The organism is Erwinia sp. LJJL01 (assembly GCF_047300805.2).
GTDB classification, from domain to species: Bacteria; Pseudomonadota; Gammaproteobacteria; order Enterobacterales; family Enterobacteriaceae; genus Erwinia; species Erwinia aphidicola.
On the sequence record NZ_CP178576.1, the window covers coordinates 1,603,586 to 1,834,271 of the forward strand.

General features: G+C 57.8%; 204 protein-coding genes and 1 tRNA gene (2 of these 205 cut by a window edge). 97 read left to right on the forward strand and 108 right to left on the reverse strand.

Annotated features, from left to right (window positions below; all coding sequences use genetic code 11):
* The 4 genes from livG to ACLI4M_RS08355 form a co-directional block, all read right to left on the reverse strand.
* Positions 1-682, reverse strand: the 5' portion of a protein-coding gene (gene livG, locus ACLI4M_RS08340; protein WP_048917734.1) for a high-affinity branched-chain amino acid ABC transporter ATP-binding protein LivG. Its footprint begins 86 nt before the window's first position; the window shows 682 of its 768 coding nt (coding positions 1-682); the start codon lies at positions 680-682; its stop codon lies beyond the left edge, outside the window.
* Positions 679-1,953 (reverse strand): high-affinity branched-chain amino acid ABC transporter permease LivM, encoded by a 1,275-nt coding sequence (locus tag ACLI4M_RS08345; protein WP_048917735.1) that lies wholly within the window; start codon positions 1,951-1,953, stop codon positions 679-681. The genes livG and ACLI4M_RS08345 overlap by 4 nt, the downstream gene beginning before the upstream one ends.
* Positions 1,950-2,876, reverse strand: coding sequence for a high-affinity branched-chain amino acid ABC transporter permease LivH (gene livH, locus ACLI4M_RS08350; RefSeq protein ID WP_048917736.1), 927 nt, complete (start codon positions 2,874-2,876; stop codon positions 1,950-1,952). Before livH ends, ACLI4M_RS08345 begins: the two co-directional genes overlap by 4 nt.
* Before the next feature lie 85 nt (positions 2,877-2,961).
* A complete protein-coding gene (locus ACLI4M_RS08355; RefSeq protein WP_048917737.1) occupies positions 2,962-4,077 on the reverse strand; it encodes a branched-chain amino acid ABC transporter substrate-binding protein in 1,116 nt (371 codons plus the stop codon).
* A gap of 390 nt (positions 4,078-4,467) precedes the next feature.
* Between ACLI4M_RS08355 and panM the strand changes: the two genes are divergently transcribed.
* Entirely contained in the window at positions 4,468-4,857 is a 390-nt protein-coding gene (gene panM, locus ACLI4M_RS08360) for an aspartate 1-decarboxylase autocleavage activator PanM (protein ID WP_133622522.1), read from the forward strand.
* Between the two features lie 201 nt (positions 4,858-5,058).
* Here panM and ACLI4M_RS08365 read toward each other — a convergent pair whose 3' ends face one another.
* The 8 genes from ACLI4M_RS08365 to ftsY all read right to left on the reverse strand — a co-directional run bounded on the left by ACLI4M_RS08365 (position 5,059) and on the right by ftsY (position 12,652).
* Positions 5,059-6,030 carry a fatty acid desaturase gene (locus ACLI4M_RS08365; RefSeq protein WP_208864865.1) on the reverse strand — a complete coding sequence of 324 codons (972 nt, stop codon included), beginning with the start codon at positions 6,028-6,030 and terminating at the stop codon, positions 5,059-5,061.
* Positions 6,031-6,221: 191 nt separating this feature from the next.
* Positions 6,222-6,536, reverse strand: a complete 315-nt coding sequence (locus tag ACLI4M_RS08370) for an AzlD domain-containing protein (RefSeq protein ID WP_133622521.1) — start codon at positions 6,534-6,536, stop codon at positions 6,222-6,224.
* Positions 6,533-7,222 (reverse strand): AzlC family ABC transporter permease, encoded by a 690-nt coding sequence (locus ACLI4M_RS08375; protein WP_208864904.1) that lies wholly within the window; start codon positions 7,220-7,222, stop codon positions 6,533-6,535. The genes ACLI4M_RS08370 and ACLI4M_RS08375 overlap by 4 nt, the downstream gene beginning before the upstream one ends.
* Positions 7,223-7,358: 136 nt before the next feature.
* Entirely contained in the window at positions 7,359-8,204 is an 846-nt protein-coding gene (locus ACLI4M_RS08380) for an AraC family transcriptional regulator (RefSeq protein ID WP_133622519.1), read from the reverse strand.
* 179 nt (positions 8,205-8,383) lie between these two features.
* The gene (gene rpoH, locus ACLI4M_RS08385) at positions 8,384-9,238 is read right to left on the reverse strand and encodes an RNA polymerase sigma factor RpoH (RefSeq protein WP_048917739.1); all 855 of its coding nucleotides are present in this window, start codon (positions 9,236-9,238) and stop codon (positions 8,384-8,386) included.
* A 291-nt stretch (positions 9,239-9,529) separates the two neighbouring features.
* A complete protein-coding gene (gene ftsX / locus ACLI4M_RS08390) occupies positions 9,530-10,522 on the reverse strand; it encodes a permease-like cell division protein FtsX (RefSeq protein ID WP_048917740.1) in 993 nt (330 codons plus the stop codon).
* Positions 10,512-11,180, reverse strand: a complete 669-nt coding sequence (ftsE, locus tag ACLI4M_RS08395) for a cell division ATP-binding protein FtsE (protein WP_048917741.1) — start codon at positions 11,178-11,180, stop codon at positions 10,512-10,514. The genes ftsX and ftsE overlap by 11 nt, the downstream gene beginning before the upstream one ends.
* A 5-nt stretch (positions 11,181-11,185) precedes the next feature.
* Entirely contained in the window at positions 11,186-12,652 is a 1,467-nt protein-coding gene (gene ftsY / locus ACLI4M_RS08400; protein WP_133622518.1) for a signal recognition particle-docking protein FtsY, read from the reverse strand.
* Positions 12,653-13,085: 433 nt separating this feature from the next.
* Between ftsY and rsmD the strand changes: the two genes are divergently transcribed.
* Both rsmD and ACLI4M_RS08410 read left to right on the forward strand, forming a co-directional pair.
* Positions 13,086-13,691, forward strand: coding sequence for a 16S rRNA (guanine(966)-N(2))-methyltransferase (gene rsmD, locus ACLI4M_RS08405; RefSeq protein ID WP_133622517.1), 606 nt, complete (start codon positions 13,086-13,088; stop codon positions 13,689-13,691).
* Positions 13,681-13,950 (forward strand): DUF1145 family protein, encoded by a 270-nt coding sequence (locus ACLI4M_RS08410; RefSeq protein ID WP_048917744.1) that lies wholly within the window; start codon positions 13,681-13,683, stop codon positions 13,948-13,950. The genes rsmD and ACLI4M_RS08410 overlap by 11 nt, the downstream gene beginning before the upstream one ends.
* 117 nt (positions 13,951-14,067) lie before the next feature.
* Here ACLI4M_RS08410 and ACLI4M_RS08415 read toward each other — a convergent pair whose 3' ends face one another.
* Entirely contained in the window at positions 14,068-14,427 is a 360-nt protein-coding gene (locus ACLI4M_RS08415; protein ID WP_133622516.1) for a DUF2500 domain-containing protein, read from the reverse strand.
* Positions 14,428-14,561: 134 nt separating this feature from the next.
* On the opposite strand from ACLI4M_RS08415, the gene ACLI4M_RS08420 reads away from it, so the two are divergent.
* Entirely contained in the window at positions 14,562-15,188 is a 627-nt protein-coding gene (locus tag ACLI4M_RS08420; RefSeq protein WP_133622515.1) for a lysoplasmalogenase, read from the forward strand.
* 93 nt (positions 15,189-15,281) lie between these two features.
* Positions 15,282-17,552, forward strand: a complete 2,271-nt coding sequence (locus tag ACLI4M_RS08425) for a zinc/cadmium/mercury/lead-transporting ATPase (protein WP_133622514.1) — start codon at positions 15,282-15,284, stop codon at positions 17,550-17,552.
* 107 nt (positions 17,553-17,659) lie between these two features.
* Here ACLI4M_RS08425 and tusA read toward each other — a convergent pair whose 3' ends face one another.
* A complete protein-coding gene (gene tusA, locus ACLI4M_RS08430; protein WP_048917748.1) occupies positions 17,660-17,905 on the reverse strand; it encodes a sulfurtransferase TusA in 246 nt (81 codons plus the stop codon).
* Between the two features lie 203 nt (positions 17,906-18,108).
* Here tusA and ACLI4M_RS08435 point away from each other — a divergent pair, with 203 nt between their 5' ends.
* On the forward strand, positions 18,109-18,774 hold the full coding sequence (locus tag ACLI4M_RS08435) for a 7-cyano-7-deazaguanine/7-aminomethyl-7-deazaguanine transporter (protein ID WP_048917749.1): 666 nt from the start codon (positions 18,109-18,111) through the stop codon (positions 18,772-18,774).
* A 97-nt stretch (positions 18,775-18,871) separates the two neighbouring features.
* The gene (locus ACLI4M_RS08440; protein WP_048917750.1) at positions 18,872-19,429 is read left to right on the forward strand and encodes a DcrB family lipoprotein; all 558 of its coding nucleotides are present in this window, start codon (positions 18,872-18,874) and stop codon (positions 19,427-19,429) included.
* A 104-nt stretch (positions 19,430-19,533) separates the two neighbouring features.
* On the opposite strand, the gene iolE is transcribed toward ACLI4M_RS08440, so the two are convergent.
* The 4 genes from iolE to iolD form a co-directional block, all read right to left on the reverse strand.
* Entirely contained in the window at positions 19,534-20,430 is an 897-nt protein-coding gene (gene iolE, locus ACLI4M_RS08445) for a myo-inosose-2 dehydratase (RefSeq protein ID WP_133624992.1), read from the reverse strand.
* Between the two features lie 41 nt (positions 20,431-20,471).
* On the reverse strand, positions 20,472-21,356 hold the full coding sequence (locus ACLI4M_RS08450) for a sugar phosphate isomerase/epimerase family protein (protein ID WP_133622513.1): 885 nt from the start codon (positions 21,354-21,356) through the stop codon (positions 20,472-20,474).
* Positions 21,357-21,430: 74 nt separating this feature from the next.
* Complete coding sequence (locus ACLI4M_RS08455; protein ID WP_133622512.1) at positions 21,431-22,441, reverse strand: Gfo/Idh/MocA family protein; 1,011 nt, start codon at positions 22,439-22,441, stop codon at positions 21,431-21,433.
* 133 nt (positions 22,442-22,574) lie between these two features.
* Positions 22,575-24,509: a 3D-(3,5/4)-trihydroxycyclohexane-1,2-dione acylhydrolase (decyclizing) gene (gene iolD, locus ACLI4M_RS08460; protein ID WP_133622511.1), complete on the reverse strand. Its 1,935-nt coding sequence runs from the start codon at positions 24,507-24,509 to the stop codon at positions 22,575-22,577.
* 546 nt (positions 24,510-25,055) lie between these two features.
* On the opposite strand from iolD, the gene ACLI4M_RS08465 reads away from it, so the two are divergent.
* From ACLI4M_RS08465 to ACLI4M_RS08490, 6 genes are all read left to right on the forward strand, one after another.
* Positions 25,056-26,978: a bifunctional 5-dehydro-2-deoxygluconokinase/5-dehydro-2-deoxyphosphogluconate aldolase gene (locus ACLI4M_RS08465; protein WP_133622510.1), complete on the forward strand. Its 1,923-nt coding sequence runs from the start codon at positions 25,056-25,058 to the stop codon at positions 26,976-26,978.
* Between the two features lie 986 nt (positions 26,979-27,964).
* The gene (locus ACLI4M_RS08470; RefSeq protein ID WP_166643148.1) at positions 27,965-28,435 is read left to right on the forward strand and encodes a fimbrial protein; all 471 of its coding nucleotides are present in this window, start codon (positions 27,965-27,967) and stop codon (positions 28,433-28,435) included.
* Between the two features lie 1,340 nt (positions 28,436-29,775).
* The gene (locus tag ACLI4M_RS08475; RefSeq protein WP_166643147.1) at positions 29,776-30,246 is read left to right on the forward strand and encodes a fimbrial protein; all 471 of its coding nucleotides are present in this window, start codon (positions 29,776-29,778) and stop codon (positions 30,244-30,246) included.
* A 16-nt stretch (positions 30,247-30,262) separates the two neighbouring features.
* Entirely contained in the window at positions 30,263-31,003 is a 741-nt protein-coding gene (locus ACLI4M_RS08480) for a fimbria/pilus periplasmic chaperone (RefSeq protein ID WP_366521277.1), read from the forward strand.
* 12 nt (positions 31,004-31,015) lie between these two features.
* Positions 31,016-31,507, forward strand: a complete 492-nt coding sequence (locus ACLI4M_RS08485; RefSeq protein WP_133622506.1) for a fimbrial protein — start codon at positions 31,016-31,018, stop codon at positions 31,505-31,507.
* Between the two features lie 210 nt (positions 31,508-31,717).
* Positions 31,718-32,572, forward strand: coding sequence for a MurR/RpiR family transcriptional regulator (locus ACLI4M_RS08490; RefSeq protein WP_133622505.1), 855 nt, complete (start codon positions 31,718-31,720; stop codon positions 32,570-32,572).
* A 573-nt stretch (positions 32,573-33,145) separates the two neighbouring features.
* Here ACLI4M_RS08490 and iolB read toward each other — a convergent pair.
* Both iolB and ACLI4M_RS08500 read right to left on the reverse strand, forming a co-directional pair.
* On the reverse strand, positions 33,146-33,967 hold the full coding sequence (gene iolB / locus ACLI4M_RS08495) for a 5-deoxy-glucuronate isomerase (protein WP_133622504.1): 822 nt from the start codon (positions 33,965-33,967) through the stop codon (positions 33,146-33,148).
* 56 nt (positions 33,968-34,023) lie between these two features.
* Positions 34,024-35,529: a CoA-acylating methylmalonate-semialdehyde dehydrogenase gene (locus ACLI4M_RS08500; RefSeq protein WP_133622503.1), complete on the reverse strand. Its 1,506-nt coding sequence runs from the start codon at positions 35,527-35,529 to the stop codon at positions 34,024-34,026.
* A gap of 503 nt (positions 35,530-36,032) precedes the next feature.
* Here ACLI4M_RS08500 and ACLI4M_RS08505 point away from each other — a divergent pair.
* Positions 36,033-36,848, forward strand: a complete 816-nt coding sequence (locus ACLI4M_RS08505; protein WP_133622502.1) for a TIM barrel protein — start codon at positions 36,033-36,035, stop codon at positions 36,846-36,848.
* 155 nt (positions 36,849-37,003) lie between these two features.
* Positions 37,004-38,041, forward strand: a complete 1,038-nt coding sequence (locus tag ACLI4M_RS08510; protein WP_133622501.1) for an AI-2E family transporter — start codon at positions 37,004-37,006, stop codon at positions 38,039-38,041.
* A gap of 130 nt (positions 38,042-38,171) precedes the next feature.
* Here ACLI4M_RS08510 and ACLI4M_RS08515 read toward each other — a convergent pair whose 3' ends face one another.
* Complete coding sequence (locus ACLI4M_RS08515; RefSeq protein WP_048917763.1) at positions 38,172-38,858, reverse strand: FadR/GntR family transcriptional regulator; 687 nt, start codon at positions 38,856-38,858, stop codon at positions 38,172-38,174.
* Between the two features lie 253 nt (positions 38,859-39,111).
* On the opposite strand from ACLI4M_RS08515, the gene ACLI4M_RS08520 reads away from it, so the two are divergent.
* Complete coding sequence (locus tag ACLI4M_RS08520) at positions 39,112-40,401, forward strand: MFS transporter (RefSeq protein ID WP_133622500.1); 1,290 nt, start codon at positions 39,112-39,114, stop codon at positions 40,399-40,401.
* A 13-nt stretch (positions 40,402-40,414) separates the two neighbouring features.
* The gene (gene uxuA, locus ACLI4M_RS08525; protein WP_133622499.1) at positions 40,415-41,608 is read left to right on the forward strand and encodes a mannonate dehydratase; all 1,194 of its coding nucleotides are present in this window, start codon (positions 40,415-40,417) and stop codon (positions 41,606-41,608) included.
* A gap of 184 nt (positions 41,609-41,792) precedes the next feature.
* On the opposite strand, the gene ACLI4M_RS08530 is transcribed toward uxuA, so the two are convergent.
* Positions 41,793-42,122: a DHCW motif cupin fold protein gene (locus ACLI4M_RS08530; protein ID WP_133622498.1), complete on the reverse strand. Its 330-nt coding sequence runs from the start codon at positions 42,120-42,122 to the stop codon at positions 41,793-41,795.
* Between the two features lie 231 nt (positions 42,123-42,353).
* Here ACLI4M_RS08530 and ACLI4M_RS08535 point away from each other — a divergent pair, with 231 nt between their 5' ends.
* Genes ACLI4M_RS08535 through proP form a run of 3 tightly spaced genes read left to right on the forward strand, consistent with a single transcriptional unit; the run spans position 42,354 to position 45,715 of the window.
* On the forward strand, positions 42,354-43,916 hold the full coding sequence (locus tag ACLI4M_RS08535) for an EAL domain-containing protein (protein WP_133622497.1): 1,563 nt from the start codon (positions 42,354-42,356) through the stop codon (positions 43,914-43,916).
* 50 nt (positions 43,917-43,966) lie between these two features.
* Positions 43,967-44,170 carry a hypothetical protein gene (locus ACLI4M_RS08540; protein WP_133622496.1) on the forward strand — a complete coding sequence of 68 codons (204 nt, stop codon included), beginning with the start codon at positions 43,967-43,969 and terminating at the stop codon, positions 44,168-44,170.
* Between the two features lie 39 nt (positions 44,171-44,209).
* Positions 44,210-45,715: a glycine betaine/L-proline transporter ProP gene (gene proP / locus ACLI4M_RS08545; RefSeq protein WP_048917768.1), complete on the forward strand. Its 1,506-nt coding sequence runs from the start codon at positions 44,210-44,212 to the stop codon at positions 45,713-45,715.
* Between the two features lie 176 nt (positions 45,716-45,891).
* Here the strand turns inward: proP and ACLI4M_RS08550 are convergent, their stop codons facing one another.
* Complete coding sequence (locus tag ACLI4M_RS08550) at positions 45,892-46,656, reverse strand: metallophosphoesterase (protein WP_166643146.1); 765 nt, start codon at positions 46,654-46,656, stop codon at positions 45,892-45,894.
* Positions 46,657-46,766: 110 nt separating this feature from the next.
* Between ACLI4M_RS08550 and ACLI4M_RS08555 the strand changes: the two genes are divergently transcribed.
* The 8 genes from ACLI4M_RS08555 (at position 46,767) to ACLI4M_RS08590 (ending at position 56,041) form a co-directional block, all read left to right on the forward strand.
* The gene (locus ACLI4M_RS08555) at positions 46,767-47,771 is read left to right on the forward strand and encodes a type IV toxin-antitoxin system AbiEi family antitoxin (RefSeq protein WP_133622494.1); all 1,005 of its coding nucleotides are present in this window, start codon (positions 46,767-46,769) and stop codon (positions 47,769-47,771) included.
* On the forward strand, positions 47,725-48,534 hold the full coding sequence (locus ACLI4M_RS08560; protein WP_133622493.1) for a nucleotidyl transferase AbiEii/AbiGii toxin family protein: 810 nt from the start codon (positions 47,725-47,727) through the stop codon (positions 48,532-48,534). Before ACLI4M_RS08555 ends, ACLI4M_RS08560 begins: the two co-directional genes overlap by 47 nt.
* Positions 48,535-48,670: 136 nt before the next feature.
* Complete coding sequence (ahr, locus tag ACLI4M_RS08565; RefSeq protein ID WP_133622492.1) at positions 48,671-49,687, forward strand: NADPH-dependent aldehyde reductase Ahr; 1,017 nt, start codon at positions 48,671-48,673, stop codon at positions 49,685-49,687.
* A 321-nt stretch (positions 49,688-50,008) separates the two neighbouring features.
* A complete protein-coding gene (gene fhuE / locus ACLI4M_RS08570; RefSeq protein WP_253537703.1) occupies positions 50,009-52,183 on the forward strand; it encodes a ferric-rhodotorulic acid/ferric-coprogen receptor FhuE in 2,175 nt (724 codons plus the stop codon).
* Positions 52,184-52,307: 124 nt separating this feature from the next.
* Positions 52,308-53,375, forward strand: coding sequence for a diguanylate cyclase (locus ACLI4M_RS08575; RefSeq protein ID WP_133622491.1), 1,068 nt, complete (start codon positions 52,308-52,310; stop codon positions 53,373-53,375).
* Positions 53,376-53,509: 134 nt separating this feature from the next.
* A complete protein-coding gene (locus ACLI4M_RS08580; RefSeq protein WP_133622490.1) occupies positions 53,510-54,475 on the forward strand; it encodes a threonine/serine dehydratase in 966 nt (321 codons plus the stop codon).
* Positions 54,472-55,413, forward strand: a complete 942-nt coding sequence (locus tag ACLI4M_RS08585; protein WP_133622489.1) for an ornithine cyclodeaminase family protein — start codon at positions 54,472-54,474, stop codon at positions 55,411-55,413. Before ACLI4M_RS08580 ends, ACLI4M_RS08585 begins: the two co-directional genes overlap by 4 nt.
* 1 nt (position 55,414) lies before the next feature.
* The gene (locus ACLI4M_RS08590; RefSeq protein ID WP_133622488.1) at positions 55,415-56,041 is read left to right on the forward strand and encodes a helix-turn-helix transcriptional regulator; all 627 of its coding nucleotides are present in this window, start codon (positions 55,415-55,417) and stop codon (positions 56,039-56,041) included.
* Between the two features lie 202 nt (positions 56,042-56,243).
* On the opposite strand, the gene ACLI4M_RS08595 is transcribed toward ACLI4M_RS08590, so the two are convergent.
* Both ACLI4M_RS08595 and ACLI4M_RS08600 read right to left on the reverse strand, forming a co-directional pair.
* Positions 56,244-56,633, reverse strand: a complete 390-nt coding sequence (locus tag ACLI4M_RS08595; RefSeq protein WP_133622487.1) for a cupin domain-containing protein — start codon at positions 56,631-56,633, stop codon at positions 56,244-56,246.
* 36 nt (positions 56,634-56,669) lie between these two features.
* A complete protein-coding gene (locus tag ACLI4M_RS08600) occupies positions 56,670-57,854 on the reverse strand; it encodes an NAD(P)/FAD-dependent oxidoreductase (protein WP_133622486.1) in 1,185 nt (394 codons plus the stop codon).
* A gap of 241 nt (positions 57,855-58,095) precedes the next feature.
* Between ACLI4M_RS08600 and pitA the strand changes: the two genes are divergently transcribed.
* Entirely contained in the window at positions 58,096-59,595 is a 1,500-nt protein-coding gene (gene pitA / locus ACLI4M_RS08605) for an inorganic phosphate transporter PitA (protein WP_133622485.1), read from the forward strand.
* A gap of 106 nt (positions 59,596-59,701) precedes the next feature.
* Here pitA and uspB read toward each other — a convergent pair whose 3' ends face one another.
* Together uspB and ACLI4M_RS08615 are read right to left on the reverse strand one after the other, a co-directional pair.
* Positions 59,702-60,037, reverse strand: a complete 336-nt coding sequence (gene uspB, locus ACLI4M_RS08610; protein ID WP_048917778.1) for a universal stress protein UspB — start codon at positions 60,035-60,037, stop codon at positions 59,702-59,704.
* 79 nt (positions 60,038-60,116) lie between these two features.
* Entirely contained in the window at positions 60,117-60,293 is a 177-nt protein-coding gene (locus ACLI4M_RS08615; protein ID WP_166643145.1) for a hypothetical protein, read from the reverse strand.
* A 54-nt stretch (positions 60,294-60,347) separates the two neighbouring features.
* On the opposite strand from ACLI4M_RS08615, the gene uspA reads away from it, so the two are divergent.
* Entirely contained in the window at positions 60,348-60,779 is a 432-nt protein-coding gene (uspA, locus tag ACLI4M_RS08620) for a universal stress protein UspA (protein WP_048917779.1), read from the forward strand.
* 94 nt (positions 60,780-60,873) lie between these two features.
* Here uspA and rsmJ read toward each other — a convergent pair whose 3' ends face one another.
* A complete protein-coding gene (rsmJ, locus tag ACLI4M_RS08625; protein WP_133622484.1) occupies positions 60,874-61,623 on the reverse strand; it encodes a 16S rRNA (guanine(1516)-N(2))-methyltransferase RsmJ in 750 nt (249 codons plus the stop codon).
* Between the two features lie 5 nt (positions 61,624-61,628).
* On the reverse strand, positions 61,629-63,677 hold the full coding sequence (prlC, locus tag ACLI4M_RS08630) for an oligopeptidase A (RefSeq protein WP_133622483.1): 2,049 nt from the start codon (positions 63,675-63,677) through the stop codon (positions 61,629-61,631).
* A gap of 189 nt (positions 63,678-63,866) precedes the next feature.
* Here prlC and ACLI4M_RS08635 point away from each other — a divergent pair, with 189 nt between their 5' ends.
* Both ACLI4M_RS08635 and ACLI4M_RS08640 read left to right on the forward strand, forming a co-directional pair.
* Positions 63,867-64,691: a CPBP family intramembrane glutamic endopeptidase gene (locus ACLI4M_RS08635; RefSeq protein WP_048917782.1), complete on the forward strand. Its 825-nt coding sequence runs from the start codon at positions 63,867-63,869 to the stop codon at positions 64,689-64,691.
* A 94-nt stretch (positions 64,692-64,785) separates the two neighbouring features.
* Positions 64,786-65,628: a 23S rRNA (adenine(2030)-N(6))-methyltransferase RlmJ gene (locus ACLI4M_RS08640; protein WP_048917783.1), complete on the forward strand. Its 843-nt coding sequence runs from the start codon at positions 64,786-64,788 to the stop codon at positions 65,626-65,628.
* Between the two features lie 111 nt (positions 65,629-65,739).
* On the opposite strand, the gene rnz is transcribed toward ACLI4M_RS08640, so the two are convergent.
* Positions 65,740-66,654: a ribonuclease Z gene (rnz, locus tag ACLI4M_RS08645; protein WP_133622482.1), complete on the reverse strand. Its 915-nt coding sequence runs from the start codon at positions 66,652-66,654 to the stop codon at positions 65,740-65,742.
* Between the two features lie 143 nt (positions 66,655-66,797).
* On the opposite strand from rnz, the gene gorA reads away from it, so the two are divergent.
* Positions 66,798-68,150 (forward strand): glutathione-disulfide reductase, encoded by a 1,353-nt coding sequence (gene gorA / locus ACLI4M_RS08650; protein WP_133622481.1) that lies wholly within the window; start codon positions 66,798-66,800, stop codon positions 68,148-68,150.
* 67 nt (positions 68,151-68,217) lie between these two features.
* Here gorA and ACLI4M_RS08655 read toward each other — a convergent pair whose 3' ends face one another.
* The 4 genes from ACLI4M_RS08655 to ACLI4M_RS08670 all read right to left on the reverse strand — a co-directional run bounded on the left by ACLI4M_RS08655 (position 68,218) and on the right by ACLI4M_RS08670 (position 69,504).
* Complete coding sequence (locus ACLI4M_RS08655) at positions 68,218-68,460, reverse strand: hypothetical protein (protein WP_133622480.1); 243 nt, start codon at positions 68,458-68,460, stop codon at positions 68,218-68,220.
* A gap of 96 nt (positions 68,461-68,556) precedes the next feature.
* Positions 68,557-68,838 (reverse strand): type II toxin-antitoxin system RelE/ParE family toxin, encoded by a 282-nt coding sequence (locus ACLI4M_RS08660; protein WP_133622479.1) that lies wholly within the window; start codon positions 68,836-68,838, stop codon positions 68,557-68,559.
* Complete coding sequence (locus tag ACLI4M_RS08665; protein WP_253537712.1) at positions 68,838-69,155, reverse strand: CopG family ribbon-helix-helix protein; 318 nt, start codon at positions 69,153-69,155, stop codon at positions 68,838-68,840. Before ACLI4M_RS08665 ends, ACLI4M_RS08660 begins: the two co-directional genes overlap by 1 nt.
* A gap of 157 nt (positions 69,156-69,312) precedes the next feature.
* Positions 69,313-69,504, reverse strand: coding sequence for a hypothetical protein (locus ACLI4M_RS08670; protein ID WP_133622478.1), 192 nt, complete (start codon positions 69,502-69,504; stop codon positions 69,313-69,315).
* Positions 69,505-69,719: 215 nt separating this feature from the next.
* Here ACLI4M_RS08670 and ACLI4M_RS08675 point away from each other — a divergent pair, with 215 nt between their 5' ends.
* Positions 69,720-69,890 (forward strand): hypothetical protein, encoded by a 171-nt coding sequence (locus ACLI4M_RS08675; protein ID WP_166643144.1) that lies wholly within the window; start codon positions 69,720-69,722, stop codon positions 69,888-69,890.
* A 48-nt stretch (positions 69,891-69,938) separates the two neighbouring features.
* Here the strand turns inward: ACLI4M_RS08675 and ACLI4M_RS08680 are convergent, their stop codons facing one another.
* Genes ACLI4M_RS08680 through ACLI4M_RS08690 form a run of 3 tightly spaced genes read right to left on the reverse strand, consistent with a single transcriptional unit; the run spans position 69,939 to position 71,598 of the window.
* On the reverse strand, positions 69,939-70,976 hold the full coding sequence (locus ACLI4M_RS08680; RefSeq protein ID WP_133622477.1) for a HipA domain-containing protein: 1,038 nt from the start codon (positions 70,974-70,976) through the stop codon (positions 69,939-69,941).
* The gene (locus ACLI4M_RS08685) at positions 70,973-71,287 is read right to left on the reverse strand and encodes a HipA N-terminal domain-containing protein (protein WP_133622476.1); all 315 of its coding nucleotides are present in this window, start codon (positions 71,285-71,287) and stop codon (positions 70,973-70,975) included. The genes ACLI4M_RS08680 and ACLI4M_RS08685 overlap by 4 nt, the downstream gene beginning before the upstream one ends.
* On the reverse strand, positions 71,272-71,598 hold the full coding sequence (locus ACLI4M_RS08690; protein WP_133622475.1) for a helix-turn-helix domain-containing protein: 327 nt from the start codon (positions 71,596-71,598) through the stop codon (positions 71,272-71,274). Before ACLI4M_RS08690 ends, ACLI4M_RS08685 begins: the two co-directional genes overlap by 16 nt.
* A gap of 298 nt (positions 71,599-71,896) precedes the next feature.
* Here ACLI4M_RS08690 and ACLI4M_RS08695 point away from each other — a divergent pair, with 298 nt between their 5' ends.
* Positions 71,897-72,718, forward strand: a complete 822-nt coding sequence (locus ACLI4M_RS08695) for an alpha/beta fold hydrolase (RefSeq protein WP_133622474.1) — start codon at positions 71,897-71,899, stop codon at positions 72,716-72,718.
* A 73-nt stretch (positions 72,719-72,791) separates the two neighbouring features.
* Here ACLI4M_RS08695 and ACLI4M_RS08700 read toward each other — a convergent pair whose 3' ends face one another.
* The 4 genes from ACLI4M_RS08700 to ACLI4M_RS08715 all read right to left on the reverse strand — a co-directional run bounded on the left by ACLI4M_RS08700 (position 72,792) and on the right by ACLI4M_RS08715 (position 76,655).
* Entirely contained in the window at positions 72,792-73,691 is a 900-nt protein-coding gene (locus tag ACLI4M_RS08700; protein WP_166643143.1) for an alpha/beta hydrolase, read from the reverse strand.
* Between the two features lie 188 nt (positions 73,692-73,879).
* Positions 73,880-74,803 (reverse strand): sugar ABC transporter substrate-binding protein, encoded by a 924-nt coding sequence (locus tag ACLI4M_RS08705; RefSeq protein WP_133624989.1) that lies wholly within the window; start codon positions 74,801-74,803, stop codon positions 73,880-73,882.
* A gap of 44 nt (positions 74,804-74,847) precedes the next feature.
* Positions 74,848-75,630: a TIM barrel protein gene (locus ACLI4M_RS08710; protein WP_133622473.1), complete on the reverse strand. Its 783-nt coding sequence runs from the start codon at positions 75,628-75,630 to the stop codon at positions 74,848-74,850.
* Positions 75,631-75,632: 2 nt separating this feature from the next.
* Entirely contained in the window at positions 75,633-76,655 is a 1,023-nt protein-coding gene (locus tag ACLI4M_RS08715; RefSeq protein WP_133622472.1) for a Gfo/Idh/MocA family oxidoreductase, read from the reverse strand.
* 188 nt (positions 76,656-76,843) lie between these two features.
* On the opposite strand from ACLI4M_RS08715, the gene ACLI4M_RS08720 reads away from it, so the two are divergent.
* On the forward strand, positions 76,844-78,817 hold the full coding sequence (locus ACLI4M_RS08720; protein ID WP_133622471.1) for a sigma-54-dependent Fis family transcriptional regulator: 1,974 nt from the start codon (positions 76,844-76,846) through the stop codon (positions 78,815-78,817).
* Between the two features lie 160 nt (positions 78,818-78,977).
* Positions 78,978-79,649 carry a TerC family protein gene (locus ACLI4M_RS08725; protein ID WP_048917795.1) on the forward strand — a complete coding sequence of 224 codons (672 nt, stop codon included), beginning with the start codon at positions 78,978-78,980 and terminating at the stop codon, positions 79,647-79,649.
* 132 nt (positions 79,650-79,781) lie between these two features.
* Here ACLI4M_RS08725 and ACLI4M_RS08730 read toward each other — a convergent pair whose 3' ends face one another.
* The 3 genes from ACLI4M_RS08730 to ACLI4M_RS08740 form a co-directional block, all read right to left on the reverse strand.
* Positions 79,782-80,279 carry a TIGR00645 family protein gene (locus ACLI4M_RS08730; protein ID WP_048917796.1) on the reverse strand — a complete coding sequence of 166 codons (498 nt, stop codon included), beginning with the start codon at positions 80,277-80,279 and terminating at the stop codon, positions 79,782-79,784.
* A 105-nt stretch (positions 80,280-80,384) separates the two neighbouring features.
* Positions 80,385-80,594 carry a hypothetical protein gene (locus ACLI4M_RS08735; RefSeq protein WP_133622470.1) on the reverse strand — a complete coding sequence of 70 codons (210 nt, stop codon included), beginning with the start codon at positions 80,592-80,594 and terminating at the stop codon, positions 80,385-80,387.
* Between the two features lie 13 nt (positions 80,595-80,607).
* Positions 80,608-80,940 carry a helix-turn-helix domain-containing protein gene (locus ACLI4M_RS08740; RefSeq protein WP_048917798.1) on the reverse strand — a complete coding sequence of 111 codons (333 nt, stop codon included), beginning with the start codon at positions 80,938-80,940 and terminating at the stop codon, positions 80,608-80,610.
* 279 nt (positions 80,941-81,219) lie between these two features.
* Between ACLI4M_RS08740 and ACLI4M_RS08745 the strand changes: the two genes are divergently transcribed.
* Entirely contained in the window at positions 81,220-82,128 is a 909-nt protein-coding gene (locus tag ACLI4M_RS08745) for a LysR family transcriptional regulator (protein ID WP_099753337.1), read from the forward strand.
* Here the strand turns inward: ACLI4M_RS08745 and ACLI4M_RS08750 are convergent.
* Positions 82,125-83,030 carry a siderophore-interacting protein gene (locus tag ACLI4M_RS08750; protein ID WP_133622469.1) on the reverse strand — a complete coding sequence of 302 codons (906 nt, stop codon included), beginning with the start codon at positions 83,028-83,030 and terminating at the stop codon, positions 82,125-82,127. The genes ACLI4M_RS08745 and ACLI4M_RS08750 overlap by 4 nt on opposite strands.
* Positions 83,031-83,217: 187 nt before the next feature.
* Between ACLI4M_RS08750 and ACLI4M_RS08755 the strand changes: the two genes are divergently transcribed.
* The 3 genes from ACLI4M_RS08755 (at position 83,218) to ACLI4M_RS08765 (ending at position 88,535) form a co-directional block, all read left to right on the forward strand.
* Positions 83,218-84,345, forward strand: a complete 1,128-nt coding sequence (locus tag ACLI4M_RS08755) for a GNAT family N-acetyltransferase (protein WP_133622468.1) — start codon at positions 83,218-83,220, stop codon at positions 84,343-84,345.
* Positions 84,346-84,523: 178 nt separating this feature from the next.
* Complete coding sequence (locus ACLI4M_RS08760; RefSeq protein ID WP_133622467.1) at positions 84,524-86,446, forward strand: hypothetical protein; 1,923 nt, start codon at positions 84,524-84,526, stop codon at positions 86,444-86,446.
* Positions 86,447-86,726: 280 nt separating this feature from the next.
* Positions 86,727-88,535, forward strand: coding sequence for a hypothetical protein (locus ACLI4M_RS08765; protein ID WP_166643142.1), 1,809 nt, complete (start codon positions 86,727-86,729; stop codon positions 88,533-88,535).
* 189 nt (positions 88,536-88,724) lie between these two features.
* On the opposite strand, the gene ACLI4M_RS08770 is transcribed toward ACLI4M_RS08765, so the two are convergent.
* Entirely contained in the window at positions 88,725-90,557 is a 1,833-nt protein-coding gene (locus ACLI4M_RS08770; protein ID WP_048916875.1) for an ABC transporter ATP-binding protein, read from the reverse strand.
* Positions 90,558-90,748: 191 nt separating this feature from the next.
* Positions 90,749-91,525 (reverse strand): DeoR/GlpR family DNA-binding transcription regulator, encoded by a 777-nt coding sequence (locus ACLI4M_RS08775; RefSeq protein ID WP_133622466.1) that lies wholly within the window; start codon positions 91,523-91,525, stop codon positions 90,749-90,751.
* A 186-nt stretch (positions 91,526-91,711) separates the two neighbouring features.
* Here ACLI4M_RS08775 and ACLI4M_RS08780 point away from each other — a divergent pair, with 186 nt between their 5' ends.
* From ACLI4M_RS08780 to ACLI4M_RS08820, 9 genes are all read left to right on the forward strand, one after another.
* Positions 91,712-92,734 (forward strand): SIS domain-containing protein, encoded by a 1,023-nt coding sequence (locus ACLI4M_RS08780; protein WP_133622465.1) that lies wholly within the window; start codon positions 91,712-91,714, stop codon positions 92,732-92,734.
* Complete coding sequence (locus ACLI4M_RS08785; protein ID WP_133622464.1) at positions 92,731-93,669, forward strand: ROK family protein; 939 nt, start codon at positions 92,731-92,733, stop codon at positions 93,667-93,669. Before ACLI4M_RS08780 ends, ACLI4M_RS08785 begins: the two co-directional genes overlap by 4 nt.
* Positions 93,670-93,857: 188 nt before the next feature.
* Positions 93,858-95,078 (forward strand): extracellular solute-binding protein, encoded by a 1,221-nt coding sequence (locus ACLI4M_RS08790; protein ID WP_413449795.1) that lies wholly within the window; start codon positions 93,858-93,860, stop codon positions 95,076-95,078.
* Between the two features lie 9 nt (positions 95,079-95,087).
* Positions 95,088-95,996, forward strand: coding sequence for a carbohydrate ABC transporter permease (locus ACLI4M_RS08795; RefSeq protein WP_133622462.1), 909 nt, complete (start codon positions 95,088-95,090; stop codon positions 95,994-95,996).
* Positions 95,986-96,825, forward strand: a complete 840-nt coding sequence (locus ACLI4M_RS08800) for a carbohydrate ABC transporter permease (RefSeq protein ID WP_133622461.1) — start codon at positions 95,986-95,988, stop codon at positions 96,823-96,825. The genes ACLI4M_RS08795 and ACLI4M_RS08800 overlap by 11 nt, the downstream gene beginning before the upstream one ends.
* A gap of 328 nt (positions 96,826-97,153) precedes the next feature.
* Positions 97,154-98,233: an ABC transporter ATP-binding protein gene (locus ACLI4M_RS08805; RefSeq protein ID WP_133622460.1), complete on the forward strand. Its 1,080-nt coding sequence runs from the start codon at positions 97,154-97,156 to the stop codon at positions 98,231-98,233.
* Between the two features lie 104 nt (positions 98,234-98,337).
* Positions 98,338-99,240, forward strand: coding sequence for a LysR family transcriptional regulator (locus ACLI4M_RS08810; protein ID WP_133622459.1), 903 nt, complete (start codon positions 98,338-98,340; stop codon positions 99,238-99,240).
* Between the two features lie 99 nt (positions 99,241-99,339).
* Positions 99,340-100,281, forward strand: a complete 942-nt coding sequence (locus tag ACLI4M_RS08815; protein WP_133622458.1) for a glutathione S-transferase family protein — start codon at positions 99,340-99,342, stop codon at positions 100,279-100,281.
* Positions 100,259-100,903 (forward strand): alpha/beta hydrolase, encoded by a 645-nt coding sequence (locus tag ACLI4M_RS08820; RefSeq protein WP_366521326.1) that lies wholly within the window; start codon positions 100,259-100,261, stop codon positions 100,901-100,903. Before ACLI4M_RS08815 ends, ACLI4M_RS08820 begins: the two co-directional genes overlap by 23 nt.
* A 42-nt stretch (positions 100,904-100,945) precedes the next feature.
* On the opposite strand, the gene ACLI4M_RS08825 is transcribed toward ACLI4M_RS08820, so the two are convergent.
* The 8 genes from ACLI4M_RS08825 to kdpF all read right to left on the reverse strand — a co-directional run bounded on the left by ACLI4M_RS08825 (position 100,946) and on the right by kdpF (position 111,425).
* Entirely contained in the window at positions 100,946-101,848 is a 903-nt protein-coding gene (locus ACLI4M_RS08825) for a DMT family transporter (protein ID WP_224750557.1), read from the reverse strand.
* A gap of 11 nt (positions 101,849-101,859) precedes the next feature.
* Positions 101,860-103,008, reverse strand: coding sequence for a cysteine desulfurase family protein (locus tag ACLI4M_RS08830; RefSeq protein WP_048918673.1), 1,149 nt, complete (start codon positions 103,006-103,008; stop codon positions 101,860-101,862).
* Positions 103,005-103,826, reverse strand: coding sequence for a hypothetical protein (locus ACLI4M_RS08835; RefSeq protein WP_133622456.1), 822 nt, complete (start codon positions 103,824-103,826; stop codon positions 103,005-103,007). The genes ACLI4M_RS08830 and ACLI4M_RS08835 overlap by 4 nt, the downstream gene beginning before the upstream one ends.
* Positions 103,827-104,183: 357 nt before the next feature.
* Positions 104,184-106,850, reverse strand: a complete 2,667-nt coding sequence (gene kdpD, locus ACLI4M_RS08840) for a two-component system sensor histidine kinase KdpD (RefSeq protein WP_133622455.1) — start codon at positions 106,848-106,850, stop codon at positions 104,184-104,186.
* A gap of 91 nt (positions 106,851-106,941) precedes the next feature.
* Complete coding sequence (gene kdpC, locus ACLI4M_RS08845; RefSeq protein WP_133624987.1) at positions 106,942-107,514, reverse strand: potassium-transporting ATPase subunit KdpC; 573 nt, start codon at positions 107,512-107,514, stop codon at positions 106,942-106,944.
* Positions 107,515-107,525: 11 nt separating this feature from the next.
* Positions 107,526-109,574, reverse strand: coding sequence for a potassium-transporting ATPase subunit KdpB (kdpB, locus tag ACLI4M_RS08850; RefSeq protein WP_048917803.1), 2,049 nt, complete (start codon positions 109,572-109,574; stop codon positions 107,526-107,528).
* An 88-nt stretch (positions 109,575-109,662) separates the two neighbouring features.
* A complete protein-coding gene (gene kdpA, locus ACLI4M_RS08855; protein WP_048917804.1) occupies positions 109,663-111,336 on the reverse strand; it encodes a potassium-transporting ATPase subunit KdpA in 1,674 nt (557 codons plus the stop codon).
* The gene (gene kdpF / locus ACLI4M_RS08860) at positions 111,336-111,425 is read right to left on the reverse strand and encodes a K(+)-transporting ATPase subunit F (RefSeq protein ID WP_099754023.1); all 90 of its coding nucleotides are present in this window, start codon (positions 111,423-111,425) and stop codon (positions 111,336-111,338) included. The genes kdpA and kdpF overlap by 1 nt, the downstream gene beginning before the upstream one ends.
* 189 nt (positions 111,426-111,614) lie before the next feature.
* Between kdpF and ACLI4M_RS08865 the strand changes: the two genes are divergently transcribed.
* Both ACLI4M_RS08865 and ACLI4M_RS08870 read left to right on the forward strand, forming a co-directional pair.
* Entirely contained in the window at positions 111,615-111,899 is a 285-nt protein-coding gene (locus tag ACLI4M_RS08865) for a damage-inducible protein J (RefSeq protein ID WP_133622454.1), read from the forward strand.
* Entirely contained in the window at positions 111,896-112,195 is a 300-nt protein-coding gene (locus ACLI4M_RS08870; RefSeq protein WP_133622453.1) for a type II toxin-antitoxin system RelE/ParE family toxin, read from the forward strand. Before ACLI4M_RS08865 ends, ACLI4M_RS08870 begins: the two co-directional genes overlap by 4 nt.
* Before the next feature lie 43 nt (positions 112,196-112,238).
* Here ACLI4M_RS08870 and ACLI4M_RS08875 read toward each other — a convergent pair whose 3' ends face one another.
* Positions 112,239-113,711 (reverse strand): UbiD family decarboxylase, encoded by a 1,473-nt coding sequence (locus ACLI4M_RS08875; RefSeq protein ID WP_133622452.1) that lies wholly within the window; start codon positions 113,709-113,711, stop codon positions 112,239-112,241.
* Between the two features lie 237 nt (positions 113,712-113,948).
* Here ACLI4M_RS08875 and ACLI4M_RS08880 point away from each other — a divergent pair, with 237 nt between their 5' ends.
* The gene (locus tag ACLI4M_RS08880; RefSeq protein WP_133622451.1) at positions 113,949-114,977 is read left to right on the forward strand and encodes an acyltransferase family protein; all 1,029 of its coding nucleotides are present in this window, start codon (positions 113,949-113,951) and stop codon (positions 114,975-114,977) included.
* Here the strand turns inward: ACLI4M_RS08880 and ACLI4M_RS08885 are convergent, their stop codons facing one another.
* Complete coding sequence (locus ACLI4M_RS08885) at positions 114,978-115,895, reverse strand: DMT family transporter (protein WP_133622450.1); 918 nt, start codon at positions 115,893-115,895, stop codon at positions 114,978-114,980.
* 197 nt (positions 115,896-116,092) lie between these two features.
* Between ACLI4M_RS08885 and ACLI4M_RS08890 the strand changes: the two genes are divergently transcribed.
* From ACLI4M_RS08890 to ACLI4M_RS08900, 3 genes are all read left to right on the forward strand, one after another.
* The gene (locus tag ACLI4M_RS08890) at positions 116,093-116,488 is read left to right on the forward strand and encodes a polyketide cyclase (RefSeq protein ID WP_133622449.1); all 396 of its coding nucleotides are present in this window, start codon (positions 116,093-116,095) and stop codon (positions 116,486-116,488) included.
* 42 nt (positions 116,489-116,530) lie between these two features.
* Positions 116,531-117,451: a nucleoside hydrolase gene (locus ACLI4M_RS08895; protein ID WP_133622448.1), complete on the forward strand. Its 921-nt coding sequence runs from the start codon at positions 116,531-116,533 to the stop codon at positions 117,449-117,451.
* 209 nt (positions 117,452-117,660) lie between these two features.
* A complete protein-coding gene (locus ACLI4M_RS08900) occupies positions 117,661-117,873 on the forward strand; it encodes a DUF1471 domain-containing protein (protein WP_133622447.1) in 213 nt (70 codons plus the stop codon).
* Positions 117,874-117,957: 84 nt separating this feature from the next.
* On the opposite strand, the gene ACLI4M_RS08905 is transcribed toward ACLI4M_RS08900, so the two are convergent.
* Together ACLI4M_RS08905 and ACLI4M_RS08910 are read right to left on the reverse strand one after the other, a co-directional pair.
* Positions 117,958-118,827: a helix-turn-helix domain-containing protein gene (locus tag ACLI4M_RS08905; RefSeq protein WP_166643141.1), complete on the reverse strand. Its 870-nt coding sequence runs from the start codon at positions 118,825-118,827 to the stop codon at positions 117,958-117,960.
* Positions 118,824-119,438: a TetR/AcrR family transcriptional regulator gene (locus tag ACLI4M_RS08910; RefSeq protein WP_166643140.1), complete on the reverse strand. Its 615-nt coding sequence runs from the start codon at positions 119,436-119,438 to the stop codon at positions 118,824-118,826. Before ACLI4M_RS08910 ends, ACLI4M_RS08905 begins: the two co-directional genes overlap by 4 nt.
* A gap of 227 nt (positions 119,439-119,665) precedes the next feature.
* Between ACLI4M_RS08910 and ACLI4M_RS08915 the strand changes: the two genes are divergently transcribed.
* The 4 genes from ACLI4M_RS08915 to ACLI4M_RS08930 all read left to right on the forward strand — a co-directional run bounded on the left by ACLI4M_RS08915 (position 119,666) and on the right by ACLI4M_RS08930 (position 124,384).
* Complete coding sequence (locus tag ACLI4M_RS08915; protein WP_133622444.1) at positions 119,666-120,697, forward strand: LacI family DNA-binding transcriptional regulator; 1,032 nt, start codon at positions 119,666-119,668, stop codon at positions 120,695-120,697.
* Positions 120,698-121,048: 351 nt separating this feature from the next.
* On the forward strand, positions 121,049-121,969 hold the full coding sequence (locus ACLI4M_RS08920; protein ID WP_133622443.1) for a TIM barrel protein: 921 nt from the start codon (positions 121,049-121,051) through the stop codon (positions 121,967-121,969).
* Between the two features lie 14 nt (positions 121,970-121,983).
* Entirely contained in the window at positions 121,984-123,156 is a 1,173-nt protein-coding gene (locus ACLI4M_RS08925; protein ID WP_133622442.1) for a Gfo/Idh/MocA family protein, read from the forward strand.
* Positions 123,157-123,748: 592 nt separating this feature from the next.
* Positions 123,749-124,384: a LysE family translocator gene (locus ACLI4M_RS08930; protein ID WP_133622441.1), complete on the forward strand. Its 636-nt coding sequence runs from the start codon at positions 123,749-123,751 to the stop codon at positions 124,382-124,384.
* Here ACLI4M_RS08930 and ACLI4M_RS08935 read toward each other — a convergent pair.
* The 3 genes from ACLI4M_RS08935 to ACLI4M_RS08945 form a co-directional block, all read right to left on the reverse strand.
* Positions 124,371-125,141, reverse strand: coding sequence for a helix-turn-helix transcriptional regulator (locus tag ACLI4M_RS08935; protein WP_133622440.1), 771 nt, complete (start codon positions 125,139-125,141; stop codon positions 124,371-124,373). The genes ACLI4M_RS08930 and ACLI4M_RS08935 overlap by 14 nt on opposite strands.
* A gap of 33 nt (positions 125,142-125,174) precedes the next feature.
* Entirely contained in the window at positions 125,175-125,747 is a 573-nt protein-coding gene (gene mntP / locus ACLI4M_RS08940) for a manganese efflux pump MntP (protein ID WP_048917819.1), read from the reverse strand.
* A gap of 320 nt (positions 125,748-126,067) precedes the next feature.
* Positions 126,068-126,664 carry a short chain dehydrogenase gene (locus tag ACLI4M_RS08945; RefSeq protein WP_133622439.1) on the reverse strand — a complete coding sequence of 199 codons (597 nt, stop codon included), beginning with the start codon at positions 126,662-126,664 and terminating at the stop codon, positions 126,068-126,070.
* 101 nt (positions 126,665-126,765) lie between these two features.
* Between ACLI4M_RS08945 and ACLI4M_RS08950 the strand changes: the two genes are divergently transcribed.
* Both ACLI4M_RS08950 and ACLI4M_RS08955 read left to right on the forward strand, forming a co-directional pair.
* Positions 126,766-127,653, forward strand: coding sequence for a LysR substrate-binding domain-containing protein (locus tag ACLI4M_RS08950; RefSeq protein WP_133622438.1), 888 nt, complete (start codon positions 126,766-126,768; stop codon positions 127,651-127,653).
* Positions 127,654-127,713: 60 nt separating this feature from the next.
* Entirely contained in the window at positions 127,714-127,956 is a 243-nt protein-coding gene (locus tag ACLI4M_RS08955) for a DUF1158 family protein (RefSeq protein ID WP_133622437.1), read from the forward strand.
* 198 nt (positions 127,957-128,154) lie between these two features.
* Here ACLI4M_RS08955 and mgtA read toward each other — a convergent pair whose 3' ends face one another.
* Positions 128,155-130,836, reverse strand: a complete 2,682-nt coding sequence (gene mgtA, locus ACLI4M_RS08960) for a magnesium-translocating P-type ATPase (RefSeq protein WP_133622436.1) — start codon at positions 130,834-130,836, stop codon at positions 128,155-128,157.
* Between the two features lie 192 nt (positions 130,837-131,028).
* Positions 131,029-131,727, reverse strand: coding sequence for an MgtC family protein (locus tag ACLI4M_RS08965; protein ID WP_048917824.1), 699 nt, complete (start codon positions 131,725-131,727; stop codon positions 131,029-131,031).
* A 758-nt stretch (positions 131,728-132,485) separates the two neighbouring features.
* Between ACLI4M_RS08965 and ACLI4M_RS08970 the strand changes: the two genes are divergently transcribed.
* Entirely contained in the window at positions 132,486-133,814 is a 1,329-nt protein-coding gene (locus ACLI4M_RS08970) for an MFS transporter (RefSeq protein ID WP_133622435.1), read from the forward strand.
* 283 nt (positions 133,815-134,097) lie between these two features.
* On the opposite strand, the gene ACLI4M_RS08975 is transcribed toward ACLI4M_RS08970, so the two are convergent.
* Together ACLI4M_RS08975 and pdeH are read right to left on the reverse strand one after the other, a co-directional pair.
* Positions 134,098-136,155: an AsmA family protein gene (locus ACLI4M_RS08975; protein WP_133622434.1), complete on the reverse strand. Its 2,058-nt coding sequence runs from the start codon at positions 136,153-136,155 to the stop codon at positions 134,098-134,100.
* Between the two features lie 61 nt (positions 136,156-136,216).
* The gene (pdeH, locus tag ACLI4M_RS08980; RefSeq protein ID WP_133622433.1) at positions 136,217-136,990 is read right to left on the reverse strand and encodes a cyclic-guanylate-specific phosphodiesterase; all 774 of its coding nucleotides are present in this window, start codon (positions 136,988-136,990) and stop codon (positions 136,217-136,219) included.
* A 285-nt stretch (positions 136,991-137,275) separates the two neighbouring features.
* Between pdeH and ACLI4M_RS08985 the strand changes: the two genes are divergently transcribed.
* Positions 137,276-138,208, forward strand: coding sequence for a sugar kinase (locus tag ACLI4M_RS08985; protein WP_133622432.1), 933 nt, complete (start codon positions 137,276-137,278; stop codon positions 138,206-138,208).
* Between the two features lie 374 nt (positions 138,209-138,582).
* Positions 138,583-139,458, forward strand: coding sequence for an alpha/beta hydrolase (locus ACLI4M_RS08990; RefSeq protein WP_048917829.1), 876 nt, complete (start codon positions 138,583-138,585; stop codon positions 139,456-139,458).
* Between the two features lie 459 nt (positions 139,459-139,917).
* Here the strand turns inward: ACLI4M_RS08990 and ACLI4M_RS08995 are convergent, their stop codons facing one another.
* The 10 genes from ACLI4M_RS08995 to bcsR all read right to left on the reverse strand — a co-directional run bounded on the left by ACLI4M_RS08995 (position 139,918) and on the right by bcsR (position 153,978).
* Entirely contained in the window at positions 139,918-141,408 is a 1,491-nt protein-coding gene (locus ACLI4M_RS08995) for a M16 family metallopeptidase (RefSeq protein WP_048917830.1), read from the reverse strand.
* Between the two features lie 272 nt (positions 141,409-141,680).
* Positions 141,681-142,955: a C4-dicarboxylate transporter DctA gene (locus ACLI4M_RS09000; protein WP_133622431.1), complete on the reverse strand. Its 1,275-nt coding sequence runs from the start codon at positions 142,953-142,955 to the stop codon at positions 141,681-141,683.
* Between the two features lie 204 nt (positions 142,956-143,159).
* Complete coding sequence (locus tag ACLI4M_RS09005) at positions 143,160-143,645, reverse strand: hypothetical protein (RefSeq protein ID WP_253537724.1); 486 nt, start codon at positions 143,643-143,645, stop codon at positions 143,160-143,162.
* Entirely contained in the window at positions 143,626-143,799 is a 174-nt protein-coding gene (locus ACLI4M_RS09010; protein WP_166643139.1) for a hypothetical protein, read from the reverse strand. The genes ACLI4M_RS09005 and ACLI4M_RS09010 overlap by 20 nt, the downstream gene beginning before the upstream one ends.
* A gap of 107 nt (positions 143,800-143,906) precedes the next feature.
* Positions 143,907-145,403 carry an EAL domain-containing protein gene (locus ACLI4M_RS09015; protein WP_048917832.1) on the reverse strand — a complete coding sequence of 499 codons (1,497 nt, stop codon included), beginning with the start codon at positions 145,401-145,403 and terminating at the stop codon, positions 143,907-143,909.
* A gap of 131 nt (positions 145,404-145,534) precedes the next feature.
* Positions 145,535-148,195: a cellulose synthase subunit BcsC-related outer membrane protein gene (locus ACLI4M_RS09020; protein ID WP_253537727.1), complete on the reverse strand. Its 2,661-nt coding sequence runs from the start codon at positions 148,193-148,195 to the stop codon at positions 145,535-145,537.
* Positions 148,192-150,441 carry a cellulose biosynthesis cyclic di-GMP-binding regulatory protein BcsB gene (gene bcsB / locus ACLI4M_RS09025; RefSeq protein WP_133622430.1) on the reverse strand — a complete coding sequence of 750 codons (2,250 nt, stop codon included), beginning with the start codon at positions 150,439-150,441 and terminating at the stop codon, positions 148,192-148,194. The genes ACLI4M_RS09020 and bcsB (ACLI4M_RS09025) overlap by 4 nt, the downstream gene beginning before the upstream one ends.
* Positions 150,438-153,056, reverse strand: coding sequence for a UDP-forming cellulose synthase catalytic subunit (gene bcsA, locus ACLI4M_RS09030; RefSeq protein ID WP_133624984.1), 2,619 nt, complete (start codon positions 153,054-153,056; stop codon positions 150,438-150,440). The genes bcsB (ACLI4M_RS09025) and bcsA (ACLI4M_RS09030) overlap by 4 nt, the downstream gene beginning before the upstream one ends.
* The gene (gene bcsQ / locus ACLI4M_RS09035; RefSeq protein WP_133622429.1) at positions 153,053-153,784 is read right to left on the reverse strand and encodes a cellulose biosynthesis protein BcsQ; all 732 of its coding nucleotides are present in this window, start codon (positions 153,782-153,784) and stop codon (positions 153,053-153,055) included. Before bcsQ (ACLI4M_RS09035) ends, bcsA (ACLI4M_RS09030) begins: the two co-directional genes overlap by 4 nt.
* Before the next feature lie 2 nt (positions 153,785-153,786).
* Positions 153,787-153,978, reverse strand: a complete 192-nt coding sequence (gene bcsR, locus ACLI4M_RS09040; protein ID WP_133622428.1) for a cellulose biosynthesis protein BcsR — start codon at positions 153,976-153,978, stop codon at positions 153,787-153,789.
* Positions 153,979-154,155: 177 nt separating this feature from the next.
* Here bcsR and bcsE point away from each other — a divergent pair, with 177 nt between their 5' ends.
* Genes bcsE through bcsG form a run of 3 tightly spaced genes read left to right on the forward strand, consistent with a single transcriptional unit; the run spans position 154,156 to position 157,534 of the window.
* Positions 154,156-155,703 (forward strand): cellulose biosynthesis protein BcsE, encoded by a 1,548-nt coding sequence (gene bcsE, locus ACLI4M_RS09045; RefSeq protein WP_133622427.1) that lies wholly within the window; start codon positions 154,156-154,158, stop codon positions 155,701-155,703.
* On the forward strand, positions 155,700-155,891 hold the full coding sequence (bcsF, locus tag ACLI4M_RS09050; RefSeq protein ID WP_133622426.1) for a cellulose biosynthesis protein BcsF: 192 nt from the start codon (positions 155,700-155,702) through the stop codon (positions 155,889-155,891). Before bcsE ends, bcsF begins: the two co-directional genes overlap by 4 nt.
* Positions 155,888-157,534: a cellulose biosynthesis protein BcsG gene (gene bcsG / locus ACLI4M_RS09055; RefSeq protein WP_133622425.1), complete on the forward strand. Its 1,647-nt coding sequence runs from the start codon at positions 155,888-155,890 to the stop codon at positions 157,532-157,534. Before bcsF ends, bcsG begins: the two co-directional genes overlap by 4 nt.
* Before the next feature lie 240 nt (positions 157,535-157,774).
* On the opposite strand, the gene ACLI4M_RS09060 is transcribed toward bcsG, so the two are convergent.
* The 16 genes from ACLI4M_RS09060 to ACLI4M_RS09135 all read right to left on the reverse strand — a co-directional run bounded on the left by ACLI4M_RS09060 (position 157,775) and on the right by ACLI4M_RS09135 (position 180,596).
* Entirely contained in the window at positions 157,775-158,461 is a 687-nt protein-coding gene (locus ACLI4M_RS09060; RefSeq protein WP_133622424.1) for an NYN domain-containing protein, read from the reverse strand.
* 295 nt (positions 158,462-158,756) lie between these two features.
* The gene (locus tag ACLI4M_RS09065; protein ID WP_208864902.1) at positions 158,757-159,758 is read right to left on the reverse strand and encodes a glycosyl hydrolase family 8; all 1,002 of its coding nucleotides are present in this window, start codon (positions 159,756-159,758) and stop codon (positions 158,757-158,759) included.
* A gap of 8 nt (positions 159,759-159,766) precedes the next feature.
* On the reverse strand, positions 159,767-160,231 hold the full coding sequence (gene bcsD, locus ACLI4M_RS09070; protein ID WP_133622423.1) for a cellulose biosynthesis protein BcsD: 465 nt from the start codon (positions 160,229-160,231) through the stop codon (positions 159,767-159,769).
* Between the two features lie 2 nt (positions 160,232-160,233).
* Entirely contained in the window at positions 160,234-164,277 is a 4,044-nt protein-coding gene (locus ACLI4M_RS09075; protein WP_133624982.1) for a cellulose biosynthesis protein BcsC, read from the reverse strand.
* On the reverse strand, positions 164,277-166,787 hold the full coding sequence (gene bcsB / locus ACLI4M_RS09080; protein WP_133622422.1) for a cellulose biosynthesis cyclic di-GMP-binding regulatory protein BcsB: 2,511 nt from the start codon (positions 166,785-166,787) through the stop codon (positions 164,277-164,279). The genes ACLI4M_RS09075 and bcsB (ACLI4M_RS09080) overlap by 1 nt, the downstream gene beginning before the upstream one ends.
* On the reverse strand, positions 166,784-168,883 hold the full coding sequence (gene bcsA / locus ACLI4M_RS09085; RefSeq protein ID WP_133622421.1) for a UDP-forming cellulose synthase catalytic subunit: 2,100 nt from the start codon (positions 168,881-168,883) through the stop codon (positions 166,784-166,786). The genes bcsB (ACLI4M_RS09080) and bcsA (ACLI4M_RS09085) overlap by 4 nt, the downstream gene beginning before the upstream one ends.
* Positions 168,884-169,092: 209 nt before the next feature.
* Positions 169,093-169,890: a cellulose biosynthesis protein BcsQ gene (bcsQ, locus tag ACLI4M_RS09090; protein WP_048917845.1), complete on the reverse strand. Its 798-nt coding sequence runs from the start codon at positions 169,888-169,890 to the stop codon at positions 169,093-169,095.
* Positions 169,881-170,582 carry a cellulose biosynthesis protein BcsO gene (gene bcsO, locus ACLI4M_RS09095; RefSeq protein WP_133622420.1) on the reverse strand — a complete coding sequence of 234 codons (702 nt, stop codon included), beginning with the start codon at positions 170,580-170,582 and terminating at the stop codon, positions 169,881-169,883. The genes bcsQ (ACLI4M_RS09090) and bcsO overlap by 10 nt, the downstream gene beginning before the upstream one ends.
* A 606-nt stretch (positions 170,583-171,188) precedes the next feature.
* Positions 171,189-172,190 (reverse strand): dipeptide ABC transporter ATP-binding subunit DppF, encoded by a 1,002-nt coding sequence (dppF, locus tag ACLI4M_RS09100; RefSeq protein ID WP_133622419.1) that lies wholly within the window; start codon positions 172,188-172,190, stop codon positions 171,189-171,191.
* Positions 172,180-173,166 (reverse strand): dipeptide ABC transporter ATP-binding protein, encoded by a 987-nt coding sequence (dppD, locus tag ACLI4M_RS09105; protein ID WP_133622418.1) that lies wholly within the window; start codon positions 173,164-173,166, stop codon positions 172,180-172,182. Before dppD ends, dppF begins: the two co-directional genes overlap by 11 nt.
* An 8-nt stretch (positions 173,167-173,174) precedes the next feature.
* Positions 173,175-174,077: a dipeptide ABC transporter permease DppC gene (gene dppC, locus ACLI4M_RS09110; protein WP_099754325.1), complete on the reverse strand. Its 903-nt coding sequence runs from the start codon at positions 174,075-174,077 to the stop codon at positions 173,175-173,177.
* Positions 174,078-174,086: 9 nt separating this feature from the next.
* The gene (gene dppB, locus ACLI4M_RS09115) at positions 174,087-175,106 is read right to left on the reverse strand and encodes a dipeptide ABC transporter permease DppB (RefSeq protein ID WP_048917853.1); all 1,020 of its coding nucleotides are present in this window, start codon (positions 175,104-175,106) and stop codon (positions 174,087-174,089) included.
* 133 nt (positions 175,107-175,239) lie between these two features.
* A complete protein-coding gene (dppA, locus tag ACLI4M_RS09120) occupies positions 175,240-176,850 on the reverse strand; it encodes a dipeptide ABC transporter periplasmic-binding protein DppA (protein ID WP_133622417.1) in 1,611 nt (536 codons plus the stop codon).
* A 766-nt stretch (positions 176,851-177,616) separates the two neighbouring features.
* Positions 177,617-179,284 (reverse strand): kdo(2)-lipid A phosphoethanolamine 7''-transferase, encoded by a 1,668-nt coding sequence (gene eptB / locus ACLI4M_RS09125; RefSeq protein WP_133622416.1) that lies wholly within the window; start codon positions 179,282-179,284, stop codon positions 177,617-177,619.
* Between the two features lie 328 nt (positions 179,285-179,612).
* Positions 179,613-180,044 (reverse strand): organic hydroperoxide resistance protein, encoded by a 432-nt coding sequence (locus ACLI4M_RS09130; protein WP_048917856.1) that lies wholly within the window; start codon positions 180,042-180,044, stop codon positions 179,613-179,615.
* 93 nt (positions 180,045-180,137) lie between these two features.
* The gene (locus ACLI4M_RS09135) at positions 180,138-180,596 is read right to left on the reverse strand and encodes a MarR family winged helix-turn-helix transcriptional regulator (RefSeq protein ID WP_048917857.1); all 459 of its coding nucleotides are present in this window, start codon (positions 180,594-180,596) and stop codon (positions 180,138-180,140) included.
* A 64-nt stretch (positions 180,597-180,660) separates the two neighbouring features.
* Between ACLI4M_RS09135 and ACLI4M_RS09140 the strand changes: the two genes are divergently transcribed.
* Entirely contained in the window at positions 180,661-181,251 is a 591-nt protein-coding gene (locus ACLI4M_RS09140) for an HD domain-containing protein (RefSeq protein WP_048917858.1), read from the forward strand.
* A gap of 131 nt (positions 181,252-181,382) precedes the next feature.
* Positions 181,383-182,054 (forward strand): hypothetical protein, encoded by a 672-nt coding sequence (locus ACLI4M_RS09145; protein ID WP_133622415.1) that lies wholly within the window; start codon positions 181,383-181,385, stop codon positions 182,052-182,054.
* Here ACLI4M_RS09145 and ACLI4M_RS09150 read toward each other — a convergent pair.
* Both ACLI4M_RS09150 and ACLI4M_RS09155 read right to left on the reverse strand, forming a co-directional pair.
* On the reverse strand, positions 182,023-182,469 hold the full coding sequence (locus ACLI4M_RS09150; RefSeq protein WP_133622414.1) for a CaiF/GrlA family transcriptional regulator: 447 nt from the start codon (positions 182,467-182,469) through the stop codon (positions 182,023-182,025). The genes ACLI4M_RS09145 and ACLI4M_RS09150 overlap by 32 nt on opposite strands.
* A gap of 69 nt (positions 182,470-182,538) precedes the next feature.
* On the reverse strand, positions 182,539-185,745 hold the full coding sequence (locus ACLI4M_RS09155) for an autotransporter outer membrane beta-barrel domain-containing protein (RefSeq protein ID WP_133622413.1): 3,207 nt from the start codon (positions 185,743-185,745) through the stop codon (positions 182,539-182,541).
* 683 nt (positions 185,746-186,428) lie between these two features.
* Between ACLI4M_RS09155 and ACLI4M_RS09160 the strand changes: the two genes are divergently transcribed.
* The gene (locus ACLI4M_RS09160; RefSeq protein WP_133622412.1) at positions 186,429-187,397 is read left to right on the forward strand and encodes a metallophosphoesterase; all 969 of its coding nucleotides are present in this window, start codon (positions 186,429-186,431) and stop codon (positions 187,395-187,397) included.
* Positions 187,398-187,413: 16 nt separating this feature from the next.
* On the opposite strand, the gene ACLI4M_RS09165 is transcribed toward ACLI4M_RS09160, so the two are convergent.
* Positions 187,414-188,439, reverse strand: coding sequence for an alpha/beta hydrolase (locus tag ACLI4M_RS09165; protein ID WP_133622411.1), 1,026 nt, complete (start codon positions 188,437-188,439; stop codon positions 187,414-187,416).
* A 19-nt stretch (positions 188,440-188,458) separates the two neighbouring features.
* Positions 188,459-189,637, reverse strand: coding sequence for an MFS transporter (locus ACLI4M_RS09170; RefSeq protein ID WP_336225999.1), 1,179 nt, complete (start codon positions 189,635-189,637; stop codon positions 188,459-188,461).
* Positions 189,638-189,785: 148 nt separating this feature from the next.
* Between ACLI4M_RS09170 and ACLI4M_RS09175 the strand changes: the two genes are divergently transcribed.
* Positions 189,786-190,670, forward strand: a complete 885-nt coding sequence (locus ACLI4M_RS09175) for a LysR family transcriptional regulator (protein WP_133622410.1) — start codon at positions 189,786-189,788, stop codon at positions 190,668-190,670.
* Between the two features lie 358 nt (positions 190,671-191,028).
* Here ACLI4M_RS09175 and ACLI4M_RS09180 read toward each other — a convergent pair whose 3' ends face one another.
* The 3 genes from ACLI4M_RS09180 to ACLI4M_RS09190 all read right to left on the reverse strand — a co-directional run bounded on the left by ACLI4M_RS09180 (position 191,029) and on the right by ACLI4M_RS09190 (position 193,213).
* A complete protein-coding gene (locus ACLI4M_RS09180) occupies positions 191,029-191,241 on the reverse strand; it encodes a KTSC domain-containing protein (RefSeq protein WP_133622409.1) in 213 nt (70 codons plus the stop codon).
* 494 nt (positions 191,242-191,735) lie between these two features.
* Positions 191,736-191,948, reverse strand: coding sequence for a cold shock protein CspG (gene cspG, locus ACLI4M_RS09185; protein WP_048918687.1), 213 nt, complete (start codon positions 191,946-191,948; stop codon positions 191,736-191,738).
* 1,170 nt (positions 191,949-193,118) lie between these two features.
* Positions 193,119-193,213 (reverse strand) — tRNA-Sec (locus ACLI4M_RS09190).
* A gap of 168 nt (positions 193,214-193,381) precedes the next feature.
* Between ACLI4M_RS09190 and ACLI4M_RS09195 the strand changes: the two genes are divergently transcribed.
* The 4 genes from ACLI4M_RS09195 to ACLI4M_RS09210 all read left to right on the forward strand — a co-directional run bounded on the left by ACLI4M_RS09195 (position 193,382) and on the right by ACLI4M_RS09210 (position 196,782).
* Positions 193,382-193,924, forward strand: coding sequence for an isochorismatase family protein (locus ACLI4M_RS09195; protein WP_048917859.1), 543 nt, complete (start codon positions 193,382-193,384; stop codon positions 193,922-193,924).
* A gap of 1 nt (position 193,925) precedes the next feature.
* Positions 193,926-194,846: a GlxA family transcriptional regulator gene (locus ACLI4M_RS09200; RefSeq protein ID WP_133622408.1), complete on the forward strand. Its 921-nt coding sequence runs from the start codon at positions 193,926-193,928 to the stop codon at positions 194,844-194,846.
* 89 nt (positions 194,847-194,935) lie between these two features.
* A complete protein-coding gene (dalD, locus tag ACLI4M_RS09205; protein WP_133622407.1) occupies positions 194,936-196,339 on the forward strand; it encodes a D-arabinitol 4-dehydrogenase in 1,404 nt (467 codons plus the stop codon).
* Positions 196,336-196,782 (forward strand): SemiSWEET family sugar transporter, encoded by a 447-nt coding sequence (locus tag ACLI4M_RS09210; protein WP_048917862.1) that lies wholly within the window; start codon positions 196,336-196,338, stop codon positions 196,780-196,782. Before dalD ends, ACLI4M_RS09210 begins: the two co-directional genes overlap by 4 nt.
* On the opposite strand, the gene ACLI4M_RS09215 is transcribed toward ACLI4M_RS09210, so the two are convergent.
* A complete protein-coding gene (locus tag ACLI4M_RS09215; protein ID WP_133622406.1) occupies positions 196,767-197,762 on the reverse strand; it encodes an acyltransferase in 996 nt (331 codons plus the stop codon). The two genes, ACLI4M_RS09210 and ACLI4M_RS09215, sit on opposite strands and share 16 nt — an antisense overlap.
* Positions 197,763-197,992: 230 nt before the next feature.
* Here ACLI4M_RS09215 and glyQ point away from each other — a divergent pair, with 230 nt between their 5' ends.
* The 3 genes from glyQ to ACLI4M_RS09230 all read left to right on the forward strand — a co-directional run bounded on the left by glyQ (position 197,993) and on the right by ACLI4M_RS09230 (position 202,253).
* Positions 197,993-198,904: a glycine--tRNA ligase subunit alpha gene (gene glyQ, locus ACLI4M_RS09220; RefSeq protein WP_012443081.1), complete on the forward strand. Its 912-nt coding sequence runs from the start codon at positions 197,993-197,995 to the stop codon at positions 198,902-198,904.
* A gap of 9 nt (positions 198,905-198,913) precedes the next feature.
* Entirely contained in the window at positions 198,914-200,983 is a 2,070-nt protein-coding gene (glyS, locus tag ACLI4M_RS09225; RefSeq protein ID WP_133622405.1) for a glycine--tRNA ligase subunit beta, read from the forward strand.
* 223 nt (positions 200,984-201,206) lie between these two features.
* Positions 201,207-202,253, forward strand: coding sequence for an NAD(P)-dependent alcohol dehydrogenase (locus ACLI4M_RS09230; RefSeq protein WP_133622404.1), 1,047 nt, complete (start codon positions 201,207-201,209; stop codon positions 202,251-202,253).
* Between the two features lie 42 nt (positions 202,254-202,295).
* On the opposite strand, the gene ACLI4M_RS09235 is transcribed toward ACLI4M_RS09230, so the two are convergent.
* Complete coding sequence (locus ACLI4M_RS09235) at positions 202,296-202,592, reverse strand: HTH-type transcriptional regulator (protein ID WP_048917866.1); 297 nt, start codon at positions 202,590-202,592, stop codon at positions 202,296-202,298.
* A 330-nt stretch (positions 202,593-202,922) separates the two neighbouring features.
* On the opposite strand from ACLI4M_RS09235, the gene ACLI4M_RS09240 reads away from it, so the two are divergent.
* The 8 genes from ACLI4M_RS09240 (at position 202,923) to ACLI4M_RS09275 (ending at position 211,581) form a co-directional block, all read left to right on the forward strand.
* Positions 202,923-203,639, forward strand: coding sequence for a DUF3053 domain-containing protein (locus ACLI4M_RS09240; RefSeq protein WP_048917867.1), 717 nt, complete (start codon positions 202,923-202,925; stop codon positions 203,637-203,639).
* Positions 203,640-204,113: 474 nt separating this feature from the next.
* Positions 204,114-206,045 (forward strand): PTS mannitol transporter subunit IICBA, encoded by a 1,932-nt coding sequence (locus ACLI4M_RS09245; protein ID WP_048917868.1) that lies wholly within the window; start codon positions 204,114-204,116, stop codon positions 206,043-206,045.
* A 97-nt stretch (positions 206,046-206,142) separates the two neighbouring features.
* Positions 206,143-207,291, forward strand: a complete 1,149-nt coding sequence (mtlD, locus tag ACLI4M_RS09250) for a mannitol-1-phosphate 5-dehydrogenase (RefSeq protein ID WP_133622403.1) — start codon at positions 206,143-206,145, stop codon at positions 207,289-207,291.
* A 74-nt stretch (positions 207,292-207,365) separates the two neighbouring features.
* Positions 207,366-207,911, forward strand: a complete 546-nt coding sequence (mtlR, locus tag ACLI4M_RS09255) for a mannitol operon repressor MtlR (protein ID WP_048917874.1) — start codon at positions 207,366-207,368, stop codon at positions 207,909-207,911.
* Positions 207,912-207,983: 72 nt separating this feature from the next.
* Entirely contained in the window at positions 207,984-208,346 is a 363-nt protein-coding gene (locus tag ACLI4M_RS09260; protein WP_048917870.1) for a YibL family ribosome-associated protein, read from the forward strand.
* A 307-nt stretch (positions 208,347-208,653) separates the two neighbouring features.
* A complete protein-coding gene (locus ACLI4M_RS09265) occupies positions 208,654-209,301 on the forward strand; it encodes a response regulator transcription factor (RefSeq protein ID WP_133622402.1) in 648 nt (215 codons plus the stop codon).
* Positions 209,302-209,371: 70 nt separating this feature from the next.
* Positions 209,372-209,851 (forward strand): hypothetical protein, encoded by a 480-nt coding sequence (locus tag ACLI4M_RS09270; protein ID WP_133622401.1) that lies wholly within the window; start codon positions 209,372-209,374, stop codon positions 209,849-209,851.
* Positions 209,848-211,581: an FKBP-type peptidyl-prolyl cis-trans isomerase N-terminal domain-containing protein gene (locus ACLI4M_RS09275; RefSeq protein ID WP_133622400.1), complete on the forward strand. Its 1,734-nt coding sequence runs from the start codon at positions 209,848-209,850 to the stop codon at positions 211,579-211,581. The genes ACLI4M_RS09270 and ACLI4M_RS09275 overlap by 4 nt, the downstream gene beginning before the upstream one ends.
* Positions 211,582-211,650: 69 nt before the next feature.
* Here ACLI4M_RS09275 and ACLI4M_RS09280 read toward each other — a convergent pair whose 3' ends face one another.
* Positions 211,651-211,902: a FaeA/PapI family transcriptional regulator gene (locus ACLI4M_RS09280; RefSeq protein ID WP_048917873.1), complete on the reverse strand. Its 252-nt coding sequence runs from the start codon at positions 211,900-211,902 to the stop codon at positions 211,651-211,653.
* A gap of 304 nt (positions 211,903-212,206) precedes the next feature.
* On the opposite strand from ACLI4M_RS09280, the gene ACLI4M_RS09285 reads away from it, so the two are divergent.
* Positions 212,207-213,022, forward strand: coding sequence for a winged helix-turn-helix domain-containing protein (locus tag ACLI4M_RS09285; RefSeq protein ID WP_435581193.1), 816 nt, complete (start codon positions 212,207-212,209; stop codon positions 213,020-213,022).
* A gap of 8 nt (positions 213,023-213,030) precedes the next feature.
* Positions 213,031-213,501, forward strand: a complete 471-nt coding sequence (locus ACLI4M_RS09290; RefSeq protein WP_166643138.1) for a hypothetical protein — start codon at positions 213,031-213,033, stop codon at positions 213,499-213,501.
* Between the two features lie 57 nt (positions 213,502-213,558).
* Here ACLI4M_RS09290 and ACLI4M_RS09295 read toward each other — a convergent pair whose 3' ends face one another.
* The 5 genes from ACLI4M_RS09295 to ACLI4M_RS09315 all read right to left on the reverse strand — a co-directional run bounded on the left by ACLI4M_RS09295 (position 213,559) and on the right by ACLI4M_RS09315 (position 219,785).
* The gene (locus ACLI4M_RS09295; RefSeq protein WP_048917877.1) at positions 213,559-214,620 is read right to left on the reverse strand and encodes a sugar ABC transporter substrate-binding protein; all 1,062 of its coding nucleotides are present in this window, start codon (positions 214,618-214,620) and stop codon (positions 213,559-213,561) included.
* Between the two features lie 32 nt (positions 214,621-214,652).
* Positions 214,653-215,651 carry an ABC transporter permease subunit gene (locus ACLI4M_RS09300; RefSeq protein ID WP_133622397.1) on the reverse strand — a complete coding sequence of 333 codons (999 nt, stop codon included), beginning with the start codon at positions 215,649-215,651 and terminating at the stop codon, positions 214,653-214,655.
* Positions 215,648-217,153 carry a sugar ABC transporter ATP-binding protein gene (locus ACLI4M_RS09305; protein WP_048917879.1) on the reverse strand — a complete coding sequence of 502 codons (1,506 nt, stop codon included), beginning with the start codon at positions 217,151-217,153 and terminating at the stop codon, positions 215,648-215,650. Before ACLI4M_RS09305 ends, ACLI4M_RS09300 begins: the two co-directional genes overlap by 4 nt.
* Positions 217,154-217,535: 382 nt before the next feature.
* Positions 217,536-218,153: a superoxide dismutase [Mn] gene (gene sodA / locus ACLI4M_RS09310; protein WP_062818519.1), complete on the reverse strand. Its 618-nt coding sequence runs from the start codon at positions 218,151-218,153 to the stop codon at positions 217,536-217,538.
* Between the two features lie 291 nt (positions 218,154-218,444).
* Positions 218,445-219,785, reverse strand: coding sequence for an aspartate aminotransferase family protein (locus ACLI4M_RS09315; RefSeq protein ID WP_048917881.1), 1,341 nt, complete (start codon positions 219,783-219,785; stop codon positions 218,445-218,447).
* A gap of 180 nt (positions 219,786-219,965) precedes the next feature.
* On the opposite strand from ACLI4M_RS09315, the gene ACLI4M_RS09320 reads away from it, so the two are divergent.
* Positions 219,966-220,742 carry a DeoR/GlpR family DNA-binding transcription regulator gene (locus tag ACLI4M_RS09320; RefSeq protein WP_133622396.1) on the forward strand — a complete coding sequence of 259 codons (777 nt, stop codon included), beginning with the start codon at positions 219,966-219,968 and terminating at the stop codon, positions 220,740-220,742.
* Here the strand turns inward: ACLI4M_RS09320 and fdhD are convergent.
* On the reverse strand, positions 220,739-221,542 hold the full coding sequence (gene fdhD, locus ACLI4M_RS09325) for a formate dehydrogenase accessory sulfurtransferase FdhD (protein ID WP_413449796.1): 804 nt from the start codon (positions 221,540-221,542) through the stop codon (positions 220,739-220,741). The genes ACLI4M_RS09320 and fdhD overlap by 4 nt on opposite strands.
* Positions 221,543-221,712: 170 nt before the next feature.
* On the opposite strand from fdhD, the gene fdnG reads away from it, so the two are divergent.
* The 7 genes in view from fdnG to selB are tightly spaced (at most 3 nt apart) and all read left to right on the forward strand, a layout consistent with a single transcriptional unit that may run on beyond the window.
* Positions 221,713-224,760: a formate dehydrogenase-N subunit alpha gene (gene fdnG / locus ACLI4M_RS09330; protein ID WP_166643137.1), complete on the forward strand. Its 3,048-nt coding sequence runs from the start codon at positions 221,713-221,715 to the stop codon at positions 224,758-224,760.
* Between the two features lie 3 nt (positions 224,761-224,763).
* Positions 224,764-225,654, forward strand: a complete 891-nt coding sequence (gene fdxH / locus ACLI4M_RS09335; RefSeq protein WP_133622393.1) for a formate dehydrogenase subunit beta — start codon at positions 224,764-224,766, stop codon at positions 225,652-225,654.
* A complete protein-coding gene (gene fdoI, locus ACLI4M_RS09340; RefSeq protein WP_133622392.1) occupies positions 225,651-226,301 on the forward strand; it encodes a formate dehydrogenase cytochrome b556 subunit in 651 nt (216 codons plus the stop codon). The genes fdxH and fdoI overlap by 4 nt, the downstream gene beginning before the upstream one ends.
* Positions 226,301-227,227: a formate dehydrogenase accessory protein FdhE gene (gene fdhE, locus ACLI4M_RS09345; RefSeq protein ID WP_133622391.1), complete on the forward strand. Its 927-nt coding sequence runs from the start codon at positions 226,301-226,303 to the stop codon at positions 227,225-227,227. The genes fdoI and fdhE overlap by 1 nt, the downstream gene beginning before the upstream one ends.
* Before the next feature lie 2 nt (positions 227,228-227,229).
* A complete protein-coding gene (locus ACLI4M_RS09350) occupies positions 227,230-227,841 on the forward strand; it encodes a glutathione S-transferase (protein WP_133622390.1) in 612 nt (203 codons plus the stop codon).
* A 3-nt stretch (positions 227,842-227,844) separates the two neighbouring features.
* Complete coding sequence (selA, locus tag ACLI4M_RS09355) at positions 227,845-229,224, forward strand: L-seryl-tRNA(Sec) selenium transferase (protein WP_133622389.1); 1,380 nt, start codon at positions 227,845-227,847, stop codon at positions 229,222-229,224.
* Positions 229,221-230,686, forward strand: partial view of a selenocysteine-specific translation elongation factor gene (gene selB / locus ACLI4M_RS09360; protein ID WP_133622388.1) — the 5' portion only. Its footprint extends 373 nt past the window's final position; only the first 1,466 of its 1,839 coding nucleotides appear in the window; the start codon lies at positions 229,221-229,223; the stop codon falls past the right edge of the window. Before selA ends, selB begins: the two co-directional genes overlap by 4 nt.

Sequence of the window (230,686 nt, forward strand, 5' to 3'; positions counted from 1 at the left end):
TGACCACGTAAATGCGGTCGGAAATGCCCATTACCAGTTTCATATCGTGCTCAATCAACAGTACCGAGACGTTGTGCTGACTGCGCAGCTCGGCGATCAGTTCATCCAGCTCGTGCGTCTCTTTCGGGTTCAGACCGGCTGCCGGTTCATCCAGCATCAGGATTTCCGGGCGGGTCACCATGCAGCGGGCGATCTCCAGGCGGCGCTGCTGGCCATAGGCAAGATTACCCGCCTGGCGATTGGCCAGGGAGAGCAGGCCGACGCGTTCCAGCCAGGTTGCCGCACGATCCAGCGCTTCGCTTTCCGCTTTACGGAAGGCCGGGGTTTTCAGCAGGCCGGAGAAGACGCCGCTTTTCAGGTGCTGATGCTGGGCCACCAGCAGGTTCTCAATCACCGTCATTTCGCGGAACAGGCGCACGTGCTGGAAAGTACGCACAATGCCCATACGCGCAATCTTCTGCCCCGGCAGGCCCGCCAGCTGCTGGTCACCCAGCTTGATCGAACCGCCCGTCGGGCGGTAGAAGCCGGTCAGGCAGTTAAACACCGTGGTTTTCCCGGCACCGTTAGGGCCAATCAGGGAGACAATCTCCTGCGGGCGCAGCTCCAGTTCAACATTGTTGACCGCCAGCAGGCCGCCGAAGCGCATCATCAGGCCATTGACTGCTAACAAAGGCTGAGTCATGCCTGCTCTCCTTTTTCTACGCTTTTCAACTTCAGATGCGGGCGCTTCATCGGCAGTAAGCCCTGCGGGCGCCAGATCATCATCAATACCATTAAGCCACCGAGCACCAGCATGCTGTATTCGTTCAAATCGCGCATCAGCTCACGCGACACCACCAGCAGGATAGCGGCGAGGATCACTGCAAACTGCGACCCCATTCCGCCCAGCACCACAATCGCCAGCACAAACGCCGATTCGGCAAAGGTGAAGGATTCCGGGCTGACAAAGCCCTGGCGCGCGGCGAACAGGCAGCCGGCAAAACCGGCAAACGCGGCGCTGATGGTGAAAGCGGTCAGCTTGATGCGCGTCGGGCTGAGGCCCAGCGAGCGGCAGGCGATCTCATCTTCACGCAGCGCTTCCCACGCGCGGCCCAGCGGCATGCGCAGCAGGCGGTTAATCACAAACAGGGTGATCACCACCAGCAGCAGCGCCACCAGGTAGAGGAAAATAATACGGTCGCTTGGGTCATACTTCAGCCCGAAGAAGTCGTGGAAGGTGCCCCAACCGCCGTCGCGCACGCTGCGGCCAAACTCCAGGCCAAAGAAGGTCGGTTTTGGGATCTGGCTGATACCGTTCGGGCCACCGGTGATTTCGGTGTTGTTCAGCAGCAGGATACGCACGATCTCGCCGAAGCCGAGCGTGACAATCGCCAGGTAGTCTCCGCGCAGGCGCAGCACCGGGAAGCCGAGCAGCAGGCCAAACGCCGCCGCCACCAGGCCCGCCAGCGGCAGGCTCTGCCAGAAGCCGAGGCCGTAATAGTGGTTGAGCAGCGCGAAGGTATAGGCGCCGATGGCGTAGAAGCCGCCGTAACCCAGCACCAGCAGGCCGGACAGGCCGACGACCACGTTGAGGCCGAGGCCCAGCATCACGTAGATCAGCGTCAGGGTAGCGATATCCACCGTGCCGCGTGAAACCAGAAATGGCCACACCGCCGCGGCGACGATCAGCACCAGCAGGAACAGCTTCTGCTTAACGGTTGAGCCATCAATGCCCGGCAGCACAAATGCCGGGCCGGAGACTTTTTTCAGGCCGCTGGTCAGCAGCGGGCGCAGCAGCTGGAACAGGAACACCACGCCGCAGCCGAGCGCAATCCAGTTCCAGCGCACGCTTCCGGCGTTGTTCACCACCAGATGCGTGCCGTCGAGATTCAGGCGCATCCCCATAAAGAACGCCGCCAGCACCAGCAACATCAGCGAGGAAACGAGGGCGTTAAGCAGGTTGAGCTTCTTCATACTTTCTCAACCTCCGGGCGGCCGAGAATGCCGGTTGGCATCACCAGCAGCACCACAATCAGCAGCGCAAACGACACCACGTCTTTGTATTCGGTGCTGAGATACGCCGAGGTCAGCGCTTCAGCAATACCGAGGATCAGACCGCCCAGCATTGCACCCGGAATACTGCCGATACCGCCGAGAACGGCCGCGGTGAAGGCTTTCATCCCGGCCATAAAGCCGATGTACGGGTTGATCACGCCGTAGAACTGGCCCAGCAGCACGCCTGCCACTGCCGCCATCGCTGCACCAATGACGAAAGTCAGCGAGATAACGCGGTCGGTGTTAATCCCCAGCAGGCTGGCCATTTTCAGATCTTCCGCACAGGCGCGGCAGGCGCGGCCCATACGTGAATAGCGGATAAACAGCGTCAGGGCCAGCATCGACAGGAACGTCACGACCCAGATCACAATCTGCATGGTGGAGATGGTCGCCGCGAAGCCATTGCTGACGCCCAGCGTCCACTGGCCGGTGACCAGGTTTGGCAGCGCCACGTCACGCGATCCCTGGGTCAGGCTGACGTAGTTTTGCAGGAATATCGACATGCCGATCGCCGAGATCAGGGCAATCAGCCGTTTAGAGGAACGCACGGGCTTATACGCCACGCGTTCAATGCTCCAGCCGTAGCAGGAGGCGATCACCACCGCGACCACGAAGCCGCAGCCAATCAGCAGCCAGCTGGTATCAATGCCCATCATCATCAGCGCCGCAATAACGATAAACGAGACGTAGCTGCCGATCATATACACTTCACCGTGGGCGAAGTTGATCATGCCGATGATGCCGTACACCATAGTGTAACCGATGGCGATCAGCGCATAAGTGCTGCCCAACGTGACGCCGTTGAACATTTGCTGCAGGAAGTAGAGAAACTGCTCGGACATACCTTAATACCTTACGAATCAACCCACACTGAAGACAATGACGCCTGGCATACATCACCAGGCGTCATTATCCCAAAAGCCCGATTTATTTAACGGCGGTTGATGAACCATCAGCGTGCCATTTAAATACGCCGAACTCGAAGCCTTTCAGGTCGCCCTTCTGATCCCAGCTCAGGTCACCCATTACGGTTGGCACCGGCGCACCCTCTTTCAGGTTTTTAACGATAGCGTCTGGCTCTTCACTTTTGCTGCGCTCCATGCCCGCGGCCAGGGATTGCAGTGCGGCATAGGTAGTCCAGACGAAGGGACCGGTTGCATCCTGTTTTTTCGCTTTCAGCGCGTCAACCACCGGTTTGTTAGCCGGGACCTGGTCGTAGCGTTTTGGCAGCGTCACCAGCATGCCTTCAGAGGCTGCACCGGCAATATTAGACAGAGAAGCGTTGCCTACGCCTTCAGGACCCATGAACTGCGTTTTCAGACCGGCCGCACGCGCCTGGCGCAGGATCTGGCCCATTTCCGGGTGGTAGCCACCGAAGTAGACAAAGTCGACGTTCTCTTTCTTCAGGCGAGCCACCAGGGTAGAGAAGTCTTTATCACCCGCGGTGATCCCTTCAAACATCACCACGTTGCCGCCGCCTTTTTTCAGGCTCTCCTGCACGGAGCGCGCCAGGCCTTCACCGTACTGCTGCTTGTCGTGGATCACGGCGATGCGCTGGGGTTTCACTTCATTCAGAATGTATTTTGCCGCAGTCGGGCCCTGGTCAGAGTCGAGGCCAGTGGTGCGCATAATCAGCTTGTAGCCGCGGGAAGTCAGGTCAGGAGCCGTTGCTGCTGGCGTAATCATCAGCACGCCTTCATCTTCATAGATGTCGGAAGCGGGCTGAGTCGAAGAGGAGCACAGGTGGCCGATCACGTAACGGATGCCGTCGTTGATCACTTTGTTAGCAACCGCAACCGCCTGTTTTGGATCGCACACGTCGTCATATTTCACCGCGACCAGCTTGTCGCCGTTAATGCCGCCTTTGGCGTTAATGTCTGCGATCGCCTGCTGAGCGCCGGTCCACTGCATATCACCGTACTGGGCAACCGGGCCGGACATGGCGCCAACTACCGCGACTTTAATATCTTTTGCTACTGCTGCACCGCTCATTGCCAGAGCCATACAGCCAGCTAACAGCGCTTTACCTTTACTGATCTTCATCCTGACTACCCCATCTGTTGTGATTGCTTGCTATTTATTTGTCGGTGAATAGCGATAAACGCTTTGCCTTTGAACGAGTTAGCATAATTCCCGACAGTTTTTATCAATAAGGCTTTAATTTTCAGGTTATTAAACAGGAATATTCTGCTGTAAATCAACTGACAGATTCAGTAAATAGCGGGTGCCGCAGGACAATCCACTAACAGCAACGGTGGCAAATTCGCCAACTAGCCAGCGCATTATGCTGGCTTTCTGCGCAGAGAATAACGGTTTACTCGGTAAACCATTTGAAACGCCCGCACATCGCCTCGTTTTCGTACAGAAAAACTAACACGCTATAGTATGGTCAACTTCGCTACAATATGCCTTTCTCATGACCGGGTTATTCTGATGAAACTGACTATCATCCGCCTGCAACAGTTGTCTGAGCAGGATCGCAGCGACATAAAAAAAATCTGGCCGCAGGCGAATATCGCGGCGCTGGAAAGCGAACTGAATGAGGTAAAGCAGCTGTACGCGGCGCGTTTTAACGATCGTCTGCTGGCGGCAGTGCGCGTGACCCTCAGCGGCAGCGCAGGAGAGATGCAGCAGCTTGAGGTACGCGAGGTGACGCGGCGGCGCGGGGTGGGTCTCTATCTGGTGCAGGAAGTGATGGCGCAGAACCCGCAGGTTACGCAGTGGGTAATGAGTCAGGATGGCAGTTCAGCGCAGCAGGTGATAGCCGCGTTTATGCAGGCAGCGGGATTTAATCGACAAGCTAATAGATGGATAAAGATGTAAAAAAGGGGCCCTGCAAGGGCCCAAAACAATACAACGCCAGGGAAAGGAAAGAGGGTTATTCCCTCTCAGGCATTTCCGCCCGCTCTTCAGGCGCAGACTCTTTCTCTTTGCGCATCGGTTGAGGGTGAAGATGAGCAAATCGCCGGACATCCTCCTGCGCCATCTCGGCCCGGAACGGGTTATGCAGCCTTTCGATATCCATTAATTAAGCCGGTACGCCAGATTTACGGTTTTAACTGAACCCATCTCGCTCAATTTAATAAAAACGTAATGCAACGCGTGCTGAGTACCCCAAATATCGATGTAGTCATTACGATCTTCTGCTGCTAACTTCAGCTGATGTTTTTCCCGTAGCCGGGCATAGTCATACCATTGCCGCACGCTGCCAAAACGATGATGCCAGTCGTGGCATACCAGAGAGCCCTGAACGATAAGCATCCGGCACGGCAAATGGAAAAACAGATGGGTGAATGTCCAACGTATCCAGTCTGCGGTAAAGCGTAAGGAAAAATCTGGCGGACAGGCACTCCCGCAAAATCTGCCCAGACAATTTTTAATATGACTGTCGCGCACGCTTTCGCCCTGTTGACGTAAACACCAGGTATGTTCAGTTAAAAGATGCAGCAGAGAAGCAATTTGATAAACCAACACGTAGGGAATAACAATATTCAACAAGAAGAACCCGTACCCATAAGTTAACGCCAGCCAGATTAGCACTCCCCACCAGCAAAGGGACATTGCTCGTCGCCAGATCGGCAAATTTACCAGGTTGGATTTCAGCCGACCATAAAGAAACGTCAGATAAAATTTCGGGCTCAGCAAAGTCAACAACAGATTGATATATTGCTGCCTGACTTTTATACCCGGTTTGAAACCCAACTGATAAATTGCCGCTAAGTCGCGGTCCTCAAACGTTGAGAATGCCGCCCCATGATGCTCATAAACATGAAACTGACGATAGGAATCATAAGGCTGAACGATCAAAATCGTTGATAATATTTCACACAGGATCCTGTTGGCCCGCTGGCTGTTAAACAGATGCCCATGCACCCCATGGTGGATAATCGTTGCCACAATATATCTGGCACCCGAAGCTGCAAATAAGATGCCCGTCATGTAGATGACGCTCTTCACAAGCAGCGACAGGCTGCCAAACCAGGCCAGTGACGTCATGATACTCCCCACTATCATCCACGACAGGGACCAACAGATCATCTCAACAGAATGGGATTGCCATAGCTGTGGACGGCCATCAATCTCTTTCCCCGTCAACCAAGTCCAGACGCCCTGAAAAGGAAGGATGCGGTAAGAATCTCGCATCTGTACAGAGTGCGTAGAACGACAAAAATTCCTTTTATTGAGTGTCATACGATGCTCCAAGAAATGAGATAAAATACGGAAAGACATAGCAGGACTGACAAAATCATATTTCGCACAAAGAGGGCAATGACAATTCCTGCCATCGCTCCATATAAATAAGGATTGGAGGTGAGCGCCCTTATTTCGCCATCGTTAAGCAGAATAATCGGCCCACATATTGCCGTTAGCAGGCAGGGCGCTGAATATTTCAATGCTTCACGTACTAACGAGGGCAAGCGCACAGGCACCCTCGGTTCCAAAAAGACGTAGCGGTTAAAAAACACCACGGCAGCCAGAGTGAATAACAGTATCCAGCTCATGCTTCTCCTCTCGTCAGGCGGGCATATATTACTGAGCACAACATGCCGCTCAGCCCGGCAATGACAATTGCCCCTTCAATCTGAAACACGCTAAGTATCATCGATAACAGCAGGGAAACCAGCACCCCGCATAACACGCTGAGATTTTTAATCATCGGCACGACAATGGTAATAAAAGTGGCCACGATGGAGAAGTCGAGGTGATAACGCTGTAAATCAGGAACAGACGAAGCCATGAAAATGCCCAGCAGGCTAAAAAGATTCCAGCAGAGGTAAAAGGTCAGCCCAGCACCGATCAGATAGCCCGGCGTTAACGCCACCTGCTGTTTTTCAGCGCAGCTCAACGCGAACAGCTCGTCAGTTAATAAGAAACCTATCGGTAATCGATAACGTTTCAGAAAAAATGACACCGTTTCTCGTAACGTCAGACCGTAAAGAAAATGCTGTGAGGTGATAAAAAATACGGAGAGGATAATGGTAGGAATGCTCGCCCCGGAAAGCAGTAGCCCCAGTGTGACGAGCTGTGCCGCGCCAGCAAAAACAACCGCTGACATAGCAATACTTTGCGGCATTGTCAGCCCTGACTGCACCGCCATCGATCCCGCCAGGACTCCCCATGGGACCACGGAAAGGCAAAGTGGCAGCATGTTAACCACGCCACGAAAGAATCCGCTGTTGCTCCGCATGCTGGTATCAGCAAATGATTTGCAGGGCGATGTCTCCATTTTTACCCATTCCGCTCTCTACGAATTACGTGGCGTCAGGTTAGAGAAACGGGTAATTAAAATATTGAACAAAATTGCCGGGAGGAGAGAGACCAAACTAGCCAGGAAAGCGTAATGAGCGGATAAACTCTCCGGGAGTGACGCCCATCGAATTTTTGAAATGACGGGTGAAATGGCTCTGATCGGAGAAACCACAGCGTGCCGCAACAGCGGGGATCGTCTCACCCTTAACCAACAGCTCACGCGCTTTTCGAAGTCTGGCCTGGATTAACCAGCCATGCGGAGGCATTCCCACAACCTGCTTAAACTGGCGCAGAAAATGCCAGGGACTAAGCTGCACAAGATCTGAAAGCTGTTTCAACGACCAGTTTTGCTCCGGGCAGGCAGTCATCAGGTCCTTGACCTGAAGGATCATCGATTTTGCGCAGGGTAACTGACCTGGAGACGTGGGCGTACGGCTGTAGCGCATGATCAGCCAGCAGACGGCCGTGAGTAGTAATGACTCTTTCAGCAGACTATTGCCCGCAACAGGCAACATATTAAAGACGAGTTGTAGCTGGGCGGACAACCCGGGATCGTGCACTACCGCATCAGGAAACCACGGAATGATCCCTTGCTCATGCCTCAGATCGCCAGTGATCTGGCGCAGCAGTTCGGGGTGAGGATATATTGCCCGATATGCCCAGCCATTCTCGACTTCAGCACATCCCGTATGCACTTCATCGGCATTGACCAGAATGATATCGCCTGTGGGTGCAACGTGCTCCCCTCCCCCACGCCAGAAGCGTTGGGCGCCTTCTTCGATCACGCCGATACAGAACGTTTCATGTACGTGTCGCGGAAAGCGCCGACGATAGTACCTGGCTTCAAGCATATCGAGACCATCAAATTCATCCAGATGATGCATTGTGGCCTGCTCTTTTGGCTCTTTCTCCTCCACCATACGTTCTTACTCCCTGTCAGAACCTGGAACAAAATTGCTGATAGTTGAAAAATATTTATGTTTTATTTTAGGCAGTATCGCACCGCAAAGCCAGCACGACACAAACGCCATACAAACAAAAACACCGCCTGACAGGCGGTGTTGATCAATGTGCTGAAGAAAATACTGAACGACTGCGGTTACGCTTCGATAGCCAGACGCAATTTCTTCATCGCGTTCTTTTCCAGCTGGCGCACGCGCTCGGCGGAAACGCCATACTGGTCAGCCAGCTCCTGCAGCGTGGTTTTGTTATCATCGTCCAGCCAGCGGGCGCGGATGATGTGCTGGCTACGTTCATCCAGCCCCTGCATCGCATCGCTCAGCTTATCGGCGGCGTGATCTTCCCAGTTATCCTCTTCAATGCCGTTAGCAAAGTCAGAAGATTTATCCTGCAGATAAAGCATTGGCGCCATGGAGCGGCCTTCGCCTTCGTCATCCGGCGTTGGGTCAAAGGTCATGTCCTGGGCCGCCATACGCGACTCCATTTCACGCACGTCTTTACTGCTGACGCCCAGCTCACGCGCCACCATTTCCACTTCGTCCTGGTTAAACCAGCCTAAACGCTGCTTGGTTTTACGCAGGTTAAAGAACAGCTTACGCTGTGCTTTGGTGGTGGCGACTTTCACGATGCGCCAGTTACGCAGCACGTACTCGTGAATTTCGGCTTTGATCCAGTGAACGGCGAATGACACCAGGCGCACACCCACTTCCGGGTTGAAACGGCGCACGGCTTTCATCAGGCCGATGTTACCTTCCTGAATAAGGTCTGCCTGCGGCAGTCCGTAACCGGAATAGTTACGAGCGACATGAACAACAAAGCGCAGGTGAGACAGGATCAGCGTTTTTGCTGCTTCCAGATCGCCCTGGTAATGCAGCCGTTCAGCCAACGCTTTTTCCTCTTCTGCCGTCAGCATAGGCCAGGCATTAGCCGCCCGGATGTAAGAATCCAGGTTGCCTAAAGGAGCAATAGCTAAAGTTTGCATATCTTTGGTCATTCAAACCCTCTCTGTGTTAAGCAAATTACCGCGTCATTCCGTGAACCGCCCATAAGACTACGTGAACGGACAGCAGAAGCAAACGCAATCTGTGCTAACGATGTTACCGATTACTGATTAAGACGCTAAAGTTATCCACAAGTTCAATTCAGGCAGTGGATATTTTACAAACAGCATGCTGTGCGGACAAGAGGCCAGAATTGCAGGGGGAAGTGACAGTTTGATGAACTTCCTCTGCGGCTAACGTTCACGCAGCAGAGGAAGATTATATCAAAAAAACGTGTACATGGGTTACTGCGGCGTAAATCGACGTAAATGTTGCACCGTGGCCAGCCACGCGGCTATCCAGCCAATCATCGCGGCAATCAACAGCAGCAGCAGGCTCTCATCCCACGCCAGGCCATGCAGCGCGAAGGTGGTGCCAAACACCGAAGCCACCTGCGTCACCACCGATTCAAGACGCAGCACCAGCACCTGCGACAGCACCAGCGACAGCAGCGCACCGGCAAAGCCGAGCATCGCGCCGCCGTACAGGAACGGCCGCAGGATAAAGCCGTCGGTGGCGCCGATCAGCTTCTGCACGTTGATAGTGTCGCGCCGCGCAAAGATGCTCAGGCGCACGCTGTTACCGATCACCAGGAACACCGCGATAATCATCAGGACGCCAATCATCGCTGCCACCTGGCCTACCAGCCCGGTCAGCGCCGCAAGGCGGGCAAACCAGCTGTCATCCATCTTCACTTCATCAATGCCCTGCACTTTCGACACGCGGTCGCGCAGGCTGTTCATGGTGTCGGAATTCTGGAAATTGAGCTTCGGTGTGATAATCGCCACCGCCGGCAGCGGGTTCTGCTCCAGCATATCCATCGCGCCGCCAAAGCCGGACCAGTTACGGAACTCGCCCTGCGCCTCTTCACGCGACAGATAGTTAACTTTTTCCACGCCCTCTTCTTTCTTCAGCTGCGCGACCACGCTTTCGGCGGCGTCGTCATCCAGCGTTTTGCTGAGGTAAACCGTCAGCTGCGGGGCCGGGTACCACTGCTCTGCGGCCTGGCTGACGTTCTTCCAGACCATGTAGCAGACGCTCGGCAGCGTCAGAGAGATAGCGATAACCATCACCGTCAGCAGCGTCGCCAGCGGCTGGCGCCACATATCAGACAGCGAACCGTGCATCGCATAGCGCCACTGCTCCTGCCAGCCGCCCTTCAGCGCTTTGCTTTTTGACGGCTGCTTCTGCTTCACCGCTTTGGCTGCCGCCGGGCGCGGATTACGTTTATTCACCACGATGACCTCCGTGCAGACGTCCCTGGTTGAGCGTCATCAGTCGATAGTTACGGCTGCCGATCAGCCCCATATCATGGGTCGCCATCAGCACGGTAACGCCGACGCGGTTAAACTCTTCGAACAGGCGCAGAATGCCTGCCGACAGCGCTTCATCAAGGTTACCGGTCGGTTCATCCGCCAGCAGCACCGCCGGTTTGTTCACCACCGCACGGGCAATGCCCACGCGCTGCTGCTCACCGCCGGACAGCTGGATAGGAAAACTTTTCGCTTTGTCGAGCAGGCCCACTTTATCCAGCGCGGCCGACACGCGGCGGCGGATATCTTCCCCGCTCGCCCCGGCGATGATCAGCGGGATAGCCACATTGTCATACACTGAGCGGTCCATCAGCAGATGGTGATCCTGGAAGATCATCCCGATCTGGCGGCGCAAAAACGGCACTTCACGGCTTTTCAAACGGCTGATGTCGTGGCCGCCAAACCAGATATGCCCGGCGCTCGGGCGCTCAATGCCACAGATCAGCTTCAGCAAGGTACTTTTACCTGCCCCGGAATGTCCGGTCAGAAACGCCATTTCACCGGGACGCAGATGAAAATCTACCCCCTGCAGCGCTTGCCGACCGCCGAGATAAGCCTTACTGACTTGTTCAAAGCGAATCATCCTAATTAGTCCTCTCGGGCAAAAAGTGCCTCAATAAAATCGTCAGCCTTAAACGATCGCAAATCTTCAATACCTTCGCCAACGCCGATATAGCGAATAGGAATGTTGAACTGGTCCGCCACCGAGAAGATCACGCCACCTTTCGCCGTACCGTCCAGCTTGGTGAGGGTGATCCCGGTCAGGCCCACAGCCTCGTGGAACAGTTTAGTCTGGCTGATAGCATTCTGGCCGGTGCTGGCATCAATCGTCAGCATCACCTCGTGCGGCGCCTGGTCGTCGAGCTTCTTCATCACGCGGGTGATTTTTTTCAGCTCTTCCATCAGGTGCGCTTTATTCTGCAAACGCCCGGCGGTATCGGCGATCAGCACGTCCACGTGGCGCGCTTTGGCGGCCTGGATGGCATCAAAAATCACCGACGCGGAATCCGCACCGGTATGCTGCGCGACCACCGGAATATTGTTGCGCTGGCCCCACACCTGCAGCTGTTCAACCGCTGCGGCGCGGAAAGTGTCGCCCGCCGCCAGCATCACCGACTTCCCTTCGGCCTGGAACTGACGCGCCAGCTTGCCGATGGTGGTGGTTTTACCCACGCCGTTCACGCCAACCATCAGGATAACAAACGGGGTTTTACCGCTCACATCCAGTGGCTGTTCCACTTTAGAGAGGATGGCGGCCATATCGGTTTTCAGCAGGCCGTACAGCGCTTCGGCATCGCGCAGCTCTTTGCGGCTGGCCTGAGCGGTGAGGTTGCTGATAATACGGCGGGTGGTTTCCATCCCGACGTCGGCAATCAGCAGCTGCTCTTCCAGCTCTTCAAACAGGTCGTCGTCAATTTTCTTACCGCGGAACAGGCTGATAAAGCCGGAACCGAGGTTTTGACGGGTCTTCACCAGGCTGCGCTTCAGGCGGGCAAAGAAGCCCTCTTTACCTGGGCGCTCCTGCTCGACCACCGCCGCTGCAACCTCTTCAGCTTCTTCAGGCTCTTCAGCCTCTTCAGCGCTCTCTTCGATGATTTCGGCGGCCAGCGCTGCGTCAACCGACTCCGCTGCCAGCGCGGCGGCTTCAAGCGACGCGTCGTCAATCACCTCTTCTTCAGCGGCAATCTCTTCCGGCAGGATCTCTTCTTCTACAGCGGTAATCACCTCGGGTTCTGGGGTCACCACGACAGGCTCAGGTTCAGCCGCTACCGGTGCTGCAACCACACGCGCTTCTTCCGCCTGCTGTTCCGCCACGCTCTGCGTGACCGCCACAATCTCTTCTGCCACTTTTTCAGGGGCAGGTTCCGGCTCGGCTAGCGATGTTGATGGCGCGTCAGAGGCAGGGGTTGCTTCAGCAGCCGGTGTGTCTTTAGCAACGGGGGTATCGGCAGAGGGCTGCTGTTCTAACGTTTCTTTTACCTCTTCCTCAGGCGCTTTCTCGTCACGCCCCAGGCCCAGCCAGGAAAAAAAGCCACGTTTTTTATTCTTTGCCATGTTGCAACCACACTCCTCGTGGGGAAAACCATTCTGGTGTATAAAGAGACTTACAGGCTGTGTCCGCAATTGTGCGTGAGCCCCGCTGGCGGTCAAATTCGCTTGTAGCAAGGCGAGAGTCGCGCCATTGGGTAAACCCAATCAGCGGCGAACAACGCGGTTACAAGCGAATTTGGCCCCAGCCCTGCGGGTCGCGCTCCAAAAATTCGTTCCCCGCGTTGTCAGGTTTGGCCATAGTTTACTATGGCCTGCACCCTCCGCCTTGATAACGAAATTTTGGCGCTGCGACGGGGCCACGACCAATTACGGGACACAGCCTGATTAATCCCTTAGTCTAACACTTTCTGCAGAGAGCATCACAGCACCCTTTTTACGTTTCCTCCGCCCGGTTAGCCCGTTAAACTGTGCAACAAATTATTAAGAGTTCAGTGAGATGACAAAGAAACCCCGCAGCGGCGCAGCCGGGCAAATACGTATCATTGGCGGCCTTTGGCGCGGCCGTAAGCTGCCGGTCCCGGACAGCGAAGGGCTGCGCCCGACCACCGACCGCGTGCGCGAAACCCTGTTTAACTGGCTGGCGGCCGATATTCAGCAGGCCAAGTGCCTCGACTGCTTCGCCGGAAGCGGTGCTCTCGGGCTGGAAGCGCTGTCGCGTCATGCGGGCAGCGCCACCCTGCTGGAGCTGGAGCGCCCGGTGGCGCAGCAGCTGGAAAAAAATCTCGCCACGCTGGGGGCAAAGAACGCGCGCGTCGTGAACACTAACACGTTGCAGTTCCTTGCCCAGAAAGGGGAGCCACATCAGCTGGTGTTTATCGACCCGCCGTTTCGCAAGGGATTACTGGAGCAGACCAGCACGCTGCTGGAAAGCAACGGCTGGCTGAGCGATGATGCGCTGGTGTATGTTGAGAGCGAAGTGGAACACGGCCTGCCGCCAGTGCCGGTAAACTGGCAGCTGCACCGGGAAAAAATTGCCGGGCAGGTGGCTTACCGCCTGTATATTCGCCACGCTCATGATAAGGAAACGTCAAATGTTGATTAATGCTGGCCGCGTACTGATGCTGTTCGTCTGGGCATTTTTACTGCTCAACCTGGTTCACCCTTTTCCCAAACCGCTGACGTACTTCGTCAACGTCGCGCTGTTTTTCATGGTGATCATGCACGGGCTACAGCTGGTGCTGATGCGCTCAACCCAGCCACCCGGCGCGGAAAAGCTCAGCGGCGTAACCCAGGCCAAAGTGTTTTTCTTTGGCGTGTTCGAACTGCTGGCGTGGCAAAAGAAGAATTATCCGAAGCAGTAAGTGCCGACCCTGGCTTAAAAGCATCAACGCACGACGCTGAGACAAGGCGAAACAAGCCGAAAAAGCGGAGTTTACACAACGTAAATGCGCATTTTTCGGCGCAGTTTTAACGCCGTATCAGCGAGAGGCGTTGGTGCTGAACGAAACGAATCGTGTGCCTTTGACCTTCAGCTCTCCCTTCACGCCCTTATCAATCTGATGATAATCGCCGGCGTTCAGCTCCAGCTTGAAATCCCCTGCGCCATTGAGCGGATGAAACCACGCCTCGTAGCGCATATCCTCCACCGGAATATTTTCACGCTGGCGCGAGCGGCGGTTCGGCGCCGGAAATTCGCGTTTGGTTTTCACTTCCACAATCAGGCTGCGCACCGGCGAAGCATCGTTAACCGCGACTTCACGCCGCTGTTTGATAAACTGACGCGTGGCTAAGATGGCAATAATGGCCAGCACGATAAAAAAGATCAGAGGTGGCTTCATGTTTTGTTCATCCTCCTGGAGGGAAAGTCGGCAGTGCGGCTAAGCATACAACCGGAGCCCTCTCATTGTCACATCGCGCCCGCGTAACCTAAACTGATTGCCAGTTGTGAAGTTTTTAATCTAAGGATAACAATATGATTTGGTCTTTCCTTGCGGTTCTTTTTTCCGGCTGGCTGTATGTCGACGCCTCTTACCGCGGCCCGCAGTGGCAGCGCTGGGTGTTTAAGCCCGTCACCCTACTACTGCTGCTGGCGTGGGCCTGGCAGGCGCCGGTACTGAAAACCACGGACTATCTGATCCTGCTTGGCCTGCTGGCGACGCTGATCGGTGATGCCCTGACGCTGCTGCCCAATAAGCGCATGCTGTACGCCATTGGCGCATTTTTCCTCTCGCATCTGCTGTATACCCTGTGCTTCGCCAGCCAGATGACGCTGAGCTTCTTCTGGCCGATCCCGCTCACTTTGCTGATTATCGGTGCGGCGCTGATCGCCACCGTGTGGAGCAGGCTGGAGGAGCTGCGCTGGCCCATCTGCACCTTTATCGGCATGACGATACTGATGGTGTGGCTGGCAGCAGAGCAGTATTTCTTCCGCCCGACCGATTACAGCTTTACCCTGGTCGCCGGTGCCGGACTGCTGCTGTTAGCCAATATTGTCTGGTTAATCAGCCACTACCGTCGCCGCTTTAACGCCGACCGGGCGATTGTTGCCGCCTGCTACTTTGCCGGTCACTTTATGATCGTGCGCTCCCTGTGGCTGTAAGCTGAGTTGACGCTTGACTCTGGAGTGGACTCCAGAGTGTAAGATGGGTGACTGGCGGGCACTGAAGCCCGCCGTCACCGGTCAGGAGGCGTTATGCACCAGCACTCTTCTTGCGGTTGTGGTCACTGCCACGCCAGCAAACAACACGGATGCAGCACCCGCCCGCGTCCCGTTATCAGCAAAATTACTTCCGTCAGCGCGGCCAGCGTTGAGGCGCCCTGCTGCGCCGAATCATCCTGCAGTCCCACCGGGGCTGACCCCCTTGATGAGGGCGACAGGCCCGGCTCCGGCACGCGCTTCAGCTGGCAGGTCAGCGGGATGGACTGCCCAAGCTGCGCGCGTAAAGTCGAAACCGCCGTCAGGCAGCTGCCCGGGATTCACCAGGCGCGCGTGGTGTTCGCCAGTGAAAAGCTGCTGGTCGACTGCTCAGACGACAGGCGCAGCGACGTCGAGCAGGCCGTGTCCCGCGCCGGGTTCCAGCTGCAGCGCAGCGACGCTGCGCCAGCAGCAAAAGCCGAAGTCAGCTTCTGGCGGGAAAATCTCAGCCTGATAGCCCTGGTGGGGCTGATGGCCATCAGCTGGCTGCTTAACAGCGTCAACCACCCGGCCGGCAACCTCGCCTTTATCGCCACCACGCTGGTGGGCGTCTGGCCCATTGCCCGCAGCGCGCTGCGCCTGATGCGCAGCGGGTCACCGTTCTCGATTGAAACCCTGATGAGCGTGGCCGCTATTGGTGCGCTGTTTATCGGTGCCACCGCAGAAGCGGCGATGGTGCTGCTGCTGTTTATGCTCGGCGAGCGGCTGGAGTCCTTCGCCGCCGGTCGCGCGCGCAAAGGCGTCACGGCTCTGATGGCGCTGAAGCCGGACGTTGCCCTGCGCATTAGCAACGGCCAGCGCGAGAGCGTGGCGGTCAGCGCGCTGCGCCCGGGCGATGTGATTGAAGTGGCCGCCGGAGCGCGCCTGCCCGCCGATGCCAGCCTGCTTAGCCCATTTGCCAGCTTCGACGAAAGCGCCCTGACCGGCGAGTCGATCCCGGTTGAGCGCCAGCAGGGCGAGAAAATCCGCGCCGGTTGCCTGAGCGTTGACCGTTTGGTGCAGCTGCAGGTGGTTTCCGAGCCGGGCAACAGCGCGATTGACCGCATTCTGCATCTGATTGAAGAGGCCGAAGAGCGCCGCGCGCCGATTGAGCGCTTCCTTGACCGCTTTAGCCGCATCTACACCCCGGTGATTATGCTGATGGCGCTGCTGGTCGCCATCGTGCCGCCGCTGCTGTTTGCCGCCGCGTGGCAGCCGTGGATCTATAAAGGGCTGACCCTGCTGCTGATCGGCTGCCCTTGCGCGCTGGTGATCTCCACCCCCGCCGCGATCACTTCCGGGCTGGCCGCCGCTGCGCGCCGTGGTGCGCTGATTAAAGGCGGCGCCGCGCTGGAAAGCCTCGGCAGCGTGCGCACCATCGCTTTTGATAAAACCGGCACGCTGACCGAGGGCAAGCCGCAGGTCACCGCGCTGCTGCCGCTGGCGGGCAGTGATGAGGAGCAGCTGCTGGCCACCGCCGCCGCGATTGAACAGGGTTCTTCGCACCCGCTGGCGCAGGCGATTGTTGCCGCCGCCGCCGGGCGCTCGCTGATATTGCCTGAAGCCACCGATCGGCGCGCTCTGGCAGGCAGCGGCGTGGAGGCAAAAGTTAGCGGGCGCTTACTTTCCATTAGCTCCCCGACTAAACTGCCTTCAACGCTGCTCGCCCCCCAGCAGCAGGTGGTGGAAGAGCTGGAAAGCGCCGGCAATACCGTGGTGCTGCTGCATGACGCCGCGCAGCTGCTGGGGATTATCGCCCTGCGCGATACGCTGCGCGCCGATGCCCGGGGCGCGCTGGCAGAGCTGCAAGCGCTGGGGATTAATGGCGTGATGCTGACCGGGGACAACCCGCGAGCTGCCGCCGCGATTGCCGCCGAGCTGGGGATTGACTACCGCGCCGGGCTGCTGCCGGCAGACAAGGTGGCGGCGGTCAGCGCGCTGAACGCTAAACAGCCGGTGGCGATGGTCGGTGACGGCATTAACGATGCGCCAGCGATGAAGGCCGCGACCATCGGCATTGCGATGGGCAGCGGCAGCGATGTGGCGCTGGAGACCGCCGACGCGGCGCTGACCCATAACCGCCTTAGCGGGCTGGCGGCGATGATCCGCCTGTCGCGCGCCACCCACGCCAATATCCGCCAGAACGTGGCGCTGGCGCTGGGGCTTAAGGGGATTTTTCTGCTGACCACGCTGCTGGGGATCACCGGCCTGTGGCTGGCGGTTCTGGCAGATTCGGGGGCTACCGCGTTAGTAACCGCTAACGCATTGCGACTGTTGCGCAAGAAATAACAGGCTGTCAACTTCACTATCCTGTAGGGGCTGACCCTCTTTTTCGGTCAGCCCGCCATGGGTCGACCGGAAAAAATGGTCGACCCGTACGCAGATCGGCGTACGGGCTATAACCCTTTCTTCAACAAAAACTGATACGGCATCGCCTCGGTGTTCTCGGCCACCAGCGTGTGTTCCATAAAACGGCAGAAGCCGGGGATATCGCGTTTGGTGGCCGGGTCATCGGCGATGATCAGCAGGGTTTCACCCTCCTGCATATGGCGCACGGTTTTGCGCACCATCATTACCGGTTCCGGGCAGCGCAGGCCCAGCGCATCAAGGGTCTGGTCGGGATTAGCGAAGAGGTCGCTCATGATATTCTCAATCTGGGATGACAAACTGCCGTCTATTTTAGCGCCAGCCGCACCGCGTGCAAGGGATCAATCCAACGATAACGTTTGCGCTAAAATTAACCATTGCAATAGCAGGCTAAAACGGTAAGATGCCGCGAAATCGTCCCAACGATAAAAAATTTAATTGGGTTCCCTCACCCCAACGTTTTCTAAAAAGGCTCAATATGATCGCTTTCACTGCGCGTCAGCGCACCCACGCGCTGGTCTGGCTCTCCCTGTTTCACCTGCTGGTGATCACCTCCAGTAACTACCTGGTCCAGCTGCCGGTGGCCATTTTTGGCCTGCACACCACCTGGGGTGCCTTCAGCTTCCCGTTTATCTTCCTCGCTACCGACCTGACCGTGCGTATTTTTGGCGCTCCGCTGGCACGCCGCATTATTCTGGCGGTGATGATCCCGGCGCTGGCGATCTCTTACGTTATCTCCGCACTGTTCTATCAGGGCGAATGGCAGGGCTTAGCCGCGCTGTCTCAGATGAACCTGTTTGTTGCCCGCATCGCCTGCGCCAGCTTTATGGCTTACGCGCTGGGCCAGATCTTAGACGTGCACGTCTTCAACCGCCTGCGTCAGAAAGCAGCATGGTGGATGGCCCCGGCGGCCGCGATGTTCCTCGGCAATATCAGCGACACGCTGGCATTCTTCTTTATCGCCTTCTATAAAAGCCCGGACCCGTTTATGGCCACGCACTGGGTGGAGATCGCCCTGGTGGATTACAGCTTCAAAGTGCTGATCTGCATGGTGTTCTTCCTGCCTGCCTACGGGGTGCTGCTCAACACCGCGCTCAAACGACTGGCCAGGACGCCCGCACGTACCCATGTAAACTTTGGTTAGGACGCGATCTGCAATAGTTGTTAAGTTGCTTTTAGCCGCTGAATACGCTTGTATAAGTGCCTGATAAAGACGCGACTACTGTAGAAAAGGGACCCTGATGCGTAACTTACTAAAATATGCCGGAATAGCAGTTCTGGTGGCTGGCCTGGCCGCCTGCGATGGCAAAAAAGACAAAGACGCTGCCGATGACAATGGCACCAGCAGCAGCCAGTCTACCCAGAACGTCACTCTGATGGACGGTAAGCTAAGCTTTACCCTGCCGCCGGGCATGTCGGACAAGAGCGGCAAGCTCGGGACTCAGGCCAATAATATGCACGTCTACGCCGATGAATCCGGCCAGAGAGCCATTATTGTGATTGATGGTGAGAGCACCAATGAAGGGCTGGACGTGCTGGCAGGCCGTCTGGAAGCGCAGCAGCGCAACCGCGATGCCCAACTGCAGGTGGTGACGAACAAAGCGATCACCGTCAAGGGTCAGCCACTTCAGCAGCTGGATACCGTAATCTCTGCCAACAACCAGTCTTCATGGTCTTCCGTGGTGCTGGGCAAAGTTGATGGCAAACTGTTGACGCTGCAAATCACCCTGCCTGCGGATAATCAGCAGCAGGCGCAGACCGAAGCGGAAAGCATTATCAATACCATTACGTTGAAATAGATAATGTTCTGTAGGGGCTGACCCTCTTTTACGGTCAGCCCCCTGGTCAGCCCACTAAAGGTCGACCAGAAAAGCGGTCGACCTCTACAGATTACGGGGTTAATTTACAAACCGGTATTTTCGCGGATATATTTGCGCGCTTTCACTGCATATTCAAACGGGTTCGCCAGCGCCGGGTCCTGCTCTGCTTCCACCACCATCCAGCCTTTGTAGCCGAAATCGTCGAGGATTTTAAACACCGGTTTGAAATCAATGACGCCATCACCCGGTACGGTAAAGGTGCCTTTCTTCACGCCATCTAAAAACGACAGCTTCTGGCTCTTCACCTGCGCCACCACCTCATCACGCACGTCTTTCAGATGCACATGGTTAATGCGCGGCAGATATTTCGTCAGGATCTCCAGCATCGCCTGCTGGCTGCCTTCCGAGTAGTACGCATGGCCGGTGTCGAACAGCAGATAGACGTCATCATGGGTTGCCGCCATAAAGCGCTCAATCTCTGCCGTGGTCTGGATGCCGGTGCCCATGTGGTGATGCAGGCCAACCGTCATGCCTTTCTCCGCCGCCAGCTTCGCCAGCTCGTTATAGCCCTCTGCCGTCAGGCGCCACTGCTCGTCGTTAAACAGCGGTTTCTCTTCCAGCACCGCTTTAGTGGTGCCCTGAATGCTCAGGCTCTGCTCTGAACAACCAATCACCTTTGCGCCCATTGCGTACAGGAAATCGCGGTGATTGATGAACTCATCAATGGTTTTCGCTTTGTCGCCGTTGGCGAAAAAGGTACTGAACCACGCGTTAACGATCTGCACGCCGCGAATATCGAGCATCGGCTTCAGCACCGCCGGATCGCGCGGATATTTGCTGCCCACTTCGCTGCCGGTAAAGCCAGCCAGCGCCATTTCACTGACGGTCTGCTGGAAGGTGTTCTCGCTACCCAGCTCCGGCATATCATCGTTGGTCCAGCCAATCGGGGCGATCGCCAGCTTCACGTTATCTTTATTCATCTGCATGTTAATACCTCTAAAGACGGCCGCAGCCGCCTGGCTCATTTGCTCAGCAGTTCACGCTCGATCAGCTCGCGCGTGGCGACCGCCTGAACAGGCATTTTTTCCGGGTAACCAAACAGGGAAGAGGCAATAATCGACTCGCCACCGACTTTATAAGTGCGGTTAGCAAAGTCCATTTCGCGCAGCGTCTGGAACAGCGTCGGGAAATCCACCTCCCCTTCGCCCACACCCACATGCTGGTGAATCGTGGCGTCAACGCCAGGCGGGTTCACAATATAGCGGCAGTGTTTGGTGTGGTTCATGGTGTCAGCGATCAGCACGTGCGACAGGTCACCGCCTGCGTACTCCAGCATGCTCTTCACGTCGCCTTTTCCTTTGTCGTAGAAGAAGGTGTGCGGCACGCTGTACAGGTATTTGACGTTTTCACTGCGGAACGATTTCACCAGGTCGGCGGTTTCGTTGTTCTCTTCGCAGAAATCCCACGGGTGCGACTGGATTTCGATGCGGATGCCTTCACGTTCGACGATCGGCAGAATTTCTTCCATCGAGCGATAGAACATCTCTTCACAAATTTCGGGTTCGTTCGGGGTTCCCGACAGCTCGGTGTTGATCACCTGCACGCCGGTTTCCACCGCAATTTCAATCATCCGCTTCCAGTTACGCACGGCAGCCTGACGCCGCGCTTCGTCCGGGCCTGACCAGCGATACACCACGATGTACGAGGAGATTTCTAACCCGGTCTCGCGCAGCGCGTTCTTGTACTCGGTAATAATTTCGCGGCTGGCTTTTGGATGCTTATAGAACGGGTTGATCTGCGGATGCGGGGACTGTTCAATATATTTATAGCCCCAGTCGGCCACCTGGTGAACCATTTTTGTGATGCCTAAATCTCGAATGACATCCACATCAAAGGCAATTTTCATCAGACTCTCCGTGCTAAATCAGTACGCTGTTTAACGGTGTTCCCCCGCTTACAAACGGGGGTGACGCGCCCTAATCAGTGATAGAAAGAGGGGCGCTGCGGCAGTTCCACCGGCTCAATCGCGCCACTTTCCTGCGCCTTCAGGCAGGCATCTGCGGCAACGGAAGCGGCATAGCCGTCCCAGGCGGATGGCCCGGTCAGCTTGCCCGCGCTGGCATCATTAATAAATGCCTGCAGCTCAACGTCATAGGCATCGATAAAGCGGTCTTTCCAGTCGGTCAGGATCGCGGTTGAGAGATTGGCACTCTTGCGCATCTGCACGGCGGATGGCTCAGGCAGCTTAGCGATCCCCTCTTCCCCCACCACTTCACACTGGATGTCGTAGCCGTAAGCACAGTTGACGAAGATCTCAACGTCAATGCGGATACCTTTACGGGTTTCAAACAGCACCACCTGCGGATCGCGCAGCTTGCCGTGCGTTTTTGACGTGGAGCGCGGGAACACCACCTGCACCGATTTGTAATCGTCTTCGGTCAGCCAGCGCAGCACGTCCAGCTCGTGGATCAGCGTGTTGGTGATCGCCATATCCGTGGTGTAGTTTTCCGGCACGGTCGGGTTGCGGTGCGCGCAGTGCAGCATCAGCGGCTCGCCGATTTCACCCTGCTTAATCACCTTCTTCAGCGCACGATAGCCGCTGTCGTACGGGCGCATAAAGCCTACCTGCACCAGGCGCTTACCAAATTTGATTTCGGCATCGACGATACGGCGGCAACCTTCGGCGCTCATTGCCAGCGGCTTCTCGCAGAACACCGGCTTACCGGCAGCAATCGCCGCCAGGGTAAACTCTTCGTGCGTGGGGTCCCAGGAGGTCACCAGCAGCGCATCAACATTCGGGGAGTTCACCACGTCATGACCGTTAGCAAACACCTCGGCTTCAATACCGATGCGCGTCAGAGCGGCTTTCGCCCCGTCGATGTTGATATCAGAAACGGCCACCACCTGGGCACCCTGCAGCACTTTGCTACAGCGGCGAATGTGTTCCTGGCCAATGGCGCCCGTTCCGATTACACCTAATTTCAATGTCATAACAGGTCCTTACTTGTAGGGTTTATCCCCGTCATACTTCAAGCTGCAAGTGCGTTGGCTGCAACTCGAATTATTTTGGGTATATAGCGGGCGCGTTAACGCCCGCAAGGTAAAAGCACAGCAAAAAGTAAAATTAGTATTCCCGAGCCTGGTCGATATGTTGGTTCAGCATGCGCGCCACGGCGTCTACGCGCTCTGAGTTGGATACCTGGGCACCGCCCACGCGCCACCAGCTGAAGTATTTGTGGATCATGGTTTTCGGCAGCACTTTAATGTCGATCAGGGTGGATACCGTCTGCTTCTGGGCATCCGCCAGCGCCGCTTCCAGCTGCTCCAGCGTGGTCACGCGATAGGTTTTACAGCCGTAACCGGCCGCAATCGCCGCGAAGTCGACCGGCACGAAGCCGCCGTCCAGCCTGCCGCCTTCGCGGAAGCGGAACTCGGTGGTAAAGCTGTCCATGCCGTGTTCCATCTGCAGATTGTTGATACAGCCGTTGGTCATGTTGTCGAACAGGATCACGTTGATCTTGGCGCGCTCCTGGATCGAGGTCACCAGCTCGGAGTGCAGCATCATAAATGAGCCGTCGCCGACGAAGGTGTAAACCTCGCGCTGTGGCTCAGCCAGCTTTACGCCCAGTGAAGCGTTGACCTCGTAGCCCATGCAGGAGTAGCCATACTCGACGTGATAGCTGTTGTAATCTTTGTTGCGCCACATGCGCTGCAGGTCGCCCGGCAGGCTGCCTGCGGCCGCCACAATCACTGCATCCTTTGGGAGATGCTCATTGAGCGTGCCCAGCACGCTGCTCTGAGTCAGCCAGGAACCGGTCAGGCGGTTAAACTCGGCCCACACCGCGTCACGGTCCATGTGGTCATCGATCTCCGGCACGTAGTCGGCACCGCTGTAGACGGAGGAGTAAACGCGCTGGGTCTCTTTCAGCAGTTTGCTCTGCGCCTGCGACACTTTTTCACCCCAGCCGCTGCTGAAGCCGGTCGTCGCCAGGCGGCTCTCCAGCGCGATCAGAGCTTCCTGGGCATCGGCCACCACCTGAACGGCATCGAGCTTATAGGCATCAAAATTACTGACGTTAATGTTGATGTAGCTGACGTCCGGGTTCTGGAAAATCCATTTCGAGGCGGTGGTAAAGTCGGTGTAACGCGTCCCGATACCGATCACCAGATCGGCCTCTTTCGCCAGCAGGTTGGCCGCCAGGCAGCCGGTTTCACCCACGCCGCCCACGTTCAGCGGGTGATCGGAAATCACGGTGCCTTTCCCGGCCTGAGTTTCGGCAAACGGAATATTGTAGCGCTCGGCAAACGCCACCAGCGCCTCGCCCGCGCCGGAGTATTTCACCCCACCGCCGCAGATAATCATCGGCTTCTTCTTACCGGCAATCAGCGCTAACGCATCGGCAAGCTGGCCTTCGGTCGGCAGGCGACGCTCCAGGCGATGGACGCGCTTCTGGAAAAAGTAATCCGGGAAATCATAGGCTTCACCCTGCACGTCCTGCGGCAGTGAAATCGTCACCGCGCCGGTTTCCGCCGGGTCGGTCAGCACGCGCATGGCGTTAATGCAGGCGGTCATCAGCTGCTCAGGGCGGCTGACGCGGTCCCAGTATTTGCTGACGGCGCGGAAGGCATCGTTGGTGCTGATGCTGAGGTCGTGGCTCTGCTCAATCTGTTGCAGCACCGGGTCCGGCTGGCGCGTGGCGAACACGTCGCCCGGCAGCAGCAGCAGCGGAATGCGGTTAGCGGTGGCGGTGGCCGCTGCGGTGACCATATTGGCCGCGCCCGGGCCAACGGAAGAGGTACAGGCGATGATTTCGCGGCGCAGTTTCTGCTTGGCAAAACCGATAGCCGCATGCGCCATACCCTGCTCGTTTCGGCCCTGATGCACCACAAGGTCACCGCTGTCCTGCTCCAGCGCCTGGCCTAAGCCCAGCACGTTGCCGTGACCAAAGATGGCGAAAATGCCCTTCACAAACTTGGTTTCAACGCCGTCTACCGACAGATACTGATTATCCAGGAATCTGACCAGAGCCTGTGCCGTGGTTAATCTCGTCTTGCCCATTTGCTCTTCCTTTGTGGTTCGACGGCCGCATCTTTAGGTCGGCCGGGGTTCGCATTTATGGTCGCCTTATGCGCAAAACGGCGACAGCTGTAAGTGAAACGTGGGACGATTATAAACAAATATTTTTTTCACCAAACACAATTACAGAAGAAACATTTCATTTTGCGAGAGAGATCAAATTCTGCGGTGAAACGGGGATGCAAGGGGGGATCGCCAGCGAGTAAATGAAACGATAACAGGATCTTCAGTCATAAATGAGAAAAACCGTTTCACTTCAATATGTTCGCAGATCGGTCAGGACAAAGTTGCGAGGCCGCTCACATCTCTGTCATAGCGCGAAACACCCCCCGCCAGCCGCACGTTGAAATCAGCGATACAAGAGTTTTAACCACTTCACACTTTTGGGGTAATAATTTCATTTCATATTGAAATTGAAATTTTTATTCCTCATACTTTGCTTATGTAAGATCCGGAATCGATCGGGCATTCAAGCCACTGATCTGCTGGAGAAGCTCAACAGGATCAGCTAAAGAGGAAAAAACAGGTATGACTACACAACAGAAGCGGCTTGATGTGATTTGTATCGGACGCATCGCCGTCGACCTTTATGGCCAGCAGATCGGTGCGCGCCTTGAAGATGAAACCACCTTCGCGAAATACCTTGGCGGTTCCTCCGGCAATGTGGCTTACGGCACGGCAATCCAGGGTCTGAAATCAGCGATGCTGGCCCGCGTGGGCGACGAACATATGGGCCGCTTCCTGCGCGAAGAGCTGCAGCGCGTTGGCTGTGATACCCAGAGCCTGATTACCGATAAAACCCGCCTGACCGGGCTGGTGATCTTAGGGATCAAAGATCAGGAAACCTTCCCGCTGGTGTTCTACCGCGACAACTGCGCTGATATGGGCCTGGTGCCGGACGATATTCAGGAAGATTACATTTCCTCTGCCCGCGCCGTGGCCGTGACCGGCACGCATCTGTCGCACCCCGATACCCGCGCCGCCGTGCTGAAAGCGCTGGAAATTGCGCGTAAAAATGGCCTGCGCACCGCGCTCGATATCGACTACCGCCCGGTACTGTGGGGCCTGACCTCGCTGGGCGATGGCGAAACGCGCTTTGTCGAATCCGAACGCGTCACCCGGCAGCTGCAGGAAGTGCTGCACTACTTTGATCTGGTGGTGGGCACCGAAGAGGAGTTCCACATCGCGGGCGGCAGCACCGACAGCCTGACCGCGCTGAAAAACGTGCGCAAAGCAACCCAGGCGACGCTGGTGTGCAAACGCGGCCCGCTGGGCTGCGTGGTATTTGAAGGCGAGATCCCGGACAGCTGGGAACAGACCAAACTGCAAACCGGCGTGCGCGTGGAGGTGCTCAACGTGCTCGGCGCGGGCGATGCCTTTATGTCCGGCCTGCTGCGCGGCTGGCTGAACGATGAAAGCTGGGAACAGGCCTGCCGCTACGCCAACGCCTGCGGTGCGCTGGTGGTGTCGCGCCATGGCTGCGCCCCGGCGATGCCCACCAAACAGGAACTGGACGACTTCCTCAGCCGCGACAAAGAGGTCACCCGTCCGGATCTCGACCCGCGCCTCAACCATCTGCACCGCGTCACCACCCGCAAACAGCAGTGGCAGGAGCTGAACGTCTTCGCCTTCGACCACCGCAAACAGCTGGCCGATATGGCCACGGAAGCGGGGGTTGATGACTCACGCATTCCTGAGCTTAAGCTGCTGCTGCTGCAGGGTGCGCAGCAGGCGGCGCAAGAGGCGGGCCTCGACGATGGCCGCAGCGGCATTCTGGCCGACACCACCTATGGCCAGCCGGCGCTGAACGCCATCACCGGCAAGGGCTGGTGGATTGGGCGCCCGATCGAGCTGCCAGGCTCGCGCCCGCTGCGCCTGGAGCACGGCAACATCGGCTCGCAGCTGATCGACTGGCCGCAGGAGCACGTGGTCAAGTGCCTGACCTTCTACCATCCGCATGACAGCGCAGAAATGCGCCAGCAGCAGGATGAGCTGATCCTCGACGTGTGGAACGGCTGTAACAAATCCGGCCACGAGCTGCTGCTGGAAGTGATCCTGCCCGACAGCAACCCGGATAAGGATGAGAAGCACTATCTGGAAATCCTCAGCCACTTCTACAGCTTAGGGATCCAGCCGGACTGGTGGAAGCTGCCGCCGCTCTCCCATGACGCCTGGCAGGCGATCGGCAAACTGATTGAGCAGCACGACCCGCACTGCCGCGGCATCCTGCTGCTGGGCCTGGACGCGCCGGAGGTCGAACTGAAAGCCGGTTTCGCCGCCGCCGCGAAATCGCCGTGGGTGAAGGGTTTCGCCGTCGGCCGCACCATCTTCGGCCAGCCGTCACGCCAGTGGCTGCAGGGTGAGCTGGATAACGCTGCGCTGATTGAGAAAGTGAAAAGTAATTATCTGACGCTGATTGGCTACTGGCGGGAAGCGCGCCCGGAAAGTTAAGATGCTCTCTGGCCGGGGGTAAATTTGGGTTTATTTCCGGTCTTCTTTATCAAAGCCTGTGCCATCAGGCTGTTACTCACTCCTATTCCCTCCGCGTTATATTTATCACTATTTTCTTTTGTCTTTCCACTCACTCAACTCCGATAACAGCCCGCAGGGGTTTTGATCTAAAAAATTAAAACATGCGATCTTTTGATCTGTGAAAATAATATTTGCGACATATTTAACCACTCAAAAAACAGTTGGCGACATCAGGAGGGGGAAATGAAATAAATAATTATTATAAACAGCATAAAAGATCGCATTTCATTAATTTTTAAAAGTCACTGTCTTTTTATTTTGTGAATAAATACCATAAGGAGCGATTTAACTTGCTGATTAAAGGTTAATAGATGGAAATGTTACTGAATGGAATCAGAACTTCTGCGTGCGGGGCGGCCATGCTGGCTGCGCTACTTCTCTGCGCACATGCTGCCAAGGCAGTGCCCGAGCTTCCGGCAGGTACACCGGATGGCGCCTGCTGGGCTGACCCGATGAATAATTTAACCATTAAGCTAACCAGTGCCAACTTCAGCTCAAATACCGCAGGCAGTACTGCCAAGGTTAACTATAAGACGACGCCAACTAACTACAATGCATGGTGCTATTCAACTGTAAACAAAAGACTTCAGGCCACTAGATTTGATTCGGAGATAAGTTTACCCCTATCTTACTTAAATCCTGGCTACCATAAACTAACGGATGAAATCGATTATAAATTAAGTATAAAACTAAGCTTAGCCGCTCTCCCATTAGTCGCAGCACCGTTCAGTTATCAGCTAGGAACAAATCCAGGCGGTATATTAGCAGGGCCAACTACCGCCGGCGTAAGCAAGCTCATCGTAGGCTCACCTGCAATAGGTTCTACAGGAACCATTGAGTTTAAATTACGCAAAAATCTTATCGGCGGGGCATTTATTTTACCCGGCGGCATTGAGATCGGTAATTTGTACCGTTACATCTACTTCCCGGCACCAGAACCCATTTACCGACTCTATACCGAAGAGTTTGTCGTCCCCGTTCCGGTAGAGTGCCGGATCAATAACGGCACCCTGATTAACGTGCCCTTTGGCAACGTCGACAGCTCGCTGCTGACCAGCAGTGCGTCAACCTCACCCTATCACGTCGAGCGCGCCCTCAGCTACAAGTGCAACACCAGCCTCAGCCAGGATATCAAGGTGGTGCTCGCCGCTGCCCCGGCGGGCTTCAGCGACGCGGTGAAAACCAGCAATAAGGATATCGGCGTGGTGATGCTGTACAAAAACCAGCCGGTGCCCCCCAACGGCAGCTACGCCACCACGCTGGTCAACGGGACAGGCAGCGACGCCGTCAGCTTTAGCGTGGTCAAGCGCGGCGGCACAAGCCCCGCCACCGGGCCGTTTACCGGCTCCGGCACGCTGATTATCAGCAGCCTGTAGCATGGAGGTGGTTAATGTGAAAGCCGCCTTGCGCATCACCCTCGCCACTGACCTATCTCAACGACTACGGCGGCCGCCCCGAAGTTACCTTCGGCTGTTGCGGTACGCTGCGCGGCTGATAAAGAGCACATGTGCGTTTCAGGAAAATGGCGTGGCTTCTGGCCATTGCCGGCGTCAGCTTTAGCTGTCGGGCAGTAGACAAGGGTGCTACTGAGGTAAGTTCACTGGCCTGGTGCTCACTGCCTCCCCGATAGCCGATCCGAAGGTGAAGCCGGCTGCCGGGGATTTCCAGGCTTTGGCCACGCTGATGGTGACGCTTCAGTGACAGAGAAACCTGCAGGGGAGAGCGCCAGGCTCGGCCAATTCAGCTCGGGCTGTCGATATCCCCTGGCCGATCTTCTTTGTCAGAGCCTGTGCCATCAGGCTGTTAATCACTCCTATTCCCTCCGCGTTATATTTATCTCTATTTTCTCCCGTCACTCCACTCACTCAGTTCCGTTAACAGCCCGCAGGTATTTTGATCTAGGAAATAAAAACTCGCGAAGCTTTCACCCAAAAATACAATTACTGCGACATATTTAACCACCAAAAAAAAGTTAGCGACACCAAGACAGAACAAGGAGACACACAATACCGTTAAGCAGCATAAAAAATCGCAATTTAATAATTTCAAAAAATACCTGTCATTTTAATTTGTTAATAAATAACATAAGGCGCGATTTAACTTGCTGATTAAAGGTTAATAGATGGAAATGTTACTGAATGGAATCAGAACTTCTGCGTGCGGGGCGGCCATGCTGGCTGCGCTACTTCTCTTCGCACATGCTGCCAAGGCAGTGCCCGAGCTTCCGGCAGGTACACCGGATGGCGCCTGCTGGGCTGACCCGATGAATAATTTAACCATTAAGCTAACCAGTGCCAGCTTCAGCTCAAATACCGCAGGCAGTACTGCCAAGGTTAACTATAAGACGACGCCAACTAACTACAATGCATGGTGCTATTCAACTGTAAACAAAAAAGTTATCGCCAATAGATTTGATTCGGAGATAAGTTTACCCCTATCTTATTTAAATCCTGGCTACCGTAAACTAACGGATGAAATCGATTATAAATTAGAAATAATACTGAGCTGGGCCCATATACCACCAGTCCTGGCACCATTCAGTTATCAGCTAGGAACAAATCCAGGCGGTACTTTAGCAGGGCCAACTACCGCTGGCGTAAGCAAGCTCATCGTAGGCTCACCTGCAATAGGTTCTACAGGAACCATTGAGTTTAAATTACGCAAAAATCTTATCGGCGGGGCATTTATTTTACCCGGCGGCATTGAGATCGGTAATTTGTACCGTTACATCTACTTCCCGGCACCAGAACCCATTTACCGACTCTATACCGAAGAGTTTGTCGTCCCCGTTCCGGTAGAGTGCCGGATCAATAACGGCACCCTGATTAACGTGCCCTTTGGCAACGTCGACAGCTCGCTGCTGACCAGCAGTGCGTCAACCTCACCCTATCACGTCGAGCGCGCCCTCAGCTACAAGTGCAACACCAGCCTCAGCCAGGATATCAAGGTGGTGCTCGCCGCTGCCCCGGCGGGCTTCAGCGACGCGGTGAAAACCAGCAATAAGGATATTGGCGTGGTGATGCTGTACAAAAACCAGCCGGTTCCTCCCAACGGCAGCTACACCACCACGCTGGTTAACGGGACAGGCAGCGACGCCGTCAGCTTTAACGTGGTCAAGCGCGGCGGCACAAGCCCCGCCACCGGGCCGTTTACCGGCTCCGGCACCCTGATTGTCAGCAGCCTGTAGCATGGAGGTGGTTAACGTGAAATTCGACTGGCGCACCGCCCTCTTAATAGCCATCATCTCGATGCTCGCCAGCCCGCTGCATGCGCGGGCGGCGCTGGCGCTGCAGCAGAGCCGGGTTATTTTCAACGGGGATAAATCCTCCGCCAGCCTGCTGGTTAACAACCAGAACATCAGCGCACCCTACCTCGCCCAGGGCTGGATTGAGGACGAGGCGGGGAGAAAAGTCCGCCGCCCGCTGCTGGTGCTGCCGCCGCTGCAGCGCATCGAGCCGGGTGCTAGCAGCCAGGTGAAAATCCAGGCGCTGCCCGATGCTAACCTGCTGCGCCAGGACCGCGAAACGCTGTTCTACATAAACCTGCGCGAAATCCCGCCGCGCAACGACCACCCCAACACCTTCAATATTGCGCTGCAAAACCGCATCAAGCTGTTTTACCGCCCGGCCGCGCTGAAGGCCCCGCCGGGCGAGCTGGCCAGCTCCTGGCTGTCGCAGCTGGTGCTGGAAAAACAGGGACAGAGCTGGCGCATCAGTAACCCCTCCGCCTACTACGTCACTCTGGTGGAGGCTCGCGGCTTCAGCGGCTTTAGCCCGCTTATGCTGGCACCGGGTGCCAGTGCACCGCTGCCCGGAGTTATCGGCAACTATGGCCGTACGCCAGTACTGACCTATCTCAACGACTACGGCGGCCGCCCCGAGGTTATCTTCGGCTGTGCTGAGACACGCTGCACGGTCACCGCTAACCGCGTGCCGCGCGGCTGATAAGGAGTGCATATGTGTTTAAGGAAAATGGTATGGGTGCTGGCCATCGTTGGCATCAGTTTTAGCTGCAGGGCAGTAATTAAGGGGGCTACTGCGGTAAAGTTCAGCGGCACAGTGGTCAACCCGCCCAACTGCATACTGAATAACAACGAGTTGATTGAAGTGCAGTTTGGCACCGTTGGCATCCGCCAGGCGGATGGCCGTCAAGTGGTTAAACCCCTCAACTATAACCTGAAGTGCAGCGGCAGCGACGGAGGCAAGTCGTTAAAGATGCAGTTAGCCGGTACGCAAGGGTTTGCCGCCGACGTACTGGCCACTTCAATCGACGGCCTCGGCGTGCGCTTTTATCGCAATGGAGAAGCAGTGACGCTGAAGGAGTGGTTCAGCCTGCCAAAACCCGCCAGTGGCCTGGTGCTGACCGCCTCGCCGATAGCCGACCCGCAGGTGAAGCCGGCTGCCGGGGACTTCCAGGCATCGGCGACGCTGCTGGTGGCATTTCAGTAACGGAGAACCCTGCAAGGGTGAGCGCCACGCTCGCCCATTTCAGAATAAACCGTCGCATTTCCGCTGCTGGCAGGGGGTAAACCGCATTTATGTGACCCCATTCCCATCCTGATGAAATAAAAGCCGCCGCTTTCACCTTAAAGTGAAATTTTTTGTTCATCTGGTAGAATAACGCACAGAAGAACAACATTTTCCTTAGCGAGCCGAGCAATGAATAACAACCCCACCCAGCTTTCCCTGTTACAGGACGATATCCGTCGCCGTTACGATACCCTGAGTAAACGCCTGAAGCAGGTGGCTCGCTATATTCTGGATAACAGCAACAGCATCGCTTTCGATACGGTCGCTTCGATCGCCCAGCAGGCCGACGTGCCGCCTTCCACCCTGATCCGCTTCTCTAACGCCTTTGGCTTTAGCGGCTTTAATGAAATGAAGCAGGTGTTTCGTCAGCACCTGATGGAAGAGACCGTTAACTATACCGAGCGAGCACGTCTGTTCCGCCAGACCGCCACCGATGAGGCGCAGGGCGCGCCGGAAAGCCCGGCAGAAATCCTTAACGTCTTCACCATGGTAAATTCGCAGGCGCTGCAGCAGCTGGCGATGCAGGTTAATCCGGAACAGCTAAATAAAGCCGTGAAGCTGCTGGACGAGGCCGATAACATCTACGTGATTGGCCTGCGCCGCTCCTTTAGCGTCGCCTCTTATCTGACCTACGCGCTGCGCCACCTTGAGCGCCGCGCCTTCCTGATTGACGGCCTCGGCGGGATGTTTGCCGAACAGCTGAGCATGGTCAATCCGAAAGATGTGGTGATCGCCATCAGCTACTCGCCGTATGCACGTGAAGCGGTGGAGCTGGTGGAGCTGGGTGCCAAACGCGGTGCGCATCAGATTGCGATTACCGACAGTCAGGTCAGCCCGCTGGCGGCGTTTAGCGACGTCTGCTTTGTGGTGCGTGAAGCGCAGGTCGATGGCTTCCGTTCGCAGGTCGCCTCACTCTGCCTGGCGCAGACGCTGGCGGTATCACTGGCGCTGACCAACGCCGACCCGAATAAACCGCGCCCATAAAAAAGGGCGACCGGAAAAAAGGTCGCCCCCTACCGCACAGATTCACTGAATTAGTGTAGGGGCTGACCCTCTTTTTCGGTCAGCCCGGTGTAAATTATCACCACGGGGCGACCGGAAAAAAGGTCGCCCCCTACCGCACAGGCTCACTGAATTGGTGTAGGGGCTGACCCTCTTTTTTGGTCAGCCCGGTGTAAATTATCACCACGGGGCGACCGGAAAAAAGGTCGCCCCCTACCGCACAGATTCACTGAATTGGTGTAGGGCTGCCCCTCTTTTTCGGTCAGCCCGGTGTAAATCATCACCACGGGTCGACCGGAAAAAAGGTCGACCGTACGGTGAGGTTCACTGAAATGCTGCAGGGACTGACCCTCTTTTTCGGTCAGCCCGGCGTCAATCATCACCACGGGTCGACCGTACGGTGAGGCTCACTGAAATGCTGTAGGGGCTGACCCTCTTTTTCGGTCAGCCCGCAGTCAATCATCACCACGGGTCGACCGTACGGTGAGGCTCTCTGAAATGCTGTAGGGGCTGACCCTCTATTTCGGTCAGCCCGCAGCTAATCATCTCTGGCGGTTATTTTTTACGCGGATAGTCGTCGCTGTTCACCCAGGCGTGGTCTTTCTCCCAGGTAAATTTCCACAGGCGCACCGGCCCGGCCATCACGTTGAGGTAGTAGTTGTCGTACCCGGCAACGGTCGACATCGGGTGATAGCCGCGCGGCACGGTGACGACGTCATGATTGTACGGCGCCATACAGACATCCAGCGAACGGTCGTCGGTATAAACACGCTGCATCGCGAAGCCGCGATCCGGGTTAAAGCGGTGGTAATAGGTCTCTTCCAGGTAGGTTTCATCCGATGAATCTTCCTGGTCATGCTTATGGCTTGGGTAAGAGCTGGTGTTACCCTCGTCGGTATATACCTCCACCACCAGCAGACTGTCGGCAGGCTTATCGTCCGGCAGAATATTGTGCACCAGGCGCTTGTTATTGCCCTTGCCGCGCTGCTCAACGCCGACGTCCTGCGGCGCAATCAGGCGGGCGGGCAGCTTGCCTTCCGTCGCTGGCGCACTGCATACCGCCAGCTCAAGATCGGACTCTGCTACAACTTCAACCTGCTCATTGTGCGGCACGTACACCGAATAGGGCGGCGTGCGTTCAAACGGCGACATGCGCTTACCGATGTTCGGGAACTCCGCATGGCGGGTTTTCACCGAAGCCAGCCCGGCAACCAGCACCAGGCACAGCTCTTTGCTGCCGCTCTCAAGCGTCAGCGTCTGTCCTTTTTTCAACTGATAAGCGTCGAAACCGACATAGCGCCAGCCTGCACTTTCCGGGGTAACGTGCTGGATACGGCCCTGCGCATCCGGCTGTTTTACTTTGGATAGCAATGACATTCTGTCTCCTTGTTCTGTGGGCAAGCGTAGGGGCGAGGCACGCCTCGCCCGTTTTATCAGCCCAGAGTCGGCATACTGAATTCAGACACGGTTTTCTGGCCGCTCGGCCAGCGCACGGTGGCGGTTTTCATACGGGTGTAGAAGCGCACGCCGTCCGGCCCGTGTACGTTCAGCGCACCAAACACCGAACGCTTCCAGCCGCCGAAGCTGTGGAACGCCATCGGCACCGGCACCGGCACGTTAACGCCAACCATCCCCGCCTGTACTTCACGCACGAAGTCGCGGCCGGTGTGGCCATTGCTGGTAAAGATAGCGCTGCCGTTGCCGAACTCATGGCTGTTAACCAGATCCAGCGCGGTTTTGTAGTCTGGCGCGCGCATAATGCTTAGCACTGGCCCGAAGATCTCTTCACGCCAGATCACCATCTCATTGGTGACGTTATCGAACAACGTACCGCCAACGTAGTAGCCTTCCGGGTTGCCTTCCACCTGGATACCGCGGCCATCAACCACCAGCTTCGCGCCTTCCGCCACGCCTTTGTCGATGTAGCCAAGCACTTTTTTCTGGTGCGCAGCGGAAACCACCGGCCCCATTTCATTCTCGTCTTTACCTTTGTGAATGCCAGGGCCAACGCGCAGGGCTTTTACCAGCGGCGTCAGTGCAGCAATCAGCTTGTCGGCGGTGTCATCACCCACGGCAACCACCACCGGCAGCGCCATGCAGCGCTCACCGGCAGAGCCGAACGCGCCGCCCATAATGGCGTTCACGGTGGCATCAAGGTCGGCATCCGGCATCACGATAGCGTGGTTCTTCGCCGCGCCAAACGCCTGCACGCGCTTGCCGTGGGCGCTGGCGGTGGTGTAAATATGCTCGGCCACGCCGGAAGAGCCGACGAAGCTCACCGCCTGCACGCGCGGATCTTTATACAGCTGCTCGGCGTTTTCGTTCGAGCTGTGTACCACGTTAAACACGCCGTCCGGCAGACCGGCTTCGGTCAGCAGCTCCGCCATCCGCACGGAGGCAGACGGGTCAAGGGCCGGTGGCTTCAGCACAAAGGTGTTACCGCACGCCAGCGCGATGGGGAACATCCACAGCGGCACCATTGCCGGGAAGTTAAACGGGGTGATGCCCGCGACCACGCCCAGCGGCTGCATCAGCGAGTAGCTGTCAACCCCGCTCGCCACATCCGCCGAGTTCTCACCTTTGATCAGGTGCGGGATCCCGCAGGCAAATTCCACCACTTCCAGACCACGGGTCAGTTCACCCAGCGCATCCGACCACACTTTGCCGTGCTCGCTGACGATAAGCTCGGCCAGCTCGTCGCGGTGCTGTTCCATCAGGGCTTTGAAGTTAAACATCACGCGGGCACGACGCAGCGGCGAGGTGCGGGACCAGCTATCGAACGCTTCATGAGCAACCGCAATGGCATGCGCCACTTCGTCGCTGGTGCTCTGCGTCAGTTCACGCACCGCTTTGCCGGTGGCCGGGTTGTAAATTGGGATAGTTTCATTGCTGGCGCTCAGAGAAGTTTTACCGCCAATAAAGTTTCCTACGATAGTCATGTGCTGGCCTCTTTGATGAAGTAAGTTCCCTTGCTGGCAGTCTGACGTCTTTCCGCTGCCGCGCCGGGCAAAACCCTGATTCGTGTTGAGACAGTATAATATTGAAATAAATTTTTCAAATATTTCACTTTAGAAAATTCGTTTTTAGCGGCCTGGATCGCATTTTTTACGCCCAACCGATGTGCATCGATCGCCCACTTCATTGTCCTGAGTAAAAAACGCCGCAGCGCACGCCCGGTGCGGAACCGCCGTTTTTCGAACCGCCCGGTTAGCCCGGGATAATTGTGCGCTAAAACAGCTGCACTCCCCTGGGTTACAGGCTGCTGAACACCGCTATTATTGAAATTTTGCGAGACGGATCTAAAAATTTAAATTTCATTATTAACTAAACATGAAATAAATGTTCTCTTGTAGGCCATGCAGCACCTGCGACTGGCTCCGGCATGACAATAGCGCTGGCGCGGTAACCTTTTGAATACGCCCTACTTAACAGGAGCCATCTCATGGCTATTGATCCAACCCGCTTTTGCATTAACCGTAAAATCGCCCCCGCGCTCAGCATTGAAGCGTTTTTCCAGCTGGTGCAAAAACTCGGCCTGCATAAGGTTGAGCTGCGCAATGATATGAAGGGCGGCAGCGTTACCGACAATATGAGCCATCAGCAGGTGCGCAACCTGGCCGAAAAATATGGCATCGAGATCGTCACCATCAACGCGCTGTATCCGTTTAACCAAATCAGCGCTGACCTGCTGACGCGGGCGGAATCGCTGCTGAAAGATGCCAGCGGGATTGGTGCTAAAGCGCTGGTGATGTGCCCGCTCAACGACGGGACGCGAATTTCGGCCGAGGATACCGCAGCCGCGCTGCGCGAGCTGGCGCCGCTGTTTGCACGCTACGGCGTCAATGGCCTGGTTGAGCCGCTGGGGTTCCCGGTCAGTTCACTGCGCTCTGCCGGCCAGGCTATTAGCCTGATCCAACAGGCCGAGGTGCCGTTTAAAATCGTGCTGGATACCTTCCATCACCATCTGTTTGAGGGCGCGGAGCAGGATTTCGCCGCCGGTATTGCTGTGTCGCAGATTGGCCTGGTGCACCTCTCCGGAGTGATTGATGGCCGCCCGGTGAATGAGCTGACCGATGAAGAGCGCCTGATGCTGAGTGAAGACGACCTGCTGAAAAGCGCGTGGCAGGTGCAGCGCCTGGAAGCGCTGGGTTACCAGGGGGTTTACGCCTTCGAGCCGTTTGCCTCGGTGATGGACAGCTGGAGCGCGGCGGACATTGAGCGTGAGATCCGCCAGAGCATTGCGTTACTGCAGGATTAATGACAATCCGGGCCGATCGGAAAAAAGATCGGCCCCTGCGGGTAATGTCGGGGCGCGGCATGCCGCGCCCGCCAGGGGTGATCATTCCGAAAGTCGTCAGAGGCGCTGTTTCAGGCACTACAATGGCTGACGCATACGCCAAAAACGGAGAATCAATGAAACCCTTACCCCAGGAGAAAATCGGGCAGAATATCCTGCTGAAGCTGGCGACGCTGATGGTGATCCTCGGCGCGATTAAGCTGTCCGCAGAGATCGTCGTGCCGTTTTTACTGGCGTTGTTCTTTGCCATCGTGCTTAACCCAATGGTCAGCTGGCTGATGCGGCGCGGCGTGCGGCGCGGGCTGGCGATAGGCCTGGTGACGGTGGCGATTATTATTGTGCTGGGGCTGCTCGGTCTGATGATTGCCGGGTCGGCGCAGGAGTTCAGCGAGGTTTACCCGCAGCTGCAGGCGCAGGCGGAACAGAAGCTGGCCGTGGTGCAGCATCTGGCCGGGCGCTTCCACATTAATATTTCGGCGCAGTCGCTGGCGCAGCGGCTGGATCCAAACGCCATCGTCGACGTCGCCACGACCATGCTTGGGCAGTTCTCCGGAGCGATGGCGCAGGTTATTCTGGTGGTGATGACGGTGATTTTCATGCTGTTTGAGGTGCACCACCTGCCGTACAAGCTGCGCTATGCCCTGGTCAATCCGCAGATCCGCATCGCCGGGCTGCACAAGGCGCTAAAAGGCGTGACGCACTATCTGGCGCTGAAAACCCTGATCAGCCTGTTTACCGGGGTGCTGGTGTGGCTGGCGCTGCTGGCGCTCGGCGTAAAGTTTGCGCTGCTGTGGGGCGTGGTGGCCTTTGTGCTCAACTTCATTCCTAATATCGGCCCGGTGATAGCCGGCGTTCCGCCGGTGCTCCAGGCGCTGCTGCTCAATACGCCGCTGGATGCCGGGCTGGTGGCGGGGCTGTTTATCGCCATTCATATGCTGCTGGGGAATCTGCTGGAGCCGCGCGTGATGGGGCGCGGGCTGGGGCTGTCGAGCCTGATTGTGTTTCTGTCGCTGATCTTCTGGGGCTGGCTGCTTGGCCCCATCGGCATGCTGCTGTCGGTGCCGCTAACCAGCGTGTGTAAGATCCTGATGGAGACCACGCCGGGCGGCGGAAGGCTGGCAATTTTACTGGGTAACGGGCGGAAATCGCTTTAACACATGGGGCGACCGAAAAAGAAGGTCGCCCCCTACACAGATCGCGCTGGGACAAACCGTCAAATCGCCTCCTACCCGATTGGCGTAGGGGCGGACCCTCTTTTCGGTCCGCCCGGCATATCATCATCTGTTACTCAATAAACAGCCGGTCATACACGTGCTGTAAATGGCGCTCCATGCAGGCGCGCGCCTGCGGGGCATCGCGGGCGATAATCGCCGCGGCAATATCGGCGTGATCCTGATTCATCTCGCGCGGGAAATCACTTTCGGCGTAGTGGCTCTCCAGGCGCACAAAGCGCGAGCTTTTACGCTTGTTCCACAGGTATTCCATCATATCGCGCAGCACCTCGTTGCCGGTCATCTCGGCAATCAGCAGGTGGAAACGCTTATCTTCGCGCAGAAACTTGTCGTCATTGACGTGCAGCTGGATGAGATCCTGGGTGATCTCCTGCAACTCTGCGCGCTGGTCATCACTGCCGTTGCGCGCCGCCAGTTCCGCGGTCATCGCTTCATACACCTGGCGCGCCTGTATCAGCGCCTTGAGGCTGAACTCCTCCTCTGCCGGGGCGCTCTCGCTCTGCGGCAGCGGGTTCATGACGTAAACGCCGTTGCCGGTGCGGATCTCCACCCAGCCGGTAATCTCCAGCGCAATCAGCGCTTCGCGGATCGACGAGCGGCTGACGCCGAGCTGCTTCGCCAGCTCCCGCTCCGGCGGCAGGATAGCGCCCGCCGGAAACTGTCCCTGCTTAATGCAGTTAATCAGCAGGTTAGAAATCTGCCGGTATAGGCGCTCTACTTTTAGTGTCGGTAAATCCATACCTGTTCCTGGCGGGGAAAGTGATGCGCTGAGCTTATCACAGCCGGGCGAGGCATGCCTCGCTGCGACAAACTCAGGTGACGCCCGAAGGGGTGTGCCCTACCCGACCCACGCCAAATTTACCGTGCTGCGATCGCCATCACGGTACCGTAACGGGGTTAGCGTTTATTCTCTGGTCCAGCGGCCTGACCACTGGGCCGGAAAATTCGATAACGACACCGATAAACGGCCGCTGAGCCGGCAAGGATTACCGATGACGGTTTCTACCTTTGCAACACCTCTACAAAAAACCATCCGTATCAAACGGATACAAACCGTATCGCTGATACTGCTGTTCACCGCCGGGATCATTAACTTTCTCGATCGCGGATCGCTGTCGATCGCCAACGCGGCGATCCGCAACGATCTCGGGCTGTCCGCCACCGAATTCGGCGTGCTGCTCTCCGCCTTCTCGCTCTCTTACGGCATCTCGCTGTTGCCGAGCGGCCTGCTGCTGGACCGCTTTGGTCCGCGCATCGTGCTGGGCGGCGGCCTGCTGTTCTGGTCGGTGATGCAGGCGATGGCCGGGGCAGTGAACAGCTTCAGCCACTTTATTATGCTGCGTATTGGCCTCGGCATCGGCGAAGCGCCGTTTATGCCGAGCGGCGTTAAAGTGGTCAACGACTGGTTCAGCGCCCGCGAGCGCGGCCTGCCGATGGGCATTTTTAACTCCTCCACCACCTTCGGCCAGGCCTTTGCCCCGCCGATCCTCGTGGCGCTGATGCTGGCGTTCGGCTGGCGGATGATGTTTGTGATTATCGGCGTGGCGGGCGTGGCGGTAGCGCTGTGCTGGGTGGCCTGGTATCGCAACCGCGACCGCTTTGCCCTGACCCGCGAAGAGCAGCAGTATCTTGACCAGGACACGCAGCCGTCGCAGAAAACCCGCGTGTCGCTAAAGGAGTGGGGTACGCTGTTTAAGAAGCGCACGGTGTGGGGGATGATCCTCGGCTTCAGCGGCGTCAACTATACCGGCTGGCTCTATCTCTCGTGGCTGCCGGGCTATCTGCAGGCGGAGCGCGGGCTGAGCCTGGCGAGCACCGGCTGGGTGGCGGCAATCCCATTCCTGTTTGGCTCCATCGGCATGCTGGTCAACGGCACCGTCGCCGACCGCCTGGCGCGGCGCGGCTATGCGCTGGCGAAAACCCGTAAAGCGCTGATCTGCTTCGGGCTGGTCTGCTCCGCCGCCTGTACCCTGCTGGTCGTGCAGTCCACCTCCACCGCCATGGCCGTGGGCTTTATCAGCCTGGCGCTGTTCTTTGTCCACTTTGCCGGCACCTCAGCCTGGGGGCTGGTGCAGGTGATGGCGCCGTCGCGCATGGTGGCCTCGGTCAGCAGTATTCAGAACTTCGGCAGCTTTATCTGCGCCTCATTCGCGCCGATTGTCACCGGCTGGGTGGTCGACACCACCGGCTCGTTCAATATGGCGCTGGTGATCTGCTCCTGCGTGACCTTTGCCGGGGCGCTGGCCTATTTCTTTATCGTAAAAGATCCGATTACAGACTAATTAAGGAGAACGCATGGAACATACATGGCGCTGGTACGGCCCTAAAGACCCGGTATCGCTGGATGATGCCCGCCAGGCGGGAGCCACGGGCATCGTCACCGCTCTGCACCATATCCCTAACGGCGAAGTGTGGCCAGTGGAGGAGATCAAAGCGCGTCAGGCGCTGCTGGCGGAGAAGGGCCTGGTGTGGTCCGTGGTCGAGAGCGTGCCGATCCACGAGTCGATCAAAACCCAGCGCGGCGACTACAAACAGTACATCGCCAACTATCAGCAGTCGCTGCGCAACCTTGGCGCCTGCGGCATCGACACCGTGTGCTACAACTTTATGCCGGTGCTGGACTGGACGCGCACCGACCTCGGCTGGGCGCTGCCGGATGGGGCGAAAGCGCTGCGCTTCGACCATATCGCCTTTGCCGCCTTCGAGCTGCATATCCTGCAGCGCCCGAACGCGGCGCAGGATTACAGCGTGGACGAGCAGCAGCAGGCCGCAGCGTACTTTAAGGCGATGAGCGCGCAGCAGGTCGAGACCCTGACGCGCAACATTATTGCCGGGCTGCCGGGCGCCGAAGAGGGTTACACGCTGGAGCAGTTCCAGGCGCAGCTGTCGCAGTATGACGGTATCGACCACGCCAAACTGCGCGAGCATATGGCGGAGTTTTTACGCGCTATCGTGCCGGTAGCGACGGAAGCGGGCATTGTCCTGGCGGTGCACCCGGACGATCCACCGCGCCCCATTCTCGGCCTGCCGCGCATTGTCTCCACCATTGAGGATATGCAGTGGCTGAAAGAGACCGTTGACAGCGTAAACAACGGCTTTACCTTCTGCACCGGCTCTTACGGCGTGCGCGCGGATAACGACTTGGTGAAGATGGCGGAGACCTTTGCCGACCGCATCCACTTTGCTCATCTGCGCTCGACCAAACGCGAAGAGAACCCCAACAGCTTCCATGAGGCCGCGCACTTGGCGGGGGATGTCGATATGGTGGGGGTGATCAAGGTGATTCTGGCCGAGGAGCAGAGGCGCCGCCGCAGCGGTAATCAGCGTGCTATTCCGCTGCGCCCGGACCACGGCCACCAGATGCTCGACGACCTGCATAAAAAAACCAACCCGGGCTATTCGGCGATTGGTCGTCTGAAAGGGCTGGCGGAAATTCGCGGCGTCGAGCTGGCGTTAAAGCAGATCTTCTTTAATTCTGACTCTAAATAATTCGAGCTGCAGGAAGGCGGCAAGTTCACGCATCCTCGGGAGCATAGATAACTATGTGACCGGGGTAAGTGACAAATCTGCCCGGAGCAGATTTGAACGCTGTTCACAGCGGCCCCGAAGGGGCGAAGCCCACGGATGGGCTGAGTAATGCAGCCAACGCATCTGCGGCTTGAAGTATGACGAGTCAGTCCACAATGAAAAGATGCGCACCGGTGTCAGTCCACGAGCGGTGCGCTTCCGCATTATCCGCCACCTGGTAACTCATGCCCGCCGTGAGGGTAAAAACGCGGCCATCTTTCAGCTCGGTATGCAGCTCGCCGGACAGGCACAGCAGGATATGGCCTTTACTGCACCAGTGGTCGGCCAGGTAACCTGCGCTGTACTCCACCATCCTCACGCGAACCGCGCCAAACTGCTGGGTGCGCCACCATGCCGTTCCCTTCTCCCCCGGATGTTCCGTCGCTTCCAGTGCCGACCAGGCCGTGGTGCCAAAAGGAATGTCGCTCATCTTCATTATCTTGCCCTTTCATCTCGCGAAAAAACCAAACTACGCCTGCCTGTCGGCGGCGACAAGGCTTCTCGCCTGTTTCTGGCATTTACTGGCAGTATTCATATTTGTTATGCAAATTTTTTAATTGTTTACTGCAGGGTGTCGATAATTACTTGATAACATGCGGTGTAAAACCGACCATTTCCCGCCATTGCGGACTATTCGTGCGCCCTTCCGCGCCCACAGGGGATCAGCTTGCAAGCAATCATAAAGCCAAAGTATGCGCGTTTATGGCTGGTCATCGCCGGGCTGCTGCCGCTGATCCTGTGCCTGATCTTCACCTTTATTGAGGCGCGCCAGGCGGTGAAACGCCAGCAGGAGGTCACCGCCTCGATGCTGCTGAGCCAGGCAGAGCACATCAGCGATATGGCGTGGAATATGTCTGACCGCCTGCGCCAGTTTAATCATCGCAGCTGCGATGATATTAAATTTGACCTTCAGCAGCTTGGCTCGTTATACCCTTATTTCCGCTCCATTGGCCTGGCCCAGGATGAGATCGTCTTCTGCTCCTCGGCCTACGGCGACACTCTGGGCTCGCTGGAAACCATGATGCGCCAACCGCTACCGCCGCTGCGTAAAGCCTGGTGGAGCCTGTCGGTGGCGGGGACTTACGGCGTGCAGGATCGTCCGGCAGTGGTGTTTATGCGTGAAATCCCTGGCGGCTTCGGTACGTACGCCGTGGTGGATGGTCAGTATCTGATTGATGTTATGCAGGCTGCCGGTACCCGTCACGGCTACCATATCGCCATGCGGTTTGGCGGGGGCTACCGCATTATTAGCGGTGAAATGCAGAACGATCGGCCCGGTATCCTCGGTAACAGCATCTACCGCCGTAGCTCTGAGCGTTACCCGATCGCCATCAGCATTACCGCCCCGCGCTCTGAAGCGCTGCTAAGCTGGCGGCAGGTGTTGTTCACCTTCCTGCCGATGGCCATTATCCTCTCGCTGCTGTTTATCGCTCTGACCAGCAGCTGGCTGAAGCGTAAAAGCTCGTGGGGTGATGAAATTCGCCGCGCCATTAGCCGCGGTGAGTTCTCGGTGAATTATCAGCCGGTGATGAATCTGCAAACTGAATCGCTGGCCGGAGCCGAAGCGCTGATGCGCTGGCAGCGCTCCGACGGCAGCTGGGTGCGCCCGGATATCTTTATCGCCGCCGCCGAACAGGAAGGGATGATCGTTCCGCTCACCCGCCATCTGTTGGCGTTAGTGAGTAAAGACTGCGCCAGCTGGCAAGTGTCGCCAGGATTTCATATCGGTATTAACGTGGCGGCAGAGCATTTACAGCATGAGGCGTTCGTCAGCGACATTCGCCAGTTCGCTGCCAGCGTCGCGCATCTGCAACTGGCGATTACGCTGGAGTTGACCGAGCGCAGCCTGATCGTCGACGGCGCCGAGGTGGCGCGCAAGCTGGCCGAGCTGCGACAGGAAGGGATGCACGTGGCGATCGATGATTTCGGCACCGGTCACTGCTCGCTGAGCTATCTGCAAACCTTCCCTATCGACTATCTGAAGATTGATAAAGGGTTCGTCAATGCGATTGAAGCGGTTGATGGGGAAACGCCGGTGCTGGACGCCATTATTCAGCTGTCGCACCGTCTGGCGCTGGAGGTGGTGGCAGAAGGCGTGGAAACTGCGATGCAGCTCGAATACCTGAAAAAACAGGGGGTGGCGTTTATCCAGGGCTTTTACTACGCCCGCCCGCTGGACAATGCCGCGCTGCTCAACTGGGTTAAGCAGCAGGATAATAAGCCGCGATAACCTCTACTGACGCCAGCCGCGGAAGGTTCACCCCAGTTCCCGGGGTGAAAATGCCGTTAGTCGTCATTCCTCCCCCCGCTGTTTCTGAGCGAAATTATGTGACCTCGCCAGGAACAGATATACTGTATGCGGGCAAAGTGCGCGGACGTGCTACATGCAACGTTTCTGCATGGCTGACGATGGCGCATTTTGCTGTAGGTTTTTCACCCGTGACCGGTCAGGCAGACAGCACGGGCCTGACCTTTGTCGTGTGAATTTTTATTTGTGAAACAGATAATTACAGGGTGTTTTATATGAAGCTACGTAGGAAGCGTGTTAAGCCTATTGGGATTAAAGACGTCACCATTATTGATGACACCAAATTACGTAAAGCCATTACTGCGGCCTCACTCGGCAACGCGATGGAGTGGTTTGATTTCGGCGTTTACGGCTTTGTGGCCTATGCATTGGGCCAGGTATTCTTCCCGGGAGCTGACCCGGGCACACAGATGATTGCCGCCCTGGCGACCTTCTCCGTTCCCTTCCTCATCCGTCCATTAGGCGGCCTGTTCTTTGGCGCACTGGGCGATAAGTATGGTCGTCAGAAAATCCTGTCGATCACCATCATCATTATGTCAGTCAGTACCTTCTGTATCGGGCTGATCCCGTCCTATGCCTCCATAGGCATCTGGGCACCGATCCTGCTGCTGCTGTGCAAAATGGCACAGGGCTTCTCGGTCGGCGGTGAATACACCGGGGCGTCAATCTTCGTTGCCGAATACTCACCGGACCGTAAGCGTGGATTTATGGGCAGCTGGCTGGACTTCGGTTCAATTGCCGGTTTCGTGCTCGGTGCCGGGCTGGTGGTGCTGATTTCAGCCGTTATCGGTGAAGCGAACTTCCTCGACTGGGGCTGGCGTATTCCGTTCTTCGTTGCGCTGCCGCTGGGCATCATCGGCCTTTACCTGCGCCATGCGCTGGAAGAGACCCCGGCGTTCCAGCAGCACGTGGATAAACTGGAACAGGGCGACCGTGAAGGCCTGGCCGACGGCCCGAAAGTCTCGTTCAAAGAGATTGCTACTAAACACTGGAAAAGCCTGCTGGCCTGTATTGGCCTGGTGATTGCCACCAACGTCACCTACTACATGCTGCTGACCTACATGCCGAGCTACCTGTCGCATAATCTGCACTACTCGGAAGACCATGGCGTGATGATCATCATCGCCATCATGCTGGGGATGCTGTTTGTCCAGCCGGTTATGGGCCTGATGAGCGATAAGTTTGGCCGTCGTCCGTTCGTGATTATCGGCAGTGTCGCGCTGCTGCTGCTGGCTGTGCCTTGCTTTATGCTGATTAACAGCGGCGTGATGGGGCTGATTTTTGCCGGTCTGCTGATTCTGGCGGTGATCCTCAACTGCTTCACCGGGGTAATGGCTTCCTCACTGCCGGCGATGTTCCCAACGCATATCCGCTACAGCGCGCTGGCCAGTGCCTTCAACATCTCGGTGCTGATTGCCGGCCTGACGCCAACCGCTGCAGCATGGCTGGTAGAAGCGACCAGCAACCTGTATATGCCGGCTTACTACCTGATGGTGGTGGCGGTGATTGGTTTAATCACCGGCATCATGATGAAGGAAACGGCCAATATGCCGCTGCGCGGTGCCACTCCGGCAGCCTCTGATATGGCAGAAGCCAAAGAGATCCTGCAGGAGCATCACGACAACATCGAGCACAAAATCGAAGATATCAGCGAGCAGATCGCCGAGCTGGAAGCCAAGCGCTCCCGCCTGGTGGATCAGCATCCGCGTATTAACGAGTAATTGTCGCGGGGCGACCAGAAAGCGGTCGCCCCTTGCAACAGACCCCGAGTATTAATCAACTCCAGGAGTCGACCTTCTTTTTCGGTCGACCCCTTACGAGCCTGGCATGCCCGGTCCCAGCACTGTTCACGATTTATGGAAGTTCATACCGCATGAACAGAATCCGATCGTGAACATCATCTTTTTTCAGTTTCCACCCTAAACGATAAAGCATCAGAGCGGCTCAGCTGGTGCGGGTAGCCAATCAGAAGATTGTTTTTCCCCAGCTCCAACATTCCCAGTCCGTTAAACTTTCCCCTATGCCCCGCGCCAAAATCCAGCCGCAACGAATTCCCCGACCAGATACGTGGCAAGCGCCCTGGTGTATGTCCACTCAGAATGAAATCAATACCGCCGATACGTTGCTGAAAATCACTGCGTTGTCGACGTCGCCCGTACAAGCAGGCATTGATCACCTCCTGCTCCCCGGCAATGAGTCGCGCAAAAAAAACCTCAATCAGGGAGATTTCAGGCGGAACCTCGGCGTGAATGACACAATAAAGTTGCCCCTGAGATCGGATAAGCATGGCATAAGGTAACGGCTCAACGAGCTGGCAATACGCATTTTGTAAGGCCGCTGGCAACTCGAAAAACCAGGCTCCACCCTCCCGGCTCCAGCTTTGCTGTCGCGCCAAGCGTTCATCACCCTGCGCATGATACCAGGCCAGCATCATCTCTTCATGGTTGCCTCGCACAGCATAAAACCAGGGTTGCCTTAACAACTCAATACAGCATGGGCTTTCATCCCCGCGATCGATTAAGTCGCCCACGGCAAACAACCGGTCGCTGGACACATCGAAATTGACCTCTGACAACAACCGCTGTAAAGCTGAATAGCAGCCATGTAAATCACCTATCGCGAAGTCACGACCCTGCTTATTTTCAGCAACCGATGTGAGCATGAATGCCTCCCTGCTGCGGTTAGAAATCAACCCATTGTGGTTGCATAAAAAGAACATTGTTCATAGAATAATTTTGTTCATGCTGCGTGAACAAATTATGGGATGTGAACATGCATGATGAAGCTCAACTACTGGAAAAAGTGCTAACTAATTTGCCAGAAGCACTTAAAATCGAGGATATTCGCTGGAGCCGCAACCTCGATTTTCACGATGGTCGTCTTACGCTGCGAACACCCGATGGCGCCGCCTTCACTTTTCTGTTCACTATCAAGCTAAGGCCGCGCAAAGAGATACTGCAGAAAATGCACAGCATTTTCAGGCAGAACAGCACTCACCCGGCACTGCTGATTTGTGAACGCCTTAGCCCGGCGATGACGCAGTATTGCGAAGAAAATCATATCAATTTTATCGATAGCGGTGGTAATGCCTGCATAGCTTTACCCGCACTATTCTTGCGCATCAGCGGGCGTAAACTCCCCCCCGTTATCAGGGAGCGCCCCCGGATATCAGAGGGGGTAATGAAACTGCTGTTTGTTCTGCTAACACAGCCGGGTTCGATAAATGAAAATTATCGCCAGCTGGCAAGCTATGCAGGGATCTCCCTGGGTATGGTCAGCAAAGCATTTGATTATCTCGAAACTGAGCGCCACTACCGCTCGGGCAAGCAAGGCCGTCGCCTGACCGATCCGGACTGGCTGATGGCGGAATGGATACGTGAATACGCATCAGTACTGCGGCCCAAATTGAAAACACTTCAGCTGGAATGTGATATCAACTGGCGCAGTATTGAACTTGAAGAGGGCGAGTGCTGGGGAGGAGAGCCCGCCGGTTATCTTCTTTCCGACCGCTATCTCAAGCCTGAAATCCTGCAACTTTTTACCCATTCTCCTCTGACAGAGCGGAGAAAAAGCTTACGGCTTAAGCCTCATCCGAGCGGGAAATTCATCTTAACCCAGGCCTTCTGGGGCAAAGATTTTTCGCTCACAGAGCGCGCAAAAACAGTGCTATGCGTGGCTGAACTTATCGCCAGCCGGGACGACCGCAATATCGAAACCGCAGGGCGGATTAATGAAAAACACCTACACATTAGCCAAACCCATCTCTTCGGAAACTGAGGCGCTGCTCCTCCGCATCAATCACGTCTGCCGCACGCTGAAGATCGAGTTTTTTGTTGCCGGTGCGACGGCGCGCGAGGTGATGTTGCTGCACGTTCACGGTCGGAAAAGTGGCCGTCAGACCAATGATATCGATATTGCGGTATACCTGAAAAACTGGGAGCAGTTCACCGCCCTTAAGCAGGCGATGATTGAGCAGGATGCTAAAGAAGTCAGGCATAATGTGCATCGGATGATATGGCACGGCACCGAAATAGACATCATCCCCTTTGGCCCTGTTGCCCAAAACAATAAGGTCGCATGGCCGCCCGACCGGGACATTATCCTGCACGTCGAGGGTTTCCAGGAGGTATGGCAGCATGCCGGGCGGGTTGAGATTGCCGCTGGCAACAGCATCCACTTCACTTCCCTGCCGGGACTGCTGCTGTTGAAACTATTCGCATGGCGTGACAGAGGCAATAGAGACAGCCGGGATGCTGTCGATATTTTCAACATCCTGACGGAGTATTCGCGCATCGAAGACGAGCGCCTTTATGACAATGATGCCTGGTGCGAGCGTGTCGACTGGGTCCCGGAAAGACTCGGGGCGCTACTGGCAGGCAGTGATACGGCCGCGATCGCATCAGCAGAAACATGTCAGGAGTTATTGGCATTAGATAAAGCGCGCTTAACCGATACCATTGTTCGTCAAAATGAAAGCGTCGAAGCGCTAAAGGTAGAAAATATCATTGATGATTTCTGGGACGGTCTGGCCGGAAATTAACGCTGTGATACTGCATTTGCCCACTTTCCCCGCAGTCAGCCCTTCAGATAAACCTTACGTGCGGCGAAACGCCCACTTTCCCGACCAGAGCAGCTACACTTCTCCCCTGATGGAAAACTGAATCTGAGGTAATAACGTGAAAATTAAAAGCTACGCGGCAATGAAAGCAGGCCAGGCTCTGGAACTGTATGAGTATGACGCGGCTGCGCTGAGCGCAGAGGAAGTTGAAGTCGAAGTGGAATACTGCGGCGTCTGCCATTCTGACCTGTCGATGATCGACAACGAATGGGGTATTTCCCAGTACCCCACCATTGCCGGCCACGAAGTGATCGGCCGCGTTTCCGCGCTCGGTGATGCGGCGCAAGACAAAGGCCTGAAGATCGGCCAGCGCGTTGGCATTGGCTGGACGGCAAAAAGCTGCCAGCACTGCGATGCCTGCATCAACGGCGAGCAGGTCAACTGCCAGAACGGCAGCACGCCAACCATCCTCAACCACGGCGGTTTTGCCGAGAAGCTGCGCGCCGACTGGCAGTGGGTGATCCCATTACCGGAAAGCCTGGATGCGGCCAGCGCCGGTCCGCTGCTGTGCGGCGGTATCACCGTGTTTAAACCGCTGCTGATGAGCAACATCACCGCCACCAGCCGCGTCGGTGTTATCGGCATTGGTGGCCTCGGCCACATCGCGATTAAGATCCTGCGCGCCATGGGTGCCGAAGTGGTGGCGTTCAGCTCCACGCCGAATAAAAAGCAGTCGATTCTCGATATGGGCGCCGACGAAGTGGTCAACAGCCGCGATCCGGAAGCGCTGAAGTCCCAGGCGGGCCGCTTCGACCTGATCCTCAGCACCGTTGCCGTTGACCTCGACTGGAAGCCGTACTTCACCGCGCTGGCGCCAAAAGGCAAGTTCCACACCGTGGGTGCCGTGATGAAGCCGATCGAAGTGGGCGCGTTTGACCTGATCATGGGTGATAAAGCCGTAACCGGCTCTTCCACCGGCTCCCCGGGCCAGCTGCGTTCGCTGCTGAAGCTGGCGGCACGCCGCGATATTGCGCCGCACGTCGAGTTCTTCCCGATGTCGAAAATCAACGACGCGCTGGACCACGTCCGCGCCGGGAAAGCCAATTTCCGCGTGGTGCTGAAAGCGGATTTTTAAGACGGTGATGGCGGTGGGCGAGGCATGCCTCGCCCCTACGTAGAGGTCGGGCATACCCGACCTTTTTTATCCCCCTGGCTCCTTCCCCCTGAATAAGTTCCCGCCTTCTGTAATATTTATTTACATCGCAATGCTAAATACATATAGTTCTCATTTGCTTTAACATTACAGGCCAACCGTGGTCTGGATTGCACGCCAGTGGACCTCACCGCGTCATCAGGGATTCAGTGACAAGACGCTACCGCTCAGGGATATTCGGTAAATTTTTCATGTCCGGTGCAGGAAATTAATTAAAACTATCGAGTTATCCGAGGAATTACCGTGCTGTTTTCTCGTCCTGAATTCACTGATAAAACACCCGCTACGCTATTATCCGCTCAGCGCATTTTCACCCCCTCCGTCGCCGCGTTACTGGTGATTTCTGCACTGCATCCGGCACTGGCAGCGGAAACCGCGCAGAGTGAAACGCTGACCGTAGAAGCCAACTCCGCCAGCAGCCCCGCAGCACAGGCCGCAGCGGACTACAGCGTGCCGGTGACGACCGCCGGTACCAAAATGACGCTGGCGCTGCGCGATATCCCGCAGTCGGTCAGCATCATCAGCAAACAGCGAATTCAGGACCAGGCGCTGCACAGCATCGGCGAAGTGCTGAATAACACCACCGGCATCTCCGCCTCGAATATCGACTCCGACCGTGCGAACTACTATTCGCGCGGCTTTCTGATCAACAACTACCTGTTCGACGGCGTTCCGACGGTGGTGCAGGATGTGTGGGACCTCGGCGACGCCCAATCCGACACCGCCATTTACGACCGTATTGAGATCGTGCGCGGCGCTAACGCCCTGTCGCTCGGTTCCGGCAATCCTTCCGCCTCGGTTAACATGGTGCGCAAGCACGCCGACAGCAAAGTGGTCACTGGCAGCCTGTCTGCTGAAACCGGCAGCTGGGACAAGCAGCGCTATGTGGGCGATGTCACCGTGCCGTTGAACGAGTCCGGCAGCGTGCGCGGCCGCGTCATCGGCGGCTATCAGGAAAATGACAGCTGGCTGGATCGCTACCACGCGCGCAAGAAATTCCTCTCTACGCTGATCGATGCCGACCTGAGCGACACCACCACCCTGTCGCTGGGCTGGGATTACCAGGACACCAGCAGCGAAGACCCAAGCTGGGGCGGTATCCCGACCTTCTACAGCAACGGCGAGCGCACTCACTTCGACCGCAGCTTTAATACCGGTGCGGACTGGGCCTATAGCGATAAACAGTCGAATAAGATCTTTGCCACGCTGAAGCAGAGGTTTGATAGCGGCTGGCAGGCGCAGGTCACCGGCAGCCACAGCAAAACCACCTTCGACACCCGCCTGATGTACCCGGACGGTTACCCGGATAAAGCTACCGGCCAGGGCATTACTCTTTACAGCGGCTGGAACAAAGGCCGCCGCACCACCGACAGCGTAGACCTCTACGCTAACGGTCCGTTTGAGCTGCTGGGCCGCAGCCATGAGCTGATGATTGGCGGCAGCTACAGCAAGCAGGACAACACCTTCTTCAACAGCTTTGCAGACCTGTCCGGCGTCAATATTGGTGACTACAGCAGCTGGAACGGCTCTACCGGCGCGACCGACTGGTCAGCCTTTAGTCCCTATCTGGAGGACACCATTCGCCAGAAATCGGTGTATACCGCCGCACGCTTCTCGCTGGCTGACCCGCTGTCACTGCTGGTCGGCGCTCGCTATACCGACTGGAGCGCCAACGGCACCTCCGGCACCAACGACAGCGATAAAATCGCGCCGTATGCGGGCCTGACGTACGATCTCAACGACACCTACTCCGTCTACGCCAGCTATACCAGCATCTTCCAGCCGCAGACGTCACGTAACAGCGAAGCGAAGTACCTCGATCCGGTCAGCGGAAAAAGCTATGAAACCGGCATCAAAGGCGACTGGGCCAACAGCCGTCTGACCGCCACGCTGTCGCTGTTCCGCACCGAGCAGAACGGCCTGGGCGTCAACAGCTACACCTACATCCCGGGCAGCACCGAATACGCTTACGACGCTGTCGATGCGGTCAGCCGCGGCGTGGAATTTGAAGTTAACGGTGCCCTGACCGACAACTGGCAGATGACTTTCGGCGCCTCGCGCTATATTGCCGAGCAGCGCGATGGCACCGCCGTGATGCCGGAGATCCCGCGCACTACCGCCAAACTGTTCACCCGCTATCGCCTGCCGATGCTGCAGGACCTGACCGTGGGCGGCGGCGTCAACTGGCAGAACAAGACCTTTAATAACGTCGCCGGTGGCCCGGCTGGCAGCGACTACATCGATCAAAGCCCGGTGACGCTGGTCAATCTGTTCGGTCGCTACCAGGTGACGAAACAGGTTTCCGTACAGGCCAACGTCAACAACCTGTTCGACAAAGAGTACTACGACTATATGGGCACCTATGTGGTGTATGGCGCGCCGCGTAACTTCTCCGTTTCCGCTCATTACGCGTTTTAATCTGCGTTAAAAATCGGCCAGCCGCGCCCCTGCGGCTGGTTTTTTTTTACATATTAAGAAAAGTCCGATACGTTCTGATAATTTCCGATACACTGCTTTATCGACCCGCCCACATTGCTGATTCATGCACTACTACTCACCCGATGACAGCCAGTTAAAACTGCGCTCAACGCGTTTTATTCGTCGCATGTTCGCCATGCGTCAGCTGGGCACCTTTTTGTGTTTTTTCCCCTTTCAGTCGGTGCTTTCGGAACTGGATCGCAGCACGTGGTTCACTATTTTGCTGTTTATTAATGCCTTTATCTGGCCGTCGGTCGCCTGGCTACTGGCGCACTCCTCACCTGACCCGACTAATACTGAGCGCCACAACTTAACCATTGATGCCGCGTTTGGCGGCGCATGGGTGGCGCTGATGGCCGTCAGCCCGATGCCTTCGCTGATTATCATCGCTGTGCTGGCCTCTGACCGCTATGCGGCCGGCGGCTGGCCCCAGCTTAAACCGGCGATCGTGGCATTTATGCTGACCTTTATCCCACTCTGGGCAGTGCTCGGCCTGCCGCTGCAGCCGACCTTTAGCACGCGTACGGTGTGGCTGACGCTGCCACTGGCAACCTGCTATATGCTGGTGCTGAGTGCGGTGTCGTATCAGCTCACGCTTAGCCTGCGGCGGAAAAACCGCGAGCTGGAACGCATCTCGCTGATGGACCCGAGCCTGAAGATCCCCAACCGCCGCCTGTTTGACCGCCGTCTGGAGAGCGAATACCTGCGCACCCAGCGTGGCGAAGGCCGCGCCTGGCTGATGCTGATCGACGTGGATAATTTCAAGCAGGTCAATGACCGTTTTGGCCACGAAGCGGGGGATTATCTGCTGGCGGAGATCTCACGCCTGCTGCGCAGCGAAGTGGGCACCCGCGATATTCCGGCGCGCTTCGGTGGCGATGAGTTAGGGGTGATTGTGCGCGATGCCGACGATATCACTATCGTGATGCTGGCCGCGGCGCTGAAAGAGAAAATCGCCCGGATCCGCCTGCCCGCCTCTGCTGAATTCCAGTTCTCCGTCAGCATCGGTATTGCCCCGGCCAGTAACGCCGACTCCATCCACCAGTGGCTGCGCCATGCAGACCAGGCGCTGTACAGCGTTAAACGCACCGGCCGCGACGGCATTCACCTGTGGCAGGCTGCAGAAGTGTGATTTCCCTGCATTACACAATAAGCCGATATCCCTTGCCCCCTTACAGCCAGAGGCGCCTGACGCGCGGATAAATGCTGGATCGATGTGTACTAAATGTCTATAGTAGACTTTAAATACACTTACTGGATGCCATCATGCTGACCCTCTCTCAACTCTGCGCCAGCAGCCAGCAGGCGCACACCGCACTGCGTCCTCAGGTAAAAGTGACGCCGCTCGACCGCAGCCACGCGCTCTCCGCGCAGTATCATTGCGAGCTGTTTCTGAAGGGCGAGCATCTGCAGCACACCGGTTCGTTCAAGTTCAGAGGGGCGAGCAATAAGATGCGGCTGCTCTCGCCGCAGCAGTGCGTGCAGGGGGTGATCACCGCGTCATCCGGCAACCACGGCCAGGGCATGGCGCTGGCCGGGGCGATGGCGGGCATACCGGTGACGGTGTTTGCGGCGGCGACCGCCTCTCCGCTCAAGCTGGAAGCCATTGCCTCCTATGGCGCTAAGGTGGTGACGCTGGAGGGCGACGCGCTCAGCGTGGAGCTGGCCGCTGCCAGCAAAGCCGCCGCTGAGGGCATCACCTTTGTCTCCCCGTATAACGACGCACAGGTGATTGCCGGACAGGGCACTATCGCGCTGGAAATGCTCGAGCAGGAAGCGCCGCTGGATGCCGTTTTTGTCGCGGTGGGCGGCGGCGGGCTGATCTCCGGGATTGGCGCGGTGATGAAAACGCTGTCGCCAGAGACGCGCATTATCGGCTGCTGGCCTGCGGCCTCCGTCGCCATGTGCGCCTCCCTCGCGGCGGGCGAAATCGTGGAGCCGCCCGAGCACGACACGCTGTCCGACGGCACCGCCGGTGGCCTGGAGCCTGGCACCATCACCTTCCCGATCTGTCAGCAGGTGGTCGATGAGTGCGTGCAGGTCAGCGAGGAGGAGATCAAAGCCGCGATGAAGACGCTGGCGCGCTATGAGCGCTGGATGGTCGAAGGTGCGGCGGGCGTGGCGATGGCGGCGTTTATGCAGCAGGCAGAAAAATGGCGCGGCAAGCGCGTTGCGGTGATCCTGTGCGGCAAAAACATCACCCTGGAGAAGTTCTGCGGGGCGGTGAAATGAGGATTATTGAGCAGGCGGTGATTGAGGCGCATTACTTTGAGGCCGATGCGCTGGAAAAGCTCAAAGAGGGGTTTCGCGCTTTTTCAGCCGGCCGCGTGCAGCTGCCGCCAGCGCAGCAGTTTCTGTTTGCGCAGGCGGGTGGCGACTGCTGCATTAAATCCGCGTGGGTGGAGGGTTCAGAGAGCTTCTGCGTCAAAGTCTCCAGCGGCTTTTACCGCAACGGCGACCTCGGCCTGCCGGGCAACGACGGGCTGAATATGCTGTTTAGCGCGCAAACCGGGCAGCCGCTGGCCCTGCTAAACGACCACGGCTGGCTGACCGGGATGCGCACCGCGCTGGCCGGAAGGATTGCCGCCGAACTGCTGCTGCCGGAACGGGTTGAGCAGATCGCCATCTTCGGCACCGGGCTACAGGCCGAACTGCAGCTGCGCCAGCTGCTGGACCTGACCGCCTGCCGCGAGGTAATTATCTGGGGGCGCAGTGAGGATGCGCTGGTGCGCATGCGCCAGCAGCTGGCAGACTGCGACATCAACCTCATTACCACGCTGGAAGCCGAACAGGCGGCGCGCGCGGCCTCGATTATCGTCACCGCCACCCCCTCCTCCGTGCCGCTGCTGCGCCGGGAGTGGATCCGGCCGGGGACGCATATTACCGCCGTGGGTGCCGACTCGCCGGGCAAACAGGAGCTGGATGCCGCCATCATTGGCGCTGCCGCCTGCGTGCTGGTCGACTCGCTTACCCAGTGCAGCAGCTATGGCGAGCTCAGCCATCTGCCCGCTGCACAGCGCACGGGAAAAATCATTGAGATTGGCAGCCTGCTGAGCGATAGCACGCAGTATCAGCGTGCAGCGGATGCGATCACCGTCGCCGATCTGACCGGGCTGGGCGTGCAGGACGCGCAGATCTCCGCCAGTATTCTCGCGCAGATGGGGGCCTGAGATGAACCAGCAAAGTACAGCAGCAAGCCAGCAGTTCGCCACGCTGACAGCGATAGCGGACGGTATTGCCGCGCTGTTTTTCCCCATGGTGGAAGTGGCCATCCACGATGTCACCAGCAGTAAAATTGCTTACCTGGCGAATAACCTGTCGAAGCGCAGCATCGGCGACGATGCCGGGCTGGAGCAGCTGACGCTCAACGAGCTCGACACGCTGACCGGGCCTTACGAGCAGCTGAACTGGGACGGGAAGAAGATGCGCTCCGTCAGCATTCGCGCCAGCGTGCCGGGCAGTGCGGGCTACATTTTCTGCATCAACTTCAGTACCGCGATGCTGGAAGATGCGCGCAATGCGCTGGAGACGTTCCTGTCAATGAGCCCGCTGCAGCCCCAGCCTGCGCTGCTGTTTGCGCACGACTGGCGGGAAAAAATTAACACCGCCGTGCATCAGTGGCTGGCCGAGAACCACAGCTCGCTGACGATTCTGACGCGCAGCGACAAGAAAGCGCTGGTGACGGCGCTTTACGCTCAGGGAATATTTAACGTGCGCCACTCGGCCGACTATGTGGCGAACGTGCTGTCGCTGGGAAGGGCAACGGTGTTTAAATATTTGAAGGAGATTAAGGGTTGAGGGGGGCGACGATTCTGTTCCTACTCTCAACCGTATCAGGATGGTCTTTCACTGCCCATGGGAAATAAAAAAAGCAGGGCTGATGAAGTTTGGTTTATATGCGGCCCCTCATTACAAAAATCTCACAAACCCAGCGCTGTGGGAGTTTATAGCTTACTCCCACAAAGAGCCGGAGGTCCACAGACTGTGTCAGCTGAACCTGTTAATACTCAGATTCCTCTCCCGGCAGTGGTACAGACAGCGCCATCCCTTTTGCACCTGCATAGAAGATGATGACATCGGTGCTTTGGTCGGTGGTGAATCCCCGGTGGGCAATATCGATGGACTCGTTGAAAGCCTCACCCGCGCTGAATGTCCTGGTATCCCCCGTCGCTTTATCCTCAATGGTCAGGGAACCTGACAGAATATACGCCGTGTTAGGAATGGGGTGGGTATGCCAGGGCAGCTCTGAATGCGCGGGGATGGTCATTTTCATCACCGTAATTTCAAGCTCACCCGAAGGGTAATTTTGCAAAGTCTGGCCATTCCACGCCTGGCCACTTTGAAGCAAGGTTTCGGTAGTGTTTTTATATCCGCTGGAAGAATTTTGCATTTTACCGCCTGAGAAACAGTTAAATCAGATTTCTCATTATAGCGCCTGCGCACACGCCCAGGCTGAGCTCCACGCCCACTGGAAGTTATAGCCGCCTAACCAACCGGTGACGTCAACCACTTCGCCAATAAAGTACAGCCCCGGTACATCACGCGCTTCCATGGTTTTCGACGACAGCTGGCTGGTATCGACGCCGCCGAGCGTGACTTCGGCGGTGCGGTAGCCCTCGGTGCCGTTGGGCTGGATTTTCCACTGGTGCAGCGCGCTGGCCAGTTCCGCCTGCTGGCGGCTATTGAGCTGCTTCAGCGTGCATTCCGGCACCCTCCCCAGCAGCTGCAGGCACTCGACCAGGCGCTTCGGCAGCAGTTTGGCAAGGGTGTTTTTCAGGCTCTGATTGGGGTGCTGCTGGCGCTCTTCATGAATAAAGGCATCGATATTCTGCGCCGGTGAGAGATCAACGCTGACAAATTCGCCCGGCAGCCAGTAGCTGGAGAGCTGCAACACCGCCGGGCCGGAGAGGCCGCGGTGGGTAAACAGCAGCGCTTCTTTAAATACCGTGCCGTCTTCGGCGGTCAGTACCGACGGCACCGAGACGCCGGACAGCGTCTGTAGCTGCTCCAGCAGCGGCTTATGCAGGGTGAACGGCACCAGCCCGGCGCGGGTCGGGAACACCTTCAGGCCAAACTGTTCGGCAATCTTATAGCCAAACGGCGATGCGCCAAGCCCTGGCATCGACAGCCCGCCGCTGGCGATCACCAGCTTTTCCGCCTGCACCTCTGCGCCGTTGAGCTGCAGCGTGTAGCCGCTGTCATCACGCGCGACCGCAAGCACTTCACTACGCAGGCGCAGCGTGACGCTGCCGGCTTCGCACTCTTTCAGCAGCATGTCGACCACCTGCTGCGCTGAGTCGTCGCAGAACAGCTGTCCGAGCGTCTTCTCGTGCCAGGCAATGCCGTGACGGTTAATCAGATCGATAAAATCCCACTGGGTATAGCGCGCCAGAGCGGATTTACAGAAATGCGGGTTATGCGACAGATAGGCCGCTGGCTCGGTATAGAGGTTGGTGAAATTGCAGCGCCCGCCGCCGGACATCAGGATTTTACGCCCGGCTTTTTTGCCGTTATCGATCAGCAGCACGCGCCGCCCGTTCGCGCCCGCCTGAGCCGCGCAGAACAGGCCAGCTGCACCCGCACCAATTACGATAACGTCAAATTTTTCCACCACAGACTCCGCGCCAAACCACAAAAACGCTGATTGTAGAGAGTTGGCGCCTGGGATACCAGCCTGACGCCAAATCGTAGCTGAAACATTTTGTAACCTTATGATTTCACGGTGGTTTCAGGGGTAACAGTCACTCAAATGACACATTAATGTCAAAAAAAGTCTATATTTCCCTTTCCCCAGGCGCGGTTTGTCGCTGATAATGCGCCGCGTTCATGTCCTCCAAAATGGCGTAACGCTTATGCTGCATCTGTTTGCTGGTCTTGATTTACATACCGGCCTGTTCCTGGTTCTTGCTCTGTTGTTCGTACTGGTTTACGAAGCAATCAATGGCTTCCACGATACGGCCAACGCGGTAGCTACCGTGATTTATACCCGTGCAATGCGATCGCAGTTAGCGGTGGTCATGGCCGGGGTATTCAACTTCTTTGGTGTACTGTTGGGCGGCTTAAGCGTGGCTTACGCGATTGTCCATCTGCTACCCACCGACCTCCTGCTTAATGTCGGGTCGGCTCACGGCCTGGCCATGGTCTTCTCCATGCTGCTGGCTGCGATTATCTGGAACCTCGGCACCTGGTATTTCGGGTTACCGGCCTCCAGCTCCCATACCCTGATCGGTGCCATTATTGGTATTGGCCTGACTAACGCGTTGCTGACTGGCACCTCGGTAGTGGATGCGCTCAATATTCCCAAAATGATCGGCATCTTTATGTCGTTGATTATCTCGCCGATCGTTGGCCTGGTGATTGCCGGCGGTCTGGTATTTATCCTGCGCCGTTACTGGAGCGGGAATAAAAAGCGCCAGCGTATCCATATGACTCCGGCAGAGCGCGAGAAGATCGACGGCAAGAAAAAGCCGCCGTTCTGGACGCGTATCGCGCTGATTGTCTCGGCGATTGGCGTCAGCTATTCGCACGGTGCCAATGACGGCCAGAAAGGTATTGGCCTGATTATGCTGGTGCTGATCGGCGTGGCGCCGGCGGGCTTTGTGGTGAATATGAACTCCAGCGGCTATGACATTACGCGTACGCGTGATGCCGTGAACCACCTGGAGCAGTATTATCAGCAGCACGCGGCCTCGCTGACGCACATCATCCAGATGGCGCCGCCAGCGTTACCGACGCCGGAACAGGTGCCTTCCGGCCCGCATGATTTCCACTGCGACGCTGCCCGTGCGCTGCCGGCTATCGAGCGTGTGCAGGGCCTGCTGAACAATCTCAGCAGCTACGATGCGCTGAACGTTGAGCAACGCAGCCAGCTGCGCCGCCTGCTGATGTGCATCTCGGATACCGCTGAGAAAACCGCCAAGCTGCCGGAAACCAAGCCTGACGACAAACGTTTCCTTAATAAGCTGAAGAGCGACCTGCTGAATACCGTTGAGTACGCGCCGGTATGGATCATCCTGGCCGTGGCGCTCGCGCTGTCGCTGGGGACCATGTTCGGCTGGCGTCGCGTTGCCACCACGATCGGTGAGAAGATCGGTAAGAAGGGCATGACTTACGCTCAGGGGATGTCGGCGCAGATGACGGCGGCGGTCTCTATTGGCGTGGCGAGCTATACCGGAATGCCGGTTTCAACCACGCACGTGCTCTCCTCTTCCGTGGCGGGCACCATGCTGGTTGACGGCGGTGGCGTTCAGGGCCGAACCATCAAGAACATCCTGCTGGCGTGGGTGTTCACCCTGCCGGTCTCGATTGTGCTGTCAGGTGGGTTGTACTGGATTGCGCTGAAGCTGATTTGATCGTGTTGCGGGCGGACCGAAAAAGAGGGTCCGCCCCTACAGTAAGAGTCGATGATTTTTTCCGATCGACCCGAAAAGGGCGACCATGTTTAATGGTCGCCCTTTTTTAATGCCAGATGGCCAGGCCAATCAGGCTAATCACCACCAGCCCACACAGGGCGCTGGTCAAAATAAACTGCCCGCGCAGGCGCTGACAGCGACGAATAAACTCATCATCGTGGTGGTCAAGGTAGCGCTGATACCAGATATAGCCAATCAGCCGCACCTGCTTGCCCGGCTGCCCGTGAGACGTGAAGAACCCCGCCCCATCCACATACTGATACAGCAGCGGATCGCAGCCGCGCAGCACCACTAACAGCGCACGCAGCGAAGAGAAATAGCGCGCCATATTCACCACACAAACGACACAAAGAGCCCAGAAAAGCGCGATGGTGCTGATCATGATCCCCTCCCGGACTTTCATCAGGAAATGCGATACGCGACGAGAACGGGATCAACTCCCGCTGGTTCGCCAACCCTTATTATTGAGATGATTGCTGCAGCAGGACGGCGTAACAGCGCTGCTTTCGTTGCCGTCTTTTATCAGTGTAGGAGATCTGCTTAAATTTTTTCCAGCGATGTTTTATTTCGCCGGGGCATTCAGACAAAATTTCATGTTGATCGCCCAGCCAAACCACGTCGGCTGCCACAACATTCATTAACAATTTTCGCTATACTCTGGGACAGGCACTTACGCGAAAAGGAGTATTCATATGGCTTACAAACACATTTTGATTGCTGTCGATCTGTCCCCCGAAAGCAAACTGCTGGTCGACAGAGCGGTATCCATGGCTCGCCCTTACGACGCCAAAGTTTCACTTATCCACGTTGATGTGAATTACTCTGACCTGTATACCGGGCTGATCGACGTCAATCTGGGTGATATGCAGAAGCGTATCTCTGAAGAGACGCACAGCGCGCTGACCGAGCTGTCAAACGGGGCTGGCTACCCGATTGCCGAAACCCTGAGCGGCAGCGGTGACCTCGGCCAGGTGCTGGTCGACGCGATTAAGCAGTATCAGGTGGATTTAGTGGTTTGCGGCCATCATCAGGATTTCTGGAGCAAGCTGATGTCGTCAGCGCGCCAGCTGATCAACACCGTGCACATCGATATGCTGATTGTGCCGCTGCGCGACGAAGAGTAACGCCGGGTGGTAGGGGTCGACCTTTTTTCCGGTCGACCCGTTACGCGTTCAGGGGCAAAATTCACCCCCGGGTCGGGCATGCCCGACCCGTGGATTACGCCAACGGGGCATAAATATCGAAACGGTGCCCCTTGGTCACCACGGCGTTCGGCGTGGCGACGTCCGCCAGCGGCGGCGCGTAATCCGGGCGCTTCACCACCACACGCTTAGTCGCCAGCATTCGCGCGGGCTCCAGCAGGCCATCGGCATCGAGGTCCGGCCCCACCAGCGACTGAAACACCCGCATCTCTTTCTTGACCAGCGCGCTTTTCTGCTTGTGCGGAAACATGGGATCGAGGTACACCACCTGCGGGCGCGGCGTAATATCGGTTAGCGCCGTCAGGCTCGAGGCGTGCAGCAGCGTTAGCCGCTCGCGCAGCCACGGGCCAATCTCCGCATCGGCATAGCCGCGTGCCAGGCCATCATCCAGTAGGGCAGCCACGACCGGATTACGTTCCAGCATGCGCACGCGGCAGCCCACGGCGGCCAGCACAAACGCATCACGCCCCAGCCCCGCCGTGGCATCCACCACCTCCGGCAGATAGCCGCTCTTGATGCCGACGGCTTTCGCTACCGCTTCACCACGCCCGCCGCCAAACTTACGGCGGTGCGCCATCGCCCCGCCAACGAAATCAACAAAGATGCCGCCGAGCTTTGGCTCATCGCGCTTGCGCAGCTCCAGATGCCCGGCCGTCATCACCAGCGCCATCAGCGCGTTTTCATCATGCACCAGCTGCCAGCGGGCAGCTAAAACAGATAAGGCGCCGTCTCCGGCGCCCGTTTCATCTAACAAACAGATGTTCACTAATCTCAGCCCTGCTCGGTAATACCGTAGTGTGCCAGCATCGCATCCAGCTGCGGCTCGCGGCCGCGGAAGCGGCGGAACAGCGCCATTGGCTCTTCGGAACCGCCGCGCGTCAGAATGTTGTCGAGGAACGACTGGCCGGTTTCACGGTTGAAGATCCCCTCCTCTTCGAAGCGTGAATAGGCGTCTGCCGCCAGCACGTCGGCCCACAGATAGCTGTAGTAACCCGCCGCGTAGCCGCCGGCGAAGATATGGCTGAAGGCGTGCGGGAAGCGGCCCCACTCTGGCCCAGGCATCACCGCCACCCGCTTTTTGATCTCTTTCAGCATCGGCAGGATCTGCGCGCCTTTCGCCGGGTCAAACTCGGCGTGCAGGCGGAAGTCGAACAGGCCAAACTCCAGCTGACGCAGGATAAACAGCGCCGCCTGATAGTTCTTCGCCGCCAGCATTTTGTCCAGCAGCTCGCGCGGCAGCGGCTCGTTAGTCTCGTAATGGCCGGAGATAAACGCCAGCGCTTCCGGCTCCCAGCACCAGTTTTCCATAAACTGGCTTGGCAGCTCGACCGCATCCCACGGCACGCCGCTGATACCCGATACGCCCGGCGTTTCAATGCGCGTCAGCATATGGTGCAGACCGTGGCCAAACTCGTGGAACAGCGTGGTCACTTCGTTGTGGGTAAACAGCGCAGGCTTGCCGCTCACCGGACGGTTGAAGTTACAGGTCAGGTAGGCAACCGGCTTCTGCAAGGTACCGTCGGCTTTACGCATCTGCCCCACGCAGTCATCCATCCACGCCCCGCCGCGCTTGTTCTCACGTGCATACAGGTCGAGGTAGAAGCTGCCGCGCAGCTCGCCGCTCTCGTCAAACAGGTCGAAGAAGCGCACGTCCGGGTGATAGACATCCACATCGCTGCGCTCTTTAGCGGTAATGCCGTAGATGCGCTTCACCACTTCAAACAGGCCGTCCAGCGCGCGCTGTGCCGGGAAGTACGGGCGCAGCTGCTCGTCGCTGATGGAGTAGAGATGCTGCTTCTGCTTCTCGCCGTAATAGGTCAGGTCCCACGGCTGCAGGTCGTCGACGCCGTGCTCTTTTTTGGCAAAGGCGCGCAGCTGGGCCAGCTCCTGCTCCGCCTGCGGGCGGGCGCGCTTTGCCAGATCGGTCAGGAAGTCGGTGACCTGCGCCGGGCTTTCGGCCATTTTGGTCGCCAGCGATTTATCGGCATAGGAGTCGAAGCCCAGCAGCTGGGCGAGTTCGTGGCGCAGCGCCAGCTCTTCCGCCATCACCTCGCTGTTGTCCCACTTCCCGGCGTTTGGCCCCTGGTCGGAGGCGCGGGTTGAGTAGGCGCGATACATCTCTTCGCGCAGCGCCTGGTTATCGCAGTAGGTCATCACCGGCAGGTAGCTCGGGATATCCAGCGTCAGCAGCCAGCCCTCCTGCTCTTTCGCTTCGGCCTGCGCTTTGGCCGCGGCCAGCGCGCTTTCCGGCATGCCGGACAGTTCGCTCTCATCGGTAATCAACTTGCTCCAGCCCATGGTGGCGTCGAGCACGTTGTTGCTGTAGGTCGAACCCAGTTCGGACAGGCGCGCGGCGATCTCACCGTAGCGCTGCTGCTTCTCTTTCGACAGGCCAATGCCGGACAGCTCGAAGTCGCGCAGCGCGTTATCCACCGCTTTCTTTTGCGCAGTATCCAGCGCGGCAAAGTTTGCGCCCGCTTTCAGGTCGCGATACGCCTGATACAGCCCTTCATGCTGGCCAACCCAGGTGCTGTACTCGGACAGCAGCGGCAGCGTCTGCTCATAGGCCTGACGCAGTTCCGGGCTGTTTTTCACCGAGTTCAGGTGGCTGACCGGGGAGAACAGGCGGCTTAAACGGTCGTCGACTTCCGCCAGCGGCTGCACCAGATTATCCCAGCTGTACGGCGCGCCCTGCGCCACCACTTTTTCCACCGCGGCGCGGCACTCATCCAGCGCCTGAGTCACGGCGGGCACCACATGTTCAGGTTTGATGGCGGAGAAAGGGGGGAGCGTAAAGGCAGAGAGTAACGGATTGGTCATAGCGCAGTCCTTTAATCGTTGTATGGGCAATCTGGTTAACATGAGGGTAACGGGTGAGAAAATCAATGGCGGGCCACGCAGACGCCCTGTTTCTGACCGCACTTTCCGCTTTGCCACTACCCGAGACACATTGCATACTCCCCGGCGTTAATACGCCGTATTACTTCGTTACAAACAGGGAGTGTCTCTATGTGGTACGTACTGGCAGCATCGCTACTGTTCCTGCCGTTTTATCATCGCAGCGCACTGGTGCTGCTGGCCATCGCGCTGGGCCTTGCCATCTTTGAGCAGGTGTTAATGCCACCGGCTATTGTGGCGCTGATCGTCATTGGCTTTGTTGCTGTCTATTCCGGTACGCACAAGCAGCCTTCTGCGTTCTCCCTACCGGGGGAGATTATTCTGGTGGTCAGCGCCTTTGCGCTGATGCTGCATACGATTCCGGGCTTCAACAATCAGCTGATCGAATCCGGGGTGCGCGCCGGGCCACAGAGCGCACCGTTTACCTTCTATTACAACCTCGACAAGGCGCTGGTGCCGTTTATCCTGCTGGCCTGCCTGCCGACCCTGCTTAAGCGGCCTTCGAAGCCACCTGCCAACGGGCTGTGGTGGCTGGTGCTGTTAATGTCAATGCCGCTGCTGCTGCTGCTGGCCACCTTTGCCGGGGGACTGAAGGTGGAACCGCACCTGCCCGAGTGGCTGGGTTCTTTTATGCTGGCCAATCTGTTTTTTGTCTCACTGGCGGAAGAAGCGCTGTTTCGCGGTTATATCCAGCAGCGGCTAAGCCAGCTGCTGGGCGACAAGCGTGCGCTGTTTATCGCCGCGCTGCTGTTCGGTTCGGTGCACTTCTCCGGCGGGCTGCTGCTGGTGTTCTTCGCCACGCTGGCCGGGCTGATCTACGGGCTGGCCTGGCTGTGGAGCGGGCGGCTGTGGGTCTCTACCCTGGTGCATTTCAGCTTTAATCTGCTGCACCTGCTGTTCTTTACTTACCCAATGTGGCAACGAATCCCTGCCTGATCGCGCTTTTTTAACCCGTTTTCGCTATAATCACCGCAACCTGTGCCGCCCACTGGCGGCACGCTCGCTTTTACCTTCCCGGATTTCCTAATACATGCTCAGTTATCGCCACAGTTTCCATGCAGGCAACCATGCCGACGTTCTCAAACACACCGTGCAGAGCCTGATCCTCAGCTCACTGAATGAGAAGGATAAACCCTATCTCTACCTCGACACCCACGCCGGTGCCGGGCGCTATCTGCTGAGCGGCGAGCACGCTGAACGTACCGGAGAGTATCTGGAGGGCATTGCGCGTATCTGGCAGCAGGACGACCTGCCGACCGAGCTGGAGCCGTATATCAGCGTGGTGAAAAACTACAACCCGGGCGGCAAGCTGCGTTATTACCCTGGCTCACCGCTGATCGCCCGCCATCTGCTGCGCGAGTACGACCAGCTGCAGCTGACCGAGCTGCACTCCAGCGACTTCCCAATGCTGCGCAATGAGTTCCAGAAGGATGACCGCGCGCGCCTGGCGCGTGCCGACGGCTATCAGCAGTTGAAATCCAAGCTGCCACCGCTGTCGCGCCGTGGTCTGATCCTGATCGACCCACCGTACGAAATGAAAAGTGACTATCAGGCCGTGGTGCAGGGGATTCAGGAAGGCTATAAGCGTTTCGGCACGGGTGTCTATGCGCTGTGGTATCCGGTGGTGCTGCGCCAGCAGATCAAACGTATGTTCAACGAGCTGCAGGCCACCGGCATTCGCCGTATTTTGCAGATCGAGCTGGGCGTGCGTCCGGACAGCGACCGTTTCGGCATGACCGCATCGGGGATGGTGGTGATTAACCCACCGTGGAAGCTGGAGCAGCAGATGAACAACGTGCTGCCGTGGCTGCAGAAAGTGCTGGTACCGTCAGGCACCGGCCACCATAAAGTCAGCTGGATTGTGCCGGAATAACGTTATCGCCCGCGGTTAATCTCCCACCCGATCGCGCAGGGGCGAGGCCTGCCTCGCCCAGGGTCGGGCATGCCCGCCCCCTACAGCTGAAGTGCGAGGCATGCCCGCCCCCTACAGCGGAAATATCGCGAAATCATGCGCCATCTCGGTGGCGGCAAATACCGCCCGACACTCTGCCAGCAGGCGCTCGCAGTCATGGCGTAAATAGCGCGAGCTAAGGTGCGTGATAATCAGCCGCTTTGCGCCACTCTCCTGCGCCACTTTCGCCGCCTGTGCGGTGGTGGAGTGCCCACGGCTGTTGGCTTTCTCTTCCATTGCAATTTCCAGCGTCGCCTCATGCACCATCACATCGACATCCGCCGCCAGCTGCTGCGCCGCCGCCGTGGGTGCCGTATCACCGAAAATCGCCAGGCTGCGCCCCCTGATCGGCTCACCGACATAATCCCAGCCGTTTATCGTGCGGCCATCGTCCAGCGTTACGCTGCGGCCATGCTTCAGGTCATAGAAGTATGGCCCGGCAGGCACGCCGTGCGCCGCCAGCCTGGCCGCATCCAGCGCGCCCGGCTTGTCGTGCTCGTCGATACGGTAGCCGTAGCACTCCACCGGATGCGTCATCGGGTAAGCCGTCACGCGAAAATGCGCGTCATTGCACACCTCCCCCGCACCTATTTCCACGATCTCCAGCGGGAAGGTGACCCACGAACCGCTTAATGACAGAGTGGTTTCAACAAAGGTTTTCATCCCCACCGGGCCGTATAGGGTCAGCGGTTCGAGTGAGCCATTCATCGATCGGCTGGTCAGCAGTCCCGGCAGGCCGAAGATGTGATCGCCGTGCAGATGAGTAATGAAGATCTTCTCGATCCTGCCGGGCTTGATTGGCGTACGCAGGATCTGATGCTGGGTGCCCTCGCCACAGTCAAATAGCCAGGTGGCGTTACGCACCCCCTGTAAATCCAGCGCGATGCTGGTGACGTTGCGCTCGCGGCTCGGCGTGCCGGCCCCGGTGCCTAAAAACTGCAAATGCATAACTGTCATCCTTAAGCGAAAAGTGACAATGATAATCGGTATGAGGCTATCACAATCATAGACGCAACCTTTGCGGCTTTTCACCTTGTAGCGTTACACTCTACGCCAGCTGATTTAACTCACTTACTGAACTGGAAGACTCGATGACCAAACATTATGACTACCTTGCCATCGGCGGCGGCAGCGGCGGTATCGCCTCCATTAACCGTGCGGCCATGTACGGACAGAAGTGTGCACTGATTGAAGCAAAAGAGCTCGGCGGCACCTGCGTGAACGTCGGTTGCGTTCCGAAGAAAGTCATGTGGCACGCGGCGCAGATCGCCGAAGCTATCCACAACTACGGCCCGGACTACGGCTTTGATACCACCGTAAACCAGTTCAACTGGGACGTGCTGGTGAAAAACCGCAGCGCCTATATCGACCGTATCCACAGCTCGTACGACAATGTGCTGGGCAAAAATAACGTCGACGTGATCAAAGGCTACGCGCGCTTTGTCGATGCGCACACCGTCGAAGTGAACGGCGAGAAGATTACCGCCGACCATATTCTGATCGCCACCGGCGGCCGCCCGAGCCAGCCGACCATTCCCGGCGCGGAATACGGCATTAACTCTGACGGCTTCTTTGAGCTGCAGGCGCTGCCAAAACGTACCGCCGTCGTCGGTGCAGGCTATATCGCCGTCGAAATTGCTGGCGTGGTCAACGCGCTGGGGTCTGAAACGCACCTGTTCGTGCGCAAACACGCGCCGCTGCGCAGCTTCGATCCGCTGATCGTCGACACGCTGGTGGAAGTCATGAATACCGAAGGTCCGACGCTGCACACCGAATCGATCCCGAAAGCGGTAGTGAAAAATGCCGACGGCAGCCTGACCTTACAGCTGGAAAACGGTAAAGAGCAGACCGTGGACTGCCTGGTGTGGGCGATTGGCCGTGAGCCGATGACCGACAATCTGAACCTTGATGTGACCGGCGTGAAACTGAACGAAAAGGGTTACATCAGCGTCGATAAATACCAGAACACCAATGTAAAAGGGATTTACGCGGTGGGTGATAACACCGGCGCCGTCGAGCTGACCCCGGTGGCGGTCGCCGCCGGTCGTCGCCTCTCCGAGCGCCTGTTTAACAACAAGCCGGACGAGCATCTGGACTACAGCAACGTGCCCACCGTGGTGTTCAGCCACCCGCCAATCGGCACGGTCGGCCTGAGCGAGCCGGAAGCGCGTGAGAAGTTTGGTGATGACCAGGTGAAAGTGTACAAATCGGCGTTTACCGCCATGTACACCGCCGTTACCCAGCATCGCCAGCCGTGCCGCATGAAGCTGGTGTGCGTCGGTGCCGATGAGAAGATTGTCGGCATCCACGGCATCGGCTACGGCATGGACGAGATGCTGCAGGGCTTCGCGGTGGCGCTGAAGATGGGCGCTACCAAGAAGGACTTCGACAACACCGTGGCGATCCACCCGACCGGTGCCGAAGAGTTCGTGACGATGCGCTAAGTAGACGCTGAAATACTAAAAGCCAGCAGGGTCCTGCTGGCTTTTTTGATCGCGACCCAGCGCCTCTTCAGCTGCGGCTGGCACAGCCGCATTTATGCAGCGCACCGTGGGCCACGCGGCTGAGGTGCGAGTGGCGAACCTGGAGCTCGCCCTGACTCCATGCGCCATTTTCATCGGCGCGATCGTCCAGCAGGCGGTTCAGCGCCTCGGCGATTTGTAGTTCGCAGCGCGCGTACGTTTCAGATAGGTCATCATCGCCTGGTACGCCAGCTCGCGGTCGTAGCGCGTGCTGGCGGATGTGTGATCGCACAGCGGGCGGACCGAAAAAGAGGGTCCGCCCCTACATAGACTACGATAGCTGGTCCAGGGGTCGACTTGTGTTCAGGTCGACCCGATAGCGAGCACATCATCGAAACGTTAACGCTGCTCCCTGCCAGAACCGCAAAATCAGGATCGTGCTGCCCTGTATTTCATAGCGCAATTCATAATGTCCCAGAATTAAATGCCGTACTTCTCTTGGCTCATAGTCCGTCAACGCCGCACCGCTACGCGGCCAGGTAATGAGGTTTACAGGCGCAGCGACCAGGGTTTGTATCGCGGCGGCGGCAGCTACCGGGTCAACCTTTGCCAGAAAGCGATAAACGCGTTCTACATCTTCGATGGCTGGTTCCGTCCAGACAAAATGCATTACTTACGTCCAGCTTTTGGCAGCGCCAGCGGCGAGTCCGTACTTAAGCTATTTGCCCATTTCATCACGTCATCATGGGCAACGACACGCCCCTCATCTACCGCAGCCAGCGCTTCCAGCGTCATCTGATGGCGCCGCTCTTCCTGATCGATCATGGCTTGTATTGCCTGCTTCACCACCCCCCCCCTGGAACGATCATAGCTCGTCGCCAGCAGGTCCAGCTTTTCTGCCATTTCAATCGATAGATGCGCAGTAACGACGCGTGTGTTTGATTGCCCCATAACAGATGCCTCATAAAACGATTCAATTTTAATCATCCTGATTTAGTTAGCCAGTCAAGCCCCAAAAGCGACGGCTGGGTTTATGTCGTGTCTTATAGGCCACAGACGCTGTTTGAACTCCGTTCTGCCATTGAGTTAAACGAGGCAGCTCGCAAATAAGCGTAGGGGTCAGGCACGCCTGACCCGCCTGGTCTTACCCTTCCAGCCGACTTAACCGCACATCATTGAAACGGCTATTTAGCACCTGCAAACGCTCAAGCAGGATCCAGTTGAGCGTATCGCGTACGATGGGATCTACCAGTTCACTGATTGCCCAGGTCAATGCATAACACTGATCGCACAGCTCCGGCGTTTCAATTTCATTGATATCAAGCTGTTCAAACATGCGAGATCTCCTGTGCTGATGAAAAGGGGATCTGCAATTCAAAACGAGTTTGGGTACACTTGTTCACAGCCATAGCGTTAGCTCCTTAACGTATTGGTCAGACGCCTCGTCAGTGTTAGCGCACTGCCGGGGCGTTGTTTTTACAACTCCGGTTGTAATCAGGTATTACATACGTTGTAATTACAACACCTCCATGATGAAATTATGTAATTACAATGTCAACCGAGAAACCAAAAACCGATCAGTACCAAATCCGCATATCGCACGAATTGCGCCGTCAGCTTGAGGATGAGATGAAGAAGGATGGGGATACATCGCTGGCAACGTGGATTAAACGCGTGTTGCGCAAGGAACTTCAGGCCCGTGGGATCGAGCCAAAAGCCTGAAGAGTATTGAGTAAGGTGTGTAGGGGTCAGGCACGCCTGACCCGCTACTTACAGCGCTGGCTCATCCACTATTTGCAGGCGGCTCAGGCGTTGGCGATAACACTGCAACACGGCGGCCACCGCTTCTGGCTGCATAAATGATTGGTTATAGGTCGTTTCCACCTGCTGCTGCTCTTTCAGCAAGTTAGCGAGCAGTGCAACCACCAGCTTGCGGCTCAGCCCCATAATCAGCCCGAGCGTCAGGAAATCCATCCCGAGATACTCTCCATACTGGGTGGTGAATCCAGCCGCCAGCTCTCTGCCGCCCTCTTCACAGGCCAACAGAGGCAGTGCCAGATAGCTGCTTTGAAAATAAGCAGAGAAAGGCGCCACCGAGACAAAATCATAAAGAGGCGACAACTGTGGCGCAGCGCCACGCGGATGCAGCAGGCCAAAGTTGCGCAGATGCATATCGTTATTGCCCAGTAGATAAGCATAAATAATGCGCCGCAGCAGGTCGATTTTAAACGCCAGGTTATCGTTGACGTGCTGAATGAGGAACTGCGCGATCTGCTGATAGCTTACCCACGGAAGACCGTCATCGCGGTATTTCCCGTACTTTTCACCGACGTTCATCGCCGCATCCAGCGGCTCCTGATGCAGTGCATGACCCTCTCTGTCGCGATCAAAACGACGGATAACGAAAGCATATTCAATATCATAATCCGGGTGTTCAGGCCGGAAGGGCAGCAGTCCGTGCGCAGGTACGTCGAATCCGAGGCGTGCCATCAAGGTCATGGTGGCATGCTCATTTTCAGCCAGATGGGGAAACTCAACGGGTGATGGCTTAAGGATGTAGTCGCCCTGATAGCCCACCACGGCAAAGTCGCGCTGCCGCAATACCAGCTGCAGTTTCGGCTGGTAACCCGAGATACTCATACCCCGCTGCTGCTGCGGCAACTGCTGTACGAACTGCGTCCGGGTAAAGCCCAGATAGGGCTCAACGCGCGCGCTCCCTGTCAGTTTTTTCATCCCCCTGGTTGAATAGCCTGAGGTCTGTTCTGCCTCCGACTCCAGCCGGGTCAGCAGGATTCGACACCGATTCATGATGTTTCCTCAGCGCTGATGCGTACCGCGCCAATCAGGTTCTCACCGTTATGCAGCAGCATGCCGAGCAGATCCTGCTCATCAATTTTTTGTAGCTGGCTGTAGCGCATTTTCAGCCAGCCCTCCGGGGCCAAAGAAACAAAAAACGGGTGCAGCGTGGCGCTGGGGAATCTTCCTTTACTTACCGGCAGGCTGAGTGACAGTGCCGGGCCAAAATAATCCGGACGATAGGCAAACAGGTAGCCGTTGTCTTCCTGAGAAAGCACGCCGACGGCCTCATCGTACAGCCACACCGTTAAACGACGGCGCACAGTGACACTCCCAGCGCAGCAGCTACCGCATAGACACTGCCAAACTTCACTTGCTCAGGATCTTTGAACAGGCGCTTGAGAGTCGAGGCTGAGATCCCGGTTTGCAACTCCAGCGTAGCAATATCCAGGCCCAGCGCTTTACGCCTCTCATTCAGCTGCGCTCCCAGCGCCGCAAGCGATGTAATTTTATGCTGAGCCAGCTGCGAAAGCTGATCCTGCTCTGCCTGCTGCAACTCCTGTTTAAGCTCATTGAGCTGCGTGGCGATGGTTTGCAGCTTCAAGGAGATAACAAAGGGTTTCTCATGGCTCATATTTGACCCTTAAAAATTGAAGACTTAATAATATATCTCAATATTAGTCTATCGCGCGTGCCATATGTCACTTATGAGCTTTAAATGTATAAATAGATAAAAAAAAGGCCTTATACGAACGCATAAAGCCAGTAGTTAACTCCTGTGACCGCCGGGGCTTTGTGCACCAGCCTGTAGGCATAATTGGCGGCCATGCCGTGTGGCCGGCTGTGCTTCAAAATTGTTGCCTTGTCACTATACTTTTTAGGGGAGTCACGATAGCGACTACTTCACCACATTCACCCTTTGAGGAGTCAGAATGAGCACATTTAACACGGCTGACGGCACGCAAATTTATTTCAAAGACTGGGGCACGGGCCAGCCGGTCCTGTTCAGCCACGGCTGGCCGCTGGATGCCGATATGTGGGACAGCCAGATGAATTTCCTTGCCGAGCGCGGCTACCGCGTTATCGCCTTTGACCGCCGTGGCTTTGGCCGTTCGGATCAGCCGTGGAAAGGCTATGACTACGATACCTTTGCTTCGGATATCAACGACCTGATCACCCACCTCGACCTGCACGACGTCACGCTGGTCGGTTTCTCAATGGGCGGCGGCGACGTGTCGCGCTATATCGGCAACTACGGCAGCGAACGCATTGCCGCGCTGGTGCTGCTGGGGGCGGTCACGCCGATCTTCGGTAAAACCGCCGATCATCCGGAAGGGGTGGAAAAGGCCGTATTTGACGGTATTCGCGACGGGTTACGGCAGGATCGGGCGCAGTTTATCAAAGATTTCGCCACGCCGTTTTACGGCATTAATGCCGGGCAAACCGTCTCCGATGGCGTGCTAACGCAGACGCTGAATATCGCGCTGCTGGCCTCGTTGAAAGGCACCATCGACTGCGTGACCGCCTTTGCCGAGACCGATTTCCGCGCGGATATCGCAAAAGTGAACGTGCCGACGCTGGTGATCCACGGCAGCAACGACCAGATTGTGCCGTTCGAAGCCACCGGCAAGCTGGCCGCAGAGATGATCACAGGCGCCGAGCTGAAAGTGTATGACAACGCCCCGCACGGCTTCGCCGTTACCCACCAGGAGCAGTTGAATCAGGACCTGCTGGCGTTCCTGCAACAGATCTAATCTGACGTCACGGGGCGACCGGAAAAAAGGGTCGCCCCCTACGGGATTTGTAGGGGTTGACCCTCTTTTTCGGTCAACCCGCACGCGCCGCCAGCCACACCGCGTAGGCTTCATCCCAGATCGCCGCCGGAGTGCCCGCTTTACCCAAACCGAAACCGTGCCCGCCCTGTGAAATACGGATCATCTGCACCGGAACCCCGGCCTTGCGGCAGGTATCGTGCATGATCACGCTATTTTCCGGGTTCGAGGTGCGGTCATCCTCCGCCTGGGCGAGAAAAGTGGGGGGATAGGCGCGCGTAACGTAGTTTTGCACCGACCAGTTTGCTTCTTCCGCCGGGGACGGATTTTTGCCCACCATCGACAGATGCGTATTGGTATGGGTATAGGGCGGTTCGAGGGTGATCACCGGATAGATAAGCCCGACGCTGTCGACCTTCGGCACGATCTGGTCGAGGCTGTCCTGCGGCGCATAGGACGCGAAATCAGGCCGCGCGGCCGCCATGCCGAACAGATGCCCGCCGGCAGAAAAGCCGAGCAGATGCACGTGCGGCTCCATTGAGCGCACCAGGCGGATCGCACGCTGCGCATCCTGCAACGGTGCCAGATTACCGGCCTGCCAGTGTTCGCCGGGCAGCCGATAGCTCAGCACATAAGCAGTAAAGCCTTTGCTGGTGAGCCAGCGCGCCACCGGCCAGCCCTCGCGCCCCATGCCAATCCAGCGATAGCCGCCGCCCGCGGCAATCAGTACCGCTTTGCCATTGGGGTTCTCCGGCAGAAAGCGCTGGATCCCCGGGCTGACGATATTGGACCACGAGCCGTTAGCGGAAATACGCAATGCTCCGCTCGGACCGCCACCGCCCGGGGGTTCATCGGGCCACAGCGGATAGAAGTCCTGGCGGGCAAACAATTTATCGGTGCTCATGGCAAGCATAAACGCGCCACTCCCCAGCAATAACCGGCGGCGACTAATCATCGGGCATGTCCAGAATTCTCAACAGAAAACAGGGTAATGGATGTTGAGCGGCAAGCAGGCGCACTCAGTGGCGAAATAATATGCACTACGCCTAAAAATTGCTACAGGCGTCACACTTTTTTCAGCTGTTACGGGAAGAAAAAACGGAATGCGAGAGTTGCGGGTCCTGGGATCGGGACCCGCAGGCGTTACTTAACGTTTTTGGCACTAAACTCGGCGTAGTTTTCTTGCGTGACCACCTGATAGGGGATCCACATAAACTTATCGGCGTTTTTACCGTCCAGCACCTGCTTCGCCATCGTCACCGCCCCTTTGCCCTGCCCGGCGGCATCCTGGAATACGGTTAACGCCAGCTTGCCGCTCTTAATAAACTGCAGCGCATCCGGGGTGCCGTCGATACCGGCGACAAGAATATCTTTTTTACCGCTCTGGTTAAGCGCCATAATCGCGCCGATGGCCATTTCGTCGTTATTGGCGGCTATCGCGTCAATTTTATCGCCGGACAGCAGCCAGCTGGAGGTGACATCAACGGCTTCGTTACGCATCCACTGGGCGGACTGCTTTTCCACCACTTTCATCTCTTTGTATTTGGCAATGACCTCTTCGGTCGCCTTAGTACGCTGGCGCGCCTCTTCCGCCGACAGCGCGCCCATCAGAATTGCGACATTGCCCTTGTAGTTCATTCTTTTTGCCAGCGCTTCCATCTCCATGCGCCCGCCGAGCAGCGAGTCCGAGCCGACGTAGGCCATTTTACCGCTCAGTTCGACTTCCGGCTTGCGGTTGACGAAGATCAGCGGAATATTGGCGCGTTTTGCCGCGTCCATCATTGGCTTAACGCCCTGGGTATCCACCGGATTAAGGATAATCGCGTCCACGCCCTGGTTGATGAAGTTTTCGACCTGCTGCACCTGCACGGCCACATCGCCTTTGGCATCCTCAAACTGCCCCTGAATCTGCTCTTTCTCCATCTCTTTCGCCATCTGGGTACGCAGGATGGAGATAAAGTTAAGGTCAAAGTTGGCCAGCGCCACGCCGATACGCAGATCTTTCGCCTGGGTAGCAGGGGCGACGGCAAGCGCCAGAATCAACAATCCGCTCTTTTTTATATTCATCATATAACTCCTGTAGCTAGAGGTAAGTTATTATTTTTTATGCATTAACCGACATCAAAGTGAGCTTTAAAACGTGCCAGGGCCTCTTCACTCTCCCCGGATGCCCATCCCTCCAGCGCAATCACCCCCCGATAGTTCATCGCCCGTAGCGCTTTGGCGATGGCACGATAGTTAATCTCGCCGCTGCCCGGCTCACAGCGCCCCGGCACGTCCGCCACCTGAATTTCGCCAATGGAGTGGCCGCTGCGCTGTATCAGCGCGATCAGATTGCCTTCGCCGATCTGCGCGTGATACAGGTCGAGATTCATCTTCAGATACGGGCTGTTGACCGCTTCCACCAGCGCCAGCGTGTCGGCGGCGCGGGCAAACGGCGTGCCCGGGTGGTCGACGGCAAGATTGAGGTTCTCCAGCGTGAACACCCTGCCCGCTTTCTCGCCGAGTGCCGCCAGCTTCTCCAGCGTGCGCACCGCTTTTACCCACATCTCCCCGGTCACCACCGCCACCGGCTTGACCGGCAGGCCCCGGTTATCCAGCCCGGTGCCGTGCAGGTTGAGGCTCGGGCAGTTGAGCCGCGCCGCCACCGCCAGCGACGCTTCAGCGCTGCTCAGCAGTGCCTCGATCTCTGCATCGTCCGTCAGGTTGCCCGTCAGGTAACCGGTCATCGAGGTAAAGGTCGCGCCCGTTGCCGCCAGCGCGTCAATGTCTTTGTTGTTCCAGTGCCAGATCTCCACGGCGAAACCCAGCTGGTGAATGCGCTGCACGCGTTCAATAAACGGCAAATTAAGAAAAACCATTTCGGCCGAAACTGACAGACGATAATCCGCCATTGTCATACCCCTCTTAGCTGCACAGGTTTACCCTGCTGGACTGAAGCGATGCAGGCCAGCGCCACTTGCAGCGCGTTACGCGCGTCTTCACCGCTGGCACGCGGGGTCTCACCCGTGGCGGCACAGCGCACAAACTCGGTCAGCTCGGCGATATAGGCCTCGGCCAGCAGGTCGGTATCCTGGCGCGAGGTGTCGATGGAGATCCCCGCGGCGCCGTAGCGCACGCAGTTATTCACGTTGATATTGCCCATCTGCAGCATGCCGCTGCTGCCGAACACCTCGGCGCGTACGTCATAGCCGTAAACCGCCTGGAAGCTGGCGTCGGCCACCGCGATGGCCCCGTTATCAAAGCGGATGGTGACCACGGAGGTATCCAGCAGCCCCTTATCTTTAAAATCCGGGCGCACCAGCGCGTCGGCGATGGCGTAAACTTCCACCGCTTTCGCGCCGGGGTTGCAGTGCAGCAGCATGTCAAAATCGTGGATCAGCGTTTCCAGATAAATGGTCCAGGGCGGGATGCCGCTGGGGTCGCGCAGCGGGGCCGGGTCGCGGGTCAGCGAGCGGATCAGCTGCGGGGAGCCGATATCTCCGGCCTTGATCTCGGCCAGCGCCGCAGCAAATCCGCGGGCAAAACGGCGGTTAAAGCCGACCTGCAGCACCACACCTGCCTGTTTTGCCGCATTGATGCCGTGGTCAGCCTCTTCCAGCGTGATAGCCATCGGCTTTTCGCAGAACACATGTTTACCGGCGCGCGCTGCCGCCGCGACCAGCTGCGCGTGGGTCCGTGCCGGAGTGGCAATCAGAACCGCATCAATCTCCGGGTCGTCGAGCATCGCCTGCGGTTCACTGTAATACTTGCCCGCGCCAAGCTGCTCTGCCAGGCGTTGAGCCGCCCCCGTAACCGGGTCCGCCACCGCCGCCAGTACCGCTCCCGGCACCTTCTGCGCCAGCGAAGCGGCATGGAAGCTCCCCATGCGCCCGGCGCCAATTAATCCCACTCGTACGCTGTTATCTGTTGCTGACATCGTGATTTCCCTCTGGTTGATTCGCCTGCTGATGCGGCTTTAACAGACATAAGCAAACGCTATGCCAGAGTGCAGAGTCCCGCGCTGCGCGCGTTTCTCTGTCTGCCTCGCTCACAGAATGAACATAAAAAAAACATGTCAACTTTACATGTCGATAAAATGGACATTCCAATAGCGGGGAGAACACGATGAATCGACCAGAACTCGCCGGCGTCATTCAGGCTGAATATGATGGCAAGATGAGCCTGCCGGAAGGAAAGGAGGCCAGCCGCTGGGACAGCCTGCTGGAGCAGGCATGGCAGGATTTTAATCACGGTGAGCAGCCGGAATTCCTGCGCCCTGAGGTGCTGCGCTCCTGGCAGAGCAGCCGCGCCGCTGGAATTCATCCCGCGCACTTCGCCTACCGCTCTCCCCCGGAGGCGAAGCTGAAGCAGATCCTGGCGGAGAACGGGGAACTGATCGCGGTGGCGGGCAGCATTATGGAAAATCTGCTGGCGTATAACCCGGACGGCCACATTAATCTGACCGATGCGCAGGGCGTGACGCTCTCCTGCTGCGGGCGCGATCTCACCCCGGTCGGCAGCATCCTGCGCGAGTCTGAGCTTGGCACTAACTGCACCGGCCGCTGCCTGGAGCAGCAGCGGTTGGTCTATCTGCTGAGCGGCGAAAACTGGAAAATCGCCCTGCGCGAGCGCCATCTGCAGTGCGCCGCCGCCCCGATCCGCGATGCCGAAGGCCGCATGATCGGAGTGCTGACGCTGACCGCCAGCCAGGATAACTTTCACTATCACACCCTCGGCACCGTGCAGGCCGCCGCCGAAGCGGTTGGACAGCAGCTGATCCTGCGCGCGCTGCTGGCGGAGCAGAAGTCGATCCTCGAAACGCTTAACGAAGGGGTGATCGTGCTGGATCGGCGCGGGACGATCAAAACCATTAACCGCTATGCGCGCCAGATCTTCCACCGCGGGGTGCGCGCCGGGCAGCCGGTGGATGAGGTGCTTAACCCGGAGAACGCCCGCCTCGCCAGCATGACCTTCTGCAATGACCGCGAGGTGGTGTTTGTGCCGGCAGACAATCAGCGCGTCTCCTGCCTGGTGTCGGTGATGCCTGCACCGGGCGGCGGCAGGGTGATCGCCCTGCGGGAGAACCAGCGCATCCGGGCAATTACCCGCCGGGTGATGGGCACCAGCGCCAGCTACACCTTCGAGATGCTGTGCGGCAGCGCCCCGGCGCTACAGGCGGCGATGGATAAAGCGCGCAGCTGCTGCCGCAGCGACAGCACGGTACTGCTGACCGGCGAAAGCGGCACCGGCAAAGAGCTGTTTGCTCAGGCTATCCACAACGACAGCCCGCGCAGCGGTGAGTCGTTCATCGCCGTTAACTGCGGCGCGCTGCCGCGGGACCTGGTGCAGAGCGAGCTGTTTGGCTATGCCGACGGTGCATTTACCGGCTCGCGCCGCGGCGGTGCCGCCGGCAAGTTTGAACTGGCGGAGGGCGGGACGCTGTTCCTCGATGAGATTGGCGATATGCCGCTGGAGGCTCAGACCAGCCTGCTGCGCGTGCTGCAGGAGAGTGAAGTGGTGCGCATCGGCGCGTCGCAGCCGATCGGGGTCAACGTGCGTATTATTGCCGCCACCAACTGCAACCTGATCAACGCGGTGGAGAGCGGCGCGTTCCGCCGCGACCTTTACTATCGGCTGAATGTGATTTCGATTGCGATCCCGGCCCTGCGCGAGCGCAGCAGCGATATTCCGGCGCTGACCGAGTGGTTCCGCGAGAAGGTCTGCACCCAGCTGAAAAAGGTCAACGTGCAGTTCACCGCCGGGGCGATGGACGCCCTGACCCGCTACGACTGGCCAGGCAACGTGCGCGAGCTGGAAAATATTGTTGAGCGGGTGATCAATATGAACAATGGGCTGTTTATTGACGTGCAGGACCTGCCGGATGAGGTGACGCAGCGCGCGCAGCCGGGCAGTGCCAGCCGTCATGAACCGCAGCCGGCGGCCAGGCTCGACGCCCACGAGCGGGCGCATATCATCACCATGCTCGACTCGCTGAACGGCAACCTGCGCCAGGCGGCTCAGTTAATGGGGCTGTCACGTGCCGGATTATATAATAAACTCAAGAAGTACCAGATTAGCGCCGATGAGTTCCGCCGCTGACCTTTATCATACCCAAAATAATTCAGGTTGCAGGAAGGCGGCAAAGCTGTGAGTCCCCAGGAGCATAGATAGCTATGTGACTGGGGTGAACGGCTGTAGCCAACGCACCTGCAGCTTGAAGTATGAAGGGTATATTTCCCTGTAAATTGACTGAGTGCTTATGTGGTTTGAACATTTCGATATTGCCATCATCCTGCTGCAAATCGTGCTAATTGACCTGCTGCTGGGCGGCGATAATGCCGTGGTGATTGCCATGGCCTGCCGCAAGCTGCCGCCGCAGATGCAAAAGAAGGCGATTATCCTCGGCACGCTGGGGGCGATTGTTGCCAGGGTGATTCTGCTAGTGATTGCCGTGCAGCTGCTGGCGGTGCCGTGGCTGAAGATTGTCGGCGCGCTGCTGCTGCTGTGGATTGGCTTTAAGCTGGTGGCGAACGAAGAAGAGGAAGCGCACGTCGCCAGCGACAGCCGCCTGTGGAAAACCGTGCTGACCATTACCATGGCCGATGTGGTGATGTCGCTGGATAACGTGCTGGCGGTGGCCGCAGCGGGTAAGGGCAATGTCTGGCTGGTGTCGTTCGGCGTGCTGATCAGCATCCCGATTATCGTGATGGGCAGTAAGCTGGTGCTGACGCTGCTGGGGCGCTTCCCGTTTATCGTCATCGTCGGCGGCGCGCTGATTGGCTGGATAGCCGGCACCATGCTGGTGAGTGACCCGGCGGCGCTACGCTATACTGCGGCTATCCCTTATATCCACTGGATTGCCGGTGCGGTGGGCGCCCTGCTGGTTGTGGCGTTCGGCGCCGTCAGCAACCGACGCCGGGCAATGTCGTAGGGGGCGACCCGTGCCGATGGTTGGCACTGTGCTAGCGGGCTGACCGAAACAGAGGGTCAGCCCCTACAAATGCCAGGGCAACCCGTGCCGATCCCAAATGCCGGGGCGACCGGTGCCGATCGGCGAATAGCGTTAAATTTTCTCTTTGCGCGACATACTGTCCAGGTAACCCATCACAAACGCCGACAGCACGAAGGTCAGGTGGATAATCACATACCACATCAGCTTGTTATCCGGGATATTCTTCGCATCCATAAACACCCGCAGCAGGTGAATGGATGAGATCGCCACAATCGAGGCCGCCACTTTGTTCTTCAGCGAGCCGGAGTCCATCTTGCCCAGCCAGTTAAGCTTCTCTTTGTGCTCGCCAATATCCAGCTTCGAGACAAAGTTCTCATAGCCGGACAGCATCACCATCACCAGCAGGCCGCCGACCAGCGTCATGTCGATCATCGAAAGCAGCACCAGCACCATGTCATTTTCCGACATCTCCAGCACGTGCGGCAGCAGGTGGAACAGCTCCTGGAAAAACTTAATGGCGAGCGCCACCAATCCCAGCGACAGCCCGAGGTAAATCGGTGCCAGCAGCCAGCGCGCAGAGTAAATCAGGTTTTCGACGAAACGTTCCATAGCATCCAGTTCGCAATTCAACAGGGCGCACAGTATAGCCGATGCAGTATGAACTTTTTCAAGACGCGCGCTGATAAACAGCGGAATTTAAGCGATTTTACGTTCTCAGGAGCGTGACTCCTGCCCTTCCTGCACGTCGTCAGGGGGCAGCAGGTCGTTAATCGGGCGCATCACCTTTTGCAGCTGGCGCTCGTAGCTGAAAGGCGTGTCGGCCTGGGTGCTGGCCGCTGAGTGGTTGATCCCTTCGGCGGCCTGAGCGGTGGCACAAGCGCTGAACAGCGCGACGACGATGGCTGATTTAACAAGCTGTTGCATGATTTTCCCGAACTTAATGGTACTGACGGTGCTGGATACGGTAATCGCGCGGGGTCACGTTGAAGTGCTTTTTAAACACCCGCTGGAAACACTGCTGGGATGAGAAACCGAGATCCATCGAAATGGTCATAATGCTTTTGGTCGAGCTGACCAGACACTGCGCGGCCTGGTCGAGGCGGCGGCTGCGAATAAACGTCGCCAGGGTAATGCCTTTCTGCTCTTTAAATGCCCGCTGCAAATGCCACTTTGAGTAGCCAGATTTCGCCGCGACCGCCTCAATGTTGAGGCCCTCTTCCAGGTGATCGTCAATCCAGTCAACGATGACGTCGACAATTTCATGTTTCATTATGGATACTCCGCGATGATAGGCGACAGAAAGCGCCCACTCCTGCCTTACCCCTCATACTTCAAGCCGCAGGTGCGTTGGCTACAGCCGCCTGCCTGCACGCGAATTGTTTTGGGTAAAACGGAACAACAAGTTAGTTATTTTATTGATTTAGATAGTTTTTATAGCGATATGAAAAAAATGAAAGAACATATCAAATAATTATGGAAGGGATATTAGGTGAAGGATTAAAATAGTTCAAATAGATAATATGAATCTCCAATTATAGGATTCAACTATATGTCAGCCATGATGGATCTCAACCTGGTGCGGGTGTTTATCGCCATCTTTGAAACGCAAAGCGTCAGCGCCGCCGCTAACAGACTGTTTATCACCCAGCCCTCGGCCAGCTACGCGCTAGCCCGGCTGCGGGATGAAACGGGAAATGAGCTGTTTAAGCGCAGCCGCAAGGGGATGCTGCCCACCCCGGTCGCCAGCCAGCTCTATGCGGTATTTAAGAAGTCGCTAAGCGGGATAGAAAAAGCGGTGGCGGATACCCGTAGCTTCACCCCGGAAACATCTTTTCACAAATTCACCCTCGCGCTGTCCGATCTCGGGGAGCTGCTGCTGCTGCCACGGCTGGTAAAGCACCTGCGTGAAATTGCGCCCAACGTGCGCCTTGAAGTGATCCCCGTCGAGATGCGTAAGCTGGATGAGTGGCTGCTAACCGGGAAAATCGACGCGGCGCTGTGCAGCCGCAACGAGACGATTTCGCTGGCGCAGCGCGACCGCATTATGGATGAGCGCTATGTCTGCCTGCTCAACACGGCGCATCCGCGCATCGGCAACACGCTCTCCCTGCAGCGCTATCTGGAAGAACAGCACATTATCGTGTCAACCATCAGCGGGCATTACATGGTGGAGGAGCGCATCCGCGAGTACGGTTTTGAACGCAAAATCGCGCTGGAAGTGCCGCATTTTGCGGCGTTAGGCGAAGTGATTGCCGCCACCGAGCTGCTGGTGACGCTGCCGACCAGCGCGGCGAAGATTTACGTCGCGCGCGGCAACGGGCGCATTATCGAGCTGCCGTTTGAGCTGCCAAATCTGGAAGTTTACCTGTATGGCCATACCGAGATTGGCGATATCACCGCCAAAACCTGGTTCTACGACCTGCTGAAAAACGTCAGCCCGCAGCTGATGGTGCGTTAATCGTGGCGCATCGGGCCACGGCTCCAGTAAGCCATAAAGCTAATGCACTCCGGTGACAGGCCGCGTTCGCCAATCAGATAGCGACGCAGCTGCTTAACGGCGCTGGATTCGGCGGCCACCCAGCCGTGGAAGCGCTTGTCGCCGCTGTCGGCGCGATCCCAGAGGATATCGCCATCCTGCTCCTCATGCAGTTCGCCGCGCACCAGCGCACTTTCCGGCAGCTTAACCTGCTGCTTTACCGCGCTCAGCAGCGCTTCGCCGTGCGATGCCCCACTCTCTTCACGCGGCAGCCAGTGGACCTCGGCAAACCGATAGTGGCTGAGATCGACGCAGTCGCCGCGTTTCGGCATTTCAAGGAACAGCTGCAGCTGCGGCGGGTTCTGCCACCCGGCAAGCTGTTCGAGGATCGCCCTGGCCGCCGGCAGCGCGGTTTCATCCGCCACCACCAGCGCGCGCTCCACCTCCGGATGCGGGTCCCACTCATAGCCGCCGCTGCTGGTTGGACAAGCGCGGTTGGGCGCCACCAATTGCAGCGCCGCGCCCGGCTCGGCGTTTAGCGCCCAGGCAGACGCCGGGCCTTCGGTGCCGTGCATCACAAACTCCACCTCAACTTCACCCGCCCCGGCATTGAGGTGACGAAGGGTGTAGGTACGGGCAATCGGGCGCGTCTCCTGCGGCATCGCGCGCACTTTTTCCCACCAGGTCTTCTCGCCCTCATCGGTCAGCGTGGCAGGCGTGCCGTTGATCGACGGGAACAGCAGCTTGATGCGCTGGTCCGGCGCGTCCAACTTCATCTGGCGCACCTCGTCACCGCTGAACACACAGCGCAGCATCGAAGGAGAGAGTACCTGCTTGCGTGCCAGTACTACATTGAACAAGCGATAACCCTGAACATCCGCCATAAATCCGCCCTTAAACCGGTAAGCCGTGCGCGGCACAGCGCGCATAAGTTGCCCAAGAATAGCAAAGCCAAATGATAATGAGAATGAGTATGAGGTTCTTTACATGCAGCAGAAGCAGAGAAGCGATTGATCCGCGCAGGAAAAAGCGTCAGTTTAGGGGTTTGAGTTCTGCACGCGGAGTACGCCGATGTCCCTGACCCTTCTGACGCAGCTGGCCGATATCCCGGCCAGTCAGTGGGATGCCCTGACCCCGAATGCCCAGCCGTTTATGCGCCACGCCTTTTTATCGGCGCTGGAGGAGAGCGGCTCGGTCAGCCGTGCCACGGGATGGCAGCCGCAGCATCTGCTGTGGTGCGAGGGGGATAAGGTGCTGGCGGCGATGCCCGGCTATGCCAAAACCCATTCGATGGGCGAATACGTCTTCGACCACGCGTGGGCCGAAGCCAGCCAGCGGGCGCGTATTCCTTATTATCCCAAGTGGCTGTCGGCGGTGCCGTTCAGCCCGGTCAGCGGCGCGCGCCTGCTGGGGAATGAGCACGCGGGCGCCCTTCTGCTGCAGGCGCTGCCGCAGTTTCTTGAACAGCAGGCGCTGTTCAGCGCGCATATCAACTTTAGCGATGCGCGCGTGCATCAGCATTTAGCCGGTGATGAACGCTGGCTGCCGCGCCTGGGCTGCCAGTACCACTGGCACAACCGCGGTTTTCGCGACTTTCAGGACTTCCTCGATCTGCTGACCTCACGCAAGCGCAAACAGCTGCGCAAAGAGCGCGAGCTGGTCGCCAGCCAGGGCGTGGAGTTTGCCTGGTATGAGGGCGCGCAGCTGAGCGAGGCGCAGTGGGATTTTATCTACGACTGCTACGCCAACACCTACCTCGTACGCGGTCGCCAGCCCTATCTCACGCGGCTGTTCTTCAGCCTGCTGGCGCAAAGCATGCCCGCGGCCATCCGCGTCATCATTGCCAGCCAGCACGGCGACCCGGTGGCGATGGCCTTCAGCCTGGTGGATGGCGATACCTTCTACGGCCGCTACTGGGGCTGTCTGGAGGAGTTCAACCGCCTGCACTTTGAAACCTGCTTCTGGCAGGGGATGGAGTACGCCATCGCCCACGGTTTGCAGCGCTTTGATGCCGGGGCGCAGGGCGAGCATAAGCTGATCCGCGGGTTTGAACCGGTCCTGACCGAGTCGTGGCATCGGCTGCGCCACCCCGGCCTGCACGATGCGGTAGCCGACTTTCTTCAGCAGGAGCGCGACGGCGTGCGCGCCTGGGCGGAAGAAGCGCGTTCAGCGCTGCCGTGGCGTCAGTCCCTGGCGTAAATAGAATCGTACTAAGGATAATCTGGTAATATTTTTTGCAGAATAAGAATAACGCCAGACTGGTGTCTTATTCTGCTGATTTATTTTATTAACGCTGGCCCTGCCATGATGCAAAAAACTTCCCGGAATATACTTTAGTGGATTGTATCCATTCACGTTATATTCACTGGGAAATAAGATGCCAGCTAAAAAACCTGCCAGTCCTGCCAGTAATGAAGCCGTCACTGCTGCCACCAGCGGAAACAGTCTGAAGGTTTATGACACCAGCGGCAAAGCGATAGAGTTTGGCAAAGTGGTGATGGAACTCACTTCAGCCACCGGCGGCAATAGTGCCGTCACCACCTGCCGCACCGTGGCCGACCTGCGCCAGACCGAACCTACCGCCGTCGGTGAGCTCGCGGTGGTTCTGGAGTACAGCGAAAATCATAAAATGGGCGGCGGGGTGTTTGTTTATGATATCAGCGATACCACCACGCCCGATGATAACGGCGTGAATTTCGTCACGGCCAAAGGGGCGCGCTGGAAGCGTGCACTGACCGATCACAACGCCCTGACCGTGGTGGATTTTGGCGCGCTGGCGGACGGTAAAACTGACTGTATCGATGCTGTAAAATATATGTGGGCCTGGTCAAAAAAATATAACCCGGAAATCGGCATTAAATTCCCTGCCGGGAAATTTATGATGTCAAAATTCGATATTTCTGACGTCACCCCGGAAACGCCTAAATTCCGCGTATCGGGCCAGACCGTGACCTTTGGCTATCTGCCTGCCACCACGCTGCTGTCAGATAGAAAAGATGGCGAGGTGATGTTTAAGGTTAAAGCGCGCTATACCGAGATCTCCAGCCTGATTATCGACGGCGAAAATAACAAAGCTAAAAATACTAAGGGGTTCTATCAGAATATCGTCGAAGCCGGCCAGTTCGTCCGCGTCTCCTGCGTGATGTTCTATAACATGGGCGGCAAATCCATCAGCATGCTCGACACGCTCGACTGTAAGATCGACCAGTGGTACGCCCGCGACTGCTATGACTCGGTGATCCACGCCACCTGGTCTGATAATCCCCAGGGGAAATGGGATCACATCACTGCCATTGAGCTGACCAACTTCAATATTCAGCGCAGTAAAGAAAAACCGGCGATCGACCTGCAGCGCTCCGGGCAGTCATTTATCTGGAATGGCTGGATTGAGCACTCGGACGATCCGGGCACCATTGCCAACGGCCACTGGACGATTAACGGGCTGAACATTGAAACCTGTAAAGCGCCGCTGAAGTGCCATTACAGCCGCATTATCAACCTGCAGCACAATGAACAAAATAATAAGGATGCCGAGGGCAAGGCCTTCACCGCTATGGATTTTTCTCAGAGCGGAGATCGTTGGGAGGCAATATCGCTCTATGAGCAGGGTGATGTGCGTATTGAAAACCACGGCGTCAGAATTAACGGCTCGCTGAATTATCAGTATCTGACCTCGCCCGACCGGATGTTTAACAGCGGCAACGATGAGAAATGGTTTTATGTCGGCGAGCTGCTGCTGACGCAAAACTCCTTCCAGGCGCATCTGCGCGTCATCGGCTCTGCCACCTTTACCAAGCAGGATGTCCCGCAGCTTGGCTTCAGTGAAAACACCGCCGAGGGCGCTGCGGATATCTTTATCCAAAAGGTCACGCGCGGGTTTATCTCCAGCTGGTCCGGTCAGGGAGCCAGCCCGGTGAAGCGGGTGATGTTGCAGGCGGGCAGCAGCAGCTCGCACACGAAGCTGTATGTGAAGCTGGCCAAGCTCTCTAACGTGGTCGCTCTGTTGGATACCAACGCCAACGACCGCTATACCGGTGGCGTGCACTTTATGTTTAACAAAGGCTACCGCGCCGCCACCCCGGAGGAGAGCGCCACGCTGGAAGCGGCGCTGACCGACACCAATGTCTATCACCAGCACTGGGTGGGTAATAACAGCGTGGGCTTTGGTTTTAATCATGACAACGAGCTGCTGCTGCAGGGCAAGACGCTGGCGAGCACCCAGACGGGTACGGCTAATAAGGTGCTGAAGGTCTACGTTAACGGCGTGGCTTACGGCCTTGAGCTGAAACCGTTGATATAGACGGATAAATCGTAGGGGTCGGGCATGCCCGATCCCTTTTCACTCTACTCCAACCCTTCCCGGCAGTCCCTGCTATGAGCAGAATCGTACTAAGGTTATTCTGGTAAATATTCCAGCCCCAACAAAAATAATGAAACACAACAGTCTCATTTTAAGACATAAGGCAAATATACAGATTTTACCACTGCATTAACCCTGGCCCTGACGTATCGGTGACATTTTCTACGAATATACTTTAAAGGTTTTTACCTGTTCACCTTCCACTTTGCCGGGGTACCTTATGTCAGAGAATACGACCCGCTCTAACGATACGAATGGCACCATTCCTACCTCTATCATCACCTGTAAAACCATGGAAGATCTGCGCACCACTGAGCCCACCGATATGGGCCAGATGGCGATGGTACTGGAGTATAAACAAGGCTATAAAATGGGCGGCGGGCTGTTTGTTTACGATATGGTTGATACCACCACCCCGCACGATCACGGCGTCAATATTAAGACGCCGAAGGGAAAAATCTGGAAGCGCGTACTCACCGATCACAACGAAGTGACCGTAGTCCATTTCGGCGCGCTGGCGGATGGTAAGACCGACTGTAAACAGGCGGTAGAGTGGATGTGGGCTTGGTCGAAGCGCGTCAACCCGACCCTCGGCATCAAATTCCCAGCCGGCAAGTTTATGCTGTCGAAATTCGATATCTCTGCCGCAGAGGTACCAAAGTTTCGCGTGGCGGGCGAACACGTAAACTTCGGTTATTACCCCTCCACTGAATTAGTCTCAGATAAAAAAGATGACGTGATGTTTACCGTCAAAGCGCGCTATATGGAAGTCTCCAGCCTGATTATCGACGGCGAAAGTAAAGACGGCGCACGTAACACCAAAGGCTTCTTTAAAAACATTATTCCCGGCGGCCAGTTTGTGCGCGTCACCAGCGTGATGTTTTACAACATGGGCGGCCGCTCGCTCGATCTGGTCGACACCCTCGACTGTAAAATCGACCAGTGGTACGCCCGCGACTGTACCGGCACCGTGGTTTACGGCCACTGGTCCGGGCAGGTGCAGGGCAAATGGGACCATATCACCGCCATTGAGCTGTGCAACTTCAATATCCAGCGCAGCACCGGCCCGAATCCCGCCATCGATCTGCAGCGTGCCGGGCAGTCGGCAATCTATAACGGCTGGATCGAGCACACCGAATATCCCGGTAATATCTCCTACGGCCAGTGGAGCATCGAAGCTTTTAACCTGGAGACGTGCCCGAACCCGATGCGCTGCTACCGCGCGCGCATCGTCAATCAGCAGTTCAACGTGCAGGCAGGCAAGGGCTTCGATTTTGACGATGCCACCGGTATCGAAGAGTGGCCGGAGATGTCCGTTTATGAGCAGGGTCATGTCGACATTGAAAACCACGGAATTAAAATCACCGGCTCGCTAAATTACGATTATCTCACCACGCCGGGCACCGAGCGTATGGATAACCGCAGTGACAAGGAGAAGTGGTTCTACGTTGGGGAGCTGTTCTTCTCCCATAACACCACCCAGGCACGCATTCGTATTATCGGCTCGGCGTTTTACAGCGCGATGCCTACCACCCAGATTGACGCCACGGAACGCACCGCCGAAGGGGCAGCCGATATCTTCCTGCAAAAAACCGGGGATAAAAGCTACATTGCCACCTGGTCCGGTCAGGGCTCCTGCCCGGTGACGCGCGTGCTGTTACAGCCCGGAACCTCGGGTGAAAAAACTAAGCTGTTCGTCAAGATTGCGGTGTATACCGGGTTCTGTAGCGCCATTCTGGAGACCAACTCCCTCGACCGCTTCAGCGCCGGGGTACACTTTATGTTTGATAAAGCCTATCGTGCCGCAACTGCCGAAGAGATTGCGCTGCTGGATGCCGCACCGGACACGGCGTTCCACCAGCACTGGCAGGGCCGCCCGGCAGTGGGCTACGGCTTTAATAACGACAATGAGCTGCTGATGCGCGGCAAGGTGCTGAATAATGACCAGTTTAATGCATCGACTAAGCATCTGAAGGTCTACGTCAACGGCGTGGCTTACGGGCTGGAACTGAAACCTTACAAAGGCTGATGGCCAGGGGCGAGGCATGCCTCGCCCCTACCGGTTGAATAAACATCGTAGGGGTCAGGCATGCCTGACCCGCGGTGACGGTATCAATCCGATGCTACAGCACCTTCGCCACGAAACGCCGGGTGCGTGGGCGAGGCATGCCTCGCCCCTACGGGCTGATGTGCGGGTCGAGTGTAAAAAGGTTGCTCCTTACTCCTCGCCGACAAATCCGCCGGTCTGGTGCCGCCACAGGCGCGCATACAGGCCACCTTTCGCCAGCAGCTCGCTGTGGCTGCCGATCTCAACAATCCGTCCCTGCTCCAGCACCACCAGCCTGTCCATACGGGCAATGGTCGACAGACGGTGGGCAATGGCGATCACCGTTTTACCGCCCATCAGCGTTTCCAAGCTCTCCTGAATCGCCGCTTCCACTTCGGAATCCAGCGCCGAGGTAGCCTCATCCATAATCAGGATCGGTGCATCCTTCAGCAGCACGCGTGCGATGGCGATACGCTGTCGCTGGCCGCCGGAGAGCTTCACGCCGCGCTCGCCAACGTGCGCGTCCAGCCCGGTGCGCCCCAGCGAATCCGACAGCAGCGGAATAAATTCGTCGGCTTTCGCCTGATGGATCGCCTGCATCAGCTCCTGCTGGGTCGCATTTGGGCGGCCGTACAGCAGGTTGTCGCGAATGGAGCGGTGCAGCAGCGAGGTATCCTGGGTGATCATGCCGATCTGCGCGCGCAGGCTCTCCTGGCTGACGTCGGCAATATTCTGGCCGTCAATCACAATGCGCCCGCCGTTGAGGTCATACAGGCGCAGCAGCAGGTTGACCAGCGTCGACTTCCCGGCGCCGGATGGGCCAATCAGACCGATTTTCTCACCGGGGCGAATGGTCAGCTGCAGATCATCAATCACCCGGCGCTCGCCGCCGTAGTTAAAGCGGATAGCGTCAAAGTGGATCTCGCCCTGATTGACCTTGAGCGCCGCGGCGTTGGCTTTATCGCGCACCTTGACCGGCTGCGCGATGGTCGACAGCCCGTCCTGCACCATGCCGATATTCTCGAAGATGCCGTTCACCACCCACATAATCCAGCCGGACATATTGACGATGCGGATCACCAGCCCGGTCGCCAGCGCAATCGCCCCGACGCTAAGCAGCGACTGCGTCCACAGCCACAGCGCCAGCCCGGTGGTACTGACGATCAGCAGGCCGTTCAGCGTGGTGATCACCACGTCCATATTGGTCACCATGCGTCCCTGGCTGCGGGTTTTCATCGTCTGGTCGTCAATCGCCTCGCGCGCGTGCTGGCGCTCCAGGTCGCTGTGGGCGAACAGCTTTAGCGTGGTGATATTGGTGTAGCCGTCGACGATGCAGCCCATCAGGCGCGAGCGCGAATCACTCGACGCCACCGAGCGCGCTTTAACGCGCGGCACAAAATAGCGCAGACACAGAACGTAGCCGATAATCCAGATAATCAGCGGAATCGTCAGCCGCCAGTCGGCTTCGGCAAACAGCACCAGCGTGGTGACGGCGTAGATCACCACGTGCCACAGAGCATCCACCGCCTGCACTGCCGAATCGCGCAGCGCGTTACCGGTCTGCATAATGCGCTGGGCGATGCGCCCGGCGAAGTCACTCTGGAAGAAGTTGAGGCTCTGACGCAGCACGTAGTTATGATGCTGCCAGCGGATCATACTGGTCATGCCGGGGTTGATGGTCTGGTGTACCAGCAGGTCGTGCAGGCCGATAAACAGCGGGCGGAAGATGAGGGCCACCACCACCATCCACAGCAGCTCGCCGCCGTGGTCGCTGAAGAAGGTGGCTGCCGGTCCGGCATTGACCAGGTCGATAATGCGGCTGAGGTAGCGGAACAGCGCCACTTCAATCAGTGACGCCACCAGGCCAATCACCAGCAGCAGCGCGAAGCTTTGCCACACCTGGCGCAGATAAAAGCGATAGAACGCCCACAGACTATCCGGCGGCGTGTCGGCGGGGGCATCCCTGAAGATGTCGATCATCCTTTCAAAACGGCGATACAGCATAAAGCAGGCTCACTTATACGGCAGAAAACCTTCAGCTTAGTGCATTCCTGTGACGCGGGTCGACCGGAACAAATGGTCGACCCCTACGATTCGTGGCAACTTCAGCATCAATACGCGCTGACCGGACCAAATTGTCGCCCCCTACCGTTCGTGGCAACCTCGCCTTTGTAGGGGCTGACCCTCTTTTTCGGTCAGCCCTCTGTCGACGCCACCACCACTAAACGCTCGCCGTACTTCGCCCGATGCTTCAGCGCCGGGGAGGCCTCGGTAATAATCATCTCGATATCCGACAGCGGGCAGACGTGCGCCAGTGCGCGATAGCCCATTTTGCTGCTGTCGACCAGCACCACGGTCTTTTCCGCCGCCTGGATCATCGCCTTCTTCACCGGGATTTCGACGGTGTTGATATTGGTCACGCCACTGTCGAAATGCACCCCTTCGGCGCCGAGGAACGCCCAGTCAACGTGCAGGCTGTTGATCTTATCCACCGTCTCCTGGCCGATCAGCGTATAGACGTTGTTCAGCATCATGCCGCCGGCGACGTGAATGGTGATGCCCGGGCAGGAACTGAGCGCCACCGCCGTCAGCACATCATTGGTCACTACCGTCAGGTTGCGTTTATCGCGCAGCGCCAGCGCCAGCTCGTATACGCTGGAGCCATTATCCAGAATCAGCGACTGGCCGTCGCGCACCAGGCTGGCGGCATGGCGGGCTATCGCCACCTTCGCCGGGTTGTTCATCTGGTGACGCACGCTCCACGGGGTATCGAGATTGCTTTCCGCAACCGCCATCGACGGCAGCAGCCCGCCGTGGGTGCGCATCACCTGGCCGGTCTTCTCCAGCTGCGCGAGGTCGCGGCGGATGGTGGAGCTGTCAACGCCAAACTGCTCCGACAGCTCGGCGGCGTTCAGATAACCTTTTTCCCTGATCATCTCAACAATCTGTAATCGTCTTTGTGACGCGCTCATGTGTCCTTCCCGTTACGATAATTGCACGCTTTCATGCACATACTGTACGAACAATGCGCAAATGTCAGTATAGCAGACAAATTTACGGCAAAAAAATAAGCAATTGCGCGAAAATTGCACATTGACTGCACGAATTCGTGCAGCTATGTTTAATTCATCAGCAACATTAACGGGGAGTGAGTATCAATGACCGCAACAGTGCTCAGCGAATACGAAAAAGATATTGAGCAGCAGGTTGATGCGCTGCGCGATCAGCTGGCCAGCCAGCTGCCTGCGCAGCTCAACAGCCTGGATCTGAATAGCTACGATCGTATCGTTCTGGCGGGCATGGGATCCTCGGATTATGCGCTGATCCCCGTCGAGCGCGAACTGATCGCGCGCGGTTACCCGGTGTGGCGCATTGACGCCGGGCGGCTGCTGGATATGCCGCAGCTGGTCACCGCCGACAGCCTGCTGTGGGTAACCTCACAGTCGGGGATGAGCGGTGAAGTGGTGGCGCTGCTGGAGAACGTCAGCGCAGCGAAAACGCTGATTGGCGTGACCAACGATGCCGCCAGCGCCCTGGCGCAAAAAGCCGATGTGCAGGTGCTGCTGCACAGCGGGCCGGAGGCCACCGTCAGCGCCAAAAGTTATCTCAATACGCTGGTCGCCAGCTACCGCGTGCTGTACGCCCTGACCGGGCGCGACGAAAAAGATCTGCTGGCCGCGGTGCAGGCTGTTTTGCCCGCTATCGCCCACATTATCGGCCAGCGTGACGGGGTGCAGCAGCTGAGTGATGCTCTGCTGAAAGATGACAACCCGCGCGTGGCGATGGTCGGCATCGGTGCCGATGCGGCCACCGCGCTGACCGGCGCGCTGATCACCAAAGAAGCGTCCAAAGTGGCGGCAGAGGGCTTTATCGGCGGGCAGTTCCGCCACGGCCCGATGGAAACCTCGGGCGCCGGTATGCTGGCCCTGCTGTTTGGTGACGGCAGCGACAGCACGCTGAATACTCTGGCGGCTGACCTGCGCCAGAACGGCACGCTGGTGACCAGCGTCGGGCCGGTAGCCTATGGCGACAGCGTGCATCTGCCCACCCCCGCTGAACCGCTGCCGCGCTTACTCTGTGCAATGCTGTGGGTCCAGCATCTGACCGTCACGCTGGCGCGTGGCAACGGTCGGGTGCCGGGTGAGTTCCTCTACGGCCAGAAAATAACGGTAAAAATATGACAACTTCTGACGCGACTTCTCTCAAAGCAGGCATTGATATCGGCGGTACCGGTACGCGCATTATTATGCTGGCCGGAAAGCGTGAAATCGCGTCAGAAACCGTACCGACCGCATGGTTCGCCACCCTGCCCGCCTGGCAACGCGCCGGAGCGCTGGCGGATAAAGTGCGCCAGCTGGTGCCGGCGGGCCAGCGTATAGCCAGCCTCGGCATTGGCGCCAGCGGCCCGGTGAATATGCGTACTGAAGTGATTGAAAATCAGGATACGCTGGCCTGCTTCTCCGGCTTTCCGCTGGTGGCCCAGCTGCGCGAGCTGCTCGCGGTTCAGGTCGCCATTGATAACGATGCGGTAGCGGCGGCGCTCGGCGAGTTTCATCTCGGCGCCGGCCAGGGCAGCGGGCGCATGTTAATGGTGACGCTCGGCACCGGCATTGGCGTGGCGATGCTGGAGGGCGGAACGCCGTTTCGCAACGTCGACGGCAGCCACCCGGAAGCCGGCCATATCCCGGTATCGGACGATCCGGTCGTCTGCTACTGCGGCCTGCAGGGCTGCTGGGAAATGCTGGCCTCGCGCGGCTGGCTGCAGCAGGCACTGACGGCGGCACTCCCCGATCTGCGCTGGGACGCCACCCTCAGTGAGCGCATCGCCACGCTGTGCGCGGAGAACGCGCGCGTCAGCGGCATTCTGTATCAGTACGGTCAGATTGTGGGCCGCGGGTTAAATACCCTGCTGGCGCTGTACGGCCCGGATGTCACGGTGCTCAGCGGCAGCGCAGCCACGCTGTTTCCGCATTTTCAGGGAGGAATGGAGAAAGCGCTGGCGCGCGCCAGTGGTTATGCGGTTAACAAGCATATTATTCCATCTTCTCTGGGCGATGCGGCGGGCGCGCTCGGGGCGGCGATACTGCCAACACTTAGGGGAACCCGCCAACCATAATAAGCAAGACCTATAAGACACACTGATAATTAAGTATTTTAATTGAGTTATTTACGATAATAATAAATGTCTGAGCCGCTGACGTTTTACGGCTCAGCCATTTCATTGTTCCAGGCGAATAAGACCGTATATCTGACGCTTCCTTATCAAGGTTAAATGGAGAGTAAGTAATGAATAGCCGTTCTGCCATGTGTGTAATGACTCTGCTTGCTCTGAGCGCCTCCGGTGCCGTCTCAGCAAAAACGCAACTCAATGCCCTGTTTATGTCGCAGGCCGCCTACAGCGAAAGCGACGTGCGCGCCATGACCAGCGATTTCGAAAAAGCCCACCCTGACGTCAGCGTTAACCTCGAATTTGTGCCGTATGAAGCCCTGCACGATAAAATCATCGCGGCACGCGGGGCGGGCAGTAACGGCTATGACGTGGTGCTGTTCGACGATATGTGGCCCGCTGAATTTGCCAAATTTGGCCTGCTGAAAGATATCACCAGCACGGTCAGCGCCGACGAGAAAGGCAAAGTGTTTGACGGGGCCTGGAGCACGGTAAGCTGGGATAAAAAACTGTGGGGCATGCCGTGGATCCTCGATACCAAATACCTGTTCTATAACAAAGCAATGCTGGCTAAGGCCGGGATTGCCAACCCGCCCACCAGCTGGGCGCAGGTGATGGAGCAGTCGAAAATCCTGCAGGATAAAGGCATCGTCAAATATCCGCTGGTGTGGAGCTGGTCGCAGGCCGAAGCGCTAGTGTGCGACTACACCACGCTGGTTTCCGCATTCGGCGGCCAGTTCTATCAGAACGGCAAGCTCAACTTCAGCGATCCCGGCTCGGTGAAAGCCGTCACCTTTATGAAAGAGTCGCTGGATAAAGGCGTGACGAACCCGAACTCACGTGAATATCTGGAAGAGGACGTGCGCAAAGTGTTCTCCAACGGCGATGCCGCTTTCGCGCTGAACTGGACCTATATGTACAACATGGCCAACGATGCGAAGCAGAGCAAAGTCGCGGGCGAGGTCGGGATCGTTCCGGCGCCATCGGAAATGCCGGGCAAGGTAGCAGCGATGAACGGCTCGATGGGGCTGGGCGTGACGCAGGCCAGCGCGCATCAGGGTGAGGCGCTGGCGTTTGTGCGCTACCTGACCTCGCAGCCGGTGCAGGATAAATACGCCAAACTCAGCCTGCCTATCTGGAAGTCTTCATACGACGACCCGGCGGTGCAGAAAGGCCAGGAGCCGCTGATTGCCGCGGCGAAAAAATCCCTTGATGTGATGCTGATGCGGCCGATTACCGCGGACTATTCACGCCTGTCTAACGGCCTGCAGCAGCAGCTGCAGCAGGTATTACAGGGCCAGCAGACGCCGCAGTCGGCGATGGATGCCGTTACCAAAAGCGCGTCACGTCTACATTAAGAGGTCTTGATGCTCAGTCTGCAACACCGTGAGCAACGTCAGGCGTGGGTGCTGCTGGCACCCATGCTGATCGTCATGGGCCTGCTGACCGCCTGGCCGCTGCTGCGCACTATCTGGCTCAGCTTTACCGATGCTGAGCTGATTGGCAGCGGCGGCCAGACCGGTTATATCGGGCTGGACAACTACCTCTACGCTCTCACCGACCCGGATTTTCTGGCGTCTATCGGCCGCACGCTCTACTTCACCGTGCTGTCAGTGGCGCTGGAGGGCATTATCGGCGTGCTGGTGGCGCTGCTGCTTAATCAAAAATTCCGCGGTCGCAGCGTGCTGCGCGTGCTGGTGATCCTGCCGTGGGCGCTGCCTACCATCGTCAACGCCATGATGTGGCGGCTCAACTTCAACCCCGATTACGGCAGCATCAATGCCCTGCTGACCCAGCTGCATATTATCGACAGCTATCGCAGCTGGCTGGGTTCGCCGGATTCGGCGCTGAATGCGGTGATGCTGGCGGACGTATGGAAAAACTACCCGCTGGTGACGCTGCTGGTGCTGGCCTCCATGCAGTCGATCCCCGGGGACCTGTATGAAGCGGCGCGGCTTGACGGCGCTTCCGCGTGGCGGCGTTTTCGTGCCATCACTTTTCCGGCCATCGTCGGCGCGCTGAGCGTGGCGCTGATCCTGCGCACCATCGACGCGTTTAAAATCTTCGACATTATCTACGTGATGACGCGCGGCGGCCCGGTCGACAGCACCAAAACCCTCAGCTTCTATGTCTATCAGGAGTCGTTCAGCTACCTGCGCGCGGGCAGCGGCGCGGCTTACGCCATTCTGATGACCCTGATGTGCAGCGTACTGATCGCCATTTACATGGCGCTGCTTTATCGCCAGCGCCGCAGGAGCTTCGCCGATGAAACGTAAACTGCGCCGTATTGGGCTGTATGCCGCCGCCGTGCTGCTGGGGGTGTCGATCCTCGGGCCGATGCTGTGGCTGTTTCTGATGAGCGTCAGTTCCAACAGTGACCTGGCGCGCATTCCGCTGGCGTGGCTGCCGCGCCAGTGGGACTTCAGCCGCTACGCCGCGCTGCTGTCGCTGCAGCCGGGGCAGCCCGGCGAACTGTTCTTGCATGCGCTCGGCAACAGCCTGCTGGTGGCCTGTTTTGCCACGCTGATTTCGCTACTGCTGGCGATCCCGGCGGCGTTCAGCTTCTCGCGCTACCCGGGGCGCGACGGCTGGCTGATGGCGTCGCTGGCGATTTACATGGTGCCGCCGGTCGCCTTCGTCCTGCCGCTCTACTTCGTGCTGCAACAGCTCGGCCTGCTGAACACCCACCTCGGGCTGGTGCTGGTTTACTGCTCGCTGATCCTGCCGTTCCTCACCTGGATGCTAAAAAACCAGTTTGATGCGCTGCCGCGTGATATCGAACAGGCGGCGCGCCTCGACGGGCTGCGCTTTTGGCAAGTGCTGCTGCGCATTACGCTGCCGCTGGCGAAGCCGGTGCTGGGCGCCTCGGCGCTGTTCGGCTGGCTGCTGGCGTGGGATGAGTTTTTCTATGCGCTGCTGTTCACCAGCAATATCAGCGCGCAGACGCTGCCGGTGACCATCGCCGGATTTACCGCCGGGCGCGCCACCGATGACGGACTGATCGCCGCCGTCGGTATTCTCGCCTCGCTGCCGCCGCTGCTGATCGCCATCTGGCTGCAAAAAAGCCTGGTCGGCGGCCTGGCCAACGGCGGCAGTAAAGGTTAACGACAAACACCCGGTTGCGCAGGGGTCGGGCATGCCCGATCCGTACTAAAGGTTAACGACAGACACCCGGTTGCGCAGGGGTCGGGCATGCCCGACCCGTACTAAAGGTTAACGACAGACACCCGGTTGCGTAGGGGTCGGGCATGCCCGACCCCTACTAAAGGTTAACGACAGACACCCGGTTGCGTAGGGGTCGGGCATGCCCGACCCGTACTAAAGGTTAACGACAGACACCCGGTTGCGTAGGGGTCGGGCATGCCCGACCCGTACAGGGCCAAACAACCCGTACAGGGGCAAGGTGGCACAATTATCATGACGGGAACAGACTATGGCACGCGTTGAACTGGTGAAAGTCGCCAAACATTACGGCAAACAGACCGTATTACAGCCGCTCGATCTGACCATCGAAGACGGCAGTTTTACCGTGCTGGTTGGTCCCTCCGGCTGTGGGAAATCGACGCTGCTGCGCCTGCTGGCCGGGCTGGACACGCTGTCTGACGGCGCGATCCTGCTGGATAACCGTCAGATCAACGATCTCGATCCGGCGGATCGCGACATTGCGATGGTGTTTCAGAGCTACGCGCTCTATCCGCATCTGACGGTGGCCGAGAACCTGGCGTTTCATATGCAGGTCAAGCGGGTAAAACGCGACGAGCAGCAGAGCCGCATCGCGCGCATCGCTGGCATTCTCGGTATCGACAAGCTGCTGAACCGCTACCCGCGTGCGCTCTCCGGCGGCCAGCGTCAGCGCGTGGCGATGGGGCGGGCGATGGTGCGTAATCCGCAGGTGTTTCTGTTCGATGAACCACTGTCGAATCTGGATGCCCAGCTGCGTATGGAGCTGCGCGCCGAAATTAAATCGCTGCATCAGCGCTTTAAAACCACCATGGTCTACGTCACCCACGATCAGGTCGAGGCGATGACGCTGGCAGACCAGATCGTGGTGATGCGCGACGGCGTGATTGTGCAGCAGGGTAAACCGCTGGAGATTTACGACCGCCCGGTAAATACCTTTGTCGCGCGCTTTATCGGTTCGCCGCCGATGAACCTGCTGCCCGGCGAGCTGGAAACGCGTGGCGGCCAGCCCGGCGTGCACTGCAACGGGCTGTGGTTTGCGCTGCCGCAGCGCTGGCACGCGGCCGCGGAACGTCAGGGCGCTCAGCCGGTGATCGTCGGGCTGCGCGCCCACGATTTTGCGCTGGCCGCCGATTCTCCGTATCCTGCACGCCTTAAAGTGCTGGAAGTTACCGGTGAAGCCAGCCTGCTGCACGTTGACTGGCAGGGTTTTCCGCTGCACGTCCAGCTCAATGGCCGCGTCGATTTGCAGCCGGGCGACTCCCCGCATCTCGCCATCAACCCCGATAAAATTCATCTGTTTGATGCACAAAGCGGTGCGCGGCTGGTTTAAGCATCGCCATTAACCCGGGCGAGGCATGCCTCGCCCCTACGGGATAGGTGGCATCGTGTAGGGGTCGGGCATGCCCGACCCGTTTTTATTTAATGGGGTAAAACATGGAACGTCTGGAATGCGATCGGATGTTTGTCGCGGTGCTGGAGCTGGGCAGCTTTGCCAGGGCCGCCGCCCGCCTGGGCACCAGCAGCGGACAGGCATCAAAACTGGTTTCACGCCTGGAGAGCGAGCTGGGGGTGCAGCTGCTGAAGCGCAGCACGCGCGCACTGTCACCGACCGAAGTCGGCCAGGCGTATTATTCCCAGGTGAAAAACCTGCTCGACGAGTGGGATGCGCTCGACGCCTCGGTGCGCCATGCGGCGGGCAAACCCTCGGGCCGCATCAAGCTCAGCGCGCCGATCACCTTCGGTGCCAGCCAGCTTGCTCCGCAGCTTGTTGCCTTTGCGCAGGAGTTCGCCGATATCGAACTGGACGTCAGCTTCTCCGACCGGGTGGTGAATATCGTCGATGAAGGCTTTGACGTGGCGCTGCGCATCGGCAGGCTGAGCGACAGCAGCCTGATAGCCCGCCGCCTGTGTGATATGCGCGTGGTTATCGCCGCCAGCCCTGCCTATCTGCAGCAGCACGGCACGCCGGACGACCCTCAGCAGTTAAGCAATCATCACTGCATTATCGACACCAACTTTCGCGATCCGCACAACTGGCCATTTGGCAGCGGCGGCGCGACGGTGGCGGTCAGCGGTCGCCTGTACTTCTCCAACGCCGAAGCCTGCCTGACGGCGGCCGTTAGCGGGCTGGGCATTGCCAGGCTACCGACCTTTATCGCCGGCCCGGCCCTGAGCGCAGGCACCCTGCTGCCGCTGCTGCCCGCCAGCGAAATCCCGCCACTCGGCCTGTATGCTGTCTATCCGCCCGCCCGCCACCTTGCCCATAAAGTACGGGCGCTGATCGACTTTCTGGTCAGCCGTTACGCCGGGCAGCCGACGTGGGATCGGGACTGGTGATTCCTTCCATATCGGAAGGAATATTTGCAATTTTGACGGGATAATCGGCATAACGGAATGCGTGTAGAGTGTTCCTTAACAACTAATGAGGAACAAAACATGCTGGTAAACGGTAAATGGACGGCGGAATGGCACCCGGTGCAGGCCACTGATGAGAAAGGCGGCTTTGTGCGCCAGACTTCAAGCTTCCGCCACTGGGTCAGCGCGGACGGCAGCACGGCGTTTGCCGCCGAGCCGGATCGCTATCATCTGTACGTTGCGCTCATCTGCCCGTGGGCGTCGCGCACGCTGATAGCTCGCAGGTTAAAGGGGCTGGAAGCGGTCGTCAGCGTGTCGGTGGTTGAACCGCAGCTGACCGATGAAGGCTGGCACTTTGGCGACTTCCCCGGCGCCGACCGCGACACGCTAAATCACGCCGACTATCTGCACCAGCTCTATACCTGCGCCGACGACAGCTTTACCGGGCGCGCCACCGTGCCGGTGCTGTGGGACAAGAAAACCGCCACCATCGTCAGCAATGAATCGGCAGATATCGTGCGCATGTTTAACAGCGGCTTTGGTGCGCTGGCAACGGGCATTATTGACCTTTATCCTGCTGCACTGCGCAGCGAGATAGACCTGCTGAACGCCGAAATCTACCCGCGCCTGAACAACGGAGTTTATCGCGCCGGGTTCGCGACGACTCAGGAGAGTTACCTTGAGGCGTATCACGACGTGTTCGGCATGCTCGACGAACTTGAATCACGCCTGCAGCACGGCGGCCCTTATCTGCTCGGCAGCGCGCTGACCGAAGCGGATATCCGCCTGTTCGTCACGCTGATCCGTTTTGACGTGGCCTACCACGGTTTGTTTAAGTGTAATCAGCGCCAGCTGCGCAGCTATCCGGCGCTGGACGGCTATTTACAGCGCATGCTGGCCCTGCCCGGCGTGCGCGACACGGTGAATATTGACCATATCAAACACGGCTATTATTCGATTAAAGCCCTGAACCCGAACGGTATTGTTCCCGCCGGGCCGGATATGCAGGCTTACGGTTTTTAACGTTTACAGGAGGCCGCAAATGGCCGACAAATTAGTCATTTTACTCCACGGCGTTGGCAGCAGCGGCGACGATCTGGCAGGACTGGGCGACCACTGGTCAGCAGCCTTGCCCGACGTCAGCTTCGCCAGCCCCAATGCGCCGTTTCATTTTCCGCACGGTGCGGGCTGGCAGTGGTTCAGCCTCGACGGCATTACACCGCAGAATCGTCCGGCGCGGGTCGCTGCCGCGCGTGAAGCGTTTGACCAGACTTTGCAGGCGATACTCGACCAGCATCAGATGGGCGATCGGCTGCATAACGTGGTGCTGGTTGGCTTCTCGCAGGGGTCGATTATGGCGCTCGATGCGCTGGTCTCCGGGCGCTGGCCGGTCGCTGGGCTGGTAGCCTTTTCTGGCCGCCTCTCCTCGCCTGAGCCGTTTAGCCCCGCGCTGAACACGCCGGTACTGGTGATCCACGGTATGGCCGACGGAGTGATCCCGGTGCAGGAGAGCGAATCGGCCGCCCAGCGCCTGCGGGCTCATGGCGTCACGGTCGACAGCCAGTTTGAACCCGGCGTCGGCCACACCATTTCCGCGCAGGGCGCGCAGAAAGCGGCGGCGTTTATTGCGGCACGGTTAGCGTAAATCGGGCGAGGCATGCCTCGCCCCTACCCATGCCCAGCATCCTTATAACGCTGATGGCGTTTCCTGCTCCTTACGATGGCGGCCTGTCACCGTCGCGATCAGACCTGGAAGGCACATCCCCAGCAGGATAAGTCCTCCACCCAGTAGTACATTTCCAGACAAGTTCTCACGCAGCAGCCAGACGGCAAAAAGCGCCGAAAAGACGGGTTCGAGGTTATAAATCAGTACGGCACGTGTTGGCGTGGTATAGCGTTGATAATGTGTCTGCACCCAGAAAGCGATAACGGTAGAAAATAGAGCCGTTACTATCAGGGCAATCACCAGCGTGCTATCCCACACCTGCGGAAACCACTGTCCGCCCCTGATATGCTGAATAAACATAATCACCAGCGCCATGGTGGCAATTTGTAAAAAAGTGAGTGCCGTGTTGTCGTGTCGGGCACTTAATTTATCCAGTGCAAGGATATGCAACGCGGTAAACACCGAACCAATGACGACCAGGGAATCTCCCCACTGCAACTGCCAGCCGTGAATATCTGACATCAAAAATAACCCTGCCACGCCAAACAGCGTTGCCAGAATAGCGTCGATAGAGGGTAATTTTCCCGCCAGCGGTCCGGAAAGTAATAGCACCCAAATGACGGCCAGCCCGGCGAGAAAACCGGTATTCGATGCCGTGGTCATTTGCAATCCGAGGATCAGAAAGACAAAAGCGGCACCCAGCAGCAAGCCCAGCGCTACGCCAGCAGCCAATGTCCGGCGCCCAATGGCGACCAGGTTTCTGGCACTCAACGGCAACATCACCAGAGCAGAAAGCAGAAAACGTAATCCCAGCACCATCAGTACCGGATGCATATCCACGGCCTGCTTCATTACCGGAAAACCAATTCCCCACCCAGCCGCTACGCATACCAACAACAGCTCAGCCACCCAGCGTTTGCGCATTGATAATCTGTTCATGATGTGCCCCTCAAGCGGTGAGCAGTACTGGTTATTAGCTCAAGTGCGTGGCCAAGCTCATCAGCATTTGTCGTGTTGCTAAAGCTCAAGCGAATAGCAGACTCCAGGGACATTTCGCTTAACCCCATAGCGGTCAAAACGTGACTGAATTTCTGTTCTGCTGAATGGCAGGCAGATGCACTGCTTAATGCCACCTTCATCTTAAGCTTTTTCAATAAGGTGCTGGCTTTGATGCCGGGCAGGGAAAAATTAATCGTATTGGGCAGGCTTTTGTCGCGACAACCGTTAATGCTGGCGTCAGGAAATTGCGACAGCAGTTGCTCGATTGCTTTCTGCTTCATGTCACGGTGTCGGGCAAGGACAGCAACATGGTTGGAGATAAATAACTCTGCGGCCTTAGCCATTCCCGCCACACCCGGCAAATTAACAGTTCCGCTACGCACGCCCCACTCTTGACCGCCGCCATGAATGAGTGGCGAACCGAGGAGGAGTTCAGGCTTTGAACAATAGAGTGCACCGATCCCTTTGGGTCCGTAAAACTTATGTGCTGAGAAGCTGACAAAATCAGGCTGATATTCTCGTACGGAAAAAGGCAGTTTTCCAACAAACTGCGCAGCATCAGTGTGAAACAAAATACCGTGCTGTCTGGCAATCTCTCCAATCTCTCGCAGCGGTTGCAACGCACCCGTTTCATTGTTTGCTGCCATGATACTGATCAAACGGGTTTCTGGCCGGATGGCAGCAATTAGCCGATCAATCCTGATAACGCCCTGGAAGTCGACGGGCAAATAGGTCACTTCGCACCCCCGCTTTTCCAGATACTCGCAGGATTTAAGCAGGCACTTATGCTCAATGGCGCTGGTAATGATGTGTACTTTCCCCCGCTGGGAAAAAGAGTCAGCGACGGATTTGATCACCATATTGTTGGCTTCGGTCGCCCCGGAATTAAAGAACAGGTTTTCGGGTGCGGCTTCAATCATCTGTGCAACGACTGCGCGACACTCTTCAAGGTAAGTATTGGCCTTGATGCCCTCAAAATGATTGAGAGAGGCGGAGTTTGCATAATATTCCTCCATGCAATAAAAAACCGTCTCTCTGACTGCCGCAGCCGGGGCTGTTGTCGCGTTATTATCAAGGTAAATCATAACAGCGGACCCTTTTGACCATCGATACGGCAGATTTCACCCTCATCATCACCAAAGAATACATTTGTGATATCAACAGTAACTTTCTCCCTACTTAATCCACCCTGCAGAACTTGCAGCGCAATCTTTCCTTGTGAAATTTTATTTCTGTCTGCGAGATCGGACCAATCAACAATGAGAAAATGATCGCATTCAAAAAAACGTTGTCTTAATTTTAATAACACGTCCTTGTAATGCTGGGAGATAATTGCCGGGCACTTAGCGATAAAGGTACTCCCTTGCCTTTTGGCAAGCAGGAACTCACTGTCATCAGGTGCACGTACTTTAATCTCATCATAATTGCCATTTTCTGTCAGCATTAATCCATCACATCCATTTTTAATGGATTTTTTTATGGTATCAATGGCACGGTTTTTACTGGTGCGTTCCGAGAAAATCATAAGCTTATCGCGCTTTATTAACTTACTGGCCCCAATAAAAGCTTCCAGCTCTTCCGGCAGCGAGGCCACACTCTGCTGGCTGATAACAGGTGTGATAGTACATTGTTCGTCTGCGCACGAAAGGCCTAAATCATCTGCCAGAATGCCATAAACTAATTTAATATTTTTATTGTATTTCTTGATGAGTATTGAACCGATATGGACTGCATCTTTTAATGAATTGAGACAGAAATCGTCCACCCCGAATCCTGTATTGAAATGCCCAGCCTCAAGATAAACAACTAATTTACCCTCTGAATTTTTATAATTATCATCTATTGATGATAACAGCGGTTCAATATATGAAGATACAGCATGGTCGATACAAGATAATGACATGACTCGTCCTTGATTGACTAAATTATAATTTCAGCGGAAGATTAAATCGAGTAATTATTAATAATCTGGCAGGAAGGAAAAAATTAAAATCGGCTCCATGATTTTACAACTCCTTGAATTAGCTTATGCGTTTATTTAATAACTTTGTGCAAATTTCAGAAATAGTAAAACATGTTGGTTAAGCAGGTACAACCAAAACATGCAGATTTATTGACTAAAAAAAGGCACTTCCATTGCCATTTCAATCGCACAAATCAATAAAAACCCAATAAAACAACAAGTTGAAAAAACATAGTTTTCATCAAAAATTAATAAGCATTCACTTTTTTTAACTATTCAGTCAGCGTGTACGCTGCATTATTCGGCATAATCCGCAATCACCGGCGGCGGCGTCAGCGGCAGGTGGAGGATAAAACGCGCACCGCCCTGCGGGTGGTTCTCAACGTGAATCTCGCCGCCGTGCAGGGTGACAATCGCCTGGCAGATTGCCAGCCCCAGCCCGACGCCCGGCACCGCCGACTCTTTATTGCCGCGCGAAAACTTCTCAAAAATCAGCTGCTCCTGCCCGCCCGTAATGCCCGGTCCGCGATCCCACACTTCCAGCTGGAGCTGCCGTTCGGCGGCGCGGGCGCGGATACCGATCTCGGCCTGCCCGGCGTACTTGAGGGCGTTCTCCAGCAGATTGGTCAGCACCCGCTCCATCAGCGGGCCGTCAACGTCAATCAGCAGCAGCTCGCCCGGCAGATCGAGCTGCACCTCGCGCCCGGCCAGCGACGGAGCCATCTGGCGCAGCGTGCTGCCGATCAGCTCATCCAGCGCCATCCATTCGCGCTTCAGGTTGAAGCCGCCGGACTGCAGACGCGCCATATCCAGCAGGTTATTCACCAGCCGCACGGTGTTCAGCGTCTGCTCGCGCATCGCGCTGGCCTGCGGAGCATACGGTGAATTCTCGGCGGCGAGATCGAGGGTCAGGATTTCCGCCTGGCCGAACAGCACCGTCAGCGGAGTGCGCAGATCGTGGGAGAGCGCCGACAGCAGCGCGTTACGCAGCTGCTCGCGCTCGGCGGCCAGCCGTGATACCGCTTCGCGCTGGCTCAGGTTCATGCGCTCCAGCGCGTTGGCGATCAGCACGGTAAAGGTCTCTACCAGCCGCTGCTGTTCAGGGATCATCAGCTGGCGCAGGTTGCGCGGTTCGAGGATCAGCAGCCCAAGCGTCTCGCTACCGCTTTTTAGCGGCAGCATCTGCCACGGCACGCCGGGCAGCGTATCGGTGCCCGCGCCCGCGGGCTGGCCCTTATCGAAGCTCCAGCGCGCAATGGCACGGTCCGGCACCGCGCTGAGATGGGTTTCACCCACGGCCACCAGCTCGCCGTTTTCATCCGGCAGATAGAGCTCGCAGCTGGCCTGCAGGGTGCTTTCAACGCTGTGCTGGAGCGTAGCGGCAATATCGCGCTGGCTCAGCGCCCGGCTCAGGGATTTCGCCATCTCATACAGATGGTGCGCCCGCTGTTCGCGATAGCGCGCCACCCGCGCCTGATAGCGCACCCCGGCGGTGAGATTACCGACGATCATCCCCACCGCCAGCATCACGCCGAAGGTCACCAGATACTGCACGTCGGAGACCGCCATGGTGCCGGTCGGCGCAACAAACACCAGATCGAAGGCGACGATATTCAGCAGCGTGGCCACCACCGACGGCCAGCGCCCGTAGCGTAGCGCGACAATCACTACCGCCAGCAGATAGACCATCACCAGGTTGACTGAATCGACGGCGGGCAGCAGCCAGCGCCCGGCCACGGTCACCAGAGTACACAGCAGCAGCGCCGCCGCACAGCCGCGCAGCTGAGCCTGCCATTTGTGTTCACTGCTGCGCGGGGCCAGCGGGCTGGCGGCTTCCGGCGGCGGGTCATCCAGCGCGACAATCAGAATATCGAGGTCAGGCCCGAGTTCACCAAGCCGGTCGGCAAAACGTTCACGCCACCAGCGCCTGGTCGGGCGGCGGCCAATAATGATTTTGCCGAGGTTGTGCTGGCGGGCATAGCGCAGCACCGCGCTGGCTTCGCTCGGATCGGAAAGCGTTGCCGTCTCCGCGCCGAGATCGGCCGCCAGCTGCAGGGTGCGCAGGATGCCGCGCCGCCGCGCTTCGGACAGGCGATACAGCCGCGGGGTTTCGACATACACCGCGTGCCAGGCGCTGTCGAGCCGCGCCGCCAGCCGCGCCGCGCTGCGCACCAGCTTTTCGCTGCCGCTGTTGTCGCCGATGCACAGCAGAATAGCATCGCGCGTGTGCCACACTTTCTCCCGCCCCTGGGTGTCACGCCAGGCACGCATCTGGTCGTCGACGCGGTCGGCAGTACGGCGCAGGGCCAGTTCGCGCAGAGCGATCAGGTTGCCCTTGCGGAAAAAGTTTTCGATGGCGCGTTCGGCCCCTTCGCCAATGTAAACCTTGCCCTCTTTCAGCCGCTGACGCAGGTCGTCCGGCGGCAGGTCCACCAGCACCACTTCATCGGCGGCATCGAAAAACGGGTCCGGCACGGTTTCGCGCACGCGCACGCCGGTCACGCCGCCAACCACGTCGTTGAGGCTTTCCAGATGCTGCACGTTGACGGTGGTCATCACGTCGATGCCGGCATCCAGCAGCTCCTCAATATCCTGCCAGCGTTTGGGATGGCGCGAGCCACGGGCGTTACTGTGCGCCAGCTCATCCATCAGGATCACCGCCGGATGACGGGCCAGGGCAGTATCAAGGTCGAACTCCGGGTGGCGATGCTGGCCGGTGGCGCGGCGCGGCAGCAGCGTCAGGCCGTCGAGCAGCTCCGCCGTTTCGGCGCGGTTGTGGGTCTCCACCACGCCGACCAGCACCTCCAGCCCCTGCGCGCGCAGGCGCCGTGCCTCCTGCAGCATCGCGAAGGTTTTGCCCACCCCGGCGCAGGCGCCAAAGTAGATTTTCAGCTTGCCGCGCCCGCTGTGCGCCGTCTGGCGCAGCAGCGCATCCGGGTCAGGCCGCTGGAGTTCGTCGTTCATTGGTTTCCTTAAGGTATAAAACCTCGGGCGAGGCATGCCTCACCCCTACCAGATCGGCGTAGGGGGTCGGACATGTCCGACCCGATGTTATTTATCGCTGTAATTCATCCAGCGCCATATTCAGTGCCAGCACATTGACCCCCGGCTCGCCGAGAAACGCCGGGCGCGGCGTGACGGTGTTATCGGCGATCAGGCGCTGCACTTCCTCAATGGGCAGATGGCGCGCCGAGGCCACGCGAGCCGCCTGAAACGCCGCCGCCTGCGGCGAAATCTGCGGGTCCAGCCCGCTGCCGCTGGCGGTCACCAGGTCGACCGGCACCTGTTGCCCGCCCTGTGGATTTTCCGCGCGCAGTGCCATAACCCGCTGTGCCACCGCCTGGTCCAGTGCCGGGTTGCTGCCCGCCAGATTGCTGCCGGAAGAGGCCAGCGCATTATACGGCGCATCACCCGCCGCTGAAGGGCGCCCGTGAAAATAGTCGGCGCGGGTAAAGTTCTGGCCGATCAGCGCCGAGCCGCGAACGGTGCCCTGTTCGCGCAGCAGCGAGCCGTTAGCCTGCTGCGGAAACCACCACTGCGCAAGGCCAGTGGTTAACAGAGGATAGAGCAGCCCGGTGACCAGCGTAAGCAGGATCAGTAAAAACAGTGCGGGACGTAACTGACTCATCATTATTCTCCTTATGCCAGGCCGGTGACGGTCAACAGCATATCAATTAGTTTGATGCCTACAAACGGCACCAGCAGCCCGCCCACGCCGTACAGCCACAGGTTGCGGCGCAGCAGCGCGGCGGCACTCAGCGGGCGATAGCTCACGCCCTTCAGTGCCAGCGGGATGAGAAACACAATCACCAGCGCGTTAAAGATCACCGCCGAGAGAATGGCTGAATTGGGCGAGTGCAGCTGCATCACGTTTAGCCTGTCCAGCTGCGGATAGGTCGCGGCGAAGGCGGCCGGGATAATCGCAAAGTATTTCGCCACGTCGTTGGCGATACTGAAGGTGGTCAGCGAGCCGCGCGTCATCAGCATCTGTTTGCCGATGTGCACCACCTCCAGCAGCTTGGTCGGGTTAGAGTCGAGATCGACCATGTTGCCCGCCTCTTTCGCCGCCTGGGTACCCGAGTTCATCGCCACCGCCACGTCGGCCTGCGCCAGCGCCGGGGCATCGTTGGTGCCATCGCCGGTCATCGCGACCAGACGCCCTTCGGCCTGATACTGGCGGATCAGCGCCAGCTTGGCTTCCGGGGTCGCTTCCGAGAGGAAGTCATCCACCCCGGCTTCAGCGGCGATCGCGGCGGCGGTCAGCGGGTTGTCCCCGGTGATCATCACGGTTTTGATGCCCATTTTGCGCAGCTCGGCGAAGCGCTCTTTAATACCGCCTTTCACGATGTCCTTCAGCTCGACCACGCCCAGCACGGTCGGCCCGTCGCACACCACCAGCGGCGTACCGCCCGCGCGCGCGACCTGCTCCACCAGGCCGTTCACTTCCGGCGGGAACTGGCCGCCGTTGCTGTCTATATGGCGGCGCACTGCGTCCACCGCCCCTTTGCGGATCGCCCGCTGCTGCACGTTGACGCCGCTCATGCGCGTCTGCGCCGAGAATGGAATAAAGGTGGCGTCCATGCTGGCGAGGTCGCGTTCGCGCAGGTTAAATTTCTGCTTCGCCAGCACCACGATGCTGCGCCCTTCCGGGGTTTCATCCGCCAGCGAGGCCAGCTGTGCCGCATCGGCCAGCCGTTCTTCACTGACTCCCGCCGCGGGCAGGAACTGCGTGGCCTGGCGGTTGCCGAGGGTGATGGTGCCGGTTTTGTCCAGCATCAGCACGTCGACATCGCCCGCCGCTTCCACCGCGCGACCACTGGTGGCAATCACGTTGGCCCCCAGCATGCGGCTCATGCCCGCCACGCCAATCGCCGACAGCAGCCCGCCGATGGTGGTGGGGATCAGGCAGACCAGCAGCGCCACCAGTACCGTGACGCTCACCGCGCTGCCGCCCCAGGCGGAGAACGGATAGAGCGTGGCGGTCGCCAGCAGGAAGACGATAGTCAGCGCCACCAGCAGAATGGTCAGCGCGATCTCGTTGGGGGTTTTGCGCCGCGTAGCCCCTTCCACCATCGCGATCATGCGGTCGAGGAAGGTTTCGCCCGGGTTGGCGCTGCACTGGATAACCAGCCAGTCGGAGAGCACGCGCGTGCCGCCGGTCACCGAAGAGAAGTCGCCGCCGGACTCGCGGATCACCGGGGCAGATTCGCCGGTGATGGCGCTCTCATCCACCGATGCGCCCCCCTCCAGCACTTCGCCGTCGCAGGGGATAGTATCGCCCGCTTCCACCAGCAGCCAGTCGCCTTTGCGCAGGGATTCTGCTGCCACCGGCTGATGGCTGGCGCCATATTTCGCCTCCGCCAGCTTCTTGGCCATAATGGTTTTGGTCACGCCCTTCAGGCTGTTGGCCTGCGCCTTGCTGCGCCCTTCCGCCAGCGCTTCGGCGAAGTTGGCAAACAGTACGGTAAACCACAGCCAGACGGCAATCGCGCTGGTAAAACCGGTCTCGCCGGGGGTTTTGCCGCTGGCAATGGCGATCGCCAGCAGCGTGGTCACCACGCTGCCCAGCCACACCACAAACATCACCGGGTTGCGCCACTGGGTGCGCGGGTCGAGCTTTTTCAGCGCATCGACCAGTGCAGTGCGCAGCAGCGCGCCGTCAAACAGTGCCTGTTGATTACGACTCATGACTCATTCCGTCCTTACGACAATAACCAGGGGCGCGGCATGCCTCGCCCAATGGTCGCTAGCGGGTCGGGCATGCCCGACCCCCACGTTAACTCAGGTGTTCCGCCACCGGCCCTAAGGCCAGCGCCGGGATAAAGGTCAGCGCACCCACCAGCAGCACAGTGCCAATCAGCAGGGCAATAAACAGCACGCCGTGCGTTGGCAGCGTGCCCTGACCTGCGGGCTGAACCTTTTTCAGCGCGAGGGAACCCGCAATCGCCAGCACCGGAATGATGATGCCGAAGCGGCCAACCAGCATGCAGAACGCCAGCAGCAGGTTCCAGAACGGGGTGTTGGCGCTCAGGCCCGCAAAGGCGCTGCCGTTGTTGTTCGCCGCTGACGACACCGCGTACAGCACCTCGGAGAAACCATGGGTGCCTGGGTTCGCCATGCCGCTGCGCCCGGCCTCGGTCATCATTGCCAGCGCGGTGCCGAGCAGCACCAGGCAAGGCGTGACGAGGATCGCCAGGGCGGTCATTTTCATCTCCCAGACGTCGATTTTTTTCCCGAGGTACTCCGGTGAGCGACCGATCATCAGCCCGGCGATAAACACCGCCAGCAGCACAAACAGCAGCATGCCGTACAGCCCGGCCCCGACGCCGCCGAATACCACCTCACCAATCTGCATCAGCCACATCGGTACCATGCCGCCAAGCGCGGTAAACGAGTCATGCATGGCGTTCACCGCCCCGCACGAGGCCGCGGTGGTGATCACTGCAAACAGGCTGGAGTTGAGAATGCCGAAGCGCGTCTCTTTACCTTCCATATTGATGGCGCTATCGGCGCCGAGCGTGAGGAAATGCGGATTGCCATTTAGCTCGGCCCACATCACCACCACCACCGCCCCCAGGAACATCAGCGACATTGCCCACAGCAGCGTGTGCCCCTGACGGCGATCGCGCAGCACGTCGCCAAAGGCAAAGCACAGCGCGGCCGGGATCAGGAAGATCGCCAGCATCTGCACAAAGTTGCTATACACGGTCGGGTTTTCAAACGGGTGCGCGGAGTTGGCGTTAAAGAAACCGCCGCCGTTGGTACCGATCATCTTGATCGCTTCCTGCGAGGCCACCGGCCCCATCGGCAGCGTCTGCTTGACCCCTTCCAGCGTGGTCAGGCTCAGGTAGCCGTCGGTGTTTTGCAGCACGCCCTGGCTGACGAGGAACAGCGCCATCAGCAGCGACAGCGGCAGCAGCACGTAGAGCGTGATGCGGGTGATATCGCGCCAGGCGTTACCGAGGTCGCCCACTGCGCGGTTAACGAAGCCGCGCATCAGCGCAAAGGCCACGGCGATCCCGGTGGCGGCAGAGAGGAAGTTCTGCACCGTCAGTCCAACCATCTGGCTGAAATAGCTCAGGGTGCTCTCCCCGGCGTACGCCTGCCAGTTGGTATTCGTGACAAAGCTAACGGCGGTATTCAGCGCCAGGTGCCAGCTGAGGTTGGGCAGCTGCTGCGGGTTAAGCGGCAGCGACGCCTGGTTCATCAGCAGGATAAACAGCAGCAGCAGGCCGCAGGCGTTAAACAGCAGGATAGCCACAAGGTAGCGCTGCCAGTTCATGCCCGCCGGGCGCACGCCGCTTACGCGCCATAGCACACGTTCAAACGCGCCAAGGCCCGCTAACGGGCGATCCTCCACCAGCCGCGCCAGCCCTTTGCCCAGCGGGCGGGCCAGCAGCATCAGCAGCGCCAGATAGCTGGCAATCAGTAAGAATGCAGGGGCAGCCATCAGAACGCCTCCGCATTGATCAGGGCATACACCAGGTACGCCAACAGCATAAAGACCAGCACAATTCCGCTTATTACGGCAACGCTCACAACACACCTCCAGAGGCGTTTCAGGTTGCAGCTATTGTTGCGAGCGGCGTGCAAAGTTGATGTAAAAATAGGGGGGCGAGGTGTAAAAAAAGTATAAAAATGCGCAGGATTAGCACGAAATTTAATCTGACTGCACCAGGGAGTTCAGGCACAATGACAACACAAACGACACCACAAAGGATTCACCCCATGCCCACCATCCATTTCCGAATTGATGATGAGACGAAGCGTCTGGCGATGCAGGCCGCTGAACGCCGTAAGGTCAGCCTGACGGAACTGATGCGCCAGCGCGCAGAGGAACTTGCTGCCGAGGAGCGGGAATATCAAAACGACAGCCACGATCGCTGGCTGGAAATGCAAATTGCACAGGCGTTTAACCGCTTTGATGCGGGGGAAAGCGAATTTGTCAGCGATGAACAGGCGAATGCCCATATGGACAATCTCAAAGTGCTGGCGGCTAAAGGTGAGTTATGAAATATCAGGTCCGGTGGGCAACGGCCGCGCTCGCTGACAGGGAAGCAATCTTTCGCTATCTGTACCGTGAAGCCGGTTGCCCCGTTGCCACACAAACAGATGAGAAATTTGTCGCGATGAGTCGCCTGCTGGCTGAGCAGCCTCAAAGCGGTGTCGTTATCAGCGGCAATGACAAGCGCCGCAGGCTGACCCTGTCCCATCTGCCTTTTATCATGGTTTACGCCATCAGCGCGCAGCAGATATCGATTCTGCGCCTACTGCATACCTCACGCAAAGTGAGCGCCCTTTACCGCTGAACCAGCCAGCCAGCCAGGGGGTCGGGCATGCCCGACCTGCGGCTTATTCAAAATCTGGCAGAAACCGCTGAATGTCGACTTCCTGAAACTGGCAGCGCTGGAAGCGATCTTTCAGCGCATAGGGCACGGTACAGTCGAAAATGGTTTTGCAGGAGATACCCTTCGCGCTGATCGACGGGCTGAATTCCGGCACCTGCGACGGGTCCAGCGGGTGGCAGCGCACGCCGGGGATAAACAGGGTATCGACATCGCCCTGATAGCGGGTCTGCATCGCCCACAGCACGTCGTTGCTGTCGAAAATATCCACGTCCTCATCCACCAGCATCACGTGCTTCAGCTCGGGGAAGGCGGAGAATGCCAGCAGCGCCGCCTGCCGCTGTCGCCCCTCATCCATCGGTCCGGCTTTTTTAAACTGCATCACCGCGAGGAATTTCCCGCCGCCGGATGAGTGGGCAAACACGTTCAGCAAACGCCCCGGCATCGCCCGTTCCACCATGCCGAGTATGCTCGCCTCGGTTGGGATACCCGCCATATTGACATGCTCTTCGCTGCAACCGAGGGTGTGCTGCAGGATGGGGTGGCGGCGATGGGTGACCGCTTTCACCTTGATCAGCGGCAGGGAGGCGTTTGCCGCGCCGGTATAGCCCGGGAACTCCGGCATCGCCTTACCCGTATTCGTGTTCTGGTCCTCGCGCACGCGCACATTGGGGAGCAGCTCGCCCTCAATCACCACCTCGGCATGGGCAATCGCCCGCGCATCCACCGACACCGCCTGCGCCAGCTCTACCGCTTGCCCGCGCAGCGCGCCGGCCACGCATAACTCGTCGAAGCCGAGCGGTGTGGTTGGCGGTTCGAAGCAGGCACCGATATAAATCGCCGGATCAACGCCGATGCTGATGGTGATCGGCAGGGCTTTCCCGGCGGCTTCGGCCTTCTGGCGAAACGCATCAATATGACGGCCGGGAACAAAATAGATCGACAGTTCATCGCGCCCCTGTATGCACAGGCGGTGAATGGTGATGTCCGATTCGCCGGTTTGCGGGTCGCTGGCGTAGCACAACCCCATGGTAAAGTAGGGGCCGGCGTCCTCTTCAGTATTAGTGGGCGCAGGCAGCAGCGTGCGGATATCAAAACCCTCATCGCTGGCGAGATGTATCACCTGCTGGCAGGGGATGTCGGTGGCTTTGGTCAGCACCGGCGGGATCGGGTTGTTCACCGAATTCATCAATAAATGCCCAAGCCGCGCAGGCTCGCAGCCGAGCAGTTGCCCGACGCGGCGGCGTGATGCCAGCACTCCGGTCACGACGCGAAAATCGTCAAAGCCTCTGACTTTGTTGAATAACATTGCCGGCCCCGCGCGCGTCGGGCGCAGCGTGGTGCCGCCGGCCCCGACATAGCGATAGACGCCGGAAAGCTCAGCGTGCGGGTTCACTTCAGTATCGGTGCTGACCAGCTCACCCGGCGTCTGCGCCAGCAGCGCCAGCGCGGATCGCAGGTCATAAACGCTATTTGCCATGTTTTCCTCCTCATCAGGCGGTCTGTTGCCGTCATTAAGCCGCCTGTTACGCAGCCTGTGACGAAAAAGCGTAACCAACATACCTTTTCACTCGCGCTTAAGACGTCCAGTTAATGCTGGACCGCGGCTTCACCAGGCTAATCTGAAAGTCGCTACCTGCGCTGATTATTCGTTTCCGCCAGCAACTTTGGCTGATTTATAGTCGCTGAAAAGTGTTCAGCGCGCCGGGGTGCCATCATGCAGATCTCCAGACAACAAACAGCCTGGCTTAAGGGCATCGCGATTGCCTTTATGGTCGGGCATCATCTGTTTGCCTTCCCGGAACGCATCGACCCAGCGGTGACGGTCCAGCACCTGCTGCCGTGGGTCAACCTGGAGCGGGCTATCGCCGGGTTTGAAAAAATCTGCGTGCCGATGTTCCTGTTTCTCTCCGGCTACGGCTTTGCCATGAGCAAAGCGCGCGGCTGGCGCGACCTGCTGAAAAAGAGCTGGGGGATTTACAGTCAGTTCTGGCTGGTGTGCCTGATCTTCGTGCCGCTCGGGGTAGTGTGGTTTAACGGCAGCGGAAATTACTCGCTGGAGCCGGCGAATGTGCTGCTTAACCTCAGCGGGCTGTCGACGACGTGGAACGGTGAGTGGTGGTTCCTGGTGCTCTATATCGCTTATCTGTTTACCCTGCCGCTGATGCGTAACCTGTCTTCCGGCCTGCTGCTGGGCGTGGGGCTGCTGCTGCTGGTGGCGGGCAATCTGTCGTTCCGCTATTTCCACAGCAGCTGGATTGAGCGTGATATCGGGCTTTACGGCATGTGGCTGCTGCCGTTCATCTGCGGTTTTCTGGCCGGACGGCACAAAGAGGATATTGATTCACTGGTGCATCAGGCGCTGCAACGCCGCCTGTTCTGGCCGCTGTCGGTGCTGTTTATCGTCGCAGTTTATGGCGCAACCCGCCTGCCGGGCTTCGCCAATCTCGGGCTGGCACTGGTCACGCCACTGTTTATTGTGCTGTGTCTGGATGTCTGTCAGCGCCTGCCCGGCTGGAGCAAAGCCGTGCTGGCGGAGCTGGGCCAGCGCTCAACCTTTATCTGGCTGACCCACACCTTCTACTGCTACTACTTCTTCCAGCAGATGATCTATGCGCCGCGCTTTACGCCGCTGATCTATCTGCTGCTGCTGGTCGTCTCCTGGCTGACCAGCGTGGTGCTGGGCTGGATCTACCAACAGCTGTTCACCCGCCCCAAAATGCCGGACAACCGCATCCCAACCTGATCAGGATTTGGCAGCCACTTCGGTGACCTGCGCCTTGGGTTTTGCACTGCCGGTCACCAGCCACACCGCGACGATAATCACCAGCGCCCCGGCGATAAAGCCTTCGGAGAGGGTTTCATCGAGGAAAAGATAGCCCCACAGCACGCCAAACGGCGGGATCAGGAAGGTCACGGTCAGGGTGCGCAGCGGGCCAATATCGGCAATCAGGCGGAAGAACAGAATATAAGCCCAGGCGGTACACACCAGCCCGAGCGCCAGCACGCACAGCCAGACGCCAGGGTGATTCCACTGCACCGCCGGCTGGGTCGCCACCGATCCGATAAACACCGGCAGCATAAACAGCGTCGCGCCGATCTGGCTGCCGAGCGCCACCAGTTTGGCATCCATTCCGCCGCGATCGCCAATCCACTTTTTCGTCAGGAACCCGGCCAGCGCATAGCAGGCGGTTGCCACCAGGCAGGCGGCAATGCCCATCAGCACCAGATGCGACAGCGCCAGGCTGCCGGTGGTGGTCAGCAGCACAATCCCCAGCAGCCCGATAAACACCCCCAGCACTTTGCGCACGGTGAAGGTTTCAGAGAATAGCAGCCCACCAATCAGCACGCCCATCAGTGGCGTGGTGGCATTCAGGATCGCCGAGTAACCCGCCGGCAACCACTTCGCCGCCAGACAGTACATGACAAAGGGCACCGCTGAGTTGATCACCCCCAGCAGCATCGCCGGCAGCGCTTTACCGCTAAAATTTATCCTGACGCGCAGCACCAGCAGCAGTGCCAGCAGGCCAAGGCAGCCGAACAGCACGCGCAGAAATGCGGTATTCAGCGAGCCGAAAACCGGCGTGGCCACGCGCATAAATAAAAAGCTGGCACCCCAAATCGCCGCCAGCAGTAAGAGTCGCCCAATATCCTGTTGCTTCACCCTGCTCTCCTGCCCGTATTGTTAAGCCTCATTTATAGGCGGACCGGCCGGTCGAAACAAGCCGTTATCGGTCATTGAAATCGTTTACATTTATTTGCGAGCTGCGTCGTGGTATCAAGATAACGGGCGCTGCAGGGGTTCTCATCCGCCGCCCCCGGTGTTTAAATCCGCTAATCATCATCGACCGGAGGTTTTTAATGCTGTCCTCACACACCCTTAGCCTTGCCATTCATCGTAACTGGGTCGATCTCTATGAAACGATCTGGAAACCCGAGTTCTTCCCGAAGTGGGCTTCCGGCCTTAGCCAGGGTCCGCTGGAGCAGGAAGGCAGCGTCTGGAAAGGCCATGGACCACAGGGTCCGGTCAAGGTGCGCTTCACCGATCACAACCCGTTCTGCATTATGGACCACTACATCGACAGCGGTTACAGCAAGGAAATTTTTGTGCCGATGCGTATCGTCGCCAATGAAGAAGGGGCGCAGGTACTGATTACCCTGTTCCGCCAGCCGCTGCTGTCGGACGAAAAGTTTGCCCAGGAACTGGAATGGGTGAAAAACGATCTCCAGGCGCTGCATAATCTGCTGACCCGCTGATGTTCAGGCAGGGATGCGCGCTCAACGGATAAGGAGCTTCTGATGGAAAAAGTGATCTTTGATACCGATATTGGCGTCGATGACGCTTTTGCGCTGGCGTATGCGGCGCAAAGCGTCGATATCCTCGGCATTACCACCGTTTTTGGCAATGTTCCCGTCGCGCAGGCGGTCAGCAATGCCCGGCTGTTCAGCCAGAAAATCAACCTCGACGTGCCGATCTATCGCGGCTGCTCGCGCCCGCTGGCGCATCAACCCACCGTGCCAGCCTGGGCCGTACACGGTAAAGACGGCCTCGGCGGCGTATTTGATAACCCGTGGAGCGGAGCGGCGGAAAATGCCATTGAATTTATTATCCGCAGCGTGCGCGCGCATCCTGACGCGCTGACGATTGTCGCCATCGGTCCGCTGACCAATATCGCCACGGCGATTAACCAGGCACCGGATATTATTCCGCAGATTAAACAGCTGGTGATGATGGGCGGCGCGTTCGGCAGCCACGGCCACGCCGGCAACGTCACGCCGTTTGCGGAGTTTAATATCTGGAAGGACCCGCACGCCGCCGATCAGGTGCTGTGCAGCGGTATTCCGGTGGTGATGCTGCCGCTGGACGTCACGCTGGAGGTGCAGCTCAGCAGCGACGAGATCCGCTCCCTCAACCATCCGGTACTCAGCGCAATCTCGCAGGGCTATATGGAGTACGCCCTGCAAAAAGAGGGCATCGCCGGCATGGCGCTGCACGATACCCTGACCATCGCTTACCTTAATCACCCGCAGTGGTTTGGCGTGACTGAATCCCCGGTGCGCGTGGTGACCGACCGCGTTTCCCGGGGTCAGACGCTGCGCCAGCTGCAAAGCCCGGCGTCCATGGACGATCCCTTTGCTGGCTGCCCGCGCCATAAGCTGTGCCTGACGGTAGCAGCAGAGAAAGTGAAAGCACATTTCCTCACTACGCTGCGGCGTTAATTCAGGTTCCAATTGGGCTGGTCAAATGTCACAAACTGTCCACTGTGTCAGGCCAGCTTTATAAGCGTAAAACAGCGTCAATTGTTGAACAATAATTTTGAACAACTTCTGCAAAACCCTCCGCTATCAGATTTCCTTCAGCAGGCGTAACATTGTTTTCAACGGGGCACAACGCCCCAGCCAATCAAACTTAATGAAGGAATTACCCAATGAAATCTATCAAAACTTTTGCTGCTGTTATCGTTCTCTCCACCGTCTCTTTCGCCAGCTTCGCGCAGAGCGTGAGCGCTACCGGTTCAACACTGGACGGCGCTGAAGCGAAAATCGCCGCTCAGGCAGAGCAGGCTGGTGCTTCTTCATACAAAATCACCGGTGCTAACTCCAACAACGGTGTCTACATGACCGCTGAGCTGATTAAGTAACTCTGCACCACCGGCAATGCCCGAACTCTGCATCCCAGGGGGCGGGCATGCCCGTTTTACCCCCCCTGCTTTCCCCACTTCACGTCAAACCATCACCGGCACGAAATAATCAATCTGGGCCTGCTTGCCAGCCACAGCGGCAAAGCTTTGCGCATCAATGCGTTCAATGTCGTAGCCGTCACGACGCACCGCACCGGCGGTCGGCAGGGCATGTTCATAAATCAGCTTGATAAAATCCGCGTAGTGACGCACATCCCCGCGAAAGGTGAAGTGCAGGTAAGGCTGCCTGACGATTTCAAGCTTAAGCGGCGCGACCGCTGAGGGCGCGTCATTATCCAGACAGGTCAGATACTGCAAGGTGCCGCAGTCATCTTCGCGCGGGCCGCCCTTAACCACGTTAGTCAGGCCGTACAGCGTGCCGGGGTTTGCGGCCCTGCCCGCCAGCCGCGCCTGCCAGAACCGCTCACGCGCCGCCCAGTCAAAGTCACTGATGGTCGCCAGCGTAAAGGCATACTCGTTCAGCGCGCCCGTCAGCTGCAGTCCATCCAGCTCTACCTGCTCTCCCTGCGGGACTGATTGCGCGCTGAGGTTGATTGGCGGGCACAGCCCTTTGCACGACCAGTGCAGCGCATCACGATACTGCGCGGGCGTGACGTTGAAGTGGCGCTTAAAGGTTTTGTGATAGACATTGTGGCTGGAGAAGCCGTGCTCGCTGCCCACCGAATCGATCTGGCGGTCAAACAGCCGCAGCATAAAGGCGCTGGATGTCAGCCGCCGCTGACGGCAGTAGGACGCCAGCTTCTGCCCGGTCACTTCTTTAAAAATGCGCTGCAAATGCCATTTCGAATAGCCCGACTTTTCCACAAAATCGTTTATCGTCAGCGGCGTATGGATATTCCCTTCCAGCCAGTGCAGCAGTTGATGAACAACTTCCTGTTTGAAGGTCGATTTCACGATGGTTCACTCTCTCGGGTCAGGGCCAGTAAATGGTTTTTCAGGATCTGCGCATCGCGCACGGCGCTGTGCACTTCCAGCGAGCCGGACAGCCAGGCGCCGTCCGTCGCCAGCCGCGCCACCTCATGCAGCGGATGACTGTCGGTCAGCTGGTGCTGCTGTAAACGCCCCGCCAGCCATGCATTCCAGCGCTGGCACAGGGCGGGGGATGCCATCATCGACAGCGAGAGGGGAATATGAATATTCTCTCCGCGCTGGGACATCTCCTCAAACGCCGTGGTGATATACGCCCGCGTAAAGCGGCCGCCAGGATGGGGATCGGCTGCCATCAGCGCGTCTATCTCCTGCTCGCGCTCTGCCATAAAGGCATCAAACACCGCATCCAGCAGCGCCTGCTTGTGGGGAAAATGGTGAAAAAATCCGCCTTTTGTCACGCCTGCGGCGTCAGAAACGGCCTGCACGGTTACGCCGCTCAGCCCCTGGCGGGCGGCCAGCTCGGCCGCACACTGGATAAGTGCGGCGCGCACCTGCTCAGGCTGCTTTTTACGATGCCAGCCGCGCTGACAGGAGGGCGTTTCGCCAGCTGAGCTGCCGGATTGGGAGGATTTCATCAACATTCTCTTCACAAAAGATACCGGGCGGTATGTTTGCACAAGATAGCATGAAATTTGTGCTTTCCGCACCTTATCCTCACAGCAAAATGAAACGTTCAGACCTTAATACTCAAATAATAAAAAAAATAATCTGACTCGCGTCATATCCCGCAGATTTATCCACGCCATCGACTGACCGGACGTGATAGTTTTTTCGCATTACGCATGCCAGGGAGCCGTAGCCGATGAAAAAAACCACGCTGACAGACATTGCCCACGAGGCCGGAGTGGGTGTTGCCACCGTTGACCGGGTGCTGAACCGCCGCGCCCCGGTCAGGCCCGACACGGAAAAACGGGTGGTGCAGGCCGCGACGCGCCTCGGTTACCGCTTCGACCCCGAGTTTCTGCCGCAGGGTGCTCCACTTCATCGTAGCGGCACGCTGCGCATCGGGGTGATCCTGCTGTCGCGCGACTACTCCTTTTACGACACCTTCTCCCGCGCGCTGGAGAAGCAGGCCGCGCCCTACCTGCAGGAGGGCACCGGGATTGAATTCGCCTTTCACGGTATTCATGCCATTGAACAGACCGCCGCCGCGATTGAGCAGTTAAGTAATAGGGTCAATATGCTGGCGTTAATCGCGCTGGATAACGCGCTGATACGCCGGGCAGTGGAGCAGGCGGTGAAGAAAGGGGTGAAGGTCTTCACCATCCTGTCGGACCTTTCGCCATGCGGCCATGCGGGTTACATCGGGCTGGATAACCGCAAGGCGGGAAGAACCGCCGCCTGGGCCGTTCAGCGCCTGAGCGGGCCGCCTGGGAAAGTAGGGGTGATCGTCGGCGATAACCGCTTTCTCTGCCAGGAGACCTGTGAGATCAGCTTCCGCTCCTACCTGCGTGAATACGCCACCGGGCACAGGGTGCTGGAGCCGGTAAAAAGTTTTGAAAACGTCGAGCGCGGCTACCAGGTCACGGCGGAACTGATCCGCAATCATCCTGAACTGTCGGTAATCTATGCGCCGTGCGGCGGCGTCGAAGGGGTGGTCAATGCCCTGCGCGACAGCAGCAGGCGGCAGGAGATCACGCTGATCTGCCATGGCCCGTTGCAGGATGCGCAGCTGGCGCTGATCGACGGTACGCTGGATATCATGATCGCCCACCGGCTTGATGAGCTGGCCGCACGGGTGATTGAGGCGATGCAGCTGGCACACAGCCAGGAGTCGGGCAGCTTTATCGCACTGACCAGCGGCTTTGAGCTGATGACTAAAGAGAATTACTGATCCCTGCCCCCTCCGCGCGCGGCGCTGGGCGCCGGATAACATCCTGAAATGGCGATAATGATAGAATTTTATCATTTAAAACTATCAAAAATAGTGAGATCGCCATCAAAAAATAAACATTCCATCATTGATGGTAATGGAACATTCATTTGATACTCCCTGCAAATAACCGTTGCAGGAGTATCCCGTGCCCTCATTTCCCGCGCCAACAAACCCCTCAGCCAGCACTCCCGGCTCCCCCGGCTGGGCCGTCGCCAACGTCATTACCGGCTGCCTGGTGCCGCAGGAACATGCCGCTCGTCCCAACTTGAAAGCAAAACCGCGCCTCATTAATTCACAAAGGAGAGCGTGATGACGATTCATATTGCTAACGCGCCCTGCAGCTGGGGGGTGGACGACCCGAAAAACCCGCATCTGCCGCCGTATGAGAAAGTGCTAAAAGAAGCGGCGCAGGCGGGCTATCCGGCCATCGAACTTGGCCCGTGGAGCTACCTGCCCACCGACCCGGCGCGGCTGACGCAGGAGCTGAACCAGTACGGTCTGACGATTGTTGCGGGTACGATTTTCGATGACCTGGTGAGCGCAGCTAACTTCCCGGCGATGATCGCCCTGACCCACACTCTGTGCGGCAGCCTGGCCAAAGTCCCGACCGCCAGCAAAAAGCACGGCGATAACCTTGCGGCGCCTTATCTGGTAATTATCGACTTCGGTAACGCCGGGCGCGCGCGCCTTGCCGGTCAATACCACAAGGCAGAACGCCTGTCCGACAGCGACTGGCAGCGCATGATAAGCCACATCAACGAGATCTGCCGCATCGCTCAAGGGTACGGCGTGCGCCCGGTGATCCACCCGCATGCCGGGGGCTGCATCGAGTTTGCCGACGAGCTGGAAAAGCTGGTGCGGGATATTCCGCACAGCGTGGCGGGCCTGTGCCTCGACACCGGGCACCTCTACTACGCGGGCATGGACCCGATCGCGGCGCTGGCGCACTACTTCGACCGCATCGACTACCTGCATTTCAAAGACGTCAACGATGCGGTGTTCAGCGATGCGATCGCCCGCGAGCTGGACTTTTTCACCGCCTGCGCCCAAGGGGTGATGTGCCCACTTGGTCAGGGGGCGATTGACTACCCGGCGGTGCGTGCCCTCCTCGCAGAGCGCCACTATCAGGGCTGGATCACCATCGAGCAGGAGCGCGACCCGCGCAATGCCGATGGCAGCCTGCACGACGTCACCGAAAGCCTGCGCTACCTGAACAGCGTCGGATTTTAATTAAGGAACATCACATGATTAACGGCATTAAACCTCTCGACCGCTCCCTGCGCTGGGGCATGGTCGGCGGCGGCGGCACCAGCCAGATTGGCTATATCCACCGTTCCGCTGCGCTGCGCGACGGCACTTTTACCCTGATTGCGGGCGCGTTTGATATTGATGCGGCGCGCGGCCGGGCCTTTGGCGAGAGCCTGGGCGTCGACGGCGAGCGCTGCTACCCGGACTATCAGACGCTGTTCCAGCAGGAAGCGCAGCGCGCTGACGGCATTGAGGCGGTTTCGATCGCCACGCCGAACAACACCCACTTTGCTATCTGTAAGGCGGCGCTGGAAGCCGGGCTGCACGTGGTGTGCGAGAAGCCGCTGTGCTTCACCACGGCGGAAGCCAAACAGCTGGCCGAACTGAGTCAGCAGAACAACAAAATCATCGGCGTTACCTACGGCTACTCCGGCCATCAGCTGATCCAGCAGGCGCGCAGCATGATTGCTGAAGGGCTGCTGGGCGATATCCGCATTGTGAATATGTCGTTCTCACACGGCTTCCACCACCAGGCGGTGGAGCTGGATAACCCGAGCACCCGCTGGCGCGTCGATCCGAAATTTGTCGGGCCAAGCTACGTGCTGGGCGACCTGGCGACGCACCCGCTGTTCCTGGCGGAAACCCTGCTGCCGCAGCTGAAAATCAAGCGTCTGATGTGTTCGCGCCAGAGCTTTGTTAAAAGCCGGGCGCCGCTGGAGGACAACGCCTTTGTGCTGATGGAGTACGATAACGGCGCGGTGGGATCGCTGTGGTGCTCGGCGGTGAACTGCGGATCGATGCACGGGCAGAAGATCCGCGTGATCGGATCGAAAGCCAGCCTGGAGTGGTGGGACGAGCAGCCCAACCAGCTGCGCTATGAGATTCAGGGCGAGCCGGTGCGCATTCTGGAGCGCGGCATGGGCTACCTCGCCGCACGCGCGCTGGAAGAGGACCGCATCGGCGGCGGCCACCCGGAAGGGCTGTTTGAAGCCTGGTCGAATCTTTACCGCCGTTTTGCCGTGGCGATGGATGCCACCGATCGCGGCGACACGCAGCTGCTGGCCGATTTCTGGTACCCGGACGTGCATGCCGGCGTTGCGGGCGTGCAGTGGGTTGAGCGCTGCGTCGAGTCGGCGGATGCCGGGGCGACGTGGGTGGATTTCGCGTAAAATGAGAGGGTCAGGCATGCCTGTCCCGCGTGAAATCCCTCCAACGATCGGGCGGCCCAACCGTACGGGTCGACCATTTTTTTCGGTCGACCCGTAAAATGCGCTAATAGCGCTCTGTCAGAACGTCACCTCTTCTCAGCATGGAGTCGTAAGGAATTTTTTTGTCGTGCGCGGAGGAAGCGGTGGAGGTGATAAGCCCCGGTCAATCCGTGACCGAAGTTATCGAGGGTTTTCGGTTGCTGCCGGGCTTAGAGTACGGCGCCTGGCGGTACGTGTTTGAAGGTATCGACATAGATGCGAAACACGTATTTAAAGAATTTTTTCATGGGGTCCGCTTGTAACTTTTGTTGAATTACGCAAAAAAATTATACAACCAGCGCGTTTTTCAGGCAATAAATTTTGAAGCAGATCACACTTTAGACTTTTAGTATGTCAGGAAAAAGTTAAACCTTCCCTAAACGAGCCGCTGCGCTTAGCGATTTCTCCGCTTGATTAGCGGCGCAGTTTACTACCCGCCTGCGCAATTTTTTCCAATATTTTCCCATCGGCAGCGGTGATAATCTGCCTATCTTTCATGCCGGATTGGACGCCAATGCCCTTCTCTAACGGTTTTTTACTCAGTCTTTCTCTCTGCCTCGACATTGGCATCGCCAATATCGCGATGATCACTCTGGCGATGCAGCGCGGTTTTTTTCACGGCCTGTGGCTGGGGATCGGCACCTGCATTGGCGATCTGATCTACGCGATCCTCGCCATGGCCGGAATGGCGGTGCTGTTGCAGTTCACCCCGGTGCGCTGGGTGCTGTGGATTGGCGGTTCGCTGATCCTGCTGTGGTTTGCCTGGAAGATGGTGCAGAGCGCGCTCAAGCCTGCTACGTCACTCAGCGTCGGTGATATTGGCGAAGCGCTGAGCATCCGCCAGAACTTTTTGCGCGGCATCTTCCTGGCGATGTCATCACCAACGGCGATCCTGTGGTTTGCCGCCGTGGGCGGCGCGCTGATTTCGCGCATGGGCAGCGGCAGCACGGCGGATTCCGGCTGGTTTTTAAGCGGCTTCTTTCTGGCGGGCGTCAGCTGGTCAGTGATGCTGTGCGCGGTCGGCAGTATTGGCGGGCGCATGCTCGGGGCGAAAATGCTGCGCTGGTCGTATATCGCTTCGGCAGCGATCTTCTGCTACTTCGCGGGTTATGTGATTGTTTCCGGCTATCGCGAGTTTATCGGCGGATAAGGCGCAGGTATTGATGCGGCGTGATGCCCATCATTTTACGGAAGCTGTTAATAAAGTGGCTCTGATCGTAGAAGCCCAGCCGGTGCGCCACCTCCAGCGTGCCGTGCTGATGGCGCAGCAGATTGCGCGCCGCCAGCAAGCGCAGCTGCATATGGTACTGCAGCGGCGCAATGCCCATCTGCTGACGAAACTGCCGCACGAAGTGGAATTTGCTCAGCCCGGCAGCGGCGGCCAGCTGGTCCAGCGTCAGTTTGCTGGTCAGGTTATCACGCATACACTCCAGCGCCTGGCCCAGCGACTCGGGGGCCGATGACAGCGCTTCATCCCGGCTATATTTCAGCAGCTGGCTGGTCAGCCACAGCAGGTTTTGCTGCTGCACCTCCTGCTCCTGCGGCGACTGCGCAAAGCCACAGATTGCGGCAAACAGCTGGGGATCGCGCAGCACCCCTTCCCGCAGGATCGGCGGCGCACGATCGGCGAGATCGGCAAACACCTGCTGCGGCAGGTGCACGCTGAAAAACTCGACCGGACGATCGCCAAACTGCGAGGCCTGTAAAGTTTCGGGGTTGTAGAGGGTGATTTCCCCGGCGTGGACCGTCAGGGTTTGCTGATGCAGGCTGAGCTGTTCAACGCCGCTGAGATTGGCACTGATTACATACTCTTCGTGCGTGTGCAGCGGGAAAGCCGCATTGCGGGCGGTGAGGTGCGCGCACTCTATCTGATTGTGGCTGTTCCAGTTAACGACCGATAACGCCATATCCGCTCCGCTGCGCGCTGAAAGGGCGGAGGATTAACTCATCAGCCCAAGGTGTTCAACCAGAATACTCGAACCGATACCGATCAGCACCACGCCGCCGAAAATTTCTGCCCATTTGCCCATCACCGGGCCAAGGAAGCGGCCGAGCAGGATACCCGCGGTCGCCATAATCATGGTCGAGGCGCCAATCGCCAACGCGGTAGTGACGATATTGACCTGCAGGAACGCCAGACCAACGCCCACCGCCATCGCATCAAGACTGGTGGCGACTGCGGTACAGACCAGCAGCCAGAAACCGTGACGGGTTGGCGCTTCTTCCGGCTCCTGTTCTTTTTTACGCAAGCCTTCAACGATCATACGGCTGCCTAAAATAAACAGCAGGCCGAATGCGACCCAGTGATCCCACGCCATCACGTATTGACTGGCGGCAAGGCCAATAGCCCAGCCAATCAGCGGCGTCAGCGCTTCAATCACGCCGAAAATCAGACCGGTGCGCAGTGCTTCTTTCAGGGTCGGACGATGCAGGCTGGCACCTTTGCCAATTGCCGCTGCGAAAGCGTCCATCGACATGCCGAAAGCGAGAATCAGGGTGGCGTATAGGTTCATTGTATTTATCCCGGTCTGAAGCGACGGGTGCGTTCCAAATCGTTAAAACATCAGCTTATGTCGGAAAAATAGCCACAAGCCAGCTCAAGTGAAACGCATCCTAGCACGCAAATGGCCAGAAAAAAAGACAGTAAAATCAGGGATTTGAGTATAGCCTCGGCTATACTTTTTAACAGCGGCTATTTTAGACAGGGATTTTAAAGCGGAAACTGTAAAAGAATTACCGTCTTACAAAAAGAGTAGGGATATACACCCCTGAAGGCGTTGGGGGATATTTCGCCCGTTTAAGACGCCAGTATCCCCCACTATTTCCGGCGGCATTACCAGACGCGGTAAACGCGCCCCGTCTCATTGCCATCGACGCTGCGGCGATAGGCTAATGCCACGCGGCTGGCCGGGGCACTTTCAAATCCGGGGAAGAACGGACCGTAGCTCTCCAGCGATTCGGTTAATACCGTCGGGCTGACGGCGTTGATGCGCAGGCCGTTTAGCTCATTGGCCGCTGCCAGCACGAAGCCTTCCAGCGCCGCATTGACCGCGGTGGCATTGACGCCGGTGCGGATCGGCTGCTGCGCCAGGATGCCGCTGGTCAGGGTAAAGGAGCCGCCCGGGTTAACGAACGCTTTGCCAATCAGCACCAGGCGCACCTGGCCCATCAGCTTATCCTGCAGCCCGCTGTCGAACTGCGCGCTGGTCATTTCGCCCAGCGGACCGAAGTGCACGCCGCCGGTGGCGGAAATCACCGCATCGACCTTCCCCGTGCTGGCAAACAGCGCTTTCACACTCTCTTCACTGGTCAGGTCAACCTGGAAATCGCCCTGGGTTTTTCCCACGCGGATCACCTGATGGTCACGGCTCAGTTCGTTCACGATGCTCTGGCCGACGGTACCGGATGCGCCAATCACTAAAATTTTCATCTGTTCTCTCCTCATAGGTGCGGTTGAGGGATTGTCGCGCAGTGCAGAGCCGGGATAAATGCGCGATACTTTCGGGAACTCCTAACCCAGGGTTTGTAATCATGGATAAATTACGCAGTATTGAAGCCTTTATCTGCGCGGTCGACAGCGGCAACTTTAGCGAGGCAGCGCGGCGGCTGGATATCACCGCCGTGATGGTCGGCAAGCACGTGCGCCAGCTGGAGAGCGCGCTCGATACCCGCCTGCTGCAGCGCAATACCCGGCGCCAGAGCCTGACGGAAGCGGGCGAGAGCTACTACCGGCAGTGCAAACAGGCGCTGCTGCAGCTGCGAGTGGCGGAAGAGAGCGTGGAGAATATGAAGCGCACGCCGTCCGGGCTGCTGCGCATCAGCGCGCCGCTCAACCTTGGGGCCAGTGCGGTGGCTGCAGTGGTCGCCCGCTACCAGGCGCGTTACCCGCAGGTGAAGATCGAGCTGGATCTCAACGACAACTTCGTCGATCTGATCGCCGAAGGGTTTGATTTTGCCCTGCGCGTGGGCAGCCTGAAAAATGCCGAACCGCTGGTTGCCCAGAAGCTCGGGGATTATCAGATGGTGGTGTGCGCCGCGCCGGAGTATCTGGCGCAGCACGGCACGCCGCAAACGCCAGAGGCGCTTTATCAGCACCGCTGCCTGTGCAATATGGCGTGGAATAAGGGCAATGCCTGGCGGCTGGGTGAGGTGCAGTGGCCGACCGACGGCAGCTTTATCTGTAACGATGGCCAGGCGCTACGCCAGGCGGCGCTGGCCGGGGCCGGATTGATTCTGCAGCCGCATATTCTGCTGGCGGAAGATATTGCAGCGGGCCGGCTGGTGCCGCTGCTGCGCGAGTGGCAGCAGAGCAGCCGCCCGATCCATCTGCTGTGGCGCCAGGATCTCAGCCCGTCAGAGAAGCGCAGCAGCTTTGTCAGCTGGATGCGCCAACAGCTGCCGCTGGCGCTGGCCGTTTAAAGGTTGAACCACGGGCACCATTGCCTGAAAATAGCCGCAACTCGCTGACACGGAACCGTGATGAAAAATCCATTTTTAACCTTTTTGATGCCGATGAGTACGCTGATGCTCGGCTTTCTTTCGGCGCTGCTGCTGCCTGCACCGTCGTTTGGCCTGACGCTGACGCGTAAACTGGTGGAGATGTTCCATCTGGCGGATATCAGCCAGCTGTATACGCTGGTGTACTGCCTGTGGTTTTTACTGCTCGGCGCGCTGGAGTATTATGTGATTCGTTTTATATATCTGCGGTTTATCCGCCCTTAACGTTAAGGGTCGGGCATGCCCGACCCCTACGCTTAGGTTCACTGGATTGCTGTAGGGGCGGACCTTCTTTTCGGTCCGCCCGCCCGGGCGACTCAGCCGCTAAAAATCATTGCCATACCGCTGGAAAAAATCAGCAGGCCGATAAAAAACAGCACAATAGCGGTGACTGCATTGTCTTTTTTCACCATTATTTCCCCCTCAGAACCACTGGCCGAAACGGCGGATATACAGGCGCTTCATGCCCTGCGTCAGCAGGCAGTAGCCGAGCAGCGTGGCCAGCAGCCATGGGAAGTAGTTCCACGGTAGTGGCACCAGCCCAACGGCGTGACCCAGCGGTGAGAACGGGATCATGATGCCGAGAATCATCACCAACCCGGTGGCCAGCATCACCGGCAGCGCAGCGCGGCTCTGGATAAACGGGATCTTCTGGGTGCGCAGCATATGCACCACCAGCGTCTGCGACAGCAGCCCTTCAACAAACCAGCCGGACTGGAACAGCGCCTGCATTTCAACGCTGTTTGCCGCAAACACATACCACATCAGGCAGAAAGTCGAGATATCGAAGATCGACGACGTCGGTCCCATCCACAGCATAAAGCGCCCGATGTTCTTCGCATCCCACTTACGCGGCTTGCGCAGGAACTCTTTATCCATTTTGTCCCACGGCAGCGCCAGCTGTGACAGGTCGTACATCAGGTTCTGCAGCAGCAGATGGATTGCCAGCATCGGCAGGAACGGAATAAACGCGCTGGCAACCAGCACCGAGAACACGTTGCCGAAGTTAGAGCTGGCGGTCATGTTCAGATACTTGATGATATTACCGAAGGTCTCGCGCCCCTTAATCACCCCCTGTTCCAGCACCATCAGGCTTTTTTCCAGCAGGATGATATCCGCTGACTCTTTGGCGATATCGGTGGCGCTGTCAACGGAGATGCCGATGTCCGCCGCACGCAGCGCGGGCGCATCGTTGATACCGTCACCGAGGAAGCCGACGGTGTGACCGTTACTCTGCAAAGCCTGCAGAACGCGGGTTTTCTGCTGCGGGCTGAGGCGGCAGAACAGCGTTCTCTGCTCCACCAGCCGCGCCAGCTCGGCATCGCTGATGCGTGAGATTTCACTGCCGCACAGCGGGTCGCCCGGCTCCAGCCCGACTTCCCGGCAGATCTTACTGGTGATAATTGCGTTATCTCCGGTCAGAATCTTCACCGTGACGCCATTTTCATGCAGCGCAGCAATCGCCGCGGCCGCACTCTCTTTCGGCGGGTCGAGGAACGTCAGCAGGCCAGTGATGACCAGATCACGTTCATCGGCCGCGCACAGCGGCTGAGTTAGTGTATGCTCACTTACATTGCGCGACGCGACCAGCAGTACGCGGAAGCCCTGCTGGTTATACTCTTCCGCCAGCAGCTGCACCTTAAGACGCGCGGCATCATCCAGCGGACGCACTTCCCCCGCATCCAGCCAGAAAGAGGAGACTGCCAGCATCTCATCCACTGCACCTTTGCAGATCAGCAGCTGCTTTTGCTCGTCGGCCACCAGCACCGACAGGCGGCGGCGTTCGAAATCAAACGGCAGCTCGTCGATTTTGCGATAGCGCCACAGCCCGCTAACCGACTGATTTCCCTGGCTGAAGCCGAGAATCGCCTTATCCATCAGATTTTTAACACCGGTCTGATGGCGGCTGTTAAGCCACGCCTGTTGCAGCACGCGCTCATCGCGCTGCCCCTGCAGGTTAAGGTGCTGAGCCAGAATAATCCGGTCCTGAGTCAGGGTGCCGGTTTTATCGCTGCATAGCACGTCCATCGCCCCAAAGTTCTGGATAGCATTCAGTCGCTTAACCACCACTTTGCGTTTTGACAGCGCAATCGCCCCCTTCGCCAGGTTTGAACTGACGATCATCGGCAGCATTTCCGGCGTCAGGCCGACCGCCACCGCCAGTGCAAACAGCAGCGCATCGCTCCAGTCGCCTTTGGTGTAGCCGTTGATCAGCAGAACAATTGGCACCATCACCAGCATAAAGCGGATCAGCAGCCAGCTGACACTGTTGACGCCTCTGTCGAAGGAGGTTTGTGGGCGCTCACCTACTAATGACTTCGCCAGCGAACCAAACCAGGTCTGGCTGCCGGTCGCGACCACCACCGCCGTGGCGCTGCCGCTGGCGACGTTGGTGCCCATCAGGCAGATCCCCGGCTGGCTCAGCAGCTCCTGCTCGTCAATCTCTGCCGCCTGATTGGCCGCCAGCGACTGGCTGTGGGTGTCGTACTTTTCAATCGGCAGGGCTTCGCCGCTCAGCGCCGCCTGGCTGACGAACAGATCGCGGGAGGCCAGCAGCCGCACATCAGCGGGGATCATATCCCCGGCGGAGAGCATCACGATATCGCCCGGTACTACCTGCTGCAGCGGCACTTCCATGCTGACCGCTTCGCTGTCGGCGTGGCTGCGGCGCAGCACCGTGGCGGTGGTGCTGACCAGCGATTTCAGCGCTTCCGCCGCTTTGTTGGTGCGGTACTCCTGCCAGAAACGCAGCAGCCCGCTCAGGCTGACCATGATCAGCATGATGATCACGCCGGTCAGGTCAGTCTCTTCCCCTTTACGCGCGGGTAGCAGGTAGTCGGTAAAGAAGCTGATGGCAGCCAGCACCATCAGAACCCAGATAAATGGGTTGTTAAACGCCTGCAGCAGCTGCACCATCGCCGCCGGGGCCTTATCGCTGGCAACCTGGTTCGGGCCATAATGTTGCAGACGGGCTTCTGCATCTTCCTGGGTCAGTCCCTGACGCTGGGTATTAAGACGAGCCAGGGTGTTATCCAGGCTCTGGGTGGCCGCGCTGGCAATCGCCAGGTCACGCGCCATTTTCAGGTTGGCTTTATGCATTTTCATAGGCCAGCTCCCTTGAATGAGGTGTTTTTTACGCGCAGGAAACCGCTCCTGCGAACGAGGATTTTTTTCATTATTCAGAGGGGGCGGAGCTGACAGGTGGGAGGGAACGCGCCTTAGTTGCCGTTATGCCTCCTCAGTTGCCACCGCCGCCTTTCTCGGGATGGAGGTTCTTTCATCGTGATGCTCCTTTAGTTAAGCCGTGATGGCCGGGGCGATTTGCCAGTGCACCGCACTGACGCTCTTTTCCAGGCTGATGCGACAGACGATATTTTCGATTTCCCGCTGTGCGGCGGGGAATGCCATCACTTCGGCGCTCACTTCCAGGTGCCCGGGCCGGGCAATATCTGCGCTGTACAGCGACTGCAGGCGCAGCGCCATGCCGTTCAGTGCCTGGAGGATCAGCGTGCGCACCATAATTTCATCTTCGCTGCCGCAGACAATCTGAATGCGGTAGCGCTGTTCGGTTTCGTTATCCACCGCGCGCGGCTGCTTATTGATGCGCTGGGCCGCCTCGCGCAGCAGGATATTGGCGCACAGCAGCACCAGCGTGGCGGCCACCGCGTTGGTGAACTGACCGAGCCCGCACAGTACGCCGACCGCAGCGGAGCACCACAGCGTGGCGGCGGTATTAAGGCCGGAGATATTCACGCCCTGGCGCATAATCACCCCGGCACCGAGAAAGCCGATGCCGGAGACAATCTGTGCGGCAATACGCCCCGGGCTGTCCGGGGAAGTGCTGATTGAACTCAGAATAAAAATTGCTGCACCGGTCGCCACCAGCGCATTGGTGCGCAGGCCGGCCATGCGCTGACGCCACTGGCGTTCAGCACCGATAATCGCGCCCAGCGTTACCGCCAGGGCCAGATGCAGGATAAAAGGGGTCCATGTCATTTTCTCGTCCTCATTATCGTCTCACGACGGGAGTTGAGGTGCGCGCAGGCGCACCGGTTACGGGCTAATCAGCGCGTGAAACCGGGAGGAAACAGATGATGACGTTGTGGCGTAATCAGTAAACGGCGCATAAGCAATCCCTGTCCGGCAGTAAGCCTGGACGATGTTCAGTATCAGATTACGGGATGCAACAGCTCTGGGGAGAGGTGGAACATGGCCCGCCGGTAAACGGCAGGCGCACAATAGGAGTGGGCCTGCCTTTATAACGTGTCAGTTACAGGGTGACTGTCCAATTGTGTGCTCCTGAGAAGAAAGTGGGCGAATTCTAAACCGCACAAGCAAAGTTGTAAACCTTGATAACTGTTTCCTGTATAAACCTTTTATCAACGAGCGATGAATCTTCCCGGGCGGCTTGGCGAAACATCCCGTCATATCAGGCTACATCCTGATAATAAAATGGCGAAATAGCGGAATATGGGAAAACTCAGCCTGAAAACCAGTTGAAAATCGCGACCTCTGGCGATAATTCGCGCAAAAGACAGCATTTATCGCTGGGGGCTAACTTTTATTTAGCCTTTTTGCAGTGATTCCCGCCAGAAATAGTCGATTTCACCCTGCCATCTACGTGCAATTATCGCGTATTGAAAATTATCCACTTTTTGCCCGCCAGGCCCGGCGCGGCGGGGTTTTTTCACCATTGAATGCACCTTATGCTGTGCGTAAGATTCTGTGTTCACTTCTACTTATAAGAAACAATTATGCCAGCCTCAATCGCACCCGCTATCGCCACCGATCCCGACGCCACGCCCGTAAACTCACGCGGAAAAGTAGTGATTGCGTCGCTGGTCGGTACGGCTATCGAATTCTTCGATTTCTATATTTATGCCACTGCGGCAGTGATCGTCTTCCCGCATATCTTCTTCCCACAGGGCGATGCCACCGTGGCGACGCTACAGTCGCTGGCCACCTTTGCTATTGCCTTTGTTGCCCGCCCGATTGGCTCGGCGCTGTTTGGCCACTTTGGTGACCGCGTCGGGCGCAAAGTGACGCTGGTCGCATCCCTGCTGACCATGGGTATCTCCACCGTGGTGATCGGCCTGCTGCCGGGCTACGAGACGATTGGCGTCTTTGCCCCGCTGCTGCTGGCGCTGGCGCGCTTTGGTCAGGGTCTCGGACTTGGCGGTGAATGGGGCGGCGCGGCGCTGCTGGCGACGGAAAATGCCCCGGCGAAAAAGCGTGCGCTGTATGGCTCGTTCCCCCAGCTCGGTGCACCGATTGGCTTCTTCTTCGCCAACGGTACTTTCCTGCTGCTCTCCTGGCTGCTGACCGACGAGCAGTTTATGACCTGGGGCTGGCGCGTGCCGTTTATCCTTTCTGCGGTGCTGGTGCTGATTGGCCTGTATGTGCGCGTCTCGCTGCATGAGTCGCCGGTATTTGCCAAAGCGCAAAAAGAGAAGAAGCAGGTAAAAGTCCCGATCGGCACCCTGCTGACCAAACATCTGGGCACCACGGTGATCGGCACGTTTATCATGCTGGCAACCTATACGCTGTTCTACATTATGACAGTGTACTCAATGACCTACGGCACCACGCCAGCGCCGAACGGGCTGGGGATCCCACGGAATTCCTTCCTGTGGATGCTGATGGTGGCGGTAATTGGCTTTGGCGTGATGGTGCCGATTGCCGGGATGCTGGCGGACCGCTTTGGCCGTCGCAAAACCATGATCGTGATTACGCTGCTGATTATCGCCTTCTCGCTGATCTTCCCGTCGATGCTGGGTTCTGGTAACCAGGCGCTGATTATGGCCTTCCTGCTGTGCGGGCTGAGCATTATGGGGCTGACCTTCGGCCCGATGGGCGCGCTGCTGCCGGAGCTGTTCCCGACCGAAGTGCGGTATACCGGGGCGTCGTTCTCTTACAATCTGTCGTCGATTCTCGGGGCGTCAGTCGCGCCTTATATTGCCACCTGGCTGGCGCACACTTACGGCCTGTTCTACGTCGGCATTTACCTGGCCGCCATGGCCTGCCTGACGCTGATTGCGCTGATCCTGTGTAAAGAGACGCGCCACGAATCGCTGTTTGATTGATCCTGCCCCACGCACGGGTCGACCGGAAAAAATGGTCGACCCCTACAAAACTGTAAATACGGGTCGACCGGTAAAAAAAGGTCGACCCCTACAAAACTGCAAATACGGGTCGACCGGAAAAAATGGTCGACCCCTACAAAACTGCAAATACGGGTCGACCGGAAAAAATGGTCGACCCCTACAAACTGCAAATACGGGTCGACCGGAAAAATGGTCGACCCGTACAAAATCATCAGACTGCTGTCGGGGCTGACCCTCTTTTGCGGTCAGCCCGCTTCCCGGGTTATTTCCTTTTCATCTGCTGCAACACACGGGTGCACTGATTATCATCGTTATCGCTCGGTGAGATCAGCGCCAGCAGCGCGGCGGCCGGCGCCACCACGGCACCCAGCGCCACAGCGGCGGCACCACGGGCGATCAGCGGGCCAGCTTTTACCCCGGCATCCGGGTTTTTAAAGGTGCCGCGCACGTACAGCGGCGAGCGCAGGGTAATAATCCTGATGCCCTTGCTGTCCGGGTTGATCGACAGATCCAGCCGCTCGTTGGCGAAGTTAGTGGTACCGGTAATATTGATAATCGCGTTTTCGGTATCAAAGATAAACAGCCGTGAGGACGCCAGGCCGTTGTTCACCTGCAGGTTAGCGGCGGCGCAGTTGATTTTCACCTCATCGTCGCCAAATAGCTTGCCGACCACGTAGTTCCCGACGTTCAGGCCGACAATCTCCATCAGGCTGCGGCTGATCAGGCCATCGTTCATCAGCAGCTTGAGCTCGCCGTTGCTGGTTGCCAGCAGGTCGGCCACCGAGTTACCCCGCCCGCTCAGCGTAGCGTCACCGTTCATCTGGCCGAGGGCGCTCTGCATCGCCTCGACGTCCGGGAACAGCTGGCGCAGCTTCAGATTGCGCGCGTGCAGATCGATGCGCCCGCGCATCGGCGATTTATCCCCTTCCAGATGCAGCGTGGCATTGAGATTACCGCCCGCCATGCCGAAGCGCAGCGGGTCGAGCAGCAGGTCGCCGTTTTTCAGGGTGAGATGAGTGGAAAGATCGCTGATCGGCAGCGAACTGCTGTGTTCTATGCGCTTGCCGCTGAACTTCACATCGGCATCCATCACGTCCCAGCTTTTGGTATCAAACTTGTCGTGCGGCAGCACGCGGTCGGCAGGCTGGCTGGTGGCCTCGCCGCGCTTCGCCTTGGCCTGCTCGGTTTTCTCGCTGCCCTTGCCTGATTTGACGCCAATCAGCGGACCAAGGTCAGCCATGCGCAGCTGGCGGGATTCCAGCGCCCCTGCCAGTTTCGGGCGCGGTTTGCCCTGGGTGTAAGTGAGCGAGCCGTGAATATCGCTGTCGCCGATATGACCGTTAAAGTTCTGATAGCGGAACACCGGGCCGCCCTTCTGCTGGAAGCGCGCCGTCAGATGGCCGTCGGTCTCATACGGTGGCGTATCGGGCAGCAGAATGCCGGTCAGCCCATACAGGTTGGCCAGCGTATCGCCGGAGAAGCGCAGGCGGATATCCACGCCGCCGAGATTCATCGGATCCTGAATGGTGCCCGCGACGCGCACGCGGGTAGTGCCGTTACGCAGGTCGGCCTGGATCGGGAACGGCGTGGTCTGGCTGCGCAGCGACAGCATGCCGCCAATCTTGCCGTCTCCATTCAGCTTCTCGTTATTATAGGTGCCGCTGGCGTGCCAGCCAAAGACGAAATCGGCGGCGCCCTGCTGCTTATCATCGCCGCCTGCCAGCTGCGCATACGGCACCGGTTTGCCCAGTGGGTCCACCGTCACCTGCACATCAGCTTTGTTGATCGCATCGCGATAGCCAATCTGCCCCTGGTCAAACGCGATATTATCGAGGCGGAAGGACCACGCTGACGGCGCGGCATCATCCTGCTTCTGGTCACTGCCAGCGAGGTTAAAGGTCCAGTTGTTTTTCTTATCGGCGGTCTGCACCAGCTTCGCTACCGGCTGCTGCAGCTTGATCCACGGCAGGTAAACCTGCTTGCCGAGCAGGGCCAGCGGGGAGATAGTGGCATCCACGCGCTGCAGATGCACCATCGTCACATCGGGAATTTCCGGCGGGTTGCCCAGCATAATATCCTGAGCATGAATGTGCGGCCACGGCACCCAGGAGCGCCAGCCCGGCTCGCTGCGGTTACGCTCCCACGCCACGCCAAGGTCGCCGCGAATGGCGAATGGGCGGTTGATCTCCGCCGACACTTTCTGGTTGATGGTCGGCTTCAGGCGATTCCAGTCAAAGGTGGCTATCACCACCACAATCACCACCACCAGCAACAACAAAATCCCGGCTATCCAGCTAATTATTTTCCCCGTACGCGACATTCGTCGTCTCCTTGTCGGCTTCCGTCTCCTGTAAAGATAGTCCAGACGACGGCAGAAGGCATCAGACAAGGTTTAGCGGCAGGCTCTCCAGCTGGTCAAACGGCAGCGGGCGGGCGAAGAAATAGCCTTGTGCGGCGCTGGCCGGGGAGTTACGCACCTGCTCCCACTCCTCTTCGGTCTCCACCCCTTCAACAATCACCCCTTTGCAGTAGCGATTGATCAGCGCCAGCAGCATGCCGAACAGGTTGCGCCCCTCTTCGCTCGCGCGCAGCAGGATAAACAGCTCGCGAGCCAGCTTAATGTAGTCGTACTTCAGCTCGGTCAGCGCCGAGAAGTTCGCCATGCCGCAGCCGAAATCGTCCAGCCACAGCGGGCCAAGCTCCGGCATCTGCGCGAAGATCGCATCCTGCGGCAGCACGTGGTGCTCGACCAGCTCAAAGCGCACCCACGGACAGCGCGCAATCAGCTGGCGAATCGTGCGGTTGTGCTGGATCTCCAGCAGCGTCGGGCCGTCGATATTGACCGAGGCCACAATCCTGGCGCTGACAAACTTATCTTCCCATTGCGCCAGCAGGTCGAGCTGCTCGGCGACGATTTGCAGGCGCTGGCTGATTTCCAGCGTGGCAAAGTAAAGCTCCGGCGACACTCTCTGGCTCGGCGCGGTGGGGTGAAACACCGCAGTGAGCAACTCAATTGCCATCAGGCTGCCGTCAACCCGGTAAATCGGTTGGAAGTTATAGGAACGCTGACACTGCTGCCAGTACCCCGGTTCTTTAAGCTGCTCTTGAACAACAATTGCGTTTGGTAGCCGGTGACTGAGGCTATTCAGCACCATTATTGTGACCCTTTATCTGTGAGACCGCCTTCATATGGCATCCCGTGTTGCAAGTATCGGCCACGGCACTGAGAACTTTATCGGCATTACGGTCACGCCTCTGCGTTAAGTGTCACCGATATTCTGCCGCTTCAATCGCCAAAACAGGTGCCTTTTGGGGCGTTTTATCAGCAGTTGGTCACGGCTAAACCGCCATCACAATAAAAATAAAACGACGTTTTAAATCATTGACTGTTGCCCCGCGCCCGGCGAGACTGTGAGCAGATTTTTTATCGGGCGAAGACTATGACGCAGCAGAAACTGGCCGTGATCGGCGAATGTATGATTGAACTCTCCCAGCAGGGCCGCGAGATGAGCCGGGGTTTTGGCGGGGATACGCTTAATACGGCGGTGTATGTTGCCCGCCAGGTGGCCCGGCAGGCGCTGCGGGTGGATTACGTCACCGCACTCGGCACCGACAGCTTCAGCCGCGAGATGATCGCCGCCTGGCAGGCGGAAGCGCTGCACACCGGCCTTATCCAGCAGATGGACAACAAGCTACCGGGCCTGTACGTGATTGAAACCGATGCCCGCGGCGAGCGCACCTTTTACTACTGGCGCAATGACGCCGCCGCCCGCTACTGGCTGGACGGCGAACGGGCAGACGCCATCTGCCAGCAGCTGGCGCATTACGACTACCTCTACCTCAGCGGCATTAGCCTGGCTATCCTCAGCCCGTCAGCGCGCGAAAAACTGTTCGCGCTGCTCGCCGATTGCCGCGCCAACGGCGGCAAAATCATCTTCGACAATAACTATCGTCCGCGCCTGTGGCCGAGCCGGGAAGAGGCGCAGGCCGCCTACCGGGCGATGCTGACCGTTACCGATATCGCCTTCCTGACGCTGGATGATGAAACCCTGCTGTGGGGCGATGCGCCAGCATCCGCCGTGATTGCACGCACGCAGCAGGCCGGCGTGAGCGAAGTGGTGATCAAACGTGGAGCCGATGCCTGCCTGGTGGCCGTGGGTGATGAGCCGCTGCTGGAGGTGCCGGCGGTGCACCTGCCGCCGCAGGCGGTGGTGGATACCACGGCCGCCGGTGACTCCTTCAGCGCCGGCTATCTGGCGCTGCGGCTGACCGGAGGCAGCGCTGCCGATGCGGCCAAACGCGGTCACCTGACCGCCAGCACCGTGATCCAGCATCGCGGCGCCATCATTCCGCGCGCGGCGATGCCGGAATAATATTGCCAGGCGGCACACTCTGCCGCCTGACTTATTTACGCTGATTAACTCAAATTAATACTCCTCACAAACTCCTCTTCAACGCCTATTATTTACAACGTTTATTTATGGCTAAATAAACAGTTTGAGTTTAGAGAAATCTTGCAAAAAAACTAATGTAAGCGCGCGCTGAACCCAGGCGCGCTGCTGCCTGAGCGCCTGCAGCCCTGAAAATTGAGCATATTCTGAAACTGCCTGAAACGTGCGCGAAATAGTGGACGAAAGCGACTGCAATCGGCAATGCTTCTGCTAATTACGCCGTGACGGATATCCCGTTTATTTCTATTACGGCATCTACACTCTTATTTAAATGATAACAATAATCAGGAGCGCCCATGAAAGCTGAAATATTTAATCTCTGGCCCAACGGCGATGCGCCAGGGGCCAGCGACTCACGGGCGGAGCCAAAAATTATCGATCTGGCCACACAGTATGAACCATTTGATCGCGCCGCCAGCGGCGTGCGCTGCCCGGAGCTGGCAATCTGGTATCCCGAGCAGTCGAACGGTGTAACCCTGCTGGTGGCGCCCGGCGGTGGCTATGAGCGCATTATGATCGACAAGGAGGGCAGCGCGCTGGCGATGTTCTTTAATGCGATGGGCTACACGCTGGCAGTGATGACCTATCGCCTGCCCGCGGACGGCCACCATGAAGGTGCCGATGCGCCGCTGGCCGATGCCCAGCGCGCCGTGCGCGTGCTGCGCGAGCGCGCGCTGCGCGGGCGCAACGGCGAGCGGATCGTGATGATGGGCTTCTCCGCCGGGGGCCACGTTGCCGCCAGCGCCGGGACGCGCTTTAACGAGAAGCTCTACCCGGTGCAGGATGCCGCCGATGCCCGCTCGCCGCGCCCGGATGCGCTGGTACTGATCTATCCGGTGATCAGCATGCGCGATGGCCTGGCGCACCGCGGCTCACGCCAGCAGCTGCTGGGGGAAAATCCGGGGCAGCAGGAGATTGACGCATACTCGATGGAGACGCGGGTCAGCGACAGGACGCCGCAAACGCTGCTGATCCACGCAGTGGATGATGAGTCGGTGCCGGTGAATAACAGCATGGTGATGTTCAGCGCGCTGCGCGAGCACAAGGTGCCGTGCGAGCTGCATTTCTATGAGAAAGGCGGCCACGGCTTCGGCATCCGCAACGTCGCCGACCTGCCGCTCGCCAGCTGGCCCATGCTGGTCAACGAATGGCTGCGCGCCCGTATCTGGTGATACAAACGGCAGAGCAACAGGTACGGGTCGACCCGTGGCGGTGATTCGCAATAACGGGCTGACCGAAAAAGAGGGTCAGCCCCTACAAATACGAGGTTGCCCCTGCCGATAGTATTGGGTGACAGAAACGGCAGAGTGATCTGCAATAACGGGCTGACCGAAAAAGAGGGTCAGCCCCTACAGATACGAGGTTGCCGCTGCCGATAGTATTGGGTGACAGAAACGGCAGAGTGATCTGCAATAACGGGCTGACCGAAAAAGAGGGTCAGCCCCTACAAATACGAGGTTGCCCCTGCCGATACAACGCATGGCTGGGCGCCCGGATTGGATAATACAGACGGCAGAGTAACAGGCAGGTAGGGGTCGACCCTTTTTTTCGGTCGACCCGTGGCGGTGATTCACAATAACGGGCTGACCGAAAAAGAGGGTCAGCCCCTACAGGGTATTGGCCCGCGATGATTACTGCGGTGGCGTGGTGCTGTCGCCGGACGGAGCGGCTGCGGCATCGGATGCTGCAGCGGGCGCAGGCTCTGGCGTCATAATCTTCTGCCAGCTCTCCTGCAGCGCCTTGACGTTAGTTTCCGGCTCGCCCGGCGGCTGCATCAGCACCATCGTCATATCCTGCGTCAGCTGCTGGCGCAGCTCCTGGTTCAGCATATCCAGCGTCAGACCTGACAGGAACTGCTGACGCAGCTTCTGATACTGCTCCGGCGCGATATCCACCACCGCATTCTGCTGAGAACGCAGACGCTGGCTCATCAGGACATCGGTATCGGTGCGCGCGTAGGTGGCGAACAGCTTGTTCAGCTCGCTGTTCTTCTGCCCAATCAGCGCATCAAACTCCTGCTGAGACAGACCCTTATCACGAATGTTGACCATTTCTTTGGCTATCAGCGTCAGGTTACTGTTCAGCGAGGCATTGTCGGCATCCAGGTTGATGGCGCACTGCGCACGCTGGTACAGCACGCGGCAGTCAAAGCCCACCTGCATGCCCTGGGTTTTGTTATCGCTCAGCACCTTCTGCACATGCCAGAACAGCGCCTCACGCGCCAGATCGCTCTGCCAGTAACGCAGCAGGTTTTGCGACTCGCGGATCGGCTGCCATGGCGTATCCCACACCAGCGACAGGCGGTCCTGGCTGAGGGTGCTGTTTGCCAGGTTGATCGGCTGCGGCAGCAGCGGGGAGAGCGTTGGCATCGCGGAAGGCTGTTCGCGCTTGCCTTCCAGCGGCGAAAACACTTTGTTGATCTGTTCAGACAGGCTGCGGCTGTCGACGTTGCCGACGACAAACAGCGTCATGGCATCCGGGGTGTACCACTGCTTATAGAAGGCATTGAGCGCGGCGAGATCCACCGGCACTTTTACCGGGGAAGCGGGGTCGTGGGCCAGCATGGAGGAGCCTTTCAGCCGGTAGCGCCACCAGGTATCCTGCGGATTGCCCGGCCAGGTGGCAATCGGATCATCCGCATTATTGGCGGTATTGACCACTTCTTCATTAATGGTCATTTTACCCGCCGTTGCCGCCAGCCAGGTCAGCGCTTCTTTCACTAATTCCGGGCGGTTGTTCGGCAGGCTGAGGTTGTAGAGCGTGTAGTCGTAGGAGGTGATGGCCGGCGGCATCGGGTGCTGCGGGTCCATACTCTGCTGCCACAGCGAGCGCTGCTGCGCGGGATCGAGCGCGGCATTATGCACCAGCGCAAGGCGCGGCAGTAAATGGCTGTAGCCGGCCTGCTGGGCGCTCTCCACCAGCGAACCGGTGTTGACCATCAGGCGAATCTCAACGCGATCGCTTGGGCGCTGAGGGGTTGTGAGTAGCTGCCAGCTGAAACCGTTATCCAGCTTGCCCTGCTGCCAGGCAGGATCGGGTTGGAGAGTTTCGGCCTGCACAGTCAGGCTGGCCGCAGCCAGCAATATTCCACCAACTAATAAACGAATTCTGGTGCCCTGCATGTGAACCCCTACTCAATCACAAACCAAAAAATTATCACTGGCGATCTACTGCCTGCCGTTATCGCGCGTACGCACGTTCAGGAAGCGACTGTTCTTAATATAAATAGCGAATGGAACAGTTTGTTAGACCACACATCGGCGGGGATGTCACACCGCAGAATGAAAAATCATAAAAATAGCTTGGGGGTTATTATGCAAATGCCCGTCGTGAGGGCAAGTCACGACGGGCATTTGGGGCAATATTTAATGAATTAAGCACTTATGCCGTGATATCAGGCCGTTTTTTCAGCTTGTTTTCTTGCGTTCAGCGTCTCTTTCATCTGCGTCTCATCCAGCTGGCCAACCCATTTCGCCACAAACACCGTCGCCACACCGTTACCGATCAGGTTAGTCAGCGCACGCGCTTCGGACATAAAGCGGTCGATACCAAGGATCAGCGCCAGCCCGGCCACCGGCAGATGCCCGACTGCGGACAGCGTAGCCGCCAGGACGATAAAGCCACTCCCCGTCACGCCCGCGGCGCCTTTCGAGGAGAGCAGCAGCACCACCAGCAGGGTGATCTGATGCCAGATATCCATATGGCTGTTGGTCGCCTGGGCGATAAACACCGCCGCCATGGTCAGATAAATCGAGGTGCCATCAAGGTTGAACGAGTAGCCGGTAGGAATAACCAGCCCCACCACCGATTTCTTACAGCCGAGCTTTTCCATCTTATCCAGCATGCGCGGCAGCGCAGATTCAGAAGAGGAAGTCCCCAGCACAATCAGCAGCTCTTCTCTGATGTAGGCGATAAATTTGAAGATGTTAAAGCCGACCATACGGGCAATCAGCCCCAGCACCACCACCACAAACAGCGCGCAGGTAATATAGAAGCAGATAATCAGCTGGCCGAGCTGCACCAGCGAGCCAACGCCATATTTACCGATGGTGAAGGCCATGGCACCAAATGCCCCGATCGGCGCCAGGCGCATGATCATGTTGATGATGCCGAAAATCACCTTGGAGAAGCTGTCGATAAAGTTAAACACCAGCGTGCCTTTGTCGCCCAGGCGGTGCAGCGCGAAGCCGAACATGATGGCGAACAGCAGCACCTGCAGGATGTTGCCGCTGGCGAAGGCGCCAATCACGCTGCTGGGGATGACATCCAGCAGGAAGGCGATCACGCCCTGCTGCTCTGCCTGCTGGGCATACATCGCCACCGCTTTGGCATCCAGCGTCGACGGGTCAACGTTCATCCCTACGCCCGGCTGCAGCACGTTAACCACCACCAGGCCGATAATCAGGGCAATGGTGCTGACGATTTCAAAGTAGAGCAGCGCGACCGCACCGGTACGGCCGACCGCTTTCATGCTCTCCATTCCGGCGATGCCGGTCACCACGGTACAGAAGATCACCGGGGCAATAATCATTTTGATCAGCTTGACGAAGGCATCGCCAAGCGGCTTCATCTGCGCGCCCAGCTCAGGATAGAAATGGCCCAGAAGCACGCCAATCGCGATGGCAGTCAGCACCTGGAAATAGAGACTTTTGAACAGGGATTTTTTCATAAGGTATCCGTTAACGGCTGAATTGCTGTTGTTATAATCAGTGACAGCGCGAAAGTAACATCCAGTTAACAGGATTAATATAGCCCGACCAGGCCCGGCGGCTTCCATAACCTGGTTTTATGAGCTGAATCACTTCAGCCCCGACTTGTATAACTAAAGAAAGTGAAATGGCGCCTAATCAATTCAATATGACGCTTTTAGCAACTAACTGGCGTTTTCGTCGCTGGAGTCCAGGTTATGACGAACCCATTCACGCTGCTTTTTCTTGTTCTGCGGTGTCTTCTGACCCATGGGCAAAAACATCAGGTCGTGATAGATCAACGCTTCTATAACTGCCCGTTCATATCTTTGCTGGTCAACGATCATGCCCTGAAATGTCACGATCACCAACGGATCGACTTCACCCGTTTTGAGTAAGCGAGCATGGTACAGGCCCGTATAGTCGGGGGATGAGCCAGCGACAGAATTACTGTCTTTGGCCAGAGGGTAGTGAGCGGAATAGCCGTGCGAGGATGGGTCGTAGATTTCAATATAGCCCTGCTGCTCCCAGACATCCTGGAGATCGAGCAAAGCATCTTCATAATATTGCTGGTCTTCTGCGTCATAACCGAACTTCGCACTGGTCGACGCAAATTTTACCGCAATCTCGAGACGTGCAAAATAAAAGCGCTTAGGTTGATGTTTGCCCAATGCGATATCCTTCCTGGATAAAATCTTTACGGCGCATCTCACGAAGCTGCTCGCGGCGCTCTTCCCTTGTTCCTGTCAGCTGAACAGATCCAGCTTTTTGTGCATCAGACAGAGCTTGAATAATCTCTTTCTGAGTCAGATTTTTTGCAGGCATATCACCTCCTGATGCAAGTTGCTGAATAATTGTACACCAGCCATCCTCGCTTTGTCATTGGCGTTGCATCTTTTATATGCAAAATCAGTGAGTGAAATAGCAGGATTTTACAGGTACTGCTGTTGGAACTGCGCCAGCGGCAGCGCTTCGGAGTAGAGGTAACCCTGGCCGATATGGATGCCGCGTGCCAGCAGCCAGTCGCGCTGCGCTTCGGTTTCCACCCCTTCGGCCACCACGTCGAGCGTGATGATCTCGGCAATAGCCGCGACGATGCGCACCATGGTGTCATCTTCGGGCAGCGCCACCACAAAGCTGCGGTCCATCTTCAGCTTGGCGATCGGCAGGGCTTTGAACTGATTCAGCCAGTTGAGGTTGGCGTAGCCCATGCCAAAATCGTCGAGCGCGACCGATACGCCCACCTGGCGCAGCTGCTGCAACAGGCTGAGCGCCTGCTGCGGCTCGCCAATCTGCGCGGTTTCGGTGATCTCCAGCACCAGGCTGCCGGGGCAGATCTGATGCTGCGTAATCAAATTCTGTAAATGGCTGACCATTGATGGATCGCTGAGCTGCACGGCGGAGAGATTGACGCTCAGCGGCAGCGTAATGCCCTGCTGCTGCCAGCCCGCCAGCACCCGGCAGGACTCTTCAAACACCCAGCGGCCCAGCGCGGTAATCACCCCTTTTTCCTCCGCGCACGGGATCAAATCGTCCGGCAGCGACCAGCTGCCGTCGGCCTGGCGCATGCGCAGCAGCGCTTCGGCCCCCACCAGCTGACCATTGCGCATATCGATCTGCGGCTGCAGCCACAGGGCAAACTGCTGCTGCTGCAGCGCGCGCACAATATCCTGCTCGCACACCGTGCGCGGCTTTGCCGCACTGCTCTGGTCAGCAGGGCGCTCGGCATACAGCGCCGCCTGCGCCAGCTGGTTGCGATTGTAGTTGCGGATAAGCATGCCTATTTCATCGTTACGATGGTATTTCGGCAGCGGCAGCTGATGGCCGATACTCTGCTGCGGGCTAAGGTCCTGCAGCTCGGCAGCGATGGTGCGCAGCGGCCTGACCATCAGGCGGTTGATACACCAGCTGATCGACACCGAGAGGATCAGCGCCAGCAGCAGATAGGTGGTCACCATGGTGGAAACCGCGCTGAGGATAAACTGATATACGCGCCATGAATCGGCCTGCAGCACCAGCAGCGCCAGCGGTTTCGGGTTGGCCGGCTCTACCGAATAGAGCGGCACGGTGATCTGCACCGGCAGTTCAAACAGCCGGGCGATAAACTGCGGCACCGGCTTTTCGGGTTCAAAATCGGTATGCAGCGCCTGCAAGCCGTTGGGCAGCACCACTTCCGCCCGCGCCAGAATACCGGCCGGGCGCAGCGAGTTGAGGATAAATTCAGCCTGAGGAATGTCCGCCTTCAGCACCGCCTGCGACAGCGGCTGACGCACGGTATGCGCCACGTTCTCCATCTGCTGGGCGTAGTCAATCCTGCGCTGCTGCACAAAATGGAAAAGCTGTATGACGATAAAAATACAAATCGTGACCACCGCAACGCTGGAAATGGTCGCCATCTGCTTGATCGTTAATGAACGACTAACTCGCAAGCCTGCTCTCCGAAGAACTCTGCTGAAAGGACTAAAATCGCCCTGAGTATATCCTATGACTGCGGGTTGTTAAGCTATCACGCTTTGCAGGGCGAGGTTTAGGTGTTTTCCTGGGAGAACAGTCACGCAGCTTACTTCAGGCTGGCGTACGGCGCCAGCGGCTGCGGCGGCATATCAAGGTCGCCCTGCCAGCCAGCCATCGAGTAGCGCAGAAAGAGTAGTCCGTGGCTCGGGGTGTAATCTTTGGCCTGCTGGATATCCACGCCGAGGCCCAGCGTCCAGTTTGAGGTTAAGCGCCGCTCGACCAGCGCCTGCAAGGTATAGCCAAAGCCGGAGCCGCCGCCATCACTGCCCGGGGCGTTATCAGCGGTGATGGCGCCGAAATTCAGCGGATAGCGCGGCGTGGCGTCGCTATGGGCGTGCGACAGCGAAACCGAGCCGCCAAGGTCAAACGACCAGTTGGCCGTGCGCTGGCGCCAGGTGACCGGCAGCGACAGCGAGGCATAGCGCTGCGGGCTGTAGTAGCCGCCCTGGCCGAGGGAATAGTCGCTCAGATCCTGCGCGTAGTGCCACAGCATGCCGTTAATACCAACGGTTGCCCGACGGTTATCGTCGTTGATGAGCTTGTAGTAGTAGCCGCTCATCAGGCGCTCGCGGGAGTTATCCGCCACGTTTTTACCCGTTAGCTGATGTGCGCTGAGATCGGCCCATACGCCGTGCGCGCCGCCGCGATCCCAGCTCAGACCGACTGCGCCACCGGTCGCCACCACGCCGCCCCAGCGTTTGCCGCTAGCCTGATTGGGGTCGCGCGCGCCGGCAAACGCCAGCAGCGAGCTGGCAATCGGGCGGCGCGAGGCGCTCAGCGTCACGCCGAGATCGTCAATATCGCTGTTCCAGCTCAGGCCGCCGACCCAGTTGGTGACCTCAAAGCCGAGCGGCGTGGTGCCGAGGTCGGCAGACCAGCGCTCGCTGCGGAAGCCCGCGCCAATGCTGGTGCCGTTCTGATGCTGGCGGAAGTCGCGGTTGCACAGCGCATCCGCGCTGGCGCAGGTGCCAAAATTCTCCCTGATAGTGCCATTGGCGCTGCGGGTAAAGCTGCCTGCCGAGACGTCTACATTATCCAGCTGCAGCCAGCCACGCCCGTCAGACAGCGGAGTCTCCGCCTGCATCATGGTGGTGTGCGCGCTAAAATCGGAAACGCCGCCGCTGCCTTTATTACGCGAATAGTCCTCGGCCAGCGTCAGCTGCGTCTCCTGCTGGCGATACAGGCTGGCGCTGTCGCGGCGGATGCCGCGCTGCTGCCAGTCGTCCTGCGCGTCGCTGCGCATCAGGCGGGTAAAGGTCTCGTTGTCGCCGGGTGCGGTGGCGCTAATCCCCACCGCCTGCATTGCCTGGCGATAGTCGCTCAGCGCCGTGGCATACTCCTGCTTCGCCACCCTGCGGTCAATGCGCGCCAGCAGCTCGCTGCGCGCCAGGCGCTGCGCCAGCGCCCGCATATCCGCCGTCCATCTGCTGCGTGGCAGGGTGTTGAGACGCGCCAGCGCGGCCGCATCGTCACCGTTGCCAGAGAGCCACAGCCCGTAAGCATAAACCTGCGCCGGCTGCTGCGGCTGGCGCGCCGCCATCGCCGCCATCAGCCTGTCGCCCGCCGCGCGCTGACCGCTCTCACGCAGCGCGCGCGCGCTGTGATAGTTGAGCCAGACATCATCCGGCGCCTCGCGCTGCGCCAGGCGATACTTCTCTGCCGCCTGCGCCCATCTGCCCTGCGCCGCCAGCTGCTCTGCTTCAGCAGTCAGCGCGTCCAGCCGCAGCGTCATCAGGCGACGTGCGGCGGTACGGTTTTGCGGCTCAAGCCGCAGCGCCTGGCGGTAGTACTGCTCCGCCCCGGCGCGATCTTTACCGGCCAGCGCCACATCGCCAAAGCCGATACGGGCCCAGGCATCACGCGGATCGAAACCCGCGGCCTGCCGATAGTGGCTCTGCGCCGCGCTGAGTTCGCCTGCCGCCAGCGCCTTATCGCCCTGCTCAATGCTGAGCCAGTAATGGTTCGAGCGCAGCAGACTGCGCCATTTATTGGCGTCGTCACCGCCTGGATCGGCGGCAATCGCCTGGCGGAACAGCGCAATAGCGGCCGCCCGGTGGTTGGCCGCTGCCAGCGCCTGCCCGCGAGCGCCCAGCGCGGCGGCCTGGCTATCGGCTTTGACCCGCTGCACATTCTGCTGCATCAGCAGCAGCGACTGCTGCAGTTCGGCATTACCCGGCGTGATGCGGTCCAGCGCCTGCATCTGCGCCAGCGCGCGCGCCTGCTGGCCGGGCAGCCGGGCCACCAGCCGCCAGTACTCCAGCGCCATGTCAGCGGAGGGAAACGCGCCGTGGAACAGGCGATCCCACGCGGCCTGCGCCTCCACCAGCTGCCCGGAAGCGCCGAGCAGCCGCGCCTGCTGCAGCTGCTGCCGGCCTTCCGGCGTGATGAGCAGCATATTGGCCGCCGCCTCACGCGTGGCCTGCGCATCCGGTGCGCTGCGCCGCAGCTGCGCCATCAGCTGTGCGGCGCGGGCCTGGTCGCCCTGGCGCAGCGCCAGCCGCAGTTTGGCCGCTACAACCTGCGGATTATCCGGGTCGATTTTATCCAGCCGGTAGAGCGACTGCGTCACCAGCTCGTATTTATGGTTGGCTTCGCCGACCCGCACCTGCTGGAGCAGCCAGTCAATCGGCGCCACCTGCGCCCGCACGCCGGGGCTGCCGGGCAGCAGCAGCAGCGGCAGTAACAGCCCGGTTAGCCGCCGTATCACGCGTCGTCATCCTCGTCATCCAGGCGGCGACGGCTGACGCCGCGCATCAGGCGCCACACCAGCACCGCAAACAGGATCACCACCACCCCGGCCAGCAGCGCCAGCCACAGCGGATGATTCGCCAGCGCATTCCACAGGCGCTCCCACCACGGCAGGTGGCCGACGTAATAGGTTTCGCCGACGCGCAGGCTGCTGACGCCGGACTCGCGAATAATCGAGGCGGAGCCAAACATGGCGGCGCGTTTACCGCTGTCGTTCATCGCCTCATTCAGCAGCTGCCAGCCGCGCGGGCTGTCGGCTAACAGTGCCACCACGCTGCGCTGCGGGTCATACGGCGACTGGAAGCCGACCACCGCCGCCATCGGCCCGTCTGACGTTATCGTGGTCTGGCTCTCCGCCTGACGGTCGCTGGCCGGGCCGTCCACGCTGCTCAGCGCTGGCTGGCGCAGCGGCTTATTGATGCGGCTTTTCGCCGCATCGACCAGCAGGCTGATATTGCTGTCCTGCTTCAGCCCGGCGGGCAGGCTGCCAATGGTCAGAATATCGGCATTGCTGCTCTGCGCCTGCGCCCAGCTGTCGGCAATCTGCACCTTGAGCGCCGGATAGCCGGTCTGCGCGCTGACGTTCGCCAGCACATTGAGCATGGCGCTGATGTTCTCCGGCTGCGGCTGCGGGTCCATCAGGACCAGAGTTTGCGCCAGATCGGCCTGGCGGCTGAACGGGAAGCCGGCGGTGGCGAAGGCGCGCAGCGACGGCATCTCGATAAAGTGGCGATAGCCGGAGAAGTCGACGGTGGAGTTGCCGTCGATCACCACGTGATTGCTGACCGGCACCACGGTTTCGCAGCGGTCGCTGGTACCGCCGATAAAGGTCAGCGCATAGTCGAAGCTAAAGCGCAGCTGGTTCACCACGTCGAGGCGCAGCGCCGGGATGGTCAGGCTGGTGCTACCATCCTGCAGCCCCTGCAGCAGCGGAATACGCAGCAGCTGTTTGCTGCGGTCCTGCTTCACGGTCAGCGGGTAATCCTGCACAAACTGGTCGTTAAGGTGTATTGCCAGCCGCGAACCATCCTCCTGCAGCGGCGAGGTGTAGCGGTAGCGCAGATCCATGTCGATGCCGCGTGCGCGGATCAAAAACAGGTCCGGCGGCAGGTTGAGGGTAAACGCCAGCGGCGCAGGCTGCAGCCCATCCGACTGCAGCTGGCCCGCATACTGCTGCAGCTCGGCAAAGGTGGTCGGGCGGTCGGTGCGCACCCAGTTCGGCGCGTCGTAGGGCTGGCGGTCGGCGAGGGTTTTCACCCCTTCCACATGGGCGGTCTGACCGCGCAGCAGCAGCTCACCCTGCGCGATACCCTGCACCGCCGCGATCAGATCGTTGTCGTCACGCCCGAGCACCAGCAGCATTTTCTGGTACGGATTTCCCGGCTGATCGACGATCTCCATCGTCGGCTTATCCACCGGGGGCAGCGCTTTGAGGAAGTCAGGCCGCTGGGCATTGGTAGCGAACACCACCGCGTGCTGCTGCGCGGGCAGCTGGTTCAACAGCACCGGGAAGTTTTGCCCACGCCACTGGGCTTTGCTGCCAAACCACGACGCGAGTATGGCAGCGGCGCGCTGCTGGCCCAGATCCGGCGTGGCGGCAAACACCACCGGCAGGCTCATCGGGCGGCCGTCGCGCGCGTCAAAGAACGGTTCCGGGAAGTGCGAAAGGTCATTTTTCAGCGGCAGCTTTTGCAGCGTCAGCTGCAGCCCGCTCTGCTTACCGATATCCAGCCAGATCGCGCTGTTAGCCGGGTTTTCGCAGATATTGGTGTAATGCCCGATCAGTTCGAGGCGGATGCGGTTGAAATCGCCGATAAAGCGCGGGTCGATCGCCACCTGCGTCTGGTTCTCTTTCCCCAGCTGATCCGCCGTGATGGTTACCAGCCCGACCAGCTCGTCGTTGAGGGTGATTTTCAGCTGCGACAGCGTGGGGATCAGCGCCGGGGACGGGCGATAGCTGAGGTTGAGCAGCGCGTTAGTCACCACTTCGTCACTGCGCACCCCGAACTCAATCTGCCCCTGCGGCTGGGTGCCGCGCAGCGCAAAGTTGCCCGGCGGCGGTGCCAGCTGGGCAAAGTTGAGCGCCGACTGGCGTACCGGGGCGGCGGGCAGCACCTGCGCCTCTGCTGCCGGGGTTTCTGCGGGGGCGGCCTGGGTGACGAATGCCAGCAGGAGTGCGGCCAGGCCGCGGCGTGTTTTTCTCATGATTCTGCGATTACCGAGCGGGCACCGGGCCGTGGCCCGCGCGCTTTAGGGAAAAATGAAGCTAGCCACGCCATCAGCGCGGTTAAGCCAATAAACAGCTGGCGCAGGCGCGGCGGCCCGTACTCCGCCAGGCGCAGGTAGCCTTTAAAGCCGAGGATGACGATATCCACCAGGCTGTGGATCGGTTTGTCTTCCGGGAAACTGTCCTGCCACAGCGCCCAGGTATCGGCGCGGGCGAAGGTGCACTGAATAAATTCGACGTGCTGTTCGGTACTGAGGTTGTGCAGGCGAATGCCCGCCCGGCGTCCAAAGGTGCGCTGCACCACGCAGGGGAAGCTGAACTCCTGCTGGCCGCGCTTGAGCAGCAGCCAGACCTCTTCGTCTGCGTTGAGCGCGTGCGCTTCACGCAGCTCCAGCCCGACGCCGCCGTCCGAATAGTCGCGCAGGGTGCAGGGCAGCAGATGGCCGTCGGCGCGCGCGATGGCCGCAGGCATGGCGATCTCCACGCGGTGCGCTTCGCGGATCTGGCGCGCCTCGACCGACACCGCCACCGCGCCGCCGAGAATAATCATGTTGTAAAACACCCACAGCAGGCTGACCAGCACCGTCAGGATCTCGTGCGTCGGGCCGCTGTACAGGCGCCAGATGGCCGCTGCCACCCCCGCCAGGTTGAGCAGCACCAGGAAGATATAGGGCTTGGTGATCACCCAGTCGAGATGCTCCTCCTGCACCAGCCCGCCCTTAGCGGTGACGTTAAACTTGCCCTTATGCGGGTTGAACAGCGCTACCGTGGTCGGCCGGGCGATATACCAGGCGAGCACGGTTTCATACACTTCGCTCCAGAACGAGTGGCGCCAGCGCCCCTGAATTTTCGAGTTAGTCAGGCTGGTGTGCAGCATATGCGGCAGTACATAGATGGCGATGGCCAGCGCCGGGGCGTAGATGATAAAGGCGTGGCACAGCAGGAACGCCAGCGGGGCCAGCAGGAAGATCAGCCGGGGAATACCCGCCAGGAAGTGCAGCATGGCGTTGGCGTAGCACAACCGCTGCACCAGCCTTAGCCCTTTGCCGAGCAGCGGATTGTCGAGGCGGAAAATCTGCACCATGCCGCGCGCCCAGCGGATGCGCTGCCCGATATGCCCCGATAAACTCTCGGTGGCCAGCCCGGCGGCCTGCGGGATGCGGATGTAGGCCGAGGTCCAGCCAGCGCGGTGCAGGCGCAGCGAGGTGTGCGCATCTTCGGTAACGGTTTCCACCGCGATACCGCCGATCTCCTCCAGCGCGCTGCGCCGCAGCACCGCGCACGAGCCGCAGAAGAAGGTGGCATCCCAGACGTCATTACCATCCTGCACCAGCCCATAAAACAGCGTGCCTTCGTTCGGCGTGCGGCGAAAACGCCCGAGGTTGCGCTCAAAGGGGTCCGGCGAGAAGAAGTGGTGCGGGGTCTGCAACATCGCCAGTCGCGGGTCTTTGATAAACCAGCCGAGGGTCATCTGCAGGAACGAGCGCGTCGGCACGTGGTCGCAGTCAAAAATCGCCACAAATTCGCCGCGGCAGGTGGTGCGCAGCGCGTGGTTGATATTGCCCGCCTTGGCGTGCTCGTTACTGGGGCGGGCGATGTAGTGGATGCCCACGCTCTCGGCAAAGGCGCGAAACTCCGGCCGCCGGCCGTCATCCAGCAGATAAATATTGAGCTTTTCACGCGGCCAGTCGAGGCCAAGCGCAGCGTAGATCGTCGGCTTCACCACGCTGAGCGGCTCGTTCCAGGTTGGCACCAGCAGATCGATCGCGGGCCAGCTGCTGACATCTTCCGGCATTGATAGCGGCTTGCGCTGCAGCGGCCACAGGCTCTGGAAATAACCCAGCAGCAGGACCACCCACGAGTAGGTTTCAGCGGCGATCAACAGCACGCCAAAGGTCAGACTGAGCGGATCGTTCCAGTTTAGCGTGGCCGTATAGCGCCACCACAGATAGCGGCAGGAGATGGTCAGCGACAGCACGATCATCATCATGATTGGCAGCCTGCCGGGGATGCGCCGCACCACCATCGCCACCGCCCACAGCACCATCACGAAGATAAATTGCGTCCAGATATCGAACGGCTGCGAGATGCACAACAGCGCCAGCACCGTCGCAAGCAGCACCGCCACGGTGAACAGCGCGCGGCGCAGCAAAGGGGGAAGCTGGCTTAACCAGCGCTCGCCGCGTTTTTCCAGCTTCGCCTGCGCGGCGCGCTGCGGCAGGCGGTTGAGCCAGCGGTAAAAACCCCGGCGCCAGCGGGCCAGCGCGCTAAAGGCATTCAGCCGCTGGCGTTCGCTGCGCGCCGAGGCATCCAGCGGCAGCACCAGCAGCAGCCACAGGCTCTGGATCAGATAGCGCAGCGCATCGGCCGGGCGCGGGCGCTCGGGGGAGATATGCGGGTAAAGCTGGCGCTGGCGGGCGCTGACCTGCTGCCACTGCGCGCTTTCAAAGCGCAGCAGCGCCCAGCCGAGCGCCACCAGCAGGCAGTGCAGCGCCGCCGTCAGGGGCGGCGTGCGCTGGCGGCGATAGCCGCGGTAACGCTGGCTCAGCGCCTTTAGGGCGGCGGGCATCAGCAGCGCGCGCAGCGGGTTCATGCTGGCGCGCCCGTCAGGTTGATCAGGCACCAGCTCGCCAGCGTGGCAATCTCCTCCGCCGCCAGGCTCAGCGGGCGATACTCTCCGAGAGGCTGCTTATTCAGCAGCGCTTCAGCCAGCGCCTCGTCGCGATGCACCAGCAGCGGCAGGCGCTGATTGAGCGAGCCGATCCACAGCTGGTGCAGATCCTGCTGTGCCTTGCTCACCGGATTAAACTGGTTAATAAGGTACCGGGTATTTTCTGCGACCTCTGCCTGATGCAGGCGCAGATGGCAGTTGCCGTCGGGGACAATCACCCCGATCCGGTGGTCCGCCTGCGGCAACAGCTGCCGCGCCAGCTGCGGCATATCCGCCGGGATATCCAACAGCACCCAGCGATAGTCGCCCCGCAGCGCGTGCAGCCGCCCGGCCCACGGCGCCAGCAGCGCTTCAGGATTGCGCAGATACGCTTCGCTTTCAGCCGCTTGCAGCTGGCCGAAGGGAATAAAATCGAGCAATGGCGTGTAGCGCATGGCGCTCTGCTGCCAGGGCTGCTGCCGTAGCGCGCTGTGCGCCCAGCCGCGCGGCTGTTGGTAAGGGGTGTTGAAATGCATCCGCAGCTGGTTAAACGGGGAAAAATCGATGGCGAGCGTACGTTCGCCAAGGCTATTCAGTGCCCAGGCCAGCGCCGCTGTTATGGAAGTGGTGCCCACTCCCCCGCGTAAACCGCAAAATGCCACCACCGGCATAACTACCCCTTTTTTTGCAATGCGCCCAATTCGGTCAGTAATGGCCAGCGCTGATAAATTGCGGCCAGCCTTTCCTGACGGGCAATATCGATATAGCGAAACGCGGTTAACGCAAAAGCCTCACCCAGTGCGCTAATGTCATCGGGCGGTTCGTGGCCAGGGATTTTCCCAGATTGCTGATTTTTATTCGGCATGGCGGTCATTATGTCGGATTATCCGCACGGATTAATAGGATTTCATCACATAACGATTCCATCAATGATTCACTGGAATGGTTTACGATGTAATGTATATTTACGGGATTAGAATTGGTACGGAAATCTTTATCCGACCTGCCATTATGCTGGATTACCCCTGGTGCGAAAAATCTTATGACGATTTCATTTAGCTTAGGGCTGGGTCAGGTCCAAAATGAATTAGTGCTGATGCAACCGCCAGGCTGCTACTGGGTAACGGTAAACCGTCAGGAAGATGCACGCACTCTGGCACGTCAGACTATCGCGACTCAGACGGCCGTGACGCTGATCGCCACCCCTGAGAAACCCCAGTCTCTGCTGGTTCCAGACCCTGCCAGCGGCCCGAACACCATCCCGCTGTTTTCCCTGCCCGCTACTCAGCAAGCCCTGCTTAATTTGGGCGAAGATTTATCGCGCGCTTTAGCCAACAAGCCACGATTCTTGTTATTTTTTACCGCATTTAGCAGCTGGGAAAAAATAACACCTGAAGAATTAAACAGCTGGCTGAAGGGAATGCAAAAGTGGTTAGCCTCGCGACAGTCAACAATGTTGATTATCACTTACGGTTCCGGCGTTAATCACCTGCGAAATGATTTACAAACCCGCTATCGTCATTTAGACGGACTTTCACATCTGGAATGGCAGCAGGATAGCTGGAATTACCGAATTAACTGGTGGTGTAATAAAAGTGGCATGCTGGCCGACCGCGCATTACGCCTTGAATTACAGCAGGATTGCTTCACTCAGATTAGCGATTCGGAGCAAAATAGCCCGTTAACCTTAAATGATGAGCATCTGTACCTGGCCGAAAAAGGGGTGCTGGAGGGCGCGCCGCCGCTCTCCAGCGCCTGGACGCTGTTCGACGATAACGGCCAGCTGGCCAGCCGCGCTCAGCAGGCCAGCGCCGCCACGGTGATCTTTAACCTGCACCACAGTGACCAGATCGCCCAGCTTGCCGCAGACATTCATAACCTGCGGCGCACGCGCGGCAGCGGGCTGAAAATCGTGGTGCGCGAGATGCACACCGCGCTGCGCAACAGCGATGAGCGCCTGCTGCTGGCCTGCGGCGTAAACGCGATTGTGCCGCTAAACGCCGCGATGTCGCGCTTTCTCACCACGCTGGAAGGCTTGCAGGGGCAGCGCTATAACCGCCACGTGCCGGCCGACCTGAGCGTACTGCTGAAATCGATGCAGCCATTGCAGGAGAAAGGCTACCTGCCGCTGGAGCACTTCTGCCGCTCGGTAACGCGCCTGATCGGCAACACCGTGCTGCCGCAGGACGGCAAAGGGCTACTGGTGGCGCTGCGCCCGGTGCCGGAGCTGAACCCGGAGCAGGCGCTGACGCTGTGCAAGCCGCGCCGCTTCGGTGACCTGGTGACGCGCATCGGCGACCGCCTGTACCTGTTCCTCTCCTCGTGCCGCTACAACGACCTGGATACCGCGCTGAAATTTATCTTCCGCCTGCCGCCCGACGAGATCTTCACCAATCGCCTGGTGTGGTTTGAAGATCTGCAGATCCTGTCGGAAGTGCGGCAGATGGCCGGCACCACGCCCGGCGCCTGGCGCGATGCCCCTGCTGTGCAAGCCCCCCCTTCTGCTGCGGAACCGCAGGCCGCACCGCTGCGCCTGGTGCCGGAAGAGGTGACGCTTAACACCCCGGTGGACAAGGGCGATGCGCCATGACGCTGATGGACTGGGTGCAGATTGTCACTCTGCTGCTGCTGATCCTGCTGCTGCTCAAACCGCTATACGGCCGCTGGCTGCCGAAAAAATGGCGCGGGCTGCGGCACCGCGTGCTGCCGCCGCGCGCGTTGAAATATGAAGGCACGTGGCGGCGTAAAACTTCCGGGACGGACAGTAAAAAATCATGACCCTGCGTGACCCTTCTTCTGAGACTTCCCCTGGCCTGTGGCGCAACTGGCGCGGGCTGGGCGGCTGGAACCTCTATTTCCTGCTGAAATTTGCCCTGCTGTGGTTTGGCTACCTCAACTTCCACGCGCTGGCTAATCTGGTGTTTCTGGCGTGGCTGCTGCTGCCCTCGCCGAAGCTGCACCGTCTGCGCCACTGGGTCTCCGTGCCCCTCGGCATCGCGCTGCTGTGGCACGACACCTGGCTGCCGGGGCTTTCCAGCCTGCTCAGCCAGGGCAGCCAGCTGGCGGGCTTCTCCCCGGCTTATCTGCTCGACCTGCTGCAGCGCTTTATCAACTGGCAGATGATCGGCAGCGGCTTCGTGCTGATGGTGCTCTACCTGTTTGTTGCCCAGTGGCTGCGGGTGACGGTGCTGGTGTCACTGGCGCTGGTGTGGCTCAACGTGGTGAACCTGGCCGGGCCTTCCTTCGCCCTGCTGCCGGATAAAGCGGCTGCGCCGGTTGCCGTCGCAAGCAGTACGCCGGGGAATAATACCGTGGCCGCCAGCGGGCTGGATCAGTCCGCTGCCCCCACCAGCGCCAGCCTGACGGCGTACCTGAACAGGTTTTATGAAACAGAGAAGCAGCGCGTCACCGCCTTCCCGGCGGCGCTGCCTGCCGATGCCGCGCCGTTCGATATTCTGGTGATCAACATCTGCTCGCTGGCCTGGTCGGATATTGATTACGCCCGGCTGCGTAATCACCCGCTGTGGAAACATTTCGACCTGCTGCTGGATAACTACAATTCTGCCACCGGCTACAGCGGCCCGGCGGGCATCCGCCTGCTGCGCGCCAGCTGCGGGCAAAGCTCGCACAGCGATCTGTACAAGCCGGTAGATGCCCGCTGCTACCTGTTTGATAACCTGGCGCAGCTCGGCTTTAAGCCGCAGCTGATGCTGGACCATCAGGGGATTTTTGGCGGCTATTTGCAGGAGCTGCGCGAAGAGGGCAATTTACAGGCACCGCTGATGTCGCAGGCCGGTATCTCGCACGAACTGACCTCCTTCGACGGCTCGCCGGTGTTTAACGATGCGCAGCTGATGCAGCGCTGGCTCGACGAACGCCAGAAAAGCGCCGACGCCCGCAGCGCCACCTTCTATAACCTGATCCCGCTGCACGACGGCACGCGCACGCTGGGCAGCAGCAAAACCGCGCCGTGGCAGCCACGGGCCAACACGCTGTTTGACCAGCTGGACGGCTTCCTGACTAACCTCGACAAGTCTGGCCGCCGGGTGATGGTGATTGTGGTGCCGGAGCACGGCGCAGCGCTGGAGGGTGACCGCATGCAGATGTCCGGCCTGCGCGACATCCCAAGCAGCAGCATTACCCACGTGCCGGTCGGGATTAAGTTTGCCGGGATGAAAGCGCCGCACCAGGCGACGCTAAACGTCAGCACCCCCACCAGCCTGCAGGCGATCTCCGAACTGGTCTCCCGCGTGGTCGACGGCCAGGTGTTCAACGCGCCGAACGTGAATATGGCCGCGCTGAGCGATAACCTGCCGCAGACGCCGGTAGTCTCGGAAAATGATAACGCGGTGGTGGTGATGTATCAGGGCAAGCCGTGGATTAGGTTGAACGGCGGCGACTGGGTGGCGTATCCGCAGTGATCGGCGTGGGGTTTGTCGGGGTGGGTTCAGGGCCGACCGCAAAAGAAGGTCGGCCCCTACCCAGGCAGGTAGCCCTACCCGGGGTGAGACGGTATTCAGTACCGGCGAGGCATATAGCACCAAACGGGATTTGCGTAGGGGTCGGGCATGCCCGACCCGGGGTGAGCACGGAGCTCAGTACGGGCGAGGCATGCCTTCGCCCCCCAGGTTTAGCCTGATGCCACGTCTTTAACTATCGTGCTACCAATAATCAGGCTTATCGGCTGGTTTTTTTCTTGTCGGTACGCGAGGAGGAAATTGATGGGCTATCAGCTCATCAATTTTTACATGCCGCCTTATCCAGTCACTGTGGTTTTTTAGAGAGCCAGGAACTCCACGATCTATACCTTCCCTGTGCGGCAGAATAATACCAACAGTAACCGCTGGGAAATCTTCTCTGATCGCTTTCAGTGCGGGTGTCATATCAGTATCCGCTGAGACAAGGACGATCTGTTCAGTGCATTGTGCGACATTCTTATTTCTCTGGCATGCGAGAAGTCGGTACATGCTTATGGCAATATTTACATCCGTTTCTTTCTCCTCAAGATCCCACACATCTACCTTATCGGTTCGGGATGCCTGAACTCCTTCTATATAGCGTGGAGCTTTACCGCGATTAAGTCTGTGCCTGCCCAGGTTGACTATCACACCCTGCGCTTTCAGGGCACGGATATAAACATCTTGTGCCTCGGCTGACTGCTTCCCCCTGCTTGCAAGAGGGGGCAAAACGGGAGAGGTAAAGTAATTCACCTGCTGGGTTACAGAGGCTGGATTTTGTATCTTGCAGATATGAGCCAGCAGAGCGGGCAAATCTAGCCACTTGTAGGGTGTTCCGGCCAGCATACCGTAGAAGAGGTTGTATCCATCAACAAAAAAGGAGGTGCGCATTTTTTCTTATCCTTAAGAAACGAAAAAACCGGCGCGATGGCCGGTTCCTTCACCCCAACGGCCAGTGAACTTAATCGCTGCGTTCAGGGTTGAGTGGAATTTATTCTACTCAAATATGGACCACAGTCAATGACAGTACATCATCGTCTTCGAAGATCTAACCATGCGGGCGAGGCATGCCGTGGCCCCTACAATAACCAGGTAACCTGAATCGTAGGGGTCGGGCATGCCCGACTCGGGTGAGCACGGGGCTCAGTACGGGCGAGGCAAGCCTTCGCCCCTACGAAAACCCGATCTACCGGTCTTTCAGCGCCAGCCAGGTGAGCAGGTGCAGGCTGGAGGAGTAGTAATCTTCGCTGCTGTTAAGCTGGTCGTTGAGATAGCCGGTATCATCCAGCGTCAAATCACGCACTGCCAGCAGGCCGCCGGCCATATTGTACGGCGCTTTTTCGTTGCTCATCACATCAATCCACGCCGGGGTTTGCAGGCGCTGGAAGCTCATCCAGAAATGCTGGAACGGCACCAGCTGCAGCGACTGCGGATCGTACCAGTGCAGATAGAGCGGAATGCGGATGGCATCGTAGCTGAAGCGCGGCGGCCAGGCGGTGGCCGGAGCCATGCTGCCGTCGGCGTTCAGCGCCACCCAGTCGAGCGGCAGGCCGCTGTCGCCGAAGCGCATCTCGGACAGCAGCTGCTGCCCGTCGCTGATGAGTTTGTTCCACACTTGCAGATGACTGCGCGCGGCAAAATCACGCCACGCCGGGAAGATAAAGTAGGACGGATTGAGGATCACATAGCTGGTCTTGTTAAAGCCCTGCGCCCCAGGCAGCATAATGGTGCGCCCGGCATAGACGATCACATTGCGTTTGATAATCTCTTTTTGCAGGCGGTCGGAGGCCTGTAAGTAGCCGTTATCGCCCCACTTATTGCCCGCCTTCAGCAGCGCCCAGGCGATCAGCACATCGCCATCGGAGGCGTTGTTGCGGTCGCTGACCGGGTCGCTGGCGTCGGGGATGTACTTCCAGTAGAACAGGCCGTTAGCCGGGTTGCTGAGGTTATTCTGCGTCCAGCGCCACAGGCTGTCGAAGCCGCTGCGGTCGTTGTACCAGACGGCCATCAGCATCGCGAAGCCCTGGCCCTCGGTGTGGCTGACGTTTTTGTTACCGGTGTCCTGAATGCGGCCATCGGCGGTCATAAAACGGGTTTTAAAGGTGCTCCAGCCGTCCGCTGCACCGGCCTGGGATACGCCCAGCGCCAGTGCCAGCAGCAGCACGCTGGCCCTGAATATGGCAATCATAGTCATCCTCATGCCTGATAGCGGAAGCGCAGCGAGCTGTCGCCCGTCTCTTCCACACTCAGCGATACGCTATCGCTGCCACCCTGCCCGCGCAGCCAGCGGGCATACAGCCCCACCAGCACCGCGCCGAGCGCCAGGCGCCACTGGCGATCGCTCATCACGCCGTCGCCCGGCGGCAGCGCCAGATGATCGATAACGATCGCGCTGTCGCTCGGTTGCAGATCGACAAAGCCCCAGTTGAACTGTGCCAGTACGCGGTTGATCTGCCTTTCCAGGTCCGCCACGGTTGCCACCTCGCCCAGCGGGTAGCGGCTGGCAAGGTTGTCACCCATCTGGCGCAGAAACGCCTGGCTCTCCTGCTCGCCCGCATTGTTCAACATGCCGTTAATCATCACGCTCAGCAGATCAAACCAGCCGGGCTGATACTGCTGCTGACGATAATATTGCAGGGTACGATCCTGTAACTGACTCATGCTTATTTGCCCCCCAGCATGTAGCGGAAGTAGAGTTGCGCGGTACTTTCGTTGTAGTCACCGAAGGTATCGTAGCCCACCTGGCCGCCGATGGTGACATCCTTGTTGATCTTGTAATCCGCACCCGCGTGCAGGTTGTACCCGATGCCGCTCTTGCTGCCGCCGCTGAAGTACGCTTCTTTGGCGTAGCCGGCGGTGACCGCATCTTCCAGCAGGGACTGATAGTCCGGGTTGTTCGGGAAGTAGGCGCTCTTATCCTGGGTATAAGACTGGTAACCGGCCGAGCCGCCCACTTTTACACTCAGGTCATCATAGGTCTGCGAGAAGTCCACCGGGAACGACACGCTGATGTAGTTCTGCGGGCTGAAGTAGCCGCCCTGACCATAGGTGAAGTTGCTGAGGTTCTTCGAGAAGTCCATCCAGCTGATATTGATACCGGTTTTCAGCTCGCGGTCACTGTAGTGGAACGGACGCACGTAGGCTCCCGCACTCCCCATCAGCGCGCTGTTGCTGGCAACGTTTTCGCCGATATAGCTGTAGCCGCCCCCGCCGAAGTAGAAGCCCGCATCGCCGTCGTCGTAGCTTAACAGCGCGTTACCGCCGTTTTTGGTCACCTGGCCCCAGCTCTTGCCGGAGTAGCTGTCTTTCACGCCCACGTAGGAGAGCAGGCTGTCGGTGACGGCGCGGCGCTCCCCGGTGAGGATCAGCGTCAGGTAATCCGTCAGCTTCGGCGCCCACTTCACGCCCCCCACCATGGTGCTGAGATCCTGCCCCAGCGGGGTGCTGCCGAGGTCGATTTTGTAGCTGTCACCACTTAATGCCAGGTTCAGCTCAACACCGTTGGCGGTCTGCGAATCGGACGCGCTGTCGCTGGCGGTATCAACGTTAACCTTACGCGAGGAGGCCGCAAGGTATTTCGCCAGCGTGCTGTTGTTATTCAACGTTTGCAGATTGCTCTGGCCGCCGTTGGTGAACGGGTTGTAGTCCGCGCTGTCGATGCCGCTGAGGTTGGTCAGCGCGGCGCCGACGCCCGGGTTAGCGGCATCAAACACGGTTTTTTCCGCGGCGGTTAAGCCGCTGTAGTAAGCCTGCTCGTTCTTGATGTTCTGGATCAGGTTGCTGGTCGCCACGCTGGCCGCGCCGGTGCCGAGACGGCGGAAGGCGTCGCCGCTGGCGCTGCCCGCGCTGAGCGTCATTGGCGTCACGGTGAAGTCAAAGCGCGCATCGCCAAGCGGTGAGCTTGACCAGGTGAGCGGCGCTTTGGCTTCGGTCAGCTTGCTCAGGCCATTTTCGCCATCGCGACCGCGGATCTGGATCCCGCCCTGCACCCAGGTGCCGGTATCCTTTTGCAGTTCGTCCATCATGGTGTCGATCTGGTGCAGCGTCTGGCTCTGCTGGGTGGCGACCTGCGTGCCGCCGCCCACCACGCTAACGCCGTCGATATCACGGTAGTCGCGCGCATCCGGCGACTGCTGCCACGGCATGGTATTGCCATACACCGATGGCGATTTACGTACCGACAGCGTGGTGCGGTTGATAAACGGGTTGTCGGCCAGCGTCAGGCCACCAATGCCCGCGCTGCTGCCCACCGTGCTGCCGTCGAGGCCAATCATCTTGCCCTTGGCGGTGCGCAGGTAGCTTAGCGCCTGGTTGTGGTCGCCTTCTGCTTCCGCGACGCGCGCCAGTAACAGCAGGCGTTGCGGGGAAGGTTCGCCCTGCAGACCGCTGGCGAGCGCACGCGCTTTTGGCACGTCGTTCAGCGCCAGCGCGCTGTTGATCGCCCCTTCGCGCGCATCCTGGGTCGGCGTGTCGCGCGTCATCAGGTAGTCGTAGACCACCGCCGCTTCTTTGTTCATTTTTCCGGACTGATAGAGGCGCGCCATGGCGAACATCAGGTCGCTATTCTGCGGGTCTTTCTGCAATGCGCCGATCAGCTTGTCGTAGGCCGCCGCATACTGCTTACGCTCACGCAGGTCGTCGACTTCGTTGATCAGGCCGCCGTTGCGGATCCCCGCCAGCTGGGTGCTGGTGCTGCGCGCCTGCAGTTCCGGGTTGCTGAGGAAGGTTTGCGCCTCGGCATTCAGTCCGGCCTGGTTAAGCACCGCTACCTGGGCGGCGTAGTCGCCCGCGTTGCCCTGCACGCCGCGCTGCATATTGTTACGCACCACGGCTACCGCGCTGGTCATATCACCCGCCTGCGCCAGCCCTTTCGCCAGGTTACCGGCATCGGCCGGGTTCGCTGGCGGATTAACCGCCAGCGCCTTCAGGGTATTCGCCGCGGCGGCATTGGCACCCTGCGCCAGATACTGCTGGGCCACCGACATCTGCTGATTGAAATTAACGCGCTGGGCGAGGGTGCGCATCTCCGCATTCTGGCTGCGTGGCGGAATGCGCGACAGCAGGCTCTGCGCCTGCGCCCAGGCCCCGCTTTCGCTGGCAAACAGCGCCGCAGCGTAGACTTCGTTGCTGCTGGCGCCGTTGCGGAAGGCGGGCTGCATCACGCCAGCGGCCGCCGCGCTATCGCCCTGCTGCTGGTAGATACGCGCCAGGTCGAGGCGCAGCCAGCCATCGTTCGGGAAGCGCTGCATGCCCTGATGCAGAATGCTGATGGCGCGCTGCGGATTGCCCGCCGCCAGCGCCTGTTTGGCATCACGACGCACGGGATCGCTGGTCGCCACCGGGCGCGGCGTCACCGCTTCGCGCACGCTGGCTGGCAGGGAGGCCAACAGCGTATTGGCTTCGGCGGTGTTGCCCTTCTGGCGCAGCACGTAGAACAGCCCCTCTTTCGCCGGGCGGTTATTGGCGTCGCTCGCCAGCACGTCGCGGTAGGTCTGTTCAGCCTGATCGAGCTGGTTATTGCGGCGCAGCACGTCGGCACGGAACAGCTTCGCCGCCACGCCTTTCTCGCCTGCGGCCTGGGTTAGCGGCGCGCTGAGGCTCAGCGCCTGAGCGCTGTCACCGGATTTCAGTGCCTGCTGGGCAGACGCCAGCTGGCCGTAAAAGCGCGCATCGGCGGCCTGCTGCTGGCGCTGCTGGCTGTCGCTGCCGCCCAGCTTAGCGGCGCGGTCGAGGTAGTCCGCCGCTTTCGCGTAGTCGCCGCTGCGCTGCGCTACATAACCGAGCCCGGCCAGCGCATCCGCATCTTCCGGGTTGGTTTGCAGCACCTGGTCGAAGGCGCTCTGCGCACCGGAGACATCACCGCTGTTGAGGGCGGTAAAGCCCTGGCCTTTCGCGGCACCGCCCACGTTCTTACGGTAATAGTCCAGCACCGTTTTATCCTGCGGATGGCGCTGCTGGTAGTTCTGATACAGCGGCGCATCCCCCGGCTGTGGACCGAGCCACAGCAGCCCCTGGCGCAGGGAGCGGTCAGCATCGGCGTTACCGTCGGCCAGGCTCTCCAGGGTTTGTAGCCCTTCGCGGCGCGTCGACTCCTGATACGTCAGCGCTTTGCCGAGCGCCAGCTTCGCGCCGGTATCCTGCGGATGCTGTGCCGCGAACTGGCGCAGGTTATCCACCGCCTGCGGCAGCAGCGCGCGGTCGCCAGCCATGGTCAGGTAGTATTCTGCCGCCACGCTGGCCGGCGGCTCATTACCGCTAAAGGTGTTGCGCCAGGTTTGCAGCGCGGCGGCGGTGTTGCCGCTGCGCGCCTGCTGGCGGGCCAGCGACAGCTGCGCGGCCGGAATGGTTTGCAGCTGGCGCGCGTTATCCAGCTCCACCAGGCGCGCGTCCTGCGGGGAGACCTGGCTTAAACGCGCGCGCCATTTGGCGGCAGCGGCGCCGTCGCCGCTCTGCTGCGACCACAGCGCCATCAGGTACAGCGCCTGGGTGTTATTGCCGTCAACCATCAGCACTTTGTTCAGCGCATCACGCGCCAGCTCGTCATGGGCTTTCTGGTGCCAGTAGTTGGCCTGGTCAAACAGCGCCTGAATCGCCGGGTTGCTCTCCGCCGCCATCAGCGGGCCGGCGAGCATCGACAGGGCAAAGCCGCCGGCGATCGCCCAGCGCTGGCGAATTCTGGCGGTAATCGGGGTGAGCCTGGTTTTCATCATTCTTTCTTCTCGCCAGAGGAACGGGGATCGCTTTTCGGGTGCAGACGACGCCATGAGTGGCGCTTCAGCAGCACATACACGCTCAGGCCAACCACGGTGGAACAGAACAGCGCCAGCAGGGCCAGCAGCACCGCATGCTGATTGGCATACCACACCACCATCCTGTACCACGGCATCTGCCCGCTCGGGAACATCGCGCCGACGCGGAAGCTGCGGATACCGTTCTCATCGGTGATGATGGCGGTATCGCCGCGGATCCCCGCGTTAATCCGTGCCGAGGTCATGTCGCCGTGCAGGCGCGACAGCTGGTTATCGTCAGTGGCGACGGTCATCACCACCAGGCGACTGCTGTTCCACGGCGAGCGATAGCTGACAAAACCGCGCCAGTCTTCGTTGGAGGAGAAGTAACGGTCGGCGTCCAGCGTCTGACGATACCAGTCGCCGGTCAGCCAGCCGCGCAGGTTATCCAGCGTGTTTGGCACTTTGACGCCGAGCGTGCGGTTGTTCACCTTATAAGGGGAAGCCGCCAGCATCTCGCGGTTAAAATGGGTTTGCGCCAGGGTGGAGACCGACAGCACGTCGCTGTTTTCCAGACGCCCGCGCAGCGAACCGCTGGCCGGAATACCAAACATCACGCTGTTATGGCTCAGCGCCACGCCGGTGGCATTACCCGAGCGGCCAGCCATATCCAGCAGGGTGCTGATCTCCGCATTGCTCGGCTGCTCTGGCAGCATTAGCACGGTCTGCGAGTAGTCGGCCAGGCGCGAGAACGGGAACGAGGCGCCGACGAAGTAAGAGAGGTTCGGCAGCAGCGTAAAGTGACGGGTATGGCTCAGATCGATAAACGAATCATCCTCAATCCGGCTCTTGATGTTGTTGTTGGTCAGCACGCTGCACGGCGCGCTGGCCTTCGGCTTGATGTTGAAATAGAGCTGCATCTGGTTGTCGCCGTAAATCAGGTACGGGTCCAGCTTCAGCGTGTATTTCTCCTGGCGCGCATCGCCGCCCAGACGGTGCCAGATGTTCTCCAGCAGGCCGACTTTATTGACGGTCAGGTTGCGCAGGAAGGTGCCGTTCAGCGTCACGTTGAGCAGCGAGTTATCTTCATCAATCCAGCTTTCCGACGGGAAGCGATAGTTGAGCTGCACCGGAATTGTGTCGCCGTCCCACAGGAACAGGTCCGGCGCGGCGCGGAAATTGACGCGCAGCGCATCATGCCAGATGCCGGTGGTGGTCAGGCTCTGGTCTTTGCGCAGCAGCTCGCTCAGGCGCACCGGGCGATCGGTGTTGATCCAGCGCGGCGCGTCGTATGGCTTGCTTAATGGCATAGTCTGGTTGGCGACGTTCAGCGCAGCGTCGTCGAGGTTGAGCGGCTGCAGCAGGCGCCAGCTGGCCTGACGCAGCTGGTCGTCATCTTTCCCGACCACCAGCAGCAGCTTGTACACCGGATTATCCGGGTTGTCGACGATCTGCACAGACGGGCCTGCGCTATCCGGTAAGGTCAGGCTGCCAATCTTCTCGCCGGGATGGCCGAACACCACGCCGTTTTTCTCCGGCAGCTGGCCGCGCAGCACCGGGAAGCTGATGCCGCGATAGTCGGCCTGAATCCCCATCCAGGAAGCGAGGATCGCCGCCGCGCTAACTTCACCCGGGGAAACGTTGTCGCCGAACACCATCGCCACTGTCGCCGGGCTCATGCGCAGCGGGTCGATAAACGGACGCGGGAAGTTGCGCAGGCTGGTACCGATATTCAGCTGCTGGCCTTCCAGCGCCAGCGAGGTTTTCGGCAGAATGGTGACCTGATACTGCTGGGCGCTGTCGCGCTCGCACAGCAGCCGATCGGCATCGTTAATTTTAAAGCTCAGGTTGTTGCTGGAGACCACCATCGCCGCCGGAATATCCAGCTGGTAATCTTCGCTGGCACGATCGGAAGCGCTAAGCGGCAGCGTACCCAGCGGCTGGCCGTTTAGCATCAGCTGCAGGGAAGTATTGCGCGCCGCCAGCGCCTGCGACACTTTCAGCGACAGGTTAAGACGGGCGTTGGTGACCACCTCATCCGTTGGCAGGGTGAAGACAATACCGGACTGCAGCTGACCGCCTGTCAGGGTGATACCCTGCTTCTGCCCCATCTGCGCCACGCTGACGGTGCTGGTCAGCGGCTGATTGAGCACCGCAACCGCAGCGGGAGGGGTTTCATCGCTTATGGCAGGCAGCGGCGGTAAACCGGCAGGCATCGCGCTGGTGCCCGGCGGCAGTGCCGCTTCATCACCGGCCGGTAAGTTCTCTTCGGCCGCAGCCGCAGGCCGATCGTTCTCCACCGCCGGGGCGGTCATGGTCGACATCTCCGGGCTGGTGCTCTGCGCTGGGGTTGCCGCGCCGACGTCCGCCGGCGGCGGGATATCGGACAGCGCGCTGCTGTCCTGCGTCACGCTGGTCGGGTCGGCCTGCACGCTGCTCAGGGTCAGCATGCTACTCAGGCAGAGTGCTCGCAGTAATAATGGCTTCATACTGCGCTATCCTCTTCCACGTGCGCCTGCTGTTTCTTTCTGGCGCGGCTGTCTTTCCAGCTCAGCCAGAACAGTTCAAATACGGTACGGATGATATTCAGCAGCGAGCGCAGCGGATTATCTTTCGGGCCTTCCGGCTGGATCCACGCATCGGCGCGCGCCAGCACCACGCGCACCAGTTCACGGCGGCGCGACAGCGGCATTTCGTGGAACTGCAGGCGGATAACGCCATCTTCTGCGCCAATGATCTGCACCGGAATGGAGATGGTGCCGGACTCCAGCATCACGTCAATCGCTTCGATTTCATCATTTTCATGGCGCTGGTCCGGGGCGCTTATCTGCGCGCCGCCCATCGACAGGTTGATGGTGCTGCTGCGCGACGAAATGCCGCTGGCGTAGTGGATCACCACCGGCAGGTGGACATCGATACGGATGGTTTTACGCACCTGCTTAGTTTCACGCGCCACGGCAATGGCCGCCATCAGGATGATCAGGCTGAAGGTCGCCCAGCCGACGTTGAGCGCAATCACGTACGGGTCAACGCCAAAATAGTTATGGCCGACGGCGCGAACCACGCCGCTCACCACGCCAATCAGCAGCAGCAGGGCGCAGATCACGTGCGGGCGCACGATGTTAAAGTCGAAGAAGCCGACATCCAGCAGGCCGCCCTTATCCGTCACGTTGAACTTGCCGTGCTTGGGCGAAATCATCGTCAGGAGGGTCGGGATCACCAGGTGGAACGCCATCACCGTTTCGTAAATCTCGCCCCAGAAGGTGGCGCGGAAGCGGCCATTCATCCGCGAGTTGACGTACAGCGACATCACCAGGTGCGGCAGCACGTAGGCGAAGATCAGGCTGGCGGACGAGTGAATGATATTCAGGTTAAACAGCAGGTAGGCCAGCGGCGCGGTCAGGAAGATGACGCGCGGCAGGCCGAACTGGAAGTGCAGCATGGCGTTGAGGTAGCACAGGCGCTGCTGCCACTTCAGACCGCGGCCAAACAGCGGATTATCCACGCGGAAGATCTGCGTCATACCGCGCGCCCAACGGGTACGCTGTACGATATGCAGACCCAGGCGTTCGGTCGCGAGGCCCGCCGCCAGCGGGATCGCCAGGAAGGCTGAGCCCCAGCCGAGGCGCTGCATCTTCAGCGCGGTGTGCGCATCTTCGGTCACGGTTTCCACCGCGAAGCCGCCAATCTCTTCCAGCGCTGAGCGACGGATCACGGCACAGGAGCCGCAGAAAAAGGTGGCGTTCCAGTTGTCGTTACCCTGCTGGACCGGGCCGTAGAACAGTGCGCCCTCGTTCGGGATTTCTCGCGCCGCTTTCAGGTTGCGCTCGAACGGGTCCGGCGAGTAGAAGTAGTGCGGGGTCTGCAACAGCGCCAGCTTCTTATCCTTCAGGAAGGCACCAACGGTGGCCTGCAGGAAGGTGCGGGTGGCGACGTGGTCGCAGTCAAATACGCAGATCAGCTCACCCTTGGTGATTTTCATCGCGTGGTTGAGGTTACCGGCTTTGGCGTGGCGGTTGTCATCACGGGTGATATAGCCGACGCCAACGTCTGCGGCGAAGCGGGCGAATTCGCTGCGCTTGCCATCGTCCAGCAGGTAGATCTTGATCTTGTCGCGCGGGTAGTCGATGCACTGCGCGGCCAGAACGGTGTCGCGCACCACGTCGAGGCTTTCGTTGTAGCTCGGTACGTAGACATCGACGGTCGGCCACAGGCTGACATCGTCCGGCAGCGGCTCAATGGTTCGCTTAAGCGGCCATGAAGTTTGCAGGTAGCCGAGGATTAAAATAAGCCAGACATAGAGCTCGGCAATAAATAAGCCGATGCCGAGGATCGCTTCCACCTCGGAATTAAAATGCAGCGTTTCGGTTGCGCGCCAAAAAATATAACGCGTCGACATCATTGCCGAGAGAACCACCATCACCAGCGAGACTTTTTTGCTCTTGCTAAAGCCCAATAAAAACACGATAGCAATAGAGATTAAGCCAAAGATATATTGCTTCTGGCTGTCCATTGGGGTGATAACGATGACCGCAGCGATGGGGAATAATATCAGCAGCAGCAGATAGAACAGGACTTTGTTCATAAGTCATCCTGAATACGTATAGTTATAATCGTGGCGCTGGCGCCACGCGTCTTCAGGCTTCCGTGCCCGGCGTTATACTCTTCATACTTCAAGCTGCATGTGCGTTGGCTGCTCTCGTTCACCCGAATCACTTACTTCAGTAAGCTCATCGGGATTCGCTCATTTGCCGCCTTCCTGCAACTCGAATTATTTTGGGTATAGGCCTAAAGTTAACGAGAGTTCAGCGGGGCGTGCATTTCGCCGTCACCGACTTTGATGTTAAGCAGCGCCGCAAGACGCTTGCCGACCAGCTCAATATCAAAGGCCGCGGCTGAGACCGGGCTAAAATCAAAAATCGACTGCTGGGAAGCGTTGGCCTCCGCCACGCTCTCATCGCGGTTGACCACGCCCAGCAGCCTGTCGCCAAGGCGCTGCTGCATAAAGGCGGTCACGTCGCGGCTGATATTGCGGCGGTTGTCGCTCTGGTTGAGCACAAAATAGTGACCGCTGCGATGGTTAAGCGCGCCGCCGATCATTTTTTCGTTCTCAATCTGCGGCAGCAGCGACAGAGAGGCGGTATCCGCCAGCATCACCACTAAATGCATATCGGCAAGTGCGGTCATAGCTTTAAGCGCCGGGCCTGGGCCTGGCGGGAAATCCGCGATAATCGCCAGGCCAGGATAGTTGAGGACGCTGTGCAGCCCGCGCGCGAGGAAGTTGGGGTCACGTGTCAGATTGTTTTCAAACTCAACGCGTTGCTCTTCGCTGACCTCCCCGTAAGGCAGGACAAAAATATTGCCGCCGGTGGTGAGGATCGACTGACTCCAGTCGGAAGATTCAGCTGATTTCGCCACAAAGCCACGTCCGTCGGCCAGCGGCACGCCAAAGTGCAGGCGCAGGGCGTTCTGCACGTCAAAATCGATAGCCAGCACCTTGCTGCCGCCGCGTGCGAGGGCATGAGCAAGGTTGGCCGCCATGGTGGTTTTACCCACACCGCCTTTAGGGGAGCAGACGCAAACTAACGGCATGAGGCAATTTTCTCCAGCAGGGGTTGTAACAACACATCCTTCGACAGCGCCTGAGGAGCAGGGGCCGCAGCCGGACTAAACAACTGTTTGAAGCTCGCGTTAACCGGGGCCGGAGCCGCCGTAACGGGCTGTGGGGCGGCCGCGGCCGCAACGGGCTGAGGCGCCTGAGCCACAGGGGCCGGGGCGCTTTGCACGACCGGTTTAACCGGCGTGCTGGCTGACAGCTGTTCGAGCAGGGAAGAGCCAGCCATGGCAGTCTGGCGGGCAAGCGGCATGGCGCGCAGCGGCGCAGCATCCGCTACCGGTGTCGCCGCAGCGACGGGCTGCGCTGTTGCGACTTCAGGCGATCCCGCCTGCAGCGAGGCGGAAATACTGTCGAGCAGCGAGGCGCCGATCTTATCGTTAGCCATTGGCGCGGCCGCAACATAAGCGTGGACCGGTAAATGTGGTGCCACCGCAGGCATTTCCGCTGGCGGGGGGCTAAAGGCAGCGGAATCGATCGGCTGCGGTGCCGCCAGATCGATACGCTGACGGTTATCCAGCACCGACCCTGCGCCCTCATTCAGCAACTGTTTGATTATCGCCCAGTTGGTGCTGTCAGAATTGATCGCCTGCTCAGACATGTCTTTGAATTCAATATGGTTTGTTTGCGTTTTTTCTTTAAAACGCTGCAGGTCATCATAACTTTTCATGAGAATGATCGCGCAAGGTGGATGTTTTCGCGGCAATATAACATATAAATTTTAAATCACTCAGACTAATCTCATATCACAGATAAGGGGATTTGAAAGAATAAATAACGTGAAATAAGTAAAATAATTAATTGCAGGGGTTATATATCAGCACAGTGATTATTTGCCTTAGGTGATTATTTCGCGTATTTCCTGACGACCATTTCATTTAAATGAAATACCTTCCCCATATTTACGCTTTCCCGATGCGACGTTTTCCTTTTAATTATTAAGGCTATCCCATAATCCTCTGCTACCCAAAGAAAATTTGACATAAGTCACTGCGAAAGCCCTGTCCAACCTCCTGTTTCTTCGACCTGCCCTGATTGGGCTTAGGGAGGATAGATTAGGATGGTTTTTTATACAGCATAGCAGCGCCAGAGAAATCATCCGTTTGGCTTAAGAATTTTGTGCGGTTGGGAAGAGAGGGCCGACCGGAAAAAAGGGTCGGCCCCTACAAACGTCTGTGCGGCAACGTAGGGGTCGACCTTTCGTTTTGGTCGACCCGCAGAATTGAAAGGCCGACCGGAATAGATGGTCGGCCTCTACAGGATTGCCGCAGTCAGGTCAGGCCGCCGGGTTCTCGTCCTGATCGACAGCGAAGCAGGCAACCTGCTGACCGCCGTAGGACTTCAGCTGCGGCTGAAGCTGCACGCAGGTGCCGAACTGGCGGCGGCAGCGGGCATTAAAGGCGCAGCCCGGTGGCGGGTTGAGCGGGCTTGGCAGCTCGCCGGTCAGCTTGATGCGCTCGCGGCGCTCGTCCGGGTTGAGGCGTGGGGTGGCCGACAGCAGCGCCTGGGTGTAAGGGTGGCGCGGATTGGCAAAAATCTCCTCTTTGCTGCCCTTCTCCACGCAGCGGCCCAGGTACATCACCATCACTTCATCGGCGATATGCTCAACCACCGACAGGTCGTGCGAGATAAACACGTACGACAGCCCCAGATCCTGCTGCAGGTCCATCATCAGGTTCAGCACCTGCGCACGCACCGACACGTCGAGCGCGGAAACCGGCTCGTCGGCAATCAGCACGTCCGGGTCGAGCATCAGGCCGCGTGCAATGGCGATACGCTGACGCTGGCCGCCGGAGAACATATGCGGATAGCGGTCGTAATGCTCGGTTTTCAGGCCAACCTTGGCCATCATCTCCAGGGTTTTCTCGCGGCGCTCCGCTTTGCTCAGGCTGGTGTTAATCAGCAGCGGCTCTTCAAGGATCTGGCTGACCTTTTTACGCGGGTTCAGAGAACCGTACGGGTTCTGGAAGACGATCTGGATTTTCTGACGGCGCAGCTTCTGCGCTTCCGGGTCGTGCTTCAGCAGGTCCTGCCCCTGATAGAACAGCTGCCCCTCGGTCGGGGTTTCGATCATCGTCAGCAGGCGGCCCAGCGTGGACTTGCCGCAGCCGGACTCGCCGACCACCGCCAGGGTTTTGCCGCGCTCAAGATCGAACGACACGCCGTCCAGCGCTTTGACCAGTCGCTCCTGGCCAAACAGCCCCTTTTTCACCGGGTAGTGTTTTTTCAGGTCGATGGCCTGCATCAGCAGCGTGGCTTTATCGTGTTCAGGCTTCATAAGTGGGTCTCCCGGCATCATCCAGTGGGAAATGACATTTGGACTGACGCCCGGCAATATCATGCAGTGAAGGCTCTTCGCTGCGGCAGCGATCCTGCGCATACGGGCAGCGCGTGTTGAGCAGGCAGCCGTTCGGGCGGTCGTATTTGCCCGGCACCACACCCGGCAGCGACGCCAGACGCGCTTTATCCGCCGCAAACTCCGGCAGCGCACGCAGCAGCGCCTGAGTGTACGGATGGCGCGGCGCTTTAAAGATGTCCACCGCTTTACCGGTTTCCACCACCTGCCCGGCGTACATCACGATAATGTGCTGGGCAGCTTCCGCCACCAGCGCCAGATCGTGGGTAATCAGGATCAGCGCCATATTCTCCTGGCGCTGCAGATCGAGCAGCAGCTCGATGATCTGCGCCTGAATCGTCACGTCGAGCGCCGTGGTGGGCTCATCGGCGATCAGCAGCTTCGGCCGACAAGCGATCGCCATGGCGATCATCACGCGCTGACTCATCCCGCCGGAGAGCTGGTGCGGGTAAACGTCAAGGCGCGAAGCCGGGTCAGGGATACCGACCTGGTTTAGCAGGTCGATAGCGCGCTGGCGACGGGTGCGCTTGTTGCCACCCTGATGCACCTTTATCGCTTCCATAATCTGGAAGCCCACGGTGTAGCACGGGTTGAGGCTGGTCATCGGGTCCTGGAAAATCATCGCCACTTCCGAGCCCACCAGCTGGCGGCGCTCTTTTTCGGAGATGCGTTTCAGGTCGCGCTGGTTAAACACCAGGTTGTCGGCCATCACTTTGCCGGGGTAATCAATCAGCCCCATAATCGCCAGCGAGCTGACCGATTTACCGGAGCCGGATTCACCGACGATCCCGACAACCTGCCCCTGCTCTACCTGATAGCTGATGCGGTCGACGGCGCGGAACGGTGCTTTTTCGTCACCGAAATGCACCGAGAGTTTATCTACTGTTAAGAGTGCCATCTCGCTGCCTACTGTTTGAGTTTCGGGTCAAGAGCGTCGCGTAAGCCGTCGCCCATCAGGTTAAATGCCAGTACCGTCAGCAGAATGGCAACACCCGGGAAGGTGACCACCCACCAGGCACTTTGCGCGAACTGCAGCACGTCGGAGAGCATCGTGCCCCACTCCGGCGTTGGCGGCTGCGCACCCATACCCAGGAAACCCAGCGCGGCCATATCGAGGATCGCGTTGGAAAAACCGAGAGACGCCTGCACAATCAGCGGTGCCAGGCAGTTTGGTAAAATATTGACGAACATCTGACGCACCGCACCGGCGCCGGCCACGCGGGAAGCGGTGACGTAATCACGCGTCACTTCCACCAGCACCGCAGCACGGGTCAAACGGATGTAGTGCGGCAGGGCGACAAAGGTCAGCGCTATCGAGGCGTTAACAATCGACGGGCCGAAGATAGCCACCAGCACCAGCGCCAGCAGCAGGCTTGGCAGCGCCAGCATGATATCGACCAGGCGCATAATCGCCGCGTCGACCGCCCCGCCGACATAACCGGCAATCAGGCCGAAGATCACGCCGAAAATCAGCGACAGCACCACCACCAGGCAGCCGACCAGCAGCGACAGGCGCGCACCGTACATCAGACGCGACAGCACATCGCGGCCCACGTCATCAGTACCGAAGAGATATTGCCAGCTGCCGCCTTCCTGCCAGGCTGGCGGCTTCAGCAGCGCATCGCGGAACTGTTCGGCGGGCGCGTGCGGGGCCAGTACGTTGGCAAACACCGCGATAATGATCATCAGAACCACGTAAACCAGGCCGATCACCGCGCCTTTGTTACGCTTAAAGTAGTGCCAGAATTCCTGTATCGGGGTCATCGGCTTGGGTGCAGCGCTGACGCTGCCTGGATCCACAACAGACATGTTGGCCCCTTATTTCTTGTGACGGATGCGCGGGTTAACCACGCCGTAAAGCACGTCGACCAGCAGGTTGACGAAGATAATCAGCGTAGCCACCATCAGCACGCCACCCTGAACCACCGGGTAGTCACGGCGCTGTAGTGCGTCGATTAACCAGCGCCCCAGGCCCGGCCAGGAGAAGATGGTTTCCGTGAGGATGGCCCCGGCCAGCAGCGTGCCGACCTGAAGACCGATCACCGTGACCACCGGCAGCATGGCGTTGCGCAGTGCGTGAACCACGATCACCCGCATCGGCGTCAGCCCCTTGGCGCGCGCGGTGCGAATGTAGTCTTCGCCCAGCACTTCCAGCATCGCCGAGCGCGTCATACGCACGATCACCGCCAGCGGGATGGTGCCCAGCACGATGGCAGGCAGGATCATATGCATCACGGCGTCTTTAAAGTCGCCCGGTTCGCCCCAGAAAAGCGTGTCGATCAGCATAAAGCCGGTCAGCGGCATGCTGTCATCGAGGAACACCGTATCGCCCACACGCCCGGATACCGGGGTGAGGTTGAGCTGCACCGACACCAGCATGATCAGCATCATCCCCCACCAGAAGATAGGCATGGAGTAACCGGTCAGGGAGATGCCCACCGCGGTGTGGTCGAAGATCGAGCCGCGTTTTACCGCAGCCAGCACGCCCACCGGGATGCCGACGGCAACGGCAAACAGCATCGCGCAGATGCCCAGTTCCAGCGTGGCCTTAAAGCGCGGAACGAACTCGTCCCACACCGGCACGCGGCTTTTTAGTGACAGGCCCAAATCGCCATGCATGACACCGTTGATATAGGTGATGTACTGCTGCCAGAGTGGCTTATCCAGACCAAGCTGGGCCATCAGCTGTGCGTGACGTTCCGGGGAGATCCCGCGCTCGCCCACCATAATCATCACCGGGTCACCGGGGATCATATGAACAAACGCGAAGGTTAACAGGGTGATACCGATAAACGTCGGGATGACAAGTCCCAGACGTCGGAGTATGAACTGCAGCATAATCCGTGTTCTCTTTTATTTCCTGCAGCCGTAACCGACAGGATTATTATTGCTCACATCTTGCGAAATAAGGGCCAGGCATGCCTGGCCCCTACGCAATTTACGGGGAGTTGTAGCTCTCCAACCCGCCGTATTATTCCTGGATATCAACCTGCGCGAAGTAGTGACCGCCCAGTGGATCCACTTTGTAATCTTTCACTTTCTTACTCACTGGCTCATACACGGTAGAGTGGGCGATGATCAGCGCTGGAGCCTGATCGTGCATCACCACCTGAGCCTGCTTGTAGTACTCAATACGCTTGTTGTGATCGTCAGTGGCACGCGCCGGCTGGATCTGATCTTCAAACGGCTTATAGCACCAGCGTGAATAGTTAGAACCGTCTTTCGCTGCGGCACAGCTGAACAGGGTGGCGAAGAAGTTATCCGGGTCGCCATTGTCGCCGGTCCAGCCCATCATCACGGTCTGGTGTTCACCCGCTTTGGCACGCTTCAGGTACTCGCCCCACTCGTAGGTGACGATCTTGGCTTTCACGCCCACTTTCGCCCAGTCGCTCTGGATCATCTCGGCCATACGGCGCGCGTTCGGGTTATACGGGCGCTGTACCGGCATCGCCCACAGGTCGATGGAGAAACCATCCGCCATGCCCGCTTCTTTCAGCAGCGCTTTGGCTTTCTCCGGGTCATAGCCATAGTCCTGAATCGCGTCGTTGTAGCCCCACATTGTTGGTGGGATCAGGTTCTTCGCTTCCTGGCCTGCGCCCTGGTAGACCGCTTCGATAATCGCTTTCTTATTCACCGCCATGGTCAGTGCCTGACGCACTTTCAGGTTATCCAGCGGCTTTTTCTCAACGTTGAACGACAGGTAGCCAACGTTCAGGCCAGGCTGTTCCATCAGGTTGATATTTTTATCTTCTTTCATGCGCGCGATATCAGCCGGGTTCGGGTACGGCATCACCTGGCACTCGCCCTTCTGCATTTTGGCATAGCGCACGGAAGCATCTGGGGTGATGGAGAACACCAGACGATCAATCTTCGGCTTGGTGCCCCAGTAGTCAGTGTTCGCTTTGTACAGAATGCGTGAATCTTTCTGGTACTGCAGCAGCTGGAACGGACCGGTACCGACCGGGTTCAGGTCGAGTTTGTCCGGCGTGCCGGCTTTCAGCATGTTGTCAGCGTATTCGGCAGACAGGATAGACGCGAAGTCCATGCCGAGGTCAGCCAGGAACGGTGATTCCGGGCGCGTCAGCTCGAAACGCACGGTGTAATCGTCAACCTTAACGATTTTGCTAATCAGGTTAGGCATATCCATGCCTTCGAAATATTCGTAGCTGCCGCCGGAAACGCCGTGATATTTGTTGTTTTTATCCAACTGGCGTTCGAACGAGAACACCACATCATCCGCGTTGAAGTCACGCGTTGGCTTGAAATCTTTGGTGGTCTGCCACTTCACGCCTTTACGCAGGTGGAAGGTATAGGTTTTACCGTCTGCGCTGACATCCCATTTCTCTGCCAGGGCCGGGTGTAATTCAGTGGTACCGATGGTGAACTCAACCAGACGGTTGTAGATCTGACGCGAGCTGGCGTCATAAGTAGTGCCAGAGGTGAATAACTGTGGGTTAAAACCTTCAGGCGAACCTTCAGAACAATAAACCAGGGTTTTTGCCTGAACACCTGTGGCGATCAGCAGTGCAATGGCGCTGAGACCGACTTTCAGCATCCCGGATTTAGCCAGGGGATTACTCATGCTTTAGCTCCAATAAGTGATGTGATGTTGTGTGCTGTACGCCGACCGATAATTTTTGTGGGTGGTCTGTGCGTGGTGCCTTGCGGCTACAGTTAATCTGGCGGGGTTTGTGGGTTTCTGAAGCCGTGGACACTATCAGACAAATCCCCTTACCTTTTGTACTGAGGGTCCAATTTGTCAATAGTTTCAAGGAACGTCAATACAAGCGTCGGGTATTTACTCAGAGTGTGAGAAACAGCAAGCAAATATTAAAAAAACAATTCAATAACATTTGCAGTTTAAAAACGCACCACATCCATTCAACCTGGAATGAATCACTGCCTGACAGCCTGCATGACAGAACATCACGCCGAAAAAAAACTTGTAAAATAGTCCATAAAACGCTGCATTTTGCGTCATAAAAATGTCTATATGACGTACTTATAGGTAAAAATGCTGCAACGCAGGTATAAGAAACGATCAACAAGTCAGGAGCGGTCATAAGCGCAACGCGGCGCGAATTAAGTGAGCGATCGCAGGTGGGATAAGGAATTTATGCGGGTAATAAGGAATTTTTTTGGCAGGGAAAGTAGGCGGGTAAAAACGCGGGAGTAGCAGAATATTCGGCAATCCACCGCCTGTGGGTGTCGACCCTTTTTTTCCGGTCGGCCCGTGTCCAACGCAAGGTGACATGAACCGTAGGGCCGATCTTCTGTTTCGATCGGCCCGGTTAAAATGGCTGACCGGAAAAGAGGGTCAGCCACTACGGGGAAGAGGTTGCCCCGCGTTACGGTTTCGCACACCAGTTGTTGGCCTGCTTGATGCCGCCATCCGGCGAGGTGTAGCCCAGGCAGCCGAGAATGGTGTCGAACAGCTCAACGTGACGGTGGGTTTTACCCGCCTTCTGCTCGGCCTGCAGGCGCTCAAAGGCGCTTTTGTTATTCGGGTCTTCAAGATACTTATCCGACGCCCACACCATCATCGGCACGCGGAACTGCTCCGGTGGTGCCATGTTGCGCGGCGTGCCGTGCAGGTGCATGTTCTCGTCGATCGACTCGCCGTGGTCCGCAGCATAGAACACGATGGCTTTCTTATCGCGCAGCTGATCAAACACGCTGTCGAGCATGGTGTCGACATACAGAATCGAGTTGTCATAGGCGTTAATCAACATCTCTTTACTGCAGGTATCGTCCACGCCCATACATTCCGGCTGGTAGCGGGCGAAACTGCGCGGATAGCGCTGAGAATACAGGTAGTGCGAGCCTTTGGTGTGCAGGATAACCAGATGCTTGCCCTTAGGATGGTCATCAATCGAGGTTTTCAGCTCCGGGATCAGCAGCATATCGTCAACCGATTTACCCTGATTACGCTGCTCTGAACCGATCTGCTCGCGGAAGGCATAGCTATCCGCGTTAGTGTTGTTGTAGAACCACACTTCGCTCTGCATCGCGTACAGATCTGAGCTGAAGCCCAGCTCTTTCAGCACCGAGAAGACGTTCTGCTCTTTCAGCGTGCGCGCCGGGCCTTCCTCTGTCCCGCCTTCGCGCACGAACATGCAGCGCAGGGAGAGCTTAGTTGAGGTGTCACAGGATTCACCGCGGAATGCCACCAGGTTCTTCTCTTTCGACAGCTTCGGCGTGTTATCGCGACTGTAACCCAGCATTCCCATATGGTCCCAGCGCGTGGTTTCACCAATCACAAACACCACATAGGTATCGTCCAGTCCCGCCGGGGCGTTATAGGTAAACTTCTTTGCCGGGTCGAACAGGCCTTTGCTGTCCATCTCTTCGTCATAGCTGGTGTAGGCAAACAGCCCCAGCGCCGTCACCCAGTTAGACGGCAGATAGGAGTGTGCAACAACCCCGCCATAGCTAGGCAGGTCAACGTTGGTCTGCTTTTCATTGGCACTTTGCTGCTTGTCGAGGTAGCGGATAGGCCCCCAGACCAGCAGCAGGGAGAGTAACAGCGTCAGCAGCGGCTTTATGCGCTGCCCCGGGGTTTTCATCTGTGCCAGCAGCGTGCCGGGCAGGCGGTTACACCAGATCAGCACCAGCGGGATGATGCTGACCAGCACCATCCACAGGATAAAGTGGTAGCCCACCACTTCTTTAGACAGGTCGGTATCGGTGGTCATCACTGAGGCAATAATGCCGTAGCCGATCACCACGTTGAAGAAGGTCATATAGTAGCTGGCTGAAACGGAGATCACCGTCAGCAGACTGACGGTAATGCGCCAGAACCATTTTCCGCCCAGCGAGAGCAGGCGCAGCAGGAAGAAGGAGAGCAGGAATGCCGCCATCACTTCGGCCAGCATCGAGAACGCCTTGAGGGCGTCAAATTTCGCCAATAGGGGTTCGAAACGACGATAAAATACCGGGATATTCAGTAAAATCCCGATATACAAAGCCAGCAATAACGACAATTTCTGCTGGGTAAGCATTTTAATATAATTCATTCGACCTTAATCCTGGCTTTAACCAAACAATTACTAAACACGTTCTGAACGCTAATCAGACCCTGGCACTGCGTCAGAGTTCGACGACAAAGCCAATAATCCTTAATGCCGCCAATAACCAGAGAAGTCTGATGGTGGGTAAGGGGCGATCTCACAGAAGGGGCGTTAGTAAAACACACTTGCGGGGGGTTAGTCTGCGCAACGGCGATATTTTCGGCAATGTAGCGATAAAACGGTCACGTGGTTGTCTGGTAAAACAGCAAACGGGGCGAGAAAACTGCCCCGTTGCGGCAGCGATACCTGGCGGTATCGCTGCAAAAGTAAGGTGTTAGTCGTTGATAATATTCAGCGTGACGTCGATATTGCCGCGCGTGGCGTTAGAGTAAGGGCAGACGATATGTGCCGCATCCACCAGCTTCTGCGCTTCAGCGCTGTCCATGCCCGGCAGATGAATATTCAGCGTCGCTTCAATGCCAAAACCAGTCGGCAGCGGGCCAATACCCACTTCGCCTTCGATAAATGCCTCTTTCGGCATGGAGAACTTGTCACGGCCGGCAACAAACTTCATCGCGCCGAGGAAGCAGGCAGAGTAACCAGCGGCGAACAGCTGCTCCGGGTTGGTCACTTCACCGCCTGCCCCGCCCATCTCTTTCGGCACGCCCAGTTTAATATCCAGCACGCCGTCGGAGGAAGTGGCACGGCCATCACGACCACCGGTGGCTTTGGCTTTTGCGCGGTAGACAACTTTTTCTAAAGACATGGTAAGGCTCCTCAGTTGATTTGGTCGCGATTAAATCGCGTGCTATTTAAATGACTCTATAGGGTTAATGTTGCTTTTATCTTCGCCACGCGATCAGCCGTTAAGGTTATCGCGCAGCGTTTCCAGTTCGCCTTTCAACGCCTGTAATTTTTCGACTTCGCAGGCAGAGGCACAGTGTACCGACTCGGGTATATTCAGCGCCTTCTGGCGCAGCTGTTCACCCTGCTGCGTTAAGGTCACTACCACCTGACGCTCATCCTTGCGCGAGCGCTGACGGTGCAGCAGCCCCGCCGTTTCCAGCCGTTTCAGCAGCGGGGTTAAGGTTGCCGAATCGAGAAACAGGCGTTCGCCAATCTCAGAGACCGTGACATCATCCCGCTCCCACAGCACCATCATCACCAGATATTGCGGATAGGTGATCTCCAGTGGGGCCAGCAGCTGGCGGTAGAGCTTATGCAGCGCCAGGTTGGCAGAATAAAGTGCGAAGCACAGCTGCTGGTCGAGCAGCAGTGGCGCATCCTTCACTTTTTTGTCATCTTTATCTGTAGTCATGACAAACAATATAAATAGTGCGCTATATAATTGCAAGCGACTTTATGCCCGGGAGAAAATCATGCTGCAAACACTGGAAGAGCAGGCGCGTCGCTATGCCACCAAAGCCCATGCCGACGCGGGCCAGCGCCGCAAATATACCGATGAGCCCTATATTGTCCATCCGGCGGCGGTGGTTGAACTGGTGCGCAGCGTCTGTGACGACGAAGAGATGCTGGCCGCCGCATGGCTGCACGACACCGTTGAAGACACGCCGAACACCTTGAATGATATCCGCAACGACTTCGGCGAGCGGGTGGCTTCGCTGGTTGAGATGCTGACCAATCGCGGTGCCACTGCCGGGCAGAACCGGGCGGCGCGCAAACTCGCCCATTTCCGCCACACCCAACAGGCCAGCCCCGATGCACAAACTATCAAGCTGGCCGACATTATCGACAACACGCGTTCAATTGTTCATTTCGATCCGCATTTTGCCAGGGTCTACCTGATTGAGAAACGCGTGCAGATCCAGCTTCTTACCGCCGGAAACCGGACGCTGTGGCAGCAGGCAGAACAGGTTATCGAGCAGGGGATTAGTCAGCTCAGCCAGCCGCCGCATAACGTCCCGGAAAGCTGGTTTATTCAACAGGAAGCAAAATACCGCCTCAAAGAGTAACGCTGCGGCGCGCTGGTTTGTGACGCACTGACTTAGCTTTTTGTGTCGCAAATTTCAGTAAAGCATAAAAGGAGTAGTTTCCAAAAAAACGCTCCCTATAATTGCCGTCCCTTGTGACACCGGGAGGCATCATGTCTGCAGATTTACGAATAATTATAAATAAAACACTCTCTTTTATCGGCCTGGCAGCCTTTCTCAGCCTGATGATGGGCCTGATCTTTATCGACGTGGTGTGGATGAATAACGCCGTCCATGAGGCCTCTTTCACCGAGTGCGCTCAGGAGATCATGCTGGGACTGATGGCGCTGCTGTTTTTCTGGCGCGCCTGGCGTTCGCCAGCGGAGCGGTCGATGATGGTGCTGGCCGGTGGCTTTTTCTGCTGCATGCTGATCCGCGAGATGGATTTCCTGTTCGATGAGTGGCGCCACGGCAGCTGGTTCTGGTTTGCGCTGGCCGTTGCGTTGAGCTGTCTGGCTATCGCTCTGCGTAAACCCGCCATCCTCATCAGCGGTCTGGCAGCCTTTATGCGCCACCCGGCATGGAACATGATGACGGCAGGAATGATCACCATTCTGGTCTTTTCACGGCTGTTTGGCATGCACGAGCTTTGGCAGCATCTGATGCTGGATGGTTACAATCGGACGGTGAAGAACATGGCAGAAGAGGGCAGCGAACTGTTGGGCTATTCACTCTGTCTGTTCGCTACCTTCAGCTATTTATGGCAACGCGCCGGCCATGCTGTAGAGCAGGAAGATAGGTCTGCCTCAACCATCAGGCTTGCCCGGACATCTTCAGCTCAGTAGCCAGCGCATCGGGTTTGGGGCTCGCAACGTCGGCAAGCGGGGTTGCGGAGGTGATCTCTTCCTGTTTCTCCGGCAGTAAGAAAACATGTTCGATAAAGATTTCGTGGCACCGGTGGCGTGAGCCTTCTGCTTTTGTTTTACGCGCCTGGATGCGAACAATCGCCGTTTTTCGCAGGATGTAGGATATCTGGAAGGAGGCCCGCCGTTCCGTAATAGCAAACGCGGCGGAGATCTGCTTGCGGCCGACCCAGCTCTTCTGGCGGCAGCACCACAGGGCGATCAGGATATATAACGGCTTGTCGGCATATTCACTCAGTTCGTCAGGCACGCGCCCGCCGTCATGATTGCTTTGCCTGACAATTTTGCTGGTCCCGGGTTGTTTTTTTTCTGCACACACTGCGATTTTTTTCATCATATGCTCGCTATCCTTAGCCGGAAAACTATCCCCATCCCAGGACGAGATGGGGATAGTGTTAACAGGCAATTACCATGAGTAACTTAACCCTACGTTCGCCTGCCATGGGCGAGAGATATCATCGCCTTTGGTGTAGTTGAAGCTGGCGTAACCCCCGACATCCTTCATCAGTTTCACCTCGGCACCGGCCCCCACCTGAACCGCAGCGCCATCGATACTGTTGTTCATGCTTACGTTGTTCAGCTTCATCTCATTGCTGTCGGCAAATTCGTTGATGCCTGCCAGATGAAAGTAAGGCTTTACGTAACCCTGATTGATATCGAAGGTGTAACCCACATCAGCACCTATCTCGCCCTGCAGTGATTTGTAGTCGTCACCATTCACCACCATGCCGTTGTTCATGGTGTAGTGCACACCATCAAAGGTACGGCCGGTCGCTTTGATATAGGGTTCAGCGAAGTAGCCCCGATCGGTCCAGGTGTAACCCAACTTCATGCCCAGACCATAGCCGTTGCCGGAGAAGTCAGAACGTGAACGCTGGCCGTCGAGCATATGGGCGTCGCCGCTGTTGCTGAAGTGGTCAAACTGCGCGTGAGTATCAACAAAGATGCCATTATCGAAGTGACGCGACAGATAGAACTGCGCACCGTAGCTGTCCAGATCGCCGCTGCTGTTCATCACATTCATATCTGAACGTGCAGAAGAGAAGGCCAGACCGGCTAACCAGCTGCCACCATTCCTGGCATCAAACAGGTTATCCACACCCAACATCACACCGTTGGTGTTCAGCTTATATTTAGCCCCGGCATTGGTAGTGTTTTTGCTCTTGCCGCCGAAGTATGCAACCCACACGCCGCCCTCATCACCCGCGTGACGCGAAGCCGTCATATGCTGGGCCAGTGCATCCGTCTCCATACTGGCAACGTTGACCTGTGAGGCGGCCATGCTCAGCGCCGTGGCGGCGCTGTTGGACAAGTGACCGTTGTTTTTAAAGTACACGTTGTGTTCGTCATGAACGCTATCGTTGTACTGATCAACCGCCTCATACTGCCAGACACCCATCTCAGTGCGGCCATAGAAGTGTGCATCGCTGCCCTGGCCCACATAGTTGACAAAGCTGTGCGGGTTATAGCTGCTGGCGCCATTATTATCGCCACGATCAGCGATATAGCCCTCTTTGGCATATGGCTCAGCGCCGGAGTTAGCTATCGCCAGCTGATACAAGCCCTGTGCTGAACCTTTCACCTGCATGGAGCCGTAGGTGTATTCACCGCCCAGATTCAGCAACGGCTCAGCCACGGCTTTCCCGATGTTAACCCGTGAGGTCAGGTAGTGACCTTTGCCATCTTTATCCTGCGACAGGTTACCGTGCACCACCACGCGGGCGGCGCCGAGGTCTTCATAACGACCGCGATCGCCAAGGGTTGAGCCGTCGGTATCCACATTGATCATATTCAGGGTGGAAGCAGACAGATTCAGGTCATGCACATCACTCACGGCCGGATAATTACTGGCGGTGGCTGCGGCATTCCATACGGCACCGTTTTTCACGTTCAGATCCGGATTCCACGCGATCACATTAGTGCCACCCACAATAAAGTCCGGCTGGGATAGAGAAGTGTTGCCCGCGACGCGACCATTCAAAGTGCTGTGGTCGAGATTAACCGTTACGGGAGTCCAGGCGCCACCGGCGTTTGCCAGCAGAGTCTGGTTTGCGCTGCTCACGGCATTTTTATAGATTGCGCTGGCGGAAAGTGAGGCGAGGATATCGCTTTGTGCCAGCGGGACGGGGGCATCTGTCGCCGTCACATCCACCAGCTGCACGTCATAGCCACTCTGACCAGATGCGGTGATATCACCATTCACCACGCTGCTGTTGCCGATATTCAGGGTAGTGCCGTTGTGCTGACGGTCCAGCAGGTTGGTGTTATCCACTGCTGTGCCGTTAGCCACATAATCACCGGTTTTACTGTCGCGCACCACGGATACGGTGATAACCGGGCGGTAGCCATCATGGTTCAGCTGCACGCTGCCGTTCAGCGTCGAATTGTTCAGGTCAACGCGGTTAGCGTGGCCCGACATACTCAGCGCATTACCGGCATTGTTGACACCCCCGGTCAGGGTAGATTGGTTGCCGATCGAGACAAACAGGCCAGAACCGGCGATGGCGACTGCCGTTGAGCCTTTGTCGGCATAACGGCCATAATCGATGCCGTGATTGAGGGCCTCGCCATTATCATCCCTGCGCACCGCAGCAATGTTCTTCGCCACGATGTGCGCGTTATCCAACAGCACATTTGCGCTTTTTGCCACCTGATGAGTCAGCACGCCGCTGTTGAGCTTATGGCCCTCTTTATCAAACTGATAGTCAACGCTGCTGCTGTTGATGCTCAGGCCGGTGGCGGATGGACGTTCGCTATGCGCGTACTCATCATTGCCGCCCCCGCCGACATTACCGGCAGCACCAACGCGCACCGCGTCCTGGTCCAGCGTGTTATCGATAGTGGTATTTTTTACGATCAGCACGTCGCGCGCGCGCTGGCTAGCGCTGTTTTCCTGCAGGTTACCGTTAACGGCAACGGCGGCGGTGATATCGTTTTTCAGGCTAACGACTTTGGTGTAGATCGCCGCATTTTGCAGACCGAAGCTACCGCCGTTGGTGGTCACCGGTTTGATATAGACATCAGAGTTACGCTCCAGTACCAGGGTTTTGCTGACGGTCACAGGTATCTGATTGCCCGCAGTATCCAGCTTAACGCTACCGTCGGCGTTCTTTTGGTACTGGATAGCGCCTGATGCATCACGCTGATAGAGCGTAACGGTCTGGGTTTTTTGATAGCGCCCCTCGGCAGTGCCCATTTTCAGGCCGTCAACCACGCCAACGGGCACGGAATAACTCTCTTTACCCTGTGAGTGGGCCAGACGTTCGCCGTGAACGGCACGCTGGTCGTCTTCACCGATTGGAGAGTGAGCATCTCCGGCGAGGGATGGCGCATTGGCATCCATGTAGGCTTTGTAGCCGCTGCTATTCACCAGTGCGGCAAATCCGGGGGTGTTTGGGTTGATACCGACCCAGCGGGAGCCGGTCACGGCATCATTAACGACTGAGAGGTTGTCACCGCCAATAAATACCGACCCGCCGCCAGTATATTGTCCCGGGCCGTTATGACTGAGTGCCGTGGTGTCTTTTACTGCTGGCGTTGCGCCTGCAGTACCGCTAAAACCGACGAAAATGGCAACGGTTAATGTACTCAGCCTGAAGCTATTTTTTTTCATCACTGCAATTCCTTTTTTTATAAAAAATGATTAAACAACCGGCCTGCTGGCAGCTGTTTTCACTTATCCTTTTATTTCTAAAAAAGCCCTCCACACCAGAATAAGATTTATTCCAGCGAAAGGGTTTGAGCAACTTAAATTATCAAAAAAGATTAATGCGGACGCTTAATACCCTCTTTTAAATAGATAGAGTACTAGTGAGTCTGTTGATTGCAGCTAATAAGTGTAAAGTAAGAATAAATGATCATAAGGATCAATTTATTTTATTGATACACTAACACTTAACGACAGAAGCCCAGAGCGCTAAAAAACCTATCACCATGATTTTTAATCATAAAAAACCTTAAATGCTCATTATCAGCTGATTATAAATGCAACATAAATGCCGATTTAACAGCTATAAATGTCGCTATGAATTTTTTAATAGATGACCAGCCCATTATTTCCATGTTTAAAATAAATCGCCCGGTCTATCTGTAGCACATTTAATCAAAGGCAGTAAAAAGGCGTGCGGGAATATATTTTCAACCCTTCAAATAATTAAAATACTCCAGAAAAAAATCGCAATTCATCCAGCAAAGTTATTCTTTTTGAAAATTTCACAAAGAATTAATAAAAGGTTCATTCAGCTTCGCTAGCTTAGTTCACCTTTAGGGAACCAGGCACAGAAGCGGCATCACCACATGAACTCATTTGAAGCCCACCCTCACCCACTCTCGGCGCTGCAGCAGCAGGCGCTCGGCTGCGTCGCGGCGCTCTACCGCCCGCCGCAGCTGAATGCGGTTACGCCGCTGGACGCCACGCTGCGCTTTGGCCTGATCGCCGACCCGCAGTACGCCGACGTCGATGCCGACGTGCCGAAGAACCTCTATTACCGCCACGCGCTGCACAAGCTGCCGCAGGCGATAGATGCGCTGAACCAGCAGCCGCTCGATTTCGTCGTGACGCTCGGTGACCTGGTGGACCGCCACTGGTCCAGCTACCAGGCGATTCTGCCGCTGTATGAAACCCTGCTTCATCCGCATGCGATGGTGATTGGCAACCATGATGCGCGCGCGATCTCCGACCGCCTGAGCGGCGCGCATACGCCGCCCGCCGGGCTGCCGAAAAGCTACTATCAGTTCCGCCTCGCCGGGTTCCGCTTTATCGTCTTTGATGGCAATGACATCAGCCTGTACTGCAATCAGGGCAACGGCGACGAGCGGCATCAGGCCGAAGCGCAGCTCGCCGATCTGCTGGCGCGCAACCAGCCGCAGGCTAAACCGTGGAACGGCGCGGTGGGTGCGCAGCAGATGGCGTGGATTGAGCAGCAGCTGATTGCTGCTGAGCAGCATGCAGAAACGGTGGTGGTATTCGGCCACTATCCGCTGGCGCCACACAACAGCCATAACCTGTGGAACGGCGGCGAACTTGCCGCGCTGCTGTGCCGCTACCGGGTGCGCGCCTGCTTTAGCGGCCACGACCATCGCGGTGGCTATGCGCGCATCGGCAATACCGATTTTATCACCCTGAAAGGGATGCTCGACGGCGCCGATAGCGTGCCGTTCGCGGTGGTGGAGCTGCTGGATGGCGTGCTGCGGGTGAAAGGTTACGGCGGGGAAGTGAGCCGGATTCTGGCGGCGGATTCAATCACATCGGGTCAGACATCCTGACCCGATGTGGGGATTGCTACAAACGATCCTTAAAGAAGGCAGCCAGCTTAGCGAACGGGATCAGATCGGTACGATCGTAGAGATCGACATGCCCGGCATTCGGCACGATCACCAGCTCTTTCGGCTGGCCCGCCAGTTGGTAAGCCCGCTCACTGAACTCCTTCGAATGCGCCGCATCGCCGGTGATAAACAGCATCGGACGCGGAGAGATGGTTTCGATATCGTTGAGCGGATAGAAATTCATAAACTTCACGTTGCTGGTCAGCGTGGGATGCGTGGTCAGCAATGGGGAAGAACCTTTCGGGGTAAACTCCCCGCGCGGCGTACGGTAGAAATCATAAAACTCTTTTTCAATCGCGGACGAGTTTGCATCAATTTTATGCACGGTGCCGCTGGTGTATTTTGTTTCACCGCCGGCGAACTCCACGTCGCGCTGGGCGGCCGCTTCGGCGATAATTTTTTTACGCTGCTCCAGCGTTAGCGAGTGATTAAGCCCGCTGCGGTTCGCGGCACCCATATCGTACATGCTGACGGTGGCGATCGCTTTCATGCGCGGGTCGATCTTCGCGGCGCTGATCGCGAAGCTGCCGCTGCCGCAAATCCCCAGCACGCCAATACGCCGGCGGTCAACGAAGGAACGCGTGCCCAGATAGTCCACTGCCGCGCTGAAAGACTCGGCGTAGATATCCGGCGCCACTGCATTACGCGGCTGGCCGGCGCTCTCGCCCCAGAAAGAGACATCAATCGCCAGCGTGACAAATCCCTGCTCCGCCAGCTTCTGCGCATACAGGCTGGCGCTCTGCTCTTTCACCGCGCCCATCGGGTGGCCGACAATTATCGCCGCATGCTTATCATTCTGATCCATGCCTTTCGGCGTAAACAGATAGCCGGTGACGTCCATCTGATACTGATTTTTGAACGTGACTTTCTGCCGGGTGAGCTCTTTACTCTGATAAAAATTATCCGCGCCGCGCGACATATCGGCGGAGCTGGCGGCAAACGCGCTAATTAACAGCCCTAACAGCATGGCAAATCTTCTCATGGTCAGTCCTCAGTGGGGTTTAGTTATCTTTGCGCGAGGCCAGCAGGGCCAGCAGGGCTGCCGCCAGCAGCAGCAGCGCGCTAATCGTGAAGGTGCTGTGGTAGCCGCGGTGGTCAAAGGCCAGCCCGCCGACCGTGGAACCCAGCGCGATAGAGAGCTGCACCACGGCGACCATCAGCCCGCCACCCGCTTCCGCATCCTCGGGTAACGTGCGGGCGACCCAGGTCCACCACCCGGTCGGTGCGGCGGTAGCAACCAGCCCCCAGAACCCCAGCAGTGCGGCAACTGTCCACAGCTGATGGGCGAAGAGCATCAGCGCTATCGCGGTCGCGGCCATCAGCAGGGGAATGGCGATCAGCGTGGGATACAGTCCCAGGGTTAACAACCTGGCGATCGCCAGCGTTCCCACCAGCCCCATCACGCCGATAGCCAGCAGGATCAGCGACAGCGTGGAGACCTCAACTTTGGTGACGGTTTCAAGGAACGGGCGCAGGTAGGTAAACAGCGCGAACTGCCCCATAAAGAACAGGCCGCAGGCCGCTATCCCCAACGCCACTAGCGGGTTCGCCAGCAGGCGAAAAACGTTGCCGCTGCGCGCTGCGCGGCTGTCGGTGTGCATTGCCGGCAGCGTGAACCACTGCCAGATAAAGGCAATCAGCGCCACCGGCACCAGGCAGAGGAACGCGCCGCGCCAGCCGATCACCGCGCCCAGATAGCTGCCAAGCGGGGCGGCAATAACGGTAGCCAGCGCGTTGCCGCCGTTAAAAATCGCCAGCGCGCGCGGCACCTGCTGCGCGGGCACCAGGCGGATGGCGGTAGCGGCAGAGAGTGACCAGAAGCCGCCGATAGCCACGCCAATCAGCGCGCGGCCTGCCATATAGCCCGGATAGCTGGCCGCCAGCGCGATGGTCGCGCCGGAAATCGCCATCAGCGCGGTCATCGCCAGCAGGAGCGTTTTACGGTTGAGATTGCCCGCCAGCGCCGGGATCAGCAGGCTGGCCAGAAGGGCAAAAGCCCCGGAGATAGCAATACCCTGCCCTGCCAGCCCTTCACTGACGCCGAGGTCACGCGCTACCGGCGTCAGCAGGCTGACCGGCATAAATTCGGACGCCACCAGGGCAAACACGCACAGCGTCATCGCCAGTACCCCGCCCCAGTGGGCGGCAGCCTGCTGTGCCCTGCTATCGCTCATGGTCATCACACTGTTTCCTTATCATTGCGCCGCGCGTGGCTGCGCTAGCGCCAGTTTCTGGGTGAAAATTCTACACGCGTGAAGTATGCTGACTAGCTAATCAATACTTAATAGCTTAATAAGCTGAGCTAATTAATCAGGGCGAAACAGGGCGATGAAGCGTAACCTCAATGATTTAATCTCGTTCGTCAGCGTGGCGCGCGAGGGCAGCTTTACCCGCGCGGCTGCCCACCTTGGCGTCACGCAGTCGGCGCTGAGCCAGGCCATTTCCGGGCTGGAGAACCGCATGCAGATCCGCCTGCTGACGCGCACCACGCGCAGCGTCTCCCTGACCGCTGCCGGTGAACGACTGCTGCTGGCGATTGGCAACCGCTTTGACGAAATTGAAGCCGAGCTGGATATGCTGACCGAGCTGCGCGATAAGCCCGCCGGAACGGTGCGCATCACCTGCGGCCCCAACGTGCTGCACACCACGCTGCTGCCGAAGCTGACGCCCCTGCTGCTGGAATACCCTGATATCAAACTGGAATTTGATGCCAACCACGGCTTTCGCAACATCGTGACCGACCGTTATGACGCGGGCGTGCGGCTGGGGGATACCATCGATAAGGATATGATCGCCGTGCCGATTGGCCCGCAGTTGCGCATGGCAGCGGTGGCTGCGCCGCACTATTTTGCCCGCCACGCCCCGCCGCAGTCGCCGCAGGACTTGGTGCGCCATAACTGCATCAATATGCGCATGACCAGCTCGGGCGGCCTGTACGTCTGGGAGTTTGACGATGCAGAGGGACCGGTCAACGTGCGCGTGGAGGGCCAGCTGACGTTTAATACTTCAGCGCATATGGTCGACGCCGCGCTCGCCGGGCTGGGCATCGCCTTTCTGCCGGAGGAGGAGTTTGCGCCGCATATTGCCGAAGGCCGCTTAGTGCGCGTGCTGGAAGAGTGGTGCCACCCTTTTCCCGGCTATTACCTCTACTACCCCAGCAGAAAGCAGCCCTCCCCGGCCTTTAAGCTGGTGTTAGAGGCGCTGCGGGAGTAGCGGCATGCTGGTTTTGCCGGGAAAAAAAGTCGCCCCCGACAGCAAAGGCATTAACGGTAGGGGCTGGGCATGCCCAGCCCGGTTCAGGCATGCCTGAACCCAACTGAAGACTGTCAGCCTGGCTTACAGGTCGCGCTGACTGGCTGTTCGAGTTGCTAAACGAGCTTGGGAGAATGATTTGGCGGAGATCACCGGAGTGATAAAAACAATGTAGCCTCATGTTTTTATTGTGATTTTCATAAAGAAAAAATAATTTTATACACAAGCAATCTGGGTGAGAACATTCTTCTGAGTAAAATATTGAACTGTAGTGGTTAACAAAAACTGGCCACGGCTTTAAACTTTCGCGTTTAAAGACTCATTCTTTTTTTCGGCAAAGGTATTTACCTTTAATTACACCATCAAAAAAACGGCCTTTGGATTTTGCCGTTATGAAGTCATTATGAGTTTTTTCAGACACTTTAATGAACTGATAGGTCAATGAATCAACAAAAGCCACCTCCAGCACTTTTTCTAATGAAAAATAACTGATGGATGTGATTCTTGATGATATGACTGTCTGAAAGTGCATATTATTCCCTCGTTGTAAACCCTTAGTACACCCATAGATGTCTTTAACAGCTTAAATGGAGTCCTATTATTCACTCTGACCGCAAAGTCATGTGAGACACTGCGGCCACTATACCACTGGCGATTTTAGCCTGATCGGGCACAGAAAGACTTACTGTGAACGTTACTGATAACTGCTTATTCTGAAAAACATGCGCACCGGTTGACCTGTGAATCATGAATATTATTATCTCTCAGGCATATTAAAAACACTAAGGGAGGGCAGGTGTTGGGCTGGAAATTACTAATCGGCTTTCTTACTGTCGCCATCGTTGGTTTTGCACTATTTGGTTTCGCTCTTTCACTCCAGCAGTTGAAGTAAAACGACGACCATCCTCTGAGCTACCCTGCCTGAAACGTAAAAAACCCGCTCAGGGCGGGTTTTTATCACGTTCACTTATCTGCTCAGGCTGATGCCGTCATCGCTGTCGTAAGTGTTCATGTCATTATCAGCTATTACAGCGTGATAACGTTAGCAGCTGCCGGACCTTTGGCACCATTCTCAATCGAGAACTCAACCTTCTGCCCTTCGTCCAGCGTTTTGTAATCGTTACTCTGGATAGCTGAGAAATGTACGAATACATCTTTGCTGCCATCTGCTGGCGTAATGAAGCCGAAGCCTTTTTCAGAGTTAAACCATTTTACTAAACCAGTCATTTTATTAGACATAGATACTTCCTTAAATTTTAAATTTTCTAGAGCCACATAGGGTGGCAAACATGGCCTGCTTGCAGATGAGGACTTATTGGGCACTTAGGAGGAGGCTCATGCAGAAGAGTATCTAAGGATAACGCTTGAAATGAGGACTGCTTTACTAAAACTGCTTTCATAAGGTCTGTATGACAAACCGAGGAGGCATAGTGGACTCTTATGGGGAAATAATCAAGATTAGTTTTGTCAATGATTTGCGGGAAAAGCTTACAATTCAACGGAGGGAGTCATCTTAAAAGCCCTGCCCGTTGCAGCCAGGGCTTTTAAGGTACTACAGACTTCAGATTTAACATTAATGGACTTATTAGAGTGATACTACTATTAATACTGCTTTTAAATGTACCCGTTAACTACGGATAATACAGGGTGTTAATACGAAAAGAACTCCCTCTATTTATCTCGTTATACGCCTGTCTGCGCTTTTAAAATCCCAGCGTGACAACCCAAACAAGCACATCCCCCATCGCGACATAGACTCTTTGATGCGCTGCCCTTTGCCGGCATGGTTACAATAAATACACAAAACCACCCGCATGAACTCAAAAACAAGGCATTACATCGTCGCGCTAACACTACCATTTTGCGCACCAGCACAAACACTACAAGGCCTGAAAGCGAACTACATCCCAAACAACAAACTTCGTGGCCTGTAAAGCAAAATGGGTTTCAAAATACTTCTTACTATTCACTAAGTTACTAACAACTTTTATCGTGCTGTTTGGTATTAATTTACTCATTTAAGATTTGAGGTCAATACTGTTATTTAAAACATGTTTTTATTTACAGCGATAGTGACTGTGCTACCTCACGCTATTCATTGTAACAACCTGCTAGCGGGATGGTGCTGGTAGGTAAGAAAGCACCCCATATCATGACGATTCGACCAGAGAAAATGTTCCCCCCCCTACAGGAAAGATGACAACGGTAGGGGCTGGGCATGCCCAGCCCGGTTCAGGCATGCCTGAACCCTACGAAGGGCGGCTCACGGGGTTGTGCTTATTGCCCAATTCCTAAAGAGAGAGGTTTTGTGGCTGACTTTCCAGACGCCTTAAGTCTGAACTTGTAAGCGTAACTTACAGGCTGCTCTGGCTGGCTGTTCGATTGCTAGTTGAGCCTGGGAGTAGGATTTGGCGGAAGATCACAGGAGTCGAACCTGCCCGGGACCGCTGGCGGCCCCAACTGGATTTGAAGTCCAGCCGCCTCACCGGAGACGACGATCTTCCCTTTTGCAGAGGCGGCGAGTATATCACTGCCTTTGCCCCTGTGAAAACTACGGCTTTAGCCATCACACCTTATGTCCCTCCGCGACGGCGATCTGTCCTTTTTTGGCCTTCTTTCCTTGCTAATCCCCATTCATCATAGCGTTAATCCCCTTTAGCAGGAGTCCAGAAATGACTGATACCGTACTGTTAGTGATTGACGCGCAGCAATCCTTCTATCATCGTGGCTACAACGAGGCAGCAGAAACGCCAGCGTTTGAGCAGGCGCTAAGCACGCTGATTGCCGGCTGTCAGGCGAAAGGCATTCCGGTGGTGGATGTGTTCCATGTTGAAGACGAGGGCCCGTTCTCGTTGGATTCGGGCCTGGTGACGCGCCTGCCATTTATTACCCATGAAGCGACGGGCACCGTGCAGAAGCGCATCCATAACGCCCTGACCGACTCCGGCCTGATGACCTGGCTGGTGCAGAACCAGGTAAAGCACGTCATTATCAGCGGCCTGCGCACCGAGCAGTGCTGTGAAACCACGGCGCGCGTCGCCTCGGACTTCGGCTATCGCGTCACCTTCGTCACCGAAGCGACGCTGACTTTCCCCATTACCCATGACGGCATTACCCTGAGCATTGCAGATTTACGCCACCGCACCGAAAGCGTGCTGATCAACCGCTTTGCGCAAATCCGCACCGTTGAGGGCTGCCTGCAGGAGCTTGCATAACATGACTATCCCGGTGTGGTTTATCACCCTGCCCGGCGTGATGGCGCTGGATCTCACCGGCCCGGCGGAGACGCTGAAGCTGGCGCGAGATGCCTTTTCCCTGCGCTATATCGGCCCCGACGAAAGCGTGCTGATGTCGACCGATATGCTGGTCAGCCGTATTGAACCGCTGCCGGAGTCGCTGCCGGACGGCAGCCTGCTGGTGCTGCCCGGCGTTAGCGACTCAAAGGTGTGGTTTGATACGCCGCAGGCGATGGCGGTGCGCAACTGGCTGATGCGCATGCAGCCCGCGATCCACGCGCGTAAAATCACCCTGGTGTGCGTCTGTTCCGGGGCGCTGCTGGCGGCGAAAGCCGGGTTGATGAAAGGGGTGAGCTGCACCACGCATCACGAGGTGATCGAGCGGCTGAAAGCGGCAGAACCCGCTGCATTGGTGAAAGAAAACCGTATTTTCGTTGAAGATCGCGGCATCTGGACCAGCGCGGGCATTACCGCGGGCATCGATTTATGCCTGCATCTGATCGGTCATCTGTGCGGTTCGCAGGTGGCGCTGGATGTGGCGCGGGAAATGGTGGTCTATTTTCGTCGTTCGGGCGAGGATCCGCAGCTGTCACCGTGGCTGCGCCACCGCAACCATATCCACCCGGCGATCCACCGCGTGCAGGATCTGCTGACGCTGCAGCCGGAGCAGGAGTGGCCGCTGGAGGAGATTGCCGCCCGGGTCCACGTCAGCTCGCGCCACCTGACGCGCCTGTTCCGCCAGCATCTTGGCATTAGCGTGCGCGACTACCACGAGCAGCTGCGCCTGACGATTGCCCGGCAGCGGCTGCACAGCGGGGAAAACAGCGAACGCGCCGCCCTCTCCGCTGGCTTCTCCTCGTCACGCCAGTTACGCCGCGCGCTGCAGCGCTGGCAGGAGTGAAGTCACCCCCCGCGATTTCAATTTGCTGAATTACTGTGCTAGTGTTACCTGTAACATTGTCACAGTCTGTTTCAGATTAAGGATAAGGTTTGCCGATAAAAAACGATCAACAATTATACTGGCTGCACCTCGGGGCGGGGGCTTTTCACCGCGCACATCAGAGCTGGTATCTTAATCAACTTCACCAGCAGGGCGACCGCAGCTGGGCCCTCTGCCTCGCCAATATTCGCAACAGCAGCACTCAGCAAACCCTGCAACAGCTCTCCCGTCAGCAGGGGCGTTATACGCTGGAAATTATCTCACCGGATGGGGAAAAACAGTATCAGTCGATAGAGGCGATCGGCGAGGTGATTTTATGGGATAGCGAGCTGCAGTCGCTGGTTGCCCGCGGTGCCGATCCCCGCACCAGAATCATCTCTTTCACCGTTACCGAGGGCGGCTATTTCCTCAATGAGGACGGTCATCTTGACCTGACACACCCGGCGATTGCCGCCGATCTCGCGCAGCAGCAGGAGACCAGCACGCTGTATGGTGCGTTAGTCAAAATCCTGCAGCAGCGTATGGACGATAACAGCGGTGCCGTCACCCTGCTGAACTGCGATAACCTGCGCAATAACGGCGACAGCGTGGCGCGCGGACTGCGCGAATTCGTCGCCGCACAGGGTAATCAGCCGCTGCTGGCGTGGATTGAGCGCAATACCTCCGCGCCCAACGGCATGGTGGACCGCATTACGCCAAAATTTGATGAGGCGATCTTCACGCGGCTGGCACAGCAGGGTATTACTGACGACCGTGCGCCGCTCTCCTGCGAGTCCTTTAGCCAGTGGGTGCTGGAAGATAACTTTATTGCCGGGCGCCCCGCGCTGGAGCGTGCAGGGGTGGAGTTTGTCAGCTGCGTCACGCCGTATGAAGAGGCAAAAATCCGCGTGCTCAATGCCAGCCACAGCGGCATTGCCTGGGCAGGGGCGCTGTTGGGTAAACAGTACATTGATCAGAGCCTGCAGCCGGTTATCAGCCAGTGGATGCGCGATTATGTGCAGCAGGATGTCGCCGCCGCGCTGGGCGAGACTCAGGTCGATCTGGCGCTTTATTGTGATACCACGCTAAACCGCTTTAGCAATCAGTGGGTGCGCGATACGACCCAGCGCGTTTCGTCGGACAGCATCGCTAAACTGCAGCAGTTTATCGTGCCGACGCTGAAAGCCCGCTATCAGCAGCAGAGCTCGCCGCACGCCGCGCTGATCCTGCCGGCGCTGCTGTTCCGCTTTATGCAGCTGCGCCAGCGCGGCGAGCTGCCGTTTGAGTATCAGGATCGCGCCCTTGATGAGGTGCCGTTTGATGCGATCTTCGCCAGCGACGATCCGCTACAGGCATTTATCCAGGAGAAAACGCTGTTTGGTTCACTGGCCGCCATCCCACAGTTCGCGCAGGATATGCGCCGGGCGCTGGAGCGGGTCGACAGTGGCTTACAGCAGACACGAGGTCAGTCATGAAAAATCTGTTAATTGTTGCCGCCACCATTGCGCTGGCGCTGTTATCCATCATCTTTCTGTCGCCGTGGCCGGTCTGGCTCGGCACGCTGGCCGCGTGGGTGACGACCGGCTCGTTCTGCCTGCAGGTGATGCATATCGTCAAAAATAAAGACACCAGCGGCCTGTCGCTGGGGATGTGGGCGGCGCTGTTCTTCGGCGTCTCCTGCTGGACCTGGTACGGTCACCGTATGCACGATGTGCCGGTGATGGCCGCCAACGGCATTACCGCCCTGCTGGCGCTGACGGTGATCCTGCTCAAGCTGTGGCACGAGCGCCCGATGCCCAACCCTAACCGCCGCAGGCTGGTGCGCATGCCGGGGGTGATCCTCAACCCGCGTATCCGCCGCCTGCGCCCGTTAAAAGTGGCGCGCAGCGAGCGCAAAAAGGGTCAGCTCACCAAGTGACGCTGATCGATGCGCCGCAGGCTGATAGCCAGCAGCAGGCTACCGGCCAGGGTAACACCGAACACCAGCGGGATGTCGATCAGCGGGTGGTCGGTGTTATCGAGATGATGGGTGCGCATAAAGTGGATAAACAGCGCATGGAAGCCATAGATCGGTAGCGAGTTACGCGCAATCAGCGCAAAGAACGGATTGACGCGATGGTTCATGGTGTTTTTAAACAGCACCAGCAGGCTGACGGCGGCGATAAACACCGCCGGGCCGCAGTAGAGATACCAGGTATCGGCAAACGCGCCGTTAATCGCGAACTGCCGTTTAGTGCCGAAGGCAATCAGCGCCACGCAGGCGATAAAACTCCCCCCCGCCAGCCAGCTGACGCCGCGCTTTTGCGTGTCCATGGTGCCGATCGCCCGGCCAAGCAGCGCGTACAGCAGGTAATAAATCGTATCGCCATTGATATACAGATTGATCGGCAGCCAGTGGAAGCGGGCGATCGAGCTGTCAACGGTGTTCGGGTTCGCCAGCAGCGCCAGCACCAGCGTGGCGATAGCCAGATAGCGGGCGCTGACCGCTTTAACCTGAATCAGAGGGGAAAACAGGTAGATAGCGATGATCGCGAAGAAGAACCACAGGTGGTAGAACACCGGCTTCTGCAGCAGATGTTTCACCGACATCGCCTCATTGATCGGCGTCAGCAGCGTGACATAAACCAGCGCCACCGCGCTGTAAAACAGCAGGCACAGCACAATGCGCAGAAAGTGGCGCCGCTCGGCGCTGCGCTCGCCGAAGAACAGGTAGCCGGAGATCATAAAGAAGATCGGCACGCACACGCGCGACGCTGAGTTGAGCAGGTTGGAGAGGTCCCAGCTGTGTTCTCCTACCGACATCCCGGTGGTGACGTACCAGGTGGTGGTGTGGATCATAATCACCATCAGGCAGGCAACCGCGCGTAAATTATCTATCCAGCCAATCTTTTGCGACATTTCGTCCTCATTTCCCGGCAAAGTCTGCATCAATGCGAGATTGAGGGTAGCCAGGTGGCTGCGCTTCAACAACCCGGCCAAAGGAAAATTCAGAACAGGATGAACCGATTTATGGCGCAGCGGTGAAATATCCCTGAATGAATCCTTCTGTGCCTTTTGGTAATAGGCCCGGTCAAAGGGTATACTGGCGCCCACTTTTTATCACCACTCGTATCGCGTGCGAAATCATCATGCAAAAGTTTGATACCAAGACCTTTCAGGGCCTGATCCTGACCTTACAGGATTACTGGGCGCGCCAGGGCTGCACCATCATCCAGCCGCTGGATATGGAAGTGGGCGCGGGCACCTCCCATCCCATGACCTGCCTGCGTGCGCTCGGTCCCGAGCCGACGGCGGTTGCCTACGTGCAGCCTTCGCGCCGCCCGACCGATGGCCGCTACGGCGAAAACCCGAACCGCCTGCAGCACTACTACCAGTTCCAGGTGATCATCAAGCCATCGCCGGACAATATTCAGGAGCTGTACCTCGGTTCATTAAAAGAGCTGGGCATGGATCCGACCATTCACGATATCCGCTTCGTGGAAGACAACTGGGAAAACCCCACCCTGGGCGCCTGGGGTCTGGGCTGGGAAGTGTGGCTGAACGGCATGGAAGTGACGCAGTTCACCTACTTCCAGCAGGTTGGCGGCCTGGAGTGTAAGCCGGTAACCGGCGAGATCACTTACGGTCTGGAGCGCCTGGCGATGTATATCCAGGGCGTCGACAGCGTGTACGATCTGGTGTGGAGCGACGGTCCGCTGGGTAAAACCACCTACGGCGACGTGTTCCATCAGAACGAAGTAGAGCAGTCCACCTACAACTTCGAATACGCCGATGTCGACTTCCTGTTTACCTGCTTCGAGCAGTACGAGAAAGAGGCGCAAAGCCTGCTGGCGCTGGAAAAACCGCTGCCGCTGCCGGCCTACGAACGTATTCTGAAAGCTGCACACAGCTTTAACCTGCTGGATGCGCGTAAAGCGATCTCCGTCACCGAGCGCCAGCGCTATATTCTGCGCATCCGCACCCTGACGAAAGCCGTGGCTGAAGCCTACTATGCCTCCCGCGAGGCACTTGGCTTCCCGATGTGCAATAACAAGAAATAAGAGGCAGCCATGACTGATAAAACTTTTCTGGTGGAAATTGGCACCGAAGAACTGCCTCCGAAAGCGCTGCGCAGCCTTGCCGAGTCATTCGCTGCCAACGTCACCGCCGAGCTGGATGCTGCGGGCCTGGCCCACGGTGAAGTGAGCTGGTTCGCGGCTCCGCGCCGTCTGGCGCTGAAAGTCGCTAATCTGAGTGCCGCGCAGCCGGATCGTGAAGTCGAAAAACGTGGCCCGGCAATCCAGGCGGCATTCGACGCCAACGGCGTGGCTACCAAAGCGGCCGAAGGCTGGGCGCGCGGCTGCGGCATCACCGTTGACCAGGCCGAGCGTCTGAGCACCGATAAAGGCGAGTGGCTGATGTACCGCGCACAGGTGACGGGCGAAAGCGCCCAGGCTCTGCTGCCGGCGATGATTGCCACCTCCCTCGCTAAGCTGCCAATCCCGAAACTGATGCGCTGGGGTGCTTCCGAAGTGCAGTTCGTGCGCCCGGTCCACACCGTCACGCTGCTGCTGGGCGATGAGCTGATCCCGGCGAAAATCCTCGGTATCGACTCTGCCCGCACCATTCGCGGCCACCGCTTTATGGGTGAGCCGGAGTTCACCATCGATAACGCCGACCAGTATCCGCAGATCCTGGTCGAGCGCGGCAAGGTGCAGCCGGACTTCGAAGCGCGTAAAGCGATGATCAAAGCCGGTGCGGAACAAGCCGCCGCGCAGATTGGCGGCGTTGCCGACCTGAGCGAAAGCCTGCTGGAAGAGGTGACCTCGCTGGTTGAGTGGCCGGTCGTGCTGACGGCGAAGTTTGAAGAGAAGTTCCTCGCGGTTCCGGCGGAAGCGCTGGTCTACACCATGAAGGGCGACCAGAAGTACTTCCCGGTGTACGACAACGCGGGCAAGCTGCTGCCGAACTTTATCTTCGTCACCAACATCGAGTCGAAAGATCCGCAGCAGATTATCTCCGGTAACGAGAAAGTGGTGCGTCCGCGCCTCGCCGACGCCGAGTTCTTCTTCAACAGCGACCGTAAGCGCCGCCTGGAAGATAACCTGCCGCGTCTCGAGACCGTGCTGTTCCAGAAAGAGCTGGGTACCCTGCGCGATAAGACCGACCGCATTCAGGCGCTGGCGGGCTGGATCGCCGCTCAGATTGGCGCAGATGTGAATCACGCCACCCGTGCTGGCCTGCTCTCCAAGTGCGACCTGATGACCAATATGGTGTTTGAGTTCACCGACACTCAGGGCGTGATGGGCATGCACTACGCGCGTCACGACGGCGAAGCCGAAGACGTGGCGGTGGCGCTGAACGAGCAGTATCAGCCGCGCTTTGCCGGTGACGATCTGCCGTCTAACCCGGTAGCCTGTGCACTGGCGATTGCCGATAAGATGGATACTCTGGCGGGCATCTTCGGGATTGGTCAGCATCCGAAAGGCGATAAAGACCCGTTCGCACTGCGCCGCGCCGCGCTGGGCGTGCTGCGTATTATCGTTGAAAAGAACCTGCCTCTCGACCTGCAGACCCTGACGGAAGAAGCCGTGCGGCTGTACGGCAGCAAGCTGTCGAACGCCAAAGCGGTGGATGAAGTGATCGACTTTATGCTCGGTCGTTTCCGCACCTGGTATCAGGAAGAGGGCCACAGCGTGGATACTATCCAGGCCGTGCTGGCCCGTCGCCCGACCCGCCCTGCGGACTTCAATGCCCGCATGCGAGCGGTGTCTCACTTCCGCACGCTGGATGAGGCAGCCAGCCTGGCGGCCGCCAACAAGCGCGTCTCCAACATTCTGGCGAAGGCCACCGAGCCGCTGAACGACAGCGTGCAGGCATCGCTGCTGAAAGAGAATGAAGAGATTAAGCTGGCGACCTACGTCTCCGCGCTGAGCAGCAAACTGGCACCGTTCTTTGCCGAAGGCCGTTACCAGGATGCGCTGATCGAGCTGGCGCAGCTGCGTGAAGCGGTGGATAACTTCTTTGATAAGGTGATGGTGAATGCCGAAGAGAAAGAAGTGCGTATCAACCGTCTGACGCTGCTGGCGAAACTGCGCGAGCTGTTCCTGCAGGTGGCGGATATCTCGCTGCTGCAGTAACCTTTGCGGGCGGACCGGAAAAGAGGGTCCGCCCCTACAAAGATCACCACGTAGGGGGCGACCTTCTTTTTCGGTCGCCCCGTGTTGAGGGTTTGCACCGGCCGTAATGAAGACCTTCTTTTTCGGTCGCCCCGCGTTCCGTTCATCCCGTTTTACAATTCCTCCTTGCCCCTGGCGGCTCATTTCCCTACCCTGTGCGGTTTTTGCAAACCAGATAGACACTATGCAATCCTCTGGATTCGCTGCCAAAGCAGCTAACACCCCGCTGGAACCCTTCGAATTCACCCGCCGCGATGTCCAGCCTGGCGACGTGCTGATCGACATTCACTACTGCGGCGTCTGCCATTCTGACCTGCATATGGCGCGTAACGAGTGGGGCGTCAGCCAGTTCCCGCTGGTGCCGGGGCATGAGATCGTCGGGCGCGTCATCAGCACCGGCAGCGCGGTCAGCCACGTGAAAGCGGGCGATCTGGTCGGCGTCGGCGTGATGGTCGACTCCTGCGGCCACTGCTCGCAGTGCCACCGCGGTGAGGAGCAGTATTGCGAAGCAGGCTTTACCGCGACCTATAACGGCGAAGAGAAAATCATCGGCGGCAAAACCTTCGGTGGCTATGCCGATAACATCGTCGTCGACGGCAAATTCGTGGTCAGCGTGCCGGAAAACCTCGAGCTGAGCGCCGTGGCGCCGCTGCTGTGCGCGGGCGTGACCACCTGGTCGCCGCTGAAGCACTGGAACATCCAGCCGGGCCAGCGCGTTGGGGTGATCGGCCTGGGTGGCCTTGGCCATATGGCGGTTAAGCTGGCGCACGCGCTGGGTGCGGAAGTGGTGCTGTTTACCACCTCTCCCGCGAAGGGCGCAGATGCGCTGCGCCTTGGGGCGACGCAGGTGGTGGTTTCCAAAGACGCAGAGCAGATGGCGAGCGTGGCGAACAGCCTGGATATGATCCTCGACTGCGTGGCCGCCCCGCACGACCTCGACCCTTACCTCAATGCGCTGAGAACCAACGGCCATCTGGTGCTGGTCGGCATTCCTGACGCACCGCACAAATCGCCGAACGTCACCCCTGTGGTATTTAAGCGCCTGAGCATTTCCGGCACTTCAATCGGCAGCATCAAAGAGACGCAGGAGATGCTCGATTTTTGCGGCCAGCATAATATCGTGTCCGAGGTGGAAGTGATCCGTCTTGATCAGGTCGAGCAGGCGTTTGAGCGCATGCTGAAGGGCGATGTGAAGTACCGTTTTGTCATTGATATGAAAGCCGGGAAGTAAGCCTTAAAAACCAAAAACCCGCCTCGGGGCGGGTTTCTTCTGCTAGCCCAGCAGCTGTCTGCCAAGGCAAGGATTCGAATGTAATAACTTCATTAATTTCTGTGCACTGCCTGATGGCCTGGTGCGGTTTGCCTCCCAGCTTTTCACCGACGAAACGCTCACGCCTAATGCCTGGGCAAACTCACCTATCTGCATGCCGGTAATTTCCCGAACGCGCTTAGGCTCGGGGAGATTCACCTCGCTTTTCGCTACGGGTGCGGCCTGCATCATCACTTCACGCGTTAACACTATCTGCTCCAGACTGGACAGCAGCTCCGACATAGGATCTTTCAACTCCATAAGCACTCCTCAAAAACTCACATCACGTGAACAACCAGAGGGGGGAGAACCTGAGTCTCAGGTTCTGAATGCTGGCATACAACAGCCGCTGGGGAGCTTTTAAGGCAGCACAGGGAAATGCCAGAGACTTAAGTATGGGATCAATTCTGTGAAGCGGAGCCATATTTTATGCTTATTTTTCAAACTTGCTTAAAATCAGCTAACTGGGGTCACAACAATCAGAAGAATCGCGCTATCCGCTATCCATCAAAAGTGAATTGGACTATTCTTTACCCAGAATTTATCTGTCAGCCAATTCGGTAAGTACTTGTTAACAGGAGTTAATTTTTTATGACTACAGGAACATCACGCATCTGGACGCGTCTGCTGGTGCCATTTATGGCACTGTTTCTGGTGTTGCAGCTAACCGGCTGTGGCGACAAAGAAGCCGATCAGCGTAAAGCCTTCATCGATTTTCTGCAAAATACCGCAATGCGCAGCGGTGAACACCTGCCGAGCCTGAGTGAAGATCAGAAGCAGAAATTTGGCGCTTACGTCAGCGACTACGCGATTATTTACGGCTTCTCCCAGCAGGTGAATAAAGCGGTCGATTCCGGCCTGAAGCCGGTGGTGGACGAACTGTCTGCTATCCGTACTCCGCAAGATTACCTGACGCGCCGCGACTCGCTGCGCCAAGCGAGCGGTTCACTGGGCGTGCTGGCCCAGCAGATCCAGGCCGCGAAGACGCAGGCCGACAGCAGCAAGGGTGCCCTTAAGCAGCCGGAAGAGCTGAAGACGGTGTATGACAACGTCTATAACAAAGTGGTGACTCAGCCTGCTGCTTCGCTGGCCCCGCTGTTACCGGCGCTGCAGACGCTGAGCCAGGACGCGGTACAGACGGGTGATTTCCTGCAGCAGCAGGGGACTCGCGTCAGCTTCAACGGCTCGACGGTACAGTTCCCGACGCAGGAGCAGGCCACGCAGTACAACACGTTGATGAGCAACCTGAGCGCGAATGCTCAGGCGCTGCCGCAGGCACAAAGTGCATTGCAGGGTGGTTTCCAGTAAGTCATTCGTCAGGGCCGGAGATCTTCGGCCCTTTCTCTCTCTTTCACGCCAATAATTAATTTCCTGCCGTAATTTTATTACATCAGAGTCGACCGGCAGATTGATCGGCCAATGAAGTGTGATCTGGCGCGTTTTGCCTCAAAATATTTTGTGACTTGAATCACAAAAATGCTACAAAGCCACAACGTTAATTTGTGATTCATGTCACATCAATACGCTATAATTGATTAATTTTCAGGCTAAGTCCTTTTGCTACAGTGAATAAATGTGATCTTAGTCACTAAAAAACCCCATCTACCCCACCCTTCATAGTGATCTGTATCACACTTTAGCCCGCCGCTACGCAGCACCATATCCGCGTGATAAAGTCCGCCTGCATACAGTGATACTGACGGTTTAACCCGCTGTCACGTCTAAAACAAAAATCAACGCGCTCTCTTATTGTCAGCGCGTACCAATAAGGGGTGTTTGTTTATGTCCTCATCAGATATCAAGATCAAGGTTCAGAACTTTGGTCGCTTTCTGAGCAACATGGTAATGCCGAATATCGGGGCGTTTATCGCCTGGGGTATTATCACCGCGCTGTTTATTCCAACCGGATGGCTGCCAAACGAAACCATGGCGAAGCTGGTTGGTCCGATGATTACCTATCTGCTGCCGCTGCTGATCGGTTATACCGGTGGCCGCCTGGTTGGCGGCGATCGCGGTGGCGTGGTCGGTGCGATTACCACCATGGGTGTGATTGTCGGTGCCGACATGCCAATGTTCCTCGGCTCGATGATTGCCGGTCCACTGGGCGGCTGGGCAATTAAAACCTTCGACCGTCAGATTGATGGCAAGATCAAATCTGGCTTCGAGATGCTGGTGAACAACTTCTCTGCCGGTATCATTGGCATGCTGCTGGCCATCCTCGCTTTCCTGGCGATTGGTCCACTGGTTGAAGGTCTGTCGCATATTCTCGCCGCGGGCGTGAATCTGATGGTGCAGAACAACCTGCTGCCGCTGACCTCTATCTTCGTTGAGCCAGCTAAAATTCTGTTCCTGAATAACGCCATCAACCACGGTATCTTCTCGCCGCTGGGTATCCAGCAGGCCAGCGAAGCCGGTAAGTCGATCTTCTTCCTGATTGAAGCGAACCCAGGCCCGGGTATGGGCGTGCTGATGGCGTATATGTTCTTCGGCCGCGGCAATGCCAAACAGTCCGCCGGTGGCGCGGCAATCATCCACTTCTTCGGTGGTATCCACGAAATCTACTTCCCGTACGTGCTGATGAACCCGCGCCTGATTCTGGCGGTTATCCTCGGTGGTATGACCGGCGTGTTCACGCTGACTCTGCTGAACGGCGGCCTGGTGTCCCCGGCTTCTCCGGGCTCTATCCTGGCGGTGCTGGCAATGACGCCAAAAGGCGCCTACTTCGCGAACATCGCCGCGATTGTCGCTGCTTTTGCTGTCTCCTTCGTGGTCTCTGCCATCCTGCTGAAAACCAGCAAAGTGAAAGAAGATGACGATATTGAAGCCGCGGCTCGCCGTGTGCAGGAGATGAAAGCCCAGTCTAAAGGTCAGAGTGCGGCCGGCGTTGCCGCTGCTGATGGCCTGCACGGTGACCTGAGCCACGTGCGCAAAATCATCGTTGCCTGTGATGCCGGTATGGGCTCCAGCGCCATGGGTGCAGGCGTGCTGCGCAAGAAAGTGAACGATGCTGGTCTGACTGCGGTTTCCGTTACCAATATGGCGATTAACAGCCTGCCGGGCGACGTTGACCTGGTGATCACCCACCGCGACCTGACCGAACGTGCGATGCGCCAGGCCCCTCATGCCCAGCATATCTCGCTGACTAACTTCCTCGACAGCGGCCTGTATACCGACCTGACGGCACGCCTGGTGGAAGCCGGACGCAGCGCCGACCATCGTGAGAAAGTCAGCGCGACGCTGAACGACAGCTTCGATGATGGCCAGGACCACCTGTTCAAACTGAGCGCCAGCAACATCTTCCTCGGCAACGTTGCGACGGATAAAGAGCAGGCGATCCGCTTTGCCGGTGAGCAGCTGGTGAAAGGCGGCTACGTTGAGCCGGAATATGTGGAGGCGATGCTGGCGCGTGAAAAACTGACGCCAACCTACCTCGGCGAATCCATTGCCGTGCCGCACGGCACCGTGGAAGCGAAAGACCGCGTGCTGAAAACCGGCGTCGTGTTCTGTCAGTATCCGCAGGGCGTTCACTTCGGTGAAGAGCCGGAAGATATTGCCCGCCTGGTGATCGGTATTGCCGCGCGCAATAACGAACACATCCAGGTGATTACCAGCCTGACTAACGCGCTCGACGATGACAGCGTGATTGCCCGCCTGGCCAGCACCACCGACGTGCAGGAAGTTCTCGACCTGCTGTCAGGTAAAACCAGCGCCTGAGCCGGTTGAAGTTAATACCTCCCTGGGGGCTGGGCATGCCCGGCCCTTTTTTGCTTTGGGCATGCCCGACCTTTCCATTTTTGATACGGGAATAATTATGAAAGCATTACATTTTGGCGCCGGAAATATCGGCCGTGGCTTTATCGGTAAACTGCTGGCGGATGCCGGTATACAGCTCACCTTCGCGGATGTGAATCAGGTGGTACTGGATGCCCTCAACGCGCGCGGAGAATATCCGGTTCACGTCGTCGGTGAGCAGGCGCAGGTTGAGATCGTTAAAGGGGTAAACGCGGTTAACAGCACCAGCGATGACATTATCACGCTGGTCGCAGAGGTTGATATCGTTACCACGGCAGTTGGCCCACAGATCCTTGAGCGCATTGCCGCTGGCATTGCCAAAGGGCTGGCCAAACGCAGTGATAGCGCTAATTCCCGTCCGCTCAATATCATCGCCTGTGAAAATATGGTGCGCGGCACCACGCAGCTGAAAGGCCACGTGCTGAAGGCGCTGCCAGAGCAGTATCACGCCTGGGTTGAAGAGCATGTCGGCTTTGTTGACTCTGCCGTTGACCGCATCGTGCCGCCGTCAGAAGCAGGCAACAGCGACCCGCTGGAAGTCACCGTGGAGACCTTCAGCGAGTGGATTGTCGATAAGACCCAGTTCAAAGGCGCGCTGCCTGATATTCCCGGCATGGAGCTGACCGACAATCTGATGGCGTTCGTCGAACGTAAGCTGTTCACGCTGAACACTGGCCATGCCATTACCGCTTACCTTGGCCAGCTGGCCGGGCATAACACCATCCGCGAAGCGATTCTCGATGAGAAAGTGCGGAAAGTGGTGCAGGGCGCGATGGAAGAGAGCGGTGCCGTGCTGATTAAGCGCTATGGCTTTGACGCGGCAAAACACGCGGCGTACATCCAGAAAATCCTCGCTCGTTTCGAGAATCCCTACCTGAAAGATGATGTGGAACGCGTCGGCCGCCAGCCGCTGCGTAAACTGAGCGCGGGCGACCGTCTGATCAAGCCAACGCTCGGCACGCTGGAATATAACCTGCCGCACGATAATCTGGTGACCGGTATCGCCGCTGCTCTGCACTACCGCAGCGATCAGGACCCGCAGGCGCAGGAACTCGCCGGGTTGCTGGCGCAGCAGGATGTTGCCAGCGTGCTGGCGCAGATCTCTGGCCTGCCTGCCGACAGCGATGTCGTCAAGGCGGTAGTGAAGGCCTGGAACGCTATGGCATAATAGTGCAAGCGCTCCTCACGGACGAACAACCAGGGCACAGCACTGCTGTGCCCGCGCAGGCGTCCTTACGCCATATGAAAGATATGCAGGCACTCATGGAACAACCACAGGCTTTTGAAAATCGGGTGCTCGAACGCCTGAACGCCGGACGATCGGTAAGAAGTTTTCTGATCGCCGCCGTTGAACTGCTGGCTGAGGCCGTGAACATTCTGGTGGTGCAGGTGTTCCGTAAGGATGATTACGCCGTTAAGTATGCCGTAGAACCGCTGCTGCTCGGCGATGGCCCGCTGGGGGAACTCTCGGTGCGCCTGAAGCTGATTTATGGCCTCGGGATGATTAACCGCAACGAGTATGAAGACTGCGAGCTGCTGATGGCGCTGCGTGAAGAGCTGAATCATGACGGCAGCGAGTATCGCTTTACCGATGATGAAATTCTCGGGCCCTTTGGCGAGCTGCACTGCGTTAGCGCGCTGCCGCCGCGCCCTGATTTTGCCAGTGACGATAGCGAGCTGCGCGCCATGCAGCAGCAGCGTTATCAGCAGGTGGTGCGCTCGACGATGGTGCTGTCCCTGACGACGTTAATCTCAGTGATCAGTCTTAAGCAGGCTTTTAAAAAGTAACCCGCCCTTTCCCCCTTTGCCCCGCTTTCGTGTATCCTTTGCAGCAATGAATCAATTTAACGGTCAATCGCGATGAAAGAACAAGTTAAGGCAGAAATCAAAGAGCTCAGCGACAAGCTGGATGCCCTTAATCACAAAGAACCCGGGCTGCTGGCCTCTGGCGAGAGCGAAAAGCTCGGCGAACTGCTGAAAGAGAAAGACAAGCTGGAAGCGGAAATCGAACGTCTGCGCGGCGTGCGTGCGGAAAACCTGAGTAAAGAAGCTCAGCAGCTGCAGCAGCTGCCGTTCAGCCGTGAAATCACCAAGAAAGAGCAGGCTAACATGGGCGCGCTGAAGAAGAGCGTGCGCGGCCTGATCGTGGTTCACCCAACGACTGCCCTGGGTCGAGAAATGGGCCTGAAAGTCATGACTGGCTACGCTAAAACCCCATTCTAAGTGCCCAAAGCTGTACGGGGAGCAGATTGCTGCTGTTCCCCAGCCCTCTTGTACTCGTTCGTCTTACTCCCCCCTCCAGAATAAATATCGAAAAACATCAATAACGCGATAGTCGCGACTTTACTACTCGCTATTTTTTTATAAACAGAATTAAATATCGCAATTATCAAATGAGAAAAAACTAACTACCGACAAAATAAACACGACGATATAATAGCCTACTCAGGATTAAATTAAGATTCGTAAGGATGCTTGTTTCGACTCAGGTAAGCGTCTTCTGTTAAGGACAATACAGGTGAGTGGCCATATGAGACAAAGTACAATAACCATTGTGGTAAACGATCCCAATCGCTTTTTCCAGGAAGGATTGAAGCTCTCTCTCTCTGCGAAATTAGCCACCGCCGAAACACATGCTGAGTTTACCGATTGCATCTTTAATACGCGGGCAAAAATGGTTTTTCTTGCTGAAGATGCCTTGTCTATCGCCAATATCCACTATCTTAATCACCGCCTGCAAACACGCCCCTCCAGCGTGTTTATTATTCGTGATGGCGATGGTACGCAACAGGCAACATCAGAGACAATGAAGAGCGACATTACTAATTATGTGCCCATTTATCGTGACTGGTCCGTCGAAAGCATTCTTGCCGTGGTGAGCGAAAAGCTCGATCAACAACAAGATATCCGCAATATTTTCATCCCTACATGTTCTATACGCAGTGAAAATAATTTGACCAGAAGGGAAACCGAGATTCTGCGCTACCTGGCGCGAGGTATCAGTAACGGTGGCGTAGCGCGTTTTCTTCAAATTAGTGAGAAAACAGTGAGCGCTCATAAAAGAAATATTATGTCGAAGCTCAATATGATCCGCCCGGCTGAACTTAACTATTGGCTCATTCAGGAAGGGTGGTGTGAAGCCCGCTTTTCGAGTGAGCTAATGAGTAGCATTCAATAAGCGGATGCAATTCTTCTGTACAGCATGGGGTTATTTTCGCGCTGTAAATGATTCAAAACAGAGTTTTTTCATGATAACTATTCGCCGATTTTCATTCAGTAAAAACATAACCAGAATCACTCTATTATTAGCTTTTTTTCTTTCAGGCTGCCAGATTCTGCACCATCGTGATAAACCAGCCGCCTCTTCGGTGCCGGTAATACCCCCTATCCAGTCTGAAATATCGCAGAATCCAACTGCAATGAGTCAGAACAGGCCAGCTCCGCTGCACAATGAAAAATATGATGCGGAAAGTGAAAAGCTAAAGCAGTGCCAGTCTCAGCTTGACGCCCTTAAAACGATGAATCCCGATAAGTATAAGCGTTTGCATACCTCGTTTGATTACCTGATGAACGGGGCTGCGCAATATACCGGGATACGTCAGAACACCAATGTGGATACCCAGGATACGGTTGATGCACTGTATCGCTACCGGGCAAACTTGTTATGTTCTCAGATTGCGCAAGCGCTGCTGGATAGTCTGACCAGTAGGGGTGAGGCGCGTCCATGATCGGCAAACGCTTCGTTCCTTTCGCATTTTCTCGCATTGCACTGCTTATCTGCTGTTTGACCGCCGCTAGCCAGTATGCCTGTGCCGCAGAGGGTGAAGCCCCCGCCATCCTGCAATTTGCGCGAAAGTATCAGCAGCAACAGCAGCAGTTAAACCCACCGGTTTATCCCCCAAGGAACAAACCTCGGGTGGTTGAACATGTGGCAAAAAAACGCGCTGAGCAAGTCACCCTGCCTGTCGATAACCTTAAGTTAAAGCAGCTACAGCAGGAGCTAAAGTTAAAAGATCAGCAGCTTTCGGCGAAAAGCTCGACCATCAATCAGCTGCAGCAGAGTCGCGCTGAACTGCAAAAAACGATCGAAGCCGGACAGAAAAAATTAGCTCAGCAGGCCGCCAGCCAGGCGTTGCTGTCACTTAAAAATGCGGCATCGCTGTTACCCACGCCTGAAACCCTGGCAGAAAAACTGAGGCAGGCTAACCAGCAGCTGAACGTTGCACGCCAGAGTGAAAGCAGCTTGCAGAGCAAGCTTAAATTGTTAAACCTGGAACTGGTTGAACTGCGTAGTAAAGTCCGATCTCAGGCAGCGACAGCCGACCGGCAGAGGGAGAGCGGGCAAAAAAATGACGCCATGGCTCAGCAGATTGACGCACTCACGCAGTCACAGACGCACTCAAAAATCGATTTAGCACAGAGCCGCCAGCAGGTAGATCAGGCCAGAGCACAGCAGCAGAAGATTGAGCAACAGATGAAAATGTTGTCAGCTAAAATGGAGGCTGAGCGACAGAAGTTTGCCGCAGAGAAGCAGCAGCTGCTGGAGCAAGTTTCTGCTGGCCCTAACTCAGGCGAACAGCTAGCTGCCAGCCAGCTTCAGGTTAAATCTCTGCAAGCTCAGTTAGACAGCCTCAAGCTGACCTCAACCAAAAGTAGTGATGCCCGCATCGCGCCCCTGACGGCCGACAAGCAGGCCAGCGACGAAAAAGCCAAAGAACTACAGACGAAACTGGATGCAGCATTGGCCAACAAACCGGTAGCGATGGTTACTAACCCATTAGAAGTGACTAAAGAGCAGTTAAAACAAAAAGCGTCACGAGAAGCCTATGCCATTGGTATGTCTCTTGGAGCGGAGATCTTACAGATGCAGGCTGAAAATGCGATTAATGACTTACCAAAGGATCAGCATATTGTTTTAGGCGGGATCATTGATGCTTTTCAGAACCAGGCAAAACTCTCTTCCGATGTATTACGTACAACGCTAACTGAACTTAACGGCCGATTAAAAAAGCAACGCGACAAAATCCATAACAACCTGGATATGGCAACGAAAAGCTACCTGGCTAAGTTTACTAAACGGAAAGGCACCATCAAATCTGCGGCCGGTTTTTGGTACAATATAGATTACCCTGGTGATTCAGCCATTCCTAAAAATGCCACTCTTGATGTCGTGGTGAAAGAGAGCCTGACTAATGGTACCGTCATTACGGATATGGATGCCAGCGGGACGATGCTGACACAACCTGTCTCTGCATTCCCACCCGTTTTTCGTGAAGCGTTAATTAAACTCAGAAACCACGGCTCTGCCATATTGGTAGTACCGCCTGAGCTGGCCTATGGCAGTAAGGGCTATCCTCCCAAGATTCCGCCCAATGCGACCATGGTATATCAACTTCGCATTTCAGATATATATCCAGAAAATCAGAAAAAAAATGAAGTGAAAAACGGGAATGGATGATTAAAAATCATCAAGCATAAACGGTTTGGCAAAAAAAAACGCAACCTGTGCGGTTGCGCCATAAGAGCCTTAAGCCCTGAAAAGATCTGTCTTATCCCAAAATAAACTTTTACGGTTTTCTCTCTTCACTGAAGTGACAACCCCTTCCTGCTCCAGCTTTATAAGAACATGACGTGTGTTATAAATGCTTAGTTCGGAACGGTTAGCAATGTCTCTGGTGGTTGCGTAAACGGAGGAGGTTCCATCATGGCCATTCTCCTCAAAAAATGCTTTCAAAGCATGAATAACTTTATCTACTGCTGTTTTTCTTTGAGTGCTCATTATACCTCTCCTTTTCTCTATTCCGGCTCCTGCCGCATAATGAAAAATGATAAAAAACCTGCTTAACCGCAGGTGAACAATGATAGTACGAGCACAACCCAAACAAAACTTAATATCAATTATTAATGAATATTAAAATATATCACCTTTAATAATTAATTTTGCAGTACAAATCACTAAATAGTCCAAAATACGCTGATTCATTAAAAGGAATAACTGACACAATTAATCTCAACTTAAAATTAATAATCAGACAAGAAAATATTTTTCAATCATAAGTAAAAACCCGGAAAAGTGAGTTTCATTGACATCTCAAACGGTTATCCGGATAATCACCACGCTAATGACGGATTATATTGATAAAACAATGGAATATTTTATTAATCAAAAGTTTCATTTTGATGGCATAAATGAAACGATCAAACCCATCGACCGCGACACGCCACTGATTAAACTCTCCAAACCCAGCAGCCGATTATTAGAGGAACTGTTAACTCAACCTGGCATCACTCTCTCCCGGGAAGAACTGTTACAAACCGTATGGGAAAATCATGGATTAACCCCCTCTACCAGCAATCTAAGCAACCATATTAGCTTCTTAAGAAAGGTATTCTCTCAGCTAGGCGAGCATGAAAGAACCATTATTACCGTGCCAAAGGAGGGGTTTAAAATTGAGGCAAACGTCACTTGTAAAGAATCAGAGCATACGCACGATATAAAAAACAATGAAGATAAAACCAAAATAAACCAACACAGCAAAACAGATAAATTATATTTATCAGTTTTTTTTATCATCGCTGTCTCGATCGTGGTGATTCTTTTGTTACTTCACTACTGCCGCCCGGCATCAATCAACGTAGAAAAATGCCAAATCAGAGAGATATCACATGAAAGTCATGAATTCAGAAAAAACAACATAAAAACGTTAAAAAGATTCATCAGGAAATACAGCATTGACTGCGAAAGCAGAGATAGCGTTATTTTTTATAAGTTTTCAAATACCAAAACCACTAATAACAAAGATCCGGATCTTACCTTTATATCTCAGTGCGAAGTAACAGCAAATGACACCCTTTCTCACTGCGAGAATTATTTTTCAATTTTACTAAAAAAACCATGAGAAATATTATGCTGGCCATCGGGTTTTCGGCCCTGGTTATCATCGGCCAGAGTATCTACTTCCTTTGTGCCAGACCTGATGATAATCGACATCCGCTGGTTTTGTCATGCCGGGCTGAGGTCCAGTTCGACATTCAACTGCCGGACTCAACGACCCTGATGAACGGCAGCCTGAGCCTGACAACGCTGGGTAGAGAGCGTTTGGCGCTGCAATATTCAGGGCAGCTAATCGCTAATCAACAGCACACCACGCTTAGCAGGACGCTGATAATGCACTATCGCTATTATCCAGAAAATCATGCCCTTGAGCTGGAATATATCCGTAGTCACGTCAGCGACGTGGATACCACGCCAGATGATGTCTTCTATCGTGCATTGCTAAAGAAAGATGCTTTTATCCTCACCCTGAAGCAAATTGCCAACAATGCGCGCCTTGTTTCACTGCCGGGCATCCCGCTGTACGTTTGCATCGACCAGTAAAAAGATAAAAAAAAGGGCTTACTCACCTGAGTGAATAAGCCCTGAATTCAGAGATAATTACTTCTTGGCGTATTTCGCTTCGAGCGTGGCGAACCAGGGCGCAACGAAGTCCTGAGAGGTTCCCCAGCCTGGGATAATTTTGTTCAGATTCGCCACGTTCACCGCACCGCCGCTTAGCTGTGACTGTGAAATAGCGGAAGCCTTAAACTGGTAGCTGGCCGGAGTCGCTTCCCCGCCAATTTTATTTGCCACCAGGCGCATGTTTGTCGCACCAATCAGCTTGCTGTCGACGGCCACCGTCTGCTTCCAGGGGCTGTTTTTCTCACTCATCAGCTGCAGATCCTGGTTGGATACGTCAATGCTGTAGAGTTTGATTTCGCTACGGCCATTCTCCTGCAGGGCTTTATAGGCACCCTGAGCGAAGGCGTCCCACGATCCCCAGATAGCGTCAATTTGTCCTTTCGGGTACTTCGCCAGGATCGCACCAATTTTGTTTGCCGTGTCGCCCTGCACATCTGACGATACGGCACCAATCGACTCCAGCTGATGAATGCCTGGGTTGGCTTTCAGCACTTTTTCATACACTACCTGGCGACGTTCCATTGCCGGGAAGCCCGCCACCCATAGCTTGACGATATTCGCTTTGCCATTAGTGTCTTTCAGCAGCTGGTCGAGGGAGAGCTGCGCCAGTGACGCATCATCCTGCGCGGTAACCGTTACGCCGTCGATCGGCTTATTCACCGGAGTATCAAACACCGAGACTTTAATCCCGGCGTCAGTAATGCGTTTCACCAGATCGGTGGAGTACGGGTCTTTACCGTGGGACAGAATAATGCCGTCATATTTCTGGCTGATAGCCTGGTTGACGAAATCCTGGAAGCGCGCATCGTCGCCGTTACTGAGGAAGGTGCTGACTTTAAAGCCCAGCTTGCGCCCTTCCTGAATCGCACCGGCCACAAACTGCGTGGTGTTATCGTCGGAGCCGAGGTTGCGGATCACCGCAATGCGTACCGGACCTTCATGGTTAGCGATAGCAGCGGGTACCGCCGTATCGGCGGCGAACGCGGGCAGTGCGCTGAGCAGGCTGATAGCCAGCAGTGAACCCGTGAATTTTTTCATTTATAGTAATCCCTGTCTGAGAGTCATGCGCCTTAACGGCGCTGCACGTAAGTGATCGCCAGCGCTACCGCCAGCACCAGGCCTTTAATAATGTCCATCGCGTAATAGGGTACGGAAAGCATCACCAGACCATTTTGTAATACACCGAGGATCACCGCCCCCAGCAGCGTACCGAGCGCGTTGGGCTTGCCTGCACCAGCCAGTGAAAGGCCGATCCACGCAGCAGCCACCGCATCCATCAGATAACCGCCACCGGCGTTGACCTGCGAAGAGCCAATACGCGACGCCAGCAGAATACCGCCCAGCCCCGCCAGCAGTGACGAGATAACATAAGCCAGCACGCGATAGCGCGTGGTGCGAATGCCGGACAGGCGCGCCGCTTCCGGATTACCGCCAATCGCATACATGCGGCGGCCGTGTTTAGTCAGCGACAGCAGCAGCTGCGCCACCACCGTCACGGCGATCATGACAATCACAATAATCGGTACCTGACCCAGCAGCGAAAACACGGCCGGAATAGTGCCTTCCGCCATGTCACCGCTCGGCAGCACCATATTCTCGGTAATCGACCCACCAAAGCTGTAGGTCATTGCCACACCCTGTACCACAAACAGGCTGGCCAGCGTCGCCAGCATGTCGGGAATTTTCAGCACCACGATCATAAAGGCGTTAAACAGGCCGACCAGCGTACACAGCAGCAGGGTCAGGACGATGGCCTGGGTCGGGCCGAAGCCGTACCAGACGAACATCGAGATCACCAGCGAGTTGGCCAGCGAGGCCGTGGCGCCAACGGAAAGGTCGAAGCCGCCAATCGTCAGAGAAACAGACACCCCGATGGCGATAACCGTCACAATGGCGATCGAGCGCAGGATGTTGATGATATTGGTCGGTTCAAGGAAGCTGTCCGACGCCACGCCAAAGCCGGCGATCAGCGCTACCACGGTTAGCAACATTCCCCACTTATAGAGAAAATCGAACAGCTGGTGTCGTGCGGACGGTGCCGCCTTCAGGGAAAGTTCTTTGCTGCTCACGCAGGCGTTCCTCCGGTGGAGTAAAGTAAAAGTGTCTCTTCGTCGACCTCATCCGCCGCCATTTCAGCGACGATGCGCCCGTCCCACAGCACGCAGATACGGTCACACAGGCCAACCAGTTCGGAAAATTCGCCCGAGGCATAAATCACCCCTTTTCCCTGGCGCGCCAGCCCATCGATCAGGGTGAACAGATCGGTTTTGGCTTTGATATCCACGCCTTTGGTCGGTTCGTCAAAAATCAGCACATCGGCGTCATTGCGCAGCCACTTGCCGATCGCCACCTTCTGCTGATTGCCGCCTGACAGGCGGCGCAGCGTCTGCTTCGGCCCGGTGGTGCGCACCCCGAGTCGCGCGATCACCTCTTCCGCCCAGCGCCAGGCCTGACGGTGGCCGAACAAACTCCAGCGTGAGAAGCTGTTATCGGCGCTGATACTGAGGTTCATCACCACCGATTCATCAATGAAGATGCCCTCTTTGCGTCGCTCTTCCGGGATCAGCGCCATGCGATTCTCGACTGCCGCATGCGGGGAAGAGGGTTTCCACGCTTTACCGTGCAGCTCGCCGCGCTCAACCCGGCTGCGGCTGGCACCAAACAGCGCCTTGCACAGTTCGGTTTTACCCGCCCCGGCCAGCCCGGCGATGCCGAGGATTTCGCCTTTGCGCAGCGTCAGGCTGATATCCTTCAGCAGCTGTTCGTCGTGCAGCCCGCTGATATGCAGCAGCGTTTCATCACTGAATGGCGGGCGCTTGGGTGGGTAGATATCATCCAGCTGGTGACCGAGCATCTTCTCAACGATCTGCTCGCCGCTCAGCCCCTGCATCGGGCCGCTTTCAATCAGCTCACCGTCGCGCAGCACCGTCAGCCGGTCGCAAATCGCCTTCAGCTCATTGATACGGTGCGAGATAAATACCACGCCAATGCCCTGGCCTTGCAGCTGACGCACCACTGCGAACAGCTTTGCGCTTTCGTGCTGGTCCAGCGGGGCGGTGGGCTCGTCAAGGATCAGGAAGCGGCAGTGATGCGACAGCGCGCGCGCCAGCAGGATTTGCTGCTTTTCCGCCAGCGAGCACTGCTCCACTTTGCGCGTCACATCGATGCTGACATCCAGCCTTGCCAGCAGCGCCCGCGCCTGGCGGCGCATTTCGCCCCAGCGGTACAGCTGCCCACCTTCTGCCAGGCGATCCAACATGATGTTTTCCGCCACGCTCAGCCCGGCCACCAGCGCCACGTCGACTTCCTGCTGCACCAGGTGAATACCCAGCTGCCTGGCGTCGCGCGGGGTACGAATCGTCACCGGCTGCCCGTCCAGCAGGATTTCGCCGCTGTAGCGATCGTATGCGCCCGACAGCACCGCCATCAGCGTCGATTTCCCGGCGCCGTTAGCCCCCGTCAGCGCGTGGATGGAGTGCCCTTCCAGCGTGAGGTCCACGGATTTAAGCGCCGCAAAACCGCCAAAAGCGATGGAGATCTGGCGCATTTCAAGGCGATTTATCGCGGTCATAGGCGTGTTTTCTCTGGCTATAAATGTTGAGGCGTGCCGCATTTTTTATTGGATTGTCACGGCAGGCAACGAACGAAAGAGCATAAGCTAACACAAAATATTATTAGCCATCCAGATGTCCAGACACTACAGCGCTAAACGCTGGTGCATGAGTGCTAATTAGTGGAAATAATTGGAATGATTGCCAGTAACAGCGCAGTTATGCTGCCTGACATCGCTGACCTGTTGCGTCGCTGACGGTGGATGACTGCAGAGAAATGTTCGAAGGTGAAAAGCAGGCACAAAAAAACCGGAGAACGTAGCGCCGGTTTTTTTATACAGGGATATTTACAGGGGCGGACCTCTTTTTCGCTCCGCCCGTCAGGTCGACAACTCCTGAATATTACTTAGCCGCTTTGAAGTTCTCTGCAGCCACATCCCAGTTAACCACGTCCCAGAACGCCTTGATGTAGTCAGGGCGTTTGTTCTGGTACTTCAGGTAGTAGGCGTGTTCCCACACATCCAGACCAATGATTGGGGTGCCGGATGCGCCAGAAATCGCTTCGCCCATCAGCGGGCTATCCTGGTTAGCAGTAGAAACCACTGCCAGCTTATCGCCTTTCTTAACCAGCCACGCCCAGCCAGAACCGAAACGGGTGGTGGCCGCTTTTTCGAATTCCGCTTTGAACGCGTCAACGCTGCCGAAATCTTTCTCGATGGCTGCTTTCAGATCGCCGCCCAGAGTGGTACCGGTTTTCAGACCTTTCCAGAAGAAGCTGTGGTTAGCGTGGCCACCCGCGTTGTTACGCAGTGGGCCTTTTTTGTCGGCTGGCAGCTGGTCCAGTTTGGCAATCAGCTCTTCAACCGGCAGGTTAGCGAACTCGGTGCCTTCCAGCGCCGCGTTCGCGTTATTCACGTAGGCCTGGTGGTGTTTAGTGTGATGGATTTCCATCGTCTGCTTGTCAAAGTGTGGTTCCAGTGCATCGTATGCGTAAGGCAGGGATGGCAGTGTATAGCTCATATTCATCGTCTCCATTAATGGTAGTCGGCGCTGCAAGTCACTGTTCAGCACCACGTAAGCAGTGGGATCATTATAGTTAAATAAACCATTGGGAAAAGGGTTATCAATGCCCCGACGTTGGTAAGGGTATCGTTAACAGCAGGCGGGGCGGCGCAGTTATAGCTAATCGCGACCAGGTTACAACCAAATGATCTAACGGATTATTTCTCTAAACGTCCGGTAAAACTGCCTGTAAGGGCCAATCATCTTTTCCGATCGGCCCTCCGGGGCGGGCCTGCCCGACCCGCGATATCAATGCCCCAGTGCAGCCAGCGACTTATCCAGCGCGCCGACCAGCCAGTCGATATCGCTCTCCTGGAAAGCTAGCGGCGGGCGAAGTTTCAGTACGTTGCCATAAGGGCCGGCGACCGACGTCAGCACGCGGTTATCGCGCAGCATTTCGGTAATATCCAGCGCCAACTGCTTATCCGGCGTTTTGCTGGCTTTATCTTTTACCAGCTCAAAACCGATAAACAGACCCGCGCCGCGCACGTCACCGACGCACTCATACTTCTCTTTCAGCGTGGACAGCTCCGCCAGCAGCTTCGCGCCCACCACACGGCTGTGCTCCTGCAGCCCCTCTTCTTTAATCACGTTCAGCACCGCCTGCGCCGCAGCCATCGCTACCGGGTTGCCGCCAAAGGTGTTGAAGTACGGGATATCGTCGCTGAAAGCTGCCAGTACCTCGCTTTTCGCCAGCAGGCCGGAAACCGGAATGCCATTACCCATCGGCTTGCCGGTGGTGATCACATCCGGCACCACGTCATGGCGGGCAAAGCCCCAGAATGCCTCACCGGTGCGGGCAAAGCCGGGCTGCACCTCATCCGCAATAAAGATCCCACCGTTTTTATGCACCACGTCGATAGCCTGCCTGAGGAAGCCTTTCGGCCCTGGCAGCACGCCGTCAGAGGAGAAGATCGAATCGGCAAGGAAGCCGGCGAACTTAATGCCGTGGGCGGCCATGTCGTCAATCTGCTTCTGAATCTCAGCGGCAAACCAGGCGCCTAGATCAGGGGCATCAACGCGGTAGCGATCTGGCGGTAGTACCAGGCGCGTGGTCGCGGCCAGCGGCTGCCCGCTGCCCAATGCCGGGGAGACGCCGGAAGTGAGGTCGCTGGTGCCGTGATAGGACTCCTGAGTCACAATAATGCCACTGCCGCCGCTGTAAGCGCGCGCCACGCGGATCGCCAGGTCGTTGGCCTCGGACCCGGTGCACATGTACATGGCGCGGTCGATTTCCGCCGGGGCAGTAGCGAGCAGCTGTTCAGAGTAGTCGAGAATGGCTTCGTGCAGGTAGCGGGTGTGGGTGTTCAGCTGCTGCATCTGCTGATACACCGCATCAATTACCGCCGGATGGCAGTGCCCGATGCTGGCAACGTTGTTATACACGTCGAGATATTTATCCCCGGCGGCATCCCACAGATACTGGCCCTGACCGCGCACCAGATGCACCGGCTTACGGTAGAACAGGCGGTAAGACTCGCCCAGGACCCTGCTGCGTTTATCGGTCAGCTTGCGCACATCCGCGCTCAGGCCGTCGGCATGCTCGGCACGAAAGCTGTTGGTATCCATAATGGTTGAACGTGTAGCCATGATCACTCCCGTTGCAAAATTAAGGTTTGCCTGGCGCAGGCAGTCAGCGGTTTCTGCCTCTCATCATGGCAACTTTTTTGTAAAATGCAATCAAATACACAAATACAATAAAATACACATGCAGCGTGGCAAATTGTCGGTTAGGCTATGTCGCAGAGAGAAACCCAGGGAGTCAAAATTATGCTGCAGGAAACACGCCACCACCGCATCCGCGCCCTGCTCAGTACGCTGGGCCAGGTGAGCACTGAACGGATCGTTAAAGAGCTGGGGATTTCTCGCGAAACCGCCCGCCGCGACATTATCGAACTGGAAGCGCAGGGGCTGGCACGCCGCGTCCACGGTGGTCTGGTGGCGCTGGATGCCACGCCGGAGCCGCCGTTGACGGTGCGCAGTTCGGTGATGGCGAAAGAGAAGCGGGCGATTGCCAACGCCGCTGCCCAACTGCTGCAGCCCGGCCAGACGGTATTTCTGGATGCCGGCAGTACCACCACGATGTTGGCGGAGGAGCTGCGCTCGATGTCGGGCCTGACGATTATCACCAACAGCCTTAATGCCGCCCTGAAGCTGTGCGCGGCGGAAGAGCATGAGGCATTGAATAATCAGGTGATCCTGCTGGGTGGCAGCATGCTGGCCGGCGCGCAGGAGACGCGGGGGGAACTGACAGTCGGCGAGATTTATCGCTACCGTGCCGATGTGGCGCTGCTCTCCCCGGTGGCGCTGGATGCGAAGCAGGGGGCGAGCAGCTTCCATCCGCACGAGGCTGCCATCGCCCGCGCCATGACCCAGCAGGCCGGGCGGCTGATTCTGCTGGCCGATCGCAGCAAGCTCGGCCTCAGCAGCCGGATGAACTATGCCAGCATTGCGCAGATCGCCACGCTGGTCACCGACGGCGGCGCGGAGAGTCTCCCGGCGCTAAACGCGCTAAAAGCCGTGCTGCCGCAGGTGATTCTGGCTTAAAACAGTCTTTCCGGATGGGTATACACCGTCGCCCTGCCCGGTTTGCTGAAGCCCACCAGCGTCAGATTACAGCGCTGCGCCACTTCGACCGCCAGCTGCGTAGCGGCGGAGACGGCAAACAAGATCTCGACGCCGCACATTGCTGATTTCTGCACCATCTCATAGCTGGCGCGGCTGGAGACCAGCACCGCGCCGCCGGCCGCAGCCCACTCCGCCTGGCTGCGCTGCCCCAGCAGCTTATCCAGCGCCACGTGACGGCCAACGTCTTCACATCCGGCACTCAGCTGCCCATCAGGGGTAATCCATGCTGCGGCGTGGGTGCAGCCGGTCAGCTGGCCGACCGGCTGGAACGCTTTCAGCTGGCGCAGTGCGCCGTCCAGGCGCGCCAGTTCAAAACGCTGGGTAAACGGCAGCGGCTGAATCGGTTTGCCGATCTCGCTCAACTGCTCCACGCCACACACCCCGCAGCCGGTGCGCCCGGCCATCGCGCGGCGCTGCGCTTTCAGCGCCATAAAGCGGCGGCTGGAAAGCTCAACCTGCACCTCAATGCCGTTGCAGCCCGCGACAACATCGATGCCGTAAATATCAGCCGGGCCAGCAATGATCCCTTCCGACAAAGAGAAACCCACGGCGAAAGCTTCCAGGTCTTTTGGCGTGGCCATCATCACCACGTGCGAGATGCCGTTATACACCAGCGCCACCGGCACTTCCTCCGCCAGCCAGTCGGGCTCAGGCTGATCCAGCGCATCACGCTGCCACACCGTTACCTGACCGGCACCAATCGGCCCCGATGATTTAATTTCATTTTTGTGCTGTTGGTCATTCACTGCGCGTTTCTCGCCCCGTTCATCCACATTTTTATTGTGGTAATATTGTCAGTCTGTGCGCTAAAAAACATCAGCGCCCATTGTGAGCTTGTTAATTCAGTGCCGTAAAGGGTTTTGCACCCGGTCAAAACAGGAATGACACTATGAATGTCAGCAGAAGACGTTTCTTCAAAATCTGTGCGGGGGGCATGGCGGGAACCACCGCGGCTGCTCTGGGCTTTATGCCCGCTACCGCACTGGCGGAAACCCGCCAGTACAAGCTGCTGCGCGCGAGAGAGACGCGCAACACCTGCACCTACTGTTCCGTCGGCTGCGGGCTGTTGATGTACAGCATGGGTGACGGCGCGAAAAACGCCAGAGAGAATATTTTCCATATCGAAGGGGATCCGGACCATCCGGTAAGCCGCGGCGCGCTCTGCCCTAAAGGCGCGGGCCTGCTCGACTTTATTCACAGCGAAAGCCGCCTGAAAAGCCCGTCGTATCGTGCCCCAGGCTCCGACACATGGCAGCCCATCAGCTGGGACGAGGCACTGACCCGTATCGCCAGACTGATGAAGGCCGACCGTGACGCCAACTTTATTGCCAAAAATAACCAGGGCGTGACGGTTAACCGCTGGCTGAGCACCGGCATGCTGTGCGCCTCGGCGGCCAGCAATGAAACCGGCTATCTCACCCAGAAAATGACCCGTTCGCTCGGCATGCTTGCCGTCGACAACCAGGCGCGCGTTTGACACGGACCTACGGTAGCAAGTCTTGCTCCAACGTTCGGTCGCGGTGCGATGACCAATCACTGGGTCGACATCCGCAATGCGAATCTGATTGTGGTTATGGGTGGCAACGCCGCTGAAGCGCATCCGGTAGGATTCCGCTGGGCGATGGAAGCCAAAATCCATAACAACGCCAAACTGATTGTCATCGATCCGCGCTTCACGCGTACCGCATCGGTGGCTGACTTCTATACGCCAATCCGCTCCGGCACCGACATTACTTTCCTGTCGGGCGTACTGCGCTATCTGCTGGAAGAAGATCGCATTCAGCACCAATATGTCTCGGCTTACACCAATGCCAGCCTGATAGTGCGTGAAGATTACCGCTTCGACGACGGCCTGTTCAGCGGCTACGATCCGCAGACGCGCAGCTATGACAAAACCAGCTGGTACTACGAGCTGGACGAGCAGGGCTTCGCCAAACGCGACCCAACGCTGGCTCACCCGCGCTGCGTCTACAATCTGCTATTAAAACACGTCAGCCGCTACACGCCGGAAGTGGTTGAAAACATCTGCGGCACGCCAAAAGGCGACTTCCTGAAAGTGTGTGAAATGCTGGCTGAAACCAGTGCGCCAAACCTCACCACCTCCTTCCTGTATGCGCTAGGCTGGACCCAGCACTCGGTGGGGGCGCAGAACATCCGCACCATGGCGATGATCCAGCTGCTGCTCGGCAATATGGGGATGGCAGGCGGCGGCATTAACGCCCTGCGCGGCCACTCAAATATTCAGGGGCTGACCGACCTTGGCCTGCTCTCTCAGAGCCTGCCGGGCTATATGACGCTGCCGTCGGAGAAACAGGCAGATCTGCAAACTTACCTTACCGCCAACACGCCAAAACCGCTGCTGCCGGAGCAGGTGAACTACTGGGGCAACTATCCGAAGTTCTTCATCAGCATGATGAAAGCGTTTTACGGCGACAAAGCTCAGGCGGAAAACAGCTGGGGCTTCGACTGGCTGCCGAAGTGGGACAAAGGCTACGACGTGCTGCAGTATTTCGACATGATGCATCGCGGCGAAGTGAACGGCTATCTCTGCCAGGGCTTTAACCCGCTGGCCTCCTTCCCGAATAAGCAGAAGGTGGGCGAGTCGCTGGCGAAGCTGAAGTTCCTTGTCACTATCGACCCGCTCGATACCGAGACCTCCAACTTCTGGCAGAACCACGGCGAGTATAACGACGCCGATCCGTCGCAGATCCAGACCGAAGTGTTCCGCCTGCCTTCTACCTGCTTTGCGGAAGAGAACGGCTCGATCGTTAACTCTGCGCGCTGGCTGCAGTGGCACTGGAAGGGTGCCGATGGCCCGGGCGAAGCGCGCAACGATGGCGAAATTCTGGCCGGCATTTATCAGCGCCTGCGCCAGATGTATGCCGAAGAGGGTGGCGCACAGCCGGAACCGGTGCTGAATATGAGCTGGAACTATCTGACGCCGGATTCACCGGCCTCGGAAGAAGTTGCCATGGAGAGCAACGGGCGCGCGCTGGCCGATCTGCTCGACGATAAGGGCACGCTGCTGGTGAAAAAAGGGCAGCAGCTCGGCAGCTTTGCCCAGCTGCGCGCCGACGGCTCAACCTCCAGCGGCTGCTGGATCTTCGCCGGTAGCTGGACCGCAGACGGTAACCAGATGGCGCGGCGCGACAACAGCGATGCGCACGGCTTAGGCAATACGCCGGGCTGGAGCTGGGCCTGGCCGCTGAACCGCCGCATCCTGTATAACCGCGCCTCTGCCGACCCGATGGGCAATCCGTGGGACCCGAAACGCCAGCTTATCAAGTGGGACGGTGCGAAATGGGCCGGGGACGATATTCCTGACTACAGCACCGCGCCGCCGGGTAGCGATGTCGGGCCGTTCATCATGCAGCAGGAAGGCATGGGGCGCCTGTTCGCGCTGGATAAAATGGCCGAAGGCCCGTTCCCGGAACACTATGAGCCGTTTGAAACGCCGATTAGCACCAACCCGCTGCACCCGAAGGTGATCTCCAACCCGGCGGCACGCGTGTTCCCGGCTGACCTGAAAGCGATGGGTAACGCGGCGCAGTTCCCCTATGTCGGCACCACCTATCGCCTGACGGAGCACTTCCACTTCTGGACCAAGCACGCGCTGCTCAACGCCATTGCACAGCCGCAGCAGTTTGTCGAAATCGGCGAGCGGCTGGCGGGCCAGCTGGGCATTAAGCAGGGCGACACGGTGAAAGTCAGCTCCAGCCGTGGCTACATCAAAGCGGTGGCAGTGGTGACCAAACGCCTGCGCACGCTGGCGGTAGACGGTAAGGAGGTCGATACCATCGGCATTCCGATTCACTGGGGCTTTATGGGCGTGGCGAAGAAAGGCTTCCTCGCCAACAACCTGACGCCGTTCGTTGGCGATGCCAATACGCAAACGCCGGAGTTTAAGGCGTTCCTGGTTAACGTGGAGAAGGTGTAAACGATGGCTTATCAATCTCAGGACATCATCCGTCGCTCGGCCACCAACGCTGCGACCCCGGCTCCGCGCGCGCGCGACCACCAGCAGGAGGTGGCGAAGCTGATCGACGTCACCACCTGTATTGGCTGTAAAGCCTGCCAGGTGGCCTGCTCCGAGTGGAACGACATCCGTGATGAGGTCGGTCATAACGTCGGGGTGTACGATAACCCGGCGGATCTGACCGCCAAATCATGGACGGTGATGCGTTTTTCCGAAGTGGAAGAGCACGGCAAGCTGGAGTGGCTGATCCGCAAGGATGGCTGTATGCACTGCGCCGATCCGGGCTGCCTGAAGGCCTGCCCGTCGGAAGGGGCGATCATCCAGTACGCTAACGGCATCGTCGACTTCCAGTCTGAGCAGTGTATCGGCTGCGGTTACTGCATCGCTGGCTGCCCGTTCGACGTTCCGCGCCTGAACCCCGAGGACAATAAGGTGTACAAATGCACCCTGTGCGTCGATCGGGTGACCGTCGGTCAGGAACCTGCCTGCGTGAAAACCTGCCCGACCGGTGCCATTCACTTCGGCAGCAAAGAGGCGATGAAGGAGGTCGCCGCCGGGCGCGTCAGCGAGCTGAACAGCCGCGGTTACCGCAATGCCGGTCTGTACGATCCGCCAGGCGTGGGCGGTACGCACGTGATGTACGTGCTGCACCATGCCGACCGACCCACGCTGTATCACGGACTGCCGGATGCACCGGCGATCAGCCCGGCAGTGACCTTCTGGAAAGGAATATGGAAACCGCTGGCCGCGATTGGCTTCGCGGCCACCTTCGCCGCGTCAATATTTCACTATGTCGGCGTCGGTCCGAACCGGGTGGAAGATGAGGATGAAGAAGAGAAGGAGGAACGCCCATGAAGTCACGTCAACGCATTCAGCGCTACAGCGCGCCTGAGCGCATCAACCACTGGCTGGTGGCATTCTGCTTTATTCTCGCCGCCGTCAGCGGGCTGGGGTTTTTCTTTCCCTCTTTTAACTGGCTGCTGCAAATCCTCGGCACGCCGCAGCTGGCGCGCATCCTACATCCGTTCGTTGGCGTGGTGATGTTTGCCTGCTTCCTGCTGATGTTTTTCCGCTACTGGCGCCACAACCTGATTGACCGCGAAGACCTGGTCTGGGCAAAAAACATCCATAAAATTGCTTTAAACGAGGAGGTGGGAGATACCGGGCGCTATAATTTTGGTCAGAAGTGCGTATTCTGGGCTGCAATAATCAGTTTAATTCTGCTGCTGGCCAGCGGGATAGTGATCTGGCGGCCTTATCTTGCGGCGCTGTTTAGCATTCCGCTGATCCGCATTGCGCTGCTGGTGCACTCGGTCTCTGCGGTGGTGCTGATCGTGGTGATTATGGTGCATATCTACGCTGCCCTGTGGGTCAAAGGCACCATCACCGCGATGGTGGAGGGCTGGGTCACGCCCGCCTGGGCGAAAAAGCATCACCCGCGCTGGTATCGTAACCTGCGCCAGCAGCAGGCCAGTTCAAAACAACCGGAAAAAGGTCCCTGATGACAATTCGCATTATCCCCCAGGACCAGTTGGAGAAGAGCGATCCGATGACGGCAGCGACCATCCCGCCGTTACTTTTCCCCCGACTGAAGCAGTTATACAGCCGTCGCGCTGCCCGTTTGCGGCAGCTGGCGGAGAAAAACCCGCTGGGTGATTATTTGCGCTTTGCCGCGGTGATTGCCACCGCTCAGGAGATCGTGCTGTACGACCATCCGCTGGAGAGGGATCTGCGCACTCGTCTGGAAGAGAGCGCCCGCCTCGGCAAGCCACCGCTGGATATCAGCACGCTGCCGCGCGATCCCCACTGGCAGCGCCTGCTGCACTCGCTGATCGCCGAGCTTAAGCCGGAGATGAGCGGTCAGGCACTGTCGGTGCTGGAGAATCTGGAAAAGGCGTCATCCAGTGAACTTGAAGCGATGGCCAGCGCGCTGTTTGCCAACGATTTTGCCCAGGTGAGCAGCGACAAATCGCCGTTTATCTGGGCGGCCCTGTCGGTCTACTGGGCGCAGATGGCGGCACTGATCCCCGGCAAGGCGCGCGCCGAAGCGGGCGAGCAGCGCCAGTTCTGCCCGGTGTGTGCCAGCGTACCGGTCGCCAGCGTAGTGCATATGGGCAGCGGCAAAAGCGGCCTGCGCTATCTGCACTGCAACCTGTGTGAAAGCGAGTGGTACGTGGTGCGTGCCAAATGCAGCAACTGCGAACAGACGGGCGACCTGCACTACTGGTCGCTCGACAGCGAAGTGGCCGCGATTAAAGCGGAAAGCTGCGGCGACTGCGGAACCTACATGAAGATGCTGTATCAGGAAAAAGACCCGGCGGTGGAGCCGGTAGCCGATGACCTGGCTTCGCTTATCCTCGACGCGCGTATGGAGCAAGAGGGCTTTGCCCGCAGCAGTCTGAATCCATTTTTATTTCCCGGGGAGTAGCCATGAAGCTGATCGGCAATTACACCAGCCCGTTTGTGCGTAAAATTTCGGTGATGCTGCTGGAGAAAGGCATCACCTTCGAATTTATTAACGAGTCGCCGTGGCACGACAGCAGCCACGTCAAAGACTACACGCCGCTGGGTAAAGTCCCGGCGCTGATCGTCGATGAGCATGAAACCTGGTACAACTCGTCGATTATTGCTGCCTTTCTGGAACTTCAGCATCAGGCGCCCGCTTTTCTGCCGGTCGACCCGCGCGACCAGCTCGAAGTGCGCCTGCTGGAAACGCTGGCCGATGGCATCTGCGATGCCGGCCTGCTGATCGTGCGCGAGCTGCAAAAAGATCCGGCCCAGCAGTCGGAAAGCGAAATGCTGCGCCAGCGCGATAAGATCCGCCGCGGGCTGGACGCGCTGGAAGCCGCCGCCGCAGAGGGGAAGTGGCTGAACGGCCCGGACATCACGCTGGCCGATATCGCTACCGCCTGTACGCTCGGCTACCTCAACTTCCGCCGCGTGGCGCCAGACTGGTGCGTCAACCGCCCGCAGCTGGTGAAGCTGGCCGAAACGCTGTTCAAACGCGACAGCTTTGCCCGCACGGAGCCGCCAGCAAACTAGCCGATGAAAACATTGTTCAGTCAACTTCCCGCCATCGACAGCCTGTTACGCCAGCCGGCGTTTCAGGCACTCAGTGACAGATGGGGTCACCGTCAGCTGGTCGATCTGCTGCGCCAGCTGCAACAGCAGGCACGCGACGCGATCCAACAACATCAACAGCTCCCCGCCTGGTGCAGCGACTGGGCGCAGCATGCCGCACAGCAGCTGCAGCAGACGCACGCCAGCGGCCTGCAGCCGGTGCTGAATCTTAGCGGTACGCTCCTGCATACCAACCTCGGGCGCGCCCAGCTGGCAGAAGCGGCAGTGAGTGCCGTCTGCCGGGCGATGCGCTCTCCGGTCACGCTGGAGTACGCGCTGGATGAAGCGCAGCGCGGCCATCGCGATCGGGCAGTGGCCGACCTGCTGTGCCGCCTGACCGGGGCGGAAGACGCCTGCATTGTGAATAACAATGCGGCAGCGGTACTGCTGATACTGGCCGCGCTCGCCACAGATAAAGAGGTGGTGGTATCGCGCGGTGAGCTGGTGGAGATTGGTGGATCGTTTCGCATTCCCGATGTGATGACTCAGGCAGGCTGCACGCTGCATGAAGTCGGCACCACCAACCGCACCCATCTGAAAGACTACCGCCAGGCCGTCAGCGCAGAGAGCGCACTGCTGATGAAAGTGCACACCAGCAACTATCAGGTGCAGGGGTTCACCAAAGCGGTCAGCGAAGCCGAACTGGTGCCGCTGGGCAATGAGCTGGGCCTGCCGGTCATCAGCGATCTCGGCAGCGGCTCGCTGATCGACCTCGACGCCTATGGGCTGCCGCCCGAGCCGATGCCGCAGCAGCTGATTGCCGCGGGCGTCAGCCTGGTGAGCTTCTCCGGTGACAAGCTGCTGGGCGGCCCGCAGGCCGGAATTATCGTCGGGAAAAAAGCGCTGATTGCACGCCTGCAGCAGCACCCGCTGAAGCGCGCGTTGCGCGTGGATAAAATGACCCTGGCGGCGCTGGAAGCCACGCTGCAGCTCTACCTGCATCCCGAAACGCTGACGCGCGAGCTGCCGACGCTGCGGCTGCTGACGCGCACGGCGCAGGAGATTGCCGCCCAGGCCGCACGCCTGCTGCCCGCCGTGAACAGCGCGCTCGGGGCACATTTTGTCGTGGCGGCCGAGCCGTGCCATTCGCAGCCCGGCAGCGGTTCACTGCCGGTGGAGCGCCTGCCGAGCAGCGCGCTGACGCTGACCCCGCGCGACGGCAGCGGCAGCACTCTGCTGGCGCTGGCGGCGCGCTTACGTGCGGGCGAGGTACCGCTGATTGGGCGGATTTATCAGGGGCGCCTGTGGTTTGACCTGCGCGCGCTGGAAGATGAGGCGCTGTTTATCAGGATGGTATCCGCATGATTATTGCCACCGCTGGCCATGTCGATCATGGCAAGACGTCGCTGTTACAGGCGATTACCGGCATCAACGCCGATCGCCTGCCGGAAGAGAAAGTGCGCGGTATGACTATCGACCTCGGCTACGCCTACTGGCCGCAGCCCGACGGGCAGGTTATTGGCTTTATTGACGTACCGGGCCATGAAAAATTCCTCGCCAATATGCTGAGCGGCATTGGTGGTATCGATCGCGCCCTGCTGGTGGTCGCCGCCGACGATGGCGTGATGCCGCAAACCCGCGAGCATCTGGCTATTTTGCAGCTCAGCGGCCAGCCTGCGCTGACCGTCGCCATTACCAAGTGTGACAGCGTTGATGATGCCCGGCGCGCCGGGGTGGAGCAGCAGATCCGCCAGCTGACGCAGGAGCTTGGCTGGCAGCAGATTGATCTGTTCAGCACCAGCATTCACAGCCAGGCTGGGATAAGCGAACTCAGCGACCATCTGCGCCAGCTACCCGCACGCGCGCTGGAAACAGGCCGCCGCTTCCGCCTCGCCATCGACCGGGTTTTCAACGTTAAAGGCGCGGGCGTGGTGGTGACCGGCACCGCCCTCTGCGGCAGCGTCAGCGTCGGTGACGCGCTGTGGCTAAGCGGGATGAACAAAGCTGTGCGGGTGCGCGGGCTGCACGCTCAGAACCAGCCCACCGAACGGGCGCATGGGGGCCAGCGCATCGCGCTCAATCTCAGCGGCGGCGTTGAAAAAGAGCGCGTCACCCGCGGCGACTGGCTGCTGAGCGACGCGCCCGCGCAGCCGTGCGATCGGCTACTGGTCGCCCTGACGCTGCATCATGCTCTGCGTCAGGGGCAGCCGCTGCACCTGCATCACGCCGCCAGCCACATCACCGGCCGCATCTCGCTGCTGCAGGATAACCTCGCCGAGCTGCTGCTCGACAAGCCGCTGTGGCTGACCGACAACGACCGGCTGATCCTGCGCGATATCAGCGCCCGCGAAACGCTTGGGGCAGCAAGAGTGCTGCTGCTGACGCCGCCAAAACGCGGTAAACGACAGCCGGCGTTTATCAGCTGGCTAAAACAGCTGGAAAACGCCGATAGCGCGGTGGAAAAAGTCACCCTGCTGCTGGAGCAGCGCCCGCGCACGGCGGAAGAGCTTGAATGGCTGCTGCAGCTCTCCCCCGGCGCCCTCTCTGAGGTGCTGACTGCTGTGGCGCCTGAAATTGCCGGGGACTATCTGCTGCCGCAAAAAGATGCACGCGAATGGCAGACCGAGCTGCTGGTCGCGCTGGAAAACTACCATAACGAGCACGACGACCGCCCCGGTATCGGCCGCGACCGCCTGCGGCGCATTGCGCTACCCAACCTGCCGGAATCGCTGGTGCTGGCGCTTATTGCTACGCTGCTGGATAAGCAGGCGCTGCGCAACAATCATGGCTGGCTGCACCTGCCTGATTTCGAGATAGGTTTTGATGA

Bases quoted from the DNA above. Each gene is read 5' to 3' on its own strand.
- ACLI4M_RS08770 (WP_048916875.1), bottom strand. From the start codon at position 90,557: ATGCTGTATCGCCGTTTTGAAAGGATGATCGACATCTTCAGGGATGCC.
- ACLI4M_RS08900 (WP_133622447.1), top strand. From the start codon at position 117,661: ATGAAATCTATCAAAACTTTTGCTGCTGTTATCGTTCTCTCCACCGTC.
- ACLI4M_RS08490 (WP_133622505.1), top strand. From the start codon at position 31,718: ATGAATAACAACCCCACCCAGCTTTCCCTGTTACAGGACGATATCCGT.
- ACLI4M_RS08370 (WP_133622521.1), bottom strand. From the start codon at position 6,536: ATGAGCTGGATACTGTTATTCACTCTGGCTGCCGTGGTGTTTTTTAAC.
- ACLI4M_RS08415 (WP_133622516.1), bottom strand. From the start codon at position 14,427: ATGAAGCCACCTCTGATCTTTTTTATCGTGCTGGCCATTATTGCCATC.
- ACLI4M_RS09295 (WP_048917877.1), bottom strand. From the start codon at position 214,620: ATGAAAAAATTCACGGGTTCACTGCTGGCTATCAGCCTGCTCAGCGCA.
- fdxH (WP_133622393.1), top strand. From the start codon at position 224,764: ATGGCTTATCAATCTCAGGACATCATCCGTCGCTCGGCCACCAACGCT.
- ACLI4M_RS08505 (WP_133622502.1), top strand. From the start codon at position 36,033: ATGGCTATTGATCCAACCCGCTTTTGCATTAACCGTAAAATCGCCCCC.
- dppB (WP_048917853.1), bottom strand. From the start codon at position 175,106: ATGCTGCAGTTCATACTCCGACGTCTGGGACTTGTCATCCCGACGTTT.
- ACLI4M_RS09260 (WP_048917870.1), top strand. From the start codon at position 207,984: ATGAAAGAACAAGTTAAGGCAGAAATCAAAGAGCTCAGCGACAAGCTG.
- ACLI4M_RS09210 (WP_048917862.1), top strand. From the start codon at position 196,336: ATGAAAAATCTGTTAATTGTTGCCGCCACCATTGCGCTGGCGCTGTTA.
- ACLI4M_RS08520 (WP_133622500.1), top strand. From the start codon at position 39,112: ATGACGGTTTCTACCTTTGCAACACCTCTACAAAAAACCATCCGTATC.
- ACLI4M_RS08950 (WP_133622438.1), top strand. From the start codon at position 126,766: ATGGATAAATTACGCAGTATTGAAGCCTTTATCTGCGCGGTCGACAGC.
- ACLI4M_RS09245 (WP_048917868.1), top strand. From the start codon at position 204,114: ATGTCCTCATCAGATATCAAGATCAAGGTTCAGAACTTTGGTCGCTTT.
- ACLI4M_RS08690 (WP_133622475.1), bottom strand. From the start codon at position 71,598: ATGAGCCATGAGAAACCCTTTGTTATCTCCTTGAAGCTGCAAACCATC.
- mntP (WP_048917819.1), bottom strand. From the start codon at position 125,747: ATGAACCTATACGCCACCCTGATTCTCGCTTTCGGCATGTCGATGGAC.
- ACLI4M_RS08575 (WP_133622491.1), top strand. From the start codon at position 52,308: ATGCACTACTACTCACCCGATGACAGCCAGTTAAAACTGCGCTCAACG.
- fdhE (WP_133622391.1), top strand. From the start codon at position 226,301: ATGACAATTCGCATTATCCCCCAGGACCAGTTGGAGAAGAGCGATCCG.
- dppF (WP_133622419.1), bottom strand. From the start codon at position 172,190: ATGAAGCCTGAACACGATAAAGCCACGCTGCTGATGCAGGCCATCGAC.
- ACLI4M_RS08555 (WP_133622494.1), top strand. From the start codon at position 46,767: ATGCATGATGAAGCTCAACTACTGGAAAAAGTGCTAACTAATTTGCCA.
- ACLI4M_RS08780 (WP_133622465.1), top strand. From the start codon at position 91,712: ATGACCGCAACAGTGCTCAGCGAATACGAAAAAGATATTGAGCAGCAG.
- ACLI4M_RS08750 (WP_133622469.1), bottom strand. From the start codon at position 83,030: ATGGCGGATGTTCAGGGTTATCGCTTGTTCAATGTAGTACTGGCACGC.
- ACLI4M_RS08990 (WP_048917829.1), top strand. From the start codon at position 138,583: ATGAAAGCTGAAATATTTAATCTCTGGCCCAACGGCGATGCGCCAGGG.
- ACLI4M_RS09240 (WP_048917867.1), top strand. From the start codon at position 202,923: ATGACTACAGGAACATCACGCATCTGGACGCGTCTGCTGGTGCCATTT.
- ACLI4M_RS08805 (WP_133622460.1), top strand. From the start codon at position 97,154: ATGGCACGCGTTGAACTGGTGAAAGTCGCCAAACATTACGGCAAACAG.
- ACLI4M_RS08865 (WP_133622454.1), top strand. From the start codon at position 111,615: ATGCCCACCATCCATTTCCGAATTGATGATGAGACGAAGCGTCTGGCG.
- ACLI4M_RS08465 (WP_133622510.1), top strand. From the start codon at position 25,056: ATGACTACACAACAGAAGCGGCTTGATGTGATTTGTATCGGACGCATC.
- ACLI4M_RS08830 (WP_048918673.1), bottom strand. From the start codon at position 103,008: ATGATTTACCTTGATAATAACGCGACAACAGCCCCGGCTGCGGCAGTC.
- ACLI4M_RS09150 (WP_133622414.1), bottom strand. From the start codon at position 182,469: ATGATGAAAAAAATCGCAGTGTGTGCAGAAAAAAAACAACCCGGGACC.
- uxuA (WP_133622499.1), top strand. From the start codon at position 40,415: ATGGAACATACATGGCGCTGGTACGGCCCTAAAGACCCGGTATCGCTG.
- ACLI4M_RS09275 (WP_133622400.1), top strand. From the start codon at position 209,848: ATGATCGGCAAACGCTTCGTTCCTTTCGCATTTTCTCGCATTGCACTG.
- ACLI4M_RS08635 (WP_048917782.1), top strand. From the start codon at position 63,867: ATGTGGTACGTACTGGCAGCATCGCTACTGTTCCTGCCGTTTTATCAT.
- ACLI4M_RS08710 (WP_133622473.1), bottom strand. From the start codon at position 75,630: ATGGCGGATTATCGTCTGTCAGTTTCGGCCGAAATGGTTTTTCTTAAT.
- bcsD (WP_133622423.1), bottom strand. From the start codon at position 160,231: ATGAGTCAGTTACAGGATCGTACCCTGCAATATTATCGTCAGCAGCAG.
- glyQ (WP_012443081.1), top strand. From the start codon at position 197,993: ATGCAAAAGTTTGATACCAAGACCTTTCAGGGCCTGATCCTGACCTTA.
- ACLI4M_RS09290 (WP_166643138.1), top strand. From the start codon at position 213,031: ATGCTGGCCATCGGGTTTTCGGCCCTGGTTATCATCGGCCAGAGTATC.
- ACLI4M_RS08720 (WP_133622471.1), top strand. From the start codon at position 76,844: ATGAATCGACCAGAACTCGCCGGCGTCATTCAGGCTGAATATGATGGC.
- ACLI4M_RS08775 (WP_133622466.1), bottom strand. From the start codon at position 91,525: ATGAGCGCGTCACAAAGACGATTACAGATTGTTGAGATGATCAGGGAA.
- bcsQ (WP_133622429.1), bottom strand. From the start codon at position 153,784: ATGCCGGTGGTGGCATTTTGCGGTTTACGCGGGGGAGTGGGCACCACT.
- ACLI4M_RS09060 (WP_133622424.1), bottom strand. From the start codon at position 158,461: ATGCGCACCTCCTTTTTTGTTGATGGATACAACCTCTTCTACGGTATG.
- iolE (WP_133624992.1), bottom strand. From the start codon at position 20,430: ATGAATAAAGATAACGTGAAGCTGGCGATCGCCCCGATTGGCTGGACC.
- ACLI4M_RS08695 (WP_133622474.1), top strand. From the start codon at position 71,897: ATGAGCACATTTAACACGGCTGACGGCACGCAAATTTATTTCAAAGAC.
- ACLI4M_RS08455 (WP_133622512.1), bottom strand. From the start codon at position 22,441: ATGACATTGAAATTAGGTGTAATCGGAACGGGCGCCATTGGCCAGGAA.
- bcsO (WP_133622420.1), bottom strand. From the start codon at position 170,582: ATGAAAAGTTATGATGACCTGCAGCGTTTTAAAGAAAAAACGCAAACA.
- bcsB (WP_133622422.1), bottom strand. From the start codon at position 166,787: ATGAAGCCATTATTACTGCGAGCACTCTGCCTGAGTAGCATGCTGACC.
- uspA (WP_048917779.1), top strand. From the start codon at position 60,348: ATGGCTTACAAACACATTTTGATTGCTGTCGATCTGTCCCCCGAAAGC.
- selA (WP_133622389.1), top strand. From the start codon at position 227,845: ATGAAAACATTGTTCAGTCAACTTCCCGCCATCGACAGCCTGTTACGC.
- ACLI4M_RS08585 (WP_133622489.1), top strand. From the start codon at position 54,472: ATGAGGATTATTGAGCAGGCGGTGATTGAGGCGCATTACTTTGAGGCC.
- ACLI4M_RS08970 (WP_133622435.1), top strand. From the start codon at position 132,486: ATGCCAGCCTCAATCGCACCCGCTATCGCCACCGATCCCGACGCCACG.
- ACLI4M_RS08765 (WP_166643142.1), top strand. From the start codon at position 86,727: ATGTCAGAGAATACGACCCGCTCTAACGATACGAATGGCACCATTCCT.
- rpoH (WP_048917739.1), bottom strand. From the start codon at position 9,238: ATGACCAAAGATATGCAAACTTTAGCTATTGCTCCTTTAGGCAACCTG.
- fdoI (WP_133622392.1), top strand. From the start codon at position 225,651: ATGAAGTCACGTCAACGCATTCAGCGCTACAGCGCGCCTGAGCGCATC.
- ACLI4M_RS09265 (WP_133622402.1), top strand. From the start codon at position 208,654: ATGAGACAAAGTACAATAACCATTGTGGTAAACGATCCCAATCGCTTT.
- ACLI4M_RS09000 (WP_133622431.1), bottom strand. From the start codon at position 142,955: ATGAAAAAATCCCTGTTCAAAAGTCTCTATTTCCAGGTGCTGACTGCC.
- ACLI4M_RS08935 (WP_133622440.1), bottom strand. From the start codon at position 125,141: ATGGCGTTATCGGTCGTTAACTGGAACAGCCACAATCAGATAGAGTGC.
- kdpD (WP_133622455.1), bottom strand. From the start codon at position 106,850: ATGAACGACGAACTCCAGCGGCCTGACCCGGATGCGCTGCTGCGCCAG.
- ACLI4M_RS08930 (WP_133622441.1), top strand. From the start codon at position 123,749: ATGCCCTTCTCTAACGGTTTTTTACTCAGTCTTTCTCTCTGCCTCGAC.
- ACLI4M_RS08870 (WP_133622453.1), top strand. From the start codon at position 111,896: ATGAAATATCAGGTCCGGTGGGCAACGGCCGCGCTCGCTGACAGGGAA.
- ACLI4M_RS08440 (WP_048917750.1), top strand. From the start codon at position 18,872: ATGCGTAACTTACTAAAATATGCCGGAATAGCAGTTCTGGTGGCTGGC.
- ACLI4M_RS08810 (WP_133622459.1), top strand. From the start codon at position 98,338: ATGGAACGTCTGGAATGCGATCGGATGTTTGTCGCGGTGCTGGAGCTG.
- bcsQ (WP_048917845.1), bottom strand. From the start codon at position 169,890: ATGCCGTTAGTTTGCGTCTGCTCCCCTAAAGGCGGTGTGGGTAAAACC.
- ACLI4M_RS08345 (WP_048917735.1), bottom strand. From the start codon at position 1,953: ATGAAGAAGCTCAACCTGCTTAACGCCCTCGTTTCCTCGCTGATGTTG.
- ACLI4M_RS08365 (WP_208864865.1), bottom strand. From the start codon at position 6,030: ATGACGTCACTGGCCTGGTTTGGCAGCCTGTCGCTGCTTGTGAAGAGC.
- ACLI4M_RS08985 (WP_133622432.1), top strand. From the start codon at position 137,276: ATGACGCAGCAGAAACTGGCCGTGATCGGCGAATGTATGATTGAACTC.
- kdpC (WP_133624987.1), bottom strand. From the start codon at position 107,514: ATGAGTCAGTTACGTCCCGCACTGTTTTTACTGATCCTGCTTACGCTG.
- ACLI4M_RS08800 (WP_133622461.1), top strand. From the start codon at position 95,986: ATGAAACGTAAACTGCGCCGTATTGGGCTGTATGCCGCCGCCGTGCTG.
- ACLI4M_RS08725 (WP_048917795.1), top strand. From the start codon at position 78,978: ATGTGGTTTGAACATTTCGATATTGCCATCATCCTGCTGCAAATCGTG.
- ACLI4M_RS08965 (WP_048917824.1), bottom strand. From the start codon at position 131,727: ATGACATGGACCCCTTTTATCCTGCATCTGGCCCTGGCGGTAACGCTG.
- ACLI4M_RS08835 (WP_133622456.1), bottom strand. From the start codon at position 103,826: ATGTCATTATCTTGTATCGACCATGCTGTATCTTCATATATTGAACCG.
- ACLI4M_RS08375 (WP_208864904.1), bottom strand. From the start codon at position 7,222: ATGCGGAGCAACAGCGGATTCTTTCGTGGCGTGGTTAACATGCTGCCA.
- mtlR (WP_048917874.1), top strand. From the start codon at position 207,366: ATGAAAGATATGCAGGCACTCATGGAACAACCACAGGCTTTTGAAAAT.
- ACLI4M_RS08420 (WP_133622515.1), top strand. From the start codon at position 14,562: ATGATTTGGTCTTTCCTTGCGGTTCTTTTTTCCGGCTGGCTGTATGTC.
- ACLI4M_RS08735 (WP_133622470.1), bottom strand. From the start codon at position 80,594: ATGCAACAGCTTGTTAAATCAGCCATCGTCGTCGCGCTGTTCAGCGCT.
- ACLI4M_RS09320 (WP_133622396.1), top strand. From the start codon at position 219,966: ATGCTGCAGGAAACACGCCACCACCGCATCCGCGCCCTGCTCAGTACG.
- dppC (WP_099754325.1), bottom strand. From the start codon at position 174,077: ATGTCTGTTGTGGATCCAGGCAGCGTCAGCGCTGCACCCAAGCCGATG.
- ACLI4M_RS08740 (WP_048917798.1), bottom strand. From the start codon at position 80,940: ATGAAACATGAAATTGTCGACGTCATCGTTGACTGGATTGACGATCAC.
- ACLI4M_RS08995 (WP_048917830.1), bottom strand. From the start codon at position 141,408: ATGCAGGGCACCAGAATTCGTTTATTAGTTGGTGGAATATTGCTGGCT.
- ACLI4M_RS08975 (WP_133622434.1), bottom strand. From the start codon at position 136,155: ATGTCGCGTACGGGGAAAATAATTAGCTGGATAGCCGGGATTTTGTTG.
- ACLI4M_RS09165 (WP_133622411.1), bottom strand. From the start codon at position 188,439: ATGAGAAGATTTGCCATGCTGTTAGGGCTGTTAATTAGCGCGTTTGCC.
- ACLI4M_RS08875 (WP_133622452.1), bottom strand. From the start codon at position 113,711: ATGGCAAATAGCGTTTATGACCTGCGATCCGCGCTGGCGCTGCTGGCG.
- bcsA (WP_133622421.1), bottom strand. From the start codon at position 168,883: ATGAACAAAGTCCTGTTCTATCTGCTGCTGCTGATATTATTCCCCATC.
- ACLI4M_RS09170 (WP_336225999.1), bottom strand. From the start codon at position 189,637: ATGACCATGAGCGATAGCAGGGCACAGCAGGCTGCCGCCCACTGGGGC.
- ACLI4M_RS08595 (WP_133622487.1), bottom strand. From the start codon at position 56,633: ATGCAAAATTCTTCCAGCGGATATAAAAACACTACCGAAACCTTGCTT.
- iolB (WP_133622504.1), bottom strand. From the start codon at position 33,967: ATGTCATTGCTATCCAAAGTAAAACAGCCGGATGCGCAGGGCCGTATC.
- uspB (WP_048917778.1), bottom strand. From the start codon at position 60,037: ATGATCAGCACCATCGCGCTTTTCTGGGCTCTTTGTGTCGTTTGTGTG.
- ACLI4M_RS09160 (WP_133622412.1), top strand. From the start codon at position 186,429: ATGAACTCATTTGAAGCCCACCCTCACCCACTCTCGGCGCTGCAGCAG.
- ACLI4M_RS08500 (WP_133622503.1), bottom strand. From the start codon at position 35,529: ATGACTATCGTAGGAAACTTTATTGGCGGTAAAACTTCTCTGAGCGCC.
- ACLI4M_RS08880 (WP_133622451.1), top strand. From the start codon at position 113,949: ATGCAGATCTCCAGACAACAAACAGCCTGGCTTAAGGGCATCGCGATT.
- ACLI4M_RS08825 (WP_224750557.1), bottom strand. From the start codon at position 101,848: ATGCGCAAACGCTGGGTGGCTGAGCTGTTGTTGGTATGCGTAGCGGCT.
- rnz (WP_133622482.1), bottom strand. From the start codon at position 66,654: ATGCATTTGCAGTTTTTAGGCACCGGGGCCGGCACGCCGAGCCGCGAG.
- ACLI4M_RS09350 (WP_133622390.1), top strand. From the start codon at position 227,230: ATGAAGCTGATCGGCAATTACACCAGCCCGTTTGTGCGTAAAATTTCG.
- ACLI4M_RS08680 (WP_133622477.1), bottom strand. From the start codon at position 70,976: ATGAATCGGTGTCGAATCCTGCTGACCCGGCTGGAGTCGGAGGCAGAA.
- ACLI4M_RS08530 (WP_133622498.1), bottom strand. From the start codon at position 42,122: ATGAAGATGAGCGACATTCCTTTTGGCACCACGGCCTGGTCGGCACTG.
- ACLI4M_RS08955 (WP_133622437.1), top strand. From the start codon at position 127,714: ATGAAAAATCCATTTTTAACCTTTTTGATGCCGATGAGTACGCTGATG.
- ACLI4M_RS08795 (WP_133622462.1), top strand. From the start codon at position 95,088: ATGCTCAGTCTGCAACACCGTGAGCAACGTCAGGCGTGGGTGCTGCTG.
- ACLI4M_RS08660 (WP_133622479.1), bottom strand. From the start codon at position 68,838: ATGCATTTTGTCTGGACGGAACCAGCCATCGAAGATGTAGAACGCGTT.
- kdpA (WP_048917804.1), bottom strand. From the start codon at position 111,336: ATGGCTGCCCCTGCATTCTTACTGATTGCCAGCTATCTGGCGCTGCTG.
- sodA (WP_062818519.1), bottom strand. From the start codon at position 218,153: ATGAGCTATACACTGCCATCCCTGCCTTACGCATACGATGCACTGGAA.
- bcsR (WP_133622428.1), bottom strand. From the start codon at position 153,978: ATGCCGAATAAAAATCAGCAATCTGGGAAAATCCCTGGCCACGAACCG.
- proP (WP_048917768.1), top strand. From the start codon at position 44,210: ATGAAGCTACGTAGGAAGCGTGTTAAGCCTATTGGGATTAAAGACGTC.
- ACLI4M_RS08760 (WP_133622467.1), top strand. From the start codon at position 84,524: ATGCCAGCTAAAAAACCTGCCAGTCCTGCCAGTAATGAAGCCGTCACT.
- bcsB (WP_133622430.1), bottom strand. From the start codon at position 150,441: ATGAGAAAAACACGCCGCGGCCTGGCCGCACTCCTGCTGGCATTCGTC.
- prlC (WP_133622483.1), bottom strand. From the start codon at position 63,677: ATGACCAATCCGTTACTCTCTGCCTTTACGCTCCCCCCTTTCTCCGCC.
- ACLI4M_RS08730 (WP_048917796.1), bottom strand. From the start codon at position 80,279: ATGGAACGTTTCGTCGAAAACCTGATTTACTCTGCGCGCTGGCTGCTG.
- rsmD (WP_133622517.1), top strand. From the start codon at position 13,086: ATGACAAAGAAACCCCGCAGCGGCGCAGCCGGGCAAATACGTATCATT.
- bcsG (WP_133622425.1), top strand. From the start codon at position 155,888: ATGACCCTGCGTGACCCTTCTTCTGAGACTTCCCCTGGCCTGTGGCGC.
- ACLI4M_RS08700 (WP_166643143.1), bottom strand. From the start codon at position 73,691: ATGATTAGTCGCCGCCGGTTATTGCTGGGGAGTGGCGCGTTTATGCTT.
- ACLI4M_RS09215 (WP_133622406.1), bottom strand. From the start codon at position 197,762: ATGTCGCAAAAGATTGGCTGGATAGATAATTTACGCGCGGTTGCCTGC.
- ACLI4M_RS08945 (WP_133622439.1), bottom strand. From the start codon at position 126,664: ATGAAAATTTTAGTGATTGGCGCATCCGGTACCGTCGGCCAGAGCATC.
- ACLI4M_RS08515 (WP_048917763.1), bottom strand. From the start codon at position 38,858: ATGGATTTACCGACACTAAAAGTAGAGCGCCTATACCGGCAGATTTCT.
- ACLI4M_RS09195 (WP_048917859.1), top strand. From the start codon at position 193,382: ATGACTGATACCGTACTGTTAGTGATTGACGCGCAGCAATCCTTCTAT.
- ACLI4M_RS08675 (WP_166643144.1), top strand. From the start codon at position 69,720: ATGTCAACCGAGAAACCAAAAACCGATCAGTACCAAATCCGCATATCG.
- gorA (WP_133622481.1), top strand. From the start codon at position 66,798: ATGACCAAACATTATGACTACCTTGCCATCGGCGGCGGCAGCGGCGGT.
- cspG (WP_048918687.1), bottom strand. From the start codon at position 191,948: ATGTCTAATAAAATGACTGGTTTAGTAAAATGGTTTAACTCTGAAAAA.
- ACLI4M_RS08540 (WP_133622496.1), top strand. From the start codon at position 43,967: ATGCCGTTAGTCGTCATTCCTCCCCCCGCTGTTTCTGAGCGAAATTAT.
- mgtA (WP_133622436.1), bottom strand. From the start codon at position 130,836: ATGAAAATGCATAAAGCCAACCTGAAAATGGCGCGTGACCTGGCGATT.
- ACLI4M_RS09230 (WP_133622404.1), top strand. From the start codon at position 201,207: ATGCAATCCTCTGGATTCGCTGCCAAAGCAGCTAACACCCCGCTGGAA.
- dppA (WP_133622417.1), bottom strand. From the start codon at position 176,850: ATGAGTAATCCCCTGGCTAAATCCGGGATGCTGAAAGTCGGTCTCAGC.
- ACLI4M_RS09155 (WP_133622413.1), bottom strand. From the start codon at position 185,745: ATGAAAAAAAATAGCTTCAGGCTGAGTACATTAACCGTTGCCATTTTC.
- tusA (WP_048917748.1), bottom strand. From the start codon at position 17,905: ATGAGCGACCTCTTCGCTAATCCCGACCAGACCCTTGATGCGCTGGGC.
- ACLI4M_RS08745 (WP_099753337.1), top strand. From the start codon at position 81,220: ATGTCAGCCATGATGGATCTCAACCTGGTGCGGGTGTTTATCGCCATC.
- ACLI4M_RS08410 (WP_048917744.1), top strand. From the start codon at position 13,681: ATGTTGATTAATGCTGGCCGCGTACTGATGCTGTTCGTCTGGGCATTT.
- ACLI4M_RS09235 (WP_048917866.1), bottom strand. From the start codon at position 202,592: ATGGAGTTGAAAGATCCTATGTCGGAGCTGCTGTCCAGTCTGGAGCAG.
- ACLI4M_RS08920 (WP_133622443.1), top strand. From the start codon at position 121,049: ATGACGATTCATATTGCTAACGCGCCCTGCAGCTGGGGGGTGGACGAC.
- ACLI4M_RS09175 (WP_133622410.1), top strand. From the start codon at position 189,786: ATGAAGCGTAACCTCAATGATTTAATCTCGTTCGTCAGCGTGGCGCGC.
- ACLI4M_RS08355 (WP_048917737.1), bottom strand. From the start codon at position 4,077: ATGAAGATCAGTAAAGGTAAAGCGCTGTTAGCTGGCTGTATGGCTCTG.
- ACLI4M_RS09130 (WP_048917856.1), bottom strand. From the start codon at position 180,044: ATGTCTTTAGAAAAAGTTGTCTACCGCGCAAAAGCCAAAGCCACCGGT.
- ACLI4M_RS08510 (WP_133622501.1), top strand. From the start codon at position 37,004: ATGAAACCCTTACCCCAGGAGAAAATCGGGCAGAATATCCTGCTGAAG.
- ACLI4M_RS08550 (WP_166643146.1), bottom strand. From the start codon at position 46,656: ATGCTCACATCGGTTGCTGAAAATAAGCAGGGTCGTGACTTCGCGATA.
- ACLI4M_RS08895 (WP_133622448.1), top strand. From the start codon at position 116,531: ATGGAAAAAGTGATCTTTGATACCGATATTGGCGTCGATGACGCTTTT.
- ACLI4M_RS08485 (WP_133622506.1), top strand. From the start codon at position 31,016: ATGTGTTTAAGGAAAATGGTATGGGTGCTGGCCATCGTTGGCATCAGT.
- ACLI4M_RS08915 (WP_133622444.1), top strand. From the start codon at position 119,666: ATGAAAAAAACCACGCTGACAGACATTGCCCACGAGGCCGGAGTGGGT.
- pdeH (WP_133622433.1), bottom strand. From the start codon at position 136,990: ATGGTGCTGAATAGCCTCAGTCACCGGCTACCAAACGCAATTGTTGTT.
- ACLI4M_RS08910 (WP_166643140.1), bottom strand. From the start codon at position 119,438: ATGAAATCCTCCCAATCCGGCAGCTCAGCTGGCGAAACGCCCTCCTGT.
- ACLI4M_RS08615 (WP_166643145.1), bottom strand. From the start codon at position 60,293: ATGAATGTTGTGGCAGCCGACGTGGTTTGGCTGGGCGATCAACATGAA.
- ACLI4M_RS08665 (WP_253537712.1), bottom strand. From the start codon at position 69,155: ATGATTAAAATTGAATCGTTTTATGAGGCATCTGTTATGGGGCAATCA.
- ACLI4M_RS08715 (WP_133622472.1), bottom strand. From the start codon at position 76,655: ATGTCAGCAACAGATAACAGCGTACGAGTGGGATTAATTGGCGCCGGG.
- ACLI4M_RS08890 (WP_133622449.1), top strand. From the start codon at position 116,093: ATGCTGTCCTCACACACCCTTAGCCTTGCCATTCATCGTAACTGGGTC.
- ACLI4M_RS09075 (WP_133624982.1), bottom strand. From the start codon at position 164,277: ATGAAAACCAGGCTCACCCCGATTACCGCCAGAATTCGCCAGCGCTGG.
- ACLI4M_RS08790 (WP_413449795.1), top strand. From the start codon at position 93,858: ATGTGTGTAATGACTCTGCTTGCTCTGAGCGCCTCCGGTGCCGTCTCA.
- ACLI4M_RS09135 (WP_048917857.1), bottom strand. From the start codon at position 180,596: ATGACTACAGATAAAGATGACAAAAAAGTGAAGGATGCGCCACTGCTG.
- eptB (WP_133622416.1), bottom strand. From the start codon at position 179,284: ATGAATTATATTAAAATGCTTACCCAGCAGAAATTGTCGTTATTGCTG.
- livH (WP_048917736.1), bottom strand. From the start codon at position 2,876: ATGTCCGAGCAGTTTCTCTACTTCCTGCAGCAAATGTTCAACGGCGTC.
- ACLI4M_RS08435 (WP_048917749.1), top strand. From the start codon at position 18,109: ATGATCGCTTTCACTGCGCGTCAGCGCACCCACGCGCTGGTCTGGCTC.
- pitA (WP_133622485.1), top strand. From the start codon at position 58,096: ATGCTGCATCTGTTTGCTGGTCTTGATTTACATACCGGCCTGTTCCTG.
- ACLI4M_RS08425 (WP_133622514.1), top strand. From the start codon at position 15,282: ATGCACCAGCACTCTTCTTGCGGTTGTGGTCACTGCCACGCCAGCAAA.
- ACLI4M_RS09315 (WP_048917881.1), bottom strand. From the start codon at position 219,785: ATGGCTACACGTTCAACCATTATGGATACCAACAGCTTTCGTGCCGAG.
- ACLI4M_RS09145 (WP_133622415.1), top strand. From the start codon at position 181,383: ATGTCTGCAGATTTACGAATAATTATAAATAAAACACTCTCTTTTATC.
- ACLI4M_RS09200 (WP_133622408.1), top strand. From the start codon at position 193,926: ATGACTATCCCGGTGTGGTTTATCACCCTGCCCGGCGTGATGGCGCTG.
- ACLI4M_RS08640 (WP_048917783.1), top strand. From the start codon at position 64,786: ATGCTCAGTTATCGCCACAGTTTCCATGCAGGCAACCATGCCGACGTT.
- ACLI4M_RS08670 (WP_133622478.1), bottom strand. From the start codon at position 69,504: ATGTTTGAACAGCTTGATATCAATGAAATTGAAACGCCGGAGCTGTGC.
- ftsE (WP_048917741.1), bottom strand. From the start codon at position 11,180: ATGATTCGCTTTGAACAAGTCAGTAAGGCTTATCTCGGCGGTCGGCAA.
- ACLI4M_RS08755 (WP_133622468.1), top strand. From the start codon at position 83,218: ATGTCCCTGACCCTTCTGACGCAGCTGGCCGATATCCCGGCCAGTCAG.
- dppD (WP_133622418.1), bottom strand. From the start codon at position 173,166: ATGGCACTCTTAACAGTAGATAAACTCTCGGTGCATTTCGGTGACGAA.
- ACLI4M_RS09280 (WP_048917873.1), bottom strand. From the start codon at position 211,902: ATGAGCACTCAAAGAAAAACAGCAGTAGATAAAGTTATTCATGCTTTG.
- panM (WP_133622522.1), top strand. From the start codon at position 4,468: ATGAAACTGACTATCATCCGCCTGCAACAGTTGTCTGAGCAGGATCGC.
- ACLI4M_RS09065 (WP_208864902.1), bottom strand. From the start codon at position 159,758: ATGATTGCCATATTCAGGGCCAGCGTGCTGCTGCTGGCACTGGCGCTG.
- ACLI4M_RS08380 (WP_133622519.1), bottom strand. From the start codon at position 8,204: ATGGTGGAGGAGAAAGAGCCAAAAGAGCAGGCCACAATGCATCATCTG.
- bcsA (WP_133624984.1), bottom strand. From the start codon at position 153,056: ATGAACCCGCTGCGCGCGCTGCTGATGCCCGCCGCCCTAAAGGCGCTG.
- iolD (WP_133622511.1), bottom strand. From the start codon at position 24,509: ATGGGCAAGACGAGATTAACCACGGCACAGGCTCTGGTCAGATTCCTG.
- ACLI4M_RS09270 (WP_133622401.1), top strand. From the start codon at position 209,372: ATGATAACTATTCGCCGATTTTCATTCAGTAAAAACATAACCAGAATC.
- ACLI4M_RS08590 (WP_133622488.1), top strand. From the start codon at position 55,415: ATGAACCAGCAAAGTACAGCAGCAAGCCAGCAGTTCGCCACGCTGACA.
- ACLI4M_RS08560 (WP_133622493.1), top strand. From the start codon at position 47,725: ATGAAAAACACCTACACATTAGCCAAACCCATCTCTTCGGAAACTGAG.
- ACLI4M_RS09010 (WP_166643139.1), bottom strand. From the start codon at position 143,799: ATGCCTGCAAAAAATCTGACTCAGAAAGAGATTATTCAAGCTCTGTCT.
- ACLI4M_RS08785 (WP_133622464.1), top strand. From the start codon at position 92,731: ATGACAACTTCTGACGCGACTTCTCTCAAAGCAGGCATTGATATCGGC.
- mtlD (WP_133622403.1), top strand. From the start codon at position 206,143: ATGAAAGCATTACATTTTGGCGCCGGAAATATCGGCCGTGGCTTTATC.
- ACLI4M_RS09180 (WP_133622409.1), bottom strand. From the start codon at position 191,241: ATGCACTTTCAGACAGTCATATCATCAAGAATCACATCCATCAGTTAT.
- ACLI4M_RS08705 (WP_133624989.1), bottom strand. From the start codon at position 74,803: ATGAATATAAAAAAGAGCGGATTGTTGATTCTGGCGCTTGCCGTCGCC.
- ACLI4M_RS08580 (WP_133622490.1), top strand. From the start codon at position 53,510: ATGCTGACCCTCTCTCAACTCTGCGCCAGCAGCCAGCAGGCGCACACC.
- ACLI4M_RS08450 (WP_133622513.1), bottom strand. From the start codon at position 21,356: ATGAAAATTGCCTTTGATGTGGATGTCATTCGAGATTTAGGCATCACA.
- bcsF (WP_133622426.1), top strand. From the start codon at position 155,700: ATGACGCTGATGGACTGGGTGCAGATTGTCACTCTGCTGCTGCTGATC.
- bcsE (WP_133622427.1), top strand. From the start codon at position 154,156: ATGACGATTTCATTTAGCTTAGGGCTGGGTCAGGTCCAAAATGAATTA.
- ACLI4M_RS08815 (WP_133622458.1), top strand. From the start codon at position 99,340: ATGCTGGTAAACGGTAAATGGACGGCGGAATGGCACCCGGTGCAGGCC.
- ACLI4M_RS09305 (WP_048917879.1), bottom strand. From the start codon at position 217,153: ATGACCGCGATAAATCGCCTTGAAATGCGCCAGATCTCCATCGCTTTT.
- glyS (WP_133622405.1), top strand. From the start codon at position 198,914: ATGACTGATAAAACTTTTCTGGTGGAAATTGGCACCGAAGAACTGCCT.
- ACLI4M_RS08925 (WP_133622442.1), top strand. From the start codon at position 121,984: ATGATTAACGGCATTAAACCTCTCGACCGCTCCCTGCGCTGGGGCATG.
- ftsY (WP_133622518.1), bottom strand. From the start codon at position 12,652: ATGGCAAAGAATAAAAAACGTGGCTTTTTTTCCTGGCTGGGCCTGGGG.
- kdpB (WP_048917803.1), bottom strand. From the start codon at position 109,574: ATGAGTCGTAATCAACAGGCACTGTTTGACGGCGCGCTGCTGCGCACT.